The sequence below is a fragment of the Bradyrhizobium sp. NBAIM14 genome (assembly GCF_020193895.1).
GTDB classification, from domain to species: domain Bacteria; phylum Pseudomonadota; class Alphaproteobacteria; order Rhizobiales; family Xanthobacteraceae; genus Bradyrhizobium; species Bradyrhizobium yuanmingense.
The window spans coordinates 168906-395820 of sequence record NZ_JADYVQ010000004.1; the positions used below are offsets into that span (position 1 = coordinate 168906).

Annotated in this window: 209 protein-coding genes, 4 tRNA genes and 1 pseudogene (1 of these 214 running past the window's edge); 81 read left to right on the forward strand and 133 right to left on the reverse strand. The window is 64.6% G+C overall.

Annotated elements, in window-relative coordinates:
- The first annotated feature begins 186 nt into the window (after positions 1-186).
- The 3 genes from I6F28_RS12555 to I6F28_RS12565 all read left to right on the forward strand — a co-directional run bounded on the left by I6F28_RS12555 (position 187) and on the right by I6F28_RS12565 (position 2332).
- The gene (locus tag I6F28_RS12555; RefSeq protein ID WP_225140019.1) at positions 187-1320 is read left to right on the forward strand and encodes an alpha-hydroxy acid oxidase; all 1134 of its coding nucleotides are present in this window, start codon (positions 187-189) and stop codon (positions 1318-1320) included.
- 26 nt (positions 1321-1346) lie between these two features.
- A complete protein-coding gene (locus I6F28_RS12560) occupies positions 1347-1970 on the forward strand; it encodes an HAD family hydrolase (RefSeq protein WP_225140020.1) in 624 nt (207 codons plus the stop codon).
- A gap of 158 nt (positions 1971-2128) precedes the next feature.
- The gene (locus tag I6F28_RS12565; RefSeq protein ID WP_036009959.1) at positions 2129-2332 is read left to right on the forward strand and encodes a hypothetical protein; all 204 of its coding nucleotides are present in this window, start codon (positions 2129-2131) and stop codon (positions 2330-2332) included.
- Positions 2333-2434: 102 nt separating this feature from the next.
- On the opposite strand, the gene I6F28_RS12570 is transcribed toward I6F28_RS12565, so the two are convergent.
- Both I6F28_RS12570 and I6F28_RS12575 read right to left on the reverse strand, forming a co-directional pair.
- Positions 2435-2728: a type II toxin-antitoxin system RelE/ParE family toxin gene (locus I6F28_RS12570; protein ID WP_109143630.1), complete on the reverse strand. Its 294-nt coding sequence runs from the start codon at positions 2726-2728 to the stop codon at positions 2435-2437.
- A complete protein-coding gene (locus tag I6F28_RS12575; RefSeq protein WP_109143629.1) occupies positions 2725-2952 on the reverse strand; it encodes a hypothetical protein in 228 nt (75 codons plus the stop codon). The genes I6F28_RS12570 and I6F28_RS12575 overlap by 4 nt, the downstream gene beginning before the upstream one ends.
- A gap of 131 nt (positions 2953-3083) precedes the next feature.
- Between I6F28_RS12575 and I6F28_RS12580 the strand changes: the two genes are divergently transcribed.
- The 4 genes from I6F28_RS12580 to I6F28_RS12595 all read left to right on the forward strand — a co-directional run bounded on the left by I6F28_RS12580 (position 3084) and on the right by I6F28_RS12595 (position 7138).
- On the forward strand, positions 3084-4292 hold the full coding sequence (locus I6F28_RS12580; RefSeq protein ID WP_225140021.1) for a molybdopterin molybdotransferase MoeA: 1209 nt from the start codon (positions 3084-3086) through the stop codon (positions 4290-4292).
- A gap of 176 nt (positions 4293-4468) precedes the next feature.
- Positions 4469-5170: a transcriptional repressor LexA gene (gene lexA, locus I6F28_RS12585; protein WP_036009965.1), complete on the forward strand. Its 702-nt coding sequence runs from the start codon at positions 4469-4471 to the stop codon at positions 5168-5170.
- Positions 5171-5544: 374 nt separating this feature from the next.
- Entirely contained in the window at positions 5545-5979 is a 435-nt protein-coding gene (locus tag I6F28_RS12590; protein WP_025036527.1) for a hypothetical protein, read from the forward strand.
- A 217-nt stretch (positions 5980-6196) separates the two neighbouring features.
- Positions 6197-7138: a GAF domain-containing protein gene (locus I6F28_RS12595; RefSeq protein ID WP_225140022.1), complete on the forward strand. Its 942-nt coding sequence runs from the start codon at positions 6197-6199 to the stop codon at positions 7136-7138.
- Positions 7139-7144: 6 nt separating this feature from the next.
- Here I6F28_RS12595 and I6F28_RS12600 read toward each other — a convergent pair whose 3' ends face one another.
- The 3 genes from I6F28_RS12600 to I6F28_RS12610 all read right to left on the reverse strand — a co-directional run bounded on the left by I6F28_RS12600 (position 7145) and on the right by I6F28_RS12610 (position 11628).
- Positions 7145-9424, reverse strand: a complete 2280-nt coding sequence (locus I6F28_RS12600) for a ComEC/Rec2 family competence protein (protein WP_225140023.1) — start codon at positions 9422-9424, stop codon at positions 7145-7147.
- A 123-nt stretch (positions 9425-9547) separates the two neighbouring features.
- A complete protein-coding gene (locus I6F28_RS12605) occupies positions 9548-9934 on the reverse strand; it encodes a nuclear transport factor 2 family protein (protein ID WP_225140024.1) in 387 nt (128 codons plus the stop codon).
- A gap of 17 nt (positions 9935-9951) precedes the next feature.
- Positions 9952-11628 carry a glutamine--tRNA ligase/YqeY domain fusion protein gene (locus tag I6F28_RS12610; RefSeq protein ID WP_036009979.1) on the reverse strand — a complete coding sequence of 559 codons (1677 nt, stop codon included), beginning with the start codon at positions 11626-11628 and terminating at the stop codon, positions 9952-9954.
- 165 nt (positions 11629-11793) lie between these two features.
- Between I6F28_RS12610 and gltX the strand changes: the two genes are divergently transcribed.
- From gltX to I6F28_RS12655, 9 genes are all read left to right on the forward strand, one after another.
- Positions 11794-13221, forward strand: a complete 1428-nt coding sequence (gltX, locus tag I6F28_RS12615) for a glutamate--tRNA ligase (RefSeq protein WP_225125209.1) — start codon at positions 11794-11796, stop codon at positions 13219-13221.
- A 144-nt stretch (positions 13222-13365) separates the two neighbouring features.
- Positions 13366-14667, forward strand: coding sequence for a citrate synthase (gene gltA / locus I6F28_RS12620; RefSeq protein ID WP_036009984.1), 1302 nt, complete (start codon positions 13366-13368; stop codon positions 14665-14667).
- Between the two features lie 177 nt (positions 14668-14844).
- Positions 14845-16023 (forward strand): ROK family transcriptional regulator, encoded by a 1179-nt coding sequence (locus I6F28_RS12625; RefSeq protein ID WP_193375100.1) that lies wholly within the window; start codon positions 14845-14847, stop codon positions 16021-16023.
- Between the two features lie 60 nt (positions 16024-16083).
- Entirely contained in the window at positions 16084-17370 is a 1287-nt protein-coding gene (locus I6F28_RS12630) for an ABC transporter substrate-binding protein (protein WP_225140025.1), read from the forward strand.
- Between the two features lie 14 nt (positions 17371-17384).
- A complete protein-coding gene (locus I6F28_RS12635; protein WP_370143401.1) occupies positions 17385-18290 on the forward strand; it encodes a carbohydrate ABC transporter permease in 906 nt (301 codons plus the stop codon).
- Positions 18283-19140 carry a carbohydrate ABC transporter permease gene (locus I6F28_RS12640; protein WP_036010046.1) on the forward strand — a complete coding sequence of 286 codons (858 nt, stop codon included), beginning with the start codon at positions 18283-18285 and terminating at the stop codon, positions 19138-19140. Before I6F28_RS12635 ends, I6F28_RS12640 begins: the two co-directional genes overlap by 8 nt.
- 10 nt (positions 19141-19150) lie before the next feature.
- The gene (locus I6F28_RS12645; protein WP_225140027.1) at positions 19151-20260 is read left to right on the forward strand and encodes an ABC transporter ATP-binding protein; all 1110 of its coding nucleotides are present in this window, start codon (positions 19151-19153) and stop codon (positions 20258-20260) included.
- A complete protein-coding gene (locus tag I6F28_RS12650; protein ID WP_225140028.1) occupies positions 20257-21024 on the forward strand; it encodes an SDR family NAD(P)-dependent oxidoreductase in 768 nt (255 codons plus the stop codon). The genes I6F28_RS12645 and I6F28_RS12650 overlap by 4 nt, the downstream gene beginning before the upstream one ends.
- 130 nt (positions 21025-21154) lie before the next feature.
- Entirely contained in the window at positions 21155-21472 is a 318-nt protein-coding gene (locus tag I6F28_RS12655; protein WP_156447357.1) for a hypothetical protein, read from the forward strand.
- Between the two features lie 311 nt (positions 21473-21783).
- Here the strand turns inward: I6F28_RS12655 and I6F28_RS12660 are convergent, their stop codons facing one another.
- On the reverse strand, positions 21784-22446 hold the full coding sequence (locus I6F28_RS12660; protein WP_057030485.1) for a phytochelatin synthase family protein: 663 nt from the start codon (positions 22444-22446) through the stop codon (positions 21784-21786).
- A 258-nt stretch (positions 22447-22704) separates the two neighbouring features.
- On the opposite strand from I6F28_RS12660, the gene I6F28_RS12665 reads away from it, so the two are divergent.
- From I6F28_RS12665 to I6F28_RS12685, 5 genes are all read left to right on the forward strand, one after another.
- Positions 22705-22920, forward strand: a complete 216-nt coding sequence (locus tag I6F28_RS12665; RefSeq protein WP_035699963.1) for a dodecin family protein — start codon at positions 22705-22707, stop codon at positions 22918-22920.
- A gap of 157 nt (positions 22921-23077) precedes the next feature.
- Positions 23078-23389 (forward strand): hypothetical protein, encoded by a 312-nt coding sequence (locus I6F28_RS12670; protein WP_036009997.1) that lies wholly within the window; start codon positions 23078-23080, stop codon positions 23387-23389.
- Positions 23390-23486: 97 nt separating this feature from the next.
- Positions 23487-23738, forward strand: coding sequence for a hypothetical protein (locus I6F28_RS12675; RefSeq protein WP_225140029.1), 252 nt, complete (start codon positions 23487-23489; stop codon positions 23736-23738).
- 39 nt (positions 23739-23777) lie between these two features.
- On the forward strand, positions 23778-24104 hold the full coding sequence (locus I6F28_RS12680) for a GcrA family cell cycle regulator (RefSeq protein WP_036010004.1): 327 nt from the start codon (positions 23778-23780) through the stop codon (positions 24102-24104).
- 306 nt (positions 24105-24410) lie between these two features.
- Complete coding sequence (locus tag I6F28_RS12685) at positions 24411-25946, forward strand: PAS domain S-box protein (RefSeq protein WP_225140030.1); 1536 nt, start codon at positions 24411-24413, stop codon at positions 25944-25946.
- Between the two features lie 113 nt (positions 25947-26059).
- On the opposite strand, the gene lpxB is transcribed toward I6F28_RS12685, so the two are convergent.
- From lpxB to lpxA, 3 genes are read right to left on the reverse strand one after another with little or no spacing between them, the layout of a single operon-like run.
- Entirely contained in the window at positions 26060-27238 is a 1179-nt protein-coding gene (lpxB, locus tag I6F28_RS12690; protein WP_225140031.1) for a lipid-A-disaccharide synthase, read from the reverse strand.
- On the reverse strand, positions 27238-28107 hold the full coding sequence (gene lpxI, locus I6F28_RS12695) for an LpxI family protein (RefSeq protein ID WP_036025237.1): 870 nt from the start codon (positions 28105-28107) through the stop codon (positions 27238-27240). Before lpxI ends, lpxB begins: the two co-directional genes overlap by 1 nt.
- A gap of 29 nt (positions 28108-28136) precedes the next feature.
- A complete protein-coding gene (gene lpxA, locus I6F28_RS12700) occupies positions 28137-28928 on the reverse strand; it encodes an acyl-ACP--UDP-N-acetylglucosamine O-acyltransferase (RefSeq protein WP_036025239.1) in 792 nt (263 codons plus the stop codon).
- Positions 28929-29104: 176 nt separating this feature from the next.
- Here lpxA and I6F28_RS12705 point away from each other — a divergent pair, with 176 nt between their 5' ends.
- Entirely contained in the window at positions 29105-29425 is a 321-nt protein-coding gene (locus I6F28_RS12705; RefSeq protein ID WP_225140032.1) for a KTSC domain-containing protein, read from the forward strand.
- 12 nt (positions 29426-29437) lie between these two features.
- On the opposite strand, the gene fabZ is transcribed toward I6F28_RS12705, so the two are convergent.
- From fabZ to I6F28_RS12785, 16 genes are all read right to left on the reverse strand, one after another.
- Positions 29438-29899, reverse strand: a complete 462-nt coding sequence (fabZ, locus tag I6F28_RS12710) for a 3-hydroxyacyl-ACP dehydratase FabZ (protein WP_036010015.1) — start codon at positions 29897-29899, stop codon at positions 29438-29440.
- Positions 29896-30963: a UDP-3-O-(3-hydroxymyristoyl)glucosamine N-acyltransferase gene (gene lpxD, locus I6F28_RS12715; protein ID WP_036010017.1), complete on the reverse strand. Its 1068-nt coding sequence runs from the start codon at positions 30961-30963 to the stop codon at positions 29896-29898. Before lpxD ends, fabZ begins: the two co-directional genes overlap by 4 nt.
- A 125-nt stretch (positions 30964-31088) precedes the next feature.
- The gene (gene bamA / locus I6F28_RS12720; RefSeq protein ID WP_036010019.1) at positions 31089-33614 is read right to left on the reverse strand and encodes an outer membrane protein assembly factor BamA; all 2526 of its coding nucleotides are present in this window, start codon (positions 33612-33614) and stop codon (positions 31089-31091) included.
- Between the two features lie 176 nt (positions 33615-33790).
- A complete protein-coding gene (gene rseP, locus I6F28_RS12725; protein WP_225140033.1) occupies positions 33791-34942 on the reverse strand; it encodes an RIP metalloprotease RseP in 1152 nt (383 codons plus the stop codon).
- Between the two features lie 44 nt (positions 34943-34986).
- A complete protein-coding gene (gene dxr, locus I6F28_RS12730) occupies positions 34987-36210 on the reverse strand; it encodes a 1-deoxy-D-xylulose-5-phosphate reductoisomerase (RefSeq protein WP_225125195.1) in 1224 nt (407 codons plus the stop codon).
- 4 nt (positions 36211-36214) lie between these two features.
- The gene (locus tag I6F28_RS12735) at positions 36215-37057 is read right to left on the reverse strand and encodes a phosphatidate cytidylyltransferase (RefSeq protein WP_036025246.1); all 843 of its coding nucleotides are present in this window, start codon (positions 37055-37057) and stop codon (positions 36215-36217) included.
- The gene (locus tag I6F28_RS12740; RefSeq protein WP_036010029.1) at positions 37054-37812 is read right to left on the reverse strand and encodes an isoprenyl transferase; all 759 of its coding nucleotides are present in this window, start codon (positions 37810-37812) and stop codon (positions 37054-37056) included. The genes I6F28_RS12735 and I6F28_RS12740 overlap by 4 nt, the downstream gene beginning before the upstream one ends.
- Positions 37813-37916: 104 nt before the next feature.
- Positions 37917-38480 (reverse strand): ribosome recycling factor, encoded by a 564-nt coding sequence (frr, locus tag I6F28_RS12745; protein ID WP_025036556.1) that lies wholly within the window; start codon positions 38478-38480, stop codon positions 37917-37919.
- Between the two features lie 65 nt (positions 38481-38545).
- On the reverse strand, positions 38546-39262 hold the full coding sequence (gene pyrH / locus I6F28_RS12750; RefSeq protein ID WP_036010035.1) for a UMP kinase: 717 nt from the start codon (positions 39260-39262) through the stop codon (positions 38546-38548).
- A 59-nt stretch (positions 39263-39321) separates the two neighbouring features.
- Positions 39322-40245: a translation elongation factor Ts gene (gene tsf, locus I6F28_RS12755; protein WP_225112543.1), complete on the reverse strand. Its 924-nt coding sequence runs from the start codon at positions 40243-40245 to the stop codon at positions 39322-39324.
- A 133-nt stretch (positions 40246-40378) separates the two neighbouring features.
- Positions 40379-41374 carry a 30S ribosomal protein S2 gene (locus I6F28_RS12760; RefSeq protein ID WP_036010040.1) on the reverse strand — a complete coding sequence of 332 codons (996 nt, stop codon included), beginning with the start codon at positions 41372-41374 and terminating at the stop codon, positions 40379-40381.
- A 211-nt stretch (positions 41375-41585) separates the two neighbouring features.
- On the reverse strand, positions 41586-44396 hold the full coding sequence (locus I6F28_RS12765) for a caspase family protein (protein ID WP_225140034.1): 2811 nt from the start codon (positions 44394-44396) through the stop codon (positions 41586-41588).
- Positions 44397-44618: 222 nt separating this feature from the next.
- Positions 44619-45404 (reverse strand): carbonic anhydrase, encoded by a 786-nt coding sequence (locus tag I6F28_RS12770; RefSeq protein ID WP_036010065.1) that lies wholly within the window; start codon positions 45402-45404, stop codon positions 44619-44621.
- A gap of 249 nt (positions 45405-45653) precedes the next feature.
- Entirely contained in the window at positions 45654-46016 is a 363-nt protein-coding gene (locus tag I6F28_RS12775) for a DUF2846 domain-containing protein (RefSeq protein ID WP_036010067.1), read from the reverse strand.
- Between the two features lie 271 nt (positions 46017-46287).
- Positions 46288-49791 (reverse strand): DNA polymerase III subunit alpha, encoded by a 3504-nt coding sequence (dnaE, locus tag I6F28_RS12780; protein WP_225140035.1) that lies wholly within the window; start codon positions 49789-49791, stop codon positions 46288-46290.
- Positions 49792-50237: 446 nt separating this feature from the next.
- Positions 50238-50960 carry an outer membrane protein gene (locus I6F28_RS12785; RefSeq protein WP_109143607.1) on the reverse strand — a complete coding sequence of 241 codons (723 nt, stop codon included), beginning with the start codon at positions 50958-50960 and terminating at the stop codon, positions 50238-50240.
- A 574-nt stretch (positions 50961-51534) separates the two neighbouring features.
- On the opposite strand from I6F28_RS12785, the gene I6F28_RS12790 reads away from it, so the two are divergent.
- On the forward strand, positions 51535-52851 hold the full coding sequence (locus I6F28_RS12790) for a hypothetical protein (RefSeq protein WP_225140036.1): 1317 nt from the start codon (positions 51535-51537) through the stop codon (positions 52849-52851).
- Positions 52852-52900: 49 nt separating this feature from the next.
- Here I6F28_RS12790 and I6F28_RS12795 read toward each other — a convergent pair whose 3' ends face one another.
- Both I6F28_RS12795 and I6F28_RS12800 read right to left on the reverse strand, forming a co-directional pair.
- Positions 52901-56050, reverse strand: a complete 3150-nt coding sequence (locus I6F28_RS12795; protein ID WP_225140037.1) for a GAF domain-containing protein — start codon at positions 56048-56050, stop codon at positions 52901-52903.
- A gap of 153 nt (positions 56051-56203) precedes the next feature.
- Complete coding sequence (locus I6F28_RS12800) at positions 56204-56977, reverse strand: helix-turn-helix transcriptional regulator (protein ID WP_036025278.1); 774 nt, start codon at positions 56975-56977, stop codon at positions 56204-56206.
- 111 nt (positions 56978-57088) lie between these two features.
- Here I6F28_RS12800 and I6F28_RS12805 point away from each other — a divergent pair, with 111 nt between their 5' ends.
- Complete coding sequence (locus I6F28_RS12805; RefSeq protein WP_036025284.1) at positions 57089-58168, forward strand: zinc-binding dehydrogenase; 1080 nt, start codon at positions 57089-57091, stop codon at positions 58166-58168.
- Positions 58169-58260: 92 nt separating this feature from the next.
- Here the strand turns inward: I6F28_RS12805 and I6F28_RS12810 are convergent, their stop codons facing one another.
- The 8 genes from I6F28_RS12810 to I6F28_RS12845 form a co-directional block, all read right to left on the reverse strand.
- Entirely contained in the window at positions 58261-58965 is a 705-nt protein-coding gene (locus tag I6F28_RS12810) for an ABC transporter ATP-binding protein (RefSeq protein ID WP_036010093.1), read from the reverse strand.
- A gap of 7 nt (positions 58966-58972) precedes the next feature.
- A complete protein-coding gene (locus tag I6F28_RS12815; RefSeq protein ID WP_036010095.1) occupies positions 58973-60253 on the reverse strand; it encodes a lipoprotein-releasing ABC transporter permease subunit in 1281 nt (426 codons plus the stop codon).
- 90 nt (positions 60254-60343) lie between these two features.
- Complete coding sequence (proS, locus tag I6F28_RS12820; protein WP_225113118.1) at positions 60344-61663, reverse strand: proline--tRNA ligase; 1320 nt, start codon at positions 61661-61663, stop codon at positions 60344-60346.
- 164 nt (positions 61664-61827) lie between these two features.
- Positions 61828-63390 carry a copper resistance CopC/CopD family protein gene (locus I6F28_RS12825; protein WP_225140038.1) on the reverse strand — a complete coding sequence of 521 codons (1563 nt, stop codon included), beginning with the start codon at positions 63388-63390 and terminating at the stop codon, positions 61828-61830.
- Positions 63390-63908, reverse strand: coding sequence for a YcnI family copper-binding membrane protein (locus tag I6F28_RS12830; RefSeq protein WP_225140039.1), 519 nt, complete (start codon positions 63906-63908; stop codon positions 63390-63392). Before I6F28_RS12830 ends, I6F28_RS12825 begins: the two co-directional genes overlap by 1 nt.
- Positions 63909-63937: 29 nt before the next feature.
- Positions 63938-64471 (reverse strand): copper chaperone PCu(A)C, encoded by a 534-nt coding sequence (locus I6F28_RS12835; protein WP_225140040.1) that lies wholly within the window; start codon positions 64469-64471, stop codon positions 63938-63940.
- Between the two features lie 67 nt (positions 64472-64538).
- A complete protein-coding gene (locus I6F28_RS12840) occupies positions 64539-66749 on the reverse strand; it encodes a TonB-dependent receptor family protein (RefSeq protein WP_225140041.1) in 2211 nt (736 codons plus the stop codon).
- Between the two features lie 85 nt (positions 66750-66834).
- Positions 66835-67209, reverse strand: a complete 375-nt coding sequence (locus I6F28_RS12845) for a DUF2946 family protein (protein WP_225140042.1) — start codon at positions 67207-67209, stop codon at positions 66835-66837.
- A 481-nt stretch (positions 67210-67690) separates the two neighbouring features.
- Between I6F28_RS12845 and I6F28_RS12850 the strand changes: the two genes are divergently transcribed.
- From I6F28_RS12850 to I6F28_RS12865, 4 genes are all read left to right on the forward strand, one after another.
- Positions 67691-68095 carry a globin gene (locus tag I6F28_RS12850; protein WP_225140043.1) on the forward strand — a complete coding sequence of 135 codons (405 nt, stop codon included), beginning with the start codon at positions 67691-67693 and terminating at the stop codon, positions 68093-68095.
- Positions 68096-68238: 143 nt separating this feature from the next.
- Positions 68239-69258, forward strand: a complete 1020-nt coding sequence (locus I6F28_RS12855; RefSeq protein ID WP_036010114.1) for a sugar ABC transporter substrate-binding protein — start codon at positions 68239-68241, stop codon at positions 69256-69258.
- A gap of 15 nt (positions 69259-69273) precedes the next feature.
- Positions 69274-70776, forward strand: a complete 1503-nt coding sequence (locus I6F28_RS12860) for a sugar ABC transporter ATP-binding protein (protein WP_157283573.1) — start codon at positions 69274-69276, stop codon at positions 70774-70776.
- 11 nt (positions 70777-70787) lie between these two features.
- On the forward strand, positions 70788-71813 hold the full coding sequence (locus I6F28_RS12865; RefSeq protein WP_225140044.1) for an ABC transporter permease: 1026 nt from the start codon (positions 70788-70790) through the stop codon (positions 71811-71813).
- A 310-nt stretch (positions 71814-72123) separates the two neighbouring features.
- On the opposite strand, the gene I6F28_RS12870 is transcribed toward I6F28_RS12865, so the two are convergent.
- Both I6F28_RS12870 and I6F28_RS12875 read right to left on the reverse strand, forming a co-directional pair.
- The gene (locus I6F28_RS12870) at positions 72124-72813 is read right to left on the reverse strand and encodes an L-2-amino-thiazoline-4-carboxylic acid hydrolase (RefSeq protein WP_225140045.1); all 690 of its coding nucleotides are present in this window, start codon (positions 72811-72813) and stop codon (positions 72124-72126) included.
- Between the two features lie 45 nt (positions 72814-72858).
- Entirely contained in the window at positions 72859-73251 is a 393-nt protein-coding gene (locus tag I6F28_RS12875) for a RidA family protein (protein WP_225140046.1), read from the reverse strand.
- Positions 73252-73380: 129 nt separating this feature from the next.
- Between I6F28_RS12875 and I6F28_RS12880 the strand changes: the two genes are divergently transcribed.
- On the forward strand, positions 73381-74007 hold the full coding sequence (locus I6F28_RS12880) for a LysR family transcriptional regulator (RefSeq protein ID WP_225140047.1): 627 nt from the start codon (positions 73381-73383) through the stop codon (positions 74005-74007).
- 205 nt (positions 74008-74212) lie between these two features.
- Here the strand turns inward: I6F28_RS12880 and I6F28_RS12885 are convergent, their stop codons facing one another.
- The 7 genes from I6F28_RS12885 to I6F28_RS12915 all read right to left on the reverse strand — a co-directional run bounded on the left by I6F28_RS12885 (position 74213) and on the right by I6F28_RS12915 (position 82771).
- Positions 74213-75226: an ABC transporter substrate-binding protein gene (locus I6F28_RS12885; RefSeq protein WP_225140048.1), complete on the reverse strand. Its 1014-nt coding sequence runs from the start codon at positions 75224-75226 to the stop codon at positions 74213-74215.
- Between the two features lie 159 nt (positions 75227-75385).
- Entirely contained in the window at positions 75386-76369 is a 984-nt protein-coding gene (locus tag I6F28_RS12890) for an ABC transporter substrate-binding protein (protein WP_225140049.1), read from the reverse strand.
- Positions 76370-77386: 1017 nt separating this feature from the next.
- Positions 77387-78415 (reverse strand): ABC transporter ATP-binding protein, encoded by a 1029-nt coding sequence (locus I6F28_RS12895; protein WP_225140050.1) that lies wholly within the window; start codon positions 78413-78415, stop codon positions 77387-77389.
- Complete coding sequence (locus I6F28_RS12900; RefSeq protein WP_225140051.1) at positions 78408-79388, reverse strand: ABC transporter ATP-binding protein; 981 nt, start codon at positions 79386-79388, stop codon at positions 78408-78410. The genes I6F28_RS12895 and I6F28_RS12900 overlap by 8 nt, the downstream gene beginning before the upstream one ends.
- Positions 79385-80206 carry an ABC transporter permease gene (locus I6F28_RS12905; protein ID WP_225140052.1) on the reverse strand — a complete coding sequence of 274 codons (822 nt, stop codon included), beginning with the start codon at positions 80204-80206 and terminating at the stop codon, positions 79385-79387. Before I6F28_RS12905 ends, I6F28_RS12900 begins: the two co-directional genes overlap by 4 nt.
- Positions 80203-81126, reverse strand: a complete 924-nt coding sequence (locus I6F28_RS12910; protein WP_057029432.1) for an ABC transporter permease — start codon at positions 81124-81126, stop codon at positions 80203-80205. The genes I6F28_RS12905 and I6F28_RS12910 overlap by 4 nt, the downstream gene beginning before the upstream one ends.
- 55 nt (positions 81127-81181) lie before the next feature.
- Positions 81182-82771: an ABC transporter substrate-binding protein gene (locus tag I6F28_RS12915; protein WP_370141340.1), complete on the reverse strand. Its 1590-nt coding sequence runs from the start codon at positions 82769-82771 to the stop codon at positions 81182-81184.
- A 224-nt stretch (positions 82772-82995) separates the two neighbouring features.
- Here I6F28_RS12915 and I6F28_RS12920 point away from each other — a divergent pair, with 224 nt between their 5' ends.
- Entirely contained in the window at positions 82996-83880 is an 885-nt protein-coding gene (locus tag I6F28_RS12920) for a hypothetical protein (protein WP_225140053.1), read from the forward strand.
- Positions 83881-83944: 64 nt separating this feature from the next.
- Here I6F28_RS12920 and mtnK read toward each other — a convergent pair whose 3' ends face one another.
- Positions 83945-85234 carry an S-methyl-5-thioribose kinase gene (gene mtnK, locus I6F28_RS12925; protein WP_225140054.1) on the reverse strand — a complete coding sequence of 430 codons (1290 nt, stop codon included), beginning with the start codon at positions 85232-85234 and terminating at the stop codon, positions 83945-83947.
- Positions 85235-85464: 230 nt separating this feature from the next.
- On the opposite strand from mtnK, the gene I6F28_RS12930 reads away from it, so the two are divergent.
- Together I6F28_RS12930 and I6F28_RS12935 are read left to right on the forward strand one after the other, a co-directional pair.
- Entirely contained in the window at positions 85465-85914 is a 450-nt protein-coding gene (locus I6F28_RS12930) for a YidB family protein (RefSeq protein WP_036025325.1), read from the forward strand.
- A gap of 31 nt (positions 85915-85945) precedes the next feature.
- A complete protein-coding gene (locus I6F28_RS12935) occupies positions 85946-86209 on the forward strand; it encodes a GlsB/YeaQ/YmgE family stress response membrane protein (protein WP_024341246.1) in 264 nt (87 codons plus the stop codon).
- On the opposite strand, the gene I6F28_RS12940 is transcribed toward I6F28_RS12935, so the two are convergent.
- The 22 genes from I6F28_RS12940 to I6F28_RS13045 form a co-directional block, all read right to left on the reverse strand.
- The gene (locus I6F28_RS12940) at positions 86210-86563 is read right to left on the reverse strand and encodes a hypothetical protein (protein ID WP_036025327.1); all 354 of its coding nucleotides are present in this window, start codon (positions 86561-86563) and stop codon (positions 86210-86212) included.
- Positions 86564-86593: 30 nt separating this feature from the next.
- The gene (locus tag I6F28_RS12945; protein ID WP_225140055.1) at positions 86594-86869 is read right to left on the reverse strand and encodes a DUF1467 family protein; all 276 of its coding nucleotides are present in this window, start codon (positions 86867-86869) and stop codon (positions 86594-86596) included.
- Between the two features lie 9 nt (positions 86870-86878).
- On the reverse strand, positions 86879-87283 hold the full coding sequence (gene mce / locus I6F28_RS12950) for a methylmalonyl-CoA epimerase (RefSeq protein WP_036010154.1): 405 nt from the start codon (positions 87281-87283) through the stop codon (positions 86879-86881).
- A 10-nt stretch (positions 87284-87293) separates the two neighbouring features.
- A complete protein-coding gene (locus tag I6F28_RS12955; RefSeq protein WP_225140056.1) occupies positions 87294-88964 on the reverse strand; it encodes a ribonuclease J in 1671 nt (556 codons plus the stop codon).
- Positions 88964-89770 carry a biotin--[acetyl-CoA-carboxylase] ligase gene (locus I6F28_RS12960; protein WP_225140057.1) on the reverse strand — a complete coding sequence of 269 codons (807 nt, stop codon included), beginning with the start codon at positions 89768-89770 and terminating at the stop codon, positions 88964-88966. The genes I6F28_RS12955 and I6F28_RS12960 overlap by 1 nt, the downstream gene beginning before the upstream one ends.
- Before the next feature lies 1 nt (position 89771).
- The gene (gene nuoN / locus I6F28_RS12965) at positions 89772-91208 is read right to left on the reverse strand and encodes an NADH-quinone oxidoreductase subunit NuoN (protein WP_225140058.1); all 1437 of its coding nucleotides are present in this window, start codon (positions 91206-91208) and stop codon (positions 89772-89774) included.
- A 22-nt stretch (positions 91209-91230) separates the two neighbouring features.
- Positions 91231-92739 (reverse strand): NADH-quinone oxidoreductase subunit M, encoded by a 1509-nt coding sequence (locus tag I6F28_RS12970; RefSeq protein ID WP_036010164.1) that lies wholly within the window; start codon positions 92737-92739, stop codon positions 91231-91233.
- A complete protein-coding gene (gene nuoL, locus I6F28_RS12975) occupies positions 92740-94839 on the reverse strand; it encodes an NADH-quinone oxidoreductase subunit L (RefSeq protein ID WP_225140059.1) in 2100 nt (699 codons plus the stop codon).
- A 61-nt stretch (positions 94840-94900) separates the two neighbouring features.
- Positions 94901-95209: an NADH-quinone oxidoreductase subunit NuoK gene (gene nuoK, locus I6F28_RS12980; protein WP_036010170.1), complete on the reverse strand. Its 309-nt coding sequence runs from the start codon at positions 95207-95209 to the stop codon at positions 94901-94903.
- Positions 95206-95844, reverse strand: a complete 639-nt coding sequence (locus I6F28_RS12985; RefSeq protein WP_036010173.1) for an NADH-quinone oxidoreductase subunit J — start codon at positions 95842-95844, stop codon at positions 95206-95208. Before I6F28_RS12985 ends, nuoK begins: the two co-directional genes overlap by 4 nt.
- 9 nt (positions 95845-95853) lie before the next feature.
- On the reverse strand, positions 95854-96348 hold the full coding sequence (nuoI, locus tag I6F28_RS12990) for an NADH-quinone oxidoreductase subunit NuoI (RefSeq protein ID WP_157283556.1): 495 nt from the start codon (positions 96346-96348) through the stop codon (positions 95854-95856).
- Between the two features lie 8 nt (positions 96349-96356).
- Positions 96357-97424, reverse strand: a complete 1068-nt coding sequence (nuoH, locus tag I6F28_RS12995) for an NADH-quinone oxidoreductase subunit NuoH (RefSeq protein WP_085969087.1) — start codon at positions 97422-97424, stop codon at positions 96357-96359.
- A gap of 10 nt (positions 97425-97434) precedes the next feature.
- Complete coding sequence (gene nuoG / locus I6F28_RS13000; protein ID WP_225140060.1) at positions 97435-99510, reverse strand: NADH-quinone oxidoreductase subunit NuoG; 2076 nt, start codon at positions 99508-99510, stop codon at positions 97435-97437.
- A gap of 5 nt (positions 99511-99515) precedes the next feature.
- Entirely contained in the window at positions 99516-100841 is a 1326-nt protein-coding gene (gene nuoF, locus I6F28_RS13005) for an NADH-quinone oxidoreductase subunit NuoF (protein WP_036025343.1), read from the reverse strand.
- Positions 100842-100856: 15 nt separating this feature from the next.
- Positions 100857-101057, reverse strand: coding sequence for a hypothetical protein (locus I6F28_RS13010; RefSeq protein ID WP_050991808.1), 201 nt, complete (start codon positions 101055-101057; stop codon positions 100857-100859).
- Entirely contained in the window at positions 101057-101668 is a 612-nt protein-coding gene (nuoE, locus tag I6F28_RS13015) for an NADH-quinone oxidoreductase subunit NuoE (protein WP_225140061.1), read from the reverse strand. Before nuoE ends, I6F28_RS13010 begins: the two co-directional genes overlap by 1 nt.
- A 12-nt stretch (positions 101669-101680) precedes the next feature.
- Positions 101681-102688 (reverse strand): FkbM family methyltransferase, encoded by a 1008-nt coding sequence (locus tag I6F28_RS13020; protein ID WP_225140062.1) that lies wholly within the window; start codon positions 102686-102688, stop codon positions 101681-101683.
- Positions 102688-103884, reverse strand: coding sequence for an NADH-quinone oxidoreductase subunit D (locus I6F28_RS13025; protein ID WP_036025346.1), 1197 nt, complete (start codon positions 103882-103884; stop codon positions 102688-102690). Before I6F28_RS13025 ends, I6F28_RS13020 begins: the two co-directional genes overlap by 1 nt.
- A 2-nt stretch (positions 103885-103886) precedes the next feature.
- Positions 103887-104501 carry an NADH-quinone oxidoreductase subunit C gene (locus tag I6F28_RS13030; RefSeq protein WP_036010195.1) on the reverse strand — a complete coding sequence of 205 codons (615 nt, stop codon included), beginning with the start codon at positions 104499-104501 and terminating at the stop codon, positions 103887-103889.
- 11 nt (positions 104502-104512) lie between these two features.
- Entirely contained in the window at positions 104513-105103 is a 591-nt protein-coding gene (locus I6F28_RS13035) for a NuoB/complex I 20 kDa subunit family protein (protein WP_036025347.1), read from the reverse strand.
- On the reverse strand, positions 105094-105459 hold the full coding sequence (locus tag I6F28_RS13040; RefSeq protein WP_008136158.1) for an NADH-quinone oxidoreductase subunit A: 366 nt from the start codon (positions 105457-105459) through the stop codon (positions 105094-105096). Before I6F28_RS13040 ends, I6F28_RS13035 begins: the two co-directional genes overlap by 10 nt.
- A 667-nt stretch (positions 105460-106126) precedes the next feature.
- The gene (locus tag I6F28_RS13045) at positions 106127-108382 is read right to left on the reverse strand and encodes a TonB-dependent siderophore receptor (RefSeq protein WP_225140155.1); all 2256 of its coding nucleotides are present in this window, start codon (positions 108380-108382) and stop codon (positions 106127-106129) included.
- A gap of 379 nt (positions 108383-108761) precedes the next feature.
- Here I6F28_RS13045 and I6F28_RS13050 point away from each other — a divergent pair, with 379 nt between their 5' ends.
- Positions 108762-108965 carry a hypothetical protein gene (locus I6F28_RS13050; RefSeq protein ID WP_225140063.1) on the forward strand — a complete coding sequence of 68 codons (204 nt, stop codon included), beginning with the start codon at positions 108762-108764 and terminating at the stop codon, positions 108963-108965.
- A 166-nt stretch (positions 108966-109131) separates the two neighbouring features.
- On the opposite strand, the gene I6F28_RS13055 is transcribed toward I6F28_RS13050, so the two are convergent.
- Complete coding sequence (locus I6F28_RS13055; RefSeq protein WP_225140064.1) at positions 109132-110238, reverse strand: autotransporter outer membrane beta-barrel domain-containing protein; 1107 nt, start codon at positions 110236-110238, stop codon at positions 109132-109134.
- Positions 110239-110490: 252 nt separating this feature from the next.
- Positions 110491-110742, reverse strand: a complete 252-nt coding sequence (locus I6F28_RS13060) for a hypothetical protein (RefSeq protein WP_036010209.1) — start codon at positions 110740-110742, stop codon at positions 110491-110493.
- Positions 110743-111085: 343 nt separating this feature from the next.
- Here I6F28_RS13060 and I6F28_RS13065 point away from each other — a divergent pair, with 343 nt between their 5' ends.
- Together I6F28_RS13065 and I6F28_RS13070 are read left to right on the forward strand one after the other, a co-directional pair.
- Positions 111086-113176, forward strand: a complete 2091-nt coding sequence (locus tag I6F28_RS13065) for a caspase family protein (protein WP_225140065.1) — start codon at positions 111086-111088, stop codon at positions 113174-113176.
- 16 nt (positions 113177-113192) lie between these two features.
- The gene (locus I6F28_RS13070; RefSeq protein WP_225140066.1) at positions 113193-114689 is read left to right on the forward strand and encodes a caspase family protein; all 1497 of its coding nucleotides are present in this window, start codon (positions 113193-113195) and stop codon (positions 114687-114689) included.
- Positions 114690-114784: 95 nt separating this feature from the next.
- On the opposite strand, the gene I6F28_RS13075 is transcribed toward I6F28_RS13070, so the two are convergent.
- Positions 114785-114861: transfer RNA gene (locus I6F28_RS13075), tRNA-Asp, on the reverse strand.
- Positions 114862-115094: 233 nt separating this feature from the next.
- Here I6F28_RS13075 and I6F28_RS13080 point away from each other — a divergent pair.
- Both I6F28_RS13080 and pepT read left to right on the forward strand, forming a co-directional pair.
- Positions 115095-115424, forward strand: a complete 330-nt coding sequence (locus tag I6F28_RS13080) for an HU family DNA-binding protein (protein WP_036010212.1) — start codon at positions 115095-115097, stop codon at positions 115422-115424.
- 98 nt (positions 115425-115522) lie between these two features.
- Positions 115523-116773 (forward strand): peptidase T, encoded by a 1251-nt coding sequence (gene pepT / locus I6F28_RS13085; protein ID WP_225140067.1) that lies wholly within the window; start codon positions 115523-115525, stop codon positions 116771-116773.
- Positions 116774-116837: 64 nt separating this feature from the next.
- Here pepT and I6F28_RS13090 read toward each other — a convergent pair whose 3' ends face one another.
- Complete coding sequence (locus I6F28_RS13090; RefSeq protein ID WP_036010217.1) at positions 116838-117728, reverse strand: hypothetical protein; 891 nt, start codon at positions 117726-117728, stop codon at positions 116838-116840.
- 358 nt (positions 117729-118086) lie between these two features.
- Here I6F28_RS13090 and I6F28_RS13095 point away from each other — a divergent pair, with 358 nt between their 5' ends.
- The 6 genes from I6F28_RS13095 (at position 118087) to I6F28_RS13120 (ending at position 125307) form a co-directional block, all read left to right on the forward strand.
- A complete protein-coding gene (locus tag I6F28_RS13095; RefSeq protein ID WP_146207727.1) occupies positions 118087-118317 on the forward strand; it encodes a hypothetical protein in 231 nt (76 codons plus the stop codon).
- Between the two features lie 120 nt (positions 118318-118437).
- Positions 118438-118800 carry a hypothetical protein gene (locus I6F28_RS13100; protein ID WP_225125157.1) on the forward strand — a complete coding sequence of 121 codons (363 nt, stop codon included), beginning with the start codon at positions 118438-118440 and terminating at the stop codon, positions 118798-118800.
- A 55-nt stretch (positions 118801-118855) separates the two neighbouring features.
- The gene (gene ihpA, locus I6F28_RS13105) at positions 118856-120130 is read left to right on the forward strand and encodes a divalent metal ion exporter subunit IhpA (RefSeq protein WP_036010223.1); all 1275 of its coding nucleotides are present in this window, start codon (positions 118856-118858) and stop codon (positions 120128-120130) included.
- Positions 120127-121113, forward strand: a complete 987-nt coding sequence (ihpB, locus tag I6F28_RS13110; RefSeq protein WP_225125155.1) for a divalent metal ion exporter adaptor subunit IhpB — start codon at positions 120127-120129, stop codon at positions 121111-121113. The genes ihpA and ihpB overlap by 4 nt, the downstream gene beginning before the upstream one ends.
- Entirely contained in the window at positions 121106-124324 is a 3219-nt protein-coding gene (locus tag I6F28_RS13115; RefSeq protein WP_225140068.1) for an efflux RND transporter permease subunit, read from the forward strand. Before ihpB ends, I6F28_RS13115 begins: the two co-directional genes overlap by 8 nt.
- A 2-nt stretch (positions 124325-124326) precedes the next feature.
- Complete coding sequence (locus tag I6F28_RS13120) at positions 124327-125307, forward strand: cation diffusion facilitator family transporter (protein WP_225140069.1); 981 nt, start codon at positions 124327-124329, stop codon at positions 125305-125307.
- Between the two features lie 123 nt (positions 125308-125430).
- On the opposite strand, the gene I6F28_RS13125 is transcribed toward I6F28_RS13120, so the two are convergent.
- Positions 125431-126291, reverse strand: coding sequence for a class I SAM-dependent methyltransferase (locus tag I6F28_RS13125; RefSeq protein WP_225140070.1), 861 nt, complete (start codon positions 126289-126291; stop codon positions 125431-125433).
- 496 nt (positions 126292-126787) lie between these two features.
- Between I6F28_RS13125 and I6F28_RS13130 the strand changes: the two genes are divergently transcribed.
- The 3 genes from I6F28_RS13130 to I6F28_RS13140 all read left to right on the forward strand — a co-directional run bounded on the left by I6F28_RS13130 (position 126788) and on the right by I6F28_RS13140 (position 129169).
- Positions 126788-128302 carry an outer membrane protein gene (locus I6F28_RS13130; protein ID WP_225140071.1) on the forward strand — a complete coding sequence of 505 codons (1515 nt, stop codon included), beginning with the start codon at positions 126788-126790 and terminating at the stop codon, positions 128300-128302.
- Positions 128303-128536: 234 nt separating this feature from the next.
- Positions 128537-128899, forward strand: coding sequence for a hypothetical protein (locus I6F28_RS13135; RefSeq protein WP_051057016.1), 363 nt, complete (start codon positions 128537-128539; stop codon positions 128897-128899).
- Between the two features lie 193 nt (positions 128900-129092).
- A tRNA-Val gene (locus I6F28_RS13140) sits at positions 129093-129169 on the forward strand.
- Between the two features lie 121 nt (positions 129170-129290).
- Here the strand turns inward: I6F28_RS13140 and I6F28_RS13145 are convergent.
- The 3 genes from I6F28_RS13145 to clpX form a co-directional block, all read right to left on the reverse strand.
- Positions 129291-129695, reverse strand: coding sequence for a GFA family protein (locus I6F28_RS13145; RefSeq protein WP_036025378.1), 405 nt, complete (start codon positions 129693-129695; stop codon positions 129291-129293).
- Positions 129696-129767: 72 nt separating this feature from the next.
- Positions 129768-132191 carry an endopeptidase La gene (lon, locus tag I6F28_RS13150; RefSeq protein WP_036010279.1) on the reverse strand — a complete coding sequence of 808 codons (2424 nt, stop codon included), beginning with the start codon at positions 132189-132191 and terminating at the stop codon, positions 129768-129770.
- 320 nt (positions 132192-132511) lie between these two features.
- Positions 132512-133783: an ATP-dependent Clp protease ATP-binding subunit ClpX gene (gene clpX / locus I6F28_RS13155; protein ID WP_008547851.1), complete on the reverse strand. Its 1272-nt coding sequence runs from the start codon at positions 133781-133783 to the stop codon at positions 132512-132514.
- 182 nt (positions 133784-133965) lie between these two features.
- On the opposite strand from clpX, the gene I6F28_RS13160 reads away from it, so the two are divergent.
- Positions 133966-134172 carry a hypothetical protein gene (locus I6F28_RS13160; RefSeq protein WP_128265601.1) on the forward strand — a complete coding sequence of 69 codons (207 nt, stop codon included), beginning with the start codon at positions 133966-133968 and terminating at the stop codon, positions 134170-134172.
- Between the two features lie 62 nt (positions 134173-134234).
- Here I6F28_RS13160 and I6F28_RS13165 read toward each other — a convergent pair whose 3' ends face one another.
- The 3 genes from I6F28_RS13165 to I6F28_RS13175 form a co-directional block, all read right to left on the reverse strand.
- Entirely contained in the window at positions 134235-134870 is a 636-nt protein-coding gene (locus I6F28_RS13165; RefSeq protein WP_025036638.1) for an ATP-dependent Clp protease proteolytic subunit, read from the reverse strand.
- Between the two features lie 282 nt (positions 134871-135152).
- Complete coding sequence (gene tig, locus I6F28_RS13170; RefSeq protein WP_036010284.1) at positions 135153-136514, reverse strand: trigger factor; 1362 nt, start codon at positions 136512-136514, stop codon at positions 135153-135155.
- Between the two features lie 174 nt (positions 136515-136688).
- Positions 136689-136773 (reverse strand) — tRNA-Leu (locus I6F28_RS13175).
- Between the two features lie 154 nt (positions 136774-136927).
- Between I6F28_RS13175 and I6F28_RS13180 the strand changes: the two genes are divergently transcribed.
- Positions 136928-138229: a multicopper oxidase family protein gene (locus tag I6F28_RS13180; protein ID WP_225140072.1), complete on the forward strand. Its 1302-nt coding sequence runs from the start codon at positions 136928-136930 to the stop codon at positions 138227-138229.
- Between the two features lie 4 nt (positions 138230-138233).
- On the opposite strand, the gene I6F28_RS13185 is transcribed toward I6F28_RS13180, so the two are convergent.
- Positions 138234-139733 (reverse strand): NAD(P)H-hydrate dehydratase, encoded by a 1500-nt coding sequence (locus I6F28_RS13185; protein ID WP_225140073.1) that lies wholly within the window; start codon positions 139731-139733, stop codon positions 138234-138236.
- A gap of 381 nt (positions 139734-140114) precedes the next feature.
- Here I6F28_RS13185 and I6F28_RS13190 point away from each other — a divergent pair, with 381 nt between their 5' ends.
- Entirely contained in the window at positions 140115-140453 is a 339-nt protein-coding gene (locus I6F28_RS13190; RefSeq protein ID WP_007603495.1) for a P-II family nitrogen regulator, read from the forward strand.
- A gap of 153 nt (positions 140454-140606) precedes the next feature.
- On the forward strand, positions 140607-142016 hold the full coding sequence (gene glnA, locus I6F28_RS13195; protein ID WP_036010292.1) for a type I glutamate--ammonia ligase: 1410 nt from the start codon (positions 140607-140609) through the stop codon (positions 142014-142016).
- A 156-nt stretch (positions 142017-142172) separates the two neighbouring features.
- On the opposite strand, the gene I6F28_RS13200 is transcribed toward glnA, so the two are convergent.
- Together I6F28_RS13200 and I6F28_RS13205 are read right to left on the reverse strand one after the other, a co-directional pair.
- Positions 142173-142934, reverse strand: a complete 762-nt coding sequence (locus I6F28_RS13200) for a slipin family protein (RefSeq protein WP_036010294.1) — start codon at positions 142932-142934, stop codon at positions 142173-142175.
- Entirely contained in the window at positions 142931-144313 is a 1383-nt protein-coding gene (locus I6F28_RS13205) for an NfeD family protein (protein WP_225140074.1), read from the reverse strand. The genes I6F28_RS13200 and I6F28_RS13205 overlap by 4 nt, the downstream gene beginning before the upstream one ends.
- A gap of 191 nt (positions 144314-144504) precedes the next feature.
- On the opposite strand from I6F28_RS13205, the gene I6F28_RS13210 reads away from it, so the two are divergent.
- On the forward strand, positions 144505-144735 hold the full coding sequence (locus I6F28_RS13210; RefSeq protein ID WP_249781910.1) for a hypothetical protein: 231 nt from the start codon (positions 144505-144507) through the stop codon (positions 144733-144735).
- 234 nt (positions 144736-144969) lie between these two features.
- Here I6F28_RS13210 and I6F28_RS13215 read toward each other — a convergent pair.
- From I6F28_RS13215 to I6F28_RS13225, 3 genes and pseudogenes are all read right to left on the reverse strand, one after another.
- Positions 144970-145507 (reverse strand): annotated as a pseudogene (locus I6F28_RS13215) (REP-associated tyrosine transposase).
- Positions 145508-145644: 137 nt separating this feature from the next.
- Positions 145645-146418: a gamma-glutamyl-gamma-aminobutyrate hydrolase family protein gene (locus I6F28_RS13220; protein WP_036025392.1), complete on the reverse strand. Its 774-nt coding sequence runs from the start codon at positions 146416-146418 to the stop codon at positions 145645-145647.
- A gap of 90 nt (positions 146419-146508) precedes the next feature.
- A complete protein-coding gene (locus I6F28_RS13225) occupies positions 146509-147213 on the reverse strand; it encodes a hypothetical protein (RefSeq protein WP_225140075.1) in 705 nt (234 codons plus the stop codon).
- A 355-nt stretch (positions 147214-147568) separates the two neighbouring features.
- Here I6F28_RS13225 and I6F28_RS13230 point away from each other — a divergent pair, with 355 nt between their 5' ends.
- On the forward strand, positions 147569-148720 hold the full coding sequence (locus tag I6F28_RS13230; protein ID WP_225140076.1) for an AI-2E family transporter: 1152 nt from the start codon (positions 147569-147571) through the stop codon (positions 148718-148720).
- Between the two features lie 82 nt (positions 148721-148802).
- Here the strand turns inward: I6F28_RS13230 and I6F28_RS13235 are convergent, their stop codons facing one another.
- The 6 genes from I6F28_RS13235 to I6F28_RS13260 all read right to left on the reverse strand — a co-directional run bounded on the left by I6F28_RS13235 (position 148803) and on the right by I6F28_RS13260 (position 152480).
- Positions 148803-149099: an antibiotic biosynthesis monooxygenase family protein gene (locus tag I6F28_RS13235; protein ID WP_025036647.1), complete on the reverse strand. Its 297-nt coding sequence runs from the start codon at positions 149097-149099 to the stop codon at positions 148803-148805.
- Between the two features lie 101 nt (positions 149100-149200).
- Positions 149201-149437, reverse strand: coding sequence for a hypothetical protein (locus I6F28_RS13240; protein WP_036010312.1), 237 nt, complete (start codon positions 149435-149437; stop codon positions 149201-149203).
- A gap of 60 nt (positions 149438-149497) precedes the next feature.
- Entirely contained in the window at positions 149498-150718 is a 1221-nt protein-coding gene (locus I6F28_RS13245) for a GGDEF domain-containing protein (protein WP_036010314.1), read from the reverse strand.
- A gap of 229 nt (positions 150719-150947) precedes the next feature.
- The gene (gene rpsI, locus I6F28_RS13250; protein ID WP_018642439.1) at positions 150948-151427 is read right to left on the reverse strand and encodes a 30S ribosomal protein S9; all 480 of its coding nucleotides are present in this window, start codon (positions 151425-151427) and stop codon (positions 150948-150950) included.
- Position 151428: 1 nt separating this feature from the next.
- Positions 151429-151893, reverse strand: coding sequence for a 50S ribosomal protein L13 (gene rplM, locus I6F28_RS13255; RefSeq protein WP_018642440.1), 465 nt, complete (start codon positions 151891-151893; stop codon positions 151429-151431).
- Between the two features lie 158 nt (positions 151894-152051).
- Positions 152052-152480, reverse strand: a complete 429-nt coding sequence (locus I6F28_RS13260) for a PaaI family thioesterase (RefSeq protein WP_024341189.1) — start codon at positions 152478-152480, stop codon at positions 152052-152054.
- A gap of 85 nt (positions 152481-152565) precedes the next feature.
- Here I6F28_RS13260 and I6F28_RS13265 point away from each other — a divergent pair, with 85 nt between their 5' ends.
- The 4 genes from I6F28_RS13265 to I6F28_RS13280 all read left to right on the forward strand — a co-directional run bounded on the left by I6F28_RS13265 (position 152566) and on the right by I6F28_RS13280 (position 155882).
- Complete coding sequence (locus I6F28_RS13265) at positions 152566-153390, forward strand: enoyl-CoA hydratase (protein WP_225140077.1); 825 nt, start codon at positions 152566-152568, stop codon at positions 153388-153390.
- Positions 153391-153416: 26 nt separating this feature from the next.
- Complete coding sequence (locus I6F28_RS13270; RefSeq protein WP_036010322.1) at positions 153417-154001, forward strand: CoA-binding protein; 585 nt, start codon at positions 153417-153419, stop codon at positions 153999-154001.
- A 149-nt stretch (positions 154002-154150) separates the two neighbouring features.
- Positions 154151-155431 carry an O-acetylhomoserine aminocarboxypropyltransferase gene (locus tag I6F28_RS13275; protein WP_036010324.1) on the forward strand — a complete coding sequence of 427 codons (1281 nt, stop codon included), beginning with the start codon at positions 154151-154153 and terminating at the stop codon, positions 155429-155431.
- A 106-nt stretch (positions 155432-155537) separates the two neighbouring features.
- Positions 155538-155882 (forward strand): hypothetical protein, encoded by a 345-nt coding sequence (locus I6F28_RS13280; protein WP_036025406.1) that lies wholly within the window; start codon positions 155538-155540, stop codon positions 155880-155882.
- Positions 155883-155901: 19 nt separating this feature from the next.
- Here the strand turns inward: I6F28_RS13280 and I6F28_RS13285 are convergent, their stop codons facing one another.
- The gene (locus I6F28_RS13285) at positions 155902-156984 is read right to left on the reverse strand and encodes a COX15/CtaA family protein (RefSeq protein WP_109143558.1); all 1083 of its coding nucleotides are present in this window, start codon (positions 156982-156984) and stop codon (positions 155902-155904) included.
- A gap of 110 nt (positions 156985-157094) precedes the next feature.
- Between I6F28_RS13285 and I6F28_RS13290 the strand changes: the two genes are divergently transcribed.
- Entirely contained in the window at positions 157095-157316 is a 222-nt protein-coding gene (locus tag I6F28_RS13290) for a DUF2842 domain-containing protein (protein ID WP_036010340.1), read from the forward strand.
- Here the strand turns inward: I6F28_RS13290 and I6F28_RS13295 are convergent.
- A complete protein-coding gene (locus I6F28_RS13295) occupies positions 157300-158346 on the reverse strand; it encodes a polysaccharide deacetylase family protein (protein ID WP_225113083.1) in 1047 nt (348 codons plus the stop codon). The genes I6F28_RS13290 and I6F28_RS13295 overlap by 17 nt on opposite strands.
- Positions 158347-158474: 128 nt before the next feature.
- Here I6F28_RS13295 and I6F28_RS13300 point away from each other — a divergent pair, with 128 nt between their 5' ends.
- Positions 158475-159656, forward strand: coding sequence for a GNAT family N-acetyltransferase (locus I6F28_RS13300; RefSeq protein ID WP_225140078.1), 1182 nt, complete (start codon positions 158475-158477; stop codon positions 159654-159656).
- 186 nt (positions 159657-159842) lie between these two features.
- Here I6F28_RS13300 and I6F28_RS13305 read toward each other — a convergent pair whose 3' ends face one another.
- The gene (locus tag I6F28_RS13305; protein WP_225140079.1) at positions 159843-162188 is read right to left on the reverse strand and encodes a GumC family protein; all 2346 of its coding nucleotides are present in this window, start codon (positions 162186-162188) and stop codon (positions 159843-159845) included.
- Between the two features lie 201 nt (positions 162189-162389).
- Here I6F28_RS13305 and I6F28_RS13310 point away from each other — a divergent pair, with 201 nt between their 5' ends.
- The 3 genes from I6F28_RS13310 (at position 162390) to I6F28_RS13320 (ending at position 166604) form a co-directional block, all read left to right on the forward strand.
- Positions 162390-163523: a glycosyltransferase family 4 protein gene (locus I6F28_RS13310; RefSeq protein ID WP_225140080.1), complete on the forward strand. Its 1134-nt coding sequence runs from the start codon at positions 162390-162392 to the stop codon at positions 163521-163523.
- Between the two features lie 118 nt (positions 163524-163641).
- Positions 163642-165192 (forward strand): undecaprenyl-phosphate glucose phosphotransferase, encoded by a 1551-nt coding sequence (locus tag I6F28_RS13315; protein WP_225140081.1) that lies wholly within the window; start codon positions 163642-163644, stop codon positions 165190-165192.
- 155 nt (positions 165193-165347) lie between these two features.
- On the forward strand, positions 165348-166604 hold the full coding sequence (locus I6F28_RS13320; RefSeq protein WP_225140082.1) for an O-antigen ligase family protein: 1257 nt from the start codon (positions 165348-165350) through the stop codon (positions 166602-166604).
- On the opposite strand, the gene I6F28_RS13325 is transcribed toward I6F28_RS13320, so the two are convergent.
- Positions 166573-167049, reverse strand: a complete 477-nt coding sequence (locus I6F28_RS13325; RefSeq protein ID WP_050995948.1) for a MarR family transcriptional regulator — start codon at positions 167047-167049, stop codon at positions 166573-166575. The two genes, I6F28_RS13320 and I6F28_RS13325, sit on opposite strands and share 32 nt — an antisense overlap.
- A gap of 147 nt (positions 167050-167196) precedes the next feature.
- Here I6F28_RS13325 and I6F28_RS13330 point away from each other — a divergent pair, with 147 nt between their 5' ends.
- Positions 167197-168393, forward strand: coding sequence for an FAD-dependent monooxygenase (locus I6F28_RS13330; protein WP_225140083.1), 1197 nt, complete (start codon positions 167197-167199; stop codon positions 168391-168393).
- Positions 168394-168492: 99 nt separating this feature from the next.
- On the opposite strand, the gene I6F28_RS13335 is transcribed toward I6F28_RS13330, so the two are convergent.
- The 3 genes from I6F28_RS13335 to I6F28_RS13345 are packed head-to-tail and all read right to left on the reverse strand — an operon-like array spanning position 168493 to position 171286.
- Positions 168493-169671 (reverse strand): saccharopine dehydrogenase family protein, encoded by a 1179-nt coding sequence (locus I6F28_RS13335; RefSeq protein ID WP_225140084.1) that lies wholly within the window; start codon positions 169669-169671, stop codon positions 168493-168495.
- A gap of 9 nt (positions 169672-169680) precedes the next feature.
- Positions 169681-170463 carry a DUF169 domain-containing protein gene (locus tag I6F28_RS13340; protein WP_225140085.1) on the reverse strand — a complete coding sequence of 261 codons (783 nt, stop codon included), beginning with the start codon at positions 170461-170463 and terminating at the stop codon, positions 169681-169683.
- A 55-nt stretch (positions 170464-170518) separates the two neighbouring features.
- Positions 170519-171286, reverse strand: coding sequence for a YdcF family protein (locus tag I6F28_RS13345; RefSeq protein WP_036010382.1), 768 nt, complete (start codon positions 171284-171286; stop codon positions 170519-170521).
- Between the two features lie 168 nt (positions 171287-171454).
- Between I6F28_RS13345 and I6F28_RS13350 the strand changes: the two genes are divergently transcribed.
- The 3 genes from I6F28_RS13350 to I6F28_RS13360 all read left to right on the forward strand — a co-directional run bounded on the left by I6F28_RS13350 (position 171455) and on the right by I6F28_RS13360 (position 173349).
- Entirely contained in the window at positions 171455-172396 is a 942-nt protein-coding gene (locus I6F28_RS13350) for an acetamidase/formamidase family protein (protein ID WP_225140086.1), read from the forward strand.
- 200 nt (positions 172397-172596) lie between these two features.
- Positions 172597-172794, forward strand: coding sequence for a hypothetical protein (locus I6F28_RS13355; protein WP_024341172.1), 198 nt, complete (start codon positions 172597-172599; stop codon positions 172792-172794).
- 75 nt (positions 172795-172869) lie between these two features.
- Positions 172870-173349, forward strand: a complete 480-nt coding sequence (locus tag I6F28_RS13360; protein ID WP_225140087.1) for a GcrA family cell cycle regulator — start codon at positions 172870-172872, stop codon at positions 173347-173349.
- Between the two features lie 270 nt (positions 173350-173619).
- Here I6F28_RS13360 and I6F28_RS13365 read toward each other — a convergent pair whose 3' ends face one another.
- On the reverse strand, positions 173620-175107 hold the full coding sequence (locus I6F28_RS13365) for a porin (RefSeq protein WP_109143549.1): 1488 nt from the start codon (positions 175105-175107) through the stop codon (positions 173620-173622).
- Between the two features lie 407 nt (positions 175108-175514).
- On the opposite strand from I6F28_RS13365, the gene I6F28_RS13370 reads away from it, so the two are divergent.
- Positions 175515-176021: a MarR family winged helix-turn-helix transcriptional regulator gene (locus tag I6F28_RS13370; protein ID WP_036010395.1), complete on the forward strand. Its 507-nt coding sequence runs from the start codon at positions 175515-175517 to the stop codon at positions 176019-176021.
- Positions 176022-176031: 10 nt separating this feature from the next.
- Here I6F28_RS13370 and I6F28_RS13375 read toward each other — a convergent pair whose 3' ends face one another.
- Both I6F28_RS13375 and I6F28_RS13380 read right to left on the reverse strand, forming a co-directional pair.
- Positions 176032-177144, reverse strand: coding sequence for an alpha/beta hydrolase family protein (locus I6F28_RS13375; RefSeq protein WP_036010398.1), 1113 nt, complete (start codon positions 177142-177144; stop codon positions 176032-176034).
- Positions 177145-177498: 354 nt separating this feature from the next.
- On the reverse strand, positions 177499-178470 hold the full coding sequence (locus tag I6F28_RS13380; RefSeq protein WP_225140088.1) for an SDR family NAD(P)-dependent oxidoreductase: 972 nt from the start codon (positions 178468-178470) through the stop codon (positions 177499-177501).
- Positions 178471-178878: 408 nt separating this feature from the next.
- On the opposite strand from I6F28_RS13380, the gene I6F28_RS13385 reads away from it, so the two are divergent.
- On the forward strand, positions 178879-179118 hold the full coding sequence (locus tag I6F28_RS13385) for a hypothetical protein (RefSeq protein ID WP_025036674.1): 240 nt from the start codon (positions 178879-178881) through the stop codon (positions 179116-179118).
- A gap of 151 nt (positions 179119-179269) precedes the next feature.
- Here I6F28_RS13385 and I6F28_RS13390 read toward each other — a convergent pair whose 3' ends face one another.
- Positions 179270-180241 carry an alpha/beta fold hydrolase gene (locus I6F28_RS13390; RefSeq protein WP_083235130.1) on the reverse strand — a complete coding sequence of 324 codons (972 nt, stop codon included), beginning with the start codon at positions 180239-180241 and terminating at the stop codon, positions 179270-179272.
- A 121-nt stretch (positions 180242-180362) separates the two neighbouring features.
- Between I6F28_RS13390 and I6F28_RS13395 the strand changes: the two genes are divergently transcribed.
- From I6F28_RS13395 to I6F28_RS13410, 4 genes are all read left to right on the forward strand, one after another.
- Positions 180363-180983, forward strand: a complete 621-nt coding sequence (locus I6F28_RS13395) for a TetR/AcrR family transcriptional regulator (RefSeq protein WP_036010401.1) — start codon at positions 180363-180365, stop codon at positions 180981-180983.
- Positions 180984-181351: 368 nt separating this feature from the next.
- A complete protein-coding gene (locus tag I6F28_RS13400; RefSeq protein ID WP_063822468.1) occupies positions 181352-182605 on the forward strand; it encodes an OpgC domain-containing protein in 1254 nt (417 codons plus the stop codon).
- Positions 182602-182988, forward strand: a complete 387-nt coding sequence (locus I6F28_RS13405; RefSeq protein ID WP_225140089.1) for a hypothetical protein — start codon at positions 182602-182604, stop codon at positions 182986-182988. The genes I6F28_RS13400 and I6F28_RS13405 overlap by 4 nt, the downstream gene beginning before the upstream one ends.
- Positions 182989-183311: 323 nt before the next feature.
- Positions 183312-183818 (forward strand): septal ring lytic transglycosylase RlpA family protein, encoded by a 507-nt coding sequence (locus I6F28_RS13410; protein WP_036010404.1) that lies wholly within the window; start codon positions 183312-183314, stop codon positions 183816-183818.
- A 200-nt stretch (positions 183819-184018) separates the two neighbouring features.
- On the opposite strand, the gene I6F28_RS13415 is transcribed toward I6F28_RS13410, so the two are convergent.
- The 8 genes from I6F28_RS13415 to I6F28_RS13450 form a co-directional block, all read right to left on the reverse strand.
- On the reverse strand, positions 184019-184510 hold the full coding sequence (locus I6F28_RS13415; RefSeq protein WP_036010407.1) for a DUF421 domain-containing protein: 492 nt from the start codon (positions 184508-184510) through the stop codon (positions 184019-184021).
- Positions 184511-184838: 328 nt separating this feature from the next.
- Positions 184839-184916, reverse strand: a tRNA-Pro gene (locus I6F28_RS13420).
- 106 nt (positions 184917-185022) lie between these two features.
- Positions 185023-185598 carry a MerR family transcriptional regulator gene (locus I6F28_RS13425; protein WP_225113067.1) on the reverse strand — a complete coding sequence of 192 codons (576 nt, stop codon included), beginning with the start codon at positions 185596-185598 and terminating at the stop codon, positions 185023-185025.
- Between the two features lie 24 nt (positions 185599-185622).
- On the reverse strand, positions 185623-185964 hold the full coding sequence (locus I6F28_RS13430) for an integration host factor subunit alpha (protein ID WP_225140090.1): 342 nt from the start codon (positions 185962-185964) through the stop codon (positions 185623-185625).
- A 132-nt stretch (positions 185965-186096) separates the two neighbouring features.
- Positions 186097-187077 carry a beta-ketoacyl-ACP synthase III gene (locus I6F28_RS13435; protein WP_225140091.1) on the reverse strand — a complete coding sequence of 327 codons (981 nt, stop codon included), beginning with the start codon at positions 187075-187077 and terminating at the stop codon, positions 186097-186099.
- The gene (plsX, locus tag I6F28_RS13440) at positions 187074-188135 is read right to left on the reverse strand and encodes a phosphate acyltransferase PlsX (protein WP_036010436.1); all 1062 of its coding nucleotides are present in this window, start codon (positions 188133-188135) and stop codon (positions 187074-187076) included. Before plsX ends, I6F28_RS13435 begins: the two co-directional genes overlap by 4 nt.
- Positions 188136-188434: 299 nt before the next feature.
- Complete coding sequence (locus tag I6F28_RS13445; RefSeq protein WP_036010439.1) at positions 188435-188998, reverse strand: YceD family protein; 564 nt, start codon at positions 188996-188998, stop codon at positions 188435-188437.
- Positions 188995-189546 carry a ubiquinol-cytochrome C chaperone family protein gene (locus I6F28_RS13450; protein ID WP_109143544.1) on the reverse strand — a complete coding sequence of 184 codons (552 nt, stop codon included), beginning with the start codon at positions 189544-189546 and terminating at the stop codon, positions 188995-188997. Before I6F28_RS13450 ends, I6F28_RS13445 begins: the two co-directional genes overlap by 4 nt.
- 98 nt (positions 189547-189644) lie before the next feature.
- Here I6F28_RS13450 and I6F28_RS13455 point away from each other — a divergent pair, with 98 nt between their 5' ends.
- Both I6F28_RS13455 and I6F28_RS13460 read left to right on the forward strand, forming a co-directional pair.
- Positions 189645-190130: an outer membrane protein assembly factor BamE gene (locus I6F28_RS13455; RefSeq protein ID WP_036010444.1), complete on the forward strand. Its 486-nt coding sequence runs from the start codon at positions 189645-189647 to the stop codon at positions 190128-190130.
- Positions 190131-190346: 216 nt separating this feature from the next.
- A complete protein-coding gene (locus I6F28_RS13460) occupies positions 190347-191348 on the forward strand; it encodes a Bug family tripartite tricarboxylate transporter substrate binding protein (protein WP_036010447.1) in 1002 nt (333 codons plus the stop codon).
- A gap of 173 nt (positions 191349-191521) precedes the next feature.
- Here I6F28_RS13460 and I6F28_RS13465 read toward each other — a convergent pair whose 3' ends face one another.
- The 12 genes from I6F28_RS13465 to I6F28_RS13520 form a co-directional block, all read right to left on the reverse strand.
- A complete protein-coding gene (locus tag I6F28_RS13465; RefSeq protein WP_109143543.1) occupies positions 191522-193642 on the reverse strand; it encodes a sodium-translocating pyrophosphatase in 2121 nt (706 codons plus the stop codon).
- Positions 193643-193878: 236 nt separating this feature from the next.
- Positions 193879-194877 (reverse strand): thiamine-phosphate kinase, encoded by a 999-nt coding sequence (gene thiL / locus I6F28_RS13470; protein WP_225140092.1) that lies wholly within the window; start codon positions 194875-194877, stop codon positions 193879-193881.
- 175 nt (positions 194878-195052) lie between these two features.
- Positions 195053-195550, reverse strand: coding sequence for a transcription antitermination factor NusB (nusB, locus tag I6F28_RS13475; protein WP_036010453.1), 498 nt, complete (start codon positions 195548-195550; stop codon positions 195053-195055).
- A 4-nt stretch (positions 195551-195554) separates the two neighbouring features.
- Positions 195555-196046 carry a 6,7-dimethyl-8-ribityllumazine synthase gene (ribH, locus tag I6F28_RS13480; RefSeq protein ID WP_036010456.1) on the reverse strand — a complete coding sequence of 164 codons (492 nt, stop codon included), beginning with the start codon at positions 196044-196046 and terminating at the stop codon, positions 195555-195557.
- A gap of 62 nt (positions 196047-196108) precedes the next feature.
- Positions 196109-196738 carry a riboflavin synthase gene (locus tag I6F28_RS13485; protein WP_057029743.1) on the reverse strand — a complete coding sequence of 210 codons (630 nt, stop codon included), beginning with the start codon at positions 196736-196738 and terminating at the stop codon, positions 196109-196111.
- Complete coding sequence (gene ribD, locus I6F28_RS13490; protein ID WP_036010471.1) at positions 196738-197886, reverse strand: bifunctional diaminohydroxyphosphoribosylaminopyrimidine deaminase/5-amino-6-(5-phosphoribosylamino)uracil reductase RibD; 1149 nt, start codon at positions 197884-197886, stop codon at positions 196738-196740. The genes I6F28_RS13485 and ribD overlap by 1 nt, the downstream gene beginning before the upstream one ends.
- Positions 197883-198365, reverse strand: a complete 483-nt coding sequence (gene nrdR, locus I6F28_RS13495; protein WP_011087793.1) for a transcriptional regulator NrdR — start codon at positions 198363-198365, stop codon at positions 197883-197885. Before nrdR ends, ribD begins: the two co-directional genes overlap by 4 nt.
- A 71-nt stretch (positions 198366-198436) precedes the next feature.
- Positions 198437-199735, reverse strand: a complete 1299-nt coding sequence (glyA, locus tag I6F28_RS13500; protein ID WP_225140093.1) for a serine hydroxymethyltransferase — start codon at positions 199733-199735, stop codon at positions 198437-198439.
- 263 nt (positions 199736-199998) lie between these two features.
- Entirely contained in the window at positions 199999-200220 is a 222-nt protein-coding gene (locus tag I6F28_RS13505) for a hypothetical protein (RefSeq protein ID WP_025036694.1), read from the reverse strand.
- 37 nt (positions 200221-200257) lie between these two features.
- The gene (locus tag I6F28_RS13510; RefSeq protein WP_036010478.1) at positions 200258-200494 is read right to left on the reverse strand and encodes a hypothetical protein; all 237 of its coding nucleotides are present in this window, start codon (positions 200492-200494) and stop codon (positions 200258-200260) included.
- A gap of 203 nt (positions 200495-200697) precedes the next feature.
- Positions 200698-201216: a transcriptional regulator LdtR gene (gene ldtR, locus I6F28_RS13515; RefSeq protein WP_025036696.1), complete on the reverse strand. Its 519-nt coding sequence runs from the start codon at positions 201214-201216 to the stop codon at positions 200698-200700.
- Positions 201217-201727: 511 nt separating this feature from the next.
- Positions 201728-202231: a DUF6163 family protein gene (locus I6F28_RS13520; RefSeq protein ID WP_225140094.1), complete on the reverse strand. Its 504-nt coding sequence runs from the start codon at positions 202229-202231 to the stop codon at positions 201728-201730.
- Positions 202232-202369: 138 nt separating this feature from the next.
- Here I6F28_RS13520 and hemB point away from each other — a divergent pair, with 138 nt between their 5' ends.
- The 3 genes from hemB to I6F28_RS13535 all read left to right on the forward strand — a co-directional run bounded on the left by hemB (position 202370) and on the right by I6F28_RS13535 (position 205048).
- On the forward strand, positions 202370-203431 hold the full coding sequence (gene hemB, locus I6F28_RS13525) for a porphobilinogen synthase (protein ID WP_036025484.1): 1062 nt from the start codon (positions 202370-202372) through the stop codon (positions 203429-203431).
- A gap of 229 nt (positions 203432-203660) precedes the next feature.
- Complete coding sequence (locus tag I6F28_RS13530) at positions 203661-204203, forward strand: RDD family protein (RefSeq protein WP_225140095.1); 543 nt, start codon at positions 203661-203663, stop codon at positions 204201-204203.
- Between the two features lie 68 nt (positions 204204-204271).
- Positions 204272-205048 carry an arginyltransferase gene (locus I6F28_RS13535; RefSeq protein ID WP_036014979.1) on the forward strand — a complete coding sequence of 259 codons (777 nt, stop codon included), beginning with the start codon at positions 204272-204274 and terminating at the stop codon, positions 205046-205048.
- A gap of 57 nt (positions 205049-205105) precedes the next feature.
- Here I6F28_RS13535 and I6F28_RS13540 read toward each other — a convergent pair whose 3' ends face one another.
- Positions 205106-206458, reverse strand: coding sequence for an Nramp family divalent metal transporter (locus I6F28_RS13540; RefSeq protein WP_036014980.1), 1353 nt, complete (start codon positions 206456-206458; stop codon positions 205106-205108).
- Between the two features lie 169 nt (positions 206459-206627).
- On the opposite strand from I6F28_RS13540, the gene I6F28_RS13545 reads away from it, so the two are divergent.
- The gene (locus I6F28_RS13545; RefSeq protein WP_225140096.1) at positions 206628-207872 is read left to right on the forward strand and encodes an MFS transporter; all 1245 of its coding nucleotides are present in this window, start codon (positions 206628-206630) and stop codon (positions 207870-207872) included.
- A gap of 114 nt (positions 207873-207986) precedes the next feature.
- Here I6F28_RS13545 and I6F28_RS13550 read toward each other — a convergent pair whose 3' ends face one another.
- Positions 207987-209246: an adenylate/guanylate cyclase domain-containing protein gene (locus tag I6F28_RS13550; protein WP_036014983.1), complete on the reverse strand. Its 1260-nt coding sequence runs from the start codon at positions 209244-209246 to the stop codon at positions 207987-207989.
- Between the two features lie 164 nt (positions 209247-209410).
- Between I6F28_RS13550 and I6F28_RS13555 the strand changes: the two genes are divergently transcribed.
- Positions 209411-210568, forward strand: a complete 1158-nt coding sequence (locus I6F28_RS13555) for an MFS transporter (protein WP_225140097.1) — start codon at positions 209411-209413, stop codon at positions 210566-210568.
- Here I6F28_RS13555 and I6F28_RS13560 read toward each other — a convergent pair.
- From I6F28_RS13560 to dmeF, 6 genes are all read right to left on the reverse strand, one after another.
- Positions 210510-210764, reverse strand: a complete 255-nt coding sequence (locus I6F28_RS13560; RefSeq protein ID WP_225140098.1) for a hypothetical protein — start codon at positions 210762-210764, stop codon at positions 210510-210512. The two genes, I6F28_RS13555 and I6F28_RS13560, sit on opposite strands and share 59 nt — an antisense overlap.
- A 2-nt stretch (positions 210765-210766) precedes the next feature.
- Positions 210767-210997, reverse strand: coding sequence for a hypothetical protein (locus tag I6F28_RS13565; protein ID WP_225140099.1), 231 nt, complete (start codon positions 210995-210997; stop codon positions 210767-210769).
- A gap of 259 nt (positions 210998-211256) precedes the next feature.
- Complete coding sequence (locus tag I6F28_RS13570) at positions 211257-213257, reverse strand: S8/S53 family peptidase (RefSeq protein WP_225140100.1); 2001 nt, start codon at positions 213255-213257, stop codon at positions 211257-211259.
- 36 nt (positions 213258-213293) lie between these two features.
- Entirely contained in the window at positions 213294-214439 is a 1146-nt protein-coding gene (locus tag I6F28_RS13575; protein ID WP_225140101.1) for a phosphatase PAP2 family protein, read from the reverse strand.
- A gap of 39 nt (positions 214440-214478) precedes the next feature.
- Positions 214479-216311 (reverse strand): adenylate/guanylate cyclase domain-containing protein, encoded by a 1833-nt coding sequence (locus I6F28_RS13580; protein ID WP_225125120.1) that lies wholly within the window; start codon positions 216309-216311, stop codon positions 214479-214481.
- Between the two features lie 288 nt (positions 216312-216599).
- Complete coding sequence (gene dmeF / locus I6F28_RS13585; protein ID WP_225113875.1) at positions 216600-217559, reverse strand: CDF family Co(II)/Ni(II) efflux transporter DmeF; 960 nt, start codon at positions 217557-217559, stop codon at positions 216600-216602.
- A gap of 194 nt (positions 217560-217753) precedes the next feature.
- Here dmeF and I6F28_RS13590 point away from each other — a divergent pair, with 194 nt between their 5' ends.
- The 3 genes from I6F28_RS13590 to I6F28_RS13600 all read left to right on the forward strand — a co-directional run bounded on the left by I6F28_RS13590 (position 217754) and on the right by I6F28_RS13600 (position 220308).
- Entirely contained in the window at positions 217754-218572 is an 819-nt protein-coding gene (locus I6F28_RS13590; RefSeq protein WP_057029754.1) for a chromate resistance protein ChrB domain-containing protein, read from the forward strand.
- Complete coding sequence (gene chrA / locus I6F28_RS13595) at positions 218572-219954, forward strand: chromate efflux transporter (protein ID WP_036014994.1); 1383 nt, start codon at positions 218572-218574, stop codon at positions 219952-219954. The genes I6F28_RS13590 and chrA overlap by 1 nt, the downstream gene beginning before the upstream one ends.
- 90 nt (positions 219955-220044) lie before the next feature.
- Positions 220045-220308 (forward strand): hypothetical protein, encoded by a 264-nt coding sequence (locus I6F28_RS13600; protein WP_146207726.1) that lies wholly within the window; start codon positions 220045-220047, stop codon positions 220306-220308.
- A 629-nt stretch (positions 220309-220937) separates the two neighbouring features.
- On the opposite strand, the gene I6F28_RS13605 is transcribed toward I6F28_RS13600, so the two are convergent.
- The 4 genes from I6F28_RS13605 to I6F28_RS13620 all read right to left on the reverse strand — a co-directional run.
- On the reverse strand, positions 220938-222482 hold the full coding sequence (locus I6F28_RS13605) for a GMC family oxidoreductase (RefSeq protein ID WP_225140102.1): 1545 nt from the start codon (positions 222480-222482) through the stop codon (positions 220938-220940).
- Positions 222483-222486: 4 nt separating this feature from the next.
- Positions 222487-224037 carry an ABC transporter substrate-binding protein gene (locus I6F28_RS13610; protein WP_036025509.1) on the reverse strand — a complete coding sequence of 517 codons (1551 nt, stop codon included), beginning with the start codon at positions 224035-224037 and terminating at the stop codon, positions 222487-222489.
- Positions 224038-224440: 403 nt separating this feature from the next.
- Positions 224441-226699, reverse strand: coding sequence for a DNA topoisomerase IV subunit A (gene parC / locus I6F28_RS13615; RefSeq protein ID WP_036015009.1), 2259 nt, complete (start codon positions 226697-226699; stop codon positions 224441-224443).
- 64 nt (positions 226700-226763) lie between these two features.
- Positions 226764-226915: the 3' portion of a hypothetical protein gene (locus tag I6F28_RS13620; protein WP_036015015.1), read on the reverse strand. The gene runs 133 nt beyond the window's last position; the window shows 152 of its 285 coding nt (coding positions 134-285); the start codon falls outside the window, past its right edge; the stop codon is at positions 226764-226766.

A 226915-nucleotide genomic window follows, 5' to 3' on the forward strand; every position in this document is an offset into this window, starting at 1 on the left:
CGGGTACACCGAAGAAATCCCTTCGCCTTGGCCTAAACTTTTGGCAACGTTCCGAAACTGTTTCCAAGCAACACGACACCGGTCCGGGCCGCCCACGCTTCGCAGCTATGCGATTTTAGGATGGTTTTGGAGGGCCGGACGCGATAGGCGATGGCGACAAGACTTCAAATTCTCGGGAGGACAACAATGAATGAAGCGCCCCGCATCCGGCCGGAACGGAACGTCGAGCTCGGCGCCAGCGACGAGCCGTTCCAGAACCTGCACGAGTTCATCCGGAAGGCGCGCGCCAACCTCAACCAGAATGCCTGGGACTACATCATCGGCGCCGCCGAGACCGAGACCACGATGCGGCGCAACCGCATGGCGCTCGACGAGATCGCCTTCCGCCCGCGCGTGCTGCGCGACGTGCGCAGGATCGATGGCAGCGTCGAGCAGTTCGGCCGCAAGCTGCGTCTGCCGGTGGTGCTGGCTCCCGTCGGCGCACTCGAGATCTTCGATCCGGATGGCGCGGCGAGCGTCGCGCGCGCTGCGGGCGGGTTCGGCGCGGCGCACATGCTGAGCTCGGTGTCCGAGCCCGGCCTCGAGACGACCGCCGAGGCTGCCCCCGATGCACTGCGTCTCTATCAACTCTATGTCCGCGGCGACGATGCCTTCGTCGCCGACGTCGTCAGCCGGGCCGAGAAGAACGCCTATGCCGCCTTCTGCCTGACCGTCGACACCGCCCATTACAGCCGTCGTGAACGTGACATCGCCAAGCGCTACGTTCGCGAGAGCCGCCTGCGCGCCACCGGCGGCGATTTCCAGAAGGGCCTGGAGTGGCGGACCGTGAAGATGATCAAGGACACGTTCAAAATTCCGCTGATCCTCAAGGGTATCGCCACGGCCGAGGATGCGCAGATCGCGCTCGATCACGGCGTCGAGTGGATCTACGTCTCCAACCATGGCGGACGCCAGCTCGACCACGGCCGCGGCGCCATGCACGTGCTGCCGGAGATCGTCGACGCCGTGAAGGGCCGCGCCAGGATCATGGTCGACGGCGGCTTTTGCCGCGGCACCGACATCGTCAAGGCGATCGCGGCGGGCGCCGACCTCGTCGGCATCGGCCGGCTGCAATGCTGGGCGCTGGCGGCAGCCGGCGAAGCCGGCGTCGCGCGGATGCTGGAGTTGCTCGAAGACGAGGTGCTGCGCTGCCTCGGCCTCCTGGGCGCCACCTCATTCGCCGAGCTCGACAAATCCTGCCTGCATCCGGCGGCCGCCACCAACGCGCCCAGCGTGTTCAGCGCGTTCCCGCTGTTCGACCACGAGCCCTATCGTTACTGACGCGCCATACCGAAGTGAAGGACGCAATGACATCGCTCTCTCCCGGCAGCGCGGATGCGCTGCTGTTCGACCTCGGGCGCGTTGTGCTCGACATCGACTTCTCCAAGGCGATCGCCTGCTGGGCGGGACATGCCGGCTGCCAGCCCGAGGCCATCATCGCGCGCTATGTGCGCGACGACGCCTACCGGTTGCACGAGATGGGCAAGATCAGCGATGCGGACTATTTCGCCTCGCTGCGGTCCTCGCTCGGGATCGGCATCTCGGATGCGCAATTCCTGGAAGGCTGGAACGCGATTTTCGCCGGCGAGATGCCTGATATCGCCGAGCTGCTGCCGCGCGCGGCGAAGCAGATGCCGCTCTACGCCTTCTCCAACACCAATCGGCCGCACGTCGACCATTTCTCGAAGGAATATGCCGGTCTGCTCGGCCATTTCCGCGAGCTGTATCTGTCCTCCAGCATCGGCCTGCGCAAACCGGATGCCGAGGCCTTCGACCATGTCGTGGCGGCGATCGGCGTGCCGGCCGAGCGCATCGTGTTCTTCGATGACCTCGCCGAGAACATCGAGGGAGCACGGGCGCGCGGCTTGACCGCCGTGCATGTCATCTCGCCGCGTGATGTCGGGAACGCATTGAAAGCACTGGGGATCTGAGCCGCGGGAAAGCCCGGAGCGCGCTCACTTGCCGGAACAAAAACTGCTGAAAATGTGGAACCTGATCACTTTGTGCATTTTTATACAGAGTTCCGGGAACGGAACACCACCCTTCGGACTCATGAGTCCGTTGGGACTTCTACATTGGACTGATCGACGTGCTGGGCAAGACCTATCTCACCAAGCAAGCCTCTCTCCTGCTCGAATTCGCCAGAACCACCTCGGATTCTGACCTCTCCGCCAAGCTGATCAGCAAGGCCGCCGACCTAAAATCCCAGGCGGACCCGCTGCCGGACAAGGATCAGGGTCCCAAGCCGCCCGACGTCGCGGACATCAGTCCGGGCGATCCGACGGGGCGTTGAACGATGTTGGCCGTGGCGCTCGTCATTCTCGTCCTTGCCATGGCAATCCTCGTTCCGGTCTGTCTCGCCTTCCGCATCATGCCGCGGCGGAGTTGAGCCCGCTCAGACGTCAGAGTGCTCGCGTTCCTGTGCGGGATGCTTGATCGCAAGAACGACGATTTCGCCGGCCTCTACCTCCAGCCGGTAGTAAACCAGGTAACGGTACCGCCGCGTTACCAGCTTGCGCACGCCCTCGACCTCCTGCCGTCGTCCAAGTTGCGGAAAGCGAACAAGATCTCGAAGGGATTCAAGGATCGCAGCGCGCACGCGCAATGCGCCTTTGGGGCTGTGCTCCCTAACATAATCGGCAATCTCAATCAGATCCTTGGCCGCGCGTTGCGTAAATCTGAGCTTCATCGCTCGAAGCGGCGAAAGGCGGCTTCGATCTCGGCGTCAGACGCAAATTGCCGGAGGTTCGCCTGCGTGAGCCCCTCGAGGACCGCCGCAAGATGACCGGGATCGACTTCCTCAGCCTCCTCTCCGGCGTCGCTCAACGCCAACATGGCGCGTGCAATCTCGTCCTGGCTATCCGCAGGAAGCCGCCGCACGGCCTTCAGCGCCTTTTCGAGCAGTTCTGTCATTGGCAGAAGATAAGCCGGGTCGAGACCAAAAGGAAGTGTGGTTCCTGGCTGGCAAGGGAGGCCTTTTGCTTCAGCTCCTCCGCTCGGCTAGAACTTGCCGACCCAGTCCTGATTTGTTGCGGAGTTCGCCCGTGGCCCTGATGCCGGTTTCTGACGCGCTTGCCGCGGTGTTGGCCGGCGTCGAGCCGCTGGCTGAACAGATGGTTTGCCTCGACGAGGCCTACCATCGTGTGCTAGCCCGCGATGTCGCGGCGCGGCGCACGCAGCCGCCGGAGGCGATGTCGGCGATGGACGGCTATGCCGTGCGCACGGCCGACGCGGCAAACGATTCGAGGTTGACCGTCGTCGGCGAGGTCGCGGCGGGCCGGCCGCTCGCGGGAAGCGTCGGCCCCGGCGAAGCCGTGCGGATCTTCACCGGCGGCGTCGTTCCCGACGGCGCCGATGCCGTCGTGATCCAGGAGGACACAGCTGCCGACGGCAAACATGTGACGATCAAGGAAGCCGCCATTTTCGGCCGGCACATCCGCCCTGCAGGCGTCGACTTCCGCGAAGGCGACGTGCTGCTGCGCAAGGGAATCCGCCTCACCGAGCGCGATCTCGCCCTTGCCGCCGGAATGAATCATCCGCATCTCGCCATCATCCGCCGCCCGAGGGTTGCCGTTCTCGCCACCGGCGACGAGCTCGTGATGCCGGGCACCACGCCTGGTCGCGGCCAGATCGTCTATTCCAACGGCTATGCCCTGCATGCGCTCGCCCGCAGCGAGGGCGCCGAGACCATCGACCTCGGAATTGCCGCCGATACACTGGAGGCGACGTCCGCCGGCATCCGCCGCGCGCGCGAGAGCGGCGCCGACATCCTGATCACGACCGGCGGTGCCTCGGTCGGCGACCACGACCTGGTCCAGCAGGCGCTCAAGGGCGAAGGCATCGCGATGGCGTTCTGGAAGATCGCGATCCGGCCGGGCAAGCCGATGATGCACGGTCGGATAGGCGCGATGCGCGTGATTGGCCTGCCCGGCAATCCCGTGTCGTCCTACGTGTGCGCCTTCCTGTTCATGGTCCCCTTGATTCGCGCCCTGTCGGGCCGTTCAGCGATTCATCATCGGCGCGAGCGCGCCGTGCTGGGCCGCGATCTCGCCGCCAACGACCAGCGCGAGGACTATCTGCGTGCGCGGCTGGAGGAGCGCGACGACGGCACGCGCGTCGCCCTTCCGGTCAGCCATCAGGACTCCTCCCTTCTTGCGAATCTCGCTGCGGCACAGGTACTTCTGGTGCGCGCACCGTTCGCGCCGAAGGCCGAGGCCGGCACGCCTTGCGAGGTGCTCCGGCTGCCCGTCTGAGCCGCCCAGCCACACGCATTCCGCGAGCTTGGCCGCGTTCACCATAAATTAAGCAGTTGCGGAACACATATCGAACATATAGTGTCCGTTCATGATTTGTTTCGAGGATGTAGCGGCTTAGTGCCGGCTTCATCGTGTCGGAATCGAACGACATCAACCGGGGGACTTTGGTCGAGATGTTGACGCGCAAACAATACGAGCTTCTGCGGTTCATCAGCGAACGTCTGAAGGAAAGCGGCGTGCCGCCGTCCTTCGACGAGATGAAGGATGCGCTCGACCTGCGCTCGAAGTCAGGCATCCATCGCCTGATCACTGCGCTCGAGGAGCGCGGCTTCATTCGCCGCCTGCCCAACCGCGCCCGTGCCATCGAGGTGATCAAGCTGCCCGAGCTCCAGGCCGCCGCCGGCAATCGCCGTGGCTTCACCCCGAGCGTGATCGAGGGCAATCTCGGCAAGGTGCGCGCGAGCTCCAGCCCGCCCGCGGACGAGGGCGAGCGCCCCGTCGCGGTGCCCGTGATGGGCCGCATCGCCGCCGGCACGCCGATCGAGGCGCTGCAGACCCGCAGCCATACCATCAGCGTGCCGCCGGACATGCTCGGCTCGGGCGAGCACTACGCGCTCGAAGTGCGCGGCGATTCGATGGTCGAGGCCGGCATCCTCGACGGCGACATGGCGCTGATCCAGCGCAACGAGACCGCAAATACCGGCGACATCGTGGTGGCATTGATCGACGACGAGGAGGCCACGCTCAAGCGCTTCCGCCGCCGCGGCGCCTCGATCGCGCTCGAGCCCGCCAATGCCGCCTACGAGGTCCGCATTCTTCCGCCGAACCGCGTGAAGATCCAGGGCAAGCTGATCGGGCTTTACCGGAAGTACTGATAACGGAAGTCTCAAGCGCCGCGCGCGCTGCGATCGGCATCGTCGATCCAGGATCGGAGCGGATACTTGCCCGCTCCGGCCGGTCTCTCGCGCCGGCTGTCCGGTCCATCTTCCCGCGCGACATTCCCCCGCGCAGGCGCGCAGCCATTTCTGCTTCGCCGGTAGAGTTGTGCCGGCAGTGCTGATAGCTCCGGCCGAATGCAAGGACGCGAGGTTTGTTCCTATCGAATCCGGGAAAGATAATGTGATCGCGCGCTGCGGACGCGAGCCGCAGATTTGCCCATAACCGAGCAGAGCGTTGTATGCTTCCACTCTGATAGAGGCCTGCGCCTCGAAAGAGACGCGGGTCGCTATCCCAGCATGAGGAGCACCCGATGTGTGACTACAGCCTGCATGCCGTCGCGACGCGCCCCGCCGAAGTCGGCGAGACGATCGTCACGACAACCTTCCGCGGCACCTCGACGCGCGGTTTCGCTTCCGAAGCCGATCCCTCCGTCGCGGTCTGTCTGCTGCCGGGGACGGAGCTCGCTTTCGCCGACAATGTCCGCTACGACAACCGCTGGATCTGGACGCGCACCGTGAACTCTCGCGTCGGCAAGTTCGGCAAGATCGACCCGCACATTCCCGATCGCCATCATGACGCGATCGAATTCCCCGACGGCAAATACGTGCTGGTGACGCAGCTCGTCGAAGGCCAGCGCGCGACCGTGCTGCAATTGCCGGTGACGCAGCCAGCCCCCGAGCGCGAGCACAAGCCGCAGATCGTCGCCGACACGCGGCCCACGATCACGCGCCTGCCGATCGGCTGACGCCCTTCGGCCGACAGGCCGAGCCCGGGATTGAAATTGCCGTCGCCGGCCGAGGCCGGCGAGCCCGGCAAGTTTGTGTTTCAGGACATTCGATCGGCGAGCCCACCGCCGCGCCTCGTCGTCGCACGAAGTTTGGGCCGTGCTGCCCGCATTTTGAACGTCCGCTCCGCAGCCAAATGACCGATGCTGTCGTGGTTTGAGGCGGCGGACACGCTCGATGAAGACCTTCATTCGCGTCGTTGAACTTTGGGTACCCGACCGGACGCGCAGGCGGCTGGAATTCGGCGGCGGCCTCTACGACGATGGGCTGTCCGCGTTCAAAGCCGTCAGCGAAGAGCTGCACTTCGGATATGACGAGGGACTTCCCGGCAAGGCCTGGGCCTGTGGCCACCCCGTCATCCTCACGAAATTCGCCAACTCCTATTTCAAGCGGACCGATCAGGCCGCTGCGGCCGGCCTCACCTGCGGCGTGGCGGTGCCGGTGTTCGCGGGCGAATTCCTGCAAGCCGTGCTGGTGCTGTTCTGTGGCGACGACGAGGCGCACGTCGGCGCGATCGAACTCTGGCACAACGATCCTGATCTCTCGCATGAGATGGGGCTCGTCGATGGCTATTACGGCACCGCGGACATGTTCGAATTCAACTCCCGCCACACCAGATTTCCGCGCGGCTTCGGCCTGCCCGGACGCACCTGGAAGGCGGGCCTGCCGCTGATCATCAAGGACTTGCACGACGCCAAGAGTTTCCTGCGCTGGGAGGACGCCGCCAAGGTCGGGATCAATCTCGGCGTCGGCGTGCCCTACCGAACCGGTACCGACCAGACCTGGGTTCTGACATTCCTCTCCGCGCAGGCAACGCCGATTGCACGACGCTTCGAGATCTGGGTCCCGAACGAGGACCGTTCGGCGCTGGTCTTTCGCGCCGGCGATTGCAGCGCGCAGACCGACCTCGCCGCACGCTATGCGGCGCAGTCCATCGCCAGGGGCGAAGGCAGCATTGGCGGCGCCTGGGCCGCCGGCATGCCCGCGCTCAACGACGATCTCACCCGTGACGGCTCGATCGCCGGCTCCGAAGCCTGCGCAGCCGGGCTGAGCCGAATGGTGGCCCTGCCGGTCATCGGCAACGGAAGGCTTGACGCCGTGCTGGCCTGGTATTTGTGATCCGCGTCAATCGTCGGCCTGCAAGTCGGCCTCCGATGGCGTTGCGTCCCGGTTGCGGGGCACGGCCGCCTTCGGCACGAGGCTGCCGTCGAAATCTCCCTCGCCGGCGCCGGCCGGCAGCCAGGGACGGCTTGCTCCCCTCGTCCTCACCGCCTGCACCGGAAAGCCCTCGCCGCGTCTCGTCAGAGCCAGTGCGCCCTGACTGGCAAGACCCGCCCGATCGACCACCATCGCCGCGCAATCGGGTGGCGCAGGCCGCGCCGTCACCACCAGCGCGGCGCGGCTGCAATCATCGGCCAGCGCGTCGATACGCGTCGCCAACGCGATCAGTCGTCCGTCCGCGAGCGGCGCCACGCAGCCGGTCTCGTCACACGACACCCCACTCGCCAACGAGGCGTTGCCGGCATCGCGCGGATCGGCATCGGCAGCCAACCACTCCTTCAGCAGGAAGCTGTCCTTGCTGGCGCGGATCACCTGCAAGCGCCCATCCCCGCCCCGGATCGCGACGCTCGCGCCATCCCCGGCAATCAGGATATCGGGCTGCCGCACCGACAGTCCCCAGAGGATCGCTGCCAGCAGCACCAGGGCGCCGGACCAGCGCAAGGGCGTGCGCAACAGGCCCATCACGATGAGCCCGAGGCTCGCTGCGATCAGCGGCGCGATCCCGAAGGCGGGAATGCGGCCGACGGCGCCCGGCAGGGCCGCCACCCAGCGCGCGACCAGGACCATCCACTCGATGCCGATCCCCATCAACCACCAGAACACGCCGTCGAGCCCGAAGGGCGCCGCGAGCAGCCCCAACAGCCCGGCCGGCATCACCAGCGCCGAGACCACCGGCATGGCGCCGAGATTGGCGAGCACGCCGTATGGGGTCACGCGATGGAAGTGGAAGGCGGCGTACGGCGTGGTCGCGAGCCCCGCGATCAGCGAGGCCAGGAACAGCATCGCGATCTCGCGGCCGCCCCACAACGCGATCCGCGCCGTCGCGGAATGATCGGGCGAGGCGAGCAGGTTCGGCATGCCGATCTGCACCAGCGCCACCAGCCCGAGCGTTGCCGCAAACGACATCTGGAAGCTTGGATGCACCAACGCCTCCGGCGCGACCGCAAGCACGATCAGCGCGGCAACCGCCAGCGTGCGGAAGGTGATGGCGCGGCGGTCGACCATCACTGCGATCAGCACCACCGCCGTCATGAAGAACGATCTTTGCGTCGCAACCTCCGCGCCCGACAGCAACAGGTAGAACGCGGCCGCGACCAGCGCCGCGGCGGCCGACCATTTCTTGATGGCAGAGCCGGCCGCCAGCCCCGGGATCAAGGCCAGCAGCGCGCGCACCGCGAAGAAGACGACGCCGGCGACAACCGCCATGTGATAGCCGGAGATCGACAGCACATGGCCGAGTCCCGAGACGAACATGGCATCGTTCACGGGCGCGGTGATCGCATCGCGCCGCCCCGTGAGCAGCGCCGTCGCAATCGCGCGGTTATCGCCTTCGAGCGTTGCGCGGATGCGCGCATCGATCGCATCGCGCAGGCCCTGCATGAAGGCCGCGTAGCGCAGCCGCAGGCCGCCAGCATCCGGCGGCGTGGACGCCGTGATCGCGCCCATCACGAAGCCGGAGGCGCCGATGCCCTGGAAGAACATGTCGCGCGAGAAATCATAGCTGCCGGGGCGCACCGGCGAGATCGGCGGGAGCAGCCGCGCCTTCAGCTGCACGAAGCTGCCAACCTCAGGCGCCGTGCCCTTGCGCACCGAGAGGCGGACGCGCTCGAGCTTGACGTCGCTGCGCTGCGCCTCCATCGCGCTGACGCGCAGCACGAAACGGTCGGTGCGCTCGCGGATGTCGCGCGCTTCCACGAAGCCCGACAGCGACACCGAATAGAGCGGTTTTGCCAAAACGGTGTGCGCGATACGCGCGGTCTTCCAGGTCGCCACGGCAAAACCAGCCGCGACCGCCGCGAGCATGATGGCGGGCGCAAACAGCCGGCTCCGCCGGAGCAGCACCGCGCCGAGCATCAGCGCGATGGCTGTGGCGGCAACCACCCACAGCACCGGCTCATGATCGGCGGCGAAATAAAGCGCAATGCCGCCGCCGAAGGCGACCGGCACCCACGGCAACAGCCGGCCAGGCCCGGCCTCGCCCCGAGCCCATTGGCGCAGCGTCTCGATGATCGCCGGCCAGATGCCGAGGCCCGCTGGCGCCAAGCCGCCGGCCGGGGCGGCGCGGCCGACCGGCCACATCCCGGCAACTCCCTGGGACCGTCCTGGCCGGCCCGGCTCCGCCATTCCCCTGCACCTTACGATACGCGACGGCTGCGGAGGCTACCGGACCGTGCGGCTGCACGAATAGCGGTACGGATCGGGAACAGGCGAAGAGCGCCCTACTTTTCTCCGGGCTGGCGCCCGTTGCTAGATCAGCGGCGCCTGCGAGGAGGCGTGGTGATTGACGATCTTCCACTCGCCGTCCTCGCGGATGATGACCCAGCTCATCTTGACGACGAGATCATCCCGCTCGCCCGCGAGATCGAACGTGATGGTCGCGGCCATGTTGATCAGATCAGGGCCGGCCTGCGCGGCGTGCACGTCGGAGAAGGTCGCGCTCGGCCTCCCCCAGCGCGGCAGGCCGTTGAAATAGTCGGCGACGCCATCTCGGCCGCGATAGAGCTTCGGATTGGAGCCGAAGAAGAACGCGTTCCTCGCATAGAGCGAGGACAGCGCGGCCGCATCGAGCGCCGCGAAGCCGGCGCACCATTTCGCGATGATGGCGGAAACGATGGCGTCGGCCTCGCTGCTCATGTCCTGCTCAGCCCTTCTCAACCCTTGGCGACTTCCTTCGCGAACGTGTCGCGCAGACCGATCGTGCGCGAGAACACCGGCTTGCCGGGCGTCGAGTCCTTGTCACGCACGAAATAGCCCTGGCGCTCGAACTGCATCGGCTCGGTCGAATTGCTCTCCGCAACGGACGCCTCGACCCGCGCATCGGCGAGGATCTCCAGCGAGTTCGGGTTGAGATCGGTCGCGAAGTTCGAGGCATCCGGGCTCGGATTGGCGAACAGCTGGTTGTAGATGCGGATCTCCGCCGGCTTGGAGGCCGCCGCCGGCAGCCAGTGCATGGTCGCCTTGACCTTGCGGCCGTCGGGCGCGTTGCCGCCCTTGGTCGCGGGATCATAGGTGCAGCGCAGCTCCACCACCTCACCCTTGTCGTTCTTGATCACGCCGGTACACTTGACGAAATAGGCATAGCGCAGCCGCACCTCGTTGCCAGGCGACAGGCGGAAGAACTTCTTCGGCGGGTTCTCCATGAAGTCGTCCTGCTCGATATAGAGCTCACGGCCGAACGTGATCTTCCGCGTGCCGGCCGAGGGATCGTCGGGATGATTGATCGCCTCGAGCTCCTCGGTCTGCCCTTCCGGATAATTCTCGATCACCACCTTGAGCGGCTTCAAGACCGCCATGCGCCGCTGCGCCGTGCGGTTCAGCTCCTCGCGGATGCAGAACTCCAGCATGCCGACATCGACCACGCTGTTGGCTTTGGCGACGCCGATGCGCTTGACGAACTCGCGAAGTGCAGCCGGCGGCACGCCGCGGCGACGCATGCCCGCCATGGTCGGCATGCGCGGATCGTCCCAGCCCGCGACATGGCCGTCGCGGACGAGCTGGGTCAGCACGCGCTTGGACAGCAGCGTATAGGTGAGATTCAGCCGCGCGAATTCGTACTGATGCGGCTGTGAGGGCACCGGCAGCTTCTCGATGAACCAGTCGTAGAGCGGTCGGTGGTCCTCGAACTCCAGCGTGCAGATCGAATGCGTGATGCCTTCGATGGCATCCGACTGGCCGTGGGCATAGTCGTAGCTCGGGTAGATGCACCATGCGTTGCCGGTGCGCGGATGGTGCGCATGCAGGATGCGGTACAGCACTGGGTCGCGCAGATTGATGTTGCCCGCGGCCATGTCGATCTTGGCCCGCAGCACGCGCGCGCCGTTGGGGAATTCGCCCGCCTTCATGCGGCGGAACAGGTCGAGGTTCTCCTCCACGGAGCGTTCGCGGAACGGCGAATTCTTGCCGGGCTCGGTCAACGTGCCGCGCGAGAGGCGGATCTCCTCCTGGGTCTGGTCGTCGACATAAGCGAGGCCGTCGCGGATCAGCTGCTCCGCCCATTCGTACAGGCGGTCGAAATAGTCCGAGGCGAAGAACAGGTTCTTGCCCCAGTCAAAGCCGAGCCAGCGCACGTCGGCCTGGATTGAATCGATATATTCCTGCTCTTCCTTGACCGGGTTGGTGTCGTCGAAGCGCAGGTGGCAGCGGCCCGGAAACTCCTGGGCGACGCCGAAGTTGAGTGCGATCGACTTGGCGTGGCCGATATGCAAGTAGCCGTTCGGCTCCGGCGGGAACCGGGTCACAATCTCCTTGTATTTGCCCTGATCGAGGTCGGCCTGGATGATGTCACGAATGAAATCGCGCCCAACCTCAGCTGCCACCGGTTCTGTCATTACGAAAATCCTGTAGGGAAATCAGCGGTCCTTCTGCCAAATTCGCGTGGCCGCGCCAAGAGCTTACAAGAGCTTAAGCAAGGCCTGCCGGGTCCGCCGTCGCCCTTTAGTTATGTCCCGTTCCTGCTATACACCACCGCCTCCAATGCATAGGCCCTGCCAAGAATGTCCGATTCCGTCGTCACGCGCTTCGCTCCCTCGCCGACCGGCTTCCTCCATATCGGGGGCGCCCGCACGGCGCTGTTCAACTGGCTCTATGCCAAGAAGCACGGCGGCAAGATGCTGCTGCGGATCGAGGACACCGACCGGGAACGCTCCACGGAAGCGGCGATCGGCGCCATCCTCGACGGGTTGAAGTGGCTCGAGCTCGGCTGGGACGGCGAGGTCATCTACCAGTTCGCCCGCGCCGCCCGGCACCGCGAGGTCGCCGAGCAGCTGCTCGCCGATGGCAAGGCCTACCGTTGCTACGCCACCGCCGAAGAGCTCGCCGCCATGCGCGAGAAGGCGCGCAGCGAGGGGCGCACCCGCCTCTATGACGGCATGTGGCGCGACCGCGACGCGGCCACGGCGCCGAGCCACGTCAAGCCCACCATCCGCCTGCGCGCGCCGCAGACCGGCGAGACCGTGATCGAGGACCAGGTCCAGGGCCGCGTGGTCTGGCAGAACGAGAACCTCGACGATCTCGTCCTGCTGCGCGGCGACGGCAACCCGACCTACATGCTCGCCGTGGTGGTCGACGACCACGACATGGGCGTCACCCATGTGATCCGCGGCGACGACCACCTGATCAACGCCGCCCGCCAGAAGCAGATCTACGATGCGATGGGCTGGGAGCTGCCCAGCATGTCCCATATCCCGCTGATCCACGGCCCGGACGGCTCGAAACTCTCCAAGCGGCACGGCGCGCTCGGCGTCGATGCCTACCGCGCGATGGGGTACCTGCCGGCTGCGCTGCGCAACTACCTGGTCCGGCTCGGCTGGAGCCACGGCGACCAGGAGATCTTCTCGACCGAGGAGATGATCGACGCGTTCGATCTCGGCAGCGTCGGCCGCGCCGCCGCCCGCTTCGATTTCGCCAAGCTGGAAAACCTCAACGGCCACTACATCCGCCACGCCGACGATCAATCGCTCGTGAAGATGTTCGAGGACGTGCTCGACCACGTCGTGCCGAGCCGCGACGAGATCAAGGCCAAGTTAAACGACACCACGCGCGCGCAGCTGCTCAAGGCCATGCCGGCGCTCAAGGAGCGCGCCAAGACATTGATCGAGCTGATCGACGGCGCCCATTTCATCTTCGCCGACCGGCCGCTGGCGCCGGATCCCAAGGCGCAGGCGCTGTTGACGCCCGAGAACCGCAAGCTGATCGGCCAGCTACATTCCGCGCTGGAGAAAGTCGAGACGTGGAGCGGCGCCACCACCGAGGCCGCGCTGCGCGCCTTTGCCGAGGAAAATAGTCTCAAGCTCGGCGCGGTCGCCCAGCCGCTTCGGGCGGCGCTCACCGGACGGACGACGTCCCCTGGTATATTTGAGGTTTTGGAGGTGCTTGGACGCCAGGAAAGCCTCGGCCGGCTTAGGGATCAGTCTACGACGTAAGTCGACCATGCGTGCGGCGATCTTGCAGCGCACATAGCAATAATATACCCATCTCCCCCACATTCTGGAACATCCGGCCTGCCCCCATGGTCGCCCTGGGGGTCTCCGGCTCCGGCCCGTCTCACCACACATCGGGGACCTCTGATGGACGCAAAAGAAAGCCCAAAGACCGCGACGCTGACGGTCGGAAACAAGAATTTCGATCTTCCGATCCTCAGCGGCAGCGTCGGGCCTGACGTCATCGATATCGGCAAGCTCTACGGCCAGTCCGGCCTGTTCACCTACGATCCGGGCTTTACCTCGACCGCGAGCTGCCAGTCCAAGATCACCTATATCGACGGCGACGCGGGCGTGCTGGAATACCGCGGCTACCCGATCGAGCAGCTCGCCGAGCATGGCGACTTCCTGGAGACCTGCTACCTCCTGCTCTACGGCAACCTGCCGACCGCCGCGCAGAAGAAGGATTTCGACTACCGCGTGACCCATCACACGATGGTGCACGAGCAGATGGCCCGTTTCTTCCAGGGCTTCCGCCGCGACGCCCATCCGATGGCGATCATGGTCGCGGCCGTCGGCGCGCTGGCCGCGTTCTATCACGATAGCACCGACATCAACGATCCGAAGCAGCGCATGATCGCCTCGATGCGCATGATCGCGAAGATCCCGACGCTGGCTGCGATGGCCTACAAATACACCGTCGGCCAGCCCTTCGTTTATCCGAAGAACTCGCTCGGCTTTGCCGAGAACTTCCTGAACATGTGCTTCGCGGTGCCTTGCGAAGACTACAAGGTCAGCCCGGTGCTCGCCGACGCGCTGGAGAAGATCTTCATCCTGCACGCCGACCACGAGCAGAACGCCTCGACCTCGACGGTGCGCATCGCCGGCTCCTCGGGCGCCAACCCGTTCGCCTGCATCGCGGCCGGCATCGCCTGCCTCTGGGGCCCGGCCCATGGCGGCGCCAACGAAGCCGCGCTGAACATGCTCTATCAGATCGGCACGGTCGACAAGATCCCCGAGTTCATCGCCAAGGTGAAGGACAAGAATTCCGAAGTCCGCCTGATGGGCTTCGGCCACCGGGTCTACAAGAACTACGATCCGCGCGCCAAGATCATGCAGAAGATGTGTCATGCCGTGCTCAAGGAGACCGGCCATGGCGACGATCCGATGCTGAAGGTGGCGATGGAGCTCGAGAAGATCGCGCTCAGCGACCAGTACTTCATCGACCGCAAGCTCTACCCGAACGTGGACTTCTATTCGGGCATCACGCTGAAGGCGATGGGCTTCCCGGTCTCGATGTTCACCGTGCTGTTCGCGGTCGCCCGCACCGTCGGCTGGATCAGCCAGTGGAGCGAGATGATCGAGGATCCCCAGCAGAAGATCGGCCGCCCGCGCCAGCTCTACACCGGCGTCGCCAAGCGCGATTACGTGCCGATCGACAAGCGCTAACGTCAGGCCATCACGCTTTCGCAGCGGCGCCATCGCAAGATGGCGCCGTTTTGTTTTGCGCCCGCACTTTCCTCGTGCTGCCGCGCACAACAACAAGTCCATGCTCACGGCGGCAAGCGCCTTGACAGCCGAAATGCTCCGCGCGCATTCTTACTCTAAGTAAGAATGACGACAGGGATGGAAATGCCGGAGCAGCCGAGAAGTCGGCGGCAGACGCGCGCTGCCATTTTGACTCATCTGCTTCAGTCGGGCGGCTCGTTTCGTCCGCCGCTGGCGAAGGCCGTGCGTCTGTCGGAAGCGAGCCTGTCGCGCATCCTGCTTGACCTGAAGGCCGAAGGCCTGATCGAGGAAGTGCGGCGCCCTGCCCCTTACGTCGGCGGCCCGACCGGTCTCGTGTCGCTGGACGGCGCGGTGGCGCTGGCAGCCTTCGAGCTGACGACGCAGCGGCTCAGCGTCGGGGTCGGCGGCCTGTCGGGTGAGCTGCACTACACCGAGCGTGTGCCGCTCCCGAAGACGCCTGACGTCGAGACCGTCGGCCGGGCATTTCGCGAAGCGATGACGTTGTTGCGCGACTGGACGCGGCGCCGCCGGATCACCCTCTCGCAGATCGGCGTCTCGATTCCCGGCCTCGGCCGTCTCAGCATATCGGCCAATCCGATCATTCCCTGCGACGTCGCTCGCATCAGCGACATGTTCGGCGAGATGTTCGCCGGCGTGCCGCTCGAATTCACCAATTCGGTCGTCGCGCATGCCACCTTTCACCGCTGCCGCACGGAAAACTACCCGTTCAACGACACGCATCTGTTCGTGCTCGTCAGCCACGGCGTCGCCGGCGCCTGGATGGATGATCCGGCCGAGACCGATGCTCTGCAGCCGATCGAGCTCGGCCACATGGTGTTCGGGCCTGACGGACCGCGCTGCCGCTGCGGACATCACGGCTGCGTCGAGGCCTATACGTCGATTCCCGCGCTGGCTGCGCTTCTCGGCGTTTCCGAGACCGAGCTGCTCCAGCTCGGCAACGAATGGGTCAACACGGTCCCGATCTCATCGCGCGTGCGGCAGGATTTGCGCCGTCGGCTGTTCCGGCTCGGCCTTGCGATCGGCAATACGCTGAACGTCAAGCCGTGCGGCGGCGTTGCGATCAGCGGCTGGCCGTCGCTTCTCGCTGAAGAGGATCGGCAAGCACTGGTCGATGGCATCGACGCCTGCCTGCTGGGCGGACGCAAACTGGCGCAGGTCTCCCTCGCCTTCGTGCCGCCGTCGACCGGCAACGATCCGCAGGCTGCGCTCGCCTTCGCCGCCTTTTGTCTCGCCAGCCGTGGCGGCATGCCCGCGGCATCGACGGAGGCGGCCTGACATGCGCTGAGCCCAAACGGCCTATAAAGCGCGAAAGATTTCACACCGGGAGGAACTGCCATGCCGATCACAACAACAAGGCGTCGTCTGCTCGCTGGCTCCGCTGCCGCGCTCGCATTTCCGCACCTTGCCCGCGCGCAAGGCGCGGCCAAGCCGCGACTGACCGCGATCTCGCAATGGTCGGCGGGCAGCGACGGGGCGGCCATTACGGCGCTCGGCAAGAAATTCGAGGAGAAGGGCGGCGTTTGGCAGCACTCGCCCGTCCCCGGCTTCACCACCGAGATGATGAACAAGCTGCGCGCGCAGATCATGGCCGGCGATCCGCCGGCTTGCTCGCAGCTCAAGGGGCCCGAGATTGCGGCCTGGTCGAAGATTGCGCCCACCGTCAATCTCGATGCCCTCGTCGCGGCCGCCGGCTACGAGAAGGTCGTCGCTCCGGACCTTGCAAAGCTGCACAAGCCCGGCGGCAAATGGATTGCGCTGCCGCTACAGATCTACAGCACCAACATGCTCTTCCTGTCCAAGCGCGCGATGGACAAGGCGAAGGCGGACAAGGTCCCCGTCACCTGGGCCGACTTCAACGACCTCGCCGAAAAGATGAAGGCGGGCGGAGTCGCCTCTCCTATCGCCAATGGCGGCACCCGCCCGGACGACGGACAGAAATTCGAGGCGGCTCTCGCGGGCATCAGTCCGCTCGCCTATCGCGCGGCCATCATGAATCTCGAGAAGAAGGCCCTCGAGGGTCCGGAGATCAAGGCCGCGTTCGCCCAGGTGCGCAAGATCGCCGACTGGATGGACCCCAACGTCGGCGCCCAGCATTTCTCGACCAACCTGAAGCGCTTCATCGACGGCGACATGGGCATGATGATCATGGGCGGATGGGCGCAGGGCGTATTGCGCAATGCCGGCTTCAAGCTCGAGGACTTCATGATTGCGCCAGGCCCGAGCGACAACGGCAAGCCGGTCTTCCTGTTGAATGCCGACGCCTTCATCTTCTGGCAGCGCAAGGAGGCGGACCTGCAAGCCGGCCAGACCCTGATGGCTCAGCTCGTCATGGATCCGGCGATCCAGACCATGTACTCGCAGATCACCGGCTCCATCCCCGTGCGCACTGACGTCGATCTAACAGGCGAAGGCTGGTCGGAGGGGCAACGAACAACCTCGAAGGCCTTGAAGGAGGCCATCGCCAGCAATCAGGCCGTCCTCAGCATGGCGCACAACATGGCGCAGGAAAACGGAATGACCGCGGCGATGATCGACGTAATCACGGAGTACGTGAAGAACAAGACGATCAAGCCGGAGCAGGCGGCCACCCGCCTCGCCGAGGCCGTCGAGGGCGCGCGTTGAGCAATGCCGCCACGATGAGACCGGGCCGGCCGGCGCTTCCCGAATGGGTGCGCCGGCTGCCCGAATATCTGACGATCTGGGTGCCGCTGCTGCTGTCGGCGGCGCACCTCGTCTCGTTTTCGCTCTGGACGATTTGGATCTCGTTCACGCCGTCCACCCTCGTTCCCGTTGCGGGCTGGGTCGGCTTGCGCAACTACACGGCGGTCACGGCATCGCGCAACTGGCAAATCGCCTTCGACAATTTGCTGCTGTTCGGCAGCGCTTTCGTGCTGCTGAGCGCAGCGACCGGCCTCATCCTCGCGATCCTGCTCGATCAGCGCATTCGTGGCGAGAACGTGCTGCGCTCCATCTTCCTCTATCCCCTGGCGGTGTCCTTCGTGGTCACCGGCACGGTCTGGAGCTGGCTGCTCAATCCCGGTCTCGGGATCCAGAAGCTGGTGCACGACCTCGGCTGGACCTCCTTTAAGTTCGACTGGCTGATCGACCGCGACATGGCGATCTGGACCATTGTCATCGCCGCGATCTGGCAATCCTGCGGCTTTTCCATGGCGCTGTTCCTTGCCGGCCTTCGCTCGGTCGATCCCGACATCATCAAGGCCGCGCAGATCGACGGCGCGGGACCGGTCCGAACCTACCGGCGTATCATCCTGCCGTCGCTGTGGCCGATCACGGTCACCGTCGTGGTGATCCAGTTGCAGTTCGCGATCTCGACCTTCGACCTCGTGCGCGCGCTCACCAACGGCGGACCGGGAATCGCGACCCAGCTGCCGGCACTCGTCGTCTACGACCTGATGTTCCAGCGCAGCCTGCTCGGCCGCGGCGCGGCGGCGGCCGTGCTGATGTTGCTCATTCTTCTCGCGGTGCTGCTGCCCTACGCGGCGTGGCGATACATCCAGCGACGGCGAGGCGCCCATGCCTGACCGCAGCTTCGCACCGACCCGGATCCTGATCTATCTCGCCGTCTTCTTGATCGCCGCGGCCTGGCTCGCGCCGCTCGTGGTCGTGGTGCTGAACTCGCTGCGGACCAACGAGGAGATCGCGCAGGGATCGATGATCGGCTGGCCGCAGCATCTGGCCTGGAGCAACTACGCCGCAGCCTGGAGCGGCTTCTGTGTCGCCGAGACCTGCGCCGGCATCCGGCCCTACATGCTGAACTCCGCGCTGGTCACGATTCCCGCCACGATCTTCTCCACCCTGCTCGGCGCAATCGCCGGTTACGCCGTGTCGCTCTGGCGTTTTCGCGGCGACAACTGGATCTACGGCATCGTGACGCTGGGCCTGTTCCTCCCCCAGCAGATGCGCCTGTTGCCCTGGACCATCGTGCTGCGGGACGTCGGCCTCATCAACACCCTGACCGGCCTCGTGCTGATTCACACCATTCAGGGGCTCTCATTCACCACGCTGTTCTGCCGGAATTATTATGTCGCCATTCCCCATGAACTGATCAGGGCCGCCCGCATCGACGGCGCCGGCTTCTTCCGCATCTTCTGGCGCATCATCCTGCCGCTCTCAGGTCCCATCCTGATCGTCACGGTGATCTGGCAGTTCACCCATATCTGGAACGAGTTCCTCTATGGCGTGACGTTCACCACCGGCCAGCAGCAGCCCGTCACCGCAGCGCTTATCGCGCTGTCCGCCGCCGTCGCGGATATCCCGCAGCATGGCGTGCAGAGCGCAGCGGTGATCATCGCCGCGCTGCCCACGCTGTTGATCTACCTGCTCGGCGGCAAGTACTTCGTCCGCGGCCTGACTGCCGGGGCCGTGAAATGATGGAGTTGTCATGGCAGCACTGAGCATTCGCGCCCTGTCCAAGCGTTACGCCAATCTGGAGGTGCTGAAGGACATCGCGCTCGACATCGAGAGCGGCGAGTTCACCGTGCTGGTCGGCCCGTCCGGCTGCGGCAAGTCCACCCTGCTCAACATCGTCGCCGGGCTCGACCGCCCGAGCGCGGGAACGATCGAAATCGGCGGCCGCGTCGTCAATGACGTCGCGCCGAAGGACCGCGACATCGCCATGGTGTTCCAATCCTACGCGCTCTATCCCTCGATGACCGTGCGCCAGAACATCACCTTCGGCATGGAATGCCGTCACGTTCCCAAAGCAGAGCAGGACGCTGCGGTCGGCAATGTCGCAAAACTGCTCCAGATCGAGCCGCTGCTCGGCCGCAAGCCCTCGCAATTGTCCGGCGGCCAGCGCCAGCGCGTGGCGATGGGACGCGCGCTGGTGCGCAATCCCCTGCTCTTCCTGTTCGACGAACCGCTCTCCAATCTCGATGCCAAGCTGCGCGTCGAGATGCGGATGGAGATCAAGCGCCTGCATCAGCGCATCGGCGCCACCATCATCTATGTCACCCACGACCAGATCGAGGCGATGACGATGGCGACGCGGATCGCCGTGATGCATCAGGGCAGCGTGCAGCAATTCGCCGATCCCGACACCGTGTACCGCTATCCCGCCAATCTGTTCGTCGCACGCTTCATGGGCTCGCCGCCGATGAACACCATGCCGGCGCGGCTCGAGGCCGAAAATGACGGTCCGGTCGTCGTGATCGGCGCGGGACGGCCCGACGAGCTTCGTCTGCGCCTTACGGGGTATGACGCCGCAGCACCCTTTGTCGGGCGCAAGGTGGTGTTCGGAATCAGGCCGGAATGCATCGCTGAGGGGAGCCGCACGTTTTCCAGCGAAGCGCCTGTCCTCGTCGAGGCGCCGGTGGAGCTGGTCGAGCCCACCGGCGCCGAGACGATGGTGCTCCTGCGGCTCGGCGGCGAGCCCGCGATGGCACGAGTCTCGCCGGATATCCGCCCCGCGCCCGGCACGTCCGCCGCCTTCGCGCTCGACACCCGCCGCATTTGCCTGTTCGACCCCGAGACGGAGCGCCTGATCGCATGACGAAGACGACCTATTCCAGCCTAGCCGGTAGCGTGGTGCTGATCACCGGAGGCGCCAGCGGCATCGGCGCCGCCTTCGTCCGGGCCTTCGCGGGCCAAGGCGCCCGGGTCGCCTGCTTCGACATCGATAAGGACGCCGGCGAAGCCCTGGTGCGGGAAATAGCGGCCTCGTCCGGGCCCGCGCCGCTGTTCGTGCCCTGCGATCTCCTCGACATCGATGCCCTGCGCAGCGCGATGGCAGAGGCCCGCCGCTCGCTTGGCGACGCCGCCGTTCTCGTCAACAACGCCGCCAACGATCAGCGCCAGGCTCTCGCCGAGGTCACGCCGTCCGAGTTCGACTGGATGATCGGCGTCAATCTCAAGCACGTCTTCTTCGCGGCGCAAGCGGTGGTGCCACAGATGCAGGCGCGCGGCGGCGGCTCGATCATCAACATGTCGTCGATCGCCTGGATGCGCGGCGCGCCGGCACTGCCGGTCTACGCCGCGGCGAAAGCGGCGATCGTCGGCTTCACCAACTCGCTGGCGCGCTCCGTCGGTCCCGACCGCATTCGCGTCAACGCGATCGCGCCGGGCATGGTCATCACCGAGCGCCAGCGCAGGCTGTGGTATCCGGACGATCGGGTCATCGCCGAGATACGCTCGCGCCAGGCGGTGCCCGATGCGGTAACGCCCGAAGACATTGCCAATATGGCACTGTTCCTCGCCTCCGACGAAAGCCAGCGCATCACCAGCCAGTGTTTCAGGGTTGATGGCGGACTCGCCTAGGCCGGTGCGCATAAGACCGTTCGAGTGCCCTTTCCTTGGCCCTACGTGACGTTCGACAATAGTGATTGGAACTAGGAAACCTTGGGAGGTTCGCGCGTTTAGGGGCCGGAGCAAGCCGTGGAGGAGAAGCATGCGAACAGCAATTCTCGCATTGATTGTAGTTGCCGGAAGCGCAATGAGCTTCCAAGCAACGGCCCAACAGCAAAAGGCCGCACCCAGTGAGCAAACCAAGGAGGAGATGAAGCGCGACGTGGACCGGGAGCTCAAGGCTGGCCAGCCCAACGAGCAGATGCAGCGCGATGCGGACAAAGGGATCAAGACCCGCAACTCCGGAGAGTCCGGATACGTGGCCGATCAAGACAAGCCGGCCGCTTCGGCGCATCCTCCGGGCCGACCGGGAAGTGAGCAGACCACGGGTTCGGGTGGCCAGACCGGCACTCCGAAATAGAACACTCGGCCTGCTCTGCGTCTACGGCGAGTTGCGCGGGCGCCGGAAGTGGCCAATTCACGGGTCGCATGCCGTCCCGGGTTAGCGTGTCGTCCGCCTGGTTGCCGCCCAAATGTCCTCCCGGGGTCAGTATGTCGCGCTCAGTGTACGCGTGGAGCGAGACCCCGGGGGCAAGTGGCGGGCCGTCATAGGGCGCACAAGCGCCAGTCGAGGCAAGGACGGCCTCCGCGTTCTGTCCACCGCCGATAGCCGACATCCAAGCTGCCTCAAATTATCCGGCTAAGGGACACGGTGCGACCTAGAGCGGGATGTTACTCTATGAACAGCAGTCCCCTCTTCTTATCGCCGTCAAACGTATTTACAGCGTCGAACAGCCGCTTCCGTTCGACTAGCCACGGCTGGAAATCGAAATTGACATCGAGCACGAAAACGAGGTCTTCGGCTTCGAAATAGCCCCCAATTGGGGAATGGTGTCCACTACCAGCACCAAAAATATGAGCGCGATCGAAATTCACGATGTAGCGTCGCCGCGGATCGTTGGAGCGACGGAGATGCTCCAGAAACTCGTTTTCGCTGAGATCGCGCAAGACAGTAACTTTCCGGCTGGTGTTGGACTGGGCGACGTTGGCCAGTTCGTCAAGCGTGAGCCCCATGATGCATACGCCTGTCCAGCAACTCCACGTCCCGGCCAACACCTTGCCTTCCGTCCTTGCCGCCTCGCCAAGGGACCGATACGCGTTTGCAACAGCGGCAGGTCCGCAGCGAGAGCCATTTGACTGCCAATCAACGTGTCGTTCAAATGTTGCTGCCACAGGCAGGTGCCACGCACGCTCAATAAGCTCCGGAGTACGTGTGACCGATGACGCTATGGCTTCCGATGGCACGTGCGATTGATTGACCACCAGGGCCCCGGCACACACCAGACTCAGGGCAATCACCAAGCTGCTGATGCTTACGCGGTGCCATCGCTTCATGGATCGGAACCTTGGCGGCAATGACGACTTAGGCGCGCAAAATTATACTCGGAAGCCGGAGAGCGCGAAGAAGATACCTGTCCGCGTTCGTTCGGGCTGAAAATGCGAACATAATTTCCGACAGGACGACCCGAGTTCTTCTTTTGGGTCGAACAGGAAAGTGACAGCCAATCGGACCCTTTCCGCGGCATCCCGAGATGTATCAGCGTCGAGATCCCAGTGCTAGACTTCCTGCTCCTAGCGATTGGGAGGACGAACATGCCCGATAGCGTCTACAAGGTCATTGAACTGGTCGGTACCAGCAGCGACTCATGGGAGAAGGCGGCCGCTAACGCAGTCGAGCAAGCTGCTAAATCTCTCCGAGATCTCCGCATTGCAGAGGTCGTCAAGCTCGATATGCAACTGGATGACAAGGGAAAAGTTGAGGCCTATCGCGCCAAGCTCAACGTATCGTTCAAGTTCGAGGGCTCCTGAGCCTCAGCACCTCGCCGCTTCGGGCGAGGACGGCTCATTGGACAGGCGCGTTGCGGTCCGCCAGCCGGACGCTGTGGCCCATCCCGGAAGTTGGCACTAGTCCGAGCGGGACCGAAATGCTTTGATGCGCAGGAGCGTATGGCGCGTGGGTGGCCCCATGTACATGGTCATTCGCAAGTACAGCAAGGTTCGTTCGGTCGCGGACGCCGCTCGTCGCGCCAAGAGCGGCGTTGGTGAGATCCTAAGACAATCGCAGGGATTCAAATCTTACCATGTGCTGGATGCGGGCGACGGTGTCGGTATCGCGGTGATGATATTTGACGACCGCGAAAGCGCCAACGCAGCGAACGCCAAGATACTGGCATTTGTTCAAGCCAGTCTACCGGACCTCGAACTTGGAGTTCCTGAAATCGCTGCCGGCGAGGTTTTGGTGAACATAGAGCCCAATGGGTCCTCGGGCATCAAGTAGCCGAAAACGCTGCCTGTTGCATGGCCCGCCGCCCGTTGATCGTGCAGTCTACCCGACCTGCATCGCGTTTGCGGCGGTCGCGCCCCGACACCGGCATATGCCGGCCAAGAATCTGGCGACTGCGCAAATTTTCGAGGAGCACAATGCCATGAAGCAACACACCTCCGAAGCATTTTCCACCACAGCCAGGAAACTGCTCATGCGGATGCGCATCGTGATGCCACCCAGGGATCCTGATGAAGACGAGGAGGATGAAGACGAGGAGGACGAAGACGAGGAGGACGAAGACGAGGATGAGCAAGATGATGCCGACGAACCGGCGGTCGTGCGCGAGCCGGACGAAGACTAGACTAGCCGGTGTCTGGCAGTCGCCATTATACTATCTCTCATGGGCTGGGATGCGAAAGACATAGCGCTTCTCAAAAGGCTCTGGTCCGCGGGACAGAGCGCGGCGCAGATTGCGCGTCATCTCGGCTGCAGTCGTAACGCGGTATGCGGTATGCTGAACCGTCTGGGCCTGAAGCGCGGCCACAAGCCGCCCACAGCGCAGCCCCAGATAAGGCCGGCCCCGAAGCTGAGGCCGTCGTCGGCCGCCTGCGCCCGTCCCATCGCGCGGAGGGTGTCGCCGAGTACAGCAGAGAGGGAGCTGCCAAAGGAATTCAGCCGGCAGCAGCTTTACGCCATTCTGGCTGAGGCGGTCAGAAACACTGGTTAAGAGCTCACCACGAACGTCCTTGCCCTCCCGTCCATGTCGGCCGCGTCGTTACTTTGCAAATGAGCGTCGGCCACCCGCGAGACAGAAACAGGGCCCACCTCACACGCATACGTTGATGGAACCGGGTTTTAGCTCGCGTTGTTTCGGCTCGGGGTCGTCACAGCCACGTCGCTATAGAGAAGCCCTGTATACGGGAGTATAGTCGCCAAAGGCATATTCCCGATCGATCTTGATCGGCTCCGGGGGGACGCGATCCGGCACGAGAAATCTGTCGATTGATCCATCACGCGTGAGCAAGAGATGATCATGCAACATGCGATTGAAGTGCCGTCGGTCGCCCTCGATTCGAATGAGTGCAAGCGCCCCGAGGAGGCACTGCGCGAGAGCGAGGAGCGCTTTCGCACGCTGGTGCAATTCTCCTTCGATGTGTACTGGGAAACGGACGCGGAGCATCGCTTCATCCGCCAAGAGTTCGCCGAGACGCTTCCCGAGCCGCCGGTCTCCGAGATCGGCAGGACGCGATGGGAGGTCCCGTATCTCGAACCTGACGCAGATGGCTGGCGCAAACACCGGGAGATACTCGACGCTCACCTCCCGTTTCGCGATTTCGAGCTCGCGCGGCCGATGCCCGACGGCGGCAAGCGCTATATTTCCGTCTCTGGTCTGCCCATCTTTGACAAGACAGGGAACTTCGTGGGTTACCGAGGTGTGGGGCGCCACATCACGGAGCGCAAGCGCGCCGAACAGGCGCTGATCGAGAGCGAGGCCCGTTTTCGTACCTTCGTGGACCACGCGACCGATACGTTCATGCTGCACAGTGAAGATGGTCACGTTCTCGATGTGAATCGGAATGCCTGCGAAAGTCTCGGCTACAGCCGGACCGAACTGGTTGGGGCAACTGCGGCCTTGTTCGATCTGGAGATGGATGAAGCGACTTGGCGTCGCAACCGCGAGCGTCTCAAGGCCGGCGGCATCGCTACGCTCGAGAGGCGCTATTGCCGAAAGGATGGCACTGTGTTTCCCGTCGAAGTTCGTATGCGCGAGTTCTGCGAAGTCGGACAGTCACGAATCATTTGTCTGAGCCGCGACATCACCGAACGCAAGCGAACCGCCGAGACGTTCCGCGAGATGCAGGCTGAACTAACACACGCCAATCGCGCGGCGGCAATGGGCCAGGTCACGGCTTCGGTGACACACGAACTAAGCCAACCAATCACCGCGGTGCTCTGCGACGCAGAGGCCGCACTGAACTGGCTAGGAACACAATCTCCGAATTTCGAAAAGGCACAGCAGGCGCTCGTATCCATTGTCGCAGAAGCCAAGCGAGGCGGCGAGATTATCAGTTGGATCCGTTCCTTGATCAAGAAAGCTCCGGCGCCGAAGGAGAGCGTCGAAGTCAATGGTGCAATCCTGGACGTGATCACCATCGCCCGTAGCGAGCTGCTCAAACATGATGTCTCGATCCAGACCGACCTCGCTCCGGGCTTGCCGCTCGTGAAGGGCTATCGCGTTCAGCTGCAACAGGTGGTTCTCAATTTGATCCTCAACGCGATCGAGGCAATGAACTGCGTCGACGTTGGCGGACGAGAGATGCGGATCAGCACGGCTGCGGATGCTTCAAATCGCGTTGTTGTAGCCGTACGGGATACCGGACCTGGACTTGACGTCGCAATCGTTGACCGCCTGTTCGAGCCCTTCTACACCACCAAGCCGGACGGGACCGGCATGGGCTTGTCGATTTGCCAATCGATCATCGAGGCTCACGGAGGACGACTTTGGACTGGTGCGAATGAACCACGGGGGGCGGTGTTTCACTTTAGTCTGCCTTCGCAACAGGAGTGATCCACGTCGCTTTAGCGTAACTCACGCCTTCGCTGTTGCGTTTCTTGGCGTCTGGTCTTTGAGGGCAGCTCACGCTTTGGAGGGGGCAGCTCAAGCAGCCTTTTTGAAACACCCTAGCTCGTTCGCCGGCTCTGGCGCATCGTTGCGAGCACGATGTCGGCGGCGAGCACGCTCGGCGATGTGTTGCCGGTCGACATGATCTGATCGAGCCTGGCGAAGGCCTCGACCTGCTGCCGGCGCAGCGGAGACTCCGTCAGCACGTCCCGAAGCGCCGGCGCCAGCTTCTCCGGCGTGCATTCCTCCTGCAAATACTCGGGAATGACATCCTTGCCGATCACGAGATTGGCAAGGATCACCGAGGAGACACGGATCGCGCGTCGCAGGATGAACGCCTCGATCGCGCCGACGCGATAGGCCGTCACCATCGGAATGCCCGACAGCGCGAGCTCGAGCGTCACCGTGCCGGATTTCGCCAGCGCGGCGTGAGCGATGCGGAAGGCCGCACGCCTCTCGTTCTCGCCGATCACGATCTGAGGCTTGACCGGCCAGCTCGCGATGCCTTCGCGGATGGTGGCTTCGAGATGCGGCATGGTCGGCAGCATCAGTTCGAACGCACAGCCCTCACCCCTTAAGCGACCGAGCGTTGCGCCGAACACGTCGAGATGATGCCTGACCTCGCTGCGGCGGCTGCCGGGCAGCACCAGCAGCACCGGCGGCTCACTGTCGCGGCGCGCCTGCTCCTCCGCACTCGGCCGCAGCGAGCCCAATTGCTCAATCAGGGGATGGCCGACATAGCTGCAGGGCGGGCCGCCGAGCTTGCGGTATTCCTCGGGCTCGAACGGCAGCAGGCCGAGCACGTGGTCGACATAGCCGAGCATGGTCCGCGCCCGTCCTGGCCGCCATGCCCAGAGCTGCGGCGAGACGTAGTCGACGATCGGGATCGCGGGATTGCGCGCGCGCACGCGGCGGGCGACGCGATGGGTGAAGTCGGGGCTGTCGATGATGACGAGCACGTCGGGCGCGGCCTCGGTCACTGCGTCGGCGGTCTGCCGGATCAGCCGCAGGATCTTCGGCAATTGCTGCACCACCGCGGCAAACCCGACGATCGAGAGCTCCTCGATCGGAAACAGCGATTCCAGGCCCTCGCGCGCCATAGTGCGGCCGCCGACGCCGACGAACTGCACGCCGTCGCCGAGGCGCTGGCGCAGCACCTTCATCAAGGCGCTGCCGAGCCTGTCGCCGGACTCCTCCGTCGCGATCAGGAAGATCTTCCGCTTGGGATCACGCGACATCACGCGGGCAGGCCGATGACGAAGAGATATTTGGCATCGGCAAGCGCGATCATCGTCTGCGGCTCGGCGGCGATGGTGTTGCCCGCGATGACGGCGATGCCGGCAAGGCCGGCAGCCGCGACGCCCTCGATGGTGCGCGGACCGATCGTCGGCAGGTCGAAGCGCAGGTCCTGGCCGCTCTTCGGCGCCTTCACCAGCACACCGCGTCCGGTGGCGGCGCGGATGCGGCCCTCCTCGCGCAGCCTCGCGACGCGGGCGAGCAGCGCGTCGGTGCCCTCGATGTCCTCGACCGCCACCACGTGGCCATCGATCACGACCACGGCCTGGCCGATGTCGAACGGGCCGAGCGCGGTCAGCACCGCCCGGCCGCGTGCGATGTCGGCCTTGCTGGCATCGCTCGGCCAGGCGCGGCTGATGCAGCCCTCGGGCATCAGGAGATCCGGCGCGACGTCCTTGATGCCGACCATCCGGAAGCCGTCCTGCTCGAGGATGCGGCCCACACCCGACAGCAAATGATCGTCGCCGCCACGGAAGGCGCGGATGACGTTGCCGAGCAGGCGCAGCGTCGTGAAGTCGAACCGGATCTCGGACAGCGAAGGCCGCACCAACGTGCCGATGAAGATCAGGTCGCGGCAGCCCTCCTCGCGGAACAGCCGCATCGCGCGTCCGAGCTGGCCGACGGAGATCCAGCGATGCCGGTACTTCTCCACCCGCTGGGGATCGCAGGCCCCGCGTAGCGGAAACAGCACCGGCGTGATGCCGTGCGCGGCGAGCGACTCGGCGACCGCAAACGGCATGGCTCCGCCCCCGGCGACGATGCCGACCGGTGACGAAACCTGCAAAGCCGCCGATGTCGTGCCCGCGGCCATCCCAAGATCACTCCAAGATCATTTCAAGATCACTTCGCGATGGCGGGAAGACAGAGCGGGCGCTTGCCCTTGCCAATGAAGTCGAGGATTTCGGCGATCGCGGGGTCCTCGCCCGCGAGCGGCCGCGCCGCCTCCAGCCGCTCGGCGAAGGTGCCGGCGCCATGGAATAGCTTCTGGTAGAACGCACGCACGGTGGCAAGCCGCTGCTTGGTGAACTTGCGACGCTTCATGCCGATCAGATTGAGGCCTTCGAGCACGGCATATTGGCCGTTGACGAGACCGAACGGAATGATGTCGTCGCGCACGCCACACACGCCGCCGACCATGACCTGCGGTCCGATACGGGTGAACTGATGCACGGCGGACAGCCCGCCGATGAAGACGAAGTCGCCGATCTCGCAATGGCCGCCGAGCGTTGCCGAGGTCGCGAAGATCACGTCGTTGCCGAGATGGCAGTCGTGGCCGACGTGGCTGCAGTTCATGAAATAGCCGCGGTCGCCAACCGAGGTGACGCCCCCGCCAGCGACGGTACCCGCGTTCATGGTGACGGATTCGCGGATGGTACAGCCCGCGCCGATCCTGAGCTGCGTCAGCTCGCCACGATAGCTGAGCGATTGCGGCGGCGTGCCCAGCGAAGCGAACGGATAGATGGTGCAGTCGTCGCCGATCGTGGTTTGCGCCGTGATGTGCACATGCCCGATCAGCTTGCAGTTCGCGCCGATGACGACGTTCGGGCCGATGATGCAATAGGGTCCGATCTCGGTGCCCTCGCCGATCACGGCGCCGTCCGCGATCCGCGCGGTGGGATCAATCTTGCTCATCAAGCCAATCTTACTCGTCAAGAAGGTCGGGTTATGTATTGAAGTCGCTCGGTTTTCGGCTGGTTAGCGCGACTATGCCCGATCTGTCCAGTGACGTATCATCTCGCCGTGTTTCAAGTGCCGGATGAGGCGGCCTTCCCGTCCCGTCGTCAGGTTCATGCGGAGCTTCAACGATCGTGGTCAGGGCCCTGATCCTTCTGCTGGCGCAGCTCGCGGATACTCCGATCGTGTCGGAGGCGGTCGAGACCGGCGAACACCGCCTGGTCGATCTCCGGACATTCGAGTGCCGGGACATCACCCGCAGCACGGTGCTTCAGCGGGTCTGTTACGATCGCGCGCAGCAGGACCTGATCGTCGCGAGCAACGGCGCCTATCACCGCTATTGCGGTGTGACGGCCGATACGGTCGAACGCCTCCTCGTCGCGCCCTCCATGGGCCAGTTCTTCAACCGGACTATCAGGCGGGAGGCGGCCGGCGGCCGCTACGATTGCACCTGAGCCCAGTGCCGCTCAATCGGTCAACATGGCGCCGACGTCGGCTTCGGCAACGACCTGACCGTTGACCTTTGCATCGCCGTGAAACCACCACATGGTCTTGCGGCGGCCGAGCGAGCGCATGTGATACTCGATCGTATCGCCCGGCAGCACCGGCTTGCGAAACTTGCACTTGTCGATGGTGAGGAAATAGACCGCCCGCGGCTTCTCGGTGCCCTCGACCGACTTGATGCCGATCACGCCCGCGGTCTGCGCCATCGCCTCGATCATCATGACGCCGGGATAGACCGGACGCTCGGGGAAATGTCCCTGGAACGCCGGCTCGTTGAAGGTGACGTTCTTGATGCCGATGCCGCTGTAATCGGCGCGGATGTTGATCACGCGGTCGATCAGCAGCATCGGAAAGCGGTGCGGCAGTGTCTGGAGGATCGCGTTGATGTCCACCAGCTCGAACTTAACAGGTGATTCCGCCGTCATTCCCGTCCCTCGTCCTTCGGATCGGCCTTGCTGTCGCGTACCAGCCGCTCAACCGCGATGATCTCCTTGAACCATTGCTTGGTCGGCTTGGCGAAGTGCCCGCCCCAGCGGCCGCCCGGCGGGATGTCGTCCTTGACCGCGCTCATCGCCGTCACCTGCGCCCCGTCGCCGATCTTGAGGTGATTGTTGATGCCAACCTTCGCTCCGAGCGCCACGTTGTCGCCGATGGTCAGGCTGCCGGCGAGCCCGATCTGGGCCGCGAGCAGGCAGTGCCGGCCGATCGTCACATTGTGGCCGATCTGGACCTGATTGTCGATTTTGGTCCCCTCGCCGATCACGGTGTCACGCAAGGACCCGCGGTCGATCGTGGTGTTGGCCCCGACCTCGACGTCGTTCTGGATCAGCACGCGCCCGGTCTGCGGCACCTTCAGATGGCCCTCCGGGCCGAAGAAGATGAAGCCGTAGCCGTCCTGGCCGATCGAGCAGCCGGGATGGATCAGCACGTTGTTGCCGATCAGGGCGCACTGGATAGCGGTCCGGGCGCCGACATTGCAATCCCGGCCGATCTTGACGCCGGGGCCGATCACCGCCCCGACGCCGATCACGGTGCCGCTGCCGATCTCGACGTCCGGGCCGATCACGGCCAGGGGGTCGACGACCACGCCGTCCTCGAGCCGGGCCGTGGGATCGATGATGGCCGATGGCGCGATACCGTCGTTGCCGACCCAGGATTGCGGCCGCAGCGCGTCGGCGTGCCATTCCCGCGCGATCCGGACAAAGGCGCGGAATGGCTGCGCCACCCGCAGCACGGCCACATGTTCGGGCACCTCGGCCTCGAAGCGCGGACTGACCAGACAGGCCCCCGCCTTGGTCGCCCTGAGCTGATCGGCGTATTTGAGGTTGTCGAAGAACGCCAGATGCATCGGGCCAGCTTCGTCGAGCGAAGCAAGGCCTGTGATGACGTGGCCGCCCCTCGCGGGGTCGACCAGCTGCGCCTTTGTCAGCGTGGCAATGTCGGCCAACGCTGCGGCAGGCGGCTTTGTGAAGAAGATCGGCTGCGCCATTCCACCCCGTCGCGGTCCGGCTTCGGCATGAAGCGGTCAGGCCGCATCATGCCTCATGTCCTGGATCGGCACGATCCCTTTCCGAAACCGGTTCCGGTGATCCGGATCGTGCCGTGCTGATCGAATTAGAACGTGGTGCCGCCGCCGAACCGGAATTCCTGCGTGCGGTCGTACTTGCCCTTGCTGAGCGGCACGGCGTAGTCGAAGCGCAGCGGTCCGAACGGCGACTGCCAGATCACGCCGACACCGACCGACGAGCGAACGACCTTGCTGTCGTCATAGACGAGACCGGTGCAGGTCCCCGTGCTCGAGGGATTGATGCTCGACGGGATACATCCCGGCGCATTGACCTCGTTGGTGGTGGTCCAGCTCGTCGGTCCCTTGTAGTCGTAGAGGCCGCCGGCGTCGGCATAGACCGCGCCCTTCAGACCCACTTCCTTGGGCAGGAACCAGAACGGCATCTGCAATTCGAACGAAGCACCCCAATACTGGGTGCCGCCGAGCGCATCCTGCGTGCCGAACGGGTTCAAGTCGCGCGGACCGATGCCGTTCGGGGCGAAGCCGCGGACGAGGTTCGGGCCCATCTGGAAGTGGTCGAGCATGCGCAGATCGGTGCCGATCTTGTTCAGCATGCCGCCTTGCAAGCGGACGAGGCCGACGATGTCGGACACGAGCGGAGTGTAGTACTTCGCGTCGACGACCGACTTCAGATAGGAGACGTCGCCGCCGACGCCGGCGAAGTCCTGCCGGAAGTCGACGAGCAGACCGTCGGTCGGGTTCTTGTTGTTGTCCAGCGTGTTGTAGGTCAGCGTGTAGCCGAGCGCCGAAGTCAGCGTCTTGCCGTTGGCGAGCTCCTTGCGCACCGGCAGCGAGGCTTCGCCATCGTTGTAGCAGCCGAGGCCGTTGGTGGACGGATCCAGAGGTATACCGGTGGCAGCAGAGAAGGCCGGGCTGGGATTGAAGGCCGCCGAACCAACCACGTTGTTACAGTTCGCCAGGTAGCCCGGCAGGGTGATTTCCTGCCGATAGATCGAGTAGCGCACCTGGAGCGAGAGATCTTCACGCAAGGAGAAGCCGAGGCGCGGCGAGAAGCCGAGCGTCTTGGTGCCGTAGGAGATGTAGCTGTTGGACTTCTGCTCACGCTGATAGAGGTCGAGGCCGAGCGCGACGCGGTAGTCGAGCAGGTACGGCTCGACGAACGACAGCGAGTAGCCGCGCGCATACTGGCCATAGGTCACCGCAGCCTTGGCGAACAGGCCGCGACCGAGCAGGTTGCGCTCGGAGATCGAGACTTCGGCCAGCGCGCCGTCGGTGGTGGAGTAACCGCCCGAGACCGAGAAGTCGCCGGTCGACTTTTCTTCCATGTCGACGATCAGGATGACGCGGTCACTCGACGAGCCCGGCTCGGTCGTGATCTTCACGCTCTTGAAATAGTCGAGGTTCTTCAGGCGCCGCTCGGCACGGTCGACCAGCGCGCGGTTGTAGGCGTCGCCTTCCGAGATGTCGAACTCGCGGCGGATCACGTAGTCGCGCGTGCGGGTGTTGCCGCGCAGGTTGATGCGCTCGATATAGGTGCGCGGGCCCTCGTCGATGTTGAACACGACGGACACGGTGTGCGCTTCGAAGTTGCGATCGCCGCCGGGCCGGACCACGGCAAAGGCATAGCCGCGGCGGGAGGCTTCGATCTGCATCTCCTCGACCGACTTCTCGACCAATTCGACGTTGTAGAGCGAGCCGACATTGAGGCGCGAATAGGCGCGCATCGAGCTCGGATCGAAGTTCGGAATGCTGCTGCGGAAATCCACCGCGCCGACGCGGTATTGCTGACCTTCCTCGATCTTGAAGGTGACGTTGAAGCCCTTCTTCTCCGGATCGTATTCGGTCAGCGCCGCCACGACCTGCACGTCGGCGAAGCCGTTCTTGAGGTAGAATCGGCGGATCAGATCGCGATCGGCTTCGACGCGGTCGGGATCGTAGACGTCACCGCTGCCGAGGAAGCTCAGCAGATTCGTCTCGCGCGTCTTGATCACGTCGCGGAGGCGGTAGGACGAGAAGGCATTGTTGCCGACGAACTCGATCGACCGGACGCCGGTCTTGACGCCCTCCTCGACCGTGAAGATCAGGTCGACGCGGTTGTTCGGCTGCTCGATGATCTCGGGCGTGACGCGCACGTCGTAGCGGCCGGAGCGGCGATAGATTTCGGCGATACGGAGCGTGTCCGACTGCACCATGGCGCGGGAGAAGGTGCCGCGCGCCTTGGACTGGACTTCAGCAGTGAGCTGCTCGTCCTTGATCTTCTTGTTGCCCTCGAAGGCGATACGGCCGATCACCGGGTTTTCCACCACGGAGACGATGAGCTGGCCGCCGGAACCGCGGTTGATCCTGACGTCCTGGAACAGGCCGGTCTCGATCAACGCCTTGAGGCCGTCGTCGATGGCGGCCTGATCCAGCCGGCCGCCGGGACCCGGCTTGAAATAGGAGCGGATCGTCTCCACCTCGACGCGGCGATTCCCTTCGACGGAAATCGACTGCACGGTCTGGGCGAGCGCAGACGAAGACACGAAAACAGCCCCAACCGGGGCAACCACCGGCGCGCCGAACAAGATCAGGGTCGCGAGCAAGCCCCCCCGGAGTCGCAGTCCAAACTTCATCGCGCAACGCGCCCTTATCATTCCCTGCCAGACCCAACCCCAACGCCGGTCCGGAGATTCCCCAAGTTCAGGCCGCTTGTAGCCAATTTCGCCGACGCCGCAAACGGCCGAAAGCGCCGTAATTTCAATTTCATTCCAAGACGTTGCTCAACAGCAACGCCACAAAAAAGCCCCTATCAGGAAGCTGCCATCCGCAGGATGTCGTTGTAGGTCGCAAACACCATCAACATCAGCACCAGGCCAAGCCCGATTCGGAACCCCATTTCCTGGGTCCGCTCGGACAAAGGCCGGCCCCGGACCACCTCGGCCGCATAGAACATCAGGTGGCCGCCATCGAGCAGCGGGATCGGGAACAGGTTCAAAAGGCCGATCGACACCGACAGCACCGCGCAGAGATTGATCACGAACTGGAACCCGGCGCTGGCCGCCTGCCCCGACATTTTCGCGATTCCCAGGACGCCGCTGACCTCGTTCGGATTGCCCTGGCCGACGAACAGCGAGCCCAGGAACTTGAAAGTGCTGGTGATGATGAACCAGACCTGCTCGACGCCGATCTTGAGCGCTTCGCCGACGCCGACCGGGGTGGTCGAGGCCTCCCCGGCCTGCGACTTGTGCTCGATGCCGAGAACGCCGAGACGGTGGCTGTTGCCGAACGGGTCCTTGCGCTCCAGCAGCGCCGGGGTCGCGGTCAGCGAGACGACGGCGCCGTCGCGCTTCACCTGGAAGGTAAGAGCCGAACCGGCGTTCATCGCAACGATTCGCTGCATGTCGGCAAAGCTCTCGATCGGCTTGCCGTCGATCTGGATGACGACGTCGCCCACCTTGAAGCCGGCGGCAGCCGCCGCGCCGTTGGCGACGACACCGTCGACCCGGGCGATCGTGCTCGGCTTGCCGTAATAGAGCGCCATTCCGGCGAAGATCAGCGCGCCCAGGATGAAATTGGCGATTGGTCCGGCCGCGACGATCGCCGCCCGGGGACCGACCTTCTTGTGGTGGAAGCTGCCGGCGCGCTCCTCGGCCGACATAGCCGCCAGCGTCTGGGCCGACGGGGTCGAGGCCTCGCTCTCGTCGCCGAAGAACTTGACGTAGCCGCCGAGCGGGATCGCCGAGATCTTCCAGCGGGTGCCACGGCGGTCGTTGAAGCCGACCAGCTCGGGGCCGAAGCCGAGCGAAAAGGTTAACACGCGTACGCCCGCCCAGCGCGCGACCAGGAAATGGCCGAGCTCGTGGAAGAACACGACAATGGTCAGGACGAACAGGAAGGGAACCGCGTAGCCGAGGAGCCCATGGCTCAAAGTATTGAAACTATGGACGAAAAAGTCGATCATCGAATTCCCTCACCCAGCGCCGCAAGGCCCTGGTCCCGAACCAACTAGGATGCCTTTAAGGCAATTTGAGGCAATAGGGCGGCAGCCCTATTTCGCGCAACATGGTCAACAGAGATTGCATCGTCTGCGGAGGTCAGGGGCGCCTGGTTGCCGCCTTTGATCCAATCCTCAAGGGTCGCCTCGACCAGCCGGGCAATCGCACCGAACCGGATCTTGCCGCCGATGAAGGCGGCCACCGCGACCTCGTTGGCGGCATTGTAGACCGTGGTCGCGCCCTTCCCGGTCCGGAGCGATTCGTAGGCCAGCCGCAGTCCAGGGAAGCGCTCGAAGTCCGGCGCTTCGAAGGTCAGCTGGCCGATCTTGGCAAGGTCGAGCTTGGCCGCCGGGCCCTTGATGCGATCGGGCCAGCCGAGGCAATGGGCAATCGGCGTCCTCATGTCGGGCGCGCCGAGCTGGGCCACCACCGAGCGGTCGGAAAACTCGACCATGCCGTGAATGATCGACTGCGGATGAACCAGCACGTCGATCTCGTCCGGCGAGAGCGCGAACAGATAGGACGCCTCGATCACCTCGAGCCCCTTGTTCATCATGGAGGCCGAATCGATCGTGATCTTCTGGCCCATGCTCCAGTTCGGATGCTTCAGGGCCTGCTCGAGCGTCGCCTGCTCGATGTCTGAGGGCTTCCAGGTCCGGAACGGGCCGCCGGACGCGGTGATGATGACGCGGACGAGCTCGTCCCGATTGCCTGAGCTCAGCGCCTGGAACAGCGCGTTGTGCTCGGAATCGGCCGGCAGGATGCAGGCGCCGGCTTTTGCCGCGCGCTGCATGAAGAAGTCGCCGGCGCAGACCAGGCACTCCTTATTGGCGAGCGCGACATGCGCGCCGCGATCGACCGCGGCGAGCGCCGGCTTCAGCCCGGCAGCGCCGCTGACCGCCGCCATCACCCAGTCGGCCGGACGCGCGCCGGCCTCGATCACCGCGCTTTCGCCGGCGCCGCATTCGGTACTGGTGCCCGCGAGCGCAGCCTTGAGCTCGGCGAGCTTGGAGGTGTCGGCGATCGCGACATAGCGCGCGTTGAATTCCTTGGCGAGCTTGGCGAGCGCTGCGACATTGCCGTTCGCCGTCAGCGCCTCGACACGGTAGCGCTCGGGCGAGGCGCGCAAGAGATCCATCGTGCTGTCGCCGATCGAGCCGGTGGCACCGAGGACCGTGACGCTGCGAATGTCGGACGCAGCAAGCCTGTTGTTACGCAAGGGAACGGCGCTCATATCCTCACCAAACCATAAGACCGCTTCCGGCGCTATGCACACCATGGCGGAAAAAGCCGATAAACCAGGCCGCCAGGATGGCGGCGACAAATCCGTCCAGGCGGTCCATAAGGCCGCCATGGCCGGGAATTAAGTGACTGGAATCCTTGACACCGAAGCGCCGCTTCACGGCGGATTCGAAGAGATCGCCGAGCTGCGACACCATCGACAGGACGGCGCCGACGAGCAGCAGCGGAATCAGCTTTCCGATCCCGGAGGCGGCGAAGCCGGCCGCGACCGCAAGGCTCGCCGCAAAGCCGCCGAGCGCGCCGGCCCAAGTCTTTTTCGGGCTCACGCGCGGCCATAATTTCGGGCCGCCGATGCTGCGTCCGGCGAAATAGCCGCCGATGTCGGTCGCCCACACCACGAGCAGCACGAACATCAGCGCGGAGAAGCCGTTGACGAGATCCTTGCGCACCAGGATCGAGGCCAGCAGCGCCGCCGCCGCATAGGCAAACCCGCTCGCCGCCCACAAGAACTTGCCCCGGGCGATCAGCGTCACGATGGCACCGCCAATGAGGCCGGTGACGACGGAGGTCTTGAGCGCGCCGAAAGCGACGGAGGCTCCCATCATGGCGATCACGACCGTCCCTGCCCCGGTCAGCGCGGCCGATGCTGCGCCCACCACCATCAGCCATTCCGCGAACAGCCCGATCGAGACCAGGGTGACGAGAAGCGCCCACAACCAGCCACCGGCATAGGCGATCGCGATGGCCAGCGGCGCCAGCACCAGCGCTGCGAGGACCCGCATCACCAGATTGCTCGGGGCAGGCTTGGCGCCCGCCGATGCAGGATCGGGTTCGTTCACGAGGCGGTCTTCGCAACCAGGCCGCCGAAACGGCGCTCGCGCCTGGCAAATTCGGCGATCGCGCTTTCCAGCGCCGCCTTGTCGAAGTCGGGCCAATGGATCGGCACGAACACGAGCTCGCTATAGGCGGCCTGCCACATCAGAAAGTTCGACAGGCGCTGCTCGCCGCTGGTGCGGATGATGAGGTCGGGGTCGGGGATGTCGGGCGCGTCGAGATGCGCGCCAAGCGTCTCGGCGTCGATCGTGGCAGGATCCCGCCTGCCCTCCGCGACCTCGCGGGCCAGCTTCTGCGCCGCTTTCGCGATCTCCTGCCGCGAGCCGTAGTTGAAGGCGACGACGAGCGTCAGGCGCGTGTTGTCGCGCGTCAGCTCCTCGGCCTCGTTCAGCAAGGCGCAGATGTCGCTCTCGAGCCCCTCGCGCTCGCCGATGATGCGGACCTTGACGCCGTCGCGATGCAGGCTCGCCAGGTCGTTGCGGATGAAGCGCCGCAGCAGGCCGAACAGGTCGCCGATCTCGCTCGCCGGGCGCGACCAGTTCTCCGACGAGAACGAGAAGATGGTGAGATAGCGGATGCCGAGCTCGTGCGAGGCGCGCACCACGCGGCGCAGCGCGTCGACGCCGCGGCGATGCCCTTCCGCACGCGGCAGACCGCGCGCGGCCGCCCAACGCCCGTTGCCGTCCATGATGATGGCGACATGCGCAGGCGCCTCGGACCTGTCGGGTCCTTCGGTTGCGGGCGCGGCGGCGTTGGACATGAAGGCGATGCCTTAAAGCATGATCCGGAAAAGTGCGAAGCGGTTTTCCGACAAGATCATGCGCGAACAATAGCCTAAAGCGCGATGATGATACTCATCGCGCTTTAGACGGTGAGGATTTCTTTTTCCTTGGCGGCCAGCAACTGGTCGATCTCGGCGATGGTGCCGTCGGTCGCCTTCTGCACCTCGTCGGCGTGACGCTTCTGGTCGTCCTCCGACATCTCGTGATTCTTCTCGAGCTTCTTGAGCACGTCGAGACCGTCGCGGCGGACATGGCGCGCGGCGACCTTGGCGGCTTCGGCATATTTGTGCGCGACCTTCACCAGCTCCTTGCGGCGCTCCTCGTTGAGCTCGGGAATGCGCAGGCGCAGCACCTGGCCCTCGGTCGCGGGCGACAGGCCGAGATTGGAATCGACGATCGCCTTCTCGACGGCCTTGACCATCGACTTGTCCCAGACCTGCACCGAGATCAGCCGTGGCTCCGGCACGCTGACGGTGGCGAGCTGGTTGAGCGGCATGTGGCTGCCATAGGCCTCGACCTGCACCGGATCGAGCATCGAGGCGGAGGCGCGTCCCGTGCGCAGGCCGCCGAGCTCGTGCTTGAGCGAGGCGACGGCGCCCTGCATGCGACGCTTCACTTCGTTGAGATCGAAATTACCCGTGGCCATCACGTTTCTCCTTCAAAATCCCGGCGACCGCTCCGCACCGTCCGTTCGGCGCGCCAGATGAGCCGTCAGCCGGCGACGATGGTTCCGTGGCCGACGCCACGCAGAATCGCGCCGATCGAGCCCGGCTCCGCGATCGAGAATACGATGATAGGCAGCGATGTCTCGCGGGCAAGCGCGAAGGCGGTCGCATCCATCACCTTGTAACCGCCCTCGATCGCCTGCGAATGCGTCAGGCGGTCGAACCGCGTCGCGGTCGGATCCTGCTTCGGATCGGCCGAGTAGACCCCGTCGACATTCGTCGCCTTCAGGACCGCCTGCGCGCCGATCTCGGCGGCCCGCAGTACCGCGGTCGTGTCGGTGGTGAAGAACGGGTTGCCGGTCCCGCCGCCGAGCAGCACGATGCGGCCCTCGGCCAGGTATTTGTGTGCCGCAGTGCGGGTGAACAGCTCGGAAATCTCGGGCATGACGAAGGCCGACAGGGTCCGCGCCGGCGTTCCCTTGCGCTCGATCGCCGCTTCCAGCGCGAGGCAATTCATCATGGTGGCCAGCATGCCCATGGTGTCGCCGGTGGTGCGCGACACCCCGCGGGATGAGACCTCGACGCCGCGGACCATGTTGCCGCCACCGATCACGACCGCGACCTCAGTGCCGAGATGGCGGGCCGCGATCAGATCGTCCGCAACCCGGTCGACGGTCGGCTGATCGATGCCAAAGCCTTGCCGTCCCGCGAGATACTCGCCGGACAGCTTGATCACGACGCGACGATAGACCGGATCAGTCATGAGCACTTTCCTTGTCCGGGCGCCGCTTCCGGCGGCACGCCGGAAGGAACTTCCGGCGCTTACTTCTTGCCGCTGGCCGCGGCGACCTCGGCCGCGAAGTCGCTTTCCTGCTTCTCGATTCCCTCGCCGAGAGCATAGCGCACAAAGCCCGCGATTTTCACAGCCCCGCCGACCTTGCCCTCGGCCTCCTTCACCGCCTGCGCCACCGACTTGCCGGTGTCGTGGATGAAGGCCTGCTCGAGCAGGCAGACTTCCTTGTAGTAGGTCTTGAGGCCGGACTCGACGATCTTCTCGATCACGTTCTCGGGCTTGCCCTGCTGACGGTACTTGTCGGCCAGTACGTCCTTCTCGCGCTTGACCACGGCCGGATCGAGGCCGGACGGATCGAGCGCCAGCGGGTTGGCGGCCGCAATGTGCATCGCGATCTGACGGCCGAGCGCTGCGAGCTCATCGGCCTTGCCCGGCGATTCCAGCGCCACGATCACGCCCATCTTGCCGGCGCCGTCGATGACGGCACCATGGACGTAGTGCGAGACAACGCCCTGGCTCACCTCGAGCGCGGCGGCGCGGCGGAGCGTCATGTTCTCGCCGATGGTGGCGATCGCATCATTGATGGCGGTTTCGATCGTGACGTCGCCGACCTTGGCGGCCTTGATCTTCTCGACGTCCGCTCCGACGTCGAACGCGACCTGGGCGATCATCTTGACCAGGCCCTGGAACTGGCCGTTGCGCGCAACGAAGTCGGTCTCGGAGTTGACCTCGACCACGACGCCCTTGGTGCCCTTGGTGAGCGCGCCGATCAGGCCCTCGGCGGCGACGCGGCCCGACTTCTTGGCGGCCTTGGACAGGCCCTTCTTGCGCAGCCAGTCCTGCGCCGCTTCCATGTTGCCGTCGTTTTCGGTGAGCGCGGCCTTGCAGTCCATCATGCCCGCGCCGGTCGATTCGCGCAGGTCCTTGACCATCGCAGCTGTGATCGTTGCCATCGTTGAAAATCCTTTGTGCCTGCCGGTTTGCCGCGGCGCGGCATCGAATCGCCCCGCCGCGGTCCATCTCAGGAATTCGCGTCAACTGAAATGGTGGCCGGATCCTATCCGGCCAACCCATCGCTCTTTTTGACTATTCCGCTTCCGCGGTCAGCGCCTTGGCCTTGGCCACCCAGGCATCCGCACGGCTCGGCAGACCGACTTCTTCGCCGATCGTGTGCGCGGTGTCGTGGTCGAGCTCGGCGAGCTGCCAATAGTGGAAGATGCCGAGGTCGTTGAACTTCTTCTCGATCGCGCCCGACACGCCCGGGAGCTTCTTGAGGTCGTCGGCAGTGCCGCGGGGACCCGCAAGGCCCTGGAAGCCGCTCGAGGACGCCGCCGGCAGCTCTTCGGCGACCGGCTGGGCCGATGCGCCGACGTCGATGCCCGAATCGCCCTGCGCGCGCGAGATGCCGTCGATCGCCGCACGCGCGACGAGATCGCAGTACAGCGAGATGGCGCGGCCGGCGTCGTCATTGCCCGGCACCACATAGGTGATGCCCTTCGGGTCCGAATTGGTGTCGACGATCGCAGCGACCGGGATGTTGAGCCGCTGGGCTTCCTGGATCGCGATGTCTTCCTTGTTGGTGTCGATCACGAAGATCAGGTCGGGCAGACCGCCCATGTCCTTGATGCCGCCGAGCGAGCGGTCGAGCTTGTCGCGCTCGCGCTGCAGCGTCAGGCGCTCCTTCTTCGTGTAGGAATTGGCTTCGCCGCCCGAGAGCACGTCGTCGAGGTGACGCAGGCGCTTGATGGAAGCCGAGATCGTCTTCCAGTTGGTCAGCGTGCCGCCGAGCCAGCGCGAATTGACGAAATACTGCGCGCAGCGCTTGGCCGCGTCGGCAACGCCGTCCTGCGCCTGGCGCTTGGTGCCGACGAACAGGATGCGGCCGCCCTTGGCCACCGTGTCGCTGACGGCCTGGAGGGCCTGATGCAGCATCGGCACGGTCTGGGCGAGGTCGACGATGTGGATGTTGTTGCGGGTGCCGAAAATGAACGGAGCCATTTTCGGATTCCAGCGGTGAGACTGGTGACCAAAGTGCACGCCAGCTTCGAGCAGCTGACGCATAGTGAAATCGGGCAGTGCCATCGTTCTAATTCTCCGGTTGGTTCCTCCGGAAACGTGTGAGCAAAACGGAGCGTTCACGCCCCGGTTGCCACCGGACGGCCTTGTGAGCCATGTTTCCGTGTGAGATGGCGCGCTATATAGCGCCATTTCGGCCAGAAGCAAGGAAATAACGGCCTTTGGGGACGCCTCTAGGCTGCTGTCGCATCCCGGCATCCCCTGCCCCTCGCGCCTCCTAACACCTGGGCTGGCCCGGGGGGCAGCTCTTCGGTGGCGGTCCGGCCGGCCGCGGAGGCGCATGCGGCGCGGCGGCCATCGGCGGCGGCGCCGGTCGGGCGACCGGAGGTGGCGGCGGCGGCGGCGCTGGCCGCGCAACCGGCGGCGGAGGTGGTGCCGGCCGCGCCATTACTGGCGGAGGCGGCGGCGGCGCCGGCCGGGCAACAGGTGGCGGCGGCGCCGGCCGTGCCACGGCCACGGGCGGAGGCGCCGCTCGCGGCGGCGGAGGTGGCGCAACGCGCGGCGGAGGCGGCGGCGTCGGCCTTGCCAGAGCCTGAGGAGGCGGCGGCGGAGCGGCGGGCCTGGCGGCCTGCGGCGGCGGTGGCGCGGGCCGATGACCCTGAACTCCGGACGGTGTCCGCGCCGCTACGGGCGGCGGCGCAGGTGTCACGGGTTTGACCGCAGTCGGGGCCGCGGGCTTGCCGGTGGCCGCGCTCGGCGGCGGCAAAGCGCCCGGCTGGGGCCCGCCCGGCCTGCCGCGCAGGTCAGGCACAGGCGGGGTCGTTGTCCCCGGCGGCCTGGCCAGGGCCGCGGACGGGCTCGCCGCGGTTCCGGAAGCCGGCGGGTGATTAGGCGTCGTTGCCGCGTTCGGCTGCGCCGGCGGAACGTTGCCGCTCGGCGCCGTGGCGGTCGCGGCGGGCTTGCCAGGGGATGGGACAGTCCCGGGCGCAGCCCCTGCCCTGGCCGGCGGCGGCCCGCCGGGGGTGCCGGGCACGGGCAGCGTATTGGCCGGCGGCAGCTTGGTCGGGGCCAGCGCTTGCGGGGTTGCTGCGGCGTTGCCGGCGGGAGCGTTCGCGCTCGGACTGGGCGTGCCGCCGGGCGTCCCCGTCGCGGGCGGCGCTCCGGCCGGCGGGCTGCCCGGAGATCCCGGCACCGGCAGCGTATTGGCCGGCGGCGGCTTGGTCGGAGCCAGCGCTTGCGGGGTTGTAGCGGCACTGCCGGCGGGAGCGTTTGCGGTCGGACTTGGTGTGCCTCCCGGCGTCCCAGCTCCGGGCGCCGCTCCGGCTGGCGGGCTGCCGGGAGCTCCCGGCGGCGGCACAATATTGGCCTGCGGCAGCTTGGCGCCGGCGGGCGGCGGCGCTGTCGTGCCAGGCGCGACATTGGCCGGAGCTGGTGTCGGGATACCTGGCCTCGCCGTCGGCTGGATGGTCGCGCTCGGCGGCATCGGCGCCTTGCCCTGCTGGATCAGGGCGGCGCGCTGAACGACCGCCTGCGGCACGGCCGGTCCTGCCGGCGTGGCGCGGCCGGCAACCGCCGGCGCCAGATTGCCAGGTCCGATCCCAGATCCGAGCGCCGGCCCCGCGGCCGGCGGCGGCGCCGGCGGGCGGTTAATCACGGTGTTGATGACCGTGGTGTTGTGGATGTTCTGGTAGATGATGTTGTTCGGCGGCGGCGCGACATAGACCGGCGGCCTCACGAACACCGGGATCGGCACGAACACCGGCTGCGGCAGCACGAACAGACCGACCACCGGCAGCGGCGGCGGCAGCACGACGAAATCCGGCGGCGGCGGCGGCAGATAATAGACCGGCGGCGGCGGTGGCGGCGCGAAGCCGAAATCGGGATCGCTGAAATACAGCACCGGGCGATCGACATAGACCACCTCCTCCGGCGGCGGTGGCGGCACGTCGTAGTCGATCATCGCGAAGGTCGGCGGCGGCTCGGGCGGCGCGGTGAGGATCGCAAGGCGGCGCCGCGCATCCGCCGCATGCGGCCCGCGCGGATAGCGGCGCAGATACGACCAATAGGCCTCCGGCGTGTCGGTCCGGTAGGTCCGCCGCCAGGTGATGGCTTCGCGGCGCGCGGCAACGATCGCCATCACGCGCTTGGCGAGGGGATCGTTCGGATAGGCCGCGAGAAACTCTTCATAGGCCGCCAGCGTGTCGCGCTCGAGCGCGGCGGCATAGGCGTCCTGCACCCCGAGATCGCGGATCGGCTTGCCGCGGATCGCGGCGACCTGGTCGGGCGCAGCCTGCGGCGGCGGCGCATCGGGCGCGCGCTCGAAGAACGAGAATGGCGCCGAGATCTTCTGCTCGTTCCAGGGCACCTGCGCACCCTTGGAGGCCTCGTTGACGCGCAGGCGGACGCGGTCGAACACCTCGGGCAGCGGCAGGCCGCCGGTGCGGATCATCTCGGCGAGCGACTGCGCATAGATGCCGTAGGGCCCCGGCTCCTCCGGCGCCACCGTGCCGGGCGCGGCATTGAAGGCGATCAGCATGTTCGCCTCGGGCTCGACCAGCGCCAGACCGCTCGCGATCGGCTGACCGCCCTCGATGAAGGGCTGCGCACGGGCTGCATCGAGCACGACGATATTGGCCTTGAGCGGAATCGATGCGAGCTGGCGCGCATAGTCGCTGATGCGCAGAGCCTCGGTCGGTATGTCGGTGTCGCGGCTGATGTTGGAATCGACCGGGATGAAATAGTTCTCGCCGGCGAGCTGCACGCCGTAGCCGGCAAGATAGATCATCGCGACGGTGCCCGGGCCCGACGCCTGGGCCTTCTGGATGAAATCGCGCAAGCTCTTGCGCAGCGTGTCGCCGTCGAGATCGCGCGCGCCGACCACGTCGAAGCCGGCCGCCTGGAGCGTCTGCGCGATCAGGCCGGCATCGTTCGCGGTGGTCGCCAGCGGCGATTTGGCGTAGGCGCCATTGCCGACCACGAGCGCAATACGCTTTTCCTGCTGCTGGGCACGCGCCTGATGCGGCGCGCCTGCGGCAAGGACCGCCATCGGCAGGAGAAGGCAGAGGAAGACTTTGAGCGTCCCACGCATGGCTTGTGCCTGCTTTTGTCGTTGAGGTGGCCACCGCATATACCGCATATCAGGCGCGCGGCCAGCTGAATGGCACTTGAACGAAAAGCGCGGATTGAGGCGGCGGCATGGCGCCGCCGCCCAACTCAAACCTCCACGCCAAACCTCACGTCAAACCTCGAACCTCCACGTGAGGCCTGCAAGCCTCGCGACCGCACTGCGGCACAAGGCTCCTCGGTCCGTTCAGCCCTGGGCGATCAGATCGACCGTGCCCGTGGTTAGCCGGTAGATGCCGCCGACGACCTTCAGCTTGCCCTGCTCCGCGGCCGCATTGAGGATCGGCGCAGCCGTCTTCAGCTTGGCGATGTTGTCGACCACGTTCTGCCGGATCGCCTTGTTGAGCACGTCCCCGCCCTGCTGCATCGCCGCCTTTGCGGCGGGCGCGATCGCATCGACCAACGAGGGAATGTGCCCCGGCGGCGACGTATTGTCCTTGATCGCCTTCAGCGTCGCGTCGACCGCGCCGCAGGCATCATGGCCGAGCACGAGGATCAGCGGTGTGTTCAGCACCGCCACCGCATATTCCATGCTTGCGATGGTCTCGGTGCCGGCAAAATTTCCGGCGACGCGACAGACGAAGAGGTCGCCGCGCCCCGCGTCGAACGCATATTCCGGTGCGATGCGCGAGTCGGCGCAGCTCAGCACGGCCGCGAACGGATTCTGTCCGCCGGCCAGCGCCTCGCGCTCGTGCTTGAAATCGTGACGTCGCGACACGCCGGCGACGTAGCGCCCATTGCCTTCCATCAGTCGCTTCAGCGACGCGTCGGGCGACAGCACGTTCTGCGGCTTCGGCGGCTGCTTGGCGTCCTTGGCCAAGGCGCCACTGGCGAAAGCTCCACCGGCGAAGGTCATGCCGAACGCGGCGGCGCCAAACAGCATCGCCGATCGCCGCGACGGCGCGATGTCTTGGCGCAGAGAGTCTTGGCGCAGAGATTGGTGATGCAGAGTGTCAGAACACTTGTCGCACATGTGACGTCTCCTCGGGTCAGTGGACGAATGAAGCGTCGCGAAGATAGGTGCGCCGATATGAAGAAATAACAAATGTTAGTTGATGCAACCGATGATTGCTGCACCGCGCGCTATGCTGCAAGCCGAAAGGCCGGTCATTCCGCGCCCGACGATTGCACGAACATGCGTCCGCCTGCATGCATTCGAGATCAACCCGCCAAAGAGCCCCTGCGCCAGCGCGATCAGAGGCACGTCGTCGTACCGCGCGTCCTACTCGACGGCTTCCAGCTCCGCGAGCTTCGTCCGCGCGGTTGCCTCATCCAGCGCGACGAGCTCGCCCGGACCGAGATTGGCCTCGCCCGCCGTCGCGACGGACACGACCGCAAGTCCGGCCAAACCGCCGAGCACGGCGCCGCCCATGGCCGCATCGTGCCGGGGGCTGCTCTTGATCAGGTAGAAATGCGTCCGGCCTGCCTCCATGACGATCTCGCGCTTGGTCTCGCCCGGAAACATCAGCTCGGTGAGCAGCACGTCGTGACGCCCGGCAGGCCGGTCGGCATAGGCGTATTTTCCGGCCACGACTTTTCCGAGCGGCGCACCGTCGAGCTTCACCTCGCAGGCGCAAATAGCCATGCTCAAGCCGCTCCTCTTGTCCTGCAGGAACACCACACGCGAGTGCCCCGCGCGCGGAGGACCAACCTTTTTCGACACCGACGCAAAGTCCGTCCCAACCTGATTGCTGACGCACCCCGTCAGCATGGCACAAACGGCCAACAACAACGCAACCTGTCGCAGCATCACACGCCCCATTCCATTCCCCGGGACATGCTAGTCGGAATCAGCGCAGGGTTGCAACCGATGCAGTATGACGACTTTGCAAAAACCGGAACGCGTGGCGGAGAAGCTAAAGCTGCTGCACGTCGACGACGCCTGCCACCGCCTTGATCGCGCCGGCGATCTGCGGCGAGACCTTGAAGCGGCCGGGCAGCTTCATCTCCACCTCGGTCTCGAGGTCGAGCATCAGCACCAGCGAGACCTCGCCGTCGCCGTTTCCGCGCGGTGCGATGCCCGGACTGCCGACCTTCGGCGCGCCGCCGTTGGAAGCCGCCATCTCGGGCCCGGCGAGACGCTTGGCGATCGAGTCCAGCGGCTTGGTGTCGCGCAGGAAGATGCGCAGCCCCTTCTGCGTCTTGGCCGCGGCATCATCGAGCGGCTCGGCATGCAGCACGCGGGCGCGGACGTCCTCGCCCTGAAGCTCGGCTCCTAATTGCAGCAGCACGGCCGCGCCCGGCTCCAGCACGTCGCGATATTGCGCAAGGCCTTCCGAGAACAGCACCGCCTCGAAATGGCCGGTGGGATCGGACAGCCCCATGATGCCCATCTTGTTGCCGGTCTTGGTACGCCGCTCCATGCGCGAGACCACGGTCGCGGCAACCTTGCCGGCGGTGGCGCCGGTCTTCACGGCGCGCGAGAACTCGGCCCAGCTCTGCACCCGCAGCCGCTTCAGCACGGTCGCGTAATCGTCGAGCGGATGTCCCGACAGGAAGAAGCCGATCGCGTCGTATTCGCGGCGCAGCCGCTCGGCCGGCAGCCATGGCTCGACCTGCGGCAGCATGATGATCGGCGCATCCGCCGACATGCCGAACATGTCGTTCTGGCCGATGGTCGCAGCTTCATGCGCGCGCTGGCAGGCGGCGAGGATCGCATCCGCACCGGCAAAGACGCGCGCCCGGTTCGGCTCCAGCGTGTCGAAGGCGCCGGCGGCGGCGAGACTTTCGATGATGCGCTTGTTGATCGCGCGCGGCGAGACGCGCGCGGCGAAATCGGCGAGCGAGGTGAACAGGCCGCCCCGGGTGCGCTCCGCGATGATCTGCTCGATCGCCTGGATGCCGACGCCCTTGAGCGCGGCGAGCGCGTAGTAGATCGTGTTCTCGCCGACCTCGAAGGTCGCGCCCGACCGGTTGATGTTCGGCGGCTCGACCTTGATGCCGAGCCGCTGCGCCTCGGAGCGGAATTCGGAGAGCTTGTCGGTGTTGTTCAGATCGAGCGTCATGGACGCGGCGATGAACTCCACCGGATAATGCGCCTTCATGTATGCGGTGTGGTAGGACACCAGCGCATAGGCCGCCGCGTGGCTCTTGTTGAAGCCGTAGTCGGCGAATTTCGCCAGCAGCTCGAAGATGGTCTCGGCCTGCCCCTTCGGCACGCCGTTCTTCACCGCCCCCGCGACGAAGATGTCGCGCTGCTTGTCCATCTCGGCGCGGATCTTCTTGCCCATGGCGCGGCGCAACAGGTCGGCGTCGCCGAGCGAATAGCCCGACATCACCTGCGCGATTTGCATCACCTGCTCCTGGTAGATGATGACGCCGAAGGTCTCCTTCAGGATCGGCTCCAGCACGGGGTGCAGATATTCCGGCTCCTCGTCGCCGTGCTTGCGCGCGCAATAGGTCGGGATGTTCGCCATCGGGCCCGGCCGATAGAGCGCGACCAGCGCGATGATGTCCTCGAAACGGTCGGGGCGCATGTCGATCAGCGCCCGCCGCATGCCCTGGCTTTCAACCTGGAACACACCGACCACGTCGCCGCGCGCCAGCATCTGATAGCTCTCGGCATCGTCGATCGGCAGCGTGGCGAGATCGACATCGATGCCGCGCGGCTTGAGCAGCTTGCAGGCGACGTCGAGCACGGTGAGCGTCTTCAGGCCGAGGAAGTCGAACTTCACGAGGCCCGCCGGCTCGACCCATTTCATGTTGAACTGGGTCACCGGCATGTCGGATTTAGGATCGCGGTAGAGCGGCACGAGCTCGCTCAAGGGGCGATCGCCGATCACGATGCCGGCCGCGTGGGTCGAGGCGTGGCGGGTCAGGCCTTCGAGACGCTGGGCGATGTCGAAGGCGCGCGCCACCACGGGATCTTCGTCGCGGAACGCCTGCAGCTTCGGCTCGCTCTCGATCGCGGCCGCCAGCGTCACCGGCGCCGCCGGATTCTGCGGCACCAGCTTGGTCAGCTTGTCGACCTGGCCGTAGGGCATCTGCAGCACGCGGCCGACGTCGCGCAGCACGCCGCGCGCCTGCAGCGTACCGAAGGTGATGATCTGCGCGACCTGGTCGCGGCCGTAGCGCTGCTGCACGTAACTGATCACCTCGCCGCGGCGGTCCTGGCAGAAGTCGATGTCGAAGTCCGGCATCGAGACGCGTTCCGGATTGAGGAAGCGCTCGAACAGCAGGCCGAACTTGATCGGGTCGAGGTCGGTGATGGTCAGCGCCCACGCCACCAGCGAACCTGCGCCGGAGCCGCGGCCCGGCCCGACCGGAATGCCGTGAGCCTTGGCCCATTTGATGAAGTCGGACACGATCAGGAAGTAGCCCGCGTACTTCATGCGCATGATGACGTCGAGCTCGAACGCCAGGCGCTTGTTATAGTCTTCTTCCGTCGTGCCCTGAGAGAGGCCGTGCACGCGCAGACGGTTGGCGAGCCCCTCCTCCGCCTGGCGCTTCAGCTCGGCCGCCTCGACCGCGGCGGCATCCGAGCTCGCCGCGGCGCCGACGGTGAAGAACGGCAGGATGGGCTTGCGCGTCATCGGCCGGAACGAGCAGCGCTCGGCGATCTCCACCGTCGAGGCCAGCGCCTCCGGAATGTCGGCGAACAGCACCGCCATCTCGGCGCGCGTCTTGAAGCGATGATCCGGCGTCAGCTGCACACGGTCGGTCTCAGCGATCAGCCGGCCGCCGGCGATGCAGAGCAGCGCATCATGCGCTTCGTAATCGTCGGTGGTCGCGAAATATGGCTCGTTGGTCGCAACCAGCGGCAGCCCCTTGGCGTAGGCGATGTCGATCAGGCCGCCTTCGACGCGCCGCTCCTTCTCGGCGTTGTGGCGCTGCAATTCGATGTAGAGACGGTCGCCGAACAGAGCAGCCAGACGCTCGCACCGCGCCCCGGCGAGCTCGGCCATGCCGCCGGCGAGCGCCAGTGAGATCGGCCCGTCCGGCCCGCCCGTCAGCGCGATCAGGCCCTCGGTCTCGCCCTCGAGCCAGTCGAGCTTGATGAACGGAGCATGGCTGTCGGGCGATTCCAGGAACGCACGCGAGTTCAGCCGCATCAGGCTGCGATAGCCGCGCTCCTGCGCGGCGAGCAGCACCACGCGCGAGGGTCCCATCGCGTTGCGCGCGTTGGGATCCTGGTCGCCGAAATCGATGGCGAGCTCGCAGCCGACGATCGGCTGGATGCCGGAGCCCGCCATCTTGTCGGAGAACTCCAGCGCGCCGAACAGATTGTCGGTGTCGGTCAGCGCCAGCGCCGGCTGGTGGTCCTTCTTGGCAAGCTCGGCGAGCTTGGCGATCTTGATCGAGCCCTTGAGCAGCGAATAGGCCGAGTGAACGTGAAGGTGGACAAATCCGGCGCTCGGCATGGTCGCGTGACGGCCTCTTGCAGATGAGATGGAGCGGTCGCCGGCGCCTCAAGGCATCATGCACTCGCAGCCGACTCGCCTCTCAATGGTGGGGTCTCACAGCTTGAGAGTCCACGCCGGAGCGGCCGCTTGGGCGCGTCGTCCCGCTTTTCCCCAAGAGGTCGGAGAAAGCCGGCCTACAGCTGCGGAATGACCTGGGCCCAGATCGCAATCATCCCGACGAACAGCGTGATGGACGCCAGTGCGGCGGCTTCTTCCACGAAAACCCTGAACATGGCCGGCTCCCTTGTTGGAACGTATGAAGAACATTGTTCTCATTTCGTTCTATGGAGTCAAGCGATCCGCAAGCCGCCGAAAGGAGATGGTTAACTCGCTGAAGACAAACAGCAAAAAAGCCCCGGCCGAGGCCGGGGCTTTCGTCAGCCGCTCACGTGGAGCGGTCAGTCTCAGTAACGGCCGATCATCGGGCCGCCGAACTTGTAGTTCAGGCGGACGAGACCCATGTCGATGTCCTGCCCGATGCGTTCGACAGCGCCACTGGCGAAGGTGACGTTGTGGTCGCCGAGGAAGATGTGGTTGTACTCGACGCCGACCGTCCAGTTCGGAGCAAAACCAAACTCCAGGCCCGCGCCAACCGTGGCACCCCAGCGGGTCTCGTCGGCCCGGTCGAGATTCGCACCCGTCACGACGCTGTAGACGTCGTACTTGTTGCTGACGACCGCCGCACCGCCCTTCGCGTAGAGCAGGACGTTGTTCCAGGCATAGCCAACCTGGCCTGTGATCAGACCGAACGCATCGACGCGCGTCCGGTTCCGCAAACCGGTGATTGCGCTGATGTTGTCACCCGAGAAGTCGGCCCAGTTGCCCTGGCCCTCGAGACCGAACACGAACTGGCCGGACTGAAAGCGGTAACCGATCTGGCCACCGACGGTGCCGCCGGTCGAGTTGTGGGAGCCTTCCGGACCGAAGCCGACCAGATCCCACGACGTGTCAGCCGAACCGCCGCCGCCGTTGAGACCGATGTAGAAGCCGCTCCAGTCGTACACCGCAGCGATCGCCGCGGGCGGTGCTTTGGTGTAGGGCCGTGCCGCGAGATCAGCCGCAAGTGCCGGCGCAGTCGCACCAAGCGCGACCAGGCTGACAGCTGCAAGCAACAAATTCTTCTTCATTTGATTCCCGTTCCAGTTTCTTCAGTAGTGGGCCCCCCGGCCGTGGGTCGTCATAACAGCGATCGACGGAATTGCTGTAGCCGCGGCGCCACAGTGTGATCGAAAGGACTTTGCTCATTAACGAATGTTAATCGAGCATCGCGGACACCCCATCAAACAAGGGGTTTTGCAGCAGTTTCAATGTTGACGAGGCGAGACAAGCTGCATGCGCGCGCAACATCGTCGCGCGCACATTCGCGTGATGGAAGAGGCGAATGCGAACAAGTTCCTCATCCAAATTGTCGCCATCTTTTCGCTCGCTTTCATCACATTCGTGGGCGCGTCAATCGCACGCTCGCCCGCGCGCGTTCAGACGATCATCCCTCTAATCCGCGCTAACCGGCATGCGCGTCGCCGCCAGCGTCGGGCGATGGAGTTCGCTACCGCGAGGTGCGAACCGAGGCGCCGGAACGCTCTCGAATCGGGGTTGCGGGGGCCGGCCGTCTGTCCGCATGGGCGTGGGACTGCAAGTTGTGACCGCGCCGGTCATCGGATAGCGTCGGGCCTAGCCTTCCTTCGCGCAGTCGATCCTGCCATGCTCGCCCGTATCCTGCTCCTCCTGGCCTCGCTGCTCCCGGCCGCTTTGCGTGCCGAAGCAGCGCCGGCCGAGAAAACCGGATTTGCTTCCAGGCTGACGATCTATCTCGCCAAGGGGCCGGCCGACGCATGCGGGCCGGGCTGCGATCGCTGGATCGCCATCGAGGGCGAGATCGATCGCGAGGCGGCGCTGCGCATTCGCCGCTTCCTCGCCGCCGTCAAGGACCTGCAGCGTCCGATCTACGTTCATTCGCCCGGCGGCAACGTCGAGCAGTCCTACGCGATCGCGCGGTTGCTGCGCAGCCGCAAGGCGGTTGCCAGGGTTGGCCGGACGATCGCGACCGCCTGCGCCGCGGGCACGCAGGTGGATGCCGCCTGCCTGAAGCTCAAGAACGCAAGCGGCGAGGTCGAGGCCGAGCTCACCACGACCCGCGCCATGTGCAACTCGGCCTGCGCATACCTGTTTCTGGGGGCGGCATCGCGCGAGGTCGCCCCCGACGCCGCAATAGCGGTCCATAATTCCAGGCTGGTGCTCGCCTTCGACGGACGGCCCGATCCAGCGGCCGTCGCGGAATACAGGCGTCGCCGGCTGTTAGCGGCCGATCGCGATCGCGCCGCGTTCATCGCTGCGATGGGAATTGGCCGCGAGCTCGATTCCCTCATCCGGACGGTGAAGTTCGAAAGCCTACACGTATTGACGCGATCCGAGCTCTACGGTTTCGGCATCGACACGCGACCGCTCGCCGAAACGAAATGGACGCTGGAGAAAGAGGCCCGGCCGTTCGTCCGCAAGATCGCGACCGCAAAGAAGGCGAACGGCTCCGCGTTCCGAACGATGGAGCTGCGCCTGTCTTGCGAAAGCAGCAAGGGCGCACCGCTGACATTTGCGGCCGAGGTCGACGAAACGGCCACCGGCAAGAGCACGATCCTGATCACGGCGGATGCCGACAAGGAGAAGACGGCCGGAGGATCTCCGGTGCGGACCGGCAAGCACGAGGTCTGGCGCAGCAACATCGACCCCGACAGGGTCAAGGCGATACTGGCCTCCCGCTCCCTGCAGGTCCGCGAAAGCACGCCGATCGCGGACGACAAGACGGACATCATGACATTCGAGCTCGACTTGGCGGGCCTGCCGTCACAATGGGCTCGGCTCACGGCATCCTGTTCATTGCCGACGCCGGGCCCGGCAAGCTCCTGGCCGACGTTGCCGGGGAAAGCCGCTCCCTGGCAGGCAGCTCATTGGCCCGAAAGCCCTTGGACGCCCGCCCCCCAACTGACCGTCAGCACAAACCCTCGGCCCGCTCCGTCGCCTTGAAATGACGTCGAACTCGCCCCGGGCGGGCGATTCAACACGCAACATTCATTCAACCCTCATCGAGCAGGGAGCGGACCTTGGCGGCCAGGTCTTCGATCGCAAAGGGCTTGGACAGCAAATGCTTGCCGGCATCGAGCACGCCATTGTGGACGATCGCGTTGCGCGTGTAGCCGGTGGTGAACAGCACTTTCAGATCCGGGTATCGTCTCGACAGCTCGGCCGCGAGTTCGGCACCGGTCATGTCGGGCATGACGACGTCGGTGAACAGCAGATCCGGAACGAAACCGCCTTCGATTTTGCCGATCGCCTCCCGGGCGCTGGCGGCCTCGACGACGGTATAGCCAAGCTCGCGCAGGCTTTCGGACGAGATGCCGCGGACCCGCTCGTCGTCCTCGACGACGAGGATGGTCTCGCTCTGCGGACTTGCACCGGGATGCAGCACGCCGTGCGACGGGGTTGAGACAGGCTCCTCGCCCGCGAAGCGTGGAAGATAGATCTTCACGGTCGTGCCGACGTCCACCTCCGAATAGATTTTGACATGGCCGCCCGACTGCCGCACGAAGCCGTAGACCTGGCTGAGGCCAAGTCCAGTCCCCTTGCCGACGACCTTGGTCGTAAAGAACGGATCGAAGACCTTTCCCAGCACGTCGGCCGCGATGCCCGTGCCGTTGTCCGTCACCGCAATGAGCACGTACTGCCCGGGCTGCAGCGCGTATTCGCGGGCGTATTTTCGATCTATCGAGGCGTTGGCGGTTTCGATCGTCAGCCTGCCACCCTTCGGCATGGCATCGCGGGCATTGACAGCAAGATTGACGAGAGCGCTTTCGAGCTGCGCAGGGTCTGCCTTGACGCGCCAAAGGCCAGCCGCGAGGACCGTCTCGAGACGAACGAGCTCGCCGAGCGAGCGCTCGAGCAGCTCACTCATCTCACCGACCATCTTGTTGATGTCCACGACCTCGGGCGCAAGAGGCTGCTGCCGCGAGAACGCCAACAATCTTTGTGTCAACGTGGCGGCACGGTTCGCACCATCCGTTGCACTATCCAAGAAACGGTCAATGTTGAGCTCGCCCTTGCCGAGCCGCCGTTTGGCGAGATTCAAGCTGCCGAGGATGACGGCCAGCATGTTGTTGAAGTCGTGGGCGATCCCCCCGGTCAATTGCCCGACGGCTTCCATCTTCTGCGATTGCCGCAATTGCTCCTCGGCCTTCATGCGCTCGGCGATCTCGTCGGCGACACGTTGCTCCAGCTCGGCATTGAGCGCTTCGAGCCTGGTCAGCAGCTGGGCGTTGTCAATGGCCGTCGCGGCATGGCCGGCAATGCCGAGCAATGCGGATTCGTGCTCCTCGTGGAATCGACCGACCTCCGCATGACCGAAGAAAAGCCCACCGAGCACCTCGCCGCTGCGCGAGATCACGGGGACCGCCAGATAGGACCGGACCGGAAGATGGCCCTCGGGCATGCCTTTCCGCGGCGCATTCTTGCCATAGCGCGGGTCTTGCAGGATGTCGTCCGACCTCACCACGCCCGTGCCCTTAAAGGTCGGCTCGAACACGGCGGTGGCGCGCGGCATCGGGAAGTTTTCGAAAGCGGATCGCGGCACGCCGGACAGCGAGTACAGCATGTAGCTGCCTCCGTCCGCGGCCGGGACGTTGTAGAAGAAGGCGCCGAACTGGGCGCCCGTCAGCTCGACGCCGGCATCCGTCACGATCTGGACGATCCTATCGAGATCACGTTCGCGGGCAACTGATGCCCCCGTGTCGTTGAGGATCCTGAGATGACGCTCGGTCTTCTTTTGGGCGGAGATATCCAGCACAGTCCCGATGAATCGCGTGGCCTGACCATTGGAAAAGATCGTGTGGCCCGTTGCGGCGATCCAACGCTCGACGCCATCCTCGATACCGACGGTCCGGTATTCGATGTTGTAGCTTCCCGGAGAATTGGGCTGTAACGCGGTCGAGACGGCCTCATGAGCGCGCTGCCTGTCGTCGGGATGAATGCCTTTCAGGAATGAGCCCTCATAGCTGACCTCGGCATTCGGTGAGAGACCGAACACCTCCTTGCAGCGGCTATCCCATCGAAGGACATCGTTGATCGGATCGTAGTCCCAGGTGCCGATTCCGGCGGCCTTGTTGGCGAGGACCAGCCGTTCGGCAGCTTCGCGCGCCGCCTGCTCGGATCGGACGCGCTCGATGTGCGCCCATGATCGCTCCGTCACCTCGGTCAGCAAGGCAAGTTCGCGCGGCGTCCACAGATGCGAGCCGCGGTGATGAATGGCCATCAAAGCGGTCAGGCGCCCTTCCTTCACCAAGGGCATGCAGATCGTCGAACCGATCCCGATGCGCTGGAAAGTGGCGGCTTCCTCGGGAGCGATCTCCTTCAGGTTGTCGTTGATGATGAGGGGCCGCCCGGCGCCCAGCTCTCGCACCGCCTTCTCGCCGAAGTCGGCAAGACTGTAGTGCCCCACTATGTGCATCGCACCGGGGGCCACCCAATCCCCGCGGATGGTGAAGCCGTCCTGATCGGGATCCATGTCGGCATAGGCGCAGTTGGAGACGCCGAGATACTCACCGACCATTCGCGTCATCACTGCCATGACGCCGTCGGCATCGCGCGTCTTCGCCGTTTCCTTATTGAGAGCGTCGAGGAAGATGAGCCGCGCCTCGTTCTCGCGCACCGCGCTCTCGGCGCGGCGACGTTCGACGGCGGTGCGGGTGCGTTCGGCAACCTCTCGGATGAGCTCTAGCTCTGCTGCGCTCCATTCGCGCGGCATTGCATTGTTCAGGTAGAGCAGCGCCACGACCCCGTCGGGCTCGGAGATCGGCATGTTGACCAATGCGCGGGCCGAGATTGCCTCGAGAGCTCGGGCGCGGTCGCCGACGCGAGGGTCCTTTTCAGCATCAGCGCAGACGACCGTCTCACCCCGCTTCAAGTCTTCGATATAGCTGCCATAGTCGCGAAAGCGCAGCACGCCGGCCAGGCTCGAGATCCCAGGCGCATTCCAGTCGCGCGCGATCGTGATGGTCTCTGCGGAGGTATCGACGGTGCCGTAACCTGCCCGGCTGACATTGAGGCTGCGGCCCAGCAGCTCCGCCGCCGCATAGGCGAGATCGTCGGGGTCACCGATCTCCCGAATATAATCGCCGAGGGTGGCTAAGACGGCGTTGCGGTCGGCCGAGGCCCCACCGGTCGCTGTCGTCATCGGTCAACCCCGAACACGTCCCTCGCTCCACCTGCACACCGATGAAACGGTAACCGTAGGATTGCCCTTAGGTTCCCCGGCGCAAGGGGGGTGCTCCGGATGCTGCTTAGCCGACGTGGCGTGATGCGGCGGAAGCGCGCTCTCAAAGGCGGCTTAGACAGGCGTATAGATTACGAGCTTCAACGCGGGATCGTCATTGGCCTGGAAGCTGGTGTGCTCGAAGTGCAGCACGCCCTTGGTCGGATGGTTCATGGTCTTGCGGCCCGAGATGGTGCTGCGAACGTCGTGCGCCTCCCACCATTCGACGAATTCCGGACTGCTCTCGCGCAGCCGCGTCAGCAGCTCCGTGAAGGCGGGATCGCCGGCCCAGACGTCGTGATTGGCACGAAACATCGCCACCATCGCCTTGGCTACGTCGGTCCAGCCGGCGCCATAGGATTTTCGCGTCTGCTTGTTCGTCAACATAAGAAGCAGCGTGTTGCGATCCTGCTCCGGCAATCGCCCGAACCCGAACACCTCCTCGGCCGCATCGTTCCAGGCCAGCACGTCCCAGCGCCGGCCGGTGATGTAGGCCGGCTGATGCAGGCTCTCGATCATGCGACGAATGGGCGGAGGCACGATCTCGCGGGTGAAGGGGCTCCTTGCGGGCTCGCGCGCCAGCGCCTTGAGGTGGGCGTGCTCGGCCTTGCTGAGACGGAGGGCCCGGGCCAGCGCATCCACGGTGGTCACGGACGGGCTGACCGTGCGGCCCTGCTCGAGACGGATGTACCAGTCGACGCCGATGCCGGCGAGCTGCGCAACCTCCTCGCGGCGCAGCCCCGCGGTGCGCCGGCGCCTGCCCGCCGGAAGCCCGACCGCCTTCGGCGACAGCTTTTCGCGGCGGGACCTCAGGAAGTCCCCGAATTCAACGCGGCGTGGATCGACCATGGCAGATGTCCCGGCGATAGAGGGCCTACGGAATACTAGGATAATACCAGGCCTTCCTGTCTCCGGACAGGTCGGCGCATACGGACTTCACCCGACCTCGAGGTGAACATCATGAAAGCTGCCGTACTCAAATCCTTCGGCTCGCCGCTGGCGATCGAGACTGTCCCCGAACCGGTGCTCGGCACCGGCGAGGTCATCGTCGACGTCGTCGCGACGCGCGTGCTGTCCTACATGAACGAGGTCTTCGACGGGACGCGCAACTACGCGCTCGACCTGCCAATCATTCCAGGCCCAGGCGGCGTCGGCCGCGTGCGCGCGATCGGTCCGGACGCGACCAGGCTTGCCGTCGGCGACTGGGTGTTCTGCGATCCGACAGTGCGCTCGCGCGATGACGCCGCGGCGCCGGATATCGCCCTGCAGGGCCTGACCGCCGCGGGACCCGGCGGCATGCGCCTGCAACGGCACTTTCGCCACGGCTCCTTCGCCGAGCAGATGCGGGTGCCGACCGAGAACGTCAAACCCCTCGGCCCGATCACGTCCGAGCAGGCGAAACAATGGTGCGCGCTGGGCACGCTGCTGGTGCCCTATGGCGGCTTCCTTGCGGCAAACCTTCGCCCGGGCGAGACCGTGCTGGTGAGCGGCGCCACCGGCAATTTCGGCAGCGCCGCCGTCTCCGTCGCGTTGGCGATGGGCGCAGCCTGCGTGGTCGCGCCGGGCCGCAACGAACGGATCCTCGCCGACCTCGTCCGCCGCTTCGGGGCGCGGGTGAAGCCGGTCAAGCTCTCGGGCGACGAGGACGACGACCGTGAGACGATGAAGCGCGCCGCACCGGGGCCGATCGACTGCGTCTTCGACATCATGCCGCCCTCGGTGAGCCCGACTGTCGTGCGCGCGGCAGTCATGACGGTCCGCGCTTACGGACGCGTCGTGCTGATGGGTGGCGTCGGCATGGCGGGCGGGCCGGGCCTCGAGCTGCCCTACCCCTGGATCATGCGCAACTGCATCAGCATCCACGGCGTCTGGATGTATCCGCCCGATGCGGCCAGCCGCCTGATCGCACTGGTGCGTGCCGGGCTGCTGCGGCTGGAAGAGTACGAGACAGAGACCTTCGATCTCGACCACGCCAACGAAGCCGTGGCGCATGCTGCCGCCAATGGCGGACCGTTCAAATTGACGGTGATCAGGCCCTGAATCGTGAGGCGGCGACGGACCGCCGTCTTCGATTTTTTTCGGAAGTCTCACCAAGCACTTGGCTACTGTGCATGGGGTTGTTTTCGAGCTCTTTAGTCGAGCTCGACCACCTGGCCGTTCGACAGCGAGACCCGCCGGTCCATGCGGCCGGCGAGCTCCATGTTGTGGGTGGCGATCAGCATCGACACGTGCGTCGCCTTGACCAGCTGCATCAGGGCCTGGAACACGTGCTCGGCGGTGCCGGGGTCGAGATTGCCGGTCGGCTCGTCCGCAAACAGCACGCGCGGCGCATTGGCCACTGCACGGGCGATGGCGACACGCTGCTGCTCGCCGCCGGACAGCTCGGCGGGGCGATGGGTGATGCGGTCGCCGAGGCCGAGATAGCCCAGGATCTCCTTGGCACGCTTGACGGTCTCGGACTTCTTCAGGCCGCGGATCATCTGCGGCAGCATGACGTTCTCAAGCGCCGAGAACTCCGGCAACAGCCGATGCGACTGGTAGACGAAGCCGATATCGGTGCGGCGCAGCTGGGTGCGCTCGATGTCGGGCAGTTGCGAAGTCGGTGCGCCCGAGACATAGACCTCGCCGGAATCGGGGGCTTCCAGCAGCCCCGCGATGTGCAGCAGCGTCGACTTGCCCGAGCCCGACGGCGCCACCAGGGCGACCGACTGGCCGGCCCACAGCGCCAGCTTGGCGCCGTCGAGGATCGTCAGCGGCACCTCGCCCTGCAAGTACTGCCGCTTTATCTCGTGGAGATAAATGACCGGTACATCTTCTGCCCCCTGCTGCTGCTCCATCAGTCCCTCACTCGTACCGGAGCGCTTCGACGGGATCGAGGCGCGCGGCGCGCCACGACGGATAGAGCGTCGCCAGGAACGACAGCGTCAGCGCCATGATGACGACGGCCGTGGTCTCGCCGACGTCGATCTCGGCGGGCAGTTTCGACAGGAAGTAGAGCTCCGGCGAGAACAGCTCGGTCGAGGTCAGCCAGGACAGGAATTGCCGGATCGATTCGATGTTGACGCAGATCACGAGGCCGACGCAGAAGCCGACCAGCGTGCCGACGACGCCGATCGAAGCGCCCGTGATCAGGAAGATCCGCATGATCGAGCCTTGCGAGGCGCCCATGGTGCGCAGGATCGCGATGTCGCTGCCCTTGTCCTTCACCAGCATGATCAGGCCGGAGACGATGTTGAGCGCGGCGACCAGCACGATCATGGTCAGGATCAGGAACATCACGTTGCGCTCGACCTGGAGCGCGTTGAAGAAGGTCGAGTTGCGCTGCCGCCAATCCACCAGGAAGATCGGCCGGCCCGCCGCCTCGGTCACCGCCTTGCGGAAGGCGTCGATCCTGTCGGGGTTGGTCGTGAACACCTCGATCGAGGTGACGTCGTTGCTGCGGTTGAAATAGGCCTGCGCTTCGGCAAGCGGCATGAACACGAAGCCGAGGTCGTATTCGGACATGCCGATCTCGAACACCGCGACGATCTTGTACGGTTTTATGCGCGGCGTCGTTCCCATAGGCGTCACTGCGCCCTTCGGCGCCACCAGCGTGATGCTGTCGCCGGCATGCAGCGAAAGCTGATCGGCGAGGCGCCGGCCGATCGCAACGCCCTGCCCTTCGTCAAAGCCCTCGAGGGAGCCCTGCTTGATGTTCTTGGCGATCGAGGTGAGGTTGTTGAGATCGTCGGAGCGGATGCCGCGCACCAGGACGCCCGAGGCGTTCCAAGGCGATGACGCCAGCGCCTGACCGTCAACCACCGGCGCCGCGAGCCGGATGCCCTCGACCTGGCTGAGGCGGTCGGCAACGTCCTTCCAGTCGGTCAGCGGCGATTCCAGGGGCTGGACCAGGATGTGGCCGTTGAGGCCCAGGATCTTATCGAGCAGCTCCTTGCGGAAGCCGTTCATCACGGCCATGACGATGATCAGCGTCGCAACGCCGAGCATGATGCCGAGAAAGGAGAACCCGGCGATGACCGAGATGAATCCTTCCTTCCGGCGCGCGCGCAAATAGCGCGCCGACAGCATCCACTCGAAGGGCGCGAAAGGCGCGGTTTGCACGGTTTCGGTCATGGTCTCATCCATCGCTCGATAATCCCATGATTCGGGGTCAATTGTGGCCGGATTGGCGGCCGCGATATCGCGCGATGAACAATATTCAGCCGATCAGCCTTCTCAGCCCACAAGTCTTGCAACCGCGTCGGCAGGCGACATGGTCTCGCGCGCGCCGTCGCTGCGCCGCTTGATCTCGACCTTGCCGTCGGCGAGCCCCTTCGGCCCGATCATGATCTGCCAGGGGATGCCGATCAGGTCGGCGGCGGCGAATTTGGCACCGGCGCGTTGATCGGTGTCGTCATAGAGCACGTCGACGCCCTTGGCCGTGAGCTCGGCATAGAGCTTCTCGCAGGCCGCATCGACGGCCGCATCGCCCTGCTTCAGGTTGAGGATCGAGACGCGGAACGGTGCCACCGCTTCCGGCCATTTGATGCCGGCATCGTCATGGCAAGCCTCGATGATGGCACCCAGCAGGCGCGAGACGCCGACACCGTACGAGCCGCCATGGATCGGCACGTCGACACCATCAGGCCCCGCCACGAGCGCCTTCATCGGCTCGGAATATTTGGTGCCGAAATAGAAGATCTGGCCGACCTCGATGCCGCGGGTGTTCACCCGCTTGTCCACGGGCACCTCCTGCTCGAACCGCGCGGCATCGTGGACGTCTTCGGTCGCCGCATAGAGCGAGGTCCATTGCTTGATGATCGGCGTCAGGTCGCTCTCATAATCCACGTCCTCGCCCGGCACCGGCAGGTCCAGCACATCGCGATTGATGAACACGCCGGATTCGCCGGTCTCGGCGAGCACGATGAACTCGTGGCTGAGATCGCCGCCGATCGGGCCGGTCTCGGCGCGCATCGGGATCGCCTTCAGCCCCATCCGCGCGAAGGTGCGCAAGTATGCGACGAACATCTTGTTGTAGGCGACGCGCGCCGCGGCCTCGTTGAGGTCGAAGGAATAGGCATCCTTCATCAGGAACTCGCGGCCGCGCATTACGCCGAAACGCGGACGCTGCTCGTCGCGGAATTTCCATTGGATATGATAGAGATTGAGCGGCAGGTTCTTGTAGGACTTCACATAGGCGCGGAAGATCTCGGTGATCATTTCCTCGTTGGTCGGTCCGTACAGCAGCTCGCGCTTGTGGCGGTCGGCGATGCGCAGCATCTCCGGGCCGTAGGCGTCGTAGCGGCCGCTCTCGCGCCAGAGGTCGGCGAGCTGGAGGGTCGGCATCAAGACCTCGATCGCGCCAGACCGATTCTGCTCCTCGCGCACAATCTGCTCGATCTTCTTCAGCACGCGAAAGCCGAGCGGCAGCCAGGCATAGATGCCCGCCGCCTCCTGCCGGATCATGCCGGCACGCAGCATCAGCCGATGCGAGACGATCTCCGCCTCTTTCGGATTTTCCTTCAGGATGGGCAGAAAGAACCGCGACAACCGCATGGTAATACTCTGGGAATCAGTGATCGCCTGCAGTGAAACCGGATTGGGAGCGAAAACACAAGACGGGAATGAGGAAAAGCCGCTAACGCGGCGAAATACCTGACATTTTTCCGTTGCCTTCAGGTTTGACTTCAGGAGCACCGTGCTCAGCAAAGCCGGTGAGCCTAGGGCGGTGGCACTTCGAGTTCGTCCGCCAGCGTGATCTTCTCGAAATCGCTCACGAGCGCCTCGATGCGCACACGCCAGCGGCCGGCGAAGGGCAGCTCGACCTTGCGCACGTGCCAGTAGCCATCCGGTCCGAGCAAGGCGTCCCGTTCCATCGGCTCGATGCCGCGCTCGGGCAGGCTGAGGGTCAACGTCACCTCTTTGGCCGCCAGGGGCGTCCCCTCGCCGGTCATGAGCTGGAGCACGAAATCGTCCTTGCCGACCTTTCCAGGCGACACCAGCACCTGGAACATCGCCTTGTCGCCGTGGATGTGGATCGCCAAAGGCGTCTCCGGAATGATCGTTCGCGGCGGCGGCGTGAAGCGCCAGCCGGCGACGACGACGAAGATGGCGAGGGCGATCACGCATTCGAGGAGGATCGAGCGCTTGAGGATGGCTTGGGCTCCACGATCGCGGGCGAGTGCCGGAGTGAGGCGGAAGCGGTTGAGCGCCGCAAGTGCGAGCAGCATGAGAACCAGGCCGAGCTTGATCGAGAGGATGAGGCCATAGCGGGTCTCGACCAACGCCGAAAATTTTTCGAGCTGAACAATCGCAAGGGCGAGGCCCGTCAATGCCAGCACGCCGACCGCCGGCATGGCGATGCCCGAGAAGCGCTTCACGACGGCGAGTGTTGCCGGCGTCGGCTTCGACAGCAATGCCGCCAGGGGAGCAAGAGCGCCGATCCACAGCGCAACGCACAGGCCGTGAAGAAACATCGCCGGTCGCATCATCATTCGAGGCGGCGCCGTTGCGGCATGCCCGCTCATGGCGAGCGACAGGGCCACACCGACCATGGCCATGATCGCAAGAGCACGCGAAGACCATGCGCTGCGGAGCGCCAGCGAAGCGAACAGCATCGCGGCGGCAGCAACTAGAAACGCGCGGCCGGCACTGGTTGCCACCGCGACCTTCCAAGGCGCGGCCGTCGCGAGCGCCGCCGGCGGCAGGCCGAGGAGATCGAGACCCAGCGCACCGAGCGACACCACCGCGCTGGAAAGGCCGACCGCGAGCGCCATGCGCGGCACGGTCATGCCGGCCAGAGACCATGATATCCAGCGCGCAAACCACACACCGCCGACGCCTACGAACAGACCGAGATAGAGGCCAACGCGCGCCAGCCAGATCAGCGCGGCCAACCAATGGTCCGTACTCGCGGGCAGCTTCGTTTCCGACGGCATGCCGACTGAAAACATCACCGATCCCACGATCGGATGGCCATCCTGCGAGACCACGCGATAGCTGACGACCGCCGTCCCCTCAGCCAGATCCGCTGGCATCTGGATCAAAATCGTGTCGCCGGACGCACTGACGCGCGTCTCGTCCCGCGCCCTGCCCGTGCCGTCGATCAGCCGGATCGCGCCCGGCGTTACCGGTTCGTTGAACCGCAGCTCGACCATCTTGGGCGCGGTCGCGAGCGTGCTGCCATTCGCCGGCTCGACCGAGATCAGCGCCGCATGCGCGAGCGCACCGCTCGCGAAGCCCGCAGCGAAGAGCAGCGTCGCGAGCGCGGCGAGGAGGCGCATCAGGGTTTCGGCAGGAGCTTGACGCCAGGCGCCGGCGACTTGCCCTCATGCGAATGGCTTGACCCCTCGGTTGGGATCTCGATCCAGCGTCTGACGCCGGTCTCGCATTCTTGAACCACTGGGAAGTACAAGGTCGTGTTCGCCTTGAGCTTGTCGGTCAGCACCGTCTGCATGATGAACTCGTCATAGTTCTTGTCCGGCAGCTTGCCGCCGGACCACGCCACCTCCTTGACGCCGGACGATACCTTATTGCCGTGATAGTCGTATTCTCCGGCATATTTGCCCTCGACGACGTCGACGGTCCAGCCGGCCTTCGGCATCGGCTTCACCGCGATCACCCCTTCCGGAATCTGCACGCGGATCTTCACCGTCGGCGAGCCCGCGCAGCCATGCGGCACGGTGAACACCGCCTTGTAGGACGCGCCGATCGTGGCTTGCTTGGTCTCAAGCGAGACATGCGCCGCCGCTGGTGTTGCGGCGAGCGCGGCAATCAGGATCAGGCAGGATCGCTTCGACATATTCGGTCTCCCGAGAGTCCAGAACAGTCTCATTTCATCTTCATTCCCGAATGATCCGGCATTTTCTTCATGTCCATGTGACCCGAGTGTCCGCCATCGCCCGGCGCCTGCGCGCCGACGCCCTGGACGGCGAGCGCAACAGTGACCTTTCCGGCCTTCTCGAACTGAAGCGTCACCGGCACCTTGTCGCCCTGCTTGAACGGCCCCTTCAGCTCCTGAAGCATCAAATGATTGCCGCCGGGCGCGAGCTTCACGGTCTTGCCGGGCTCGATCGCCAGTCCCTTGTTGAGCGCGCGCATCTTCATCACGCCGTTGTCCATGGCCATCTCGTGAATCTCGGCCTTGCCTGCGATATCGGCGGACACGCTGACCAACCTGTCGGCGGCTCTCCCCTTGTTTTCGATGGTCAGATAGCCGCCGGCGACCTTGGCGCCGCCCGGCGTCGCCCGGCTCCAGGCCTGCGAGATGACGAGATCGCCGGCCTTGACGTCGTCGGCTGCGACACCCGCGCTGGTGCCGAGCAGCATGGCGGCGGCGAGAAGTGATAGCTTGATCCTGTTCATTTGGTTCCCTCAGTTTTGATCTGATCGAGCGCGATCGGTCGTGGTGGTCTCGGCAGCCTCAGTGCGCTTACCATCGATACCTCATTCCGGTGTAGACCGCCCGGCCGGCGCCTGGCTCGAACAACGCCGACGTCGCCGTGGCGCGATCGATGATACTGGCGCTTGCAATGTAGGTCCTGTTGGTGAGGTTTCGACCCTCGATATAGGCGGAGAACGGTCCGCCATTGTCGAAGCCCGCTTTCAATCCGAGCAGTGCATACGGCTCCGTCGTCAACGTGTTCATACTGTCGACGAAATAGGCCTGCGGCACCCATTCGACGTTCGGACCAGCATAGAACCCGGTCGGATGCTTGTAGAGCAACTCGGCGCGCAAATAGTGACGCGGCGCGCCGGGCAGCTGGTTGTTGCCGAACTCCGTGTCGCCGTCGAAGCGAAAATCGTTGTAAGTATAGGCGAGGTTGAGCCACACCTTGTCGGGCGCGCCTCCTGTCACGAAGAGGTGGCGGAAGATTGCTGCCCCTGCCCCAGCCTCGACGCCCTGGTGGAAGGTTCGGTCGGCATTGGTCACGTTGCAATTGCCGAACGCGCTGTAGAGGCACAGCAGCTCATCGCGAATATTGGCGCGATAGGCGGTCAACTCCCACGAATAGTCGGGCCGTCGCATGCGGGTCCCGATCTCGTAAGTCGTCGCAATCTGCGGGCGGATGCTGGTGAACGGAATCGTCGGAATGCCAGGACCGCGCGCGCTCTCGCCGAAGCTCGGCACTTCGGCGCTCCGCGAAACATTGGCGAAGGCCTGCCACGTCGGGTCGATCTGCCACAGCAGGCCCGCCTTCGGCGACCAAAGATCAAAGCGGGTTGCTCCCGACTGGTCGCCGTCGCTGAGAAACCGGTCCTGCCGATTGCGGGTCGCATGCAGGAATTGCGTGCCGGCGATCGCGGCGACATTCGGCAGAAAGTAGAAGCTGTCCTCAACGTAAACCGAGGTGTTCTCGGAGCGATCGATCGACGACGACAGCAATGCCCCCTTCTGTCCGGCAATGTTGGCGAACTGCTGGTTGTCGATCCTGCCGTTCAACAGGTTGACGCCCGCAACCAGCCTGTTGCGGTAACCGCCGATGATGCGGTCGTCCGTAACCTTCGCGAAGCCGCCATAATCCTTGTAGCGATAATCGAGCCACTGGAAGATCGGATGCATGAGGTGCCGGTCGACGCCGAAAGCGCCGAACTCCAACCTGGTGTCGTCGAATCGGATCGTCGTCTTGTTTGCCAGCCTGATCGTGTCGATGTTGCGCTGCTGGTCCAGCGCAACGTTCGCCGGAGCCGCGGCCTCCGGATTGGTCAAGGCAGACGCCTTGGTGACGGTTCCTGGAATGCGCTGCCGCACCTCGTTGGCGTTGAGATAGAATCGCGTCTCGAAATCCGGCGAGAACTGGTAGCCAACATTGCCGCTCACGCGGTTGCCCGAGCCGAAGCTGTGATCGCGGAAGCCGTCCGTCGCCTGCGTCGATGCGGTGACGAAACCATCCCACGGCCCGTTGGCGCCTCCTGCATTGGCCTGCAGTCGCCTGAAGCCGAAGGCTCCCACGTCGAGCGAGACTCCATTCGGAAATCGGTCGCGTCCCGATGGCGTCACGAAGTTGACGGCGCCTCCCAGCGAATTGGCTCCGAACTGCAGCGCGTTCGCGCCCTTGTACACCTCGACGTATTTGTAGGCGGTCGGGTCGATCTCCTGGAAATCGCCGTAGCCGTCCGCCGTATTGATTGGGATGCCATCCATGTAAAGCTGCACGCCGCGCAGATGGAAATTGCGCGACAGGCCGGATCCGCGGATCGAAAGCCGGGTGTCGTCGCCCCATTTCGGCTGCGCAAACACGCCGGGAACGTAGTCCAGGACATCCTTGATCGTGCTGGCGGGAGTCGAATTCCGGTAGGCCTCCGCTGCGACCAGCGCTACGCCGCCCGGCGTCTGGTTGATCTCGCTCAGTGCCTGCTGGGCGGTGAGAACCGTCAGGGCACCAGGACCGAGGCCCCCTTCGGAAGCTGCCGTCGGTTGCGGACGCGCAGTTGCGGGCGCGCGGGCCCGCGTTGATCGCGCGGCGGTTCGCTGTGCGCGGGCTGGAGAGGCCCGTTTCTCCCGCGGCGCGTCGACTGTGACGGGAGGAAGCTCGCGTCGGTTTTCCTCCGCGATTGCGTTGGATGGCACAACGAGGGCAGAAGCTGAGGCAAGCAGAATTTTGCGTGCGGAAAGCAGTCGAAAGAAGCCTGTACGAGGCATGAGGTCATTCCTGATGCCGGCAGAGAGCCGGTGCATAGCGATCCCGGCACGGCCGAAGCCGGCGCGGAGCTGAAGGTTTCGCGGATCAGGAAATGCGAGGGGGAGCGCGCGCCCAAGCGCTCGAACCGTCGATGGCGGCGAGGACGGGCGCGTTCGCCACGTGCCAGACGATGCGGGCGATGGGGCGGACGGGAGTTGAGAACGCCGCATGGGGCGGCGCGTCAAGCGAAGCGTCAGCGTGCGCGAGGCAACAAAGCGCACATGCGCCAGCTTTTGCGGCCGGTGTCCCGGTCTCGTCGACCGGGCCGCCCCGCTCACTTGCGCTGTGGCAGATGACGCCTGCAGAGAACGGATCGGCCGCAGCCTGGCCGGCCGCGAGACAGGCGGCGATCGGCGCCAGCACCTGCATCACCAGGGCGAGCAGGACCAGAGGCAGGAATTTTTGCAGACGTGCGCGCATCCGCCGGACCATTCGTTCGTGCGCTAACTAATCACTCGGGCGCAGCCGAGTCGAGGCCAGTTCCACCGCCTGTTGGGCCCTGCGCAAACTGCTCGAAAAATTGTGGTCGGACGACCCCACCCTCCGGCGGGCCGGCATCTGAGGCAGGAAAACCCGCCCGGCCATCCACAAATTTCTTATATCTGTCATATATTTAGGGGGCCGGAAGCCCGATCGTTTCGTCAGTTGCTCCTATTTTGAACATTCGTTGCCGAAAATGATGACAAGTGAGAAAAGTTGATCTAGCATCCCTCTTGCTCAGGCGCTGACCGCGAGGTCGAGGCCTGGTGGTCCAAGTCTCGGGAGGAGCCCCTGGCGCGCAAAACGCAGCGTCGCCCCGTCAATCAAGATCAAATCTTAAGATCGGGGATAATAGGGTCGACACAATTTTTGAGCGGGGCCAGGGCCCCGCTCTTTTTTTGCCCGCGGCGCTGAACCGTCGATGAACGCGGCCTCTCTTCTCATCGAAAACAGCTTCGAACGTGCGGCCTCGCGCTGCGCCGACCTCACGCCGTTCGTCTATCGACGTCTGTTCGATCTCCATCCGGAAACGCAGGCGATGTTCCGCACGGACGGCGGTGACCTCGTGAAGGGGTCGATGCTGGCGCTGACGATCGAGGCGATTCTCGACTTCGCCGGCGAGCGCCGCGGGCATTTCCGGCTGATCGCGTGCGAGGTCGCCTCGCACGACGCCTATGGCACGCCGCGCGAGCTGTTCATCGCGTTCTTCGCCGTCATCAGGGATGCGCTCCGCGATCTGCTCGGCGATGAATGGACGCCCGAGATCGTGCAGGCCTGGGATACATTGCTCGCCGAGATCGACGCATTCGCCGCCGCGGCCACCTGACGCTTTGCGCTGCACCAACGCACGGGCTGCGACGACGCTGCGGCTGAATGCAGATTGAGTGCGAACAACTCTTGTGAGAGACTTTCGGAGATCGGTAGCGCTACCAATGACGCGCCGACGACAAAATAATATGGGAGCGAGCGATGTCCGGGACGAAAGATTTCTCGACGACCAGGCGCGATCTTCTTCAGGCGGCTGCGGCCGCCGGCGCCGGAGCTGCCATCCTCGGCAGCATGGGCATAAACCCCGCACTGGCCGCAGTCGGACGCAGCGAGAAGCCGTTGAAGGCGGCGTTCTCCAACGCCGGCCTCCAGGCCACCTGGTGCGCGCAAGGCAAGCAGGCGGCGGAATTCTGGGGCAAGCTGTTCAATGTCGAGGTGACTTGGTTCGACGGGCAGCTCGATGCGGTGAAGCAGCGCGCGGCGATCGACAACATGGCCTCGCAGAAATGGGACTTCGTCGCGATCCAGGCCTTCGGCATCGGCACCCTCACCCAGCCGGTGCAGAAGATGATCGACGCCGGCACGCCTGTGATCGACATGGACACGCTGATCGCGCCGCTCGATCAGATCAACGTCCATTCCTTCCTCGCTCCCGACAACGAGTTCATGGGCGCTTCGGTGACACAGGCGCTGTGCAACGCCATGGGCGGCAAGGGCAAGATCATCATGACGCAGGGCGCGCTCGGCCACACCGGTGCGCAGGGCCGCGCCAAGGGCTTCAACTCGGTCGTCAAGCAATTCCCGGGCATCGAAGTGCTGGACACCCAGCCGGCCGATTGGGACGTCTCGAAGACCGCCCGTCTCTGGGAGACCTATCTGACCAAATACCCGCAGATCGATGCGGCCTTCTTCCACAATGACGACATGGCGCTGGCCGCCGCCAACATCATGAAGGCGCGCAATCGCACCAACATCCTGATCGGCGGGGTCGACGCCATGCCGCCGGCGATCCAGGCGGTCAGCGAAGGCCGCATGTTCGCGACCGTCCGCAATCCGTCCTGCCGCATCCATGGCGGCGCGATCGTCGCGGGCGTCTCCGCCGTGGTCGGCGGCGAGAAGAGCGGACAGGGCATCCCGAAGAACGTCGTCACCGACGGTCCGGTCGTGACCAAGGCGAATGCGGCCGGGATGCAGTGGATGCAGGATCACTTCCTGATCTGAGCCTCCAGATCCTTCATGAGCGTGGGACAACAGCCCATCCTGGAACTGCAGGGCATCACGAAGAGCTTCGGCGGCGTCGAAGCGCTTCGTGGTGTCGACTTCGCGCTCTATCCCGGCGAGATCCATGGTCTCGTCGGCGAGAACGGCGCCGGCAAGAGCACGCTGATGAAGATCATCGCCGGCGTGCACACCGAGTTCTCCGGCCGCTTCCTGGTCGACGGCCAGGAGATGCATTTTCGCTCGGCGCGCGATGCGCACGCCGCCGGCATCGCCATGGTGCACCAGGAGCTCAGCGTCGCGCCCGACCTGACGGTCGCGGAGAACGTCTTCCTCGGCAACCAGCCGACCAACGCCTTCGGCCTCGTGCAATGGCGGCGGATGGCGCGCGAGGCGGGCGAGCAGCTCGCCCGCTTCGGCATCGACGTCGATCCGATGGCACGGCTCGGCGACCTTCCGATCGGGCTGCAGCAGTTGATCGAGATCGCGCGCGTGCTGTTCTCCGGCGCGCGCATCGTTATCCTGGACGAGCCGACCTCCGCCCTCTCCCCGCCCGAGGTCGAGCGCCTGTTCGCAACGCTCAGGCGGCTGCGCGAGGAAGGCACCGCGATCGTCTTCATCTCGCATTTCATCGAGGACATCCTGCTGGTGTCCGACACGGTGACCGTGTTCCGCAACGGCCGCAAGGTTGCGGAGACGGCGAGCGCCGCGACCAGCAAAGGCGCGCTGATCGAGGCCATGATCGGCCGCGGCGGCGAGGCGCTCGAGCATAGCTACACCGACGACCTGATGCTGCCCCAGCCGAGCGACAGCAAGGTCATTCTCAGCGTCGACCAGCTGTCGCTGTCCCGCAGCCTTCAGGACGTCTCGTTCGAGGCCCGTGCCGGCGAGGTGCTCGGCATCTACGGCTTCATGGGCTGCGGCCAGCAGGAGCTGTCGCGCATCCTGTTCGGCAAGCTGAAGCCGGACGGCGGCACGCTTGCAGTCGAAGGCGTGCCGAAAACTTTCGCCAGCACGGCGGCGGCGCGGCGCGCCGGCGTGGCGCTGGTGCCGGAGAGCCGGCGCGACATGCTGTTCCACCAGGAGCCGGTCTACAAGAACATCTCGATCAGCATTCTCGACCGCATCTCCTCGCTGCTGCTCAAGCCGGCGCAGGAGCGCGACATCGCCAAGCGCCAGGTCGAGCAGCTGCAGATCCGGCCGCCGGTGGTCGGCCTCGATCTCGGCATGCTCTCGGGCGGCAACCAGCAGAAGGTCGCGCTGGCGAAATGGCTGACCTATCCGCCCAAGCTGCTGGTGCTGTGCGAGCCGACCCGCGGCATGGATGTCGGCGCCAAGAACGACGTCATCAACATCGTGCGCGACCTCAGAACGAAGGGGCTCGCGATCATCGTGCTGTCGACCGAGCCGGAAACGGTGCTGTCGCTGGCCGATCGCATCCTCGTGCTCAAGCGCGGCGCCTTGGTGCGTGAATTCAAGAACGAGCCGGTCAGCAAGGACCGCCTGCTGGAAGCGGCGTGACGGAGAAGCACATGAGCAGCGAGACGGCTTTGGCGACAGGACAACGGGCACGGGGCCTTGCGCCCTTCCTGCGCTCGCAGATGCGCAACATCGCCCCGTTCCTGACGCTGATCTTCCTCACCGCCTTCTTCGCCTTCGCCAGCCCCTCCTTCGCGACGCTCGACAATCTCGGCAACATCCTGACCCAGGTGTCGGTGACGGGCATCATCGCCGTCGGCCTCACCTTCGTGATCCTCTGCGCCGAAATCGACCTGTCGGTCGCCAGCATCGCCAACGTCACGGGCATTGCGGTCGCCTACTTCACGCTGCAGGAATCCTACGTCAACATCGCCAACATCCCCCTGCCCGGCGCCGTCGCGATCATCCTGCCGCTCCTGCTCTGCGCCCTGCTCGGTCTCGTCAACGCGGTGGGGCTGACCGTGATCGGCATCCCCTCCTTCATCATGACGCTGGCAATGATGCAGATCGCCGCCGGCATCTCCGCGCTGCTGGTGCGCGGCCAGATCGCCTACAAGGTGCCAAGCCTGATCACGACGCTGGGCTCGGGCTCGATCGGCGGCATCCCGTGGATCGTCATCGTCGCCGCCATCATGCTGCTCGGCGGCCATCTGGTGCTGACCTACACGCGCTTCGGTCGCTACGTCTACATGGTCGGCGGCAATCGCGAGGCGGCCGAATATTCGGGCCTCAACGTCAAGCTAATCCTCGGCGCGGTCATGGTGATCTCGGCGGTGTGCTCGGGCCTCGGCGGCATGCTCGGCGTCGCCCATTTCGGCAGTGCGCAGCAGAACGAGTTCGACACCTACCTGCTCGATTCCATCGCCGCCGTCGTGGTCGGCGGCACCAGCCTGTTCGGCGGCCGCGGCGGCATCGGCAACACCATCGTCGGGCTGTTCGTACTCGGCGTGCTCAACAACGGCCTCGACCACGTCAACATCGACAGCTTCCTGAAGATCCTGATCCGCGGCCTGATCCTCCTGGCGGCGCTGGTCATCAACGTCTATGCGCAGCGCTTGAGGGAGAAAGCGGCGGAATAGACGGCCGGCAAGACAAAAATGCGAAAACAACCCCATGCACAGTAGCCGGTGCCAGCGGAATCAATGACTTGCCGGCGGGCGTCGTTAAATTGCGGATTCGGCGAAGTCGATTTGCTCCGTCGGGCAAAACAGGGGTATAGTGGCATCATCGCCAGCCGGCTTTGAAAGGCCGGTGCGTCCCCCGTCATCGGGTGCGTCCCCGTCATTGCGAGCGCAGCGAAGCCAATCCAGGACTCTCTCCGCGGATGCATTTCTGGATTGCTTCGCTGCGCTCGCAATGACGACGTGGACTCGGGATCAAGATCGCGGGTCAACGAGTGCGGTCTAATCGCGAGAAGCGGAAATTGCAGTGGCTGGCGCCGCCGGCCAGCGTCTGGGTCCGCTCCAGGCGGATGCCTCGCGTGGCGTAGGCGACGAAGTCGAGGCCGCAGATGTTCGGCAGGATCTCCGTATCGCCGCGGCGCGCCGCGAGCTTGCAGAAGCCGCAGGCCTTGTAGTCGATGCCGAATTCGAAAGTGTCCTCGGGACCCGGCTCGACGAAATCGTAGACGAAATCTTCCGGAAACTTCGCTTGGTGAGCCTTTGTAACGCTTCTTGCCGCCTGTTCGCGCATCAAGGCCTGGTTCTCCCGTGACATGAACTGACGCCCTGCGACGAGACGCTCGGCTTCGGGAATCGTCAGCAGCTGCGCCTTGTAGGTTTCCCGCTCGATCTCGCCGATCACCGGCACCGGAACGCCGTGGCGCCGCAGCACCCGGCTGATGGCCATGAAGCCGGTCAGACGCATGAAGAAGTCGCTCATGCGGCTTGCCGCGCCGCCGACATAGGGCATCTGGGTGAGGACGATCTCGAATTCGTCCATCACCTCCTGCCTGATTGCGTCGATGTCGGAGAGATGCGTGCGCTCGCGGAGCATCGCTTCGGCAAGGTCTATCCGCTCGCGCATGGCGGCCTCCATCGCGCGGCGATGCGTTTGGTAGAACGGATGAATCTCAGCCATTGGACACCTGATATGATTGGCTCATTGCATATCGACGACGCCGCCTCATTCCGCGGCGATCGCCTCTATCTCCAACAGCCATTTGCTGTCGACGGTCTCGACCACCACGACCGTCAATGCCGGCTGGTGCTCCCCGAGCACCGCGCGGCGAATGGCGCGGTTGGCGACGACTTGGCTGCGATCGGTCAGGAACGTGGTGACCTTGACCAGGTGCTCAATGCCAAGGCCCGCCGCGGCGAGCACTTCCCTGACGTTGCGCCAAGCCTGCTCGCATTGCGCCTCGAAGCCGTCAGGCACGGAGCCGTCGGAACTTTGAGGCACCTGGCCGCTGATGAACAGCAGGCGGCGATGCTGCTTCAACTCCAGGCCCATGCAGTAGCCGCCGACGGGCGGGTGAACCGTCGCGGGATTGTGGCTGACGATGTGAGCTGGTGACATGGCGATTCTCCGGATTTGCGGGCCAACCGTAGCCGGCGGCCTCGCTGCTGCGCAAAGCATCATTGCTGCGGTTCAGCGCAAGAAAATCTATTGCAAGGCCGCAGCTTATCGGTGTCAAAGTGCGCTGCGATGACCTACGCCCTGCCCCCGCTCAACGCGCTCCGCGCCTTCGAGGCCGCCGCGCGCCATCTCAGCTTCAAGCTGGCCGCGCACGAGCTGCACGTTACGCCCGCGGCCGTGGGACAGCAGGTGAAAGCGCTGGAGGCGCGCCTCGGCGTGCAGCTGTTCGAGCGTCTGCACAAGCAGCTCATCCTCACCGAGGCCGGCCGGGCCTATCTGCCCGGGATCTCCGAAGGCTTCCGCCACATTGCCGAGGCGACCTCGCAGCTGAAGCCGGCAGGCACGGTGCTGCTGCAAGTGGGGGTCCACGGCAGCTACGACCTGCGCCGCCTCGAACTTGGGGCGTTTCGCAGCGCACATGCGGACATCGGTTTGAGCGTGCTGCAGCCCGCCGGCCTGCACGAGCTCGTCGAGGGCAAGGTGGACGTGCTGATCGCCCGCGGCGTAAGCCACCATCCGGGCTATCGCTGCGAGCGGATCAACGAGGGATCGGGCCCGGGTGATTGGCTGGTTGCGCCGGAAGGCACGGCGGATTGCCCGGAGATCGTGAGTTTTCGGGCATGGCTGCGCGCGCTGCCCGCGGCAAAAACGCTCGCAGACCGTCGCCCGCGCCTGGTCGGCGGCGTCGGGAGTTGATGGGACCAAAGGGCCGAGGCCGAGGACTACCGTTCAACTCGACGCATCCTTACCCAGAGAAAAATCGCGGTGACCATCCAGGGCGCGTACTCATTAAATCGCGCCGCAGTTTGAGCGCGGATGCGGTCCGCTATGCTCCTGGTAGCCGCACAGAAGCCGGCTACACCAGACGTCAGAGTTGGCCCAGCAGCAGAAGTGTGCTTCCTTACTCGATCGCTTCGTCAGAGCGGGCGAGGAGCCCTGCCGGCACAGCCAGGCCGAGAGCCTTTGCCGTCTTGAGGTTAACTGCCAACCACAGCTTGCTTGGAAATTCGATGGGAAGATCGCCGGGATGCGCCCCCCTAAGGATCTTGTCCACAAAATAGCCGGCGCGACGATAGCACCAGCGCAGGTCGACGCCATAGCTCACGAGGCCACCGTGGGTAACGTGCTCGCGATATCCAAAGACGGTCGGCGGCCGCTTCTCAAGTGCGATAGCGGCGATCTGTTCGCTCATGTTGAGCAGCAGGTTGGTCTGAAGAACAATTGTGACATCGACTCCTTCGTCAGCCAACATGGCGAGCGCAGTCGGAATGTCCTGCGCCGTACCGGTCTCGGCTTCGACCACGCTGAAACTCAGAGCCCCACAAGCTTCCCTTAAATCCCCGACTTGAGGCGGCCCCTTGGGATCATTCATGTTGGTAAGCAGACCGACGCGCCTTGCTTTCGGCACGATCTCTCGCGCAAGTTCAATTTGCTTTGCCGGCAAACCCGCGATGTAGGGTTCAATGCCCGTTACGTTTCCTCCTGGGCGAGCTTCGCTGGCAATCAAGCCGAGATGGACCGCATCCGCCAGCGCGGGACAGACAATCGGTATTGTGGATGTTGCCTTTCGGGCGGCGACGGCTTCCAGTGTTGCTGGCACAGCAATGATATCGGGTTTGAGCAGAGCCACCACGTCCTCGATCGACGGTACCCGGTCGCGGAGGATGTCCGTTCGCCGAACAATATCGATGTTACGGCCTTGCTCGTAGCCGAAATCCGAGAGTCCCTTAACGAAATTTCCGAACACCAAGTCTACCATAAATTGGGGGAACTTCACTCCTGGAGGCGGAGCCCCTGCCCATGCGATGAGCGGACGTTTGCGCGCGGGCTGCGCCCTTGAGCCTCGACCAAACAATGTCGATCCTGTTGCGGCGCCAAAAACGCCGAGATATCCGATAAACTCCCGCCGTCGCATGTGTCCCTCCTGTATGGGCCACGCTATTGGCTGCCGAGATTAGCACCTCGCTGCGAACAATTAGCGAGCCTGTTGCCCCAGCGGCAATAGCCGGAGGAATGATCGCCATGGGTCAAAAATGGGCGATTCGACGGACAGCGCGGCGGGCCCGTTGCCAACCTAGTCAATGATTTCGTCCGCACCGATTAATAGGGATTGGGGAATCGTTAATCCAAGCGTTCTGGCAACCTTTTGATTGATTGTGAGCTTGAAACGGGTCGGCTGTTCTACCGGTAAATCACCCGGCTTCGCGCCCTTCAAAATTTTGTCGATCAATCCCACTGCCCGGCGGAAATAGTCAGGGAAGTCCTGTCCATAAGATAGGAGAAGACCGTGTGGGACCATTTCGCCGATAAGGGATAGGGTTGGCAACTTATGGCCTAGGGCAGCAGTTCCGATCCGTCGTCGTTCATTGAAAAGCAGTGGTGAGGCTAGAGCGACGCCATGAAATCCGCTTTGCGCAATCGCGGAAAACGTCTGTTCAATCTCATCCGGCGTTGTTAATTCGAATGATTCGGTCGAAACCGACAGCGCTTGCGATGCTCTTTCGTAAGCTCCCCGAATGCGGGGGGCTGCAGGGTCCCTCGGATCAACCATGATGGCCATACGGGATAGGTTCGGCACCAACTCCTTAAAAAGAGCGACGCGCTTGCCAGACACGTCGTTCGACATAAGCGAAAGGCCGGTTAGGTTACCACCGGGGCGCGCTAGACTTTCGACAAGACCATTACTCACAGGATCGGCATCCAAAACGAAAACCACTGGGATCGTACTTGTGGCCTGCTTGGCTTCTTTGGCGCCGAGTGATGTCACCGCAAGGATCACATCTACTCTGCTTTCGACCATATCCCTTGCAAACGCGCGAAATCGCTCGGGTCGTTCAGCCGGGAAGTGGTGCTCAAGCTGAATAGATCTGCCGTCGATATATCCGAGGTCACTGAATGCTTTAGTGACCACATTCAGATAGACATCTTCTTCCTCGGCGCTCGCCGCATGCCAAAGGACGCCAACACGAAATGATCTATTTGCCTGTTGCGCCCAAGCGGCCAGCGGCCAAATGGTCACTGTGCTGCCGAGAAGCGCAATCAACTCGCGCCGTCTCATGACAACCCCAAATGGAAAAGAATTATAAAGGTAGCACGTTAGCACCTAGGTTAGGACAGGCCTCCCCCGCGACCAAATGTCCGTAACGGGTCAAAAGCGCCGGTTTGAACAGCGCCGCGTCACTTCCGGTGTGCCCCGATCAGCTGACAATATCTGAGCCAAACCGCACTTCACCATCGCGCCAGAAGCGGTCGCATCCAGTCAATGTACCAGCAACCAGAGGAAGTAGACGCGAGCAGTCCATCTTAACATGAATGGATTGGTTCTCCACCTTTGGATATTCTCGGGCTGGTGTTTGGAAGACGGGAAAACATGGTGCCAGCAGACTACGTCTTTGGCTTCGCTATCGCGGTCGTCGTCGGGGCAAACTTTATCTTGGCCCGCGTATTGCGAGCGAGCGCGTTGCTATGCACTGGGGTCCCAACGGCGAGCCAACTAGGTACGCCCTAAAACGGCTCACTGTGCGGGGGATGATCGCCTTCATGCCGCCGTCCGGCTCGTCATTTGGCTGGCTTCAACATATGCGCCGCAGCATGTGCACGGTGCTGAATTGGGGATAGTCATTTTCTCGCTGATGGCGGCCGTTTCTCACCTGTTCGTTCTGATGAAGGCGAGAGCGGCGCGCTGAACGAGGTTCTGGCCGGGTAAGGTCGTCGAATGCTGTCCTTGGTCATGACGGATAACAGAAGCAACATCCCGACCGGACGGACCTATCTTGGGTTTACCCTGGCTTGGACGGCTTTTCTTGGTCTATCTGATTTGCATCGCTCCATTTGCCGCCGGTCGTTGGGAGATTGGCCTTCTCACCATCCTGCTCACCGTCTGTGGATTTATTCGACACAGCGTGTGGCTTGGGTGCGAAGCGGGGCCTTGTTCGCAGGCGCTGAAGTCCGCTCGGGGTCAGAAGCGTCGAAATGAGCACGCGGCTCGCCCGCTTTACCCCGGACAGCGGCCAATAGCCGGCATGCAAATTTTCTTCGACTCTTATCCTATTGGACTAGACGCGCCTTCGGCGCATCAGCCCTCGGTCGAGACTAACGCCATCCGCCCCGCAATCTCCTCACTCCGCCAGCACCGCACCGCATGCCCATCCGCCCGCGTCCCCAGTGCCGGTCCCGGCTCGCTCCGGCACACCGCCTCGGCGTAACGGCAGCGCGGGCTGAAGGCGCAGCCGTTCGGCGAGTTGAGCGGGTTCGGCAGGTCGCCGCCGGTCGTTGCCAGCGGAGCATGGCGCAGCGGATCGGGGATGGCCGCTATCAGGGCCTGCGTGTAGGGGTGCGCGGGGCGCTCGAAGATCTCGCGCCAGTTGCCGTTCTCGACGATGCGGCCGAGATACATCACCGCGACGCGGTCGCTCATGTGCTCGACAACGCCGAGGTCATGGCTGATCATGATGTAGGACAGGCCGAGCGTGTCCTTCAATTCCAGCAGCAGATTGATGATCTGGGCGCGGATCGAGACGTCGAGCGCCGAGACCGGCTCGTCGCAGATGACGATCTTCGGGTTGAGGATCAGGGCGCGGGCGATCCCTATGCGCTGGCGCTGGCCGCCGGAGAATTCATGCGGATAGCGGTCGGCCTGCTCGGGGCGCAGACCGACATGCCTCAGCATGGTCGCGACGCGGTCCTCGACCTCGCTTTTCGCGGTCACGCCGTGCACGCGCAGGGGATCTTCGAGCGTGCGGCGCACGGTCTGGCGCGGATTGAGCGAGGCGTAGGGATCCTGAAACACGATCTGCACGATGCGGGCGAGCGCCTTCCGGTCACCGGATTGCCGGTTGGTGACGACCTGCCCATCCAGCACGATGCGGCCGCGCGTCGGCGTCAGCAGGCCCAGAATGGACAATGCGACCGTCGACTTGCCGGAGCCGGATTCGCCGACGAGGCCGAGGCATTCGCCGCGCTTCAGGTTGAGGTCGACGCCGTCGACGGCGCGGAGCAGCCGACGGCCGCGGCCCAGCAGGCCGCCTCCAAGCGGAAAATGAACGGCGAGATCCTCCACGCTGAGGATCACATCGTCATCCGCTCTCCCCTTTGGCTCATGCATGGTGGTGACATCGGACGAAACCGCCCGCCTCCAGCCCATCCGTCTGCGGCGCGGTGGTTCGGCAAATATCCGTCGCCTGCGCGCAACGCGGATTGAACCGGCAGCCATCGGGGAAGCGCGTGATCGCCGGCACGACGCCCGCGATCTCCTTCAGCCTGCTGCGGCCGAGCGCAGCACGGCTGCCGAGCCGCGGCAGCGAGTCGACGAGGCCCTGCGTATAGGGATGGGAGGGCGCTCGGAAGATGTCGGCCGAGCCGCGCTCCTCGACGATGCGGCCGGCATACATGACGGCGACGCGGCGGCAGACATTGGCAACAAGGCCGAGATCGTGGCTGATCATCAGGATCGCCGTTCCGCGCTCGGCGCACAGATTGCGCATCAGCTCGATGATCTCCGCCTGCACGGTGACGTCGAGCGCCGTCGTCGGCTCGTCGGCGATCAGCAGGTCCGGACCGCAGGCGAGCGCAATCGCGATCATCACGCGCTGGCGCATCCCGCCCGACAGCTGATGCGGATAGTCCTTCACGCGCCGCTCCGGCGCGGGGACGCGGACGCTCGCGAGCGCCTCGACCGTCAGCTGGTTGGCCTCCCGCCAGCTCTTGCCCTTATGCAGCACGAACATCTCGGCGATCTGCCGCCCCACCGGCGAGACCGGGTTCAGCGCCGTCATCGGCTCCTGGAAGATCATGGCGATGCGATTGCCGCGCAGTTGCCGTTGCCTCGCAGCGGACAGGTGCTGGATCTCCTGGCCCTGGAACCGGATGACGCCGCCGCCGATCGACAAGGGTGGCCGCAGCAGGCCGATCAAAGCGAGCGCCGTGATGCTCTTGCCGCAACCGGATTCGCCCACAAGGCCGAAGGTCTCGCCGCCATCGATACGGAATGAAATGCCTTCGGCCGCCGCAACGCGTCTTGATCCGGCATCGAGATCGATGCGGAGATTCTCGACCTCGAGCAGCGGCGCGCCGGTCATATGCGCCGGCTCCGCGATTGCGGATCGAGGATGTCGCGCAGACCATCGCCGAGCAGATTGAGGCCGAGCACGGTGAGGAAGATGGCAAGGCCCGGGAAAATCGAAAGCCACGGCGCCGTCGTGATCTGCTCGCGGGCTTCCGACAACATGCTGCCCCAGCTCGGAAAGGGCGGGCGGACGCCGAGGCCGAGGAACGACAATGCGGCTTCGGACAGGACCGCGCTGCCCATGCCCAGCGTGCCGATGACGACGATCGGTCCCAGCATGTTCGGCAGGAGCTGCGTGATCATGATGCGCACGTCACCGTAGCCGAGCACGGTTGCCGCCTGCACATAGCCCTGGCTCCGCAGCGACAGTGCCGAGGCCCGTGCGAGCCGGCAGGTGAACGACCAGTTGGTCAGCCCGAGCGCGATCAAAAGGCTGGTCAGGCCGGGACCGAGCACGGCCATGATGGCGAGCGCGAAAATCAGCGAGGGGATCGCGAGCATGAGGTTGGTCAGGGCGTTGACGACATCGTCCCACCAGCCGCCGAAATAGCCGGCACTGAGGCCGAGCGCCACGCCGATGACGCTGTTGATGAGCTGGGAGACGATGCCGACCGTCAGCGAGACGCGCGCGCCGTAGAGGACACGGGAATAGATGTCGCGGCCCTGCGCGTCGGTGCCGAACCACCAGGTCCAGCTCGGGGGCTCCTCCGCATTCATGAGGTTGGCGTCCATCACGGGATCGGTATGTGCCAGCCATGGCGCGAGCAGGCCGACGACGATCGCCAGCGCGAACAACGCTCCCCCGATGACGAGATTGGCGCGCAGCTTCATGCGTATCTGATCCTGGGATCGATCACGCCGTAGAGCATGTCGATCAACAGATTGATCGCGAGAAAGAACATCACCACGACGAGGATGGAGCCCTGGACGGCGGGAATGTCGCGCTGGAGCACGCTGTCGACCAGCAGCGAGCCGATGCCCGGCCAGGAGAACAGTTTCTCGACCACGACCGCCTGCCCCATCAGTGCGCCGAACTGCAGGCCCATGGTCGTGAGGATGAGGACGAGCGCGTTGCGCATCACGTGCCACTTGACGACCCTGGTCTCGCTCATGCCCTTCGAGCGCGCGGTGCGGACGAAATCCGCGGTCATGATCTCGAGCACCGCGGCGCGAGTCGTCCGCGCCAGCAGCGCCATCGGCGAGACACCGAGCGTCACGGCGGGCAGGATCAGATATTTGAGGCCGCCGTCGCCATAGCCGAAACTCGGCAGCCAGCCGAGCTTGAGCGCGAACAGGTACATCAAGAGCAGTCCGAGCCAGAACTTGGCCAATGACAGGCCGGACACCGCCAGCATCATCGAGACGGTGTCGACGAGGCTGCCCGGCCGCAAGGCCGCCACGAAGCCGAGCGGCACGCCGAGCAGTATCGCAAATGCCATGGATGCGAAGATCAGCTGCAGCGTCGGCCAGGCCCGCTTGGCGATCATGGTCGTGACAGGCTCACGGGTCCGGAACGAGGTTCCGAAATCGCCGGTCGCGAGGCCAGCGATATAGGTGCCGAAACGCATATAGACGGGCTGATCGAGGCCGAGCTGCTTCTTCATGCGCAGCTCGACTTGCGGATCGCTGTCGTCGCTCATGCTCGAGACGATGCTGCCGGGAACGACGCTGAACAGCACGAACACCAGCAGCACCACGGCGAGCACGGTCGGGATGGTCTGCAGGACGCGGCGGATCAGGAACGCGAGCATCTCAACTTTTCCCGGCTCCCTCCCTCGCCCGTCGCGCTAGGCGGGAGCGCGCGTGTCACTTCGCGGGCGAGGTCTCGTCGACCCAGAGGTCCTCGACGTTCTGGTGGGTCAGCTCCGTCGCGTTGAGCTGAATTCCCTTCAGCCAGGGCTGCACCGCCATGACCGCCTTGTTGTAGTTGAAGAACCAGACCGGCGCCTCCTCGTAGAGCAGCGCATTGGCCTTCTGCAGCAACTGGATGCGCTTTGTGGGATCGTCGGCCTGTCCGGCTTCATCGAGGATCTTGTCGAAGTCGGGATTTTTGTAGGCCGTGTAGTTACAGGCCGCCTGCGGCGTCGCCGAATGGAAGCATTTGAGCGCGGCCTGAGGATCGGGGCCGCTCGCCTGGGAATAGATGAAGGCCTGATAGTCGCCGGTGCGAACCACCTCCGCCAGCACCGCGGTCTCGACCTGCTTGACCTTGGCCTTGATGCCGACCTTGTCCAGCATCGGGATGACGGCCGAGACGATCGGCAGGCCCCAGCTTTCATTCTGGCTGGTGGTCCATTCGAACTCGAAGCCGGATGCGTAGCCCGCCTCGGTGAGCAATTGCTTGGCCTTGGCAGGATCGAAGGGGTAAGGCTTCATCGCCTTGTCGTAGGCCGGCGAGGTCAGCGGCAGCCAGCTGGTGGCGCGGTAGGCTTTGCCCTTGACCAGCTTGTTGATGATCAAATCGGTATCGATGGCGTAATTGATCGCCTGCCTCACGCGCTTGTCGGAGAACGGCTTGACCGCGGGATTCATGCCCATGTAGCGCGTGAACACCTCGGCGACCTCGACGATGGTGCCCTTGAGGTCGGCGTCGGATTGGTAGGCGACGTACTGCGCAGGTCCCAGCACCGAGGTGTCGATCTCCTTGTTTCGGAAGGCGACGTCGCGTGCCGCGGCCTCGCCCATCACCGACACCACGATCTTGTCGGCATAGGGCTTGCCGGGCTTGTAGAACCGGTCCCAGCGCTCCAGGACGATGCGCGATCCCGGCACGTGCTCCACGAACTTGAACGGACCGAGACCGATCGGCTTCTGGATGAAGCTTTCCTTGGCGGCCTCGTCGGCGGGATAGATCGAGGTCAGCGCGGTGAAGAAGTAGAAGCCGGGATCGACCTTCTCCGTCAGCTTCATCTCGATGGTGAAGTCGTCGATCTTCTTCAGGCCGGAGATTTCCTTGGCCTGGCCCTTCTCGACCGCGGCCGCGCCCTCGATCACACGAACGTAACGCGCGCCGGGATAGGCTTTGCTGCCGTCCATGATGCGGTTGTAGGACCAGATGATGTCGTCGGCGGTCATCTTGCGGCCGCTATGGAAATAGGCGTCGTCGCGCAGCTTGAAGGTGTGAACGAGGCCTCCGCCCGAGACCACGTCTTCCTTGGCGAGCTCCAGCACCGGCTTGCCTTCCGCCGAATTCCAGATGTAGAGCGAACGGTGCAGGGCCTTGGCGTAGATCTCGTCCTGGGCGCGCTGCGTGGTGTGAATGTCGAGGCTGGTGAAGCTCGAGCCGTAGGGCGCCGTCATGCGGATGGTTCCGCCCTTGCGCGGCGTCTGCGCCTCGGCTGTGGCGGCGAGCGCCAGTCCCAAACCGGCAACGATCGCGATGGCCTTGAACATCATGTGTCCCCCCGACGCAGGCGTATTCCGATGAGTGATTTGATCATTCGTCGCCTGCCGAAAGCAAGCTTCGTTTTTACGGCAAATGCTGCCGGTTCCTGAGGCAGTCCTTCGGCGGGGGCATTGACGCGGTGCGTCATCGGGCGAGGAGGATTGATGAACATTTTTCCTGATCAACGCGACCAAGCTCAGGATCATTATCTGAGCCCCAAGGGATCTGGAAAAAAATGAATCGCCGAACGCTAGCTGCCCTGCTCGCGGCCGGTCTGGTCGCCGCGACGGCCGTGCTGGCGCGCCCGGTCGCGGCCGGCCTGGGTGGAGAGAGCGTGACAGACGCTATCCAGTTCGGCTGGAGTCGCACCTCCGGCGCGAACGACAATGTCGACCAGACCTGGTGGGCGGTCCGGAGCCATGACACTCTCGACAATTTCGTCGAACGACTGCTCAGCATCCCCGTCGGGATGATGGCGCGCGGTGCGGGAGCACATTTCGAAGCCAAGCTCTCCGAGCATACCGGCCTGCCGCTGCCCGAAGGCTGGGCCCTCACGACGGCGAAGGATTCGCCGCAGATCCAGTCGATCTACGCCGAGACGCCGCGCGATTTCGCTTCTGTGCTCGGCTTCTATCGCGACGCACTCGGCAAGCGTGGCTGGACGGAGAAAGAAGGTGCCGTCGAAGAGCCGGACCGGGCCGTGATCACGTTCCTGACGAGAGAGGGACCGGTCCTGCTCCGGCTCTCACGTCAGGACGACAAGACAATTGCCGAGCTGTCGAGGCGCAAGCTCGCCTCGGCGACCGTCGGCCTGCTGCCGAAGCCCGGGCAAGTGAGGCTGATGCTCGGCAACAAGACGGATGAAGCGGCGGTGATCACCGTCGCCGACCAGGCCGTCAATCTGGCGGCGCACGCCGGCGAAGAACTGGCGAACTCTGACGGTGCCGCAGGCGAATTGCCGGACAGCCAGAAGCTCGATCTGCCGCCCGGCAGGTACAAGGTCACCCTCAAGGTGGACGGCGGAGCGGCAGCGAGCCGGGAGTTCGAGGTCGCGGCCAACGAGACCTGGGGTTTGCTGGCCGGCGCGGACGGCGTCCTGCTGCCGATGCGGCTTTACTAACGTTCCGGGGACGATCTCTCATCTCGCAATCACGGAGCGTGGGCGGGCTCCTCATGAGGCCGGTTCAGCCCGACAATTCCGGCATCCAGTCCCGCAGTTTTCGCGCGGCATTCGTCACATCCGCGATGGTCCGGAACGACGCCGTCTCCACCATCATCGCCCTCGCCAGCCGCACGGCACGGGCTTCGCTGACCGCCCGCGTGCGCGGGTCCTCGATCAGCTCGAAATCGATGTTGTGGGCGAGGCCGAAGATGCGGCGGATGATTTTTGCGGCTGCGAAGCCGACAGCGTCGGCGAACAGGCGTTGCACGTAACTTTTTCGCTCGGCTTCCAGCCGCACGGCACCCTGCTCGCCGGCGAAAAGCGAGACCGGATAGGCATCGCCGGTGCCTCCCGCCCGCCAGAGATCGAGGAACTTTCGGGCGAACTCGGTCCAGACCTGCTCGACCGTCTCCAGCACCCAGGCCTCGAATGCCGCCCGTTCGCCCGGCGCGCGCTCGTGGCCGGCGGAAGCGAAATAGGCCATCAGGAGATTGGCCAGCACGGCGCCGATGTCGAAGCCCATCGGACCATAGAATGCGAATTCCGGATCGATCACCCGGGTCTGGCCGTCCGTGACCATGATCGAGCCGGTGTGGAGGTCGCCATGGATCAGCGCTTCCGGGCTCGCCATGAATTTCAGCTTCAGCCGGGAGACCGCGACATGCAGCTCCAAGTCCTCGCGCAGGTTCGCGGCGAGGCCGTCGAGATGGGGCGCGGTCCAGCGGTTCTGCTCGGCGATGCGGTAGGGATCGGTGAAGATCAGGTCCTCGGTGATCTTGCAGAGCGCATGGTTGCAGGCAAAGGCCGCGATGGCCTCCTTCTTCTCGGCCGCTGACAGCGCGAGGTCGGAGGTGAAGAACAGCGTCTGCGCCATGAAGGTGGTGATATCGTCGACGAAACGCGGATAGCGCGTTGCCGCGACCAGGCCCTTTCGCATGATGATGTGGGGCTCGAGCAGCTCCATCACCGTCAGCGCCAGGGCCTCGTTGTGATGCAGCACGGCCGGCACCAGGTCGGGCGCGAGCTGGGCCTGGCGGGACAGCGCGAGATACTCGTAATGGGCGCGCGATAACGGCAAGGGCCAGCTCTCGCCGACCAGGCGGACGTAAGGCAGCGCCTGCTTCACGGCAATGCCGCCGCGTGCGCCCTTGACGATGAAGACGAGGTTGAGGTTGCCGTCGCCCACCTCGGTGATCGCCCAGGAGGACGCCTCGCCGCCAAGGAGCGCGGCGATATCAGGCAAGCCCGCGAGATAGTCCCGCAAGTCCGCCTCGTGCAAAATCCGATAGTCCCCTGCCCGGTCCCCGGTCATTGCGATCCCATCCCATGTCTGGGCCGGATCGCTACTCCCGATGCTGGCAAGCTCGAGCCGATCCGGCCATTCTTTTCATCGGATCGTAGCCACAATGTACGTTGTCTGCCACCCGGTGCTTTGGTGGCGGCCAAGCTGGGACGCTTGGTCGCGAGCTCCGATTGGTCGATTGAGGAACCCAAGCAAGCTGAGACGGTTTTGGGTTTCTGACCTTCTAAAAGGAGCGAGCGATGAGCCGCGGAATGCCATCTATGACTGCCCTGCTGGCGATGCTGGCCATCGCCGGATATCAGAACCGCGACAAGCTGGCGGAGCTGCTGAAAGGCGCGGGCGCCGGCTCGTCCACCGGCGGCCAGCAACCGCTCGGAGGCATGCTCGGCAATCTCGGCGGCATGCTCGGCGCTGGCGGAATCGGGGGCCTGCTCAATGGCGGGATTGGCGAGCTCCTGGAGAGATTCAACCAGAATGGGCAGGGCGAGATCGCCGATTCATGGGTGAAGCCGGGCCCCAACAAGGAGATCTCCCCGCCGGAGCTGAAGCAGGCCATCGGCAGCGATGTCCTGGAAAAGCTCGCACAGCAGACCGGGCTTTCCCAGGAGGAGATCGTCTCACGGCTAACCCGCGAGCTTCCTTCCGCAATCGACAAATACACGCCGGATGGACGCCTGCCCGACGCATAGAAGCAGCGGCTCAACTCGAAAAGGTGTACTCATGAGCATTCTCTGGACCATCATCATTGGCTTTCTCGCCGGCGTGATCGCCAAGTTCATCATGCCGGGCGACAACGAACCTTCAGGGTTCATCCTGACGACCATCCTCGGCATCGTCGGCGCCTTCGTCGCTTCGTATCTTGGGCAAGCGCTGGGCTGGTATCGCCCTGGCGAGGGTGCGGGCCTGATCGGTGCCGTGGTCGGCGCGATCATCGTGCTGTTCGTTTACGGTCTCTTCGCCGGCCGGCAGCGCCGCGCGATCTAGCTAGAAAGTCTCCCGCTCCAGGAAGCTGGAGCCGATGTCGGCCTTTCTCTTGATCGGATCGTAGTCGCAATAGACGCTGTCCGCGACCAGCGTGTAGCTGGCGCTGACCGTGTATTTGTCCGTCTTGACCGAGTTCAGGCCGATCACCGAGGTGCTCTTGCCGCCGTTCCACTTGAACGGCGTCGAGCTCTTGGCCTGTTCGCAGGCCAGCACGGCCTCGTTGAAGACATAGCCCTCGACGAACGCCTTCAGGGTGCGCACCTGCACCGCCATTCGCCATTCGAAATAGCCGATGGCACCGAGCCCTGCGACGATCAGCACCAGAAGCGCAATGACGATACGCTGAAATGTCATTTTTGACCCCATAACAACGCCAATCAAAACTTAAAACGGCATTCCCATCATCTTCGACAGGCGCTCGATCGAGAGATAGCCGGCATGATAGGCCGCAAGGCCAATGCCGAACACGATTGCCGAGATGATCGTGGTCCAGATCAGCTTGTGCCCCATGCGGGTGAGGATGGGAGCACCGGGATCGGTGCCGGGCGCGCCAACACCGTCCTCGTGCTGGCTGCGCACGTCGAACGGCAGCGTCACGAACAGCATCACCCACCAGAGCACGAAATAGATCGCGAGCCAGGTTGAAATCTGGATGGCCATGACGCGGCCCTATGCCTGCTCGATCTCGACGAGGGCGCCGGAAAAATCCTTGGGGTGCAGGAACAGCACCGGCTTGCCGTGGGCGCCGATCTTCGGCACGCCGTCGCCGAGCACCCTCGCGCCCTCCTTCACCAGCGTGTCGCGCGAGGCGATGATGTCGACGACCTCGTAGCAGACGTGATGGATGCCGCCGTCGGGATTGCGCTCGATGAACTTCGCGATCGGCGAGGCCTCGCCGAGCGGCTCGATGAACTCGATCTTGGTGTTGGGCAGGGTCGCGAACACGGTGGTGACGCCGTGCTCGGGCAGCGGCACGGCCTCGGAAATCTGGGCGCCGAAGGCCGCACCGTAGATCTTCGCGGCCTTGACCGCATCCTTGGTCGCGATCGCGACATGGTTGAGCCGGCCCAACATGTTCCCCTCCCTATACCGTCAGTACATGTACCAGACAGGGGGGCTTTTTGCCCCAATGTTCGTTGATCACGGCCCGGACAGCGCGTCGCACCGACTCGGCCAAGGCGTCCGGATCGCGCCGGCGCGCCCTCGGCAGGCCTTCGATGGTCGACATCACGGCATCGAAGACGATGTCGTCGAAGGTCTCGCCGGCCCTGTTCTTCTCGGGGATGCCGACCAAATCGAGCTCGGGATCACCGGCGAGCTCACCCTGCGCGGTCATCGCGATGGCGACGAAGGCGCAGCCGGAAAAGCCCATGCGGCGCCGCTCCACGACGGCACGGGACTTGGAGTCTTCCAGGATCGTGCCGTCCTTGTACAGACGTCCCGACGGCACCTCGCCGACGATGCCGGGATCGCCGGGGCCGAGCTTGACGAGGTCGCCGTTGCGGCAGACCAGCACGCGCGGCACGCCGGCAGCGCGGGCGAGCTTGGCGTGCTCATGCAGGTGCAGGGCCTCGCCGTGGACCGGGATCAGGATCTGCGGCTTCACCCAGGAGATCATATCGCGCAGCTCGTCGCGGCGGGGATGGCCGGAGACGTGGACCAGCGCATCGCGATCGGTGATGACCTCGACGCCCTGCAGCACCAGATTGTTGATGATCGAGCCGACCGCCTTCTCGTTGCCGGGAATGGTGCGCGAGGAGAAGATGACGCTATCGCCGCGGTTCAGCGTGATTTCAGGATGGTCGTCGTTGGCAATGCGGGCCAGCGCGGCGCGCGGCTCGCCCTGGCTGCCCGTGCACAGCGCCAGCACCTTGTCCTGCGGCAGGTGGCCGTAGACCTCGGGCGAGCGGAAGTTCTGCACGCCCTCGAGATAGCCGGTCTCGCGCGCGACCTGCACCACGCGCTCCATGGCGCGGCCGACCACGACGACCTCGCGGTCGGCGGCCCTCGCGGCGTCAGCCACTGCTTTGACGCGGGCGACGTTGGAGGCGAACGTCGTCACCGCGACACGGCCCTTGGCGGATTTGACGAGGTCGATGATGGTTCGGGCGACCTCGGCCTCGGAGGGCGAACGGCCGTCGCGCACGGCATTGGTGGAATCGCCGATCAAGGCGAGCACGCCCTCTTCGCCCAATTCGCGCAGCCGCTTCTCGTCGGTCGCGGCTCCAAGCGTCGGGGTCGGGTCGATCTTCCAGTCGCCGGTGTGCAGCACGATGCCGGCGTCGGTGTGGATCGCCAGCGCATGCGCTTCCGGAATCGAATGCGCGACCGGAATGAACTCGACGTTGAACGGACCGATATCGACACGGCCGCCTGAAGGCACCACGGTGACCGGAATCTCGGGCGCGTTGCGCTCGGCGGCGCATTTGGCCTCGAACAGCGCGGCGCTGAACCTGGTGGCGTAGATCGGGCATTTCAGCTTCGGCCAGAGGTCGATGATGGCGCCGAAATGATCCTCATGGGCGTGGGTCAGCACGAGGCCCATCAGGTTCTTGCGCTCCTTCTCCAGGAAGGAGATGTCGGGCATGATCAGGTCGATGCCGGGCAGATGCTCCTCATCGCCGAAGGAGACGCCGAGATCGACCGCAAGCCAGGCGCGCTGGTGACGGTTGCCGAGGCCGTAGATCGACAGGTTCATGCCGATCTCGCCGACGCCGCCGAGCGGCGCAAACACCAATTCGTCCGGCCTTGCCATCACGCTGCTCCCACCGAGGCGACGGGCCCGAAGAACACCTCGCCGGCCGCCACCGGAATGAGGCGGCCCTCCGCGGTGCGGACGATCAGGCAGCCGGTGTCGTCGATCGTGTCAAAAACACCTTCCAGCGTCATGGTTCCCGTGTGGATGGCAACCTTTTCGCCGAGGCCGGCGGCGCGCTCTAGCCAGAGCCTGCGGATCTCGGCAAAGCCGCGGCCATTGTCCCAGATGCCGCGGAACTCGACCCAGGCATCCGACAGCGCCATGAATAGCTCCTCGGCGCTGATCTGGACGCCGAGGGCGGCCAGCGACACCGCGGGCGTCGGGGTGCCCTCGGGCGCGGCGACCACATTGGTCCCGATGCCGACCACGACGGCAAGGCCGCCACCGACGGCCTCGGCCTCGAGGCCAATACCAACCAGCTTCTTGCCGCCGGCGAGCACGTCATTCGGCCATTTCAGCGCGTAGCGGGGCCGGCCTTCGCCGAGACGGAGCGCGGCCTCGAGGCTCACCTTCTCCAGTGCCGTCTCTTCGGCCAGCCCTGCGGCAAAGCCGAGCGTGGCGGCGACGGCGGGGGCGACGTCCATGACTTCGAGGATGCTGGCGGCGAGATTGCCGCGCGGCGCGATCCAGGCGCGCTGGCGCCGGCCGCGGCCGGCGGTCTGCTCGGACGTGACGAACCACATCGGGCCGCGCTCGCCGGCCCTGGCGTGTTCGATCGCCTCGGTATTGGTCGAGCCGGTCCGTTCGAACGCCGCGAGCCTGTAGCCCGCAGCCGATGCGCGAGGACCGAGCGCGAAGGCCATCCTAGAACAACGACTTTGCCGCGGCGGAGGCGACGCTCACCACGGGCCCCGCGAACAGCGCAAACAGGATATTGAACAGGCCCGCCACCGCCAGCACCGTCCGCACCTCGATGCGCACCGGATCGACCCGGCCGGCCGGCTCGTCGAAATACATCGTCTTGACGATGGCGAGATAATAGTATGCGCCGACCACGCTGGTCAGCACGCCAATGACGGCGAGCGTGAACAGGTTCGCCTTGATGGCGGCGACGAAGACGTACCATTTGGCGAAGAAGCCGGCGAGCGGCGGAATGCCGGCGAGCGAGAACAGCAGCATCGCGAACATGAAGGCGAGCAGCGGATTGGTGCGCGACAGGCCGGCGAAATCGCTGATCTGCTCCACGGCCTGGCCGTTGCGCTTCATCGCGAGGATGATGGAGAACGAGCCGAGCGTCATCGCGACATAGATCACGATGTACATCAACACGCCCTGCGCGCCTTCCACCGTGCCGGAGGCAAGGCCGACCAGCGCAAAGCCCATGTGACCGATCGACGAATAGGCCATCAGGCGCTTGATGTTGCTCTGGCCGATCGCGGCGAAGGAGCCGAGCGCCATCGAGGCGATCGACACGAACACCAGGATCTGCTGCCATTGCGAGACGATGCCGGGGAATGCGGTGAGCGTCACGCGGGTGAAGACTGCGAGCGCGGCGACCTTCGGCGCCGACGCGAAGAAGGCGGTGACCGGGGTCGGCGCGCCCTCGTAGACGTCAGGCGTCCACATGTGGAACGGCACGGCCGAGACCTTGAAGCAGAGGCCGACGAGCAGGAAGACGAGGCCGAACACCAGGCCGACATTCGAGACCGTCGCGGCCGCGGCGATGCCGGTGAAGCTCACCGTGCCGGTGAAGCCATAGACCAGCGAGGCGCCGTACAGCAGCATGCCCGAGGACAGCGCGCCGAGCACGAAGTACTTCAGGCCGGCTTCGGTCGACTTGGCGTTGTCGCGGTTCGAGGCCGCCACGACGTAGAGCGCCAGCGACATCAATTCGAGGCCGAGATAGAGCGAGATCAGGTCGCCGGCCGAGATCAGCACCATCATGCCGAGCGTCGAGAGCAGCACGAGGATGGCGTATTCGAAAATCCGGCGCGACGGGTCTGACAGGAACTCGGTCGACAGGACGAGCGTCACGGCCGAGCCGATCAGGGCCAGGATCTTCATGAAGCGGGCGAAGTCGTCGACGATAAAGCTGCCACCGAACGTCACCTGTTTGCCCGCGGGCTGCATGTAGACGAGCGCACCGACCACGATCAGAAGCACCACCGCCAGAGAGGTGACGGTTTTGGTCGTCTCCTGCCCGCGATAGGCGCCGAGCATCAGAAGCGCCATCGCGCCGACCGCGAGCACGAGCTCGGGCAGCACCGGCGCCAGTTGATAACCTGCAGTCGAAAAGCTCATGGCGATATCCTGACCTGCCCGATCACTGGAGCAGTGCGGCGGCCTTCACGGCCGTCACGGCGGTATTGTAATTGTTGACGAGTTGCTGGACCGAAGCGGCCGACATGTCGAGCACCGGCTTCGGATAGACGCCGAACAGGATCGTCAGCGCGATCATCGGGAATAGAATGACGCACTCCCGCAAGGTGAGATCCTTCATGCTCGCCAGCTGCGGCTTGACCAGCGCTCCGAACACGACCTTGCGATAGAGCCATAGTGCGTAGGCCGCCGAGAGGATCACGCCGAAGCTGGCGAAGAACGCGGTCGGGATCGAGACCTTGAAGGTGCCGAGCAGCGTCATGAACTCGCCGACGAAGCCGCTCGTGCCGGGCAGACCGACATTGGCCATGGTGAACACCATGAAGGTCATCGCATAGAGCGGCATCCGGTTGACGAGGCCGCCATAGGCCGCGATCTCGCGGGTGTGCAGGCGGTCGTAGACGACGCCGACGCAGAGGAACAGCGCGCCGGAGACGATGCCGTGCGAGATCATCTGGAACACGCCGCCGGCGACGCCCTGCATGGTGCCGGCGAAGATGCCCATGGTGACGAAGCCCATATGCGCGACCGAGGAGTACGCGATCAGCTTCTTCATGTCCTCCTGCATCAGCGCCACCAGCGAGGTGTAGATGATGGCGATGGCCGAGAGCGTGAACACCAGCGGCGCGAAGTCGTGCGAGGCCAGCGGGAACATCGGCAGCGAGAAGCGCAGGAAGCCGTAGCCGCCCATCTTCAGCAGGATCGCGGCGAGGACCACGGAGCCCGCGGTCGGTGCCTCCACGTGCGCGTCGGGGAGCCAGGTGTGCACCGGCCACATCGGCATCTTCACCGCAAAGGAGGCAAAGAAGGCGAGCCACGCCCAGGTCTGCAACGACCGCGGCACGGCGGTGTGCATCAGCGTCGGGATGTCGGTGGTGCCGCCGTTCCAGTACAGCGCCATGATGGCGAGCAGCATCAGGACCGAGCCGAGCAGCGTGTAGAGAAAGAACTTGAACGAGGCATAGACCCGGCGCGGACCGCCCCAGACGCCGATGATCAGGAACATCGGGATCAGGCCGCCCTCGAAGAACAGGTAGAACAGCACGAGATCGAGCGCCGAGAAGGTGCCGATCATCAGCGTTTCCAGGATCAGGAACGCCATCATATATTCGCGGACGCGGTTGGTGATCGCCTTCCAGCTCGCGATGATGCAAAACGGCATCACGGCGGTGGTCAGGATCACGAGCGGCAGTGAGATGCCGTCGACGCCCATGTGGTAGGTGATGCCGGTGGCGAGCCAGTTCGCCTTCTCGACGAATTGGAAGTCGGGGTTGCTGGGGTCGAAGCGCATGACCAGGATCACCGACACCGCGAAGGTGATCAGCGTGGTCCAGAGCGCGATCCAGCGCGAATTGCGCCGCGCCGCCTCGTCGTCACCGCGGCTCAGATAGACGATCAGCGCGCCGACCAGCGGCAGGAACGTCGTGACCGAAAGAATGGGCCAGGTTGTCATTTACTGGCCTCCAAAGCCGAACATGAACCAGGTGATCAGGCCGGCGGCGCCGATCAGCATGGCGAATGCATAGTGATAGAGATAGCCGGTCTGGATCTTGACGACGTTGCGGGTGACGTCCAGCACGCGGGCCGAGACGCCGTCGGGGCCGAAGCCGTCGATGATGAAGCGGTCGCCCTTCTTCCAGAGCTGGTAGCCGATCCACTTCGCCGGTCGGACGAAGATGATGTCGTAGAGCTCGTCGAAGTACCATTTGTTGAGCAGGAACTGGTACAGCATCGGCTGCGTGTTCGCGAGCTCGACCGGCAGGTAGGGCCGGCGGATGTAGAACAGGTAGGAGACGAGGAAACCCAGCACCATCATCACCGTCGGCAGGAAGGCGATGGTCTGCGGGATGTGATGCATCTCCTCGATGATGTGCGGGTTCATCTTGACGGACTCGCGGAAGAACTCCTCGACCCCGTGGCCGGCGAACAGCTCCTTGAACGGCAGGCCGGCGACGAACGAGCCGACCGCGAGCACGCCGATCGGGATCAGGATCCAGAGCGGAGCCTCATGCGCGGCCTCGTAATGATGCTCGTCATGCGGCTCGCCGTGGAAGGTCTTGAAGATCAGGCGCCAGGAGTAGAACGAGGTCAGGCCGGCGGCGATGATCGTCATCAGGAAGCCGTACACCGCGAACGGATTGTGCGAGGCGTAGGCGGACTCGATGATCGCGTCCTTGGAGAAGTAGCCGGCGGTGAGCGGGAAGCCGGTCAGCGCCAGCGTGCCGACCACCATCACCGCATAGGTGTAGGGAATCTTCTTCCAGAGGCCGCCCATGTTGCGGATGTCCTGCTCGTGGTGCATCGCGTAGATCACCGAGCCGGAGCCTAGGAACAGCAGCGCCTTGAAGAAGGCGTGCGTGAACAGGTGGAACATGCCGACCGAATAGGCCCCTGCTCCCATCGCCACGAACATGTAGCCGAGCTGCGAACAGGTCGAGTAGGCGACGATGCGCTTGATGTCGTTCTGGACGAGGCCGATGGTCGCGGCGAAGAACGCCGTGGTCGCGCCGAAGAACATCACGACGGCCTGGGCATTCGGAGCGAGCTCGAACAGCGGCGACAGGCGCGCCACCATGAACACGCCGGCGGTGACCATGGTCGCGGCATGGATCAGCGCCGACACCGGGGTCGGGCCTTCCATCGCGTCCGGCAACCAGGTGTGCAGCAGGAACTGGGCGGACTTGCCCATCGCGCCCATGAACAGCAGCAGGCAGGTCAGCGTCAGCGCGTCGGCGTGCCAGCCGAGGAAGTTGATGGTCTTGCCGGTGAGGCCGGGCGCGGCGTGGAAGATGGTCTCGAAATCGGTCGAGCCGACCAGCATGAAGACCGCGAAGATACCGAGCGCGAAGCCGAAGTCGCCGACGCGGTTGACCACGAAGGCCTTGATGGCGGCAGCGTTGGCCGAGGGCTTCTGGTACCAGAAGCCGATCAGCAGATAGCTGGCGAGACCCACGCCTTCCCAGCCGAAGAACAGCTGCACCAAATTGTCGGCCGTCACCAGCATCAGCATGGCGAAGGTGAACAGCGAGAGGTACCCGAAGAAGCGCGGCCGGTTCGGGTCCTCGTCCATGTAGCCGATGGAATAGAGGTGCACGAGCGAGGACACGGTCGTCACCACCACCAGCATTACGGCGGTGAGCGTATCGACGCGCAGCGTCCACCAGACTTGGAGATCGCCGGAGAAGATCCAGGGCAGCAGCTGGATCCTGTAGTCGTGATGCATGAAGCCGACGTCGACCAGCGTCATCCAGGACAAGGCCGCCGAGACGAACAGCAGCCCGGTGGTGATCAGCTCGGCTGCGCGCGAGCCCGCCGCCGGCGGCTCGGTCGGGCCATGGCCGTGATCGTCGTGAGCGTCGTCGTGATGGCTCTCGTGGATGACGGAGGCATCCTCGTTGATCTTGTCGGACGCATGGGCATGCGCGCCATGGCCGTGGCCGCCGTGATGATCGAGCTCGTCGCCCGAGGGGTTGCGGGCATGCGCGCCGAACAGCGCGATCAGGCCAGCCAGAATGGCGCCCAGCAGAGGCAGAAAGACAATTGCCTGAACCATGACTTACTCTTTCCGCATGATCTGGTCGGAAAACCGGTACCCACTTTTCCGGATCATGCGATCAGCCCTTCATCAGATTGACGTCCTCAACCGCGATCGAGCCGCGGTTGCGGAAATAGACCACCAGGATGGCGAGACCGATCGCAGCTTCGGCAGCCGCGACCGTCAGCACCAGCAGCGCGAAGACCTGGCCGACGATGTCGCCGAGGAAGCTCGAGAACGCCACGAGGTTGATGTTGACCGAGAGCAGGATCAGCTCGATCGACATCAGGATGACGATGATGTTCTTGCGGTTCAGGAAGATGCCGAGGATGCCGAGCGTGAACAGGATCGCGCCGACCGCCAGATAGTGTCCGAGCCCGATCGTCATTTCACCCACTCCGCCGCGTCCGCGTCCGAGAGCCCCTGCCCCGGCGCCACCTTGCGCACCGCCATCGCGATGTCGGGCGTGCGCGCGTTCTGAACGTTGATGTCCTGCCGCTTGACCTTCTCCTTGTGGCGCAGCGTCAGCACGATGGCGCCGATCATGGCGACCAGAAGCACCATGCCCGAGAGCTGGAAGTAGTGGATGTACTTCGTATAGAGCACGAGACCGAGCGCCTCGGTGTTGCTGACGTTGGCCGGGATCGCCGCCGTGATCGTCTTGGAGACGCCGGGATTGATGACCCAGAAGCCGACGGTGAGCAGCAACTCGAACATGAAGATGCCGCCGATCACGAGGCCGACCGGCAGGTACTCGATGAAGCCCTCGCGCAGCTCGAGGAAGTCGACGTCGAGCATCATGATCACGAACAGGAACAGCACCGCGACCGCGCCGACATAGACGACGATCAGCATCATGCCGAGGAATTCGGCGCCCATCAGCACGAACAGGCCGGAGGCGTTGACGAAGGCCAGGATCAGGTACAGCACGGAGTGCACGGGATTGCGCGAGACAATCACCATCACAGCCGAGGCGACGCAGACGCCGGCGAAGAGATAGAAGAACAGCGCGGGAAGGATCATGCCCTCACCTCACCGGTACGGCGCGTCGAGCTCGATCGCCTTGGCGATCTCGCGTTCCCAGCGGTCGCCGTTGGCGAGCAGCTTGGCCTTGTCATAATAGAGCTCCTCGCGGGTCTCGGTCGCGAACTCGAAGTTCGGGCCTTCAACGATGGCATCGACCGGACAGGCCTCCTGGCAGAGGCCGCAATAGATGCACTTCACCATGTCGATGTCGTAGCGCACGGTGCGGCGGGTGCCGTCGTTGCGGCGCGGGCCGGCCTCGATGGTGATGGCCTGCGCCGGGCAGACCGCCTCGCACAGCTTGCAGGCGATGCAGCGCTCTTCGCCGTTCGGATAGCGGCGCAGCGCGTGCTCGCCGCGGAAGCGGGGCGAGATCGGGCCCTTCTCGAACGGATAGTTCAGCGTCGGCTTCGGCTGGAAGAAATAACGCATGGCGAGGAAGAACGCCGAGACGAATTCCGACAGCAGAAGCGAGCGTGCAGTGGCGTTGACGTTGATACCCATGACGGCCCTCACTTCGGCGCGATGCCGGCGAAATGCAGCACGCCGGCCACCACGATCACCATCGCCAGCGACAGCGGCAGGAACACCTTCCAGCCGAGGCGCATCAGTTGATCGTAGCGGTAGCGCGGCACGATCGCCTTCGCCATCGCGAACAGGAAGAACATGAAGAACAGCTTCAGCGAGAACCAGATGATCCCCGGCACCCAGTTGAAGGGCGGCAGGTCCACCGGCGGCAGCCAGCCTCCGAGGAACAGGATCGTCGCCAGCGCGCACATCGTGACGATTGCGACATACTCGCCGAGCATGAACAAGAGGTACGGCGTCGAGCCGTACTCGACCATGAAGCCGGCGACGAGCTCGGATTCGGCTTCGACGAGGTCGAAGGGCGGGCGGTTGGTTTCCGCCAGCGCCGAGACGTAGAACACCACGAACATCGGGAACAACGGCCAGACGTACCAATTCAGGATCGTCAGCTGCGGCAGCCCGATCAGGCTGGCAAGGCCCCGCGCGTGCTGGGCCTCGACCACCGCCGTCAGGTTCAGCGTGCCGGCGCAGAGCAGCACGGTGATGATGACGAAGCCGATCGAGACTTCGTAGGACACCATCTGCGCGGCCGAGCGCAGCGCGGCGAGGAAGGGGTATTTCGAGTTCGACGACCAGCCGGCCATGATGATGCCGTAGATCGACAGCGACGAGATCGCGAAGATGAAGAGGACGCCGACATTGATGTCGGCGATCACCCAGCCGAGATTGGTCGGGATCACGGCCCAGGCGGCGAGCGCGAGCACGCATGAGACCAAGGGAGCAAGAAGAAACACGCCCTTGTTGGCGCCGGCCGGGATGATCGGCTCCTTCAGCACGAACTTCAACAGGTCGGCGAAGGATTGCAGCAGGCCCCACGGGCCGACGACGTTCGGGCCGCGGCGGATCTGCACCGCCGCCCAGATCTTGCGATCGGCGAGCAGGATGTAGGCGATCGCGACCAGCAGGACGACGAGCACGAGGACACTCTGCGCGACCATGATGATCAGCGGCCAGAGGAACCCGGTCCAGAATGCGCTTTCGAAGAATTCCATCAGATCACGCTCACTCCGCTGCGGTCAGCATCTGCCCGGAGGCGAGGCGCGAGCACTCCGCCATCACGGCGGACGCACGCGCGATTGGGTTGGTCAAATAGAAGTCCTCGACCAGAGGCTTGAACGGCGCCTTCTCGGGCGAGCCGCCCTTCCCCGCCAGCTTCTTGATCTGGTCGGCCGAGCCGGCCTCGATCTGGTCGAGACGGATCAGATGCGGCACGGCCTTGAACACCGCCTGGCGCAGGGCTTGAAGCGAGTCATAGCCGAGCTTCTTGCCGAGCGCTTCCGACAGCGCGCGGATGATCGCCCAGTCCTCGCGGGCCTCGCCCGGCGGAAACGCGGCGCGGCCCGTCATCTGCACGCGGCCTTCGGTGTTGACGTAGATCGCGGACTTCTCGGTGTAGGCAGCCGCCGGCAGGATGACGTCGGCGCGGTGCGCGCCGCGATCACCATGGGTGCCGATATAGACAACGAAGGTGCCGTCAGGCGCCTTGATCTCGTCGGCGCCGAGCAGGAACAGCAAGTCGAGCGTGCCGAAGGTCGTCATCTGCGCAGCATTGAGGCCGCCGCTGGTTGCGGCAAAGCCGATGTCGAGCGCGCCGACGCGCGAGGCGGTCTCGTGCAGCACGCCAAAACCGTTCCAGCCGTCCTTGACTGCGCCGACATCGAGCGCGAGCTTGGCGCTGGCGGCGAGAATGGCGGCGCCGTCGTGACGGGCGGCCGCGCCCGCACCGACCAGGATGATCGGTTTCTCAGCGTTCTTCAGCACGTCCATGAAGGAATGCTTGCCGGCCGCGAGCTCGGCCAGCGTCTCGGTACCGGCACCGAGGTGGTCGAAATCATAGGTCAGGTCGGCCTTGGCACCGATCACGCCGACCTTGAAGCCGCCGGCGCGCCAACGCTTGCGGATGCGGGCGTTGAACACGGCCGCCTCTTTCCGCGGGTTCGCGCCGATGATGAGCAGCGCGTCCGCCTGCTCGACGCCGGCGAGCGTCGGATTGAAGATGTAGGAGCCGCGGCCGAGCGCGGGATCGAAGGCGTCGCCGCCCTGCACCGCCAGATTGCTCGAACCGTATTTGCCGAGCAGGTCCTTCAGCGCGAACATCTCCTCGACGCCGGCGAGATCGCCTGCGATCGCGCCGATGCGCTTGCCGTCGGTGCGCGCCGCCTTGGCGGCGATCGCAGCGAAGGCTTCGGTCCAGCTCGCTGCGCGCAGCTTGCCGGCTTCGCGGATATAGGGCCGGTCGAGACGCTGGGTGCGGAGGCCATCGACCACGTGCCGGGTCTTGTCGGAGATCCACTCCTCGTTCACGGCCTCGTTGATGCGCGGCAGGATCCGCATCACCTCGCGGCCGCGGGTGTCGACGCGGATCGCAGAGCCGACGCCGTCCATGACGTCGATCGACTGGGTCTTGCCGAGCTCCCACGGGCGCGCCGCGAAGGCATAGGGCTTCGAGGTCAACGCGCCGACCGGGCAGATGTCGACGAGGTTGCCCTGCAATTCGGACGTCAGCGCGTGCTCGAGATAGGTCGTGATCTCCATGTCCTCGCCGCGGCCGGTGGCGCCCATCTCGGGCGCGCCGGCGACTTCCGCCGAAAAGCGGACGCAGCGCGTGCACTGGATGCAGCGGTTCATCGAGGTCTTGACCAGCGCGCCGAGATATTTGTCCTCGACCGCGCGCTTGTTCTCGGCGAAACGGCTGGTGTCGACACCGTAGCCCATCGCCTGGTCCTGCAGGTCGCACTCGCCGCCCTGGTCGCAGATCGGGCAGTCCAAGGGATGGTTGATCAGGAGGAATTCCATCACGCCTTCGCGTGCCTTCTTCACCATCGGCGAACGCGTCGAAATCTCCGGCGGCTCGCCCTTGGGGCCCGGACGGCAATCGCGCACGCCCCAGGCGCAGCTCGCGACCGGCTTCGGGCCGCCCTTCACCTCGACGAGGCACATCCGGCAATTGCCGGCGATCGACAGCCGCTCGTGATAGCAGAAGCGCGGAATCTCGGCGCCGGCCGCCTCGCACGCCTGAAGCAGCGTGTACTCGGCGGGGACATCGATCTCTTTGCCGTCGATGATGAGCTTGGTCATGTCTCTTACTCCGCCGCGACCATGTTCACGGGATCGCGGACGCCGATGTCGTCGACATCGGCCTTGTGCGAATATTGGTCGATGCGCGCTTCGATCTCGTGGCGGAAGTGCGTGATCAGGCCCTGGATCGGCCAGGCCGCGGCGTCGCCGAGCGCGCAGATGGTGTGGCCTTCGACCTGCTTGGTGACCTCGAGCAGCATGTCGATCTCGCGCTTGTGGGCACGGCCTTCGGCCATGCGGGTCAGGACGCGCCACATCCAGCCCGTGCCTTCGCGGCACGGCGTGCACTGGCCGCAGCTCTCGTGCTTGTAGAAATAGGAGATGCGGGCGATCGCACGGATCAGGTCGGTCGACTTGTCCATCACGATCACCGCGGCGGTGCCGAGGCCCGAGCGCAGCTTGCTCAGGCTATCGAAATCCATCGGCGTGTCGATGATCTGCTCGGCCGGCACCATGCGCACCGACGAGCCGCCGGGGATCACGGCCTTGAGGTTGTCCCAGCCGCCGCGAATGCCGCCGCAATGCTTCTCGATCAACTCACGGAACGGGATGCCCATAGCCTCTTCGACGTTGCAGGGCCGCTCGACATGGCCGGAGATGCAGAACAGCTTGGTGCCGACATTGTTCGGGCGGCCGATGCCGGCGAACCACGCCGCGCCGCGGCGCAGGATATCGGGCGCAACGGCGATGGATTCGACGTTGTTGACGGTGGTCGGGCAGCCGAACAGACCGACATTGGCCGGGAATGGCGGCTTCAGCCGCGGCTGGCCCTTCTTGCCTTCGAGGCTTTCGAGCAGCGCGGTCTCCTCGCCGCAGATATAGGCGCCGGCGCCGTGGGCGACGTAGAGGTCGAACGGCCAGCCGTTGAGATTGTCCTTGCCGATCAGCTTGGCCTCGTAGGCCTGGTCGATCGCGGCCTGAAGGCGCTCGCGCTCGCGGATGAACTCGCCGCGGACATAGATGTAGCAGGCATGCGCGTTCATCGCGAAGCTCGCGATCAGGCAGCCCTCGACCAACAGATGCGGATCATGCCGCATGATCTCGCGGTCCTTGCAGGTGCCGGGCTCGGATTCGTCGGCGTTGACGACGAGATAGCTGGGACGGCCGTCGGTCGATTCCTTCGGCATGAAGGACCACTTGAGACCGGTGGGGAAGCCGGCGCCGCCGCGGCCGCGCAGGCCCGAGGCCTTCATCTCGTTGATGATCCAGTCGCGGCCCTTGTCGATGATGTTCTTGGTGCCATCCCAGGCGCCGCGACGCCGCGCACCCTCCAGCCCCCAATCATGGAGGCCGTAGAGGTTCTTGAAGATGCGGTCCTTGTCCTCGAGCATATCAGTGCTTTCCGATCAACGAATGGACTGCTTGTAGGCAAGTCCGGCGGCGCAGACGGCGAAGAACAGCGCCCAGAGCAGACTGGTCTCCTGCGAGGCGTTCATGAAGTAACGCTGCAGCAGGAACATGAAGGCAGCCGCGATCGCGGCGTGCATGGCGACGAAGCCCCATTTCTTCACGGCCGCGGTCCCTCCGGTTACGACGAGATCACGCATCAGGTGATCTCCTTGAGCGTGGTCGGTCCGGTCATCGGCGCCGAGAATTGGCGGCCGTTCTGCGGACCGGGCTTGGGCGGATTGCCCGAAGCGAAGCCATCGAGCACCTTGCCGAAGCTTTCCTTGGTCAGGTCCTCATAGGTGTCCTTGCCGATCAGCACCATCGGCGCGTTCACGCAGGCGCCCAGGCACTCCACCTCCTCCCAGCTGAAATTGCCGTCCTTGGAGAGATGGAAGGGCTCGTGATGGATGCGGTGCTCGCAGACGTGGATCAGATCCTCGGCGCCGCGCAGCCGGCACGGGGTGGTGCCGCAGACCTGGACGTGAGCCTTCTTGCCGACGGAGGCGAGCTGGAACATGGTGTAGAAGGTCGCGACCTCCAGCACGCGGATATAGGGCATGTCGAGCATGTCGGCGATGACGCGGATCGCGGCTTCCGACACCCAGCCCTCGTTCTGCTCCTGCGCACGCCAGAGGATGGCGATGACGGCGGAGGCCTGGCGGCCTTCGGGATATTTCGCGATCTGCTGCCGGGCGAATGCGAGGTTCTCCTCCGTGAACGCAAAGCTCGCGGGCTGGACTTCCTTCGGTGCTAATCGGCGAACGGACATCTCTTCAATCTCTCACTGCATGCGGCGCGCGGACACGGCATTCAGATTCTTGGCATTCAGATTTTTGGTACCCAGGTTCTTGGCGTTCATGGCCTCGATCCTGTCCTGCCAGAATGCGCTTGCGGTGCCGAAAACGTTGTAGCCGACGTGGGTCGAGACCTTGATGCGGTCGAGGATCGACAGCTCGGTCACGGTTTCCATGCGGTTGCTGCGCGGATCGAACACGATCAGCTTCAGCGGGGTCTGTTCGAGGATGAAGCGCGACACTGCGTGCGAGCGGTCGCTGCCGTGCTCCTCGCACATGATGACGCTGTCGGTCTGCAGCAGGCGGACGCCGCCCTTGATCGCCTCGATCTCGACGCCTTCGACGTCGAGCTTGATCAGGTACTTGCCGGTGGCCGCGACCTTGCCGTCCTCGATCAAATTGTCGAGCGCGATCACCGGCACCTCTTCGCCGCCCGCCGACTGATCGCCGGCGATGCTGAAGGCTTCGTGCTTTGTGCCCGACAGACGCGCGGTGCCGCGCGCCGCGCCGATGGCGCATTTCATGGTCTCGAAGCGGCCAGCGTTGATGCGGGCATTGTTGGCGAGCTTCGAATAGTTCTGGCCCGACGGCTCGATCGCGATCGCCTTGTGCGCGCCGAACGGCTTGCTCGAGACCAGCACCGACCAATAACCGTAATTGGCGCCGCAATCGAGCAGCGTGTAGTCGACGTCGATGGAATCGGCGAACAAGAGCTCGAGCTCGTCCTCGTAAATGTAGGAGCGGTTGAGCAGCTTGCTCCAATAGCCGTCGCCGTAAGGGAATTCGAACACCGCGTCGGGATTGAGCCTGATCGCGATGTTGCGCTCGGGCAGCGTCTTGCGCAGCAAATTCGCGCAGGCGATGTAGCCCATATGCGAGAAGTGCGAGGAGATCTTCGATCCCGTCACCAGCGCCAAGGCAGCCGTCCGCTCCCACAGGTTCGCCCCTTCAAGGGCCCCCGAGGCACGGTCAAACTGGATTGGCGCCTGCGCCATCACCGATCGACCTCTCCGAACACGATGTCGAGCGAGCCCAGGATCGCCGAGACGTCGGCCAGCAGATGGCCGCGGCAGATGTGATCCATCGCCTGGAGATGCGCGAAGCCCGGCGCGCGGATCTTGCACTTGTAGGGCTTGTTGGTGCCGTCGGCGACGAGATAGACGCCGAACTCGCCCTTGGGCGCCTCGACCGCGGCGTAGACCTCGCCGGCCGGCACGTGGACACCTTCGGTGTAGAGCTTGAAGTGGTGGATCAGCGCTTCCATCGAGCGCTTCATCTCGCCACGGCGCGGCGGCGCGACCTTGTTGTCTTCGACGACGACCGGGCCCTTGCCGTCAGGCGCGTTCAGCTTCTGGATGCACTGTTTCATGATGTGCACGGACTGGCGCATCTCTTCCATGCGGATCAAATAGCGATCGTAGCAGTCGCCGTTCTTGCCGATCGGAATGTCGAAATCCATCTCGGCGTAGCACTCATAGGGCTGCGACTTGCGCAAGTCCCAGGCCGCGCCCGAGCCGCGCACCATCACACCCGAGAAACCCCATTCCCAGGCTTCCTTGAGCGGCACCACGCCGATGTCGACGTTGCGCTGCTTGAAGATGCGATTGGCGGTGAGCAGACGGTCGAGATCGTCCACAACCTTGAGGAACGGATCGCACCAGGCCTCGATGTCGTCGACCAGCTTCTGCGGCAGGTCCTGATGCACGCCGCCGATACGGAAATAGGCCGCATGCATGCGGCTGCCCGAGGCGCGCTCGTAGAACACCATCAGCTTCTCGCGCTCTTCGAAGCCCCACAGCGGCGGGGTCAGCGCGCCGACGTCCATCGCCTGCGTGGTGACGTTGAGCAGATGCGAGAGGATGCGGCCGATCTCGCAATAGAGCACGCGGATCAGCTGGCCGCGGCGCGGCACCTCGATGCCGAGCAGCTTCTCGGCGGCGAGGCAGAAGGCATGCTCCTGGTTCATCGGCGCGACGTAGTCGAGCCGGTCGAAATAAGGGATCGCCTGCAGATAAGTCTTCTGCTCGATCAGCTTCTCAGTGCCGCGGTGAAGCAGGCCGATATGCGGATCGACGCGCTCGACCACTTCGCCGTCGAGTTCGAGCACGAGGCGCAAAACGCCGTGCGCCGCCGGGTGCTGCGGTCCGAAATTGATCGTGAAGTTACGGAGATTCTGCGGTTGCTCGTTCATGATCAGACCTTCGGCCCCGCTTTTTCATCGCCCGGAAGCACCGGATAGTCGGCACCTTCCCAAGGGGATAAAAAGTCGAACTTGCGGAATTCCTGGTTGAGGCGGACCGGCTCGTACACCACCCGCTTCTCCTGATCGTCGTAGCGGACCTCGACGAATCCGGTGAGCGGGAAATCCTTGCGCAGCGGATGGCCCTCGAAGCCGTAGTCCGTGAGGATGCGGCGCATGTCGGGATGGCCGACGAAGAACACGCCGTAGAGGTCGTAGGCTTCGCGCTCGAACCAGTCCGCGCCCGGGAAGACGTCGATCAGCGAGGGCACCTGCGTGGTCTCGTCGGCTTGCGCCTTGAGCCGGATGCGCGCGTTCAAGGTCGGCGACAGGAAGTGATAGATGACGTCGAAGCGCTTCTCGCGATCCGGATAGTCCACCGCCGTGATGTCGGTGATGTTGACGAACCGGCAGTTCGGGTCATCGCGGAGGTACTTGACCACCTCGACGATCCTGGCGGCCTCGACGTCCACGGTGAGCTGGTTGAAGGCCACCGAGTGACCGGTCGCGGCGCCCGGAAGCGCGCTAACGATCGTCTGCCCCAGGGCGTCGAGCTTGGCGTCGTCCATGACGTAAAACCTTAGCGTTCGATGGTGCCGGTGCGCCGGATCTTCTTTTGCAGCAGCAGCACGCCGTAGAGCAGCGCCTCCGCCGTGGGCGGGCAGCCCGGCACGTAGATGTCGATCGGCACGATGCGGTCGCAGCCGCGCACGACCGAGTAGGAATAGTGATAATAGCCGCCGCCATTGGCGCAGGAGCCCATCGAGATGACGTAGCGCGGCTCGGGCATCTGGTCGTAGACCTTGCGCAGCGCCGGCGCCATCTTGTTGGTCAGCGTTCCCGCCACGATCATCACGTCGGACTGACGCGGCGAGGCACGCGGGGCGAAGCCGAAGCGCTCGACGTCGTAGCGCGGCATCGAGACCTGCATCATCTCGACCGCGCAGCAGGCGAGACCGAAGGTCATCCACATCAAAGAGCCGGTACGCGCCCAGGTGATGAGGTCGTCGGTCGCGGCCACGAAGAAGCCCTTGTCGGACAGCTCGGAATTGACCTCGAGGAAGAACGGATCATTGGCCCCGACCGGCTTGCCGGTCGAAGGATCTAGAATGCCCTTCGGGGCCGGTGCGATCACCGGACCTGCGGACTGTGTAGCCGGGTTCAATCCCATTCGAGGGCCCCTTTCTTCCATTCATAGGCGAACCCGACCGTCAGCACGGCGAGGAACACCACCATGGACCAGAAGCCGGTCGCGCCAAGCTTGCCGAACGCCACCGCCCAGGGAAACAGAAACGCCACCTCGAGATCGAAGATGATGAAGAGGATGGCGACGAGATAGAAGCGGACGTCGAACTTCATGCGGGCGTCGTCGAAGGCGTTGAAGCCGCACTCATAGGCCGACAGCTTTTCGGGATCCGGCTGCTGGAACGCCACGATGAACGGCGCGATCAGCAGCACGAGGCCGATCAGGCCCGCTACCCCTATAAAGACGACGAGTGGAAGATAGTTCTGCAGAATGCCGCTCATTGGCGAGCCCTTTTCCCGCAGCCTCGGGACAGCCACGGATTCGTCCGATTTGGAATTATTCTGAGCCTTAGCGCAGTGCACCAATGGGCGCAAGACACGCTCTTTTCAGGCCCTTTGCCGCCCCCAGAACGGTGAAAATCCCGGAATCACCCCGCGGCTGGTATGGAGCAGATCGCCCCACCCAGCAAGGGCTGCCACGGTCTCGCAGGTCAGCCGTTCTGAGATTGCGGCGCTCGGGCCGAGCCAGCTATTCGCTGCGCGCTGACCGACCAAATGCTCGGGCTTTGATGCAGCGCCGCAGGGGCAATTCCCCCGTTGTCGCGGCGACAGATTTGCCGATCGGCGCGGTCAGGACCAACAATGCTGGTGCCGCCGCCTCAGGTGCAGGAAAGACCTGTCCACAGCTCAGAGTAATCGGAGGAGCCATGCGTCATCACAGGACCAGGGCTCGTCCGGCGAATGTGCCCGCGATTGGCTCCAAGCCGGTCGCGGGCGCGGCGGCGACCTGCCGGTCGCTCGCGCCGCGCCCGGATGAGCTTTGGGCCGGGGGGCATGGCCCGCGAGCTCATCGTAACCGCAGATCAGCGGACGCCCAGGTGGAGCCGAGCGAACGTCACGATCGGTTGCGCTTCGTCCCAGAGCCTTCCGGCCCTGCCCTCGCCTGTCCTCACCATTTGTAGGAGACGCTGGCGGTGACGCGCCGACGGTCGCCGTAGAAGCAGGACGTGGACGACGCGCAGCTTGCGACATAGATCTTGTCGGTCAGGTTGATCACGTTCAGCGCCGTCCGCCAGTTCTGCCATTCATAGTGGAGCGCGAGATCGCCGAGCACGACCGCGGGAACCTCGAGCGTGTTGGCGGTATCGGCCCAGGACGAGCCGATGTAACGTACGCCGCCGCCGAAGCCGAAGCCCGCGAGCGGTCCGTCCTTGAAGGTGTAGTCGGCCCAGCCGGACACCAGGAGTTCGGGCGTGTTGGTCGGCGTCTTGCCGACGAGCGTCGGATCGAGATCCTTGCTCACAAAGAGATTATAGGCCGTGAAAGCACCGATGAACTTCAGCTCCTTCGTGGCATTGGCCACCGCCTCGAGCTCGATGCCGCGCGAGGTCACCTCGCCAGTCTGGTTCTGCAGGAGCGGAACGCTGCCCGGCACCGTTGTCGGGACATTCTGACGGACAAGGTCGAACGCCGAAACAGTGAAATAGCCGTCGAATCCGACCGGCGCAACCTTCACGCCGATTTCGGCCTGCTTACCGGTCTCCGGCAGGAAAAGCTGGTTCGACGCATTAAGGCCGATGATTGGATTGTAGCTCGTTGAATAGGAGACGTAAGGCGAGATGCCGTTGTCGAAATTGTAGATCAACCCGGCGCGGCCGCTGAACCTGCTGTCGTCGCGGCTGGCGACGGTGGCGCCGGTGTCCCGGGCTTCCTGCGTCGTCTCGACCCAGTCATTGCGGCCGCTCAGCACCAGCGTGAAATTGCCGAGCTTCATCTGGTCCTGAACGTAAGTACCAGCCTGTTTCTGCGTGATGAGGAAGTTGCGGAACGGCGAGCCGGGTAGCGGAACCTCAGCTCCTCCGTAGGCCGGATTGAAGACGTTGATCGAGGGCACACCGAACCCGAAGGCCTGGTAATCGTCGATTTGATAGCCCCGCAGATCGACACCGAACAGCATCGTGTGCCTGACGGCGCCGGTGTTGAAACGATACTCCAGCTGGTTGTCGAGATTGGCCTGATTCGCGGTGTTTTTCGCATACCAGTTATAGCGGCCCATCGTCGCCGTGTTGATGTTGTCCCAGCCGTTGCCGACATAGCCGCGATAGGTGATGTCGACATGCGCAAAGCGCGCGTTCTGACGGAACGTCACATCGTCGGTGAGATGACGCTCGAACTGGTAGCCGAGCATCTCCTGCTCGCGCGTGAACTTATCGACACTGGGATCGCCGACGAAGAAGCTGGTCGGGATCTTGCCGAACGGCGCGCTGGTCACCGTGCCCTGATAGGGCAGGAAGTTGATGCCGCGGGTATCCTGCTTCGAGGCCGACGCCAGCACCGTGAAGGTCGTGTCGGCATCGGGCTTCCACGTGACCGACGGCGCGATGAAGTAGTTGTTGTCAGGTGTGAAGTTGACCTGCGTACCGCCGTTCTGGACCTGGCCGACCACGCGCGCGAACAGCTTGCCGTTATCAGGACTGGTCGCAACCGGACCGCCCATGTCGAAGCTGACATAGGCGTTGCCGAAGTTGTTGACGCCGGTCTCGATGTAACGGATCGGTTCGGCCGGCGGCATCTTGCTGATGACGTTGACGATGCCGCTCGGGCTCGATCCGCCATACAGCACCGCCGACGGACCGCGCAGCACCTCGACACGCTCCATGTTGGGCGTCTGCAGCTTCCAGCTCGCATAGGACGTGTAGAACAGCTGCATGCCGTCGAGGAACAGCCCAATGTCCTCGGACTTGAAGCCGCGGATCAGCCACCAATCGTTGCGCGTGTCCGTACCGAAAGTCCCTGCCCGCACGCCGGCGGTGTAGCGCAGAACCTCGTCGAGCTTGTTCGGCTTCTGGTCGCGGATCTGCTCGGCACCGATGACGGACACCGCCTGCGGCGTCTCCATGATCGGCGTGTTGGTCTTGGTGCCCGACGAGCTGCGGCCGGCGACATAGCCATTCACCGGCCCGCGCGGCGTCTCGACGAAGCCGACGTCGCGCCGTGGCTGCGGCCTGTTCGAGGCAGGGGTCTGCGCCGAGATCCGCGTCGCGCGGCGCTGAGGCGTCGCCGCGGTGCGGCGGCGCGCTTCCGGCGCCGTGACCGTCACCGGCGGAATGTTCTGCGCGCCACTCTGCGCGGAAGATTGTGCAAGCGATGCCTCAGGCATCAAAACCCAAGCGGATGCGGTCGCCAACACGGCCGACCGCAGCATTCCAAGACTGTTCAACGCGCCACCCCAAAGCTGCATGTTTCGATGCGTCATGCCGCCTGTCCCCGGAACGGCATGCGCTCGCGATGACGCTTATGTGAGGGCGCGGGAATTCCCTAATTGAATGCTTCTTAGAAGGACTCTTAGAAATGCTCCAATATTTCCGTATGTTGCTGCAACATCAGCGGGCTTCGGCGGCGATCACCGAAAGACGATCAGGCGGCCAAACGGCGCCCCAGACCAGCCCAGCGCGGCCGTCCGAATGAAACTTGCCGGCCGGGCGAGATGAAACCATTTTGCGGAACCCGCGAAACCATCCGGAAACAGACGGCGCTTAGAAGATGAGCCCGTAGACGACGGCAAAGCCCGTCGGGAGGCTCAGATGAACCACTCAATTCATTCTGCTGATCGTGCGACCCACCTGAAGATCGTGGTGGTGGCGCTGGTGGCCGGCATTGCCGTGGCCGGCTTCGGGATTGCGGCCCGCACCCATGCCGATTACAGCCAGACCGCCCAGTCCACCCAGGTCATCAAGGGCGGCAAGCCGGTGGTGGTGACCAGCGCGGGCACGTCCGAGATTCGCTGAACAACCGAAAAGGTCCGGTTTGATACCAAACGGCCGCCTTCAGGCGGCCTTTTCGTTCGGTTTCACCCATGCGACGGCGCCGCGGGGGATGTTGCCTCCGCCAGGCGCGAGAGGAGCGCAAGAAGATGCCCGCCGGGCACGGCGGGCATCCGTCTTCGAGATCACTCTACCAGGTATAGCGAAGGCCGGCCTGAGTACCCGCGATCGAGGTTCCGAATCCGCCAACCCCAGGCAGCAGGGGGTCCGGCAAGGTGATGCTGCTGCCATGAACTTCGAGGTAGGACGACAGCTGCGGCGTCCAGAGCACGTTGACCTTTGCGGAACCGCGAAGACCATTAGTACCGATCACGCCGGCCGCAACGGGGACCGCACCTCCAACAGCGCCGGCGCCGCTCGCGTCAACGATCCTGTAGTACTGACCGGAGATCGACGGCTGGATCTTAAAGCCCAGCCAGTCCGTCTCGAAGCCGGCGCGCATGCCACCGTGAAATTCGGTTGAATCGCCCGTCTTGCTGCCGAAATTGGCGGTATAGCCCTCCGAATAGGTTACGCCGACCGTGGGCTCGAACCACACGGTGTAGGGGAAGTCGAACCGGTATTGGCCGTTCCAGGTATAGGCGATGCCGGTGCCGTCCGCGGTCGCGGCAAGGGGAAGATTGGATGTGGTGCGAGTCCAGCTCGCAAGCGCGGTGAAGTCAGTCGAGAAACCGCCGTTGAGATACGACAGGGTGCCGGAAGTCGATGGAATTGAACCATCGGTCGTCAGTCCACCATTCGTGAAGGTGTGCGCCCACGAATGGGAGCCAGTCCCGATGAAGGTCAGCGCGTCGGTTGCAGTGAAGATACCGATCTTGGTCACATCGACTGCGCCGGTCACCGTCGCAACGCTGACCTGGACCCCGCTCGATTGCGCACTGTCGCCACTGCCGACGAGGTTCGCGCCGTAAAGCCAGACCGCCGGGGGCGGCGCTGCAAGTGCCGGAGCCTTGGCGTAGGCCAGGGCACCGAACGGATTGCTGACACCCCTTGCGGCGAACGGATCACGGCGGTCGAAATCCGACTCCTCGCCGCTGAAGCGCAGCATTCCAGGAGGAGTAACGACCCTGCGATGCTGAATCTGGTCGCGGACGTTCTGGATGATGTTCTGAACGGTGTTGTTGATGACTTGCTGCGGAACATTGACCTCCTGTGCGGAGACCGGTCGCGTCGCAAACAGACTAAGCAAAAAAGGTACGGCCACGACAAAGCTGCGGCGGAAAATTCCTGCCCTCATGGTATTCGATCAGCCCCCTGCTGGTTCAGCCCCGAGCCTTGGCGGGAGGTAAATTCCCGCAAGCTTCAGGCGCCGAATTTATTTGCAAAGCACCCGCGGCGTCTTCACCTGATTGGCTGAATTGGGGGTTCGGCTCCATCAAGCGCGCCCAGCTGATGCTCATTTGCAACACTTTCCCAGGCCGCGCTGCACGCCGAGCAACACGCCCGGATACGAGAAGCAACCCAACGCAGGGCGCGCGCCGATATCCCACTACTCCACCGTCGAGCGGTTTCGCTTCTTCGTGGCACCACGCTGCGTTGCCGTTTGGCTCAGCTCCGGACTTTTCTTAGGCTTGCCTGCTTCCCGTGCCCGGATGTGCCGCCGCACGTCCTCTCGAACGTTCTGAATGATCGAGTCGCGTGACGATTCGGCCGGATCATTGCAGCGGGCCACGCTGCACAAAGCGACGAGCAGCGGCAGGGCCAGAATCGGCGCACAGGCGAACTTGACTATCCTGGTCATCCGCAGTCTCCGAAGATGTCGCCGGCCTCCGCCGCCTGCGCCATCAACACCAGCGCAGCGCGACTGGTTTCACCGCTCGCGATGTGCAGCCTCTTGGTCGAAGCATCGCCACTCCCGGTTCACGAAATCCTGAACACGGAGGCCTTTGATGTCGTCATCCAGCATCCCTTGATGTAAAATCCACGAACAAGCCGCCTTAGCCCGTTTCTGCGATTTTTCATTTTCTGAGTTTCTGCCGATGCCTGCCCATTTCGGGATTTTCGTTCTCGCAAGCTCGCGTCCCCTCTTCACGTTGCAGGAACTGGCACGCCGGATCGCCGTTCTCGGCTGCGTAGCATTGTCGATGCTCGTTTCGACAATACTGCAGGCGACCGCTGGAGACAGGATCGCGCTCGTTGTGGGCAACAGCAACTATCGCAAGGTCCCAAAACTCATCAACCCGGCCAACGACGCCGCCGACATGGCGACGTCGCTGGGTCGTCTGGGATATTCCGTCAGACACCTCGCCGACCTCGACTACAATCATTTCCGGCAGGCCCTCATCGAATTCGGCAATGCGGCGAAGACGGCCGACAAGGCGGTGATCTTCTTCGCAGGCCATGGCGTCGAAATGGACGGAAAGAACTGGCTGATTCCGGTCGATGCCGAAATCAAGTCCGAGATCGATGTCTATGCCGAGGCGATCAATCTCGAGACCCTGATCGATATCTCCGTGATGCCGAAGATCATCGGCCTCGTGGTTCTCGACGCCTGCCGCAACGACCCGTTCGAAACGACGAAGGTCGCCGCCGCGGGACGCGCGCTGTCGTCGCGGCCATCCAAGGCGGCCGCGCCAGTGTCCGGCACACCCCGTTCCCCGACGCCTTTCGCGGCCGACACGCGCGGTCTTGCCCCTGTCGAGGTGAGCGACAACGTGCTCGTTGCCTTTGCGGCCGCTGCCGGCACGACGGCGAGCGACGGGGCCGGGCGGAATAGCCCCTACTCCGGCTCGCTCCTGCGCCATGTCGAAACGCCGCAACTCGAGATCAACTATCTCTTCCGGATCGTGCACGACGAAGTCTGGAAGGAGACCGGGACACAAGAGCCGGCAATCTACGGGACGCTGCCGAAGGGCGACATCTATCTCAACGGCGAAGCCGACATCGCAAGCGGCGATGGTGGAGCAGATGCCGAGCAGCTCGCCTGGGAGTTCGTCCGCTCGACCAACGAGATCGCGACCTTGCGCCGTTTCGCCCAGCAATTCCCGGCGAGCGCGCATACGGCCGAAATCGACCAGCGCATTGCGCAGTTGCAGACGGCTGAAACGAACGCCTGGAAGATCGTCGAGCGACAGAAGTCGCTCGCGGCCTACCGCGCCTATTTGGATCTCTATCCGTTTGGCCAGCATGTCGAGAGCGCCCGGGTCGCGCAGGCTTCGCTCGAGAAATCGGCTAAGCCGGGCCAAGCCACCGGGCAGATCGACATGCCCGGTCCGCCACCGGCGAGCTATCAGCTCGCCTCGGCCGAGACGACCACCGGCAATTCGGAGGCAGTCGAGAAGGCATGGGACGTCCTGAAGGAATCACGCGACAAGAGCGTGGTTGGCCGGTTTGCCGAGCGCTATCCGAGCTCGCGCCATAACCGCCTGCCGCCGGGCAGCGACCTTGCCCTGCGACCGGTCAATTCCACCGAACTGATGCTGCAATCAGCGCACGATAGCGACGTGAACGCCTGCTTCGACGGCGATTCCGGGGCGTGCGCCAGATCCATCAAAAAATACCCGGACTACGTCCAGCTTCAATTCCAGCTTTGCCGGTCCAAGGGCAATCCCAAGGGATGCATGATCAACGCGGTGACCGAGGCGCGCAGGCGCGGGCTCCTGGTTTCCGCCTACACCCGCTCGGAAGAGGAAAAGGTTCGCAATCGCGAATATCGGCGAGTAGTTGCACGCGTGAACCAGAATGTCGGCAATGTGGTCAGCGGCGTCGTCAGTAACGTCGTCGGCAACGTGGTCAGCAATGCCGTTTCGACTGCGGTCAGCAATGCCGCGTCGAGCGCAGCAAGCCGGGCGGCATCGCAGGCGGCATCAGCCGCAGCGTCGAACGCTGCCAGCCGATCAGCCTCGAGCGCTGCATCAAGCGCGGCCAGCAGAGCGGCCTCGACTGCCGCTTCGAATGCCGCGAGCCGCGTCACCATTCCATCGGACATCCGCCTCAAGGAGGACATTACGGCACTCGGCTGGACCGATACTGGCCTCCGCCTCTACCGCTATCGATACAAGGGCGATGCGAGGTTCTATGTCGGCGTGATGGCGCAGGAGGTCGCGCGGCAGACTCCCGCGGCGGTGTCGTCTGGAGTGGACGGGTTTCTGCGCGTCGACTATGGTCTGCTCGGCCTCGATTTTCTCACCGACCGCGACTGGATGATGCGGCAGCTCCGTTCGGGCATCGACTAAGGGACGCAACTCCATCTTGCGCTGGCTGGCACTGTTCATTGCCATCGGGCTTCTCTTCGACGCCGAAGCAGAAGCTTCCAACCGCCGTGTCGCCTTGGTCATTGGAAACGCGAGCTACGCGAACGCGCCGCCGCTCGGCTCTCCCGTCAATGATGCCGAGGACATTGCCGCGGGTCTCGCCGGCCTCGGCTTCGATGTCGATCTGCGCAAGAACACGACCATCGACGATCTGCGCGTGGGGCTCGTCGCCTTCACCGAGAAGTCCGCCGCTGCGGACATCGCGGTCTTCTATTTTGCCGGATACAGTGCAGCTGCCGGTGTCGGCAGTTACCTGATCCCCGTGGATGCGCATCTTGCGACACCTGAGTCGGCCAACGCAGAGACCGTTCCCCTGGCTGCGGTGACCGCTGCCGCAGGGCGGGCTCGCAGGCTGGGTCTGGTGATCCTGGATGCCATGCGGGAGAACCCGTTCCCTGCCATACCGAATGGCCGCCGCAGCAGCTCTTCCCTGACCTCACCCGGAAGCGCACCGATCCGCAACACGCTCGTGTTCTTTCCGGCGGAGCCGGGGCGGACCGCGGAAGAAGGCGAAGGCCGCAACAGCCCTTTCACTGCGGCGCTGCTGAAATACCTCCGGCAGGCCGACCTCGAGATCAACTTTGTGTTTCGCAACGTTCGCGACGAGGTTCGGCAGGCAACGCACCGGAAGCAGACGCCCTACATGTATGGTCAGCTTTCCAAGGACAAGATCTATCTCCATCCCGTCAAGCAAGTCGTCCAGGACGATACCGCCGTCATGCAGCACTGCGACAACGCCGTTGCCGGGCTCGCGGATTTGAGGGGACGCGCCGACCAAGGCGAGACGCGCGACGATACAAAGGCGGCGGGCGCGGTTGCGGCGTGCGCGGAGGCGGTCAAGCGGTCTCCAGGGGTGGACCGCCTGCACTACCAGCTCGGGCGTTCATTGTTCGCCATGCGCGATTACGAAGGAGCGGTGGCGAGCTACAAGGCGGCATCCGAGCTCGGCAACGCACGCGCGCTCTACGAGCTCGGATTGATGTATGAGAATGGCAACGGCGTCGAGAAAGATCCCGCCCGCTCGCGCTTCTACTATGAGATGGCCGCCGAGAAGAAGATTGCGCCAGCACTCGTCAGCCTCGGCCTACAGCAGGAGCGTGGAATCGGCGCGGCCAGCGATCCCGCAAAGGCCTATGCGTTGTACCAGCGGGCCGCCGAGCTCGGCGATGCGACGGCCATCAACAGGATGGGGGAGCTTGCCGAGAAGGGACTGGGAGCCAGGCGAGACCTGAAGTTGGCTCGGGCGCTGTACCAGAGGGGCGCCGCGATGGGCGGACTCGAAGCTCTGGTCAATCTCGCCCGGTGCAACGCCAACGGAATCGGCGGCCGACGGGACCTTGCCGCGGCCAGGCGGCTCCTGGCCAAGGCAGCGCAGGCCGGCAGCACCGACGCACGGCGCATCCTCGCGCATATCGAGGAGTCCAAGCCGAAATAGACGAATTCTGGCGGGGAGGAAGCGATCGGGATGAAACGGCAGTCCAAGCGGCGCTTTTGGCCGAGACAGCAACTATTTGATCTATTTGCCAAAAATGGCGCGAGAGACGGGGCTCGAACCCGCGACCTCCGGCGTGACAGGCCGGCGCTCTAACCAACTGAGCTACTCCCGCGTGACACGCAATGTCTGCGGAACGAGGGGGGACTTAAAGGCCCGATCTGGTGAAGTCAAGGATGTTGCATCCACAGCTCAAACCAGCCGATTCCACTGCTGGCACACACGAACGCGGCCCTCGGTAATGCCGGCGGCGTAGTCAGTCCGGTCCCGAATCGTCTACGCCTCCGGGAACTTGCGGGTCAGGGGCCATCTCCCTCTGGACGACCTGCAAGATCGAGGAGGCCAGACATGGCTAAGAAGGATCCGGCTAAGAAGGATTCTGCGAAGAAGGCAGCCGCGCCCGCCACGATCACGCTCAAGCACCTCGCCGCCGACATTGCCGAGCGCCAGGATGTCTCCAAAAAGCATGCCGAGGCCGTGCTGACCGACATGGTCGATCTGATCACCAAGCACCTCAAGAAGGGCGACCGGGTCCGCATCGTCGGCCTCGGCATCCTCCAGGTCCGCAAGCGCGCCGCCCGCACCGGCCGTAATCCTTCCACCGGCGAAGCGATCCACATCAAGGCCACCAGGAAGGTCGCGTTCCGCCCGGTGAAGGAACTGAAGGAAGCGATCTGAGGCCGCTAAAGCCAGACCCCGAGCCCGTTGCGGCCGCATCACGGCCCGCTTTTCTGATATACCGCCAGCTTCAAGAACACCCGGCGGTTTGACCCGAAATGTCCTCCCTCTCCTTTTCGCATACCGTGACCGAGCGCTTCCTGCGCTACGTCACCATCGACACCCAGTCCGATCCGGCATCCCCCAGCTCGCCGTCGACCGAGAAGCAGAAGGATCTCGGCCGCGTGCTCGCTGCCGAGCTGAAGGCCATGGGCGTTGTGGACGCGCATCTCGACGATTACGGCTACGTCTACGGAACGATCCCGGCCAACACCGACAAGAAGGTGCCGGTGATCTGCTTCTGCTCGCATATGGACACCTCGCCCGACGTCACCGGCAAGGACGTCAAGCCGCAAATCGTGAAGAACTATCGCGGCGGCGACATCACGCTGCCCGGCGACACCAGCCAGGTGATCCGCTTCAATGAGCACCCTTCGCTGAAGAACCAGATCGGCAACGACATCATCACCACCGACGGCACGACGCTATTGGGCGCCGACAACAAGGCCGGCGTCGCCGAGATCATGGATGCCGCGCATTTCTTCATCAACAATCCCGACGTGAAGCACGGCACCATCAAGATCCTGTTCACGCCGGACGAGGAGATCGGCCGCGGCGTCGACAATGTCGACCTGAACAAGCTGGGTGCCGATTTCGGCTACACCATGGACGGCGAGAGCGCCGGCTGCGTCGAGGACGAGACCTTCTCGGCCGACGGCGCCACCATCACCATCAACGGCGTCAGCGCCCATCCCGGCTACGCCAAGGGCAAGATGGAGCACGCGATCAAGATCGCCGCGGCCATCGTCGAGCGTCTGCCGAAGGAGGGCTGCTCGCCCGAGACCACCTCGGGCAAGCAGGGTTTTCTGCATCCGATCGGCATCGACGGCGCGCTCGAACAGGCGACGCTCTCCTTCATCGTCCGCGACTTCACCGAGGAAGGGCTGAAGGAGAAGGAGGCGCTGCTCGAGGGCATCGTCAAGGACGTGATGAAGGACTACCCGCGCTCGACCTACACGTTCGAGGTCAAGGAGCAGTACCGCAACATGAAGCAGGTGATCGATCGTCACCCGCACGTGCTCGAATACGCCATCGAGGCGATCCGCCGCGCCGGCCTGCGCCCGATGCGCACCGCGATCCGCGGCGGCACCGACGGCTCGCGCCTGTCCTTCATGGGCCTGCCCTGCCCCAACATCTTTGCCGGCGAGCACGCGTTCCATTCGCGGCTCGAATGGGTCAGCCGGCAGGACATGGAGAAGGCGGTGCAGACCATCGTGCATCTGGCGATGATCTGGGAAGAGAAGGCCTGACGCTTCCTGAAGACGTCGAATAGGGCCGGGCTTGCGCCCGGCCATTTCCATTTGGTTGAGGGGCCTACGGCACCGGCATTGCGCGCGGGTTGCGGTGGAAGCGGTTGGCGCTCGCCATCCAGTTCGGCAACGGCTCTCCATCGCGATGGCGTCCGCCGGCAACCGCCGCGGCCCAGGCCACTGCGGCGCCGATCAGGGTCGCGGCTGCGACCGAGAACGCCACGATGATCGAGTTGCGCCGCGCGCGGTTGATCGCCGTCTTCGCGTCTGCGATCAGGGCGTCAACGCGCTTTTCGGCGTCGGGGGCCGCCAGTCCCGTGACCGCGGCGACCTGCTGCACGAGGTACGTCCGGTCATCGGCGGCGACGCCGCTGTGGCTGGACGACGTCATCAGGATACGTCCGGCTTCGGCGCGCGCTTCCCTTAGGTCGGTGTTCGGAGCGCGGCGCGGCGCGCGGAACAGCTTGTCGAGCTCATAGCTCAACAAGGGCTCGGCCGCCGAGGTGTTGCTCGCCGAGCTGCGCATCGGGGAACGGTCGATCGCGGCAGCGCCGAGAAGGGCCAGCAGCGCGGCGCCGGCCAGGACCGCCAGCGCCCAGGCGGTCAACCCGTGAAGCCCGTCCCGCCGCTCGCCGTCATCCTCGATCGTTGCGAGCGCGGGCTCGGACCGGGTGGTCCGGCCGGCGACGTAACCGCCAAATCCAAAACTGACGATCGCCTGGATGATCAGATAGAGCCCGGAGAGTAGCGCCAGCGCCGCCGACGCATCGCGCCAGCTCGGCGAGGCCGAACTGACACCGAGGCCGACCGCGACACCAAAACCGATCAGGATGAACGACATTGCACTCGCAGCAAGCGCACCCGCGAACACCGAGCTCCACTGGATGGTTCGAGGCGCCTCAACTGCCAAGCCGCCTTCCATGACCTCTTCCCGCATCAGAGTCTCGACCGTCATCGCGGCGCTCTCAGCGCAGGCCGAAGAACGACAGGATCGCCATGATGACGACGATCAAGCCGATCAGATAAATCAGTCCGTCCATTGTCCGTCCTCCTCAGTTTCTTCTCTCGCTAATCGCGAGGTATGAGGAACGTTCCAAATTGGACAGATCGTATGGAACGAACTTGGAGGATGCGGGTTGTCTGTCCAAGTCCTAGGGATAGAGATTGTGAGCACATGAGGCCTCAGCCGGCTCGTCCGGCTGGGGCCTTTCCGCGTTGCGGCCGGCAGGTTTCCTCCTGTCGTATGTTAACGACGCCGGATCCGGGATCATCAATGGTGGGATGGGGCGGAACCTCCGGATCAGGAGAGGCGCGTGGACCGCAGAACGGCGTGCCTGCATCAGGCGAATGCATTCCGGGAGAAGGCCCTCGCCGATCCCGAGCACCACGACCAATGGATCGACGAAGCCATCAAATGGCTGGAACGGGCGATGGAAGCGAGCTGTCGGGCGGTCATCACCATGGAAGGTGACAATGGCAGCGACGCTCCGGCCCCCGCGTTCGAAACCATGGCGCCGCATCGGCACGTCATTGTCCGCCAGTGAGAGGCGCTGGCACCGCATGCACTGCTGCGGCAATTGTTCCAGGGACGTAACAATGTTGCGGGTCGACACTGTTCCCGCACCCATGCTAGGCCGGGCACAGACCGCAACCAGAGTGAACTCGTGCTCGCAAACCGTCAGCCCTCAGGATCCCGCCGCTCGCGTTTTCCGCGCGGGCTGCTGTCCGTGCTGATCGCGGCGGTCTATCTGCTCGCGGGCGCTCTGCACGGCGCGCACGACATCGACGTCACCACGCCCCGCGGCGGTTCGGAGATCGCCGCGGTCCTCGATGGCGCTACCGGCCATGACGACCACAAGACCATCGGCGGACATCATTGCCACGGCTGCTTTTCGCTGACCGTGGCACAGCCGGCACCATCGACCGCTGCGATCGCGCTCGTGTCGGCACCGAGCCCGCAACAGGCCCCCCGCCTCGCCGGAATTGTGCCCGATACCGACTCTCCCCCTCCCAGACCTATTGCCTGAACGGATTGGTCGGGCGCGGCGCGCCCATTAGGTTCATCCTTCACAGGTCGATTTCATGTTTTGCAGGGGAATGGCCGCGCGCCTCGCGTGCGCGGCAGCGTGTCTGATTGCAGCATCGGCGCTTGCACCGGCTCACGCCCAGACTTTAACGATGCGAAGCGCGCTGTCGCGCGCGCTGGCGGCGAGCCCGCGCCTGACGGCAGCCGAGCGCGACGTCGGCATCGCCACCGGCCAGCGTATCCAGGCGGGCGCCCTGCTCAATCCGGAACTGTCCTACGAACAGGACGATTCATTCGGCTCCGGCAGATATCGCGGAACGCGCTCGGCGGAGACCACGCTCCAGATCAGCCAGGCCTTCGAGCTGTTCGGCAAGCGCGAGGCGCGGATTGCCGCAGGCGCAGCCGGCGTCGAGGTCGCCGCGATCCAGCGCAAGGCGATCAGGCTGGAGGTGCTGTCGGAGACCGCGATCGCCTTTCTCAGCGTGCTCGGCGCGCAGCGGCGCATCCAGATCCTCGACGAGCAGATCGCCGCGATCGACCGCCTGACGCCGCTTCTGCGCCGCCGTGTCGAGGCCGGTGCCTCCTCGCCGGCGGAGACCGGCCGCGCCGAGGTCGCCTCCGCCCTGGTGAAGGCGGACCGCGAGCGCTTCAAGGCGACGCTGGCGAGCGCCCGGCGCGAGCTTGCGGTGCTGATGGGCGATCCCGCCGCCAAATTCGGCGAGGTGTCCGGCCGGCTCGACACCACCGGGCGGCCGCCGGCGTTCCAGGCCGTGGTTGCCGCCATCGACGCCAATCCGCAGCTGGTGCGCTGGACCGCAGTCTACGCCCAGCGTAATGCCGAGCTGCTACTGGCGCGGCTCAGGCCCTATCCGGACGTGCGGATCGCGGCTGGCTGGCGCCACTTCAACGAAACGGGCGACGATGCGGCGCGGCTGACCGTCTCCGTGCCGATCCCCGTCTTCGACCAGAACCAGGGTAACATCCTCTCGGCCCAGGAAAGCCTCGCCAAGACCAAAGCCGAGCGCGAGGCCAACCGCAACGCGCTGATCGTGATCGCCGGCCGCGCCTATGACTCGCTGCAGGGATCGCTGCGCGAGCTCGCGGTGCTGCGCGAGACCGCAATTCCCAAGGCCGTCGAAGCGTCCGAGGCGATTTCGCAAGGCTATGGCCAGGGCCGCTTCACCCTGCTCGAAGTGCTCGACGCCCAGGCCAGCGTCACCCAGGCGCGGCTGCGCGAGCAGGAGGCGCTGCAGAATTTCCACGCCGGCGTGGCCATCATCGAAGGCCTTGTCGGCAATCCCTTTACGCTGGCCCGGGAGAGCGCGCGATGAAGACGTCCTCCACCATCCTTGTAGCCATCGTCGCCGCCGCGCTAGGCGCTTACGGCTATTCCCTGCTCGCAGCAGACAAGCTCGCGCACACCGAGCACGGCGAACACGCCGAGCATTCCGAACATAAGAAGCCGAACGATCGCGTCGAGCAGGACGAGCACGGCGCCGACCGCATCCGCATCTCCGACGTCAAGCTGGCGGCCGCGGGCGTCACGCTGGCGGAAGCCGCGAGCGCCACGTTGACCGACACGCTCGCCTTCAACGGCATCCTGCGCGCCAACCAGGAAGCCGTGGTCCAGGTGACGCCGCGCTTTCCGGGCCTCGCCAAATCCATCCAGAAGCGGATCGGCGACAAGGTCGGCAAGGACGACCTGCTCGCCGCGATCGAGAGCAACCAGAGCCTCACCGTCTACGAGCTGAAGGCGCCGATTGCCGGCACCATCATCGAGCGGCAGATCTCGCTCGGCGAATACGCCTCCGAGCAGAAGCCGGCCTTCGTGGTCGCCGACCTCTCCACGATCTGGGTCGACCTGTCGATCTACCGCCAGGACCTCCGCCGCGTCCGCCTCAACGACGAGGTCCTGATCGATCCCGACGACGGCCGCGGCGAGATCAAGGGCACGATCTCCTACATGGCACCGATCGGCTCGAGCGAGACCCAGACCGCGCTGGCGCGCGTGGTGCTGCCAAATCCGGACGGACGGCTGCGGCCCGGCCTGTTCGTCACGGCGCGGCTGATCCTCGCAGCGCGCAATGTCGCGGTTGCCGTGCGCCGCAGCGCGATCCAGACGCTGGAGAACAAGACCATCGTGTTCGTGCGCGAGGACGGCGACAAGATCGAGGCGCGCCCGGTCGAAACAGGCGATTCCGATCCGCGCCATGTCGAGATCAAGGCCGGGCTTTCGGCCGGCGAGCATTACGTCGCGGAGAACAGCTTCGTCGTGAAGGCGGAGATGGGCAAGGGTGAGGCCGAGCATGATTGAGCGTCTCATCGCCGTCTCGCTGCAGCAGCGCTGGCTGGTCCTCGTCCTCGCGCTCGGCGCCGTCGCCTTTGGCGCCTGGAATTTCCAGCGCCTGCCGATCGACGCCGTGCCTGATATCACCAACGTCCAGGTCCAGATCAACACCCGCGCTCCCGGCTATTCGCCGCTCGAGACCGAGCAACGCATCACCTTCCCGGTCGAGACTGCGATGGGCGGCTTGCCAAAGCTCGACTACACCCGCTCGCTGTCGCGCTACGGCCTCAGCCAGGTCACGGTCGTCTTCAAGGACGGCACCGACATCTACTTCGCCCGGCAGCTCGTCGGCGAGCGCATCCAGCAGGTGAAAGACCAGCTGCCGGCGGGTGTCGAGGTCGCGATGAGTCCCATCTCGACCGGCCTCGGCGAAATCTTCATGTACACCGTCGAGGCCAAGGCGGGCGCGAAGACGCAGGGCGACCGCGACTATTCGCTGACCGACTTGCGCACCGTGCAGGACTGGATCATCCGACCGCAGCTTCGCAACGTGCCGGGCGTGATCGAAGTCAACACGATCGGCGGCTTCGAGCGGCAATTCCACGTGCTGCCGGATCCCGGCAAGCTGATGGCCTACCGGCTCGGCTTCCGCGACGTGATGACCGCGCTCGCCGCCAACAACGCCAATGTCGGGGCCGGCTATATCGAGCGCAACGGCGAGCAATATTTGGTTCGCTCGCCGGGCCAGGTCGGCACTGTCAGCGAAATCCAGGACATCGTCATCGGCTCGCGCGGCGGCAATCCGGTCAGGATCAGGGACGTCGCTGCTGTCACCGAGGGGCGCGATTTGCGCACGGGCGCTGCGACCTGGAACGGCGAGGAGACCGTGCTCGGCACCGCCATGCTGCTGATCGGCGAGAACAGCCGGACCGTGGCCCGCCGCGTCGCAGCCCGTCTGGAGGACATCGCCAAATCGCTGCCCGAGGGCGTCGTGACGCGGACCGTCTACGACCGCACCGATCTCGTCGAAGCCACCATCCGCACCGTCAGGAACAACCTGCTGGAAGGCGCGGCGCTGGTGGTCGCCGTGCTGTTCCTGATCCTCGGCAACTTCCGCGCCGCGCTGGTCACGGCCTGCGTCATTCCGCTGTCCATGGCGTTGACGATCACCGGCATGGTCGAGACCAAGGTCAGCGCCAACCTGATGAGCTTGGGGGCGATCGACTTCGGCATCATCGTCGACGGCGCCGTGATCATCGTCGAGAACTGCCTGCGCATGCTGGCGGTGGCTCAGCGCGAGAAAGGCGGGCTGCTGACGACGCCCGAACGGCTGCGCGCGATCCTGCGCGGGTCGAGCGAGGTGATCAAGCCGAGCCTGTTCGGAACGCTGATCATCGCCGTGGTCTATTTGCCCGTGCTGACGCTGACCGGCGTCGAGGGCAAGATGTTCACGCCGATGGCGCTGACGGTGCTGATGGCGCTGGGCGCGGCCGTGCTGTTCTCCATCACCTTCGTGCCGGCGGCCGTCGCCATCTTCGTCACCGGCAAGGTGTCCGAGCACGAAAACCTGTTCATGCGCGCGGCGAAGCGCGCCTACGTCCCCCTGCTCCGCTTTGCCATCGATAACCGGCTCGCCGTCGCCCTTTCCGCCGTGCTCATCGTGACCGCGAGCGGCATCGCCGCCTCGCGCATGGGCGGCGAGTTCATTCCGAGTCTCGACGAAGGCGACGTCGCGCTGGCCTCGATCCGGATTCCAGGTACCAGCCTCACGCAGTCGCTGGACCTGCAGAAGGCGCTGGAAAAGCGCATCATGCAGATTCCGGAGGTGAAGGAGTTCTTCACCCGCATCGGCACCGCGGAGATCGCCACCGACCCGATGTCGCCGGCGCAGACCGATGGCTACGTCATGCTGAAGCCGCGCGCCGAATGGCCCGATCCGGGCAAGTCGAAATCGGAGGTGGTCGAGGCCATCGAGCATGCTGCAGACGAGATTCCCGGCAGCGCCTACGAAATCTCCCAGCCGATCCAGTTCCGCGTCAACGAGCTGATCTCCGGCGTCCGCACCGATGTCGGCGTCAAGATCTTCGGCGACGATCTCGACATCCTGCAAGGCGCCGCCAAGCAGGTGGAGGCCGCGATCCGCGGCATCCGCGGCGCCAGCGACGTCAAGATCGAGCAGGTCTCGGGCTTGCCGATCCTCACCGTGCGCCTCGATCGCCAGGCGCTTGCCCGCTACGGCCTCAGCGTCGCCGAGGTGCAGGGCATCGTCGAGATCGCGGTCGGCGGCAAGTCGGCCGGCAAGCTGTTCGAAGGCGATCGCCGCTTCGACATCGTGGTGCGCCTGCCGGAGCACCTGCGCGGCAATCTCGAGGCGATCCGGGCGATCCCGATCCCGCTGCCGCCCGCCGAGGAGGCGGTAACCGGCAGCGCCGTTCGAACGGCGCTGGCCAGCTCGCCCCTCACCCAGATGCGCTATGTGCCGCTGTCATCGGTCGCCACCGTCGATGCGACGCCGGGGCCGAACCAGATCAGCCGCGAGAACGGCAAGCGGCGCATCGTCGTCACGGCCAATGTCCGCGCGCGCGACCTCGGCTCTTTCGTCGCGGAGGCCGAGGCCGCGGTGGCCGAGAAGGTCAAGCTACCGCCGGGTTACTGGATCGGCTGGGGCGGCCAGTTCGAGCAGCTGGTCTCGGCCACCAAGCGCCTGACGATCGTGGTGCCGGTGGCGCTGCTGCTGGTGTTCCTGCTCCTGTTCATGGGCATGGGATCGGCGGCGGATGCGGCGCTGGTGTTCTCCGGCGTGCCGCTGGCGCTGACCGGCGGCGTCGCGGCGCTGCTGCTGCGCGACATTCCGCTATCCATCAGCGCCGGCGTCGGCTTCATCGCGCTATCCGGCGTTGCCGTTCTCAATGGCCTCGTCATCATCGCCTTCATCGAGCGTCTGCGCAGCGAGGGACGCTCGGTCGCGGAGGCCGTGCGCGAAGGCGCGCTGACACGGCTGCGCCCGGTGTTGATGACGGCGCTCGTCGCCTCGCTCGGCTTCGTGCCGATGGCGCTCGCCACCGGCGCCGGGGCCGAGGTGCAGCGGCCGCTCGCAACCGTGGTGATCGGCGGCATTCTCTCCTCGACCGTCCTGACGCTGCTGGTGCTGCCGGCGCTGTACGTGCTCTTCCGCCGTGACGTGGCAGATGAAACGCCTACAATGGCCCCTGATTTGGCGGCGTCTGCGGAGCGCTAGAATTGGGCAGCCACGACCACCACGGTCATCACGACCATGATCATGCGGGCCACTCGCATGCGCATGGCCATACACACGATCATGGTCATGGACACGGCCATGTCCATGCACCCGCCAATTTCGGCAAGGCGTTCGCGCTCGGCATTACGCTCAACATCGCGCTCGTCGTCGCCGAGGCGGTTTACGGCTATGTCGGCAACTCCACCGCCCTGCTCGCCGATGCCGGCCATAATTTGTCGGACGTGCTCGGCCTCGTCATTGCCTGGGGCGCCTCGATCGCAGCCCGCCGCGCGCCCAAAGGCCGCTTTACCTACGGCTTTCGCGCCTCCACCATCCTGGCGGCGCTGGCCAATGCGGTGTTCCTGCTGGTCGCGACCGGCGCGATCGGCTGGGAGGCGATCCTGCGCCTGCGCGAGCCGGAGCCGGTCGCAGGCGTCACCGTGATGGTGGTCGCCGGCATCGGCATCCTCATCAACGGTTTCACCGCCCTGCTGTTCGCTGGCGGACGCAAGGACGACATCAACATCGAAGGCGCGTATCTGCACATGGCCGCCGACGCCGCGGTCTCGCTCGGCGTCGTGGTCTCGGCCGCGCTGATCATCTGGACCGGCTGGCTCTGGCTCGATCCCATCACCAGCCTCATGATCTGCGCCACCATCCTCTGGAGCACGACCAGCCTCTTGCGCGGCTCCATCGACATGTCGATGGCGGCCGCGCCCAAGGGTACCGACCTCGCCGCAATCAGGGTGTTCCTGCTGGCGCGACCGGGTGTGTCGGGGATTCACGATCTCCACGTCTGGCCGATCTCGACCACCGAGACGGCGCTGACCTGCCATCTCGTGATGCCCGCAGGCAGCGACGACGCATTCCTGATGCAGACGACGGAGCTCCTCAAGACATCCTTCCGCATCGGCCACACCACGCTCCAGGTCGAGACGCATCCCGACAACGGCTGCGCGCTCGCGCCGGATGATGTGGTGTGAGGCGACTCTGCCTCCGCATCGTCATTGCGAGGAGCCGTTGCGACGAAGCAATCTAGATTGTCTCCGCGGAGGGATTCTGGATTGCTTCGCTTCGCTCGCAATGACGGTGGAGAGCGCTGCGCCCTACCCCGCCTTCGCCGTCACGATCCAGATCGCGCCCTGGAGCGCCACGCTCTGCTCCTTCAGGAACGGCGCGAGCGCCTCGCGGATCGAAACCTTGGCAGCTTCATAAGTCTCGGGCGGATGGCCCTGGAGTGCGCGGCTGGCGGGACCGATCTGGAGAGAGCCGTCGACGGCGGCCTCGAGCCCGCCGCCGATAGCAATGTCCATCGCCAGATTGTGCGGCTCCATCGCGACGTCCGAGAATCCTGCGCCTTTCAGGATGCGCATGACGCGCTCTTCCGAAGCAAAGGCGAACGGGCCCGGCTCCTCCGGCCCAACCGGCGGCATCTTGGGCACGTGCTTGTAGACCGCCATCAGCGGCGTCATCGCCCACGGATTTTCCTTCGGCTCCCGCCAGCAGGCGAAGGCGAGCCGGCCGGCCGGCTTCAGCGCGCGACGCAGATTGGCGAAGGACGCGATGGGATCGGCGAAGAACATCACGCCGAAGCGTGAAGCGAGCAGATCGAAGCTCGCCGGTTCGAACGGATAAACGGTCGCATCCGCCAGCACGAAGTCGAGCGGCAGGCCCTTCGGCGCGAGCGCCCGCGCCTGCGCCAGCATCGGCTCGGAGACGTCGAGGCCAAGCGCGAAGCCATCGGGCGCCACCGCCTTTGCGAAGGCAAACGTCGTCGCGCCGGAGCCGCAGCCGACATCCAGAACGCGCTCGCCCGGCTTCGGCTTGGCGCGGTCGATCAACACGTCGGCAATAGGGCCGAGCAGCTTCTCCTGCGCCGCGTGGCGATCGGCCCAGCGCTGCCCGCTCGGCCCGTTCCAATAGGCGATCTGGTCGGCGTTCTCTGCGTGCCCGGCGGGTCGTTCCATTCAAGGCTCCATCATCTATTCTTGCTCTATCATAGAAGCTTGTTCGGTCGAAAAGCGGGCGCCCTAACGTCAGGCACGTGTGAGAGCGCTTTGGAGGTCGCGCGACGGATTGCCGCGTCGGCGCGTACCGGCCCGTCCGGGCCGCGTCCGATCAGAGACTGACTTTCGGAAAACTGTCGATGTCCGCAGCACTGGACTGCACGCGTCGAACCGTCAGAACCGTCTGCTAGCAAAGAGGTTCTTCTGGACGCCATCCGGTCCCTTCGAAGGGCCAAGGCTCGCACCCTCTGCTCCCACGAGACCGACACCAGAAACGCTGTGTCGCGAAAAGCCCGGCTCGCGGCTGGATATGCACAGGCGAGCCGCACACTTTCCGCGATTGTAGCCTTCCTGCAACAGCATTCTGAATCAAACTTCGTATGTTTGTCCCGAGGAGTCGATTGTGGCTTGGCGAGGCGTCGCTTGGCCGCGGTCTGGTGGAATGGGAATGTTTGGAATGAAGCAGGTTGCGCCCGCCCTCGTGGCATTGGTGACGTTTTCCGGATCAGCATTGGCAGCCGACCTTCCGCGCAAATACGCCAAGCCACCGGCTGTCGCCGCAGCTTTCGTCAACTGGACCGGCTGCTATGTCGCGGGCGGCGGCGGCTACGGCATGTGGAATCAGGAAAATTCGACTTTTGTCGACGGTCCGCCCCGCTTTCAGAATGCCGATACGATCACCACCGGTGGCCGCGGGTACTTCGGGACGGTACAGGCGGGATGCGACTATCAGTTTGCGGCGGCCAGCGAGCGCTTCGTGATCGGCGCCTTCGGTGATTATGATTTCGCCAGTCTAACCGGGCGGCTCACTCCCTCCGGCTTCTCGATGGTTGGCGACGAGAAAATGAGCTCGGCCTGGGCGGTCGGCGGCCGGCTCGGCTGGCTGGCGACGCCTAGCCTGCTGACCTATGTCTCGGCGGGTTACACCGAAGCGACTTTCGACCGCACGAACTTCAATCTGAACTTTCCGCCCTTCGGAGTTGCGGCCGGCCTCTATCAGGACAAGCGAACCTACGATGGCTGGTTCATCGGCTCCGGCGCCGAATATGCGTTGGGCTTCCTGCCGGGTCTCTTCTGGAAAACGGAATACCGCTTCTCCGACTTCAATGTCGGCACAAATCCGATCCGGGATACGGCGAGCGGATTGCCGATCGGCTTTTCCGAGGATTCGAAGAAGTACGTCCACACTGTCCGCAGCGAGTTGGTCTACCGCTTCAATTCGAGCGGCCCCGCCGTCGATGTGACGTCTCCTGTCTATCTGAAGGCGCCTCCGGCCCCCACGCCGCTCACGAATTGGACCGGCTGCCACGTCGGCGGCGGCGGAGGCTATGGGCTCTGGAATCAGGACAACACGACCTACATCGATGGTCCCACCAGAACCCGCTTCAGCGATACAGCGACGACGGGAGGCCGCGGCTTCTTCGGGACTGTGCAGGGCGGCTGCGACTACCAGTTTGCGGCAGCGGGCGCGGCCTTCGTCGTCGGCGCATTCGGCGACTACGATATCGGCAGCCTCAAGGGCCAGCTCAGCCCGCCTCGCTTCGGGATCGTGGGCGAAGAGAAGATGAGCTCGGCCTGGGCGGGCGGCGGCCGGCTCGGCTGGCTGGCGACCCCGAGCCTCCTAACCTATTTCTCAGTCGGCTATACCGAAGCCAGCTTTGACCGTACCGATTTCACCCTCAACGCTGCGCCGTTCGGAAGACCAAGCGGCGTGTTCATGGACAAGCGTACCTACAGGGGCTGGTTCATCGGCGCCGGCGAAGAACACGCGCTGAAGATCGTGCCGGGCTTGTTCTGGAAGACCGAATATCGGTTCTCTGAATTCGACACCGCAACGAACGCCGTCCGCGACACGGCAACCGGTCTGTCGGTTGGAGCGTCGATCGATTCCGAGAAATGGGTTCATGCCGTTCGCAGCCAGCTGGTCTATCGCTTCAACTGGGGCGGCGGCCCCGTCGTGGCGAAGTACTGATCACCCCACTGCTGGTCGTCGCTAAGGCAAAGCTCCGGTTCGTCCGGGGCTTTTGCTTTCTGCATTCGGTCAATATGAAAGTCTGGAACAGAGTTACGCTTTGGGCTCCGGACCCGACGCAAGCGTCTCATCCGCGCGCATTGCGGCCGCATTGTTTCACCGAACGGCCACATCGGAATCAGATGCCAACCAGATTTCCGCGCTAGGTTCGCGCTTCCTCAAACTGGAAAAGGCATGACCATGCGCAGCTTCACGGCATCCGTCCTCGTTGCAGCTCTCTCGCTGGGAACACCTGCCCTGGTGCAGGCACAGGGCGCATCGTCGCAATCCGACACGGAGCAATCGTCCACGCAATCCAGCACTGTGATCCGGAGCATACAGGTTGTGGACGTCAAGGAACTGCAGCCGGCCGTGCGCGCGAAGGTCGATGAACTCGTGGCGCATACGAGCGAGACGGACATCCAGTCGCTTCGGCAGTCCATCGACGCCACACCGCAGGCCGCCTCCGTGCTCAAGGCCAAGGGCTTGAGCTCGGCACAAGTCGTCGCGATCAACATCGTCGACGGTGTCCTGACGATGTTCACCAAGACAGCCTGACACCCGCAGCATGATCGCTGGCTCCTCGGCCTTACGTCGAGATCGCGCTGCGAGAAAGATTGCCCTGCAGCGGACCTGCTGCAGGGTTGGCCGTGTCCGGCATGAAAGCTCTCACCGGGCCGGCAATTGCAGCCGGGTCGGGCGCGCTCGGCCCTTGCTTCGGCCCCCGCCGGGGCGCTAAAGAGGCGCCATTGGGCGGTTAGCTCAGCTGGTTAGAGCATCTCGTTTACACCGAGAGGGTCCGCGGTTCGAATCCGTGACCGCCCACCAGCCTTCGCTCGCATCGCGAGCTACGGCTCGGCAGGCCAGCACAGCAAGGTCATAAGCGCGAAGCGATCGAAGGCTGCCGCGCCGAAGCCCAACGGGCGAAGGCGGGCTCGGCCAGCCAACTTCAATCCTGCGGCCGCCCCGGCAGCAGCGGCACGGCATCGATCCACACCGCTGCCGATTGGCACCAGATCTGCCTCACCGGCCGCAGCGCATCCCGCTGGCGGATCGAGCCCCAACGGATGCCCCAATCGTCGGCCTGGTCGCCCTCGCCGCTGGTGAACAGCGGGGAACCGCAATCGGCACAGAAATGCTGAAAGCGCATCCGGCCGTTGTCGCCGCGCTTGCCGTAGATTTTGGGCGAGCCACGGGTCAGGCGGACATCGGCCTTGGTGCAGATGGCCGTCACGCGGAACGGCGAGCCGGTCAGCGTCTGGCAATCGGTGCAGTGACAGACCGAGACTGCCTCCGGATCGACCTCGGCCTCGAACGCGACCTTCCCGCAATGGCATTGCCCATCGACGTGCATTGCCTCCTCCCCTTCCCCAAACAAAAACGGCGCCCGAAGGCGCCGTTTTATCATCGTTTTCGAGCTGCGATCTCAGTGAGCGGTCAGGCCGCCGGCGGCTTCATCGCCGTCCGGCTTCACCGTCACCTTAGTGTCCTCTTCCCAGACGATCGGCGTAGGCTTCTTCACCAGCGCCTTGGCGACGACGTCATCGAGGCGCGAGACCGGGATGATCTCCATGCCGCCCTTGATCGCATCGGAAATCTCCGTGAGATCCTTGGCGTTGTCCTCGGGGATCAGCACCGTCTTGATGCCGCCGCGGGCCGCAGCCAGCAGCTTCTCCTTGAGGCCGCCGATCGGCAGCACGCGGCCGCGCAGCGTGATCTCGCCGGTCATCGCGACATCATGGCGGACCGGGATGCCGGTCATGACCGAGATGATCGCGGTGGCCATCGCAACACCTGCGGACGGGCCATCCTTCGGCGTCGCCCCTTCCGGCACGTGCACGTGGATGTCGCGCTTGTCGAACAGCGGCGGCTCGACGCCGTAGTTGATCGCGCGCGAGCGGACGTAGGACGCCGCCGCGGAGATCGACTCCTTCATGACGTCGCGCAGATTGCCCGTGACCGTCATCTTGCCCTTGCCGGGCATCATGACGCCTTCGATCGTCAGCAGCTCGCCGCCGACATCGGTCCAGGCAAGGCCGGTGACGATACCGACCTGCGGCTCGCTCTCGATCTCGCCGAAGCGGTACTTCGGCACGCCGAGCAACTCTTCCAGAGTCTTCTCGGTGACCTTGACCGACTTCTTCTTGGAGATCATCAGCTCCTTCACCGCCTTGCGGGCCAGTGTAGAGAGCTCACGCTCCAGGTTACGCACGCCCGCTTCGCGGGTGTAGCGGCGGATCAGAAGCAGCAGCGCCTCGTCGTCGATCGAGAACTCCTTGGAGTCCAGGCCGTGCTTGGACACCGCGTTCGGGATCAGGTGCTTGCGCGAGATCTCGACCTTCTCGTTCTCGGTGTAGCCCGCGATCCGGATGATCTCCATGCGGTCCATCAGGGGCCCCGGAATATTGAGCGTATTCGCGGTGGTGATGAACATCACGTTGGACAGATCGTAGTCGACCTCGAGATAGTGGTCGTTGAAGGTCCCGTTCTGCTCGGGGTCGAGAACCTCGAGCAGCGCCGAGGACGGATCGCCGCGGAAATCGGCGCCCATCTTGTCGATCTCGTCCAAGAGGAACAGCGGATTGGACGACTTCGCCTTGCGCATCGACTGGATGATCTTGCCGGGCATCGAGCCGATATAGGTGCGGCGGTGACCGCGGATCTCGGCCTCGTCGCGCACGCCGCCGAGCGAGACGCGCACGAACTCGCGCCCCGTCGCCTTCGCGATCGACTTGCCGAGCGAGGTCTTGCCGACGCCGGGAGGCCCGACCAGGCACAGGATCGGCCCCGTCAGCTTGTTGGCGCGCGACTGCACCGCGAGGTACTCGACGATACGCTCCTTGACCTTCTCCAGCCCATAGTGATCGGAGTCCAGGATGGCTTGCGCCTGCTCCAGGTCCTTCTTCACCTTGGACTTCTTGTTCCACGGGATCGACAGCAGCCAATCCAGATAGTTGCGCACGACGGTCGCTTCCGCGGACATCGGCGACATCTGGCGCAGCTTCTTCAATTCATGCTGCGCCTTCTCGCGCGCTTCCTTGGAGAGCTTGGTCTTCGAGATCTTCTCTTCGAGATCGGCGAGCTCGTCGCGACCGTCGTCGTCGCCGAGTTCCTTCTGGATCGCCTTCATCTGCTCGTTGAGATAGTACTCGCGCTGGGTCTTCTCCATCTGGCGCTTGACGCGGGACCGGATGCGCTTTTCGACCTGCAGCACCGAGATCTCGCTCTCCATCAGACCCAGCACCTTCTCCAGGCGCGTGGTGACCGACAGCGTCTCCAGTATGCCCTGGCGATCTGCGATCTTGACCGCGAGATGCGAGGCGACCGTATCGGCGAGCTTGGCGAAATCGGTGATCGCCTGCACGACGCCGACGACCTCGGCCGAGATCTTCTTGTTGAGCTTCACATAGCTCTCGAAGTCGGACACGACCGAGCGCGCCAACGCTTCCGCCTCGACCGATTTCGCGTCGGTGTCCGCAAGCGCGACGGCGGTCGCCTCATAATAGTCGGCGCGGTCGGTGTACTTCGCCACGCGCGCACGCTCGAGCCCTTCGACCAGCACCTTCACGGTGCCATCGGGAAGCTTCAGGAGCTGCAGCACGCTGGCAAGCGTACCGGTCTCGTAAATCGCATCGGGCGCCGGATCATCGTCGGACGCGTTCTTCTGCGTCGCGAGCATGATCAGCGCGTCGTTCTTCATCACCTCTTCGAGTGCGCGGATCGACTTCTCGCGACCGACGAAGAGCGGAACGATCATGTGCGGGAAGACGACGATGTCGCGCAGCGGCAGCACGGGATAGGCGTGTGCTTCGCCATGAACGATTGTTGGCCGGGGTTTTGGATTGGTCATGGCCTTTTCCTTTTGCTTTGCCCCCTTGCACGCAGCCCGCGATCATGCGCAACCGCCACAAGGTGCCGAGGTGATCCGCAGAACCGGTCGGTCCTCTACAAGTCGGACCGGCTCGCCGGAACGGAACTGAGGCGAATCTTGAAGAGAATTTTCGCTCGCCGCCGACATTAGGTGGCTATCGACCCGGGGGGTGTCAAGTCATTGAAAAACGCGCGCCATCAGGCGCTTACGCAACGCGGCAAGCGACGCAACACCAGCTGCGGAACCACGGCTCCGCAGCCAACTCGAGGAGACGATTGGAGCTTTCCAGCGCCGTCAGATCAGGCGCTGGCGTTCTCGACGGCACGATCGGACCGATCGGCATAGATGTAGAGCGGACGCGCCGTGCCTTCCACGACTTCGCGGGAAATCACGACTTCTTCCACACCTTCCAGGCCCGGCAGGTCGAACATGGTCTCGAGCAGGATCGCCTCGAGGATCGAACGCAGGCCTCGCGCGCCGGTCTTGCGCTCGATCGCCTTGCGGGCGACCGCGCCAAGCGCCTCGTCGGCGAAGGTCAGCTCGATGTTCTCCATCTCGAACAGCCGCTGGTACTGTTTCACCAGCGCGTTCTTCGGCTCCGTCAGGATCTTCTTCAGCGAGGTCTCGTCGAGATCCTCGAGCGTCGCCACGACCGGCAGACGACCGACGAACTCGGGGATGAGGCCGTACTTCAGGAGGTCCTCAGGCTCGACGTGACGGAAGATCTCGCCGGTCCGGCGATCCTCCGGCGCGAGCACCTGGGCGCCGAAGCCGATCGAGGTCGACCGACCGCGCGCCGAGATGATCTTCTCGAGGCCGGCAAAGGCGCCGCCGCAGATGAACAGGATGTTGGTGGTATCCACCTGCAGGAACTCCTGCTGCGGATGCTTGCGGCCGCCCTGCGGCGGGACCGAAGCCACCGTGCCTTCCATGATCTTGAGCAGCGCCTGCTGCACGCCCTCACCCGACACGTCGCGCGTGATCGAGGGGTTGTCGGACTTGCGGCTGATCTTGTCGATTTCGTCGATGTAGACGATGCCGCGCTGGGCGCGCTCGACGTTGTAGTCGGCGGCCTGGAGCAGCTTCAGGATGATGTTCTCGACGTCCTCGCCGACATAGCCGGCTTCGGTCAGCGTCGTCGCATCGGCCATCGTGAACGGCACGTCCAGGATGCGGGCGAGCGTCTGCGCGAGCAGCGTCTTGCCCGAGCCGGTCGGACCGATCAGCAGGATGTTCGACTTCGCGAGCTCGACGTCGTTGTGCTTGGTCTGATGGTTGAGGCGCTTGTAGTGGTTGTGCACCGCGACCGACAGGACCTTCTTCGCATGGCTCTGGCCGATGACGTAATCGTCCAGCACCTTGCAGATTTCCTTCGGCGTCGGAATACCGTCGCGCGACTTGACCAGCGAGGATTTGTTCTCCTCGCGGATGATGTCCATGCAGAGCTCGACGCACTCGTCGCAGATGAAGACCGTGGGACCCGCGATCAGTTTGCGGACTTCGTGCTGGCTCTTGCCGCAGAACGAGCAATATAGCGTGTTCTTGGAGTCGCTCGTGCCGACCTTACTCATTCATGTCTCCGTCCGCGGTTCGATCCCGTTCCGCTCGATCGCTCCATTCCGACACGATGGTCGGCATGAAGCTTAAGTAGAGCAAATTCCGTACCAAAAAAGACCCTACGCTTTACTACATTCCGTGCGAATCACGGTGGTTCGATTCTCCCGCGATCATAGCCGATCAATCGTAGCCAACCATGCTGTCACCCGACTATCAAGAATTCGCTAATCGGGGGTCGCCGGCTACCCGTGACAATACCGTGATTTCCGGTCTTGGCACGGGCGAAGTGATGGAAAACACCCCGGCGTTGCTGGATTGCCACGAAAAACAAGCACGAAAGCGGAACTTTCTGCTTGTCGCAGGGCGCAAAACCGCGTTTTGCGCCGCGCGCACGCGCACCTAACGTGAACGCTGCCCTGACGGGTCCACGGCAAACCGAGGGCTCGCCGTGACGCCTCAGTAGTGCTACGGGGCCTTCGCCGGCGCCGGCTCCTCGGCGCGCTTGTCGATCACCTTGTCGACCAGGCCGAACTCCTTGGCGTCGTTCGCAGTGAGGAACTTATCGCGTTCCAGCGCATCCTCGATCGACTTGTAGGTCTGGCCGGTGTGCTTGACGTAGATCTCGTTGAGCCGCTTCTTCAGGTTCAGGATCTCCTGGGCGTGCAGCATGATGTCGGTTGCCTGGCCCTGGAAGCCGCCGGAGGGCTGGTGCACCATGATGCGCGCGTTCGGCAGCGAGAAGCGCATGTCCTTCTCGCCGGCGCAAAGCAGCAGCGAGCCCATCGAAGCCGCCTGACCGGTGCACAGGGTCGAGACCGGCGGGCGGATGAACTGCATGGTGTCGTAGATCGCAAGGCCCGACGTCACCACGCCGCCCGGCGAGTTGATGTACATCGAGATTTCCTTCTTCGGATTTTCCGCCTCGAGGAACAAGAGCTGCGCGACGATCAGCGTCGACATGCCATCCTCGACCGGGCCGGTCACGAAGATGATGCGCTCCTTCAAGAGGCGCGAGAAAATGTCGTAGGCGCGCTCGCCACGGTTGGTCTGCTCGACCACCATGGGCACGAGGTTCATGTAGGTTTCAACCGGATCGCGCATGAGTCACCTAGGGTTTCGGAGACGGACATCGCCGGGCAGGCTTGCCAGCTTGGCTGGATTTGCCGGAAGGCGAATGGACGTCCTGTGATGCAGGAACTTGGGTAAGAAGCAGAAAGGCGTAGCGACAGATATAGCCCATTTCGCTTCTGACAAGTGCGCAGCGCATTAAGGCTTAATCCGTGGCGGCAGTTGAAGCTGATTCGCACAAAGAGGCCCAGCCGGCCACCTGGCTAGCTGGGCCTCTTCGCTCATCATCCTTAATAGCGGGCTATCTCAAACCCTTCAGGCCGCGGTCTTTTCCGCGTCGTCGTCCTTGTAGAGGTCCTCGCGCGAAACCTTCTTCTCGGTCACGTTGGCGAGCTCGAGGATGAAGTCGACCACCTTGTCCTCGTAGATCGGTGCACGAAGCTGGGCCAACGCCTGGGCGTTGTTGCGGTAGAAGTCCCAGACCTCCTTTTCGCGGCCGGGCATCGAGCGCGCGCGCTCGATCACGGCGCGGCCGACCTCGTCGTCGGTCACCGTGATCTTGTTCTTCTCGCCGATCTCGGAGAGCACGAGGCCAAGCCGCACGCGGCGATCGGCGATCTTGCGATACTCCTCCTTTGCCTTGTCCTCGGTGGTGTCCTCGTCGGCAAAGGTCTTGCCGGCGGAGTCCATCTCGGCCTTGACCGAGTTCCACATCAGGCTGAACTCCTCGTCCACCAGCGAGGGCGGCGCCTCGAAGCGATGCGCCTCGTCGAGGCGGTCGAGCAGCGCGCGCTTGACGCGCTGGCGCGTGGCGGTGGCGAACTCGGCGGTCAGGCGCTCGCGCGCGGCCTCTTTGAGCTTGTCCAGCGATTCCAGGCCGAGCGACTTGGCGAACTCGTCGTCGATCGCAAGGTCCTGCGGCGCCTCGATCAGGGTCGCGGTGGTCTCGAACTCCGCCGGCTGGCCGGCGAGCTTGTCGTTCATGTAGTTCTTCGGGAACGACACCTTCAGCGTGCGCGTCTCACCCGCGCCGATGCCGATGAGCTGCTCCTCGAAGCCCGGAATGAAGGTGTTGGAGCCGATCAGGACCTGGATGCCCTCGCCGGTGCCGCCTTCGAAGATTTCGCCGTTGATGCGGCCCGTGAAGTTGATGGTAACGCGGTCGCCCGACTCAGCCTTGGTGCCCTCGCCCTTGGCGGCATAGGTGCGGTTGGAATCGGCGATGCGCTTGATCGCCTCGTCGACATCGGCGTCGGTGACATCAGCAACTGGCTTCTCGACCTGGAAGCTCTTGAAGTCGGCGAGCGCGATCGCCGGCACTACTTCGATGGCGACCGTGTAGGTCAAATCCGTCTTGCCGCTCAGCAGCTCCTCGACCTCGGCCTGTTCGCTCGGCATGGTGATTTTCGGCTCGGTCGCAAGGCGAAAGCCGCGCTCGGAGAACAGCTGCGTGTTGGTGTCGCGGATGGTCTGGTCGATGGTCTCGGCCATGACCGAGCGACCATAGACCTTCTTCAGATGCGAGACCGGCACCTTGCCCGGACGGAAGCCGTTGATACGGACCTTGTCCTTGAGGTCGACGAGCTTGGCGCCGGCCTTGGCGTCGAGATCAGACGCGGGAACGCTGATCTTGAACTCGTGCTTCAAACCTTCCGAGAGGGTTTCTGTGACCTGCATGGCGTCCAATCTTCTTTTCGTTCGGCCCCGGCACGTCGCGCGCCGGGACGCTGTCGTTAATCGATCCGGCGCGAGGCAAACGCCTTCACGCCGGTGGTTCATCGGACCCGCTCCAGGCGGATGATCATCCGCGCGGAAGCAGGCCTCGTAATCCGTGCAAACGCGATAAGCGCTTGGTGCGGGCGGAGGGACTCGAACCCCCACAACTTTCGTCACTGGAACCTAAATCCAGCGCGTCTACCAGTTCCGCCACGCCCGCGTGAATTCGCATCAAGACCGGCCGCGATGCCGCGGGCGGCCGGGCTTATAGCATGTGCCTGACTGTTCGCAGCAAAAAAATGGCCTGATGGAGGCAAGCTTCAAGTAGGCACTGCGGCTGGACTTATCCAGCACGGCGTGGTCCGGATCGTGCCATGACAACGCGGATCCATGCTCCCCATCGGCGCGAGGTTTTGGCCGGCTTAGGGGCCTCGGCAGCCGGGCTGATCGTGGGCGGTGCAGGCCCATCCGTCACGGCCCAGCTCGCGCTGCAGGCGAGACCGGCAACGCTGGCTTTGAGACCGGGTCAGCCGGCTACACCAATCTGGGAGCTGGCCGCCGTAAGCCACCTCAGAGACGTGCGTCTCAAGCGTTTCGACCGCTGCCAGGTGGTCTTCAGCAACAACCTCCCTGTGCCGATTGCGCCAGTCTGGTACAGCCTCCACGCGCCGATGGCCGCCGACCCGCTTCGCGGCCGCGCCCCGGCAGCGCCGGATGCGACAGAAACATCAATTATTTCAGTGCCTAATGCAGGCACCCTGCTGGCCGACTTCCGCCTCTTCGAGCACCGCCTGCAGCAGCCCGCACGCGCGCTTCCGATCATCGTGGCCGAAACCGGCCCGGTCGCCGTCGATCGTGATGAGCTCCTGCTGATGCAGGAATGGCGCCTGCGGCCGGATGGCACCGCGGTCCCGCCGGGCCAGGACCCGAAGGACACGACGCCGCTTTACACAATCAACGGCAAGACTTCATTCGAACTCTCAGCTTCGGCGGGCGAGCGGCTGCGGCTACGCTTCATCAACGGCTCGCAACGCTCTGTTCTCGCAATCAAATTGGAAAACCACGAAGTCCGCGTGATGGCCCTCGACGGCCAGCCGGCCGAGCCGTTCCCCGCGCGCAACGGCGCGTTGGTGCTGGCCCCGGGTGCGCGGGCCGACGCCTTCGTGGATGCGGCCAGTTCGGCCCCGTTTATGCTGCATGACGGCAAGGCGGTGCGCCAGGTCGGACACCTGACTGTCTCCGGGAAGCTGGAGCGCGCTCCGCTGCCGCCGCCCCAACCGCTCCCGCCGAATGATCTGCCCGAGAAGCTCGAGCTGAGAGGCGCCCTGCGGTTCGATGTCGCGCTCGGTACGGCCGATGCCGGCTGGGCACGGCCCGCGACCTTCTCCACCGCCTCCGCCCCTGCCTTCCGCGCCAAGACCGGCCGCACCGTGGTCCTGGCGCTGCAGAACCCCGCCCCGGTCACCACCGTGTTTCACCTGCACGGCCACCATTTCCGGCTGCTCGACAAGCTCGACGACGGCTGGAAGCCCTATTGGCTCGACACGCTCGCGATCGAGCCTGGCCAGACCCAGCGCATCGCGTTCGCCGCGACCTCGCCCGGACGCTGGCTGATCGAATCCGTCGTGACCGACTGGGCCACGCCGCGGCTGGTGCGCTGGTACGGGGTGGAGTGAACGTTCAGTATTCGATGCCCAGCGCGTCATAGATCCGCCGGTGCACGGCCGACAGCGTCTCGGTCAGATCCTCCGCGATCAGGCCCGGCCCAGCTTCGCTTCCCGCCTCGCCATGCATCCAGACGCCGATGCTGGCGGCCTCGAACGCCGGCACGCCTTGCGCCAGGAGCCCGGCGATGATCCCGGACAGCACGTCGCCGGCGCCGGCCGTGGCGAGCCAGGGCGGCGCATTGGCGGCGATGGTGGCGCGGCCGTCGGGGGCGGCGATTGTGGTGTCCGGGCCCTTCAGCAGCACGACGGCGCCGCAGCGCTCGGCGGCGGCGCGGACGCGCTCGAGCTTGGAGCGGCCGGGATGCTTGTTGCTGAGGTCGGAGAACAGGCGCGGAAACTCGCCTTCGTGCGGGGTCAGCACCACCGCATTGTCCTGCGAGGACTTGATCGATTCGAACAGGCGCTCGGGGGTTGCGGCAAAGCTGGTCAGCGCATCCGCATCGAGCACCAGATGCCGCTGCGCGGTAAGCGCGGTGTGGACGAGATCGCAGGTGCGCTCACCGATGCCCGCACCGGGGCCGATGATGCAGGTGTTGTAGCGTTTGTCGCCGAGCAGCTCGCCGAACTCGATCGCGCTGTCGACGGGGCGAACCATCACCGCGGTGAGCGCGGCAGCATTGATTGCGAGCGCATCGCGCGGGCTCGCCAGCGTCACGAGGCCCGCGCCGGCGCGCAGCGCGCCGCGCGCGGCGAGCCGTGCCGCGCCGGTCGCGGCTGCATCGCCCGAGACCGCGAGCACGTGACCGCGCGCATATTTGTGGCCATCGATGCGCGGCACCGGAAAGGCCGCGCCCCAGAGATCCGGATCGTTCTCGAAGGTCTGCGGCGCGATCTCCTCCAGCACCTGCGCATCGATGCCGATGTCGGCAACGCGCACGCGGCCGCAATGCATGCGCCCGGGCAACAGCAGATGCGCCGGCTTCTTTCGGAAGAAGGTGACGGTCTCGGTGGCGTTCACCGCCACGCCCATCACGGCCGCGCTGGTGCCGTTGATGCCGCTCGGCAGGTCGACCGCCAGCACCGGGGCACCGTTGGCGTTGATCGCCTCGATCATGGCGCGCGCTTCGCCATCCACGGTGCGGCTGAGGCCGGCGCCGAACAGCGCATCGATGATCAGCGCAGGCCTGCCGATCGCCTGCGGGTTGAACGGCAGCACCGGGTGCTTCCAGCCGCGCGCGGCCGAGGCGGCATCGCCCTGGAGCTGGTCCCGCTCGCACATCAGGATCACCGAAACCTCGCGCCCCTGCGCGGCGAGCTCGGCCGCGGCCACGAAACCGTCCCCGCCATTGTTGCCGGGGCCGGCGACGATCAGGATCGGCCCCTCCTCCACCAGCGCATGGGCGGCCTCGGCGACCGCCTGGCCGGCGCTGAGCATCAGCTTGAAACCGGGCGTGCCGGCCGCGATGGCAAGCTGGTCGGCGCGCTGCATTTCGGCGTTGGTCAGAACTTCCATGCCACTTCCTAGTACAAACGCCTCTTGAACAGGCATCTTTTGCGCCGATCCGGCGGTGGGAACGTCGAAATGCACATATATTGAACCGTTTGCCTATTTTGCGGTCTTCGGTATTTTGTGCAGGTCGGCACCATCACTCAGAGATGCTCGTTAAAAGGCTGATAACGCTCCGATAATCAGGGCATTTGCAACTTGGCATAGACCCTGCTTTCGAGGAAGCCGCTTCGGTTCGTCGTGCTCACTGACATCTTGAAGGGCGTGGCCGGCCGTTGTTGCCGGACGGGTCAGGGATCCCGGCACAGAGAAGACAAGATCGTGCGTTGAGAAATGCGCGTCCTGACGAAGACGTTGCTATTGGATCGAAAGGCCGGGAGTCGCGCAGTGAAGAAAATCGAAGCCATCATCAAGCCATTTAAGCTCGACGAGGTGAAGGAAGCGCTTCAAGAAGTCGGTCTGCAGGGCATCACCGTCACCGAGGCCAAGGGCTTTGGCCGGCAGAAGGGTCACGCCGAACTTTACCGCGGCGCAGAATACATCGTCGACTTCCTGCCGAAGGTCAAAATCGAGATCGTGATCGGCGACGATCTGGTCGAGCGCGCCATCGACGCAATCCGCCGCGCCGCGCAGACCGGCCGCATCGGCGACGGCAAGATTTTCGTCTCCAACATCGAAGAGGCGATCCGCATCCGAACCGGCGAATCCGGGCTGGACGCTATCTGAACCGGGTGCTATCCCGCATTTTGCGACACTCTGACAAGAAATAAGGCTGCTTCGGCGGCCTGATTTCATTTGTGCGGTCGCGCGCGAGCTCGCCAAAAGCGAGAACAATCTTGCTCACCTGGAAACCGACCCGCAGAGCCATAAGGGGTATGCATGAAGACCGCCAAAGACGTCCTGAAATCGATCAAGGACAACGACGTGAAGTACGTCGACCTGCGCTTCACCGATCCGCGCGGCAAGTGGCAGCACGTCACGTTCGACGTCAGCATGATCGATGAAGACATCTTCGCCGAAGGGACGATGTTCGACGGCTCCTCGATTGCCGGCTGGAAGGCGATCAACGAGTCCGACATGTGCCTGATGCCCGATCCGGTGACCGCGACGATCGACCCGTTCTTCGCCGAGACCACCATGGTCATTACCTGCGACGTGCTCGAGCCGACCACCGGCGAGCCCTATAACCGCGACCCCCGCGGCATCGCCAAGAAGGCCGAGGCGATGGTGAAGTCGATGGGCGTGGGCGACGCCGTGTTCGTCGGCCCCGAAGCCGAGTTCTTCGTGTTCGACGACGTGCGCTTCTCCTCCACCCCCTACAACACCGGTTTCCGCCTCGACTCCTCGGAGCTGCCGACCAACTCCGACACCGAATATGAAGGCGGCAATCTCGGCCACCGCGTCCGCACCAAGGGCGGCTATTTCCCGGTGCCGCCGCAGGACTCGGTGCAGGACATGCGCTCGGAGATGCTGGGCGCCATGGCCAAGATGGGCGTCAAGGTCGAGAAGCATCACCACGAGGTCGCTTCCGCCCAGCACGAGCTCGGCATGAAGTTCGACACGCTGACGCTGATGGCCGACCACATCCAGATCTACAAGTACTGCATCCACCAGGTCGCGCACATCTACGGCAAGACCGCCACCTTCATGCCGAAGCCGGTCTACGGCGACAACGGCTCGGGCATGCACGTGCACCAGTCGATCTGGAAGGACGGCAAGCCGGTGTTTGCCGGCAACAAGTACGCCGACCTGTCGGAGACCTGCCTCCACTATATCGGCGGCATCATCAAGCACGCCAAGGCGATCAACGCCTTCACCAACCCGTCGACCAACTCCTACAAGCGTCTGGTCCCGGGCTATGAGGCCCCCGTGCTGCTCGCCTATTCCGCGCGCAACCGCTCGGCGTCGTGCCGCATCCCCTACACCGCGTCGCCGAAGGCCAAGCGCGTCGAGGTGCGCTTCCCCGATCCGCTCGCCAATCCCTATCTCGGCTTCGCCGCGATGCTGATGGCCGGCCTCGACGGCATCAAGAACAAGATGGATCCGGGTCCGGCGATGGACAAGGACCTCTACGATTTGCCGAAGGAAGAGCTGAAGCAGATCCCGACCGTGTGCGGCTCGCTTCGCGAGGCGCTCGAAAACCTCGACAAGGACCGCGCCTTCCTCAAGGCCGGCGGCGTGTTCGACGACGACTTCATCGACGCCTATATCGAGCTGAAGATGACCGAGGTCGAGCGCTTCGAGATGACCCCACACCCGGTCGAGTTCGACATGTACTATTCGGGCTAAGCGGTCCGAACTATCCGCGACAAGCAAAAGGCGCTTCCGGAAGGAGGCGCCTTTTCGTTTGAGGAGGCTCGACAGCTACCACGTCGCCGTGAACGCCCGCTGCAGCTCGGTCGGAGCCGTGGCGCCCGCTCGCGATCAGCACCTCGCCGCTTTCTGTTACGGGTTGTCAGGTCGCGGCATCAAATGGTCGAGCAGGCCGGTGGGGAGCGGAAACACCACGGTCGACGAGCGTTCACCGGCGATGTCGTGCAGAGCTGCGAAGTAACGCAACTGCATTGCCTGAGGCTCTTGCGCCAGGATCCGGCCGGCTTCGACGAGCTTTTCGGCGGCCTGCTGCTCGCCCATCGCATTGATCACCTTGGCTCGCCGCAAGCGCTCCGCCTCGGCCTGTTTGGCGATCGCGCGAACCATGGTTTCGTTGATATCGACGTCCTTGATCTCTATGCCGGTGACCTTGATGCCCCAGACGTCAGTCTGCTTGTCGAGGATCTCCTGGATATCGGCGTTCAACCTGTCGCGCTCGGCAAGCATCTCGTCGAGCTCATGCTTGCCGAGCACCGAACGCAACGTGGTCTGGGCGAGCTGGCTGGTCGCCGCCATGTAGTCGCCGACCTTGATGATGGCGCGCTCGGGGTCGACGATGCGGAAGTACAGGACGGCGTTGACCTTGACGGAGACGTTGTCCCGCGAAATCACGTCCTGCGGCGGCACCACCTGCACCATCACCCGCAGATCGACCTTGACGAGTTGCTGCACGATCGGGATGAGGAGTATCAGGCCCGGGCCCTTCACACCGGTAAAGCGGCCGAGCGTGAAGACGACGCCGCGCTCGTATTCGCGCAGGATTCGAATGGCCTGGGATAGAAACACGATGACAAGCAGCGCAAGCGCCGCATACGTCAGATATTCCAGCGTCATGATGTACCTCCCTCGCCTGTCCTGGCGGGTGTGCGGCGTATCAGCAGCGTCAGGTCGACGACATTGGCGACCTCCACCGTCTCTCCGGGCTTGAAGGTTTCGGCGCCGCGCGCCTGCCAACGCTCACCATGGGCGAAGACATGACCTTCGTTCCCGTTCCAGTCGAGAACCTCGGCGGGTAAGCCGCGCATGGCCTGTGCGCCGACCAGCGCAGGAGCTTTGCGGGCGCGCCGAAGTGAGCCAAGCACGATCAGAGCAAAGCCGCTGAACACGACCGCAGTGGTGCCGATCACCCACCACGACAGTTGGTACCCAGGCGCCTCGCTCCTGAAGAGCATCATTGCTCCCAGCACGAAAGCGATGATCCCGCCGAACCCGACCACCAAGGTCGGGTTGAAGACTTCGACGGTGAGAAGCACAAGTCCCACCAGCATCAGGGCGAGGCCGGCATAGTTGATCGGCAGCAAATTGAGCGCGTAGAGGCCGATCAGCAGGCAGATCGCGCCGATAACTCCGGGGGCGACGGCTCCGGGAGACATGAACTCGAAGATCAGGCCGTAGATGCCGACCATCAGGAGAATGAACGCCACGTTCGGGTTGGTGATGACCGCCAGGAACCGGGATATCTGTCCGGGCTCGATGGCTTCGACGACAGCATCCTTTGTTGCGAGGCGTTGCGTCTTGCCGCCTGCGAGCTCCACCACACGGCCATCAACCTGCCGCAGCAATTCAGCCTGATCGCGCGCGACGAGATCGATGGCATGTGCCTCCAGCGCGCCGTTGGCGGAGAGTGTTGCGGCCTCGCGGACCGCCCTCTCCGCCCACTCCGCATTGCGGTTGCGCAGCTCGGCGAGGCTTCGGATGAAGGCGACGGCATCGTTCGTGGCCTTCGCCGTCATCGCGTCCTTCGGCTCATCCTTCTTGTCTTTGCCATCCTTGTCGGGTGTGCCGCTCGGCAGGCCCGGCAGCGGTCCGCCAATCTGGACCGGCGTCGCCGCACCGATGTTGGTACCTGGTGCCATCGCCGCGATGTGGGTCGCGTAAAGGATATAGGTCCCCGCACTCGCCGCGTGGGCCCCGGAGGGAGCGACGTAGCCAATGACAGGGACGTGCGAGGCGAGCACATCAGCGATGATCTCGCGCATGCTGGAATTGAGCCCGCCGGGCGTGTTCATCCTCAGAAGCACGACCTCGGCGCGCCGTTCGCTCGCCATGGCCAAAGCCTCCCGGACGTAGCTGGCTGACGCCGGGCCAATCGCCCCGTCGATCGAAACAACAAGGGCTACGCGCTTGCTCTCCTCCGCTGAGCTGGGAAGGAGGCAGCAGCTCAAAGCCACGACGGTGATCGCCGCAACGAGGGCCGCCTTCATGGTCTGCACGGCACGGGCTCCCTTGCAGAGCATATGGTAATTCTTCTCATGAACCTCAATGCTGCGCGCGGAGATCAACATTGCGATTGTGCAACGCAATGGGAATGCCCATGCAGGATTGCGGAGGCGCTCGGCCTCGGCGAGCGTACGTTGAACCGAAAATTCCAGGACTCACGCACGAGCCGCCGCAATCCTTCATCATGCGCAGCCGTGTCGAGCACGCGCGCACCCTGCTGGAATCGACGACGCAGCCGATCAAGACGATCGCGCGCGCTGCCGGCTATGAGGATGAGAGCAGCTTCCGCAAGCTGACACTGATGTCACGCAATCCTATCGTGCGCGACGGATGGAGCGGGCGGTGTGAGGTTGGTGCCGGTGGCATGACCGATGGACGCAGTCCGGTCGCGGCGCTCTCGCTGGGCACAGCCTGAGCGCATCTACGATTTAACACGGTAGAGAAATCCTGCGCCAAGGAGCGGCCATCAGCTTTCGTTCTGCATCTGACTCCAATTCGTTCTCAAAGAACAAATCAGAGCCGCAAAAACCAGGACGGAGCATTTCCTACTGATTGGTTTACTCCGTCGGAAATTCGGGATGCACCTTGGATAAACAGTCCTCGTAGGGCGGATTAGCCGAAGGCGTAATCCGCCTACTGCGTGCGACGCTCACGCACGTTCGCCAAAGTTACCATCCGCGTTGCTATCTCCTGCCCAATCCGCCGGAAACAGTCCGGCCTCGACATCTCGGTGAAATGACGAATGCGGCCAATCCAACACGCGGGTCACATATCCGTGCTTGACTGGGTTGATGTAGCAATACTCGATATGGCGTGCATAGTCGGTTTCGTCGCGGATGAGGTGCTCCCAGAACCGGTTCTGCCATACGCCACGCTCCCGTCTTGCGATCTGTACAGCGGTTAAAGGCTCTGTCTTCGGCAGGGACTTCGCGAAGCGCATTTTGATCAATCTCCACCGCATCGAAAAGTCGGCATCGCCGCGGGAAAGCGTCCAGACCGCATGAAGGTGGTCCGGAAGCACGACAAACGCATCGATAGTGAACGAATACCCGACGGGTCGCTGCAACGGCCGCGCGCAGCGCTGCGATGTGCTCGACGAGCAGCCGCTGCCTACGATCATGAAGATTGACCGTGAAGAACCAGCAGCCACCTGGAACAAATGCACGGCGGCATTGCAGCTGCCCCATGAACTAAAGATGGCGGATTACGCCTTCGGCTAATCGGCCTACTCAGTCCAAGCCGAGTGCGCAACGTGGCAGAAGCTGGATTCCCGGCTCTGCGCCGCAACGCTCCGCGTTGCAGCTGGTCCGGGACACGACCGCGGCTACGCCTCCGCCTTCTGCCTTGTCACCAGCGCCTCGCCAAAGGCCTCGAACAGCTTGCGGTTGATCGGATTGTGCTGCGGGTCGTACTCCGCGTGCCATTGCACGCCGAGGGCAAAGCTCGGGGCTTCCGCGATGCGGATCGCCTCGATGGTGCCGTCCTCGGCGATGCCTTCGATCAGCACGCGCTTGCCGGGATCGAGGATGCCCTGTCCATGCAGCGAATTGACCCGGATCTTCTCGCAGCCGAGGATCGTGGCGAAGGCGCCGCCGGGCGTCAGCTCGACGTCGTGACGGTCGGCGAACACCACGGTCGGATCGGGATGGATCTCGCCGTTCTCGAGCCGGGGCATGCGGTGGTTCATGCGGCCGGGGATCTCGCGGATCTCGGGATGCAGCGAGCCGCCGAAGGCGACGTTCATCTCCTGCAGGCCGCGGCAAATGCCGAACAGCGGAATGCCGCGGGCGACGCAGGCGACCGACAGGGCCAGCGCGACCTCGTCGCGGTGGATGTCGTAGGGCTCGTGCTTCTCGCAGGGATCGACGTTGAAGCGGGTCGGGTGAACGTTGGCCCGGGCCCCTGTGAGGATGATGCCGTCGACGGTATCGAGCAGCGCCGGGATATCCGTGATGTCGGGGGCTCCAGCGAACATCAACGGCAAGCCGCCGGAGACTTCGGCCACGGCGCGCAGGTTTCGCTCGCCAACCATCTGGACCTGAAATCGATTCTCGACGCGATAGGAATTCCCGATCACGCCGACGACCGGCTTTCTCATCTGTCGTTCCGCGCCTCCCGATAAGAAGATTCCCCAAAGATGCCCCTCCGATGGAACAAATTCAACAGAGGGGATCGCGGGACGGCAATGCTATTTTCGCGCAAATGCCTCCCGGGCGCCCAACCCGCCCTCCACGGGCAGACCCGCGGCCCTCAGCGCAATTGCCGCTGTCTCGCCCGGCGCGGCCAGCCAGGGAAGCTTGGCCTCGATTCCGCGCGTCACGGGCTCCCCGAGCACGCCTCCGAAGTCGATCGGCCAGAACCCGTTGGGCACCACCTCGGCGGAGAAGCCGCGGATCGCATAGCCCTCGCCCAGGATTGCCTCTGCCTTGTCGCTGGCGACAAGGCGCGCGGTGTTGGGATCCCCGAGATCGCCAAAGCTCACGAGCACGGGGATGAGCTCTCCTTGCACCGGGACAATGCCGGTCTGCCGGCTCATGTCCTTGAACGACACCCGGCTGCCGCGCGCGGCGCCATAGGCGCGGAGCGCCACATAGTTGATGTCGTCGAGGTCGAGCTTGGCGCCCTGCTGGTGCGCCAGCAAGACCACGATGTTCTTGCCTTGGCCGAGATCGACGAACACGGCCTCCCCGCGCGTCGTGGTGCGGCCGCTGCGGTTATAGTTGCGATCGGGCACGACAGCGAGAATGGCCGACCCGGTCTTGATCCCGGCGGGCGTCGTCACCTCGACCGTTAGGCGGTATTTGTGGTCCGGCCGGTTGATCCGGATCTGGTCGCCGCCGACGAGCAAAGCCAACAGCCCGAGCAGACCGGCCCACTTGCTGATAACGCCCAAGCGCTCCTCACTTCCTTTTCGCCACCGCTCTGCACCGTTCGCGCGGCAGCGTCAAACCGGCGCGTTGCCGCTTGTGATCGCGGGGCTATCGCATTTGAGGGGCTTTTCCCTGCAGTCATCCTTCGAGACGCCCGCTTTAGGCGGGCTCCTCAGGATGAGGGCGGAGTGCGTGGCTACAGTTTCAACAGGCACTGATCCAGATTAACCTCATCCTGAGGAGGCGAAGCGCCGTCTCGAAGGACGAGGCGTGCGCGCAGGCCGCCGCCAAAAGTGATCTGCGATAGCCCTGCTCTTGATCGGAAGCGTGTTTGTCGAAAGAGTGCTCCCATTGCAGCCACCAAAGACAGGATACGATGTGACCTTTCCCGCAGATGAACGATCCCGCTCCCGTGCCGACCTCGCGCGGGATCAGGCCTGGGCGATCGCGGCCGGAGGCATCGGCGTCGTTCTGTTCACCGCGCTGCTCGCCTTCACCTGGTATTTTGCCGCCACCCTGCTGCTGATCTTCACCGGCATGCTGCTCGGCCTCGGTCTCAACGCTCTGGTCAATGCGCTCGGCCGCCGGGTCCAGCTGCCTCACACGATCCGGCTTGCAATCGTCTGCGTTGCGCTCGCTTTGCTGCTCGCGGGCGTCGCCTATCTCGGCGGCGCCACCATTGCCGAACAGGCCTCGCTGCTGAGCAAGACCATCAAGTCGCAGATCACCAATGTCAGGTCCCTGCTCGAGAGCCACGGCATCGACACCAGCTTCTTCGACCTCGGCAACGCTGCCTCGGACCCCGCCGCCAACGCGTCCTCGGAGGCAACGCCCGCGCCGGCAACGCCTTCGCGCGCTCCGCTGCCCAGTGCCGGCACGCTCGCCTCCAGCGGCGGTGCGATCGTGAGCCAGACATTCAAACTGCTGCTCGGCACCATCCACGGCGTCGGCAACATCTTCATCGTGCTGTTCCTGGGCCTGGCCTTCGCCGCCCAGCCCAGCGTCTATCATGACGGCCTGCTGTTCCTGGCACCGGCGCGGCACCGTACCCGTTTCGCCATCGTCATCGACCGTATCGCTGAAACGCTCGAGCGCTGGCTGATCGCCCAGATCATCGTCATGATCGCGGTCGGTGTCGTAACCTGGATCGGACTTGCCGTCATCGGCATCCCCGGCGCGTTCATCCTAGGAATCCAGGCGGGCCTGCTCGCCTTCATCCCCACGGTGGGAGCCATCATCGCCGGCGTCATCGTGGTGCTGGCGAGCCTGGCCTCGGGCTGGATCCCCGCTTTGTCGGCATTTCTGCTGTTCATGGGCGTGCACGCCATGGAAAGCTACGTGCTGACGCCGATCCTGCAGCGCCAGGCACTCGACATCCCGCCGGCCACGCTGTTCGCGTTCCAGATCCTGCTGGGCGTCGTGTTCGGCATCTGGGGCCTGGCGCTGGCGCTCCCGCTGGTGGCGATCGCCAAGGTCATGATCGACCATGTCAAGACCTACGAGGCGTCGCCTCTCGCGGAGGCGGCCTAGAGCATGATCCGGACCCGGAGGGCCGCGTTAACGCAAAGTGTGGAGCGGTTTTCCGATAAGATCGTGCTCCCGAGATAAAGCCTCAGGTCGTCAGCACGGTCTCGGTGTGCTCGACCTCGGGAGGCGCGGCAAAATACTGGCCGACCAGGCCGCGCCATTCGGTGAAATTCTCCGAGCCGCGGAAGTCCACGGTGTGGTTCTCCAGCGTCGCCCATTTCACCATCAGCCGGTAGCGCTGCGGCTTCTCGATCGACTTGTGCAGCTCGAAGCCGTGAAAGCCCTTGGAGCGGCCGAAAGCGGCCTTGGCCTTGGCAACGGCGGCCTCAAAATCCTTCTCGCTGCCCGGCTTGACGTCGATTTGCGCGATCTCGGTGATCATCGGCTTTTCCACCCTGTTTGTTCGATGCCCGTGTCTAGCGTAGCCGGCGCCAAAGAAAAAGGCGCCGAAACGGCGCCCTGCCCGGCCAAATTGCGGGTGCGTCAGGCGAACAGCAGGACCGTGCCCGCGACGATCAGCGCACAACCCGCGAACAGCACGAACGGCCAGTAGCTGCGTTGCTGCGTGTAGCGTCCTTGCGCGCGACGCTCGGTGATCAGCGCGCTCTCGTATTCGTCCGCAGTGGAGAACAGACAGGCGAAACCGCCGCGGGCCGAGGCAGCTTCGGCTTCGAGCGACATCAGGGCGGCTTGCGGATTCCGTCGACGGATCGATTCCATGACCACGATGGTAGGGATCGAATGGTAAACAGAGATTTACCGCAAGCCCGCCCTGCATGCTCACGCGGTGACCGGACGCGCCTGCGATGCGCCGGTCCGCGCCGCGCTCTGGCGGCGCCAGTTCTCCAGCGACAGCGGCAGCTCCTCGGCCGCCTCGACGCGGTTGCGGCCGCCGCGCTTGGCCTGGTAGAGCGCGGTGTCCGCCGAGGCCAGCAGCACCTCCAGCTCGGTGCCGGCCGGACCTCCGGCAACGCCGATGCTGACGGTGGTATCGACCGGACCTTCGTCGACCACGACGCCGGAGGTCTCGAACGCCTCGCGCACGCGCTCGGCGACCAGCACGCCCTCCTCCAGTGAGCATGGCAACAGCGCGGCGAACTCCTCGCCGCCGATGCGGCCCGACAGGTCGGAGATGCGCAAATTGCTGACCACGACGGTGGAGAACAGCTTCAGCATCTCGTCGCCGGCGGGATGGCCGAAGCGGTCGTTGATCGATTTGAAATGGTCGATGTCGAAGATCATCACGGTCACCGGCCGCCCGGCCTTGGCCTCGCGCTCGATCACGCGCGCACAAGCCTCCGAGAAGCCGCGCCGGTTGAGCATGCCGGTCAAGGGATCGGTCGATGCCGCCGTCCGGTGCGCGGTGACGGTGCGTTCCGACACCAGCATGAAGATCACGAACACGGTACCGACGGCATAGAGTATGAGCTCGACCGCGAACACGGTGACCCAGATGCTCGAGGAGAAGCCGGCATCATGCGGGCGCAGGAAGCTGCCGATCAGGATCGGCAGCATCAACACGCAGCCGTGCATCACCGGCATCACGAAGGCGGGCCAGCGCCGTTGCACGCTCTTGCGCCGTTCGGTCCAGAGCTCGCTCGCCGTCAGGGCCGCGTACACCGAGACGATGCCGGCACCGACGAGCATGCGCAGCATCGATGAAGCGGGATCGAGCAGCGTCGCAGCCGCGACCCAGGCGAGCGCGCCGAGCACGAGCCCCGGCCAGTTCGGGTTGCGGCCGTGGAAGACGCGCGCTGCGTTCCAGACCATGCCGCAGGCGACGAAACCGACCGCGTTCAGTGCGAGGTAAATGTGCGGCCCCAGCCTGTCGCCCGCCGCGGTCCATAGCGCGACGGAGGCGGCACCGAGCAGATAGGCGGTGCCCCACCATTTCAGCGCCGGGCTGTTCTCCTGCTTGCCGAAAAACACCATCATGGCGCCGAGCAGTGCGGCGACCATGGTGGCGACCAAATAGAGCGTGATGCTATCGAGCGACATCATGTCGGCCCCCTCTAGAACATAGCAGTTACGCGATCGGCCCAGCCGATTTGCGCGCCCTTCCGAAGGCGACGCTAGGTCTCGCGGGTTCCATTCAGGTTTTCGCCGGTCCCCAAGTTTTCGGGAAACACGCCATCAATTTGCATACAAACGAACAACAAAAAGGGCGCTGAAATCAGCGCCCTTTTGCATCTCATTGAAGCCGCTTTCGCGGCGAATGCGACAAAAGCGATTAACGCTTCGAGAACTGGAAGGACCGGCGGGCCTTGGCCTTGCCGTACTTCTTGCGCTCGACCACGCGCGAGTCGCGGGTGAGGAAGCCGCCCTTCTTGAGCACGGAGCGCAGCTCCGGCTCGAAATAGGTGAGCGCCTTGGAGATGCCGTGACGGACCGCGCCGGCCTGGCCGGACAGGCCGCCGCCGGCGACGGTGCAGATCACGTCGTACTGGCCCGAACGCTGGGCCACGGAGAACGGCTGCTCGATCATCATGCGCAGCACGGGACGGGCGAAATAGACCTCGACCTCGCGCGAGTTGACGGTGACCTTGCCGGCGCCCGGCTTGATCCAGACGCGGGCGACCGCGTCCTTGCGCTTGCCGGTGGCGTAAGCGCGGTTGAACTTGTCGACCTTCTTCTCGTGCTTGGGCGCCTCGGGCGCGGCCGCCGTCTTGAGCTGCGAGAGCTGGTCGAGCGACTGAATGGATTCGGCCATGTTATGCGGCCCTCGTGTTCTTGCGGTTCAACTTGGCGATATCGATCTTCTCGGGCTGCTGCGCCTCGTGCGGATGATCGGCGCCGCCGTAGACACGGAGGTTACCCATCTGCACGCGGCCGAGCGGACCACGCGGGATCATGCGCTCGACGGCCTTCTCGAGCACGCGCTCGGGATGACGCCCTTCGAGGATCTGGCGCGCGGTGCGCTCCTTGACGTGGCCGACATAGCCGGTGTGCTTGTAGTAGGTCTTCTGCTCGCGCTTGCGACCGGTGAGGACCGCATGCTGCGCGTTGATGATGATGACGTTGTCGCCGCAATCGACGTGCGGGGTGTAGGTCGGGAGGTGCTTGCCGCGCAGGCGCATGGCGACGATGGTGGCGAGGCGGCCGACGACCAGACCCTTGGCGTCGATCAGCACCCACTTCTTCGTCACCTCAGCCGGCTTTGCCGAAAAGGTTTTCATGTCGGAGTTTCCGTGGACGGGAGATATCGGCGCGAACACCGCACCAGACTGCGCGCGGTTCTAGAGAAGAGCGGCGCAACGGTCAATGCCCCAGAGCCGAAAATAACTAAGCAAACTCAATAACTTAAAAATATGGTGCGATATTACCTGTAAAAAGCTCAAACGTTTGGAATGGAATAGGTCGAGGTGACATGGGCGATCGGATCGGGTGAGGTCCCGGACAAGAGGTTCACCTCCCCGACCGCAAGGCGCTTGCCGAGCTTGAGCAGCCGGGCCTCGGCCAGCACGTCCTGCCCGGGCTGGCCCTTGCGCAGGAAGTTGATGTTGAGATTGGTGGTGACGGCGAGCCCGATCGGCCCGATCGCGGACAGCAGCACCACGTACATCGCGAAATCCGCGAGCGCCATCAGCGTCGGCCCGGACACGGTTCCCCCGGGCCGCAACATCCGTTCGCTGTAGCGCTGGCGCAAGAGGCTGGTCTGGCCGTCCGCGCTCTCGATCGTGATGTCGTCACCGCTGAAGGCCTGGGGAAACTCGTCACGGAGGAACCGCTCGAGCTCCGCCACGCTCATTTTCGCTAACGCCATGCCGTCCCCACCCTCGCTTCGCCTGCCCTGTTACATTAAGTTATCGGTGTCATCCAATTGCAATCATCTAGCGGAAGTCGCGTCAATGTCCGTTCAGGCCGCCCGCGCCCCCTCCCCGCAACCGCCGATCCTGCTGCGCGAGATCGTCGGCAGCGTCGCCGTGCTCACGCTGAACCGACCAGCCGCGCGCAACAGCCTTTCCGAGGCGATGATCGGACAGCTGCATGCGAGCCTAAACGCAATCGCGGAAGACAAGCACATCCGCGCGGCCGTCATCGCGGCCAACGGCCCCGCTTTTTCCGCCGGCCACGACATAAAGGAACTGACCGCGCGCCGCACCGATCCGGATCGGGGTCGGGCTTATTTTGCGCAGATCATGACGGCCTGCAGCGCGATGATGCAGGCGGTCGTGCATCTGCCGAAGCCCGTGGTCGCGGCCGTCCAGGGCATCGCAACCGCCGCCGGCTGCCAGCTCGTCGCCAGCTGCGATCTTGCGATCGCATCGCACGAGGCGAAGTTCGCCACACCCGGCGTCGATATCGGCCTGTTCTGCTCGACCCCGATGGTGGCGCTGTCGCGCAACGTGCCGCGCAAACAGGCCATGGAGATGCTGCTGACGGGCGAGCCTGTCACGGCCGAGCGCGCCCGCGACATCGGGCTCGTCAACCGCGTCGTTCCCGCCGGCACCGAACTCGGCGCCGCGATCGAGCTCGCGCAACAGGTCGCGTTGAAATCCGCCTACACGATCAAGCTCGGCAAGGAGGCCTTCTACCGCCAGGCCGAGATGAGCCTTGCAGACGCCTATCGCTATGCCGCAGAGGTGATGACCGAGAACATGATGGCGCGCGACGCCGAGGAAGGCATCGGCGCCTTCATCGAGAAGCGCGCGCCGACATGGCGGGATGAATGACCCCCGCCAACAAGAAAAGATAAGTGATGAACCACGACGCCTATCCCGACAATTATATCCGCGGCATCCTCAACAGCGTGAAATCGATCGCGATGGTCGGGGCATCACCGGTCAATGTGCGGCCGAGCTATTTCGCGTTCAAATACCTGATGCAGCGCGGCTACGACATGATCCCGGTCAATCCCGGCCATGTCGGCAAGGAGCTGCTCGGAAAGCCGTTCGTCGCATCACTGTCGGATATCGGCCGCCCCGTCGACATGGTCGACATCTTCCGCAACTCCAGCCACATCATGCCCGTCGTCGAGGAGGCGCTCACGCTCGACCCGCTGCCGAAGGTGATCTGGATGCAGCTCGGCGCGCGCGACGATGCGGCGGCCGCGAAAGCGGAATCAGTCGGGATCAAGGTGGTCATGAACCGCTGCCCCAAGATCGAATATGGCCGCCTGTCGTCAGAAATCTCCTGGATGGGCGTGAATTCGCGCACGCTCAGCTCCAAGCGCGCGCCGGCGCCGACGCAGGGCATGAGGCTGTCCCTCAATCGGATGAGTGTCGGCGGTGGCGACACCGCCGCATCGGATCGCGCTGCGAAGAACAAGAGCGAGCAAAGCTGACGCGATTGCGAAGGCTTCGTTCGCAAACGCGACAATGCGCAGCACGATCGTTCCCAAAATGATTCCGATGTGACGCCGCGCCTTGACGGCGGGCACGGCGCCGATCAGCATGCCGCGCGAATTTCAGGCCACAAGAACAGGACGCCCAAATGAGCGATCGCCTTCCGGGATTTTCAACGCTCGCCGTGCATGCCGGTGCACAGCCCGACCCCACCACCGGCGCGCGCGCGACTCCGATTTATCAAACGACCTCTTTCGTCTTCAACGATGCCGATCACGCCGCCTCGCTGTTCGGCCTGCAGGCGTTCGGCAACATCTATACCCGCATCGGTAATCCTACCAATGCGGTGCTGGAAGAGCGCGTCGCCGCGCTCGAAGGCGGCACGGCCGCGCTCGCGGTCGCTTCCGGCCATGCCGCGCAGGTCGTGGTGCTGCAGCAGCTGCTTCAACCCGGCGACGAATTCATCGCCGCGCGAAAGCTCTATGGCGGCTCGATCAACCAGTTCACGCACGCCTTCAAGAGCTTTGGCTGGAACGTGGTGTGGGCCGATCCCGACGATATCGCGAGCTTCGAGCGTGCGGTGACGCCGCGCACGAAAGCGATCTTCATCGAGTCCATCGCCAACCCCGCCGGCAGCATCACCGACATCGAGGCGATCTCGACCGTGGCGCGCAAGGCGGGCGTGCCGCTGATCGTCGACAACACGCTGGCTTCGCCCTATCTGATCCGTCCGATCGATCATGGCGCTGACATCGTCGTGCACTCGCTGACGAAATTCCTGGGCGGCCACGGCAACTCGCTCGGCGGCATCATCGTCGATGCCGGCACCTTCGACTGGTCCACGGGCGGCAAGTACCCCATGCTCTCGGAGCCGCGCCCGGAATATCACGGCATCCGGCTGCAGGAGACCTTCGGCAATTTCGCCTTCGCGATCGCCTGCCGCGTGCTGGGCCTGCGCGACCTCGGACCGGCGTTGTCGCCCTTCAACGCCTTCATGATCCTGACCGGCATCGAGACTCTGCCGCTGCGCATGCAGAAGCACTGCGACAATGCCAAAGCCGTTGCCGAATACCTCGCGGGACATCCGGCGGTGGCCTCGGTGAGCTATGCCGGGCTGCCGAGCGACAAGTACAATCAGCTCGCGCGCAAATACGCACCAAAGGGCGCCGGCGCGGTGTTCACCTTCAGCCTGAAGGGCGGCTATGACGCCGGCGTCAGCCTGGTGTCGAAGCTGCAGTTGTTCTCGCACCTCGCCAATGTCGGCGACACCCGCTCGCTGGTGATCCATCCGGCCTCGACCACGCACAGCCAGCTCGACGACGCCGCCAAGATCAAGTCCGGCGCCGGCCCGGACGTGGTCCGGATCTCGGTCGGTATCGAGGACAAGGAAGACCTGATCGCGGATCTGGAACAGGCGCTGGGGACGTAGCGCCTGGGAACGACGGCGGCCGTTTTGGCCGCCGTCGGTTAACCCTCATTAACCATATCTGCCTCATACATCGTGCTTGGATCGCCCCTTTGATTCGGAGCCGACGATGCTGCGCTGGATGGTGCCCGCTCTGGCTGTGATGCTGACGGCCTCGGCGGCCATTGCCGCCGATCTGCCGGCGACGCCGAAGCGGCGCGCGGCCGGGCCGCCGCAGGACCCACCTCAGGTCTATGTCGAGACCGATCCGGATGCGCTGATCTCGCCGGCCTACGGCATCGGCAGCTACATCCGCAACCTGCCGGGCACGCCGCTGCTGCCGGGCTCCCACACCTTGCCTGGCTATTACGGCCGCCCCTGGAGCTACGATTATCAGGGCGCCTATTACGGCGGGAAACAGGTCGATTATTTCTGGCGCCTGCCCTATGCGTGCGGCGTCTACGGCTATTGCTGATCAGCCGGGCTGATGGTGATCAGCCGGGCTGACCCACGGGGACCGCGCGCGGCTGCGCCTGCACAGACTGCCGTGACGCCAGCCGCTCCACCTGCATCACTGCCAGCGTCAACACCACGATCGCAACCGCCTGGTGGGTCAGCGCGAGATCGATCGGCACCTGGTTGAGCAGCGTGAGGATGCCGAGCACCGCCTGCACGCTCACCGCCGCGAACAGCCACAACGCGCCGCTCGCGGCCGCACCTGCACGCGAGCGCACCGCGTCGATCGCATGCAGCAGCGCCAGCACGATCAACACGTAGGCGGTCATGCGGTGCTCGAACTGCACCGTCAGCACATTGTCGAACATGTTGCGCCACCACGGCGTCTCGAACCACAGCCGTTCCGCCGAGGGGATGAGCGCCCCATCGATCTCAGGCCAGGTGTTGTAGGCCCGCCCGGCACGCAAGCCCGCGACCAGCGCACCGAAATAGATCTGCACGAAGGTCACCGCGAGCAGCACCGCGCTCGTGAACCGCAGCCGAGCCGGCGCCGCGATCTGCGGCCGCTGCTCGAGCCGCCGCACCGTCCAGACGATCCCCGCGAAAATCAGGAGCGCGAGCGAAAGATGCGTCGCCAGCCGATATTGCGACACCTCGGTGCGTTCCGTCAGGCCCGAGGCCACCATCCACCAGCCGACCGCCCCCTGGAGGCCACCGAGCGCAAACAGCAGCCACAGCCTGCGCTTCAGCTCACCCGACAGTCCGCCGCGCCAGAGGAAGAACAGGAACGGCAGCAGATAGGCGACGCCGATGAAGCGGCCGAGCAGCCGGTGGCTCCACTCCCACCAGAAGATCGTCTTGAACTCGGACAGGCTCATGCCTGAATTCAGCTCGCGATATTGCGGGATCTTCTTGTAGGCCTCGAACGCCTCGGCCCATGCCGCTTCCGACAGCGGCGGAACACTGCCCGTGACCGGCTTCCATTCGACGATCGATAGGCCCGATTCCGTCAGTCGTGTCGCACCGCCAACCAGCACCATCAGTGCGATCAGCGCGGCCACACAGATCAGCCACCAGCGCACGGCGCGATGCGGCTCGGATGGGGCGGAATTCGTCGTCATTTCAAGGACAAAACCAAGCCTGTGGCGAAGAGACTTGAACCCGGTTGAGTGCCCCTTATAGTCCCCCGCTCCCGCAGCGCAAGTAACGCGAAAGCCTTAAAGTTCCCGCCATGACGATCCGCACCCGCAAGTTCCTCGGCGCCATCCTGCTCCTGGTGCTGGCCACCGTTTGGGCCCTGCTCGGCATGGCGGCGGCGCAGATGCCGTGGATCGCCGAATCCGGCTGGCGGCAGGCGATCTACTACGTCGTGGTCGGCATGGGCTGGGTGCTGCCGGCGATGCCGATCGTGAGCTGGATGCAGCGGCCCGATCGCCTCAGGTCTGGCTCGTAGCGCTCCCGGTCGGCCGCACCGGCGCAAAAGCGGCGCCCGACACCAGCACGCGCAGCATCCGCAGCGAGCGCACCCGCCCGTCCCAGGAGATCCGCGGCAGCGCGCGCAAGTTCGTCCGTCCCTCCGCCTCCACGATGCCCGGGATCGTCGAGGCCGCGCTGGCGAAGCCCGCCTGCTCCGCCATCACGACGTGGCTGCGCCGGAACGAAGCGCGGTCGCCGAACGGATAGGCGAAATGCCTGATCTCGCGGTTGAAAGCCGATTCCGCCACGGCCTTGCCCATCGTCATCTCGCGCAGTGCGGCCGCGTCCTTCATGTTGGCCAGCATCGGATAGTTCACCGTTGCGCTGCCGATCGTCACGAGCGGATCGCCGGCGAGCCTGGCGAGGTCCTCCCAATCCATCGACGCCTCGCGCGAGAGCGCGGCGAGGTCGATCCGGTAGCGCGTACAGAGATCGGCGATCGCGGCCGACAGATCCGCCGGCGGCAGCGAGCGCAGCCAGCTCTCCAGATGCGAGAACAGCGCCTGCTTCCCGGCCTTGTCGGCGACCGTGAAGCGCTGCTCCTTGTCGCCCATCATCAGGTCGATGCGGCTCTCGCGCGCGATCACCTGCTCCAGGGCGAGCCACCAGGCCTCGCCGACGCCGTCGGGAAAAGCGGTCGGCACATAGATCGTAAAAGGCACGGCGTGACGCGCCAGCACCGGATAGGCGAAGGTGATGAGATCCTTGCCGGCGCCATCGAAGGTCAGCGCCACGAAGCGACGCTTCTCCGGCAGCATCACCGCGCGCCGGCAGACCTCGTCCATGCCGAGAAAATCGTAGTTCCACCGCTTCAGCGCGCGGATGGCGCGATCGAGGAATTGCGGCGTAATCTCGTGCTCGCGCAACGGCTGAAATCCGCGCCGCCGAGGCCGCACGTAGCGGAAACGCAGGATGGCGCCGGCACCGCGACTGCGCAGCATGGCCTGGCCGGTGAACCAGGCCAGCTCGAGGCGCAGCCGTTCCAACCATCTGTCGTCGGAAGCCAAAATCCCACCCTTCGCCCGCGCCGGCGGTCAGTTCCCTCGCCCCAGTCATTACCCTTTGTTGACCTTTGTTTGCAAAGGTCGGCCACGGGCCGAAATACGTATTTTCGATTTCTCGACAGGTTTCGCGAATGACCATGGCTGCGGCGATGCAAAGCCGGACGGCAGAAGCGCCAGCGCGGTCGAGAGCGAGCCGTATCGCGCGAGTGGAGATCGTCACGGATCTCGCCGAGGCCGAGGCGGTCTGGCGCGGCTTCGAGGCGAGCGGCCATCTCTTCACGCCCTACCAACGCTTCGACCTGCTCGATCCGTGGCAGCGGCTGGTCGGCGCCCGTGAAGGTGCCCGGCCGTTCATTGTGATCGCCCGCGACGCCGATCGGCGCCCGCTCCTGCTGCTGCCGCTCTCGCTGCGGCAGGGCCACGGCGTGCGCACCGCCGGCTTCATGGGCGGCAAGCACACAACCTTCAACATGGGCCTGTGGAACGCCGAGTTCGCAGCCGAGGCCGCCAGCGCCGATCTCGATGCACTGCTTGCGCCGCTCGGCGAGCACGCCGACGTGCTCGCACTGACACAGCAGCCCGAGCGCTGGCACGACCAGCAAAACCCGTTTGCAGCCCTGCCGCAGCAGCGCCCGATCAACGGTTGCCCGCGACTGGTGATGGAGCCGGGCGGCCCGCCGGCCTCGCGGATCAGCAATTCCCTCCGCCGCCGCCTCAAGAGCAAGGAGAAGAAGCTTCAGTCCCTGGCCGGCTACCGCTATCACGTGGCGACGTCGGACGCAGACATCATCCGCCTGCTCGACTGGTTCTTCCGTGTCAAGCCGGCGCGGATGGCGGAGCAGAAGCTGCCGAACGTCTTCGCCGAACCCGGCGTCGAGCAGTTCGTCCGCAGCGCCTGCCTCGCACCGCGCGGCGAAGGTCATGTCATCGACATCCATGCGCTGGAATGCGACGAGGAGGTGATCGCGATCTTCGCCGGCGTCGCCGACGGCGAGCGCTTCTCGATGATGTTCAACACCTACACGATGTCCGAGCACGCCCGCTACAGCCCCGGCCTGATCCTGATGCGCTACATCATCGACCGCTACGGCGAACGCGGCTACCGCTCGCTCGACCTCGGCATCGGCTCGGACGATTACAAGCGGATGTTCTGCAAGGACGACGAGGCGATCTTCGACAGCTTCGTCCCCCTGACCTCGCGCGGCAAGCTCGCGGCCATGGCGATGTCCTCGCTCAGCCACGGCAAGCGGCTGGTGAAGCAGAACCAAATGCTGTTCGACATGGCCCGCCGGCTACGGCAGGCGTTCGGGTAGCTCTTTCCACTTGCACGGCTGTCTTCCCTTCTCCCCTTGTGGGAGAAGGTGGCGCGAAGCGCCGGATGAGGGGTATGCCTCCGCGAGCTCGAATGGAAAGGTGAACTCGCGGAGAGATACCCCTCACCCGTCTCGCCGCTAACGCGGCGAGCCACCCTCTCCCACAAGGGGAGAGGGTAAGAAAGCCTACGCCGCCACCACGCGCGGCGTCTCGACGGCATCGGACGGCTGCACCGGCTTGCTCAGCATCGCCACCGCGCTGAAGCCGACGGCTCTAAGCTGCTCGCACATCTGCGCGCGCGCATCCGCCGCCATCGACGCATCGGGCACCACGACGGCGCGGGCATGGGCCGTCAACAGGTCGGCCGGCAGGTCCGAGGCGCTGCCGGCATCGATCAGCACGTGATCGTAGGCGCGCAGCAGCGCGTCGATCGCGAGTGCGACGCGCGGCGACTGCAGCAGGCTGCGGTCGAAACCGGGACGGCCGGCCATCACCAGATGCAGCCGCGACAGCTTGTCCCGGGTGATGACTTGCGCGAACGAGGCCTCGCCCTGCATCAGCTCGGCAAGGCCGGGAGCCTGCGCATCGGCGGAGACTGCGGCAATGGTCGGCGAGGACACGGCGAGATCGACCACGACGACGCGTGCATCGCGCGCCAGGTTCCGCGCCAGCGTCAGCGTCGACAGCGTGATGGCGTCGCCCGGCGCCGTGCCGAGCACCGTAACCTTCTTGGCCGCAGCGCCCGCGGCACGCAGATCGTCGGCCAGACGCTCGATCTCGGCGAATTCACTCGTATCCAAATCGGCCGCCATCTCCGGCTGCAGCGGCGCGGGCTCCGCCAACACCGGATCGAGCATTGGTTCGCCGCCCCTGTCGACCACGGGCTCGATGGCCCGCTGAACGACCAGCGGCTCCTGGCGCACCGGCGTCTGCGCGGAGCCCATTGCCGCGCCCGGCGCGGTCTGGCGCAGCAGCTCGCCGGTGACGACGACGCCGGACGAGAGCAGCAGCGTTGCGATCGTTGCGATCAGCACGATCGGCAGCTTCTTCGGATAGGCCGGCGTGTTCGAGACGATGGCGCGCGAGATGATGCGGCCGTCAGTCGGCGCGGTGTCGATGGTCTCGCGGGTGTTGGCCTCGCGGTACTTGGCAAGATAGGTCTCGAGCAGATCACGCTGCGCCTTGGCCTCGCGCTCCAGCGCGCGGAGCTGGACGTCCTGGCCGTTGGTGGAGGCCGCCTGCTTCTTGAGCTGCTCGAGGCTCACGGTGAGGCCATCGACCCGACCGCTGGCGATGCGGGCGTCGTTCTCGAGCGAGCGCGAGATCTTGGCGGCTTCATCGCGGATCTGATTGTCGAGGTCGCCGAGCTGAGCCTTCAGCTCCTTGATGCGGGGATGATTGCCGAGCAGCGTCGACGATTGCTCAGCGAGCTGCGCCCGCAGCGTCACCCTCTGCTCCGACAGCCGGCGCATCAATTCGGAGTTCACGACCTCGGACGCCTCGATCGGCTTGCCGCTCTGGAGCATCTCCTTGATCAGCCGTGCCTTGGATTCCGCATCCGCTTTCATCGAGCGCGCATTGTTGAGCTGGGTATTGACCTCGCCCATCTGCTGGTTCGACAGCGTGGTGTTGTTGGTTCCGACGAACAGGCTGGACTTGGAACGGAAGTCCTCGACCCTGGCTTCGGCGTCCGAGACCTTCTTGCGCAAACTCTCGATCTCGCCGGCCAGCCATTGGCTGGCGTTCTTGGCCTGCTCCTGGCGCGCGGCCTGCTGCAGCACGAGATAGCCGTCGGCGATCGAGTTGGCGACGCGCGCGGCGAGCTCGGGATCGGCGGACTGGAATTCGACCACGATCACGCGCGACTTGTCGACGGCGTAGGCCGAAAGTCGCTCGTAATAGGAATCGAGCACGCGCTCTTCCGGCGTCATCGCGAACGGATCGCGGACGATGCCGACGAGCGCGGCAAGCGATTTCAGCGGCGAGATGCCCTGCAGCACCGGGTCGAATTCGGGGCGCTCGGCGAGCTTGTTCTTCTTGATGATCTCGCGCGCCAGATCGCGCGACAGCACCAGTTGCACCTGGCTGGTGACGGCCTCGGCATCGAGCGCCTGCCGCTCCTCGGTGCGGTCGCTGTTCGGACGCAGGAACACGTTCTCGCGGCCGTCGATCAGAATCCGGGTTTCAGATTTGTAGCGCGGCGTGACGAGATTGACGATGGCGAGCGAGGCAACGAGCGCCAGCACCGTCGGCACGATGACCCAGCCGCGCTTGCGCGCCAGGGCCGCACCGAGCGCGTGCAGGTCGATGTCGCCGGATTCGACCTGCCCAGGCTTGGCGATGACGGGCGCGGGCTTCGCTTCGGGCTTCGCTTCGATCTTGGCCTCAACCTTGGCTTCGATCTTTTCGGCTTCCGCTTCGTGCTTTTCGGCCCTCGTTTCGCTCTTGGGCGCAGCTTCGCCTTTGGACTTCGCGACGGCCCGCGCGATCACAGCCTTGTCCTTGCCGGCACGCCAGAACGCTAAACGCATCGAACACTCCCGCAGGGCAACACTGCGACTCTACCTCAACCGGGGCGATTACACTCCATTAAGGTTGCCGCTGGGTTAATCGTGACGACCCGCGCCTTGTGCACGTCGACCCGTCACCGTTTGTTAACCACGAGGCCCCTTAATCCATCTCGATTTTTCACGAGAATTGTTCGGCAAGTCGCCGTCGAGCTGGTTTTGATCATGCCCCCCTCTCCCGACCGGCCGCTTCGCATCCTTCACGCCGTGCGCGCTCCGGTCGGCGGCATCTTCCGCCACATCCTCGACGTCGCCAACGGCCAGGTCGACCGCGGCCATCATGTCGGCATCCTCGCCGACAGCCTCACCGGCGGCGAGCGCGCCGACAAGGCGCTGACCGAGCTTGCGCCGCGCCTGAAGCTCGGCGTCCACCGCATGGCAATCCGCCGCGAGCCGTCGCCCGATGACGTCCTGGTATGGCTCCGCATGCGGCGGCTCATCGCCACGCTCAAGCCCGACGTGCTGCACGGCCACGGCGCCAAGGCCGGTGCCTTCATCCGCATGCGGCGGCGCTCGGACGACACGATCCGGATCTACACCCCGCATGGCGGCTCGCTGCATTATCCGCTCAACACCTTCAAGGGCGAGTTCTACGCGCGGCTCGAACGCGCGCTGATGGACTCCACGGACCTGTTCCTGTTCGAGAGTGCCTTTGCGCGCGACACCTATCAGCGTATCGTCGGCACGCCCAAGGGCGTGGTGCATTGCGTCTTCAACGGCGTGACGCCGGAGGAATTCGAGCCGGTCATCACCGCCGAGGATGCGACCGACCTGTGCTATGTCGGCGAGTTCAGGCACATCAAGGGCGCCGACCTGCTGGTCGATGCCGTGGCGCGCCTGCACGAGGGCGGCAAGAAGGTCACGCTCACGCTCGGCGGCGACGGCGAGGAGACGGCCGCGCTGAAGGCGCAGGTCGAGCGGCTTGGCCTCGCGAACGCCATCCGCTTCATCGGTCACGTCAAGGCGCGCTACGGCTTCTCCAAGGGGCGGCTGCTCGTCGTCCCCTCGCGCGGCGATTCCATGCCTTATGTCGTGATCGAGGCCGGGGCCGCGGGCATTCCGATGATCGCATCCAAGATCGGCGGCATTCCCGAGATCCTGGGCGTCGACAGCCCCGCACTGTTCGGCCCGAGCGATCCCGAGGCCATGGCGGAGGCGATCGCCGCAGCGCTGGACGATCCGCAAACCACCGCGCAACGCGCACTTTCCTTGCGCGAGCGCATCTCGGCGCACTTCTCGCAAGCCGCGATGGTCGAGGGCGTGCTCGCCGGCTATCGCGACGCATTTGCCAATCATTAACCATCCTTAAGTCCAGCTTTAGAGAATCTTCCGATTTGTTCGATAATCGAAGCGCCAGGGTATGCTTGCCCGGGCGCGCAATGCCGTGCCGCGGGTTCTGGAATGGACGTGAACGCCCGTGGAACCGCTCAACGCACGCTCGATGCTCGATGCCGCGGCCAGCACTGCGGCAAAGCCTGCTGACCAGCCCTTCGTGGAGCGCCGTCGCCGGCTCTCGCCTGCCGCGCTCGATGTCGTCAACCAGAAGGTCGCCCGCGCCTATTCGCCGATCGTGATCGCCGGCTTCGTGCGCCTTGCCGATTTCGCGCTGCTGAGCCTCGTCGGCATCGCAATCTATCTCGGCTACGTCATGCCGCTCGCGGGGGCGTTCAGCTGGATCTATCCAGCCGAGGTCATCGCCGTCGCCATCGCCGCCGTGGTCTGCTTCCAGGCCGCCGACATCTACCAGGTGCAGCTGTTCCGTGGTCAGCTCCGGCAGATGACGCGGATGATCTCGTCCTGGTCGTTCGTCTTCCTGCTCTTCATCGGCATCTCCTTCTTCGCCAAGTTCGGCAGCGAAATCTCGCGGCTGTGGCTCGCCGCCTTCTACTTCCTCGGACTCGCCGCGTTGATTGCCGAGCGCCTGGTGCTGCGCGCGCTGGTCCGCGCCTGGGCGCGCCAGGGCCGGCTCGACCGCCGCACCATCATCGTCGGCTCCGACAGCAACGGCGAGCAGCTGGTCGAGGCGCTGAAGGCGCAGGAGGATTCCGACATCCACGTGCTCGGCGTGTTCGACGACCGCAACGACAGCCGCGCGCTCGACACCTGCGCCGGCGCGCGCAAGCTCGGCAAGGTCGACGACATCGTCGAGTTCGCCCGCCGCACCCGCGTCGACCTCGTGCTGTTCGCGCTGCCGATCTCGGCGGAGACCCGCATCCTGGAGATGCTGAAGAAGCTCTGGGTGCTTCCGGTCGATATCCGCCTCTCCGCGCACACCAACAAGCTGCGCTTCCGGCCCCGCTCCTATTCCTATCTCGGCGAGGTGCCGACGCTCGACGTGTTCGAGGCGCCGATCACCGATTGGGACCTGGTGATGAAATGGCTGTTCGACCGTATTGTCGGCAGCCTTGCGCTGCTCGCAGCCCTGCCGGTGATGGCGTTGGTTGCGCTCGCCGTGAAGCTCGACAGCCCCGGCCCGGTGCTGTTCCGACAGAAGCGGTTCGGCTTCAACAACGAGCGCATCGACGTCTACAAGTTCCGCTCGATGTACCACCATCAGGCCGACCCGACCGCCTCGAAGGTGGTGACCAAGAACGATCCGCGCGTCACCCGCGTCGGCCGCTTCATCCGCAAGACCAGCCTGGACGAGCTGCCGCAGCTCTTCAACGTGGTGTTTTCAGGCAATCTGTCGCTGGTCGGCCCGCGCCCGCATGCGGTGCAGGGCAAGCTGCAGAGCCGGCTGTTCGACGAAGCCGTGGACGGCTATTTCGCCCGCCACCGCGTCAAGCCGGGCATCACCGGTTGGGCCCAGATCAACGGCTGGCGCGGCGAGATCGACAACGAAGAGAAGATCCAGAAGCGCGTTGAGTTCGACCTCTATTACATCGAGAACTGGTCGGTGCTGTTCGACCTCGTCATTCTCCTGAAGACGCCGATCTCGCTGCTGACCAAGAACGAGAACGCGTATTGAGTTTCTCTGTCATGCCCCGCGTAGGCGGGGCATCCAGTACTCCGTAGCGCTAGTGGTTTCCACGATAGGCGCCGCGGAGTACTGGATCGCCCGGTCAAGCCGGGCGATGACGGCTGTGTTGTGGCGCATGAGTTGCGTAAGCGTATGAGCGTGTGATGGCGTATGCGGCGACAGCCGGTGGAGTGAACGCAGCCGCAACGGCCGCGCCCGGCGTGCTGGCGTTGCAGCGCGCGCTGGTGTGGCTGGTCGGCGCCTCTGGCGCCATCGTCTTCATCGAGCCGAGCCCTTACGAGATCGCGACGCTGCTCGCGACCGTCACCTTTTTCGCCACCGGCCTGCGCCTGCGTCTCGTGCTGATGCCGCTGCTGTTGATACTGATCCTGCTCAATGTCGGCTACACCATCAGCGCGATTCCGCTGTACGAGCGGGCGGAGGTGGTGAGCTGGATCGCGACCTCCTGGTACATGGCGGTGACCGTGGTGTTCTTCGCCATGGTCATCTCCGAGGACACCGAGGCCCGGCTCGACATGCTGCGACGCGGCCTCGTGGTCGGCGCGATGATTGCCTCGCTGCTGGCAATTGCCGGCTACTTCCACCTGATTCCCGGCGGCAACGACCTCTTGACGCTCTACGGCCGCGCGCGCGGCACCTTCAAGGACCCGAACGTGCTCGGCGCCTACTTGATCCTGCCGGCGCTGTTCGCGCTTCAGAGCGTGGTCTCCGATAAATTGGCCAAGGCATTCCGCAACGTCATCGCCTTCGGCATCATGTCTCTGGCGATCCTGCTCGCCTTCTCGCGTGCGGCCTGGGGCGGCCTGGTGCTGACCTCCGCCTTCATGCTGGCGCTGATGGTGCTGACCAGCCGCACCAATGCGCAACGCTCGCGCATCGTCATCATGGCGATCGTCGCCGCGGTGCTCGGCCTCGCGCTGATCGCCGTGCTGCTGTCGCTCGATTCCACGGCGGAGATGTTCAAGCAGCGCGCGAGCTTCGGCCAGAGCTATGACGAAGGCCGCTTTGGCCGGTTCGGCCGGCACATCCTGGGTGCGGAGATGGCGCTCGATCTGCCGTTCGGCATCGGTCCACTGCAATTCAACCGCTACTTCCCCGAGGACACCCACAACTCCTACCTCAACGCCTTCATGTCCGGCGGCTGGCTCTCCGGCGTGTGCTATCCCGCGCTGGTCTTCACCACCGTCATCATGGGTTTCCGCCACGTCTTCATCCGTGTGCCGTGGCAGCGCGCCTACCTCGCGGTCTTTTCCGCCTTCCTCGGCACCGTCGGCGAAAGCTTCGTGATCGATACCGACCACTGGCGGCACTTCTGGATGATGCTGGGCGCAGTGTGGGGGATGATCGCAGCCGCGCAAGCCTACAAGCTCAGGTCCGGCGAGGACGCTTCTTCAGCTTGAGATCCGGCCGCTTTTCCGGCGGCGTGTCGAGCAGACCTTTCAGGGCCTCGGTCGCCGCGAGCGTGCCCTTGTATGCTTCATTGGAGAAGCGAAGCAGCAGCCGCAATTCCTCGTCGGAATAGCCGTTGCAGACGTTCTCCATCGCCTGCTGCATCGGCACGTAATACTGGCCGAGGCCGGCGATCGCCTCCGGCACGACCGTGATGAAGACCTTGCGACGATCCTTCTCGTCTCTTTCGCGCCGCACCAGGCCCGCCTTTTCGAGCCGGTCGACAACACCGGTGATGGCACCGGTGGTCAGGCCGGTGACCTCGGCGAGCCGCCCTGCCGTGACGCGGCCTTCGAGATACAGGATGTCCATGCATTCGAGATCGGAATTGGCAATTCCGGCAACGTTGGCAACGGTCTGTCCGTAGAGCACGCCCTGCGCGGAGGACCTGCGCATGGCGTCCTCGAGTTCCTGCAGCAGCGCAGCGCGCGCCTTCGTCCTTGACAAGGCCCACCTCATCTCTTAGGCAATATATATCTTAGTCACTAAGATATTTAGTGATCGTAATTTCTCCTAGCACCACGGAAACGTCGGGAGCAAGCCATGGCCCACCGTCCCCGCAAGGCGCTGATCATCGGCGCCGGCATCGCCGGCCCCGTCGCCGCGATCCTGCTGCGCCGCGCCGGCATCGAATCCGCGATCTACGAGGCCTGGCCCTATTCGAAAGGGACCGGCGGCGGCCTGCAGATCGCACCGAACGGCATGCATGTCCTGGACGAGATCGGGCTGGCGAAGCAGCTGATCGACCGCGGCTCGGTCGCGGAAGCCTTCAACTTCTATTCGCAGGGCGGCGAGAAGCTCGGCTCAATCAACCGCGACCTGGCGCGGCGCTTCGGCCAGCCGGCCGTCAACATCGCGCGCGCCACGCTGAACGAGATCCTGATCGACAAGGCCTGGTGCGCCTCTGTCTCGCTCTATTTCGAGAAGCGCCTGATCAAGATCGAGGATCGCGGCGACCAGCCGATTATCGCCTACTTCGCCGACGGCACCACCGCCGAAGGCGACTTCCTGATCGGCGCCGACGGCGTGCACTCGGTCGTGCGCCGCCAGGTGGTGCCTGACGGCCCGCAGCCGTTCGACACCGGCCTGATCGGCTTCGGCGGCTTCGTGCCGCATGCCGTGCTCGACGGCAGATCCAGCGGCCAGCACGTCGAAACGACCTTCGGCCAGAGCGGCTTCTTCGGCTACGGCTATTGCAGCTCCGATCCGAAAGACGGCGTGATGTGGTGGAGCACGCAGCCGGCGCACGGCATGGACGCGGCGACGTTCCGCGCGCTCGACCATGCGACGCTGAAGCAGCATCTGCACAGCTTCCATCACGGCTGGCATGATCCGATCCCCGCCATCATCGAAACGGCCGAGAACATCGTGGTCACCGACACGCTCGACGTCGCGACCCTGCCGACCTGGTCGCGCAAGCGTTCGCTTCTGATCGGCGATGCCGCGCACGCGACCAGCCCTCACGCCGGCCAGGGCGCCTCGCTGGCGCTGGAGGACGCGATGCGATTTGCTCGGCTGATGCAGGAGGGCCAGGAGCTCGGCGCCACTTTCCAGGCCTTCGAGACCGAGCGCCGCCCGCGCACCGAGAAGATCGTCGCGATCGCCCGCCGCAACGGCAACAACAAGCGCGAGTTCAGCGCCACCGGCGCCTGGATGCGCAATCAGATGCTGAAATGGCTGCTGCCGCTGGGCGCCAAGGGCATGGACTTCATGTACGCGTACGATGCGCGGGCGGCGTGACAGAGACGGTGCCGTAGGGTGGGCAAAGCGCAGCGTGCCCACCACCGAGAGATGGTGGGCACGGCGCGTTGCGCCTTTGCCCACCCTACGAGAGCCAACCTAGCTCTCCACTTTGAACGTCAGCCCGGCATTGTCCTGCAGCCGCTTGATCAGCTTGTGCTGCATCGCTGCGCCCGGCGTCCAGAAGCCGGCGGGAACGTCGCTCGCATCGCGCAGCAGGCAGATGGCGCATTCGGAGATCATCTTCGAGGTCGAGCCGTAGCCGGGATCGCGGTCGCCGGTGACGCCGGCGCGGACCATGCGGCCGTCGGGGGCGATCGCGACATAGAGCAGGTTGAACAGGCCGTTCTCCCGCTCCTCCTTCGACGGCCCCTCGCCCGGCTTCGGCGCGTTCGGGCCGGTCTTCTCGGCATTGGCCGCCATCACGCGCTTGGCGTTGGCCTCACCCTTCTCGCCGGGGCCAGTCAGCACCATCTCGTCGTAGACGAAGTCCTTCCCGTAGGGAAAGCCCATCAGCATGTTGGAGCGATGGACGTTGCGGGTGTTGATCAGCGCCATCATGAACGGCGCGGCCCAGGATTGCAGGTCCTCCTCGAAGACCGCCCTGTTGCCCTTGGGCTGCTTCGGGCCGGTGAAATCAGGCGTCAGCGCGAAGTGGTCGTTGAGGATGGCGACGAGGCTGAGATCCTTGGCGACGGCGTCGAAGGTCGCCTTCGCGCTCGCCGCCGTGCCGCCTGACAACGTGCCGCGCATGTCGCGCACGCGGCCCTTCACGCGCGGTGCCGGCGCGCCGAACACGCGCCTGGCTTCCTCCTGCACGAAGAAGGTGCCGAGCTCGAACGGCACGGAATCATAGCCGCAGGAGAACACGATGCGCGCGCCGCTCGCCTTGGCCGCCGCATCGTACTTGTCGATCATCTGCCGCATCCAGACCGGCTCGCCGCAGAGATCGAAATAATCGACACCCGCAGCGACGCAGGCAGCTAACAGGTCCTCGCCGTAGAATTGGTAGGGGCCGACCGTCGTGATCACCGATTTGGTTTGCGCCACCATCGCCTTCAGCGACGCCGCATCCGACGCATCCGCCACGATCAGCGGCGTGTCGGCCGGCGCGCCGATCGCATCGCGCACCGATTTCAGCTTGTCGAGGCTGCGGCCCGCCATCGTCCATTTCAGCGCCTTGTCGTCCTTGTAATGCGCCGCCAGATATTCGGCGACGAGCTGGCCGGTGAAGCCGGTCGCGCCGTAGACGACGATGTCGAATTTCCCAGAGCTCATGATCGGCCTTTACTTCTTCGCGTAGCTCACGCCCATGCCGGCACGGACGTCGCTTTGAATGCCATAGGGCGGGATCGGGTAGCGCAGGCCGTTCTTCGCCAGCGCCTTCATGCCCTCGATTGCCTTGGCGAGATGCGAGGGCTTCAATGCCATCAGCATCTCCTCGTCCGGCACGCCGCCATAGCGCCGTTCGGCATAGCATGGCAAGGACAGGCTGGGCTCCCCGGTCTTGAGCGCCCGCCCCCAGGAATCCGCGCAGGCGGTCTCGCCGACCACGCCCCATTCGAACTTCTTGTAGCCGGTATATTGCAGCCCGTTGATCAGGATGATCATCTGCCCCGGCGTCGCATAGACGAGGCAGATATCGGGAGGATCGAGCCGGCCGCTCGCGAGCGGGCTGACGGCGAGCGCCTGATAGTGCCCGAACGGAACCACGTCCAGCGCCGCCTGGCGGTTGCGCGCGTCCTCCGCCGTGCCGTGCCAGACCCCGACATAGTTTTCGCCGGCGAGCCATTTCTCGTCCTGCGGCGCAAGACCGATCACCGCGCGGCATTGGGCGCCTACGAGATCGTCGGCGGTGATGCCGACGGTCCAGCCCAGGCGCGCGGCCATGCTGACAATCTGATCGGTGGTGTGAATTGCGTTCGGGCGGCGGATCTTCGGGATCGCCTCCATTTCTGCGACGCTCGCGAACAGCTTCATGCCGATCACGTTCGTCTTCAGCCGCAGCAGGCTGTTGAGATCGGCGACGAGGCCGGCAAGGTCGATCCTGCCCGTACTCTGCTGTTGCATGGCTTCCTCCGCGCCGGCGATGGTGCGCCGCGTATTCTTGTTTTGCGGCTTTGTTCTAGTCCCTGCCCGGTCCCGGAAGCAACTCGGAGATCCTGCCCATCAGACGGTAAGCGGTAAGACCGATCCACTCGCGCACCGCAACTTCGGTTCGTCTCAAGCCGTCCGCGCCCATGTTGGTGAAGGAGAATAGATCCTCACGTCCCCCCATCCGCCAGTCCACCGGATAGGCCTCGACGTCAAATCCGGCCTTGCGGAAGATTCCCATCGAGCGCGGCATATGGAAGGCCGACGTCACCAGGAGCCAGCGCTCGCCGGGCTTTGGCGATACCAATTGCTTGGTGAAGATCGCATTCTCCCAGGTGTTGCGGGAGTTACGCTCGAGGATCAGGCGGTCCTTCGCGATGCCGAGATTCTCCAGGATCGGCGCGGAATAGTCGGCCTCCCTGGCCTCGCTCGACACCAGGTTCGCGGAGCCTCCGGTGAAGACGATGCGCGCATTGGGGTAGCGGCGCGCAAGCTCGGCCGGCGCAAACAGACGATCGGCCGCGTGCGCGACGACCGGCGTGCGATGCGCCGCCGACAGATCGGTGTCGACCGAGCCGCCGAGCACGATGATGCCGTCGGGCGCGCCGCGCGAGGCGTCCCACGCCGGGAAGCGCGACTCCAGCGGGTAGATCAGGAGATTGCCGAGCGGCGAGAACGCTGCGAGCGCCAGCAGCACCAGCGTGGTCACGGCAAGCCGGCGGCCAAACGCGGCAAAGCGCGTCGCCATCAGCACGACAGATACAATTCCGAGCTCGACCAGAAGATTGATCGGCAGCAGCGCGACGCCAATGGTCTTGGAGAGAGCGAAAAACAGAGGAGCCTCGCTGGAATGATCGTGCCTGCCATGCGCGGGCTTGGCCGGCACGGCCTTGTTCGGAAATCCTTCTTGAAAGAGGATCGATCGCCGGGTCAAGCCCGGACCGATCAAACCAACCGGACGCGGCAAATGACCCATCATCACCTGCATTCCAGCCCCGAAACCTGCCATTGGGGCTTCTTCGAAGCCGCACTCGAGCCCGTCCTCACCGTGGCCAGCGGCGACGAGGTGACGGTCGACACCATCAGCGGCGGTCCCGACATGCTGCCTGATCGCGACAGGTTTCACATTCCGCCCGAGATGCACCAGGTTCATGCCAAAAACGAGCGCATGCTGCCGGGCCACATCCTCACCGGTCCGATCGCGGTCGAAGGGGCCGAGCCCGGCGACGTGCTCGCGGTCGAGATCCTCGACGTGCAGCTCCGGCAGGATTGGGGCTGGAACATGATCAAGCCGCTGTCCGGCACCCTGCCCGACGATTTCCACGAGACGCGGATCCTGAACATTCCGCTCGACCGTACCAGGATGGTCGGTCGCATGCCGTGGGGCCTCGACCTGCCGCTGAAGCCGTTCTTCGGCGTGATGGGCGTATCGCCGCCGCCAGCCTGGGGCCGCATCTCCTCGCTGATCCCGCGCGCGATGGGCGGCAATCTCGACAACAAGGAGCTAGGAGCCGGTGCGACGCTGTATCTGCCGGTGTTCGTGCCGGGGGCAATGTTCTCCTGCGGCGACGGCCATGGCGTGCAGGGCGACGGCGAGGTCTGCGTCACCGCGATCGAGACCGCGCTGCAGGGCCGCTTCCGCCTGACGCTGCGCAAGGACCTGAAGCTCGATTACCCCCGCGCCGAGACGCCGACGCACTACATGACCATGGCGATGGACCCCGATCTCGACCAATGCGTGGTGCGCGCGCTCCGCGACATGATCGCGCTGCTCGGCGAAACGCGAAATCTGTCGCGCGAGGATGCCTACACGCTGTGCAGCCTCGCCGCCGATCTCCGGGTGACCCAGACCGTCAACGGCGCCAAAGGCATCCATTGCATGATCGAAAAGGCGATCGTGCACGGCTGAGCCGGCGCGCCCTTTCCTGACCTGCCGACATCACGCCGCCGCCCGGTCTTCCCGGCGGCCCGTCGTGATGTGTCCGATTCTCAAGCGATTCCAATCACGTGAGCTTCCGCCCCAGCGCTGATTTGACTTCCACCCCCGAACCTAAATAGAGTCTTAATCGTTACTTTTATGTACCCGAGTAAGAGGCTAGCGTTCGGGCCATGGCCACCGAAAAAGCCGAGACTGACCGCATTCCCGTAACCTTGGCGCTCTCGACCATCGCGTATCTGGAGAAGCTGGTGAGACAGGGCACCCACGGCACCAGCGTTCCCGGCGTCGCACGGACATTGATCGAGGAAGGCATCCGTCTCGCCATCAAGGACGGTCTTCTGTCGATCCGCGACAATGGCAGGACGTGAGCGCACCCGGTACGTGAGGCGGGCGGATCTCGAGACCGCGGATGGCCGACATCTGCAACCTGGGATCGCCGACAAATGCCTGTTCTCTCACCGACCTGGACCGACGAACGAATCGAACTCCTGAAGCAGCACTTCGAGGCCGGCCTCTCCTGTCGCGAGATCGCCGCCGACATCGGCGTCAGCCGCAACGCGGTGATCGGCAAATTGTCGCGGCTCAATCTAACGCGCGGCCGGACGGTCGACGACCGAAAGGTCCAGGACAAAGGCCTGGCGCCGGCGCGGATGCGCAAGGCCGTGCCGCGGCTGCAATACGAGATGCTCGCCACGATCTATGGCGAGACCGATGCGCCGGTGTTTGCCGGCCCAATCGACGAGGCCAACCGCTGCTCGTTGCTGGAGCTGTCGGAGAATCGCTGCCGCTGGCCGATCTCGACGCCGGGCGCAGCCGATTTCTGCTTCTGCGGCAACACGGCGCCGGACGGCCAGCCCTATTGCGCCGGCCACAGCCGCCTCGCCTACCGGCCGCCGGCGCGCACCCGCTTGATACGCGGCTGACGTTGCGGGCATCTGGACAACAAAAAACCTCCGGCGGGGCATCGCCGGAGGTTTCTGGAGGCTTAGCATGAAGCTAAGAGCCGCAACTTTCGTATCTGGCTGGCAGTGATATAGCTTAGTAGCTCAAGTAAGTAAATAAGTTTGACGCGACGGAATCGCATGGCTCGCCTTCGTGTTCCGCAACGGCATTCGATTTTCCGAAATCCTTGCCCATGAAAAACCCCGGCAGTTTCCCGCCGGGGGTCTCCGATCGATTTGCGCGATCGATGATCAGAAGTTGCGCTGAGCGCGCAGCAGCATGCTCACCGAGTCTTGGTCCTTCAGCTCGTACACGGCCGCCGGCTTCGCAGCGCTGGCTATGCCCGGGCTCGCGATGAAGCCGGAGTACTTCTGGTCCAGACGCGACCAGCTCAAGTCGGCAGTGAACGCCAGGCCCTTGACCGGGGTCCACACGGTGTTCACACCGACCACCGCGAAGTTGAAGTCCGGATTACAGGTCGAACCGGCCAACCCGATTGCGGCGAAGTTGGTGCAGATCAGGGCCTTGCCCGTGTTGCCGTACTTCAGCTGGGCGTAGCCACCGTAGATGGCGCTGGCCCAGTTCGGGCTCCAGTTGTGGGTATAGCCGCCACGGAAGCCCCAGGTCTTGACGGTATCGATGCCGGTACCGGTTCCGAACACGCCGTCGGCGAGACCGGCGAACCCGGTGCTCTGATACGCGCCGTTGCCGCTGCCGCTGAACATGAAGAAGCTCTGCGGGAACAGGCTCTGGAAGTTGTAGCGGGTCGCACCATCGGTGTAGACGGCCTGCAGGTTGATGACGTCACCCGCGCCGGTCGGGATGTTCTTGATCGACAAGGCGCCCTGCACGGCCCAGCCCCACTTGTCGGAGGGATGACCGGTGACTTCAGTCGCGCCGTAATAGGCTGAATGCAGCTCATGGGCCGCGACCGAGATCTGCGCCAGACCCCAGGCCTGGTCGACACGAACCTGACCGATCACCTCGGGCATGCGCGTGCCGCCCCAGGCGCTGGCGCCATAGACGCCGGTCACGAACTGCGCCGCCGTACCCGACGACACGTTCCAGAGGTTCGACTGACCATTGTTCGCCGAGGTCTCGTCCTGCAGCGCGAACGAAGCAGTGATGCCCTGGCCGAAGTCAGCCGTGTAGGCAACCTGGTTCACGCCGTTGACGTGGTTGGAGCCGCCCGGAAGGGTATCGGGGCCGCCGGCCGGATAGCTCTGCCAGGGAGCGTCGAAGATCGAGACCGTGCGGCCGAAGGTGAAGCCCGCGAACTGGATGAACGCATGGTAGAGACCGAGCGAGGCCGAACTGGTCGAGAACGCCGACGGGTTGCTGCCGGTGACGTTCGTGGAGTCGTAGCTGACGACCAGGTCGGCGTAGGTGCGAACAACGCCGTATTCGGTCGCCGTGCGGGTATCGACGTTGAAGTCCAGACGAGCGCGGCTGTAGTAGTAGTTGGTCAGACGGTTGTTGGACCCGCCGTTCACACTGCTCGAGCTGTTCCTGAAGCCATAGTCGCCGCCGCCGCCGAGAAGCATGTCAGCGCGGATGTAACCACCAAACTTGATGCAGGTATCGGTGCCCGGCATGTAGTAGAAACCCGCGCCGTAGAGCGAGCAGATCTTCACGTATTCGACTGCCTTGGCCTTGACCGGAAGATCAGCCGCCTGAGCTCCACCAACGGCGATCAGTCCCGCCGCAGTGCCGAGCAAAAGGCTCTTCACCACTTTCATTTAAAACCTCCAAGTTGCTCATTTCACGGAGACCGGACCGTGAGGCCCCCCAGATCCCCGTCTCTTCATCAAATCCGCTCGGCCGCTTCGCGTTTTCGGACGTACCTGCATTCGCGAGGGACGTGAGCGAACCACCTGCAACGGGACGATCGAGAACCCCCCACCGTCGGGATCAATATGCCCGCGCCGTTCCGTTAATCAAAATAGTTTATTAGATCAGCTTTGTGGTTTCACTAACCCTGTGGCCGCAACGCAACAGCGGTGTTGAGCCAAAAAGCCTGATCGGGTCATATTTGTAGTTTTCGTGACACCATTACCCTGCTCTGCACTTGCGTCAGAGCAGAGTTGCGTGGACTATGCCCGCCGAAAATGAGCCGGAAAGAGAATCAGCTTGCGGGAGTGACGCTGTGTCCGCGACGAGGAAGGAAGGCGCGCGCCTGCGCACCATCGGCAACCTGGATATCATCAGGCGATTCACCTGGGAGATATCGTCAATCAACATGTATCTCGAGGAGCTGCGTCAGTTCTGGGCGAGGACGCTCGGCATCAGCGGACCGCAATGGCTGATCCTGATGGCCATCTCGGACCTCGACAAGGACGACGGCATTCCGGTCAACGTCGTGTCCAAGCTCCTCCACGTCGATCCGTCCTTCGTCACCACCCAGTCCAAGCTGCTGGAGAAGAAGGGCCTTTTGCGCCGCCGCCCCTCGCCGACCGACGCGCGCGTGGTCCGGCTATCCCTGACCGAGAAAACGCAGAAGCACCTGGCGAGCCTCAACGAGCAGTACAAGACCATCAAGGAATTCGTCTTCCAGGAGTTCGACGAGGCCGAGCTCGCCGAATTCACCACCAAGCTCGCGACGCTGAAGACCCGGCTGGAAAAGGCCTGCGTCCGCCTCAGCCTGGACCTCTGACGGCTCGCCGCTAGATCCGCCCCGCGCCACGGAGCCGCGATTCCAGCCAGTCGAATATATATTCGTTGGCAAGGCTCGGATTGTCGGCATGGGCCTGCGCGGCGCCGGTCTCCGCCGCGGTGAACACTTTCAGCGTGACATCCGAGCTGCCGAGCCGGGAATTCCGGACGAGCTGACGCGCCCGGTCGGCCTTGAGCCAGCCGTCCTCCCCGAGCGTGATCAGCACCGGGCAGTCGGCGCTGGAGGCCATCAGCGGCGCATGCGGCACAGGGACGATGCTGACGTCGCTCATCGCGAATCGGCTGGCGAAAAAGGCCCGCTCGTGCAGATCCCACAGGCCGCCGTCGCAGACGGCGGCGGCAAGCCGCGGCTCCTGCAGCACCGCGCGCGCCACGAAGGACGAGCCCCAGCCATCGGCGATGATCCCGACCCGCGCGAAATCGACGTCCTGCCGCATCTCCAGATAATCCATGACGCCGGGGATCGCGCTCTCGAGATCCTGGCGCCGCAATAGCGCCTCGAGAAAATCGTCGCGCTGGTCGCCGAACAGGTCGAGCGCCAGCATCGAGAAGCCACGCTCGCGCGCGTGCGGCACGAGCTTGAACAGAAATTCTTCCTTGCGGTGGCCGGGCTCGCCGATGCAGATCACGGTCGGCGCCGGCTCCTTCCCCGATGGCGCGGGCAGGAAGTATCCCTGCAGCGAGTGCCCGTCGAGCCAGGGTATCGTCACCACCTCGCCGGCCGGGCTGCGCGCGGCGAGATAGCGGCGCGCGCATTCCTGCATGGCCAGCACGGCGACCCAGCGGCGCTCGTCGGCGGGATCGAGCGGCATCGCTGCGGCACCATAATAGTTCATGGCGCGCAGCCAATTGCGCTGCGCACTGGCGCGGTGGCCCTCCGCGAACGCGGTCTCCGCGCGCTGCCGATTGGTCTGCGCCAGCTTCTTCCACTCGCGGTGCCAGGAGCGGTCGTCGCCGCGCTTCAGCTGCCGCGCGATCATCAGGCATTCCGCGATCGTGGCGCCGCCCTCCTGGGCCGCCGCGAGCAGCCGCGTGAACTCAGCTGAAATGTCCTCTCGCTCCGGGCAAAAGGTCCAGTCGTCGGAGAGGCATGCGGGCATCATTGGGAGCTACGCTCTAATCGTCGCGTTACCCCGATTGACTAAACCATTTCAAGTCGCCGACCAAGCCGGCGCGCGCGTCATTACAGGCATGTGAGATCAACATCGCTTGAACAACGTCATGACGGATGCGTGACATTGCAACAGATCATGGTGCGCGACGAACATTGGCGGGAGCTGGCACTTAGAATTGTCCAAGTATCTCTTGCCATGACGACCATCATAGCCATATCGGCGCGCCTTGCTGGGCGCGCTAAAGAATATGACCCCTAGCGGCGGCGTGCGCGCACGCCTCTCCTTCGAGACGGCGCTGACGTGCCTCCTCGGGTGCGATGGGTGGGCGCCCCGGCAGCGGCCTCAACCAAGCCGCCAGCCGACCTCCTGCGTAAAACTTTCGAAGAAGGCGCGGTCATAGGCCTGCTCCGGCGCGGCGCGCACGCGCTCGTCGAGAAGCCTGGCGTCCTCGCCGACCAGAATGCGCCACCGCTCCGCCTTGACCCCGTCGAGGATGATCTTGGCGGCTTCTGCCGCCGTCGTCGGCGCATCCTCCAGGAAGCTGCGGGCGCGCTCGGCGAACGCCGCCTGGATGTCCTCGTCCGACATCCCGTCGGCATCCGGCACGCCGGCCGCGACCATGCGCTTGCGGGTCAGCGCGACCTCATCGGCATTGAGCCGCTCCGAGCCGTCGGCGCTCTGCACCTTGCGCGAGTTGGAGACGATCGAGGTGCCGATATGGCCGGGCATCACCACCGAGCATTTGACGTGCGGCGCATGCAGGCGCAAATCGTTGATCAGCGCTTCGGTGAATCCCTTCACTGCGAATTTGGCCGCACTGTAGGCGGTGTGCGCCTGGTTCATGCCGATCGAGGCCCAGAAGCCGTTGACGCTGGCGGTGTTGACGATGTGGGCTTCGTCCGCGGCCACCAGCATCGGCAGGAAGGTGCGCACGCCGAGATAGACGCCGCCCCAGCAGATGTTGAAGGTGCGCTCCCATTGCTCGCGGGTGTTGGTGAACAGGCTGCCGCCGCCGCCAATGCCGGCATTGTTGAACAACAGATGGATCCTGTCGGTCTGCTGCTGCTCGGCGAGCTCGTCGCGAAAACGCTTCAGATGGTCCTCGATCGCGACGTCGGCGACGTGCGTCGTGACGCGCAGCCCCTGCGGCAGCTTCTCGGCCTCGCACAGCCGCTTGGTCTCGGCCATCGCGGCCTCCGAGACGTCGCACATGGCGACGTTGCAGCCCTCGGCCACGAGCTGCCGCGCGAGCTCGCGCCCCATGCCCGTGCCGCCGCCGGTGATGACTGCGATCTTTCCAGCAAAATCCTTCATGGGACTTCGGTCCCTCCCCTTGTCGGTGTGTTTCTTGGTCACGGCGCCGCTGACCGCGGCGCGCGCAAAACTGTAGCAGCGCGACATCCGCGGGTAAAAGCCGTGCGCTGCCCTCTTCGCCTTCGGTAATTTCGGCGGGCGGACTACGCGCGATGTTGCGCGCGGGCCTTGTGAAGTGGCTCATAGGCGACACGGCCCGGATAATCGATCATTCCTGAGTATTTTCCAGCGGGTTCCCCGTATTTGTCCGGCTTCGGGTTAATGGCAATTTTTCTACAATCCGAATCGCCAAATGGGGGTGGACGCTGGATTGAGTCGGCCAGGCCAGCGTGTTGTTTGCGTGTCACAGGCTCTGGCACTCCGCTTGCATCCTCTTCGTGGTCAGAAACAACCAACGAGGTGATAGGAATGTTCGTGACCGTCGTTGCCGTGCTTTGCCGGCTTGGCGCAGCCAGCTCAGGCAGTTGTGTCGAGGAAATCGTGACAGACAGCAACATGACACCCGAGATTTCGCTAATGCAGTGCGCGATCGGCGCACAAGCGCCTCTCGCGAAGTGGATGGGTGAGCATCCGATCTATCACGCGAACTGGCGCCTCGAGCGCTACAAATGCGTGCCGGGTCATTACGAGATCAAGGGCCACGCCTAAGGCCCCGCAAAACCACTGGTACCGAGACCACGGATACCAGAACGATCGATCCAAGAGGAAACGCCCGGGGGCCGCTTATCCCTGCGTGCGGACACTGCCAGCGCCAGACCGATCACGGCAGGCGCTCTGTGACAATGATCACGCCCTCCCTCTAAGCCACTTCACGCAAGATGATCGCGCGTGCCCGCCGTCCTTCCGGCGTCGGCATCAGCGCGAAGTTGTGCGGTTGCTCGCGCAATAGATGCAGCTCGATCGGCACGCCCACCGCCCTCGCTCTTGCGGCAAGGTCGACGCTGTCTGGATACAGAAGATCGCGCGTGCCCGAAAAAATCGTCATCGGCGCGAGCCCGCGGAAACTGCCGTTGAGCGGGCTGACGAAGGGATGGCCGACTTCGAGCTCGCCGGCATAGAGCCGCGCGGCCTCGACGATGCCCGGAATATCCTGGATCGGATCGCGCGCCGCGATCGCAACCTGCTCCGGACGGCCGACCGAGGCATCGGCCGCGGGCGAGATCAGCAGCAACCGGCTCGGCTGCCGATGACCGCGATCGCGCAGCCATTGGCAGGCGGCGAGCGCAAGCCCAGCGCCGGCCGAATTGCCGACGACCGTCACTTTTGCATCGCCAGCGTCTTCCAGCAGCATGCGCAGCAGCTCGGCCGTCGCCGGCACGACGTCCTTGGCGGTCGCCCGCGGCGCCAGCGGGTAGATCGGCACGACGCAGCAGATTCGCGCCTTGCGCGTCATCTCACCGATGAAGCGCCAATGCGCCGGCGCGATCTCGTTGATGTAGCCGCCGCCATGCAGGAACATGACGTAGTTGCAGCCCTCGTGGCCTGACGCCGGCTCGGTGTAGTAGACCGGCCAGCCGCCCATCTTGGTCAGCGTCACCTCGACGTTGCCGACCCCGACCGGCTCGTGAGAGGCCGGCGCCAGCGCCAGCTTCTGCACACGCGCCAGCACCGCCTCGGCGGATGCAAGCTGCTGCTTGTAGGGAAGCTGCCGCAGCAGCAGGTTGAGGGCCCGGCTTTGCAGGCTTGGTGCTGGATCGCGCGGCGCCCGCGCGCCGAATACGCAGCCGCCCGGACAGAATTGGAAGGCCGATACAAGTCTCGCAACGCTCATCGCCACATCCCCATCCGGCTGTTTCGACCCGGCGACGAAGAGGGTTGCCGACCCGCCGCCATTGGTCGATATAATGCGAGCATTCACTCGCTTTTCCTACTCGCATTCAGATCACAAGTCCGTGGCCCGCAAACCGTCCACAACACCCCGGAAAAATGCCTCGCAGGAGCGATCCCGTGCCACCGTCGACGCGCTGGTCGAGGCAACTGCTCGCATTCTGGTCAAGGAAGGCTTCGAGAAGGCCAGTACCAACCGCATCGCCGAGATCGCCGGCGTCAGCGTCGGCTCGCTCTACCAATATTTTCCCAGCAAGGAGGCCCTCGTCGCCGCCGTGATCGATCGCCACAATGATGCGATCATGAATGTCGTCCGCGCCGCCTTCGCGGAGGTCGCCGACCTGCCGATCGAGATGGCCGTGCACCGCCTCGTCACCGTCGCGATCGAGGCCCATCACATCGACCCGAACCTGCATCGCGTCCTCGCCGAGCAGATCCCCCGCTCCGGTCACCTCGCGGAAGTCGAAGCCTACAGCCACGAAATCCACGCCCTCGTGCGCACCTATCTCGAACGCCACCGCAAGGAGATGCGCAAGATCGATCCCGCGCTCGCAGCATTCATGTGCGTGAGCGCGATCGAAGCCATCGCGCACAACACCGTGCTGAACGGAGAGATGCTGTCGGAGAAGATGGTGAAGGTGCTGGTGGACGAGACGACGCGGATGGTGGTGGGGTATTTGAGGTAGCGGAGCCTGAGATTACGGAAATCGGCGACAGCGCGCCCATTTGGATGAGGCAGCGTCCTGCGCCCTGAGAGGCGCGCCAGAATGCAGTCCAGCACTGTCACCGTAATGTCCGAACACGACGGATCGAGGAAGCGCCCACTTCGCCAGGCCCGATGACACAAAGCGCACCGCGTTTGTTCGGGACCAAGTTACCATGCATAGTACCGGGGCTCTCGGCGGGCCGCTTGACTCAGGTCAATATCCCGCCGGCCTCAGCGCGCCAACATTGTCGTATGGGTGTTGTATTGCCTGCCATCTAGCGTGAGCGATCCCGGCGGAGTGCCGGGGCGCGGACATCGATCGTGAATCGTGACACGACGGAAAGCAGAATGAAGCTCGCGCTTGCGCTGCCACCACCGCAACGTGATTTGCGTCTCGACCTGTTTCGCGGCCTCGCCAACTGGGCGATGTTTCTCGGCCATGTGCCCGGCACAGTGCTGGTGTGGTGTTCGTTCCGAAATTATGGATTCAGCGACGGGGCCGACCTGTTCGTGTTCATCTCCGGCTACACCTCGGCGCTCGTTTATACCCGAAAAATGGAGCGAGGCTTTGTGTTCGGAACGAGCAGGCTCTTCAGGCGCGTATGGCAAATCTACACCGCCCATATCGTGCTATTCATGATCTACCTGGCTTTCATCCATTTCCTGTCGGAGAGGTTCAACGCGCCTGATCTGATCGATCTGTTCAACGCCGGACCGGTCACCAGCGCGCCGATCGAGATGATGACGCAGGGGCTTTTGCTGCGATACAAGCCTCTGAATTTGGACGTGCTGCCGCTGTACGTCGTCTTGATGGGCCTGTTTCCTCCGATCCTCTGGTTGATGTTGAGATTTCCCGACGCCGCCATGATCGGGTCGGTGCTGTTATATCTGGCTGCGCGGCAATTCCATTGGAACCTGCCTTCCTATCCGTCGGGAAGCTGGTACTTCAATCCGCTGGCGTGGCAGCTTCTGTTTGTTACGGGCGCATGGCTCGCGTTGACCGGTGCGGGGCGTCTGCATTTCTTGCTGCGGTCCAGGTTCGTGCTGGTTGTTGCGGTTGCCTATTTGATTTTTGCGGCGATCATGACGTTAGCTGCTCACCAGCCTCAGCTCCGGGCCTTGTTTGCGCCTGCCTTGTTCGAGCTTTTCAATCCCAACGACAAGACCAATCTGGCGCCCTACCGCTATCTTCATTTGATGGTACTGATTATCCTTGGTGCCCGGTTCATACCGATCGATGCGCGCGGGCTACAAGCCACCATCTTGCGACCCCTGGTAAAGTGCGGCCAGCAGTCCCTCGAAGTGTTCTGTGTGGGCATTCTCCTGGCCTTCATCGGGTACTTCATCCTGCAGTTGGCAGGGAACGGCATCCTCGCTCAACTGCTCGTCGGAGCTGCGGGAATCGCGATCATGACGGCGGTTGCCTACTACAGATCCTGGTCAAAGCGAGTAGAGAAACCTTCACATGAGAGTCCGGTGGATGGAAAGAGGGCGCCGGAAAGCACCGGCCCCCTCGAGCATCTTGTAGTGCGCGCCGCCGGAACGGTGCCGCAGGTCGCTTGCGGGACGGGTACGCAGCAGCAGCCGTTAAGGGAAGTTTGACAACCGCGCCGGCCGTCAAGATCGCGATCGAGGCCCATTCCATCGACCCGAATCTGCACCGCGTCCTCGCCGAGCAGATCCCCCGCTCCGGCCACCTCGCCGAGGTCGAGGCCTACAGCCACGAAATCCACGCCCTCGTGCGCGCCTATCTCGAACGTCACCGGAAGGAGATGCGCAAGCTCGACCCCGCGCTCGCAGCGTTCATGTGCGTGAGCACGATCGAAGCCATCGCGCACAACACGGCGCTGAACGCAGCCGAGATGCTGTCGGAGAAAATGGTGAAGGTGCTGGTGGACGAGACGACAAGGATGGTGGTGGGGTATTTGAGCTGGGTGGGCGACAAGCCAGGGCATTGCGATCTAGCTCCGCACGATGCTTCTTGAGCTTCGCATCTGGCCTGATGACGATCGCACTGCCCGCGTCCAAAGCTGATCGTATTTGCGCGACTCATCCTCCGCCGGGACGCGACCGCGTCAGTCGTCGCGCGGTAACTCGCCTCGCCAATTTAAATATTTATGCATATTTAATTTTGACAAATTAAATCATTATTATTTGAGGCCGGGCAGAACCGGAGCGTGGTCAATCTCAGTCAGGCACGCTCTTGCTCCGCGATGTCGGTATGTCATCACCGTTTTGCGCGTCTTGAGGAACGCGACCTCTGAGCTTGCATTGTCGGCTTGATCTTCAATCGTTCACGAGGTCGACAATGCATCTTCTCGTCAGAATGGCGGCGATTGCGACAGTCCCTGCTTGGATCGGATTGAACGCGAACGGCGCTGCAGCACAGGATTTCCATGACCGGTGGTCCATCATTCCGAAGGCTCAGGCAGAGCCGGCGCCTGCTGGACCCGAACAGCCGAAGAAGGATCAGATTGAGGCGCCACCTCCAACCGCACAAGAGCCATCGGCTGATCGCTCGGGCATGCGATCTTTCAATCGAGTCTTTTCGGGAAAGGCCTCCTATTATTCATATTCCAAAGGCAAGACAGCGAGCGGTTCGACATTCAATCGGAATCACCTCACGGCGGCGCATCGCAGCCTGCCGTTCGGCACCAAGGTCCGCGTGACCCATGGAGGAAGCAGCGTCATCGTCACCATCAACGACAGAGGCCCGTTCATTCGTGGCCGCGTCCTCGATCTCTCGCTCGCTGCCGCGCGCAGCTTGGGGATTACGAATCGCGGCGTAGCTCAGGTTCGTGCCGAGGTGTTGTAGCGGGCGGCTTTTGAACGGCCGTGACATTGAAAACCCGACGCGTTTGTGGATATGACCTCGAGTACTCACCGCCTTCAACGGGATGGCGATGGGGTATTTGAGGTATCAGCGCTTGTGCCTTTTGGGGAAGCCGGCGGAAGCCTCGCAGAATAACAAGTAGTCCCGCAACGCCGATCATGTCGGCGGGCAGACGAAGGTCGTCAGGCTTCCTTCTTCTTCACGCTGATATTTCCGTCGCCCTCGATATATGCCTCTACGACGTCCGAGGGACTCGCTATCCCCTCCTCGCGAAGCTTGCTCATCAACTCATCCATCGTCACCAGCTCCTGCCGCATGTGGCGGCGAAGGACCTGCCCGTTTTTGATGAGCAGGAGCGGCGCCGGCCGAGCAAGCCGCTCCACGAAAGGCACGTGATACCCGACCCAGTCGATGGCTAGATTCCAGAAAATGATGGTGGCAACGAGCACGATACCTTCTGTGATCGAGTGGTATTCGCCCGCCATGCCATTCTGCGCCGCGTCCGCCAACAGGACGACGAGAAGCAAATCGGGAATGCTGAGTCCGCCGGTTTGTCGCTTCAAAATGAACCGCATCAGGGTGAAGATGCCGAGATACATGATGGTGCCCCGCACGATCATTTCCATGATGGAATGCGTCGGGACGAAGATCTCGCTCCACGATAACTGAAACATGTTGCCCTCGCCTGAATGGAAGCGTCCTGATGCCGCGAATCGAAACTCTTATCGGACCCGAACAGTTTCGGAGTTGCGAGGAGGATGGTGAAGAGTTGAGGCTCTAGCCGACCGCTCGACCGTGATTGTCCTCTGGACGATCAGCTCCTACCACTGTCCGACGCGGCGATTCGGAAAAACAATATGACTCAATGACATCGCTACTGTGCATGGGGTTGTTTTCGTCGTTTCGATGTACCGCCCACCGCAGGCCCCGCTTCTGGCCACAGGCATCGTCGCGGCCGGAGCACGCTCCACGCCGACGGTCACCCGACAGAGGTTGAAAAAATGGTCGGAGCGAGAGGATTTGAACCTCCGACCCCTAGTCTCCCAGACTAGTGCGCTAACCGGGCTGCGCCACGCTCCGAATGCCGTTCCATTAGCTAGGATCGCCGCTTTGCGCAAGGCGAGGCCGCAGCATTTTGGTGTATCGGCCCAGAGGGGCCGGAACTGCCCGCAAAGGTGGGCCTCCCCTAGCCGTCCTTGAGGGCCTGATCCAGCATCTCGCGGCAGGCGACGAGGTCGGCCAGCGCCCGACCCAGCCGCTCGCGGTCCAGCGCGCTGGGGCCGGCGGGCGCGGTGGCGGCGCCTTTGCGGAAGGTGGTGAGGATCTCCTCGTCGTCGATCTCGCTGAAGCGGAAGTCGATGCCTTCCTCCTCATCGCCCTGGAAGTCGTCATCGTCGGTGTCGGTGACGCCCTTGATGGGGGCCTCGTCCTCGGGCTCCATCAGGCTCGCGCCGATGGCGTCCTCGATCGCGCCGAAGGAGACCGCGGCCGCGCTGTCGGCGAGACCCTGCACCGATTTGACGCCGTGCTCCTTCAGGATCCGCTGCACCCCGCGGATGGTGTAGCCCTCGCCATAGAGCAGCCGGCGGATGCCCTTGAGCAGATCGACGTCGTCGGGGCGGTAGTAGCGGCGGCCGCCGCTGCGCTTCATGGGCTTGATCTGGGAGAAGCGGGTCTCCCAGAACCGCAGCACGTGCTGCGGAATGTCGAGTTCCTGCGCTACTTCGCTGATGGTTCGGAACGCATCCGGCGCCTTGTCCAAAGGCCAGTCCTTTCCGAAAGGCGGTTAAGCCTCTTCTTGAGCCGGGGTGGCGTCGCCGTTGGTGCGGTGCTGGGCGTTGATCCGCTGCTTCAGGATCGCCGACGGCTTGAACACCATGACGCGGCGCGGCGAGATCGGCACCTCGGTGCCGGTCTTCGGGTTGCGGCCGATGCGCTGACCCTTCTTGCGCACCATGAAGGAGCCGAACGAGGACAATTTCACCGTCTCGCCCTTCTCCAGGCAGTCGGTGATCTCCTTCAGCACGAGTTCCACGAAGGCAGACGATTCCGTGCGCGACAGGCCCACCTTCTGGTAGACGGCTTCGCACAAATCGACACGCGTTACGGTTTTGCTGGTCTCGCTCATCGCCCTGCCCCACCTCACGGCGAACAATTCTTGTCTGAAATTATGAGGTTACGATAGTGCGGTCAACACCGCACATCAATGCAGACGTCGGGATAATCGGCCGTGATTCCGGCAAAATTTTATCGGTGTGGCTTACCAGCGCACCAGCGCGGAGCCCCAGGTGAAGCCGCCGCCCATGGCCTCCAGAAGGACCATGTCGCCCTTCTTGATGCGGCCGTCCCTGCGCGCCACCGAGAGCGCCAGCGGAATCGAGGCTGCCGAGGTGTTGCCGTGACGGTCCACCGTCAGCACCACCTTTTCCGGCGCGATGTGCAGCTTGTGCGCGGAAGCGTCGATGATTCGCTTGTTGGCCTGGTGCGGCACGAACCAGTCGATGCCGTCGGCATTGAGCCCTGTCGCCGCAAAGGCATCGACGATGACGTCGGTGATCATGCCGACCGCGTGCTTGAAGACCTCGCGGCCCTCCATGCGCAGATGGCCGACGGTCTGGGTCGAGGACGGCCCGCCGTCCACGAACAGCTTTGCCTTGTGGCGGCCGTCGGATCGTAAGTGAGTGGTGACGATGCCGCGATCGGTCGCGGCATTGCCGGGCTGCTCCTGCGCCTCCAGCACCACGGCGCCGGCGCCGTCGCCGAACAGCACACAGGTGCCGCGATCGTTCCAGTCGAGGATGCGCGAGAAGGTCTCCGCGCCGATCACCAGCGCGCGCTTGTAGGCCCCGGTGCGCAGGAAATTGTCGGCGGTGGCGAGCGCGAAGACGAAGCCCGAGCACACTGCCTGCAGATCGAAGGCCGCGCCATGATTGATGCCGAGGCCGTGCTGCACGGCGACGGCGGTCGCGGGGAAGGTGTTGTCGGGCGTCGAGGTCGCCAGCACGATCAGCTCGATCGATTGCGCGTCAACGCCGGCATCGCGGAGCGCCGCCTGTGCCGCCTTGATGGCGAGGTGCGAGGTGAACTCGCCCTCGGCCGCGATGTGCCGCTCGCGAATGCCGGTGCGCTGCACGATCCACTCGTCGGAGGTATCGATGCGCGCCGCCAATTGGGCGTTGGTCACCACCTGCTCCGGCAAGTAAGAGCCGCAGCCGAGCACGACCGAACGAATCTGAGTCACGAAACATCCTCCGGCGCGGGCTGCACGAATTTGAGTGCACCACCCTCGCGGTTGAGCATCTGATTGATCTTGTTCAGGAGATCGTAGTGAGCCATCTCATAGCCAACATCGATCGCATAGGCAAAGCCTTCGGCGTTGGTTCCGCCGTGGCTCTTGACCACCACCCCGTTCAGTCCCAGCAGCACGCCACCATTGGACTTGTTGGGGTCCATTTTGTCGCGCAGGGCCTGGAAGGCGCTGCGCGCGAAGAGGTAGCCGAGCTTTGACATCCAGCTCCGTTGCATCTCGTGACGAAGCAATTCCGCCATCTGCCGTGCGGTTCCCTCGGCCGCCTTCAGCGCGATGTTGCCGCTGAAGCCTTCGGTGACGATCACGTCGGCGAGCCCCTTGCCAATGCCGTCGCCCTCGACGAAACCGATATAGTCGAGCTCCGGCAGGTTCCGCGCCCGCAGGATCTCGCTGGCCTCGCGGATCTCCTCGTGGCCCTTGATCTCCTCGGCGCCGATGTTGAGCAGCCCGACCGTGGGCCGGGTTTTGTTGAACAGCACGCTCGCCTTGGCCGCGCCCATCACCGCCATCGACACCAGATGGTGGGCATCGCCGCCGAGGGTGGCGCCGAGGTCGAGCACGACGGACTCCCCGCGCAGGGTCGGCCAGATCGCCGAGATCGCCGGCCGGTCGATGCCCGGCAGGGTGCGCAGATGGAAGCGCGCCATCGCCATCAGCGCGCCGGTATTGCCGGCGGAGATCGCGACGTCCGCCTCGCCCTTCTTGACCGCGTCGATCGCGAGCCACATCGAGGAGGTCTTGCGGCCGCGCCGCAGCGCCTGGCTCGGCTTGTCCTTCATGCTGACGGCGACGTCGGTATGGATGATCTTGGAGGCGGCCTTCAGCTTCGGGTGCTGGTCGAGCTCGGGCTCGATCCTGGCGCGGTCGCCGACCAGCAGGAACTCGGTGTCGCGATGCCGGCCAAGCGAGATGGCGGCGCCCGGAATGACCACGGCGGGGCCGACATCGCCCCCCATGGCGTCCAGCGCGATGCGAACCTTGCTTGGCATGTAAGTCCTGGAAACCTGGTCTGGTGCGGTCTTGGGATCAGCGGGGCCGCAAAATGGGTTCGCCACCGGTACGGCGGCCGGCCAAGCGCCACGCCGCACCCGGACCGGGGCGCGACAATAGCGTTTTGTACCCCCGAAACAACCTCTTGCCCCCAGCCTTTTGCATTCGGGGCAATCCGGCCGCCGGGCGCGGATTTCGCGAGAAATCCATTGAAATCAGACAGATAAACAGCTGTCTCAAACCATCAGGGCAAATGGCTCGCGTCCCCTGGCAAGGCAGCCGCGAGCCAAAGTGCCCCTCATTGGCCCTTCTTCTTGTCCTGCAATGCCTTCAGCAAGGCGAAGGGATGGTCTTCGGGGTCGGGAGCGGTGACCTCCGCCTCGAACACGGCCCCCTCCTTGCGTGGATAGGGATCGATCGCCAGGAACAGGACGTCGGTGGCGAGCCGGCCGAGGTCGATGATGCCGCCCGTGATCGGCTCGGGCGGGTCGGCAACCTCGGGCGGCGCCTCGTCGTCCTGCCCCTCCTCGATCAGATCGGCCAGGCGGCGCGCCTCGGCCTCGGGGGCGAACATCAGGTCCACCTCCTCCTCGATCTCGCTCTCGATCGGATCCAGCGTGACGACGCAGGTCTGGCCGATCCGGCCTCGAACCAGGCCCGTGACCTGGACCCGCCCGCCGCTTTTCGGCACGACATCGAAGCTGGCATGGGCGGACAGGATCTCGCGCAAGCCCGCGACCTCCGCCATCGCCTGCCGCTCGGCCACTGAGGCCTCGAGCTCGCGATGCAACCCGCCGTCCGGGATTTGCGCAACGATGACGGGCGCCCGCCAGGGATCGCGCTCGGTATCTGGTCGGCTCATGGCGTGACATCCTGTGACAGCGCCCGGGGAAACTTGAAGGACGCGCGCAGCAGCGCGGCCTCGTCGGTTCGGCCAAGATCGGCCTCGCTGGCCCTCGCATAGGCCGCGAGCCGCTCCGCCTGGTCGAAGCCGGTCCCATTCAAGATATTCTTGCAGATCGCCGCTGCCAGCGCCTCGCCGCCGGCTTCCATCGCCTGGTCGTAGGCCTGGACGCGGCCGTAGAATGCCTCGCCGAAGGCCCGCATCCGCTTCGGCACGGTCTGGTCGCCCACCCCCATCTCGCGCAGATTGTCGTCCATGTCCTCGCAGAAGCGGTCGAACAGCGCCTGCGACAGCTCCGCGGCGCCCTGAACCGCGCGCAGACGGCGCAGCAGCAGCCAGAGATGCAGCAGCAACAGGTCGAAACGCCCGTTAACCGTATCGGGCACACCCAAGACCCGGTAAAACAGGGGTTCTCGCGCCTGCGTCACGATCATGCCATAGATGGCCTCAATGGTGCCGGGCGGGGTTCGCCGGGGTTTCCTGAAGTGATTGAACGGCCAAAGCATTGTGGTTTCCGCAAGCGGGCGCGCGCGAGTTGCATTCAGACGCCCAGCCCGGTACTTCAGCGCCTCGCGCGACGCAAGGGGACGGAATCAGTTCCGCTATGACGACAACGAACCAGATCAGCCTGCGCGCGGACATGCGGCGCGGCCTTCATGCCTGTTGGCGCGGCCTGCGCATGCTCGCGGCCACCGCCGTGATCGGCGTGGCCCTTGCAGCTTGCACCGGCGAGCAGTTCCAGAAAGGCTACATCCTGCCGCCCGGCGCGCTCGAGCAGATTCCGATCGGCGCGAGCCAGGATCAGGTGCTGATCGTGATGGGCACGCCTTCGACGGTCGCGACCCTCGACGGTGAAGTGTTCTACTACATCTCGCAGCGCTCGGAGCGCCCGGTCGCCTTCATGAACCAGAAGGTGGTCGATCAGCGTGTCATCGCAGTCTATTTCGACAAGACCCGGCGCGTGCGCCGGCTTGCGAATTACGGTCTCCAGGACGGCAAGATCTTCGACTTCATCAGCCGCACCACGCCGACGTCGGGTCAGGAGATGAGCTACCTTACCCCGCTGTTCAAGCTGCTCAGCTTCAACTGAGGCCGTCGAAGGATTCGATCGAAGCGGCTTGTCGCTTCGCGTCGAAAATGCGCGTCGAACGAGGCTCCTGAAGCCGCTTAATTCCATCGCAAGGTATATGGGCTTACGCCTGCGTCGTCGTGCCGCTCTCTGCGCGGCACTTGTCGTCGCGCGCGACTTGCGGTCGCACGTGCCGTTCCCTACGGTTCCCGCAAAGCAAAAAGCAGGAGTGGATTCGTGCATAAGCCTTTGTTGTCCCGCCGTCGTGTGCTCGCCGGTGCTGCCGGCCTTTCGGCCGCAGCGATTCTACCGCGATCGAGCCTTGCCGACTGGAAGCCCACTGAAAACGTTCGTCTCATCGTGCCGGCCGCGGCCGGCGGCTCGACGGACGTGATGGGCCGCCTCCTGGCCGCGCATCTGCAAACCGCCTGGGGTCAGTCGACTGTGGTGGAAAACCGCTCCGGCGGCGGCGGCACGATCGGCACCGCCGAGGCCGTGCGCGCCAAGCCGGATGGTCACACCATCCTGGTCGGCAACCCCGGCCCGAACGCGATCGCCTACAGCATCTTCAAGAACCTCAGCTACAAGCCGGACCAGCTTCAGCCGGTCTCGAACATGATCCGGATTCCGAACATCGTCTCGGCGCATCCGAAGACCGGCATCAAAACGATTCCCGAGCTGATCGCGTATCTGAAGGCCAATCCGGACAAGCTCAGCTACGCCTCCTCCGGCGTCGGCCAGAGCCCCCACCTCACCGGCGCCTGGTTTCTCCAGCTCACCGGCCTGAAGATGACGCACATCCCGTTCCGCGGCGCCGGCCCCGCGCTCCAGGCCGCCCTTGCCGGCGACATCCAGATCCTGTTCGACAATCTCTATCCGACCCTGCCTCAGGTGCAGAGCGGCACACTCAACGGTCTCTGCGTCACCACGCCCGAGCGCAGCGACCTCGCCAAAGACCTGCCGACCATGCGCGAGAGCGCGCCGGAGCTGGCGAATTTCGACGTGTCCTCCTGGTTCGCGGTCTTCCTGCCGAAGGGCGCTTCGCCCGAGGTGCTGGGCGCGCTCAATCTCCAGGTCAAGGCGATGCTGGAGCGCGAGGACGTCAAGAAGCAGATCGCCGCCATGGGCGCCCGCGCCGACTACGGCACGCCCGAGCAGTTCGCCGCCTTCGTGGACGCCGAGACGAAGAAGTTCGCCGGCATCATCCAGAAGGAAGGCCTGCAGATGGACGTGCAGTAGGTCTCTCTCACGTCATTGCGAGAGAAGCGAAGCAATCCAGGCTGTCTCTGCGGAACGATGCTGGATTGCTTCGTCGCAAGAGCTCCTCGCAATGACGTCGGGAGAGCGTCGCATCGCAATCAAAAACCCCGCGGCTCACGCCGCGGGGTTTTCTCTTGTCGCGTCAGCGCCGCTCAGTGCGCCAGGATCGCCAGCAGCAGCAGGGCCACGATATTGGTGATCTTGATCATCGGGTTCACCGCAGGTCCCGCCGTGTCCTTGTAGGGATCGCCGACGGTATCGCCGGTCACCGCGGACTTGTGGGCATCAGAGCCCTTGCCGCCGAAATGACCGTCCTCGATGTACTTTTTGGCGTTGTCCCAGGCGCCGCCGCCCGAGGTCATGGAGATCGCGACGAACAGGCCCGTCACGATGACGCCGAGCAGCATGGCGCCGACGGCCGAGAATGCCGCCGACTTGCCGGCCGCGCCGCCGCCCGCGATCGCATAGATCAGGAAGTAGACGACGATCGGCGACAGCACCGGCAGCAGCGAGGGGATGATCATCTCCTTGATTGCCGCGCGCGTGAGCAAGTCGACCGCCTTGCCGTAATCAGGCTTGTCGGTGCCCTGCATGATGCCCGGCTTCTCGCGGAATTGGCGACGGACCTCCTCGACGATCGCACCGGCCGCACGGCCGACCGCGGTCATGCCCATCGCGCCGAACAGGTACGGCAACAGACCGCCGAACAGCAGGCCCACCACGACGTAGGGATTGTTCAGTGAGAAGTCCGGATTGACGCCGGCGAAGTAGGGATGCTGCGCGGAGCGGGCCACGAAGAACTTGAGGTCCTCGTTGTAGGCCGCGAACAGTACCAGGGCGCCGAGACCAGCGGAGCCGATCGCGTAGCCTTTGGTGACCGCCTTGGTGGTGTTGCCGACCGCGTCGAGCGCGTCGGTCGACTTGCGCACCTCCTTCGGCAGTCCCGCCATTTCGGCAATACCGCCGGCATTGTCGGTGACGGGGCCGAAGGCGTCGAGGGCGACGATCATGCCGGCCAGCGCCAGCATGGTGGCGGTCGCGATCGCGATGCCGAACAGCCCGGCGAGGCTGTAGGTGACCAGGATGCCGGCGATGATGACGATCGCAGGCAACGCGGTCGCTTCCATCGAGATGGCGAGGCCCTGGATCACGTTGGTGCCGTGGCCGGTGACCGAGGACTGGGCGATCGACTTCACCGGACGATAGTCGGTCCCGGTGTAGTATTCGGTGATCCAGATGATCAGGGCGGTGACGACGAGACCGACCACGCCGCACTCGAACAGCGCCAGGCCGGTGTAGTTGACGCCCTCGAGCTTGCCGAAGCCGATCAGGTAGTAGATCACCAGGGCGATGCCGATCAGCGACAGGATGCCCGTTGCGATCAGGCCCTTGTAGAGCGCGCCCATGATCGACTGGCTCGGCCCGAGCTTGACGAAGAAGGTGCCGATGATCGAGGTGATGATGCAGATGCCGCCGATCGCGAGCGGCAGCGTCATCATGTTGGCGAGGATCGGCGTCTTGGCGAAGAAGATCGCCGCCAGGACCATGGTGGCGACCGCGGTCACCGCATAGGTCTCGAACAGGTCGGCGGCCATGCCGGCGCAGTCGCCGACGTTGTCGCCGACGTTGTCGGCGATGGTCGCAGGGTTGCGCGGGTCATCCTCGGGAATGCCGGCCTCGACCTTGCCGACGAGGTCGCCGCCGACGTCCGCACCCTTGGTGAAGATGCCGCCGCCGAGACGGGCGAAGATCGAGATCAGCGAGGCGCCGAAGCCGAGCGCCACCAGGGCGTCGACGACGACGCGGCTATCCGGCGCGAGCTTCAGCGAATGGACCAGGAAGCCGAAATAGAGCGTCACGCCGAGCAGCGCCAGACCCGCCACCAGAAGGCCGGTGATGGCGCCCGCCTTGAAGGCGAGCTCCAGGCCGCCGGCCAGCGACGTCGTCGCGGCCTGGGCGGTGCGCACATTGGCGCGGACCGAGACGTTCATGCCGATGAAGCCCGCAGCGCCGGACAGGATCGCGCCGATGGCGAAACCGATCGCGACATAGAGCCCGAGGAAATAGGCAAGCAGCACGAAGATGACGATGCCGACGATACCGATCGTGGTGTATTGCCGCCGGAGATAGGCTTGTGCGCCTTCGCGCACCGCCCCTGCGATCTCCTGCATGCGCGGCGACCCCGCATCCGCGCCCAAGACCGAAGACGTCGCCCAAATCGCGTAGGCGACGGAAAGCGCTCCGCAGAGCACTATCAACCATAATGCTGTCATGTGATGTTTGCCTCAGATCCTTGATGTACCCCCGGCGCCTTTTGTTGTCCGTCGTGCGGTGAAGCGCCTTGATTTTGAACAAAGCCGCCCCCTTGCCCTTAAGGGACGGCTCCAGTCGGCCGCGAGCTTGCCAAAATCACATTGAGGGTGCAACGCCGGATCAGCCCGAAAAGGCCGATCTTGGCAGGTATTTAGGACCAAGCGCTGAGAACTCAGATGCCGGTTTGGAGCAATTCCTAGAAGTGGCTGTAGGACAGCCGCGTCAAAAGCAGATCCTGGCCCTGCCCGTCCAGGAAGCGCAGCGGCTTCTGCCCCTCCGTGATGGTACCGATTGCAGTCACGGCAACGCCGAGGGACTGCCCCGCGGCAATCAGCGTCTCGCATTGTGCCGGCGGAACGGTGCAGAGCACCTCGTAGTCGTCGCCCCCGGCAAGCAGCGTCTCGACAGACGCGACGTTGCGGGCGCGAAGGCCGGCTGCCGCGGCCGAGAGTGGCAGGCTCGTCACGTCGACCGAAGCCGCGACCCCGGAGGCGGCACAGAGCTTGGTCAGATCGCCGGCGAGGCCGTCGGAGACGTCCATCGCCGCGGTGGCATGATCGCGCAGGGCCGGCGCCAGCACGTTGCGTGGCTGCGGCACCCGATAGCGCGAGACCAGAAAATCCCGTGCCGCGGGATCGGAGGTCAGCGCGCTGGCGGCAGCCCCGCCTTTGAGCACGTCGAGGCCGAGCGCGGCATCGCCGATCGTGCCCGTGACCAGGACGCGGTCGCCCGGCCTTGCGCCGGTGCGGCCGATCATCCGCCCCTGAGGCACACGGCCGAAGGCGGTGATCGAGATCATCTGCGGGCCCGGCGTCGACACCGTGTCGCCACCGAGCAGAGGACAAGTGAAGGTCTTCGCATCCTCGCCCAGCGCGTCCGCAAAGGGACGCAGCCAGGCATCCTCCTTGCTGCGCAGCGCCAGCGTCAGCACGAAGCCTGCCGGCGTCGCTCCTTTCGCCGCGAGATCGGACAGGTTCACCCGCAGCGCCTTGCGCGCGATGTTGTCAGGCGGATCGCCGGCAAGATAATGCACGCCCTCCACCACCGCGTCGGTGGTGACGACGATGTCCTCGCCGGACGAGGACAGCACCGCCGCGTCGTCGACCAACCCGAACGCGCCGGGATCGGTCGCCAGCGGTTTGAAATAGCGCGCGATGAGGGAGTCTTCGCCGGAGGGATTTTGTGTGGTTTCCATCGGCGTCAGCCCCATCCACCGCTGTCATCGCCCGGCTTGACCGGGCGATCCAGTATTCGAGAGACAGTCGTGTTAGCCCGATAGGCCGCGGCGTACTGGATCACCCGCCTTCGCGGGTGATGACGACGGAGAATGGGGCAGTCGTCTCGCATCACTTCACCGCCCTCGCGGGAAACTACCCCCGCCCGAACTCGTCGCCGCGAAACTGCCGGCCGATCTGGTCGAGCACGGCGTTGACCATGCCGGTCTCCTCGCGGTCGACGAAAGCATTGGCGACGTCGACATATTCGGAGACCACCACCCGGCCCGGCACGTCCTTGCGATGCTGGAGCTCATAGGCTCCTGCCCGCAGCACTGCCCGCAGGATCGCCTCGATCCGCTTGAGCGGCCAGCCCTTCGACAGCGCCTCGTCGATCAGAGGATCGAGCTTCTTCTGGTCGCGGACGACGCCGGAGACGACGTCGCGGAAAAAGGCGGCTTCCGCCGGCAGATACGTCTCGCCCTCGACCTCGTTGCCGAGCCAATGGCTTTCGAATTCGGCAAAGATGTCGTTGATGCCCGCACCGGCGATGTCCATCTGGTACAGTGCCTGCACGGCTGCGAGCCGTGCCGCACCGCGCCGGTTCGCCTTCTTCTCGACAACGCCGGTCGGCTTTTTGGTGTTATCGGCCATGGCTTCAGGCCCGCGCCAGGCGGCGTTTAATGCGCAGCATCGCAAGCGCGGCGCGCGCGGCATCGCCGCCCTTGTTGAGCTCGCTGGCACGCGCCCGCGCCCAGGCCTGCGCCTCGGTGTTGACGGTGAGGATGCCGTTGCCGAGCGGCAGCTTCCGCGCCACGGCGAGGTCCATCAGCGCGCGCGAGGATTCCTGCGAGACGATCTCGAAATGAATGGTGTCGCCGCGGATCACGCAGCCGAGCGCGATCACCGCATCATAGGGCCTGCCGTTCGCCGCCGCGGCATCGACCGCGATGGCGACTGCCGCGGGGATCTCCAGCGCACCGGGAACCGTAATGACGTCGTGGGTCAGGCCGGCCGCCTTCAGCTCGGCCACCGCGCCGTCCAGCAGCGCATCCTGGAGATCGTCATAGAACCGCGCCTCGACAATCAGCGCGCGCGCGCCGGAAATGTCGGTCTGGTCCTTCAGGGGTGCGCGCCGCGCGTCTGCCATCGTTCAATCCGTTTCGAAAGGGGTCGGCGCTATGTAGTCGCCGGAAGCAGGTAAGCCAAGTTCTAAGAGACCGTCATTTCCGTCAGCCGCGCCGCGTAGCGGGCCATCAGGTCGACCTCGATATTAACCTCATCCCCGGCCTTCCAGCTGCCGATCGTCGTGACATCGAGCGTGTGCGGAATGATCAGCACCGAAAAGGTCACGTCTGCAACCGTATTGATCGTCAGCGAGACGCCGTCGAGCGTGATCGAGCCCTTGGTGGCGATGAACCGTGCCAGCTCCCGCGTCGTCGAGAGCACGAACCGCGCCATATCCGGCAAGTCCTCCCGGCTGACGATGGTTGCAATGCCATCGGCGTGGCCGGCGACGATATGGCCGCCGAGCTCATCGCCGATCTTCAGCGCGCGCTCGAGGTTGAGCCTGGTGCCGACCTTCCAGTGCTTGGCCGTCGTCAGCGCCAGCGTCTCGGCCGCGGTGTCAACGTCGAACCAGGTCCTTTGCTTGGAGTCCCTGCCATCCGCAACGCCCGAGGCAACCACGGTCAGGCACACACCGTTGCAGGCGATCGAGGCGCCGTCCGCAATCGTGCTCTGATCGTAGCGGCAGGCGATCCGCAGCCGGTGCAGCTGCCCCGGCGCCGTTGGCGTGAAGCTGACGATCTCGCCGATATCGGTGACAATGCCGGTGAACATTACGCGCGCTCGTAGATGGTGAGGTTATCCTTGCCGCAGGTCTCGCTAGCATGAACCTTGTAGGCCGGCGACTGCGTGATTTTCGACAGGGGCAATGCATCGAGCGCATCGACGCCGCCTTCGCCGACCGCTTCCGCTCCGCGGAACAGCCAGACCTCGTCGACGAGATCGGCCGCGACGAACGATGCCGCAACGCGGCTGCCGCCCTCGACCATCAGCCGTGTGATGCCCTTGTCCGCCAGCGCATGCAGCACGGCCGAAAGATCGAGCCCGGATGCACTCCCCGGAGGCATGCGCATGATTTGCGCACCGGCCGCGCCAAGGCGCGTCGCGGCGGCCGCTTCCGCAAGCTCGGACGCGATCACCCAAAGCGGCGTCTCGCGCGCGGACCGAACCAGCTGGCTCGATGCGGGAATGCGCAGGCTCCGGTCGAGCACGACGCGCACCGGCGAGCGCGCCGCCATGCCCGGCAGGCGGCAGTTGAGCTGCGGATCATCCGCCAGCACCGTGCCGATGCCGACCAGGATGGCATCGCTTTGCGCGCGGAGCAGATGCACGCGGTTGCGTGCCGCCTCCCCCGTGATCGCAAGGGGCTTGCCGCCGGCCGCACCGATCTTGCCGTCAGGCGAGACCGCGAGCTTCAGGATCACATGAGGACGCTGGTCCCGGATGCGGCGGAAATGGCCGGCATGGTCGAACGCGGCCTCCGCCGCGCACAGACCGACGTCCACATTGATGCCGGCGGCGCGCAGGCGCGCATGGCCCTGGCCCGCAACTTCCGGATTGGGGTCCTCGATCGCCGCCACCACGCGCTTGATGCCGGCGGCGATCACAGCATCGGCGCAAGGCGGCGACTTGCCGAAATGAGAGCACGGCTCCAGCGTGACGTAGAGCGTGGCACCCCGCGCTGCTTCGCCCGCCCGCCGCAACGCCTCGGGCTCACCGTGCGGACGTCCGCCTGCTTGCGTCCAGCCGCGGCCGACGATGACGCCGTCCTTGACGATGACGGCGCCCACGGCCGGATTGGGCCAGGTCCGGCCCTGCCCGCGCCGACCGAGCGCAAGCGCCAGCTCCATGAAACGGCGATCAGCATCCTTGGCCTCGCGGGCCTTCTGCGCGAACTGGTCTTCCAGAATGCGGAAGATCATTTGCGGATCGCGGCGAGCCGCGCTTCCTCCTCGCCGGAGAGCTCGCCGAGCACGTCGGCGAAATCCTTGGCCTCGCGGAAATTGCGGTAGACCGAGGCAAAGCGCACATAGGCGACGTCGTCGAGCGTGCGCAGATGCTCCATCACGGTCTCGCCGATCACCTCCGAGGAGATCTCGGCCTCACCTCCGGTCTCGAGCTCGCGCACGATGGTGGAGACCATCTTCTCGACGCGCTCCGGCTCGACCTGCCGCTTGCGAAGTGAGATCTGCACCGAGCGCATCAGCTTGTCGCGATCGAACGGCACGCGGCGGCCGTTGCGTTTGATCACCGTGAGCTCGCGCAGCTGTACGCGCTCGAAGGTGGTGAAGCGGAAATTGCAGGCGACGCACACGCGCCGCCTGCGGATCACGGACGAGTCCTCGGTCGGACGCGAGTCCTTTACCTGCGTATCGAGACTGTTGCAGTTCGGGCAGCGCATCCGTGTGACCTTTATTTTCGCATGATCTCTTCGGAAAATCGGTACCCACTTTTCCGGATCATGCGGCGCCTTTACTGGTAGATCGGGAACCGGTCGGTGAGCGCCTTGACCCGTTCCTTGATCGCAGCCTCCACCAGCGGCGCCTTGCCGTCGGAGGATTGCGCGATCGCATTGAGGACCTCGGCGATCATGCCGCCGACCTGCTGGAATTCGGCCACGCCGAAGCCGCGGCTGGTCGCAGCCGGCGTGCCGAGCCGAATGCCCGAGGTCACAAAGGGCGATTCCGGGTCGAACGGAATGCCGTTCTTGTTGCAGGTGATGGCGGCGCGAACCAGCGCCTTCTCCGAGACGTTGCCCTTCAGGCCCTTCGGCCGGAGATCGACCAGCATCAGATGATTGTCGGTGCCGCCGGAGACGATATCGAGACCATGGCCCTTCAACGTCTCGGCCAAGGCCTTGGCGTTCTCGACGATGTTCTTGGCGTAGACCTTGAAATCCGGACGCAGCGCCTCGCCGAAGGCGACCGCCTTCGCCGCAATCACGTGCATCAAAGGACCGCCCTGCAGACCCGGGAAGATCGCCGAGTTGAGCTTCTTGGTCAGCGTCTCGTCATTCCACAGCATCAGGCCGCCGCGCGGACCACGCAGCGACTTGTGCGTCGTGGTGGTGGTGACGTGCGCATACGTCACCGGTGAAGCATGCACGCCGCCGGCGACGAGCCCAGCGAAATGCGCCATGTCGACCAGCAGGTAAGCGCCGACGCTGTCGGCGATCTCGCGGAAACGCTTGAAGTCCCAGGCGCGCGAATAGGCCGAGCCGCCGGCGATGATCAGCTTCGGCTTGACCTCTTCGGCCTGCTTGGCCACCGCATCCATGTCGATGATCTGGTCCTCGCGGCGCACGGTGTAGTGCGCGGCCTTGAACCACTTGCCGCTCATGTTCACGGGCGAGCCATGGGTGAGATGGCCGCCGGCGGCGAGATCGAGACCCATGAAGGTGTCGCCCGGCTGCAGCAGCGCCAGGAACACCGCCTGGTTCATCTGGCTGCCGGAGTTCGGCTGCACGTTGGCAAAACTGGCGCCGAACAGCTTCTTGGCACGATCGATCGCAAGGTTCTCGGCGACGTCGACCCACTCACAACCGCCGTAATAGCGCGCGCCCGGATAACCTTCCGCGTATTTGTTGGTCATGACCGAACCCTGCGCTTCCAGCACGGCCCGGCTGACGATGTTCTCGGAGGCGATCAGCTCGACCTCGTGGCGCTGCCGACCGAGCTCACCCTTGATGGCGGCAGCGATTTCCGGATCGGCCTGCTCGAGCGAGGCGGTGAAAAACGAATCGGGCGCGGAGGCGGACTTGGGTGCGGTCATCTTGCGAATATCTCCACCGCCGCAGCCTTTTGGCGGGCTACGGGCGGGTCTGGTGTGGCGGTCGGAAGCACGCGCGATCTACCACATCGGCCGACCGCGGCCAAGCATTTGCGGGTCGGGCCAGATATTTATGCAAGATATGGTGGGATTGGGAGTTTTCAGCCCGGGAGCGGTCTTGCGAGATCCGCTCCCCATCAATATCGCGGTGGGGCCGCTTTGGGCCTTATTTCTTGCCAGCTGCCGCCGGGGCAGCCGGCGTCGTTTTACAGCCCGGTATACCCCGCCTTCACGGGGTCGACGCTGCCGTCGAGCTGGCGCAGATAGGTCAGGCCGCAGACCGTTAACCTATGGGTGTCGGTCTCGCCGGCTTCCATCAGGATGTTGAGGTAGTTCGTGACCTTTTCACGCGCCTCGGCGCTGGCCGCCGCGGTGCGATTGGCGAGCAGGTCGTAGGTCTGCATGATGCGGTCGATGGCAGCTTCCATGGCATCCTCTGGTTGGTCGGGATCTTGGGGGTTTTGATCAGGCAACCGCTCTGGCCTCGGTCTGCGCCTGGAACCGGGCGATCGCCCTGTTGGCCAGCCTGATCTTGTTGAATTCGCCCTGCTGGAGCAGCTTGACGATCAGGTGAAGCAGGCGGTCGTCGGTAACGAGAGTGTCCGGGATTGCGCCGGAGCGGCGAAGGTAGTTCGCGGCGATGGCGTAGGCCTCGCTGACGAGCTCCACGTTCATCACCCGAAGCCCGCGCTCGACCAGCATCGCCGTTTCTCCGATCCGAAGAAGATAAGCGCCGAGCCCGGAACTGGTTCCTGGCTGCCGGGGGGATTTTTTCGCAGGTGCAAAAAAAATATCAACGCACCGGTCCGGGGCAACTCCGGACCAGCGCGCTTGGGGAAGTCAGGCACGTTCGGGAGGGCTGCCGGTCTTGTTGCGGGCCGGCTTCGCCCAGATCCCTTTAGAACTCAGAGGCGATAGAGGATCTGGTCGGTCCAGAACCGCTCCAGGCGGTGCAGCGACTTGTTGAGGGTCGCAAACTCGTCGCCGGAGATGCCGCCGACCTGCTCCACCGTCTTGACGTGCTTCTGGTAGAGCGCATCGACGATGCGGCGGACTTCCTGGCCCTGCGGGGTCAGGCGGATGCGCACCGAGCGGCGATCGACGCGCGAGCGCTGATGATCGAGGAAGCCGAGCTCGACGAGCTTCTTCAGATTGTAGGAGACGTTGGAGCCGAGATAGTAACCGCGCGTGCGCAATTCGCCCGCGGTCAGCTCCTTGTCGCCGATGTTATAGAGCAAGAGCGCCTGGACCGAGTTGATGTCCGCACGGCCGCGGCGATCGAATTCGTCCTTGATTACGTCGAGGAGCCGGCGATGCAGCCGCTCCACCAGAGTCAAAGCTTCCAGATAGAGCGACTGCACCGAACCCTGCTGGCCGGAGACGCGCTCTGCGGTATCTGCCGCAGTTGCGACGGCTTTCATCATGACACTTCCCCTGTTGTCGTTTTTATCGACACTTATTCGACGAAACTTGTGTCCCGTCTGATAGGTGCAACTTAAGAGGGGCGTTTGAAGATCGGCTTAAATAAGAGAATAAAGAGATCATGAATTTAAGACAGTGAATTGCGCATTAAGCCTGTGCCACAAGTACTTTTTGAAAGCCTCTGTTGACCTTCGCAAGGTCCTGTTCACCCTCCGTCCGCCGCTGTTGTCGCATTCCAGAACAGCCCCGCCCCGTTTCGAAACGCACGCGTAAGAGCTGTGGCGGAACCGGCTGGTCAACGAAAACTTACCGCGAATTTTAGGCAACCAGCGGTCAACCAAACGCAACATTCTCCTGTCCCGGACAAGCGCAGCAAGCGGCGCGCAGACCCGGGATCCCAGAAGCCAAAAGCGAGATATCGGAAAGATGGGCCCCGGCTCTGCAACGCATCACGCCGCAAACTTCGGCGTGCTGCGTCCGGGGCACGAGAGCGTGAGCGTGAATCTCTGCGCGCTACGGCGGCCGCTCGCGCGCGGCCATCCAGGCGAGCGCAAGATAAGCGGCAAGCATGAAGACCTCGACGCCGACCACGACGAGGCTGCCGCCGTAGATTCCCGGGAACATCAGCTCGATCACGGCCATCGACACCACGGTCGTCAGCCACACCACCGCGCCCCAGGGCGTCGCCAGCCAGAGGCCGACGGCGGCGACGAGCTCGATCACCGCGAAGTAGACCGTCGCGGCCTGCCAGGCCATCGACTGGTTCTCGAACGCCTCGTCCTCGCCGCCGACGAAGCCCGTGACCTGCGCCCAGTGATAGAGGCCTTTCAGGATCGAGAGCAGCGCCATCACCCGCAGGAACAGCACCAGCCGTCGGGTCCAGACATTGTCGTCGGACTCCGAGCGCTCCGAGGAGATCGCCGCCACTGAGAGCGCGCTCTCTCGGGCAGTGTCACGGGCAGCGTCCCTGGCATTGGCGCCGCCTGGGGCCGCATCGCGGGTGGAGATCTCGGACATGGCCCCTTCTGGCTGCTTCGGCCCGCAAAATCAATCGGCTGCCCAAGTCAGGTTCAGATCTGCCTTGCGGCAGGTCAAGCCGCGGTGACGGGAACCATGCGAGCTGGTATAAGAATAATTCCAGCCGGAGGAAGAGTGATGGCGATCAAATACGGACGTCCGATCGAATTGCGCGACGTTTCGCGCCGGGACAGCACGGCAGTGCCGCATGCCCTCGATCTGACCGTCCGTCCGCGCCGCAACCGCAAGGCCGAGTGGGCCCGGCGCATGGTGCGCGAGAACGTCCTCACCACCGACGACCTGATCTGGCCGCTGTTCCTGATCGACGGCACCAACAAGCGCGAGCAGGTCGCCTCGATGCCCGGCGTCGACCGCCTCAGCGTCGACCAGGCCGTGCGCGAGGCCGAGCGCGCGATGAAGCTGACCATCCCCTGCATCGCGCTGTTTCCCTACACCGATCCGTCCCTGCGCGACGAGGAAGGCTCGGAAGCCACCAACCCGAACAACCTGGTCTGCCAGGCCGTGCGCGCGATCAAGAAGGAGTTTCCGGAGATCGGTATCCTCTGCGACGTCGCGCTCGATCCCTTCACCAGCCACGGCCATGACGGCCTGATCTCCGACGGCAAGATCCTGAATGACGAGACGGTCGCCGTGCTGGTGCGTCAGGCCTTGGTGCAGGCCGAAGCCGGCTGCGACATCATCGCGCCCTCCGACATGATGGACGGCCGCGTCGCCGCGATCCGCGAGGGGCTGGACCGCGCCGGCCTGCTCGACGTGCAGATCATGGCCTATGCCGCGAAATACGCCTCCGCCTTCTATGGCCCGTTCCGCGACGCCATCGGCTCGGCCAAGACGCTCACCGGCGACAAGCGCACCTATCAGATGGATAGCGCCAACACCGATGAAGCGCTGCGGGAGGTCGAGCTCGACATCGCCGAGGGCGCCGACATGGTGATGGTGAAGCCCGGCATGCCCTATCTCGACGTGGTCCGCCGCGTGAAGGACACGTTTGCGATGCCGACCTTCGCCTATCAGGTCTCCGGCGAATACGCGATGATCGCCGCAGCCGCGAACAACGGCTGGCTCGACGGCGACCGTGCCATGATGGAAAGCCTGCTCGCCTTCAAACGCGCCGGCGCCGACGGTGTGCTGAGCTATTTTGCGCCGAAGGCGGCGGAGAAGCTGCGGGGCCAGACGTAAGCTGTCGTAGGGTGGGCCAAGCGAAGCGGGCCCACCGATTCATCCATCGTGTAAGTCGGCGGGCAATGGTGGGCACGGCGCAAGCGCGCCTTTGCCCACCCTACAGGACCGCCCGATCACCGCGCCCGAATCGCCGGAATATTTCGGCTTGCTGCCGCCCGCGCGCCCTTGGCACGGGCATGGCCTGTTCCCATGTCCTGCGAGGGGAGCTTCGCTGGGAGAACGGACCATGTCGTACAACTCGGGCAATTCAGGCGGCTGGCGCAATGACGGCGCCATGCGACCGCATGCCTACGACCCTGACCTGCATCCGGAACTGTTCCGGGGCGTCGCGACGCGGCGGGTGTTCGCCTTCCTGATCGATATGGTCGTGATCTCGGTGCCGGTGATCCTCGGCTACATCTTCATCGCCTTGTTCGGCGTGGTCACCCTCGGCATCGGCTGGGCGCTGTTCTGGATCGCCTGGCCGGCCTCCGTGATCTGGGCTATCGTCTATTACGGCGCCAGCATCGGCGGTGCGTCCTCCGCCACGGTCGGCATGCGCCTGATGGACCTGGAGCTGCGCACCTGGTACGGCGCGCCCGGCTACTTCGTGCTCGGCGCCACCCATGCCGTGCTGTTCTGGGTGACGGTCTCGTTCCTGTCGCCGTTCGTGGTGCTGGTCGGCCTGTTCAACGGCCGCCGTCGCCTGCTGCACGATTTCGTGCTGGGAACGGTCGTGATCAACAATTCGGTTCGCATACCCACTCCGCAGGCGGCGCGGACGTGGTGAGCTAATCGATTGACCGGGGGCTTTTGGAGCGCGATGCTAATGCCTGTTTCGGAGGCCCACGACGTCCCTTGACCCAGCACTCGCGCGACACCCCCCAGTTTTACCTCACGGCGCCCTCACCCTGCCCGTATTTGCCGGGCCGACATGAGCGCAAGGTGTTCACGCATCTGGTCGGGGACCGCGCCGGTGACCTCAACGACCTGCTCACCCATGGCGGTTTCCGCCGCAGCCAGTCGATCGCCTACCGTCCCGCCTGCGACCAGTGCCGGGCCTGCGTCTCGGTCCGGGTCATCGCCAACGAGTTCCGCCCCTCGCGCAACTTCCGCAAGGTGATGGCCCGCAACGCCGACATCATCGGCGAGCAGCGCAGCGCGGTGCCGACCTCCGAGCAATATTCGGTGTTCCGCGCCTATCTCGACGCCCGCCACCGCCACGGCGGGATGGCCGACATGACCGTGCTCGACTACGCCATGATGGTCGAGGACAGCCACGTCGAGACCCGCATCATCGAATACCGCAAGCGCGGCCCCGACAGCGGCATCACCGGCCGCGGCGAGGAGCTGATCGCAGTGGCGCTCACCGACGTTCTCAGCGACGGCCTGTCGATGGTCTATTCGTTCTTCGAGCCTGGCCAGGTCAGCCGCTCGATGGGCACCTTCATGATCCTCGACCATATCGCCCGTGCGCGACGGCAAGGGCTGCCTTACGTCTATCTCGGCTACTGGATCGAAGGCTCCAAGAAGATGGACTACAAGGCCCGCTTCCTGCCGCAGCAGCGCCTCGCCCCCTCAGGCTGGCTGCGCATTGACGCGCAGGGCGACACGGCGTCCGAGCCGCAGGATTAGTGAATGGCGAGTAGCGAATAGGATGACACCCCCCACTCGCTACTCGCCATTCGCTACTCACCCAAAAAACGTATCTGCCAGCAGCTTCAGATTCAAAATCACGATGATGCCCGCGACGATCCAGGCGACCGCGGCAACCGACATCGGGATCGCGAACTTGCCCATCTTGCGGCGGTCGGAGACGAAGCGGACCAGCGGAATCACCGCGAAAGGCAGCTGCATCGACAGCACGACCTGGCTGAACACCAGCAAATCCGCAGTGCCGCGCTCGCCGTAGATCGCGGTGACGATGATCACGGGAATGATGGCGATGCCGCGGGTCAAGAGGCGGCGCGCCCAGCTGGGCAGGCGCAGATCGAGAAAGCCCTCCATCACGATCTGGCCGGCGAGCGTCGCAGTGACCGTCGAGTTGAGGCCCGAGGCGAGCAGCGCCACCGCGAACAGCGTCGAGGCGATGCCGAGGCCGAGCAGCGGCGACAGCAGCTCGAACGCCTGCTCAATCCCGGCCACGTCGGAATGGCCGCTCTTGTGGAAGGTCGCAGCAGCGACGACGAGGATCGCGGCGTTGATGAACAGCGCCAGCATCAGCGCGATGGTCGAGTCCGTCGTCGCCCATTTGATCGCTTCGCGCCGGCCGGTGTCGTTGCGTTCATAAGCGCGCGTCTGCACGATCGAGGAGTGCAGGTAGAGATTGTGCGGCATCACGGTGGCGCCGATGATGCCGATCGCGATGTAGAGCATGTCGGAATTGGTGAAGATCTCGCTCTTGGGCACGAAGCCCCGCAAGACCTCTGCCACCGGCGGAGCCGCCGCCGCGATCTGCACCGCGAAGCAAACGGCGATCACCACCAGCAGCGCGATGACGAAAGCCTCCAGGAAGCGGAAGCCCCGGTTCATCAGCAGCAGCAGCAGGAAGGCGTCGAGGGCTGCAATCAATGCGCCGCCAATCAGGGGAATGCCGAACAGCAGCTTCAGCGCGATCGCCGTGCCGATCACCTCGGCGAGATCGCAGGCGATGATGGCCGCCTCGCAGGCGAGCCAGAGCAGGAAGTTCACCACCCGGGGATAGGAGGCGCGGCAGGCCTGCGCGAGATCGCGGTCGGTGACGATGCCGAGCCGAGCCGCCAGCGACTGGAGCAGGATCGCCATCAAGTTCGAGATCAGGATGACGGAGAGCAGCGTGTAGCCGAACTTCGACCCGCCGGCGAGATCGGTCGCCCAATTGCCGGGGTCCATATAGCCGACCGAGACGAGGTAGCCCGGCCCGACGAAGGCCAGCAGCCGGCGCCACCAGCGGCCCGCGGCGGGAATGGCAACGGTGGAATTAACCTCAGCGAGGCTTTTGGTGGTGGGCGCATCAGCGCGCCAGCCGGCGAGGTCGGGAGTTATGTGGGGTGATCGGGCATCCATATCGGCAGAATACCCAAGTTCATTCTTATTGCAACTCATTTGCAACTGCATCTAGCGGCGGGCATTCCCGCCGCCGATCGCGGAAATCGCCTCTTGTCGGGAAGCGGGTGGGTTTGGTGGTCATCGGGGGCCAACATTGGCGCAAATTCGCCTCTACGGGATATGCGCCATGTCAACGCCGCCTCGCCTTCCTGACACTTTCAACCGCCTCGCCTGGTCCAATCTCGCAGCGCAGTCGGCCGAGCAGATCGCGCTCGCGGCAGCGCCCATCGTCGCCGTGCTGACGCTGGGGGTGGCCGAAGGCCAGACCGGCCTGCTGCAGACCGCGCTCACCCTGCCCTTCGTCCTGTTCGCCATCCCCGCCGGCGTGCTTGCAGACCGAATTTCCCGCCGCAGGCTGATGGCGAGCGCCGAGGCGCTGCGGGCGGTGGCGCTCGCGGCCGTCGTGCTGCTGCTCGCGCTGGGAGCCCTCAACCTGCCGCTGCTGGCCCTGCTCGGCTTCGCCGCCGTGTGCGGCACCGTCGTTTACAGCGTGGCAGCACCGGCGCTGGTGCCCTCGCTGGTGAGCTCCAACTTGTTGCCGGCGGCGAATGCGCGCATCGAGCTGGCGCGCACCATCGCCTTCGCCAGCGGGCCTGCACTCGGCGGTGCGCTGGTTGGGTGGTGGGGCGCGAGCCCGGCGTTCGGCTTTGCCGCGGCGCTCTCGGCCATCGCGGTCGTGCTGCTCTCCGGCATCTACGAGCCCGCACGTGCGCCGGCGCCCCGGCGGCATCCGCTCCAAGAGATCCGCGAGGGCGCGGCCTTCGTGTTTCACCATCCGCTGCTGCGGCCGGTCTTCATCACCCAGTTCATCTTCAACACCGGTTGGTTCCTGCAGATCGCGGTGTTCGTGCCCTACGCCGTGCGCCATCTCGGTCTGAGCGCCGCCGGTGTCGGCACGGTGCTGACGATGTACGGCGTCGGCATGGTGATCGGCGCGCTCCTCGCCACGCGCGTGATGAAGCGCATCGCCTTTGGCACCGTGGTGGGGCTCGGCCCGGTCACGGGCTTCGTCGCCGCCTTGGTGATGGCGCTGACGGTGCTGGTCCCCTCGCCCTGGCTCGCGGGCTTGAGCTTCTTCCTGCTCGGCGTCGGCCCGATCCTGTGGGTGATCTCGACCACGACGCTGCGTCAGTCCGTGACGCCGCCGAGACTGCTCGGGCGCGTCTCCGCCATCAACATCATGAGCTACGGCGCCCGCCCGCTCGGTTCAGTGCTGGGCGCGCTCGTCGGCGGCCTCTGGAGCGCGGAGGCATGCCTCTATCTCGCCGCGGCGATATTCGGCGTGCAGGCGCTGGTGATCCTGCTGTCACCGGCAGTGGGACTGGACCGGCAGCCGGACATGGTGGGAGATGAGGTGGCGGCGCGGTGCTGACCACAAGTGCATTGCGAGGAGCGTAGCGACGACGCAATCCAGGGTCCCTCCGTTGAGGGACTCTGGATTGCTTCGCTGCGCTCGCAATGACGGCGCCTGTTGAGGCCGCGGAGACTAACCCGCCAGATAGCGCTCGTAGCTGCCCCTGACCGGCTCGCTCGCGTCGACTTCCGGATCGAGCGTGTAGAGATCCTGCGCGCGGCCGATGCCGCGCAGCGCGTAGCGGCCGGTGGAGACGAGGTAGCGGCGGCCGGCGGCATCTAGGCCCTTGTAGAATTCGGACGAGGCCAAGAGCTCGCGATCCACCGAGCGGCTCATCGAGGCGATGCGGCTGACCTCGTTGACGGTCGGGCCGACCACGGTGAAATCAAGCCGGTCCTCGCTGCCGATATTGCCGTAGAAGACCTCGCCGACATGCAGGCCGATATAGGCTGACGTGGTCGGACGGCCCTCCGCCGCCCGCCGTTCGTTCAGCGCAGCGACATTCTTGCGGAACAGGTGCTCGGCGCGGAGCGCGGCCCGCCGCGCATCCGCCATGTCCTCGCCCCAGAACATCGCGAGCACGCCGTCGCCGATCAGCTTCAGTACGTCGCCGCCGGCTTCGTGGATCGGATCGATCACGGCCTGCGCATAGTCGTTGAGGAACGGGATGATCTCGTCGGGACCGATGCTCTCGCTGATGCCGGTCGAGCCGCGCAGGTCCGAATACCAAAGCACGGCATTGATGCGCTCGGTGACGCCGCGCGAGATGCGCCCGCGCAGCACCTGCTCGGAGGCGTCGCGGCCGAGATAGACCCGGCCGAGCGTGCGCGCGATGTCGACCTGCTGCGCCGACTTGATCGCGAGCCCCAACACCGGAACCAGATCGCGCAGCGCTTCCAGCTCCAGTCCGGAGAACCCGCTCGCGCGGCGGGTGGTCCAGCAGGAATAGAGGCAATCCATCAGGCCGAGCGCCCCGTTCTCGCCGAAGCGGTGGACGAATGCGAGATAGTGCTTGTGGCCCTTCTCGGCGAGCTCGCCGATCTGCGAGAAATCCATCGACGGCGCATCGGCGAGATCGATCACCATCTCGTCGTGGCCATTCTCGAGCATGTGGAAGAACACCGAGCGGCGCCAGCTCTTGGCGGCGTCGCCGTCGGCGGTCGAGCCGTATTCGAAGGCATCGCTCTCGTTGCTGGGACGATCGCTCCAGCGGAAGCCGCGGCCTTCATAGATCGGATGCAGCGTGTCGATGACGACGAGGCCACGCGACAGTTCCAGCCCCTCGGCGCAGCAACGCTCGCAGAAGCCGCGGAGCAGTTCAATTTCAGGCAGGCCCGTGAGCCCCTGGCCGGTCAGCCAGTTCATCAGCGTAAGGCGCGAGGTCAATTGCATGCGCCATTATGGCGTGCATTCGTGACGAGCGGAAGCGGGGTATCTGCATACAACCCAAAGGCTCCCCGCCGGCAGCAGGTCGAATATGCCGCAGACGCGGTTGACGCGCTCTCGCCGCGAGCTGCAAATGCGCCGATGACACGGCCGATCAGAAATACGGGGACATGACCCAGCGCCAGCTTCCGATCATCCTGGCGCTCGGCACCACGCAGACCCTCGCCTGGGCCTCCAGTTATTATCTGCCGGCGCTGCTCGCCGACCCAATGGGACGCGAGCTCGGTGTCTCCTCCAACTGGATCTTCGGTGCGTTTTCGGCCGCGCTGGTGATCTCCGCAATGCTGGGCCCGCGCATTGGACGGCAGATCGATCTCGTCGGCGGCCGTCAGGTGCTGTCGGCGTCCAACGTGACCATTGCCGCCGGCCTCGTGCTGCTTGGCATCTCGCAGTCGGTGATGGTGATGGCGATCGCCTGGCTGGTGCTCGGCATCGGCATGGCAATGGGGCTCTACGATGCCGCCTTCGCCGCTTTGGGGCGCATCTACGGCACCGAGGCGCGCAGGCCGATCACCGGCATCACGCTGATGGCGGGCTTCGCCTCCACCGTCGGCTGGCCGCTCACCGCCTGGGGCCTGTCGCATATCGGCTGGCGCGAAACCTGTTTTGCCTGGGCCGCCGCCAATATCCTGATCGGCCTGCCGCTCAATTTCTTCATGCTGCCGGTCATCAAGGGCGCCAAGCAGGCGGCAGCCGCGGCCGCGAAGCCGCATGTGCCGCTCGACCGCACCATGATGTTGCTGGCCTTCATCTTCGCGGCGGTCTGGACTGTCACCGGCGCGATGGCCGCGCATTTCCCGCGCATCCTGGAAACGATGGGGGCAACGCCAGTCGAGGCGATCGCGGCCGGCGCATTGATCGGGCCGGCGCAAGTTGGTGCCCGCATGCTGGAGGCCGGCTTCCTCAGCCGCTTCCATCCGCTGTGGTCGACGCGGCTCGCCAGCCTCACCCACCCGCTCGGCGCCGTGACCGTCGCAATCTTTGGCGGCGCTGCGGCGAGCGCGTTCGCGTTGTTCCACGGCTCCGGCAACGGCATCCTGACGATCGCCCGCGGCACCCTGCCGCTGTCGATCTTCGGCCCGAAGGATTTCGGCTATCGCCTCGGCATCATCGGCGCGCCGGCACGGATGGCGCAGGCGGTGGCGCCGCTCGCCTTTGGCCTGCTCATCGACCTCATGGGCGCCAAGGTGCTGATCGTCTCATCCGCGCTCAGCCTCTCGGCGCTGGCCGCGCTGTTCCTGATCCGCGCCGGCCGGCGGCCGGATTGACCAGCACGCCGGCAATCCATTGCGCCGCCGTGAAGTGCTCGAGCGCTGCAAAGCTGCCTTTCGCCAACCCCGCCAGCACCAGTACGACGGCGCCCGCGCCCATGCCGACGGTGAGAAAACCGAGCGCGCTCGAGCGCTGCATCAGCGGTCGCGACAGCACGTTGTAGAACGCCATGCAGAACACCGCACCGGTCATGATCACTCGCCGCGCCATGCGCCCGGTGGGCTTTGCGCGAGGCCAGCCGCCAGCGCCGCCGACACGCGGAGCAGAAACGCGCAAGGCAACAGGCAGAGAAAACCGATCCCCCAACGGAGGGCCGCGAGCAGGACGGGATCGGCGCCGCCGACGAGGTAGCGGGTGACGGCCGCGGCAGTCCCGCCGAAGCTGCTCGAGACAAGCGCGATCGTAACTCCGCCCCACTCGCCCACGACCTTCTCCTGTCACGGAGCTTTCGCGGGCCCTAGCATGATGCTGTTGCCACCCTTGTGGCAGCGGCCTCAGGGAAAGGTCAGTCGGTAAAACTCCGGCGCCATCCTCTGGCTGTCGCGCTGGGCGGTTGTCGTGGTTGATCCAGAGCTGCGCCTTCTCCTTTGCGAGCGTGTCTGCGATCTTCTGCATCGAGGCCGGCGGCGGCCGGAAGCTTGCCCCGACCGGATGCCCTTCCAGCTGGCGCGCTCTTCGCCCACATCACGGCGGATAGAGATCGCCATCACCTCGCTTCTCGTCCGGAGGGCTGGCTGGAGCATCGTGCACCGTCAACGGTCGCCGATCCGCAACCAATCGCGCCAGCTGCGGCGCGGCGGCACTGGTACCGATGAGCCGAAACACCACGCCGCTTCGATTGCCCCCGGCACGTACACCCTGCAGAGCATCTGACTCGTCGCAGAACAGCGCATAGTCGGGACCAACTCGCCGTGGGAGCGGCCCGGTTCGTGCGGGGCCCGCCGACGAATAAGGCGACTTGCGTTTCGGCGCCGACAGAATGTAGCCGCCGGCCACCTGCACACCAGCGACGCTGTCCGTACCGATCCCGTTGAGGGTGCCCAGGCGAGAAACAAGCGAGCCGGTCTTGTCAAATTCCCCACCGGCATACGTGCAGCCGGCCTCGGCCGCGCGGCCCGCCTCCCATCCGGCGTCGATGAAGTACGAACGCTTCGCACCCGTGCGCATGTTCATGTTCGGATCGGTACGTGCCACATAGGCATGAACCTCGCTCCCCAACTCGATGCCCTCCACCTTGATCTTCCAATTCCCATGCTCGGGCACCATGCCGGCTCCCGCGATGGTGGGCTCGACCGCAATCAGCCACACCCTATTGTCACCCCAGTCAACGGGGGCATACGCACCGGTATAGGGCGGAAGCGCCGGTGCAGCGGGCGGCGGGGGTGGGGGGCCGGGAGGCGCTGGACCGGCAGTCGACGAGGAGCTACGACCGCCGGGCGAGGTGAGCGTAACAATGACATTGTCCGTGCAGTTCTTCTTCATCCAGACTTCGGCAAAGCAGAGCACGGTATTGTCGGGGGGAAGGCGCCACGTCCATTCGACATGGACGGGCTCTGCCATGGTTTGCCTGACGAAATGGATGTGCCCATCGCTCAGATAGTTGTTGCCGGCAGGCAGGAAGACGTCGAGCTTTGGACTTACGGAAACGCCGTCATAGTGGGTGACAAGCTCCCTCAGCTTGCCCTCGAGCTCCGACGTGCCGTTGTGAGGTCCGGTTGTCGGCCCGTAGCTGACATTGATCACCACGTTCGTTGTGCCAGAATCGACAAATGACATGATGTAATCGACTGCATCGGCGACGTAACCCTTCAGCCAGACGCCGGTCGCGTCACGAAGGCAGCTCTCGGGAAACTGCACGAACACGATATCTGCTTCGCAAGCGGGATCGGTCAGGGGATCTCCGGGCTGCCAACTTGGCGGATCGCGGCGCGCGATGCGTGCCGAGAGCGGAATGCGTCCGGCGAGGACATCCATTACATGTGCACCATGCGAGGCCTGATGCTTGAGGGTCTTGAAACCTCCACGCGCGTAGCAGCCATCCTCGTCGATCGTGTTTGCCCTCTTGTGCAACTGGATCCAGTCGTTGAGCCCAACCACGCCGGATATGGAGTCTCGAAGGAACTCGAGGCCGTAATTGAAATCGAACGGCTTCTCGCCAAAGACGTCGGCACCTACCGGGATCGGGACTCGGCCTGCGTGCTCGTTCTGATCCCAGACACCGCGCACGCGTGTCCCGGATGCGACACCCGCGATCCTTTTGACAAACTGAGCGGCCGCGAACGGACAGCCATCGTCGATCACGCCGATGAGGAGAGGTGTCGGTGGTTGTTCGCTCGCGGACCTGTTGCGCTGCGCACCCTTTTGTATGGCCGTCGGCTTCAACGGGAGGGACAGCTCGACCCGGGATACGTTGTCGTCCCACGCCCGGAAACTGTCCTTCTCGACAGCCCTTATGTAAGCCCGCATGGTCAGATATCGCGAGTTCGGGCTGGTCAGCCCGAATTCGGCGCCGAAGTCACTAGGACTCATGGCTCTCACAAAATTATCGGCGAGCCCGGCGTGCTTAAGCTCCACGAACAGGAATAGCTTGGACTCCTGCTCGTCGAAAAAATCGAAGTTCTTAAATTCGCTCGCGATTGCGTACCGGAGGTACGGGTCGAAGCATCTCGGCAATTCCTCGGCCATGGAATGCTCTCCACTTCGGTTGCAGGGACGTGTTTCCTACGGAAATCTTGTCGAAACTTCGTAGTAGGCCTTGTCCCATAGTTCCTTCATCAGGAGGGACTGCGTAACAGTCCCTCCTGTGGTTTCCGAATAGAACTTGTTGGCATTGAGCGCCTGGTCAGCATGGAAGGGATTGAAATCCGTGCGAGAGTTACTGTCGGCGTGGCTGGCGTTGAATTTGCGGCTCTTGGTTGCCGTGCTCCCGAGACAACGGCCGACGAAGTACTCGCCCAAGGCGATACCCAGCATCCGCCCTGCCATGCTGTCGACTGGAAAATGGACTCCGGCCACGACCCGATTGGTTGCGATTCGTGCGGCCTGCCGGTCGAGCTGCTCGACGATCTCCGGGAATCCGGATGTCGTCTTGTGCAGGCTCAATAGCCGTTTCAGCACGTAGGCTACCGCGTAAGCCTGCGTCGCATGTCCGCTCGGGAAACTTCCGTGTCCCGGCGTCGTGATCATCGGCTGAACCTGGGCGTTGTATTCCACGGGACGCGAGCACCCCAGCGCATGCTTGAAGCGCATTTCCACGTAAACGCAGAATTGCAGGACCATGTTGATGAGCTCGAATGTCCGCCTGGTCCTCTCGGGATGCAGGTAGACGATCGAGGACCAGAAGGCATACTGGGGATCGATCTGCGCCATGATTTCTGTGGCGCGTTCGTTGCGCAGCTCGGCCCAGCTCACGACCATCTCAATCTGGTCTTGAAACGTCGATTGGACCGGACGCCCTAACTCCGCAATCACGTATGCGGGCGAGCGAACCAGGAATGCGTTCGGATCGGCGCCCGACACCTGAAGGGTGATGCCCTGCAGCATCTCCCCGACCGCTGTGTAGGCGCGCACCCACGGCTCCCAGCGATCCAATTGGGCTGGGTCTTCGATCGCCGGCAAGGCCGGCGCGTAGTAGTAAAAATACGGAGAGGTCGGTCGCTCCGGAACAACGATTGTCCCTTCGCGAGCGTGGATGAGTGCATCCACCATGATGGGATTGGCCCAGACGTCGCCGAGCGTGCCAATTATCGCCCCACCGGCCCCTCCAGCGCCGCCCGCTCCGCCTGCACCTCCTGCCCCCCCTGCGCCGCCGGCTCCGCCAGCACCACCTGCACCGCCTGCTCCTCCCGCCCCGCCTAGTTGAGCCATTGCCTGCCTCCTTATGAAAACAAGTCGGTATGAGGTTAGTCAGCCTGTCGTCGGTAGTCCTGCCACTTCGAGGCAGCGAGCCCAGTGCCTGCCTGTTTCGAGATTCGCATTGGGGAGGCGCCCGATGTATCGATCTAGGGTCAAATGCGGCTCGAGCTCGCGCATCTTGCCCAAGGCTTCGCGGGCCTCCGCGACCCGTCCTTGCGAAACGAGTGCGATAGCGAGGACCCGCCACGTAGACGGATGCATGCGATTGAGAATGAGAGATGAGCGCGCGAGCTCTTCCGCCTCGTCGTATCGATGCGCCGATAGAAGCGCCGTGGCGCCCAGGGACTCGAAATAATACCGCTGCGGATCGAGCGGGGAGAGTTTCAGAGCGCGCCGCGTTGCGTCCACGGCTGCCTCGCCGTCGCCTTTGAAGGCGTCGACGGTGCCCCGGTAGAGCCAGCCCAACGCGTGGCTGGGGTTGGCATCGACGGCCTGCTCGCACCGCTTTCGGGCAGCGTCCAGGTCCTTCAACATGTGACAATAGACGAAGCCTTCGGTCGCAAGCGCAAGCGCGTCGGACGGGTCACGGTCGAGCGCCGCGCGAGTGGCGCTCAAGGCCTCGGCGGCCTCGCGTTTGCGGTCCTCGGACCAGCCGCGCGTCATGCGCAGGATGTACCAGTTGGCGAGCCAGGCGCGCGGGGCAGCTATTCGGCCGTGGCGATTGATCAGTTCCTCCAGCACCGTCCGGGTCTGGAGAAACTCCTCCCTGCTCGACCGGTGCATCAGGCGGATGCTGCCAAGCAGCAGCGAGTAGCTTTCTAGCGTCGGTAACGGCTGGGTCAGGATATGCTCGACCTCGGCATCGAAGACCGACAGATGCACTGCAGCGGCGATGCGGTGAGCCAGTTCGCTCTCCGGCTGCAGCAGATCGCCGATATTGCCGCTCAGGCGGTCGGTCCAGACGACTTGATTGGTTCGCGCCGCGGACAGCTCCGCCGTCACCAGAATCCGGTCCGCATCGACCACATAGCTGCCGCTGAGAATGTAGGTGGCACCGAGATGCGCCGATACTTCCGCCACATCGCTGACCCTGCCGCGAAATATGTTGGTCGACAGACGCGAGATCACCTTGAGGTTCGCCGATCTGGAGAGGCACCAGATCACGCTGTCCGCGATCAGGTTACCAACGTCGAGATGCTCCTCCGCGTCCTTGCGCGCGTCGAAGGGGATGACGGCGATCGTCGGCTCCATGGGAGTTCCATAGTCTCGCCGAGCTGCGAGGCTTGGGTGTGGACTGGCCGGACCAACGCGGTAGGCGCGAACCGGCTTGTCAAAGTGCTTGAGGATACAGTCGCCCAAATCTTCGCACAGCGCATCCACTCCGTGCGTCAGCTCGTCGCGCGCCGCAGCGCTGCCAATCGTCTCCCCCGGACTGGCCAGGCTGGCAAGAGCTGTCGCCAGTTGCTCATGCGCGGCCTCGCTGGCGATGGTTTCACCGGGACCGGCAAGAGTTGCGAGCCGGGCTGCGAGGTTGATGCCGGTGCCATAGATGTCAGTGCCGTCACTCCAGGCGGTGGAGGAGTTGATCCCCGCACGAAGCTGGAAGTGTTGATCTTCAGGCCGCCCGGTGTTCTGAACGGCGATACTCCGGTGCATTTCGGCGGCGGCATTGACGGCATCACGCACGGATTCGAAGCGGGCCATGAGCCCGTCTCCGAGGCTCTTCACGAGGCCGCCGCGATAACGCGGCAGAATTTGGCCGGTGGCAAGTTGGACGAAGTCGGTCCATCGACGCACCGCGGACGCCTCATGCTCCCGCATCAGACGCACGGACTCGACGAGGTCGACCAAGAGGACCACGGTGTCCTGCTGCACGAGGCCCATTGCTCGTCTCTCCGAAGCCCGGCCTCCGCTGACCGGGCTCTCAGGTGAATGGCCCTTAAGGCCGGTACTGCTTCACTACCTTGATGTTGACCGGACCTTGCCCGGCAGTTGCGAACTCAGCGCACGCACGTCCTCATCGAGCGCACGTCAATCCATACTGCGCAGCTGGCCGCTCGGTTATGAACCAGATCACGATTTGCGAAACGCCCGGGTGGGTCGCAATCGCGACAACTCAAAATGAAAACGCAAACTTCTTCTCGTCATGCGCGAAGTCACGTTCACTCACCGCTAATGCGGGCAGGTCTCGACCTCGACCGTGACGTGGCTGAGGCCCTTCAGCCCGGCGAGCCGCCGCTTGTAGACGGCCGGCTGCTTCGGCTTGTCCGACACCACCGAGAGCAGCACGGCACAATGGCCGGGGCCGACCTGCCAGAGATGCAGGTCGGTGACGCGATCCTCACCGACCTCCATGCGGGCGCGGATCACCCGCTCCAGCTTCTCGTCGGCGCGCACGTCGAGCAGCACCGCACCCGATGATTTGATCAGGCCGAATGCCCAGCTCGCGATCACGGCGCTGCCGATCAGACCCACCGCCGGGTCGGCCCAGACCCAGCCGGAATACATGGCAAGGCCGAGCGCTGCGATCGCCAGCACCGAGGTTGCGGCATCGGTCATGACATGGACATAGGCCGCGCGGAGGTTGTTGTCGTGCTGATGGTGGTGATGATCGCGCTCGTGGTCATGCTCGGCGTGGTCATCATGCGCATGGCCATGGCCGTGGTGATGATCGTGGCTGTCGCGCAGCAGCCACACGCTGGCGAGATTGACGCCCAAGCCGAGAGCAGCCACGGCCATGGCCTCGCCGTAGACGATCGGCACCGGATTGACCAAGCGCAGCACGCTCTCATAGGCGATCTCGACCGCGATCAGGCCGAGGATGATCGCGCTGGCGAAGGCGGCAAGATCGCCGAACTTGCCGGTGCCGAAGGTGAAATGCGCATTCCCCAGATGCCGCCGCGCGAAGCGATAGGCGAAGGCGGCAATGCCGAGCGCCGCCGCATGGGTGCCCATGTGCCAGCCGTCGGCGAGCAGCGCCATCGAACCGAACAGCGAGCCGGCGACGATCTCGCCGACCATCATGACCAGCGTCAGCACGACCACGAACCAGGTGCGGCGCTCGTTGTCGTCGTGCTTCTCGCCCAGGAAGGCGTGGTCATGGGTCCATTGTTCGATGGAATGGGAATGCATCGAATTCTCCAGAAGATTCAGCTCTGTTGGCCTCCAATATAGACGGCAGGCACCAATTTTCTAAGGACCAATCGTCCCGCGGATTGACAGTGCTTCTTAGTTTCGCTGTAATCTGCGCCATGGGGATTTGAGCGATCTCCCCACGAGGCGACAGGCCCAAGCATCGCGTCCCGTTTGGTTCTCGAGGACGCATCATGTCTACATTCACGACCATCTCATCCGACAAAATGGCACGGCTGATCGGCACGGCGAATGCGCCGGTTCTGATCGATGTGCGCACCGAGCAGGATTTCGCCGCCGACCGGCGGCTGATTCCCGGCTCCATCAAGCTCGGCCACGACAACGTGGCGGACTGGGGCGGCGCCTTCGCCGGCCGCCGCGCCGTAGTCTCCTGCCTCCGCGGCGAGAAGCTCGCGCAAGGCACCGCGGCCTGGTTACGCCAGCTCGGCGCGCAGGCCGAAACGCTGGAGGGCGGCTTCGAGGGCTGGAAGGCGGCCAAGCTGCCGCTGGTCGACGCCCGCAAGCTGCCGCCGCGCGATGCCAAGGGTCGCACCGTCTGGGTGACGCGGGCGCGGCCGAAGGTCGACCGCATCGCCTGCCCGTGGCTGATCCGCCGCTTCGTCGATCCGGGCGCAGTGTTCCTCTATGTCGCGCCGTCCGAGGTGGTCGCCGTCGGCGAGCGGTTCGGCGCAGCGCCCTTCGACATCGAGAACGTGTTCTGGAGCCACCGCGGCGAGCTCTGCACCTTCGACGTGATGATCGAGGAGTTCGGCATCGCGACTCCGCCCCTGCTGCGTCTCGCGACGCTGGTGCGGGGCGCCGACACCGCGCGACCCGACCTCGCGCCGGAGGCGCCCGGCCTGCTCGCGGCCTCGCTCGGGCTGTCGCGCATGTATGACGACGACCTCGAGCAGCTCGAGGCCGGCATGCTGCTCTATGATGCCTTCTACCGCTGGTGCCGCGACGCCACCACCGAGACTCACAACTGGCCGACCAACAAGGTGAAGGCGTAATGGACGTTCGCGCCGATCAAGCGGGAGCTGGTGCCGGTCACGGCATCAGCTTCAACGAAGCTTTTCGCGTCTGGCTCCGTGTCGCCTGCCTGAGCTTTGGCGGCCCCGCGGGCCAGATCGCGGTGATGCACCGCATCCTGGTCGAGGAGAAGAAGTGGATCTCCGAAGGCCGTTTCCTGCACGCACTGAACTATTGCATGCTGCTGCCGGGACCTGAGGCGCAGCAGCTCGCGACCTATGTCGGCTGGCTGATGCATCGCACCGCCGGCGGGCTGATGGCGGGCGGGCTGTTCATCCTGCCCGGCATCATCGCCATCATGGGCCTCAGCTACATCTATGCCGCCTTCGGCAATGTCAGCTTCGTCGAGGCGCTGTTCTTCGGGCTCAAGGCGGCCGTGCTCGCCATCGTCGTCGAGGCGGTAGTGCGCGTCGGCAAGCGCGCGCTGAAGAACCGCATCATGATCGCGCTCGCGGCCGCGGCCTTCGTCGCGATCTTCTTCTTCGCGGTCCCCTTCCCGATCATCATCATCGCCGCCGGCCTCATCGGTTATGCCGGCGCCCGAAGCGGCCGTCCGGAATTCGCGCCGGCCGGTCACGGCCATGGCGGCGGCGCCGCGATCGACAGCATGCTCGGCGAGGCCGTACCGGATCACGTCCGCCCCGACACGGCGCGCGCGATCCGCGTCGGTGCATTGTGGCTGGCGCTTTGGCTGGTGCCGGTGATAGCGCTGCTGATCGCCTTCGGCCAGGCCAACGTATTCAGCCAGATCGCGCTGTTCTTCTCGAAGATGGCGCTGGTCACGTTCGGCGGCGCCTATGCGGTGCTGGCCTATGTCGCCCAGCAGGCGGTCGAGCATTATCATTGGCTCAAGCCGCATGAGATGCTCGACGGTCTCGGCATGGCCGAGACCACGCCGGGCCCGCTGATCATGGTGCTGCAATTCGTGGGCTTCATGGCGGCCTATCGCGACCCTAGCGGCCTGTCGCCGATGCTCGCGGCCACGCTCGGCGGCCTGCTCGCGACCTGGGTCACCTTCACGCCCTGCTTCCTCTGGATCTTCGTCGGCGCGCCCTACATCGAGCGGCTGCGCGGCAACGCGGGCCTCGCCGGCGCGCTCAGCGCGATCACCGCCGCCGTGGTCGGCGTGATACTCAACCTGTCGATTTGGTTCGCGCTGCACATCCTGTTCCGCGAGACCGTGCCGGTGCATGCGTTTCCGCTGAACTTCGACATGCCGGTGCTGAGGAGCGTCGACGTGCCGGCGCTGGTGCTGGCGATCGCGGCGGCCACCGCGATCTTCCGGTTCAAGCTCGGCATGCTGACGGTGCTGGCGGGCAGCTGCGCGGCGGGCGTGGCGTTGCGGATGGCCGGGGTGATCTGATGCCAGGGACGTGACTAATCGTGAGTCCAGGATGAGTTGGAACGCCGCGGCCGAACGCCACCTAGGCAGGGGGCGTTTGGAGAAACAGCGATGCGTTTCCTTCTGGTTTTCAGTTTTCTGATCACCTTGGTCGGCGCTGCCGACGCCGCACAGGCGCGTCATCCACACCGGCGGCACGCGATTGTCCATTCCGGTCAGGGTATGGTCCCGTCCGGTCCAGCTTCGGGCTTCGCCTACGCGCCGCCGCCGGAAACCTCAGCTTATCCTGGCGCCACTGAACCTTATTTCGGCGCTTCTCAAGGTTATGCGCCCGGCGAAAAGGAGCGGTTTCTTCGCAGTTTGTTCAGTCCGTAGGGCCCGTGCCACCCCTAGGCCTTGCGCTGTCGCGGCGAGGGCGTGGGAAAGCTGCTGAGTTGAATCCCGCAGCCTTCCCTTATTCACGTCAATAAGCGCCGACCTTTGTTAGCGTCGGGTTGGATCGTTTGTGCCGCCCGGACGGATGGTCTGAGGACCGCCCTGGCCGGAACCCGCGCCACTGCCGCCGCCGGCGCCTACGCTGGATCCCGTCGAACTGCCGGTACCTGCATCGCCCGCTCCCGTTCCACCCGCCGCGCCGCTCGTTCCGCCGCTGGTTCCTCCGGCCCCGGCGCTAGCGCCCGCACCCGCGCCGCCCGCTCCACCTGCGCCGGCCCCGCCTCCGGCACCTCCGCCCGCCTGCGCATGGGCGAACCCGATCGAGGCGCCGGCAAGCAACGCACACATGGCTACTGAGAAGATTGTCTTTCGCATGGTTCAAACTCCGATTGACGATGACATGCCAATCGAAGCCGCGCGCAAACGTTCCCGATGATATTCGTCGGAGGCTTTCAACATCGCTAGGAACGATGTTGCGCAACGTTCAATTGATTCCAGTCCCGCGGCCACTCGACGTACCCTTCCGCGTAGCGCGCACGACTCATCACATGGCAGATCCTGGCCGCTGGCTATCGCATCATCATCCGCGCGATCGCTTCCCCGATCACCACCGTCGTGAAGTGCGTGTTGGCGCGGCAATCGGACGGCATGATCGAGGCGTCGGCGACGCGAAGGCCGCTGATCCCTTTCACGGTACCATCGGGGTTGACCACGCCATCGGGGTCGTTCCCGCCGCTCATGCGGCAGCTGCCGGCGGCATGCTGGATGTCGCCGGTCTCGCGGCGCAGCACCGAGTCGAGCTCGTGATCGGGCAGGCTGGCGGCCTGCGGCAGCGTCAAATCCGTGTCAGCGAGCCTGATCCAGTCGGCGATGCCTGACAGCGCCGGCTGCGACGTGATGACCGCGAGGCGTTTCACCGCATCGATCATGCGCAGCATGTCGCGCGGATCGGCCAGCATGTTCTCCTCGACGACCGGATCGATTGCAGGATCGGTCGAGGCCAGCTTGAGCGTCCCGCGCGAATAGGCGTTGAACAGCCCCGCGCCGATCGCTCCGGGGTTCCCGATGCCGCGATGATTGAAGGCGATCAGGATCATGTCGCGCTTGCCGCCATTGGCGAGGCCGGAGGAATAGGTCACGCAGCAATTGGTGTGGCGCGTATCCGGATCGGTGGGACGAAGCTCGTCCCGGAGCTGGATCGTGGCGCGAAACAGCGGATGGTCGAAGAAATGGCGGCCGACCGGCAGATCGCGCGTGACAGCAATCCCCATTGCCTTCAACTCCTCGGCCGGCCCGATGCCCGAGCGCAGCAGGATCGCCGGACTGTGGATGGCGCCGGCGCACAGCACGATCTGGCGGGCGCTGATCTCCTGGGTGCCCTGCCCCTCGACATGAACGCGGACACCGGTCGCCCGTCCGTCGCTGATCAGCACGCGATCGACCAGCGCATGCCCGCGGATCTCCAGGTTGGCGCGCCCGCGTGCGGGCTCGAGATAGCCCTCATTGGTGGTGATGCGGCGCAAGTCGCGGCTGTTGATGGGGTAGCACGCAACGCCCTCGCCGTCCGGACCATTGACGTCGGCGCACCAGGGATAGCCGCTCGCAAGTGCCGCATCGCGCAAGCCGCGGTCGATCGGACCCCACTTTTGCAAAGGCGCGCGGTAGACCGGCAGTGGCCCGCCGCGGCCGTGGCCCTCGACATCGCCGAATTCCAGATCGTCCTCGATCACCGAAAACAGCGGCATCACCTCTTTCGCCGACCAGCCGGTGCAGCCATTGGCCGCCCATTCGTCGAACGCATCGGCAACGCCGCGGATCGCGATCTGGCCGTTCATCATCGACGAGCCGCCGAGCCCCTTGCCGCGCCAGTAGAAGCGCGGCTCCTGCCCAGCGACGCGGCGCGTCAGAAGATCGGGCCATTGCCATTTCTCCTGGTACTCGCGCTTGTGGATGATCGGGATCGGATTCGGCGTCCGCACCTCCCAGGGCGCCTCGTCGGCGCGCCAGTCGAGCCCCGCCTCGAGCAGCAGGACGCGCCGTGCGGGATCTTCGGAGAGCCTTGCGGCCACGGCGGCGCCGGCGGAGCCGCCGCCGACAACAATGACATCGTACATCGCGCTACTTCTCAACGTTCCAGAACACCGGGATGGCGGACGGTATCAGACCGCGCAAAGTCGCGCGATAGGCGGCCGGCTGCGCGAACTGGCCCCACGGGATTCCGGGCGCCTGATCGTACATGACGGCCTGGATCTCGCCCGCGATCTTCTTCCGGTCCGCCTCGGCCGGCGCCTTGGCGAAGGCTTCCATCAGAGGGGTGATACGCGCATCGCATTGCCAGCCGGTGAAGTCGGCACAGTTGAAGGCAACCATGACATTGGTCAGCGGCGAGCCGAGGTCGAAGCCGCCGGCGTGGACGCCATAGACGCTCCAGCCCTCCTTCTTGGCGCGGCGCGCCAGCACGCTCGCCCAGTCCATCACCTGCAGATCGACGTTGAAACCTGCAGCCTTCAGCCGCTCGGCGAGCACCTGCGCCGAAACGCGCGGGGCTTCGAGGTCGTTGGCCTGCATCACGACGACGGGCTCGCCGGCATATTTGGTCGCCTTCAGCGCAGCCTTCGCCGCTTCGATCGAGGGCTTTGCGGCGGCTTCCGTGCCGGCCTTGCTCTCGTATGTGGTGCCGCAGGTGAAGTAGGTCGCGCAAGGGGTGGCGTATTTGGCGTCGAGCCCGAGCGCATCCAGCACTTCGCGCTGGTCGACCAGCTTCCACAGCACGCGGCGGATCTCCGGATCATCGAACGGCTTCGAGGCCGCGTTGAGACGGTAGGCGCCGGCGAACATGTTGCCGCCGGTGAAGTTGACGAGCTTGACGCGCGTGTTCTTCTCCAGCTGCGGCAGCAGATCGAACGGCGCGTACTGCATGAAATCGATTTCGCCGGCCTGCAGCGCAGAGGCGGCAGTCGCACCATCGGGAATGACGCGGACCTCGAGCGTGTCGACATTGACGCGCTTGCCGCCGGCCAGGAAGTCCGCGGGCTCGGGACGCGGCACATAGTCGCCGAACTTCTTCAGGATCATGCGGTCGCCGGTGCGGTGGTCGGCCTTGCTGTAGACGAACGGGCCGGAGCCGACGATCTCGGTGGTGCGCTGGTCGCCGGGCGTCCTCGCGATGCGTTCGGGCATCATGAAAGCGACCGGGCTGACGGGATTGCCGAGCGCGTCGATGACGAGGCCGGACGGCTCCTTCAGCGTCAGCACGAAGGTTTTCGCATCGACCGGCTCGAGCGAAGCCGTGATCGCGAAAATGCGGCGGCCGAGTGCGCTGCGGGTGCCCCAGCGACGCAGCGAGGCCACGCAATCGGCTGCCGTGACGGGCTGGCCGTCGTGCCATTTCAGGCCGTCGCGCAGCGTGAACGTATAGGTCAAGCCATCGGGCGAGACTTTCCAGTCCTGCACCATTTGCGGCTTGATGTCGCCCTTGGCATCCTTCGCAAACAGCGTGTCGAACACCATGTAGCCGAACGTGCGCGAAATATAGGCCGTGGAGAAATGCGGATCGAGCGTGACGATCTCCGCCTCGAGCACCGCGACGAGATTGCCCGCCGCATGCGCGGGCGCCGCCACCAGCGCAAGGCCGAACAGCGCGGGAATGAAAGTCTTCAGTTTGAGCATTGGGGTGTTTTTGCCTTTTGACCAGCCGTTTGCGTTCAGCAGGAAAAAAGCAATGTTCGTGCCCACACGTATGCGCTCATAGCTAGCTGCCACGCGTTTGCAGGATGCACATACTTAGAGTTGGAGAGCGAGGCTGGCGCAGCTCGTCATTGCGAGCGCAGCGAAGCAACCCAGAGTCTTTCCGCGGTGGGATTCTGGATTGCTTCGCTGCGCTCGCAATGACGGTGGAGCAGAGAGCACAACACGCGCTGTCGCCGCCCGGCTTGACCGGGCGACCCAGTATTCCAGAGACAGCTGATGGATACGGAGAAGCCGCGGCGTACTGGATGCCCCGCCCCCGTGCGCAATTGCGCACTAGGCGGGGCATGACAGCGTCGTTGCGGCGACAGTTGGGGCCAGTGCCCTACCCGATCACTCGACCGAACTTGTTCGACTTCGGGAAACCCTTCGGCGGCAGGCGGCCGGCGTCGGCGCGCGTGCCCTGCCACTCCGCCAGCTCCTTCATGGTCGCGGAGAATTCGCGTCCTGCGGAATCCTTCCAGGTCAGGCCCGCCTTGGCGTCGAATACCGCAACGTCGGACAGGCCGCCGTCCTTGTATTTCTGCAGGCGCACGCCGCGGCCGCGGGCCATCTCCGGCACCTGGTCGAGCGGGAAGACCAGCATCTTGCGGTTCTCGCCGATGACGGCGACGGTGTCGCCCGTCACCTCGGTGATCGCGCGGGCCTCGTTCGGCATGTCCACGTTGAGGACCTGCTTGCCCTTCTTGGTGGTGCCAACGCAATCGTCCTCGTTGACCACAAAACCCTGGCCCTCGTGGCTGGCGACCAGGAATTTGCGGCCGCCCTTGTTGACGAACAGCGCGACGGGCGCGGCCTCCTGCTCGAGGTCGATGAACAATCGGATCGGCTCGCCATGGCCGCGGCCGCCCGGCAGCTTGGCGACGTCGAGCGAGTAGAACTTGCCGTTGGTGGCGAACAGCAGGAGCTTCGAGGTCGTCTCGGCGAAGAAGGCGAAGCCGAGCTTGTCGTCCTGCTTGAAGGCAAGGCCCGAGAGATCCTCGACATGCCCCTTCATGGTGCGGATCCAGCCCTTGTCGGAGACGACCACCGTCACCGGCTCGCGCTCGACGAAGGCCTCCTCGATCGCGGCGAGATCGTGCTCGGGCGCATCCGCGAAGGTGGTGCGACGCTTGCCGAGCGGTGTCTTCGGTCCGAACATGTCGCGGACCTTGCCAACCTGCTCGCCGACCTTCTTCCACTGCTCGGCTTCCGAGGCGAGCACCGCGTTGATGCCCTTGAGCTCGGCGCGGAGGTTCTTGTCCTCGGTGCGGATCTCCATCTCCTCGAGCTTGCGCAAGGAGCGCAGGCGCATGTTGAGGATGGCTTCCGCCTGCACCTCGGTGAGCTTGAACGCCTTCATCAGCTCAGGCTTCGGCTCGTCCTCGGTGCGGATGATCCTGATCACCTTGTCGATGTTCAGGTATGCGATCAGGAAGCCGCCGAGCACTTCCAGCCGGTGCTCGATCTGCGCCTTGCGGTAGTTGCTGCGGCGGATCAGCACGTCGCGCAGATGGTCGAGCCATTCGCGCAAGCACTCCGCGAGCCCCACGACCTTGGGGATGCGCCCCTTGATCAGGACGTTGAGGTTCAGCGGAATCTTGTTTTCGAGCTCGGTGAGGCGGAACAGCGATTCCATCATCAGCGCCGGATCGACGTTCTTCGACTTCGGCTCGATCACGATGCGGACGTCTTCGGCCGATTCGTCCCTGATGTCGCCGACCAGCGGCAGCTTCTTCTGGTCCAGCAGCTCGGCGACCTTCTCGATCAGACGCGACTTCTGCACCAGGAACGGAATCTCTGTGACGACGACGGCCCAGGTGCCGCGTGCGCCCTCCTCCTGCGTCCACCGCGCTCGGACGCGGAACGAGCCGCGGCCGGTGGTGTAGGCTTCCGCAATCGCCTGCTTGGAATCGACGATGATGCCGCCGGTCGGGAAATCTGGGCCCTTGACCCACTTGAGCAGTGCCTTCGACTTTGCGTCGGGCTTCTCGATCAGGTGCAGCGCGGCATCGCACAGCTCGGCGGCGTTGTGCGGCGGGATCGAGGTCGCCATGCCGACCGCGATGCCCTGCGCGCCGTTGGCGAGCAGGTTCGGGAAGCCGCCCGGCAGCACGATGGGCTCTTTCGACTGGCCGTCGTAGTTGGCGCGGAATTCGACCCCGTCCTCGTCGATGCCCTCGAGCAGAAGCCGCGCGACGTCGGTCATGCGCGCTTCGGTGTAGCGGTAGGCGGCGGGGTTATCGCCGTCGATATTGCCGAAATTGCCCTGACCGTCGACCAGCGGATATCGCGAGGAGAAATCCTGCGCGAGGCGGACCATGGCGTCGTAGATCGCCTGGTCGCCGTGCGGATGGAACGAGCCCATCACGTCGCCGACGATCTTGGCCGACTTCTTGAAGGCCGTGCCGGGGTCGAGCCTGAGCAGGCGCATGCCGTAGAGGATGCGCCGGTGCACCGGCTTCAGGCCGTCGCGCGCGTCCGGCAGCGCACGGTGCATGATGGTGGAGAGGGCATAAGCGAGATAGCGCTCTTCCAGCGCCTCACGCAGCGGCACCTCGTGGATTTCAGCCGGTTCTTCCGGCGGAACGATTCGTTTTCCCATGCCGCCCGGTTAAACCGTGGAAGCGAATCGGGCAAGGATCGAATGGTTCCCTGTGGGCGACGTACTAACCTGCCCAGCCGGCTGTGACGGTCTGGGTTGGGGCTGGACCAGGTGTTTGCGCAGGCGCCGGCGCATTGGTCAGGCAACGGCGGGCGGCCTCGATCTCGGCGTCGGTCGCGCCCCGCGACCGCGCCCATGTCTCTGCAGCGGCAGCGG

Bases quoted from the DNA above. Each gene is read 5' to 3' on its own strand.
- I6F28_RS12555 (WP_225140019.1), top strand. From the start codon at position 187: ATGAATGAAGCGCCCCGCATCCGGCCGGAACGGAACGTCGAGCTCGGC.
- I6F28_RS12560 (WP_225140020.1), top strand. From the start codon at position 1,347: ATGACATCGCTCTCTCCCGGCAGCGCGGATGCGCTGCTGTTCGACCTC.
- I6F28_RS12570 (WP_109143630.1), bottom strand. From the start codon at position 2,728: ATGAAGCTCAGATTTACGCAACGCGCGGCCAAGGATCTGATTGAGATT.
- I6F28_RS12575 (WP_109143629.1), bottom strand. From the start codon at position 2,952: ATGACAGAACTGCTCGAAAAGGCGCTGAAGGCCGTGCGGCGGCTTCCT.
- lexA (WP_036009965.1), top strand. From the start codon at position 4,469: ATGTTGACGCGCAAACAATACGAGCTTCTGCGGTTCATCAGCGAACGT.
- I6F28_RS12590 (WP_025036527.1), top strand. From the start codon at position 5,545: ATGTGTGACTACAGCCTGCATGCCGTCGCGACGCGCCCCGCCGAAGTC.
- I6F28_RS12595 (WP_225140022.1), top strand. From the start codon at position 6,197: ATGAAGACCTTCATTCGCGTCGTTGAACTTTGGGTACCCGACCGGACG.
- I6F28_RS12600 (WP_225140023.1), bottom strand. From the start codon at position 9,424: ATGGCGGAGCCGGGCCGGCCAGGACGGTCCCAGGGAGTTGCCGGGATG.
- I6F28_RS12605 (WP_225140024.1), bottom strand. From the start codon at position 9,934: ATGAGCAGCGAGGCCGACGCCATCGTTTCCGCCATCATCGCGAAATGG.
- I6F28_RS12610 (WP_036009979.1), bottom strand. From the start codon at position 11,628: ATGACAGAACCGGTGGCAGCTGAGGTTGGGCGCGATTTCATTCGTGAC.
- gltX (WP_225125209.1), top strand. From the start codon at position 11,794: ATGTCCGATTCCGTCGTCACGCGCTTCGCTCCCTCGCCGACCGGCTTC.
- gltA (WP_036009984.1), top strand. From the start codon at position 13,366: ATGGACGCAAAAGAAAGCCCAAAGACCGCGACGCTGACGGTCGGAAAC.
- I6F28_RS12625 (WP_193375100.1), top strand. From the start codon at position 14,845: ATGGAAATGCCGGAGCAGCCGAGAAGTCGGCGGCAGACGCGCGCTGCC.
- I6F28_RS12630 (WP_225140025.1), top strand. From the start codon at position 16,084: ATGCCGATCACAACAACAAGGCGTCGTCTGCTCGCTGGCTCCGCTGCC.
- I6F28_RS12635 (WP_370143401.1), top strand. From the start codon at position 17,385: ATGAGACCGGGCCGGCCGGCGCTTCCCGAATGGGTGCGCCGGCTGCCC.
- I6F28_RS12640 (WP_036010046.1), top strand. From the start codon at position 18,283: ATGCCTGACCGCAGCTTCGCACCGACCCGGATCCTGATCTATCTCGCC.
- I6F28_RS12645 (WP_225140027.1), top strand. From the start codon at position 19,151: ATGGCAGCACTGAGCATTCGCGCCCTGTCCAAGCGTTACGCCAATCTG.
- I6F28_RS12650 (WP_225140028.1), top strand. From the start codon at position 20,257: ATGACGAAGACGACCTATTCCAGCCTAGCCGGTAGCGTGGTGCTGATC.
- I6F28_RS12655 (WP_156447357.1), top strand. From the start codon at position 21,155: ATGCGAACAGCAATTCTCGCATTGATTGTAGTTGCCGGAAGCGCAATG.
- I6F28_RS12660 (WP_057030485.1), bottom strand. From the start codon at position 22,446: ATGAAGCGATGGCACCGCGTAAGCATCAGCAGCTTGGTGATTGCCCTG.
- I6F28_RS12665 (WP_035699963.1), top strand. From the start codon at position 22,705: ATGCCCGATAGCGTCTACAAGGTCATTGAACTGGTCGGTACCAGCAGC.
- I6F28_RS12670 (WP_036009997.1), top strand. From the start codon at position 23,078: ATGTACATGGTCATTCGCAAGTACAGCAAGGTTCGTTCGGTCGCGGAC.
- I6F28_RS12675 (WP_225140029.1), top strand. From the start codon at position 23,487: ATGCCGGCCAAGAATCTGGCGACTGCGCAAATTTTCGAGGAGCACAAT.
- I6F28_RS12680 (WP_036010004.1), top strand. From the start codon at position 23,778: ATGGGCTGGGATGCGAAAGACATAGCGCTTCTCAAAAGGCTCTGGTCC.
- I6F28_RS12685 (WP_225140030.1), top strand. From the start codon at position 24,411: ATGCAACATGCGATTGAAGTGCCGTCGGTCGCCCTCGATTCGAATGAG.
- lpxB (WP_225140031.1), bottom strand. From the start codon at position 27,238: ATGTCGCGTGATCCCAAGCGGAAGATCTTCCTGATCGCGACGGAGGAG.
- lpxI (WP_036025237.1), bottom strand. From the start codon at position 28,107: ATGGCCGCGGGCACGACATCGGCGGCTTTGCAGGTTTCGTCACCGGTC.
- lpxA (WP_036025239.1), bottom strand. From the start codon at position 28,928: ATGAGCAAGATTGATCCCACCGCGCGGATCGCGGACGGCGCCGTGATC.
- fabZ (WP_036010015.1), bottom strand. From the start codon at position 29,899: ATGACGGCGGAATCACCTGTTAAGTTCGAGCTGGTGGACATCAACGCG.
- lpxD (WP_036010017.1), bottom strand. From the start codon at position 30,963: ATGGCGCAGCCGATCTTCTTCACAAAGCCGCCTGCCGCAGCGTTGGCC.
- bamA (WP_036010019.1), bottom strand. From the start codon at position 33,614: ATGAAGTTTGGACTGCGACTCCGGGGGGGCTTGCTCGCGACCCTGATC.
- rseP (WP_225140033.1), bottom strand. From the start codon at position 34,942: ATGATCGACTTTTTCGTCCATAGTTTCAATACTTTGAGCCATGGGCTC.
- dxr (WP_225125195.1), bottom strand. From the start codon at position 36,210: ATGAGCGCCGTTCCCTTGCGTAACAACAGGCTTGCTGCGTCCGACATT.
- I6F28_RS12740 (WP_036010029.1), bottom strand. From the start codon at position 37,812: ATGTCCAACGCCGCCGCGCCCGCAACCGAAGGACCCGACAGGTCCGAG.
- frr (WP_025036556.1), bottom strand. From the start codon at position 38,480: ATGGCCACGGGTAATTTCGATCTCAACGAAGTGAAGCGTCGCATGCAG.
- pyrH (WP_036010035.1), bottom strand. From the start codon at position 39,262: ATGACTGATCCGGTCTATCGTCGCGTCGTGATCAAGCTGTCCGGCGAG.
- tsf (WP_225112543.1), bottom strand. From the start codon at position 40,245: ATGGCAACGATCACAGCTGCGATGGTCAAGGACCTGCGCGAATCGACC.
- I6F28_RS12760 (WP_036010040.1), bottom strand. From the start codon at position 41,374: ATGGCACTGCCCGATTTCACTATGCGTCAGCTGCTCGAAGCTGGCGTG.
- I6F28_RS12765 (WP_225140034.1), bottom strand. From the start codon at position 44,396: ATGCGTGGGACGCTCAAAGTCTTCCTCTGCCTTCTCCTGCCGATGGCG.
- I6F28_RS12770 (WP_036010065.1), bottom strand. From the start codon at position 45,404: ATGTGCGACAAGTGTTCTGACACTCTGCATCACCAATCTCTGCGCCAA.
- I6F28_RS12775 (WP_036010067.1), bottom strand. From the start codon at position 46,016: ATGGCTATTTGCGCCTGCGAGGTGAAGCTCGACGGTGCGCCGCTCGGA.
- dnaE (WP_225140035.1), bottom strand. From the start codon at position 49,791: ATGCCGAGCGCCGGATTTGTCCACCTTCACGTTCACTCGGCCTATTCG.
- I6F28_RS12785 (WP_109143607.1), bottom strand. From the start codon at position 50,960: ATGAAGAAGAATTTGTTGCTTGCAGCTGTCAGCCTGGTCGCGCTTGGT.
- I6F28_RS12790 (WP_225140036.1), top strand. From the start codon at position 51,535: ATGCTCGCCCGTATCCTGCTCCTCCTGGCCTCGCTGCTCCCGGCCGCT.
- I6F28_RS12795 (WP_225140037.1), bottom strand. From the start codon at position 56,050: ATGACGACAGCGACCGGTGGGGCCTCGGCCGACCGCAACGCCGTCTTA.
- I6F28_RS12800 (WP_036025278.1), bottom strand. From the start codon at position 56,977: ATGGTCGATCCACGCCGCGTTGAATTCGGGGACTTCCTGAGGTCCCGC.
- I6F28_RS12805 (WP_036025284.1), top strand. From the start codon at position 57,089: ATGAAAGCTGCCGTACTCAAATCCTTCGGCTCGCCGCTGGCGATCGAG.
- I6F28_RS12810 (WP_036010093.1), bottom strand. From the start codon at position 58,965: ATGGAGCAGCAGCAGGGGGCAGAAGATGTACCGGTCATTTATCTCCAC.
- I6F28_RS12815 (WP_036010095.1), bottom strand. From the start codon at position 60,253: ATGGATGAGACCATGACCGAAACCGTGCAAACCGCGCCTTTCGCGCCC.
- proS (WP_225113118.1), bottom strand. From the start codon at position 61,663: ATGCGGTTGTCGCGGTTCTTTCTGCCCATCCTGAAGGAAAATCCGAAA.
- I6F28_RS12825 (WP_225140038.1), bottom strand. From the start codon at position 63,390: ATGCGCCTCCTCGCCGCGCTCGCGACGCTGCTCTTCGCTGCGGGCTTC.
- I6F28_RS12830 (WP_225140039.1), bottom strand. From the start codon at position 63,908: ATGTCGAAGCGATCCTGCCTGATCCTGATTGCCGCGCTCGCCGCAACA.
- I6F28_RS12835 (WP_225140040.1), bottom strand. From the start codon at position 64,471: ATGAACAGGATCAAGCTATCACTTCTCGCCGCCGCCATGCTGCTCGGC.
- I6F28_RS12840 (WP_225140041.1), bottom strand. From the start codon at position 66,749: ATGCCTCGTACAGGCTTCTTTCGACTGCTTTCCGCACGCAAAATTCTG.
- I6F28_RS12845 (WP_225140042.1), bottom strand. From the start codon at position 67,209: ATGCGCGCACGTCTGCAAAAATTCCTGCCTCTGGTCCTGCTCGCCCTG.
- I6F28_RS12850 (WP_225140043.1), top strand. From the start codon at position 67,691: ATGAACGCGGCCTCTCTTCTCATCGAAAACAGCTTCGAACGTGCGGCC.
- I6F28_RS12855 (WP_036010114.1), top strand. From the start codon at position 68,239: ATGTCCGGGACGAAAGATTTCTCGACGACCAGGCGCGATCTTCTTCAG.
- I6F28_RS12860 (WP_157283573.1), top strand. From the start codon at position 69,274: ATGAGCGTGGGACAACAGCCCATCCTGGAACTGCAGGGCATCACGAAG.
- I6F28_RS12865 (WP_225140044.1), top strand. From the start codon at position 70,788: ATGAGCAGCGAGACGGCTTTGGCGACAGGACAACGGGCACGGGGCCTT.
- I6F28_RS12870 (WP_225140045.1), bottom strand. From the start codon at position 72,813: ATGGCTGAGATTCATCCGTTCTACCAAACGCATCGCCGCGCGATGGAG.
- I6F28_RS12875 (WP_225140046.1), bottom strand. From the start codon at position 73,251: ATGTCACCAGCTCACATCGTCAGCCACAATCCCGCGACGGTTCACCCG.
- I6F28_RS12880 (WP_225140047.1), top strand. From the start codon at position 73,381: ATGACCTACGCCCTGCCCCCGCTCAACGCGCTCCGCGCCTTCGAGGCC.
- I6F28_RS12885 (WP_225140048.1), bottom strand. From the start codon at position 75,226: ATGCGACGGCGGGAGTTTATCGGATATCTCGGCGTTTTTGGCGCCGCA.
- I6F28_RS12890 (WP_225140049.1), bottom strand. From the start codon at position 76,369: ATGAGACGGCGCGAGTTGATTGCGCTTCTCGGCAGCACAGTGACCATT.
- I6F28_RS12895 (WP_225140050.1), bottom strand. From the start codon at position 78,415: ATGCATGAGCCAAAGGGGAGAGCGGATGACGATGTGATCCTCAGCGTG.
- I6F28_RS12900 (WP_225140051.1), bottom strand. From the start codon at position 79,388: ATGACCGGCGCGCCGCTGCTCGAGGTCGAGAATCTCCGCATCGATCTC.
- I6F28_RS12905 (WP_225140052.1), bottom strand. From the start codon at position 80,206: ATGAAGCTGCGCGCCAATCTCGTCATCGGGGGAGCGTTGTTCGCGCTG.
- I6F28_RS12910 (WP_057029432.1), bottom strand. From the start codon at position 81,126: ATGCTCGCGTTCCTGATCCGCCGCGTCCTGCAGACCATCCCGACCGTG.
- I6F28_RS12915 (WP_370141340.1), bottom strand. From the start codon at position 82,771: ATGATGTTCAAGGCCATCGCGATCGTTGCCGGTTTGGGACTGGCGCTC.
- I6F28_RS12920 (WP_225140053.1), top strand. From the start codon at position 82,996: ATGAATCGCCGAACGCTAGCTGCCCTGCTCGCGGCCGGTCTGGTCGCC.
- mtnK (WP_225140054.1), bottom strand. From the start codon at position 85,234: ATGACCGGGGACCGGGCAGGGGACTATCGGATTTTGCACGAGGCGGAC.
- I6F28_RS12930 (WP_036025325.1), top strand. From the start codon at position 85,465: ATGAGCCGCGGAATGCCATCTATGACTGCCCTGCTGGCGATGCTGGCC.
- I6F28_RS12935 (WP_024341246.1), top strand. From the start codon at position 85,946: ATGAGCATTCTCTGGACCATCATCATTGGCTTTCTCGCCGGCGTGATC.
- I6F28_RS12940 (WP_036025327.1), bottom strand. From the start codon at position 86,563: ATGACATTTCAGCGTATCGTCATTGCGCTTCTGGTGCTGATCGTCGCA.
- I6F28_RS12945 (WP_225140055.1), bottom strand. From the start codon at position 86,869: ATGGCCATCCAGATTTCAACCTGGCTCGCGATCTATTTCGTGCTCTGG.
- mce (WP_036010154.1), bottom strand. From the start codon at position 87,283: ATGTTGGGCCGGCTCAACCATGTCGCGATCGCGACCAAGGATGCGGTC.
- I6F28_RS12955 (WP_225140056.1), bottom strand. From the start codon at position 88,964: ATGGCAAGGCCGGACGAATTGGTGTTTGCGCCGCTCGGCGGCGTCGGC.
- I6F28_RS12960 (WP_225140057.1), bottom strand. From the start codon at position 89,770: ATGGCCTTCGCGCTCGGTCCTCGCGCATCGGCTGCGGGCTACAGGCTC.
- nuoN (WP_225140058.1), bottom strand. From the start codon at position 91,208: ATGAGCTTTTCGACTGCAGGTTATCAACTGGCGCCGGTGCTGCCCGAG.
- I6F28_RS12970 (WP_036010164.1), bottom strand. From the start codon at position 92,739: ATGACAACCTGGCCCATTCTTTCGGTCACGACGTTCCTGCCGCTGGTC.
- nuoL (WP_225140059.1), bottom strand. From the start codon at position 94,839: ATGGTTCAGGCAATTGTCTTTCTGCCTCTGCTGGGCGCCATTCTGGCT.
- nuoK (WP_036010170.1), bottom strand. From the start codon at position 95,209: ATGACGATCGGGCTCGGACACTATCTGGCGGTCGGCGCGATCCTGTTC.
- I6F28_RS12985 (WP_036010173.1), bottom strand. From the start codon at position 95,844: ATGATCCTTCCCGCGCTGTTCTTCTATCTCTTCGCCGGCGTCTGCGTC.
- nuoI (WP_157283556.1), bottom strand. From the start codon at position 96,348: ATGGGTATCAACGTCAACGCCACTGCACGCTCGCTTCTGCTGTCGGAA.
- nuoH (WP_085969087.1), bottom strand. From the start codon at position 97,424: ATGGAATTCTTCGAAAGCGCATTCTGGACCGGGTTCCTCTGGCCGCTG.
- nuoG (WP_225140060.1), bottom strand. From the start codon at position 99,510: ATGACCAAGCTCATCATCGACGGCAAAGAGATCGATGTCCCCGCCGAG.
- nuoF (WP_036025343.1), bottom strand. From the start codon at position 100,841: ATGCTCGAGGACAAGGACCGCATCTTCAAGAACCTCTACGGCCTCCAT.
- I6F28_RS13010 (WP_050991808.1), bottom strand. From the start codon at position 101,057: ATGCGTGATCTCGTCGTAACCGGAGGGACCGCGGCCGTGAAGAAATGG.
- nuoE (WP_225140061.1), bottom strand. From the start codon at position 101,668: ATGTCCGTTCGCCGATTAGCACCGAAGGAAGTCCAGCCCGCGAGCTTT.
- I6F28_RS13020 (WP_225140062.1), bottom strand. From the start codon at position 102,688: ATGGCGCAGGCGCCAATCCAGTTTGACCGTGCCTCGGGGGCCCTTGAA.
- I6F28_RS13025 (WP_036025346.1), bottom strand. From the start codon at position 103,884: ATGAACGAGCAACCGCAGAATCTCCGTAACTTCACGATCAATTTCGGA.
- I6F28_RS13030 (WP_036010195.1), bottom strand. From the start codon at position 104,501: ATGGACGACGCCAAGCTCGACGCCCTGGGGCAGACGATCGTTAGCGCG.
- I6F28_RS13035 (WP_036025347.1), bottom strand. From the start codon at position 105,103: ATGGGATTGAACCCGGCTACACAGTCCGCAGGTCCGGTGATCGCACCG.
- I6F28_RS13040 (WP_008136158.1), bottom strand. From the start codon at position 105,459: ATGAGCGGCATTCTGCAGAACTATCTTCCACTCGTCGTCTTTATAGGG.
- I6F28_RS13045 (WP_225140155.1), bottom strand. From the start codon at position 108,382: ATGCTGCGGTCGGCCGTGTTGGCGACCGCATCCGCTTGGGTTTTGATG.
- I6F28_RS13050 (WP_225140063.1), top strand. From the start codon at position 108,762: ATGAACCACTCAATTCATTCTGCTGATCGTGCGACCCACCTGAAGATC.
- I6F28_RS13055 (WP_225140064.1), bottom strand. From the start codon at position 110,238: ATGAGGGCAGGAATTTTCCGCCGCAGCTTTGTCGTGGCCGTACCTTTT.
- I6F28_RS13060 (WP_036010209.1), bottom strand. From the start codon at position 110,742: ATGACCAGGATAGTCAAGTTCGCCTGTGCGCCGATTCTGGCCCTGCCG.
- I6F28_RS13065 (WP_225140065.1), top strand. From the start codon at position 111,086: ATGCTCGTTTCGACAATACTGCAGGCGACCGCTGGAGACAGGATCGCG.
- I6F28_RS13080 (WP_036010212.1), top strand. From the start codon at position 115,095: ATGGCTAAGAAGGATCCGGCTAAGAAGGATTCTGCGAAGAAGGCAGCC.
- pepT (WP_225140067.1), top strand. From the start codon at position 115,523: ATGTCCTCCCTCTCCTTTTCGCATACCGTGACCGAGCGCTTCCTGCGC.
- I6F28_RS13090 (WP_036010217.1), bottom strand. From the start codon at position 117,728: ATGACGGTCGAGACTCTGATGCGGGAAGAGGTCATGGAAGGCGGCTTG.
- ihpA (WP_036010223.1), top strand. From the start codon at position 118,856: ATGTTTTGCAGGGGAATGGCCGCGCGCCTCGCGTGCGCGGCAGCGTGT.
- ihpB (WP_225125155.1), top strand. From the start codon at position 120,127: ATGAAGACGTCCTCCACCATCCTTGTAGCCATCGTCGCCGCCGCGCTA.
- I6F28_RS13115 (WP_225140068.1), top strand. From the start codon at position 121,106: ATGATTGAGCGTCTCATCGCCGTCTCGCTGCAGCAGCGCTGGCTGGTC.
- I6F28_RS13125 (WP_225140070.1), bottom strand. From the start codon at position 126,291: ATGGAACGACCCGCCGGGCACGCAGAGAACGCCGACCAGATCGCCTAT.
- I6F28_RS13130 (WP_225140071.1), top strand. From the start codon at position 126,788: ATGAAGCAGGTTGCGCCCGCCCTCGTGGCATTGGTGACGTTTTCCGGA.
- I6F28_RS13135 (WP_051057016.1), top strand. From the start codon at position 128,537: ATGACCATGCGCAGCTTCACGGCATCCGTCCTCGTTGCAGCTCTCTCG.
- I6F28_RS13145 (WP_036025378.1), bottom strand. From the start codon at position 129,695: ATGCACGTCGATGGGCAATGCCATTGCGGGAAGGTCGCGTTCGAGGCC.
- lon (WP_036010279.1), bottom strand. From the start codon at position 132,191: ATGACCAATCCAAAACCCCGGCCAACAATCGTTCATGGCGAAGCACAC.
- clpX (WP_008547851.1), bottom strand. From the start codon at position 133,783: ATGAGTAAGGTCGGCACGAGCGACTCCAAGAACACGCTATATTGCTCG.
- I6F28_RS13160 (WP_128265601.1), top strand. From the start codon at position 133,966: ATGCTGTCACCCGACTATCAAGAATTCGCTAATCGGGGGTCGCCGGCT.
- I6F28_RS13165 (WP_025036638.1), bottom strand. From the start codon at position 134,870: ATGCGCGATCCGGTTGAAACCTACATGAACCTCGTGCCCATGGTGGTC.
- tig (WP_036010284.1), bottom strand. From the start codon at position 136,514: ATGCAGGTCACAGAAACCCTCTCGGAAGGTTTGAAGCACGAGTTCAAG.
- I6F28_RS13180 (WP_225140072.1), top strand. From the start codon at position 136,928: ATGACAACGCGGATCCATGCTCCCCATCGGCGCGAGGTTTTGGCCGGC.
- I6F28_RS13185 (WP_225140073.1), bottom strand. From the start codon at position 139,733: ATGGAAGTTCTGACCAACGCCGAAATGCAGCGCGCCGACCAGCTTGCC.
- glnA (WP_036010292.1), top strand. From the start codon at position 140,607: ATGAAGACCGCCAAAGACGTCCTGAAATCGATCAAGGACAACGACGTG.
- I6F28_RS13200 (WP_036010294.1), bottom strand. From the start codon at position 142,934: ATGACGCTGGAATATCTGACGTATGCGGCGCTTGCGCTGCTTGTCATC.
- I6F28_RS13210 (WP_249781910.1), top strand. From the start codon at position 144,505: ATGCGCAGCCGTGTCGAGCACGCGCGCACCCTGCTGGAATCGACGACG.
- I6F28_RS13220 (WP_036025392.1), bottom strand. From the start codon at position 146,418: ATGAGAAAGCCGGTCGTCGGCGTGATCGGGAATTCCTATCGCGTCGAG.
- I6F28_RS13235 (WP_025036647.1), bottom strand. From the start codon at position 149,099: ATGATCACCGAGATCGCGCAAATCGACGTCAAGCCGGGCAGCGAGAAG.
- I6F28_RS13240 (WP_036010312.1), bottom strand. From the start codon at position 149,437: ATGGAATCGATCCGTCGACGGAATCCGCAAGCCGCCCTGATGTCGCTC.
- I6F28_RS13245 (WP_036010314.1), bottom strand. From the start codon at position 150,718: ATGATGTCGCTCGATAGCATCACGCTCTATTTGGTCGCCACCATGGTC.
- rpsI (WP_018642439.1), bottom strand. From the start codon at position 151,427: ATGGCCGAATCCATTCAGTCGCTCGACCAGCTCTCGCAGCTCAAGACG.
- rplM (WP_018642440.1), bottom strand. From the start codon at position 151,893: ATGAAAACCTTTTCGGCAAAGCCGGCTGAGGTGACGAAGAAGTGGGTG.
- I6F28_RS13260 (WP_024341189.1), bottom strand. From the start codon at position 152,480: ATGGCGTTAGCGAAAATGAGCGTGGCGGAGCTCGAGCGGTTCCTCCGT.
- I6F28_RS13265 (WP_225140077.1), top strand. From the start codon at position 152,566: ATGTCCGTTCAGGCCGCCCGCGCCCCCTCCCCGCAACCGCCGATCCTG.
- I6F28_RS13270 (WP_036010322.1), top strand. From the start codon at position 153,417: ATGAACCACGACGCCTATCCCGACAATTATATCCGCGGCATCCTCAAC.
- I6F28_RS13275 (WP_036010324.1), top strand. From the start codon at position 154,151: ATGAGCGATCGCCTTCCGGGATTTTCAACGCTCGCCGTGCATGCCGGT.
- I6F28_RS13280 (WP_036025406.1), top strand. From the start codon at position 155,538: ATGCTGCGCTGGATGGTGCCCGCTCTGGCTGTGATGCTGACGGCCTCG.
- I6F28_RS13285 (WP_109143558.1), bottom strand. From the start codon at position 156,984: ATGACGACGAATTCCGCCCCATCCGAGCCGCATCGCGCCGTGCGCTGG.
- I6F28_RS13290 (WP_036010340.1), top strand. From the start codon at position 157,095: ATGACGATCCGCACCCGCAAGTTCCTCGGCGCCATCCTGCTCCTGGTG.
- I6F28_RS13300 (WP_225140078.1), top strand. From the start codon at position 158,475: ATGACCATGGCTGCGGCGATGCAAAGCCGGACGGCAGAAGCGCCAGCG.
- I6F28_RS13305 (WP_225140079.1), bottom strand. From the start codon at position 162,188: ATGCGTTTAGCGTTCTGGCGTGCCGGCAAGGACAAGGCTGTGATCGCG.
- I6F28_RS13310 (WP_225140080.1), top strand. From the start codon at position 162,390: ATGCCCCCCTCTCCCGACCGGCCGCTTCGCATCCTTCACGCCGTGCGC.
- I6F28_RS13320 (WP_225140082.1), top strand. From the start codon at position 165,348: ATGGCGTATGCGGCGACAGCCGGTGGAGTGAACGCAGCCGCAACGGCC.
- I6F28_RS13325 (WP_050995948.1), bottom strand. From the start codon at position 167,049: ATGCGCAGGTCCTCCGCGCAGGGCGTGCTCTACGGACAGACCGTTGCC.
- I6F28_RS13330 (WP_225140083.1), top strand. From the start codon at position 167,197: ATGGCCCACCGTCCCCGCAAGGCGCTGATCATCGGCGCCGGCATCGCC.
- I6F28_RS13335 (WP_225140084.1), bottom strand. From the start codon at position 169,671: ATGAGCTCTGGGAAATTCGACATCGTCGTCTACGGCGCGACCGGCTTC.
- I6F28_RS13340 (WP_225140085.1), bottom strand. From the start codon at position 170,463: ATGCAACAGCAGAGTACGGGCAGGATCGACCTTGCCGGCCTCGTCGCC.
- I6F28_RS13350 (WP_225140086.1), top strand. From the start codon at position 171,455: ATGACCCATCATCACCTGCATTCCAGCCCCGAAACCTGCCATTGGGGC.
- I6F28_RS13355 (WP_024341172.1), top strand. From the start codon at position 172,597: ATGGCCACCGAAAAAGCCGAGACTGACCGCATTCCCGTAACCTTGGCG.
- I6F28_RS13360 (WP_225140087.1), top strand. From the start codon at position 172,870: ATGCCTGTTCTCTCACCGACCTGGACCGACGAACGAATCGAACTCCTG.
- I6F28_RS13365 (WP_109143549.1), bottom strand. From the start codon at position 175,107: ATGAAAGTGGTGAAGAGCCTTTTGCTCGGCACTGCGGCGGGACTGATC.
- I6F28_RS13375 (WP_036010398.1), bottom strand. From the start codon at position 177,144: ATGATGCCCGCATGCCTCTCCGACGACTGGACCTTTTGCCCGGAGCGA.
- I6F28_RS13380 (WP_225140088.1), bottom strand. From the start codon at position 178,470: ATGAAGGATTTTGCTGGAAAGATCGCAGTCATCACCGGCGGCGGCACG.
- I6F28_RS13385 (WP_025036674.1), top strand. From the start codon at position 178,879: ATGTTCGTGACCGTCGTTGCCGTGCTTTGCCGGCTTGGCGCAGCCAGC.
- I6F28_RS13390 (WP_083235130.1), bottom strand. From the start codon at position 180,241: ATGAGCGTTGCGAGACTTGTATCGGCCTTCCAATTCTGTCCGGGCGGC.
- I6F28_RS13400 (WP_063822468.1), top strand. From the start codon at position 181,352: ATGAAGCTCGCGCTTGCGCTGCCACCACCGCAACGTGATTTGCGTCTC.
- I6F28_RS13410 (WP_036010404.1), top strand. From the start codon at position 183,312: ATGCATCTTCTCGTCAGAATGGCGGCGATTGCGACAGTCCCTGCTTGG.
- I6F28_RS13415 (WP_036010407.1), bottom strand. From the start codon at position 184,510: ATGTTTCAGTTATCGTGGAGCGAGATCTTCGTCCCGACGCATTCCATC.
- I6F28_RS13430 (WP_225140090.1), bottom strand. From the start codon at position 185,964: ATGAGCGAGACCAGCAAAACCGTAACGCGTGTCGATTTGTGCGAAGCC.
- plsX (WP_036010436.1), bottom strand. From the start codon at position 188,135: ATGCCAAGCAAGGTTCGCATCGCGCTGGACGCCATGGGGGGCGATGTC.
- I6F28_RS13445 (WP_036010439.1), bottom strand. From the start codon at position 188,998: ATGAGCCGACCAGATACCGAGCGCGATCCCTGGCGGGCGCCCGTCATC.
- I6F28_RS13450 (WP_109143544.1), bottom strand. From the start codon at position 189,546: ATGCTTTGGCCGTTCAATCACTTCAGGAAACCCCGGCGAACCCCGCCC.
- I6F28_RS13455 (WP_036010444.1), top strand. From the start codon at position 189,645: ATGACGACAACGAACCAGATCAGCCTGCGCGCGGACATGCGGCGCGGC.
- I6F28_RS13465 (WP_109143543.1), bottom strand. From the start codon at position 193,642: ATGACAGCATTATGGTTGATAGTGCTCTGCGGAGCGCTTTCCGTCGCC.
- thiL (WP_225140092.1), bottom strand. From the start codon at position 194,877: ATGGAAACCACACAAAATCCCTCCGGCGAAGACTCCCTCATCGCGCGC.
- nusB (WP_036010453.1), bottom strand. From the start codon at position 195,550: ATGGCCGATAACACCAAAAAGCCGACCGGCGTTGTCGAGAAGAAGGCG.
- ribH (WP_036010456.1), bottom strand. From the start codon at position 196,046: ATGGCAGACGCGCGGCGCGCACCCCTGAAGGACCAGACCGACATTTCC.
- I6F28_RS13485 (WP_057029743.1), bottom strand. From the start codon at position 196,738: ATGTTCACCGGCATTGTCACCGATATCGGCGAGATCGTCAGCTTCACG.
- ribD (WP_036010471.1), bottom strand. From the start codon at position 197,886: ATGATCTTCCGCATTCTGGAAGACCAGTTCGCGCAGAAGGCCCGCGAG.
- nrdR (WP_011087793.1), bottom strand. From the start codon at position 198,365: ATGCGCTGCCCGAACTGCAACAGTCTCGATACGCAGGTAAAGGACTCG.
- glyA (WP_225140093.1), bottom strand. From the start codon at position 199,735: ATGACCGCACCCAAGTCCGCCTCCGCGCCCGATTCGTTTTTCACCGCC.
- I6F28_RS13505 (WP_025036694.1), bottom strand. From the start codon at position 200,220: ATGGAAGCTGCCATCGACCGCATCATGCAGACCTACGACCTGCTCGCC.
- I6F28_RS13510 (WP_036010478.1), bottom strand. From the start codon at position 200,494: ATGCTGGTCGAGCGCGGGCTTCGGGTGATGAACGTGGAGCTCGTCAGC.
- ldtR (WP_025036696.1), bottom strand. From the start codon at position 201,216: ATGATGAAAGCCGTCGCAACTGCGGCAGATACCGCAGAGCGCGTCTCC.
- I6F28_RS13520 (WP_225140094.1), bottom strand. From the start codon at position 202,231: ATGTCCGAGATCTCCACCCGCGATGCGGCCCCAGGCGGCGCCAATGCC.
- hemB (WP_036025484.1), top strand. From the start codon at position 202,370: ATGGCGATCAAATACGGACGTCCGATCGAATTGCGCGACGTTTCGCGC.
- I6F28_RS13530 (WP_225140095.1), top strand. From the start codon at position 203,661: ATGTCGTACAACTCGGGCAATTCAGGCGGCTGGCGCAATGACGGCGCC.
- I6F28_RS13540 (WP_036014980.1), bottom strand. From the start codon at position 206,458: ATGGATGCCCGATCACCCCACATAACTCCCGACCTCGCCGGCTGGCGC.
- I6F28_RS13545 (WP_225140096.1), top strand. From the start codon at position 206,628: ATGTCAACGCCGCCTCGCCTTCCTGACACTTTCAACCGCCTCGCCTGG.
- I6F28_RS13550 (WP_036014983.1), bottom strand. From the start codon at position 209,246: ATGCAATTGACCTCGCGCCTTACGCTGATGAACTGGCTGACCGGCCAG.
- I6F28_RS13555 (WP_225140097.1), top strand. From the start codon at position 209,411: ATGACCCAGCGCCAGCTTCCGATCATCCTGGCGCTCGGCACCACGCAG.
- I6F28_RS13560 (WP_225140098.1), bottom strand. From the start codon at position 210,764: ATGACCGGTGCGGTGTTCTGCATGGCGTTCTACAACGTGCTGTCGCGA.
- I6F28_RS13570 (WP_225140100.1), bottom strand. From the start codon at position 213,257: ATGGCCGAGGAATTGCCGAGATGCTTCGACCCGTACCTCCGGTACGCA.
- I6F28_RS13575 (WP_225140101.1), bottom strand. From the start codon at position 214,439: ATGGCTCAACTAGGCGGGGCGGGAGGAGCAGGCGGTGCAGGTGGTGCT.
- I6F28_RS13580 (WP_225125120.1), bottom strand. From the start codon at position 216,311: ATGGGCCTCGTGCAGCAGGACACCGTGGTCCTCTTGGTCGACCTCGTC.
- dmeF (WP_225113875.1), bottom strand. From the start codon at position 217,559: ATGCATTCCCATTCCATCGAACAATGGACCCATGACCACGCCTTCCTG.
- I6F28_RS13590 (WP_057029754.1), top strand. From the start codon at position 217,754: ATGTCTACATTCACGACCATCTCATCCGACAAAATGGCACGGCTGATC.
- chrA (WP_036014994.1), top strand. From the start codon at position 218,572: ATGGACGTTCGCGCCGATCAAGCGGGAGCTGGTGCCGGTCACGGCATC.
- I6F28_RS13600 (WP_146207726.1), top strand. From the start codon at position 220,045: ATGCGTTTCCTTCTGGTTTTCAGTTTTCTGATCACCTTGGTCGGCGCT.
- I6F28_RS13605 (WP_225140102.1), bottom strand. From the start codon at position 222,482: ATGTACGATGTCATTGTTGTCGGCGGCGGCTCCGCCGGCGCCGCCGTG.
- I6F28_RS13610 (WP_036025509.1), bottom strand. From the start codon at position 224,037: ATGCTCAAACTGAAGACTTTCATTCCCGCGCTGTTCGGCCTTGCGCTG.
- parC (WP_036015009.1), bottom strand. From the start codon at position 226,699: ATGGGAAAACGAATCGTTCCGCCGGAAGAACCGGCTGAAATCCACGAG.